The 230,686-nt window shown below is 48.1% G+C and carries 194 protein-coding genes, 2 tRNA genes, 4 pseudogenes and 1 other annotated feature (2 of these 201 running past the window's edge); of the genes and pseudogenes, 52 read left to right on the top strand and 148 right to left on the bottom strand.

The window, feature by feature from the left end:
- The 4 genes from LACPH_RS06005 to LACPH_RS05990 all read right to left on the bottom strand — a co-directional run.
- Positions 1–70: the start of a cysteine desulfurase family protein gene (locus tag LACPH_RS06005; protein WP_274784791.1), read on the bottom strand. It extends 1,094 nt beyond the left edge of the window; 70 of the gene's 1,164 nt are visible here — the first part of the coding sequence; its start codon is at positions 68–70; its stop codon lies beyond the left edge, outside the window.
- Positions 71–83: 13 nt separating this feature from the next.
- Complete coding sequence (locus LACPH_RS06000) at positions 84–794, bottom strand: 5'-methylthioadenosine/adenosylhomocysteine nucleosidase (protein ID WP_010488631.1); 711 nt, start codon at positions 792–794, stop codon at positions 84–86.
- Positions 795–859: 65 nt separating this feature from the next.
- A complete protein-coding gene (locus LACPH_RS05995) occupies positions 860–1,120 on the bottom strand; it encodes a hypothetical protein (RefSeq protein ID WP_087912065.1) in 261 nt (86 codons plus the stop codon).
- A complete protein-coding gene (locus tag LACPH_RS05990) occupies positions 1,107–1,652 on the bottom strand; it encodes an NUDIX domain-containing protein (RefSeq protein WP_274784790.1) in 546 nt (181 codons plus the stop codon). The genes LACPH_RS05995 and LACPH_RS05990 overlap by 14 nt, the downstream gene beginning before the upstream one ends.
- A gap of 237 nt (positions 1,653–1,889) precedes the next feature.
- On the opposite strand from LACPH_RS05990, the gene LACPH_RS05985 reads away from it, so the two are divergent.
- Positions 1,890–2,552 (top strand): 5-bromo-4-chloroindolyl phosphate hydrolysis family protein, encoded by a 663-nt coding sequence (locus LACPH_RS05985; RefSeq protein ID WP_010488636.1) that lies wholly within the window; start codon positions 1,890–1,892, stop codon positions 2,550–2,552.
- A complete protein-coding gene (locus tag LACPH_RS05980) occupies positions 2,549–3,751 on the top strand; it encodes a toxic anion resistance protein (protein WP_162494859.1) in 1,203 nt (400 codons plus the stop codon). The genes LACPH_RS05985 and LACPH_RS05980 overlap by 4 nt, the downstream gene beginning before the upstream one ends.
- Positions 3,752–3,864: 113 nt before the next feature.
- Here LACPH_RS05980 and LACPH_RS05975 read toward each other — a convergent pair whose 3' ends face one another.
- Complete coding sequence (locus LACPH_RS05975; RefSeq protein ID WP_306387522.1) at positions 3,865–5,301, bottom strand: MFS transporter; 1,437 nt, start codon at positions 5,299–5,301, stop codon at positions 3,865–3,867.
- Between the two features lie 175 nt (positions 5,302–5,476).
- On the opposite strand from LACPH_RS05975, the gene LACPH_RS05970 reads away from it, so the two are divergent.
- Positions 5,477–6,382 carry a phosphate ABC transporter substrate-binding protein PstS family protein gene (locus LACPH_RS05970; RefSeq protein WP_274784788.1) on the top strand — a complete coding sequence of 302 codons (906 nt, stop codon included), beginning with the start codon at positions 5,477–5,479 and terminating at the stop codon, positions 6,380–6,382.
- A 126-nt stretch (positions 6,383–6,508) separates the two neighbouring features.
- On the opposite strand, the gene LACPH_RS05965 is transcribed toward LACPH_RS05970, so the two are convergent.
- The 17 genes from LACPH_RS05965 to LACPH_RS05885 all read right to left on the bottom strand — a co-directional run bounded on the left by LACPH_RS05965 (position 6,509) and on the right by LACPH_RS05885 (position 23,808).
- Positions 6,509–6,730, bottom strand: a complete 222-nt coding sequence (locus LACPH_RS05965) for a cold shock domain-containing protein (protein ID WP_010488644.1) — start codon at positions 6,728–6,730, stop codon at positions 6,509–6,511.
- A gap of 12 nt (positions 6,731–6,742) precedes the next feature.
- The gene (gene ileS / locus LACPH_RS05960; RefSeq protein ID WP_274784787.1) at positions 6,743–9,529 is read right to left on the bottom strand and encodes an isoleucine--tRNA ligase; all 2,787 of its coding nucleotides are present in this window, start codon (positions 9,527–9,529) and stop codon (positions 6,743–6,745) included.
- Positions 9,530–9,776: 247 nt separating this feature from the next.
- Positions 9,777–10,562 carry a DivIVA domain-containing protein gene (locus LACPH_RS05955; protein ID WP_049169722.1) on the bottom strand — a complete coding sequence of 262 codons (786 nt, stop codon included), beginning with the start codon at positions 10,560–10,562 and terminating at the stop codon, positions 9,777–9,779.
- A gap of 189 nt (positions 10,563–10,751) precedes the next feature.
- Entirely contained in the window at positions 10,752–11,531 is a 780-nt protein-coding gene (locus LACPH_RS05950; RefSeq protein ID WP_274784786.1) for a YlmH family RNA-binding protein, read from the bottom strand.
- A 6-nt stretch (positions 11,532–11,537) separates the two neighbouring features.
- Positions 11,538–11,825: a YggT family protein gene (locus tag LACPH_RS05945; protein WP_274784785.1), complete on the bottom strand. Its 288-nt coding sequence runs from the start codon at positions 11,823–11,825 to the stop codon at positions 11,538–11,540.
- A gap of 12 nt (positions 11,826–11,837) precedes the next feature.
- Positions 11,838–12,296, bottom strand: a complete 459-nt coding sequence (locus LACPH_RS05940) for a cell division protein SepF (protein ID WP_274784784.1) — start codon at positions 12,294–12,296, stop codon at positions 11,838–11,840.
- Between the two features lie 17 nt (positions 12,297–12,313).
- Positions 12,314–13,576 carry a cell division protein FtsZ gene (gene ftsZ / locus LACPH_RS05935; RefSeq protein ID WP_025013180.1) on the bottom strand — a complete coding sequence of 421 codons (1,263 nt, stop codon included), beginning with the start codon at positions 13,574–13,576 and terminating at the stop codon, positions 12,314–12,316.
- 24 nt (positions 13,577–13,600) lie between these two features.
- A complete protein-coding gene (gene ftsA, locus LACPH_RS05930) occupies positions 13,601–14,950 on the bottom strand; it encodes a cell division protein FtsA (RefSeq protein ID WP_087912057.1) in 1,350 nt (449 codons plus the stop codon).
- 112 nt (positions 14,951–15,062) lie between these two features.
- Complete coding sequence (locus tag LACPH_RS05925) at positions 15,063–15,917, bottom strand: cell division protein FtsQ/DivIB (protein WP_087913250.1); 855 nt, start codon at positions 15,915–15,917, stop codon at positions 15,063–15,065.
- A 5-nt stretch (positions 15,918–15,922) separates the two neighbouring features.
- Positions 15,923–17,014 (bottom strand): undecaprenyldiphospho-muramoylpentapeptide beta-N-acetylglucosaminyltransferase, encoded by a 1,092-nt coding sequence (gene murG / locus LACPH_RS05920; protein ID WP_274784783.1) that lies wholly within the window; start codon positions 17,012–17,014, stop codon positions 15,923–15,925.
- Positions 17,015–18,394, bottom strand: a complete 1,380-nt coding sequence (gene murD / locus LACPH_RS05915; protein WP_047106035.1) for a UDP-N-acetylmuramoyl-L-alanine--D-glutamate ligase — start codon at positions 18,392–18,394, stop codon at positions 17,015–17,017.
- Positions 18,395–18,422: 28 nt separating this feature from the next.
- Positions 18,423–19,388 carry a phospho-N-acetylmuramoyl-pentapeptide-transferase gene (gene mraY / locus LACPH_RS05910; protein ID WP_274784782.1) on the bottom strand — a complete coding sequence of 322 codons (966 nt, stop codon included), beginning with the start codon at positions 19,386–19,388 and terminating at the stop codon, positions 18,423–18,425.
- A gap of 14 nt (positions 19,389–19,402) precedes the next feature.
- Positions 19,403–21,550 (bottom strand): penicillin-binding protein, encoded by a 2,148-nt coding sequence (locus tag LACPH_RS05905; RefSeq protein WP_274784781.1) that lies wholly within the window; start codon positions 21,548–21,550, stop codon positions 19,403–19,405.
- Positions 21,547–21,912 carry a cell division protein FtsL gene (ftsL, locus tag LACPH_RS05900; RefSeq protein ID WP_049169714.1) on the bottom strand — a complete coding sequence of 122 codons (366 nt, stop codon included), beginning with the start codon at positions 21,910–21,912 and terminating at the stop codon, positions 21,547–21,549. Before ftsL ends, LACPH_RS05905 begins: the two co-directional genes overlap by 4 nt.
- Positions 21,913–21,924: 12 nt before the next feature.
- Positions 21,925–22,866 (bottom strand): 16S rRNA (cytosine(1402)-N(4))-methyltransferase RsmH, encoded by a 942-nt coding sequence (gene rsmH / locus LACPH_RS05895; RefSeq protein WP_274784780.1) that lies wholly within the window; start codon positions 22,864–22,866, stop codon positions 21,925–21,927.
- 2 nt (positions 22,867–22,868) lie between these two features.
- On the bottom strand, positions 22,869–23,300 hold the full coding sequence (gene mraZ, locus LACPH_RS05890) for a division/cell wall cluster transcriptional repressor MraZ (RefSeq protein ID WP_010488673.1): 432 nt from the start codon (positions 23,298–23,300) through the stop codon (positions 22,869–22,871).
- 175 nt (positions 23,301–23,475) lie between these two features.
- Entirely contained in the window at positions 23,476–23,808 is a 333-nt protein-coding gene (locus LACPH_RS05885) for a hypothetical protein (protein ID WP_025013188.1), read from the bottom strand.
- Positions 23,809–24,097: 289 nt separating this feature from the next.
- On the opposite strand from LACPH_RS05885, the gene LACPH_RS05880 reads away from it, so the two are divergent.
- Positions 24,098–24,217, top strand: a complete 120-nt coding sequence (locus LACPH_RS05880) for a DUF4044 domain-containing protein (RefSeq protein WP_003565145.1) — start codon at positions 24,098–24,100, stop codon at positions 24,215–24,217.
- Between the two features lie 101 nt (positions 24,218–24,318).
- On the opposite strand, the gene cls is transcribed toward LACPH_RS05880, so the two are convergent.
- The 13 genes from cls to LACPH_RS05815 all read right to left on the bottom strand — a co-directional run bounded on the left by cls (position 24,319) and on the right by LACPH_RS05815 (position 38,783).
- Positions 24,319–25,752: a cardiolipin synthase gene (gene cls, locus LACPH_RS05875; protein WP_274784779.1), complete on the bottom strand. Its 1,434-nt coding sequence runs from the start codon at positions 25,750–25,752 to the stop codon at positions 24,319–24,321.
- Positions 25,753–26,074: 322 nt separating this feature from the next.
- Positions 26,075–26,887 carry an amino acid ABC transporter substrate-binding protein gene (locus LACPH_RS05870; protein WP_274784778.1) on the bottom strand — a complete coding sequence of 271 codons (813 nt, stop codon included), beginning with the start codon at positions 26,885–26,887 and terminating at the stop codon, positions 26,075–26,077.
- Positions 26,884–27,522: an amino acid ABC transporter ATP-binding protein gene (locus LACPH_RS05865; RefSeq protein WP_087912050.1), complete on the bottom strand. Its 639-nt coding sequence runs from the start codon at positions 27,520–27,522 to the stop codon at positions 26,884–26,886. The genes LACPH_RS05870 and LACPH_RS05865 overlap by 4 nt, the downstream gene beginning before the upstream one ends.
- Positions 27,523–27,534: 12 nt before the next feature.
- Positions 27,535–28,191 carry an amino acid ABC transporter permease gene (locus LACPH_RS05860; RefSeq protein WP_274784777.1) on the bottom strand — a complete coding sequence of 219 codons (657 nt, stop codon included), beginning with the start codon at positions 28,189–28,191 and terminating at the stop codon, positions 27,535–27,537.
- A gap of 620 nt (positions 28,192–28,811) precedes the next feature.
- A complete protein-coding gene (minD, locus tag LACPH_RS05855; RefSeq protein ID WP_010488690.1) occupies positions 28,812–29,609 on the bottom strand; it encodes a septum site-determining protein MinD in 798 nt (265 codons plus the stop codon).
- Positions 29,610–30,266 carry a septum site-determining protein MinC gene (locus LACPH_RS05850; RefSeq protein WP_274784776.1) on the bottom strand — a complete coding sequence of 219 codons (657 nt, stop codon included), beginning with the start codon at positions 30,264–30,266 and terminating at the stop codon, positions 29,610–29,612.
- Between the two features lie 14 nt (positions 30,267–30,280).
- Positions 30,281–30,811, bottom strand: a complete 531-nt coding sequence (mreD, locus tag LACPH_RS05845) for a rod shape-determining protein MreD (protein ID WP_049169706.1) — start codon at positions 30,809–30,811, stop codon at positions 30,281–30,283.
- A gap of 3 nt (positions 30,812–30,814) precedes the next feature.
- Entirely contained in the window at positions 30,815–31,675 is an 861-nt protein-coding gene (gene mreC / locus LACPH_RS05840; RefSeq protein WP_010488695.1) for a rod shape-determining protein MreC, read from the bottom strand.
- A gap of 87 nt (positions 31,676–31,762) precedes the next feature.
- Entirely contained in the window at positions 31,763–32,764 is a 1,002-nt protein-coding gene (locus tag LACPH_RS05835; RefSeq protein ID WP_005684795.1) for a rod shape-determining protein, read from the bottom strand.
- A 136-nt stretch (positions 32,765–32,900) separates the two neighbouring features.
- On the bottom strand, positions 32,901–33,569 hold the full coding sequence (gene radC, locus LACPH_RS05830; RefSeq protein ID WP_274784775.1) for a RadC family protein: 669 nt from the start codon (positions 33,567–33,569) through the stop codon (positions 32,901–32,903).
- Between the two features lie 130 nt (positions 33,570–33,699).
- Positions 33,700–34,344, bottom strand: coding sequence for an HAD family hydrolase (locus LACPH_RS05825; RefSeq protein ID WP_087912047.1), 645 nt, complete (start codon positions 34,342–34,344; stop codon positions 33,700–33,702).
- Positions 34,341–35,627 carry a bifunctional folylpolyglutamate synthase/dihydrofolate synthase gene (locus LACPH_RS05820; protein ID WP_274784774.1) on the bottom strand — a complete coding sequence of 429 codons (1,287 nt, stop codon included), beginning with the start codon at positions 35,625–35,627 and terminating at the stop codon, positions 34,341–34,343. Before LACPH_RS05820 ends, LACPH_RS05825 begins: the two co-directional genes overlap by 4 nt.
- A gap of 483 nt (positions 35,628–36,110) precedes the next feature.
- Positions 36,111–38,783, bottom strand: coding sequence for a valine--tRNA ligase (locus LACPH_RS05815; protein WP_370531191.1), 2,673 nt, complete (start codon positions 38,781–38,783; stop codon positions 36,111–36,113).
- Positions 38,784–38,893: 110 nt separating this feature from the next.
- Positions 38,894–39,096, bottom strand: a binding site (T-box leader).
- Between the two features lie 152 nt (positions 39,097–39,248).
- Between LACPH_RS05815 and LACPH_RS05810 the strand changes: the two genes are divergently transcribed.
- The gene (locus LACPH_RS05810) at positions 39,249–40,706 is read left to right on the top strand and encodes an ISNCY family transposase (protein ID WP_306386520.1); all 1,458 of its coding nucleotides are present in this window, start codon (positions 39,249–39,251) and stop codon (positions 40,704–40,706) included.
- 80 nt (positions 40,707–40,786) lie between these two features.
- Here the strand turns inward: LACPH_RS05810 and LACPH_RS05805 are convergent, their stop codons facing one another.
- From LACPH_RS05805 to ezrA, 4 genes are all read right to left on the bottom strand, one after another.
- Positions 40,787–41,455, bottom strand: coding sequence for a redox-sensing transcriptional repressor Rex (locus LACPH_RS05805; RefSeq protein ID WP_274784766.1), 669 nt, complete (start codon positions 41,453–41,455; stop codon positions 40,787–40,789).
- 295 nt (positions 41,456–41,750) lie between these two features.
- Complete coding sequence (gene thiI / locus LACPH_RS05800; protein WP_274784765.1) at positions 41,751–42,968, bottom strand: tRNA uracil 4-sulfurtransferase ThiI; 1,218 nt, start codon at positions 42,966–42,968, stop codon at positions 41,751–41,753.
- A gap of 16 nt (positions 42,969–42,984) precedes the next feature.
- Complete coding sequence (locus LACPH_RS05795; RefSeq protein ID WP_274784764.1) at positions 42,985–44,142, bottom strand: cysteine desulfurase family protein; 1,158 nt, start codon at positions 44,140–44,142, stop codon at positions 42,985–42,987.
- A gap of 254 nt (positions 44,143–44,396) precedes the next feature.
- A complete protein-coding gene (gene ezrA / locus LACPH_RS05790; RefSeq protein ID WP_274784772.1) occupies positions 44,397–46,100 on the bottom strand; it encodes a septation ring formation regulator EzrA in 1,704 nt (567 codons plus the stop codon).
- 176 nt (positions 46,101–46,276) lie between these two features.
- Here ezrA and msrC point away from each other — a divergent pair, with 176 nt between their 5' ends.
- Both msrC and rpsD read left to right on the top strand, forming a co-directional pair.
- The gene (gene msrC / locus LACPH_RS05785) at positions 46,277–46,756 is read left to right on the top strand and encodes a free L-methionine (R)-S-oxide reductase MsrC (RefSeq protein WP_274784763.1); all 480 of its coding nucleotides are present in this window, start codon (positions 46,277–46,279) and stop codon (positions 46,754–46,756) included.
- A 203-nt stretch (positions 46,757–46,959) separates the two neighbouring features.
- On the top strand, positions 46,960–47,571 hold the full coding sequence (gene rpsD / locus LACPH_RS05780; protein WP_010488729.1) for a 30S ribosomal protein S4: 612 nt from the start codon (positions 46,960–46,962) through the stop codon (positions 47,569–47,571).
- Positions 47,572–47,692: 121 nt separating this feature from the next.
- On the opposite strand, the gene LACPH_RS05775 is transcribed toward rpsD, so the two are convergent.
- From LACPH_RS05775 to LACPH_RS05750, 6 genes are all read right to left on the bottom strand, one after another.
- Positions 47,693–48,541 carry a DUF1129 domain-containing protein gene (locus tag LACPH_RS05775; protein WP_274784762.1) on the bottom strand — a complete coding sequence of 283 codons (849 nt, stop codon included), beginning with the start codon at positions 48,539–48,541 and terminating at the stop codon, positions 47,693–47,695.
- The gene (locus LACPH_RS05770) at positions 48,531–48,881 is read right to left on the bottom strand and encodes a PadR family transcriptional regulator (protein WP_274784761.1); all 351 of its coding nucleotides are present in this window, start codon (positions 48,879–48,881) and stop codon (positions 48,531–48,533) included. The genes LACPH_RS05775 and LACPH_RS05770 overlap by 11 nt, the downstream gene beginning before the upstream one ends.
- Before the next feature lie 165 nt (positions 48,882–49,046).
- Complete coding sequence (locus LACPH_RS05765; protein WP_041084719.1) at positions 49,047–50,351, bottom strand: APC family permease; 1,305 nt, start codon at positions 50,349–50,351, stop codon at positions 49,047–49,049.
- The gene (locus tag LACPH_RS05760) at positions 50,344–51,093 is read right to left on the bottom strand and encodes a gamma-glutamyl-gamma-aminobutyrate hydrolase family protein (RefSeq protein ID WP_274784760.1); all 750 of its coding nucleotides are present in this window, start codon (positions 51,091–51,093) and stop codon (positions 50,344–50,346) included. The genes LACPH_RS05765 and LACPH_RS05760 overlap by 8 nt, the downstream gene beginning before the upstream one ends.
- A 312-nt stretch (positions 51,094–51,405) precedes the next feature.
- A complete protein-coding gene (locus LACPH_RS05755; RefSeq protein WP_306387488.1) occupies positions 51,406–53,580 on the bottom strand; it encodes a Tex family protein in 2,175 nt (724 codons plus the stop codon).
- A gap of 118 nt (positions 53,581–53,698) precedes the next feature.
- Positions 53,699–54,211 (bottom strand): hypothetical protein, encoded by a 513-nt coding sequence (locus LACPH_RS05750; protein WP_087912036.1) that lies wholly within the window; start codon positions 54,209–54,211, stop codon positions 53,699–53,701.
- 166 nt (positions 54,212–54,377) lie between these two features.
- Between LACPH_RS05750 and LACPH_RS05745 the strand changes: the two genes are divergently transcribed.
- A complete protein-coding gene (locus LACPH_RS05745) occupies positions 54,378–54,887 on the top strand; it encodes a hypothetical protein (protein WP_274784758.1) in 510 nt (169 codons plus the stop codon).
- A 168-nt stretch (positions 54,888–55,055) separates the two neighbouring features.
- Here the strand turns inward: LACPH_RS05745 and LACPH_RS05740 are convergent.
- The 5 genes and pseudogenes from LACPH_RS05740 to LACPH_RS05720 form a co-directional block, all read right to left on the bottom strand.
- Positions 55,056–55,708, bottom strand: a pseudogene (locus LACPH_RS05740) (GNAT family N-acetyltransferase).
- Between the two features lie 46 nt (positions 55,709–55,754).
- A complete protein-coding gene (locus LACPH_RS05735; RefSeq protein WP_274784757.1) occupies positions 55,755–56,567 on the bottom strand; it encodes a DUF2399 domain-containing protein in 813 nt (270 codons plus the stop codon).
- Positions 56,568–56,603: 36 nt separating this feature from the next.
- A complete protein-coding gene (locus LACPH_RS05730; protein WP_306387484.1) occupies positions 56,604–59,726 on the bottom strand; it encodes an SbcC/MukB-like Walker B domain-containing protein in 3,123 nt (1,040 codons plus the stop codon).
- Complete coding sequence (locus tag LACPH_RS05725; RefSeq protein WP_274784755.1) at positions 59,723–60,742, bottom strand: hypothetical protein; 1,020 nt, start codon at positions 60,740–60,742, stop codon at positions 59,723–59,725. The genes LACPH_RS05730 and LACPH_RS05725 overlap by 4 nt, the downstream gene beginning before the upstream one ends.
- Before the next feature lie 11 nt (positions 60,743–60,753).
- Positions 60,754–62,250: a hypothetical protein gene (locus tag LACPH_RS05720; RefSeq protein WP_274784754.1), complete on the bottom strand. Its 1,497-nt coding sequence runs from the start codon at positions 62,248–62,250 to the stop codon at positions 60,754–60,756.
- A gap of 198 nt (positions 62,251–62,448) precedes the next feature.
- Between LACPH_RS05720 and LACPH_RS05715 the strand changes: the two genes are divergently transcribed.
- From LACPH_RS05715 to LACPH_RS05700, 4 genes are read left to right on the top strand one after another with little or no spacing between them, the layout of a single operon-like run.
- Positions 62,449–63,339 (top strand): ABC transporter ATP-binding protein, encoded by an 891-nt coding sequence (locus LACPH_RS05715; RefSeq protein WP_274784753.1) that lies wholly within the window; start codon positions 62,449–62,451, stop codon positions 63,337–63,339.
- Positions 63,336–64,100, top strand: a complete 765-nt coding sequence (locus LACPH_RS05710; RefSeq protein WP_274784752.1) for an ABC transporter permease — start codon at positions 63,336–63,338, stop codon at positions 64,098–64,100. Before LACPH_RS05715 ends, LACPH_RS05710 begins: the two co-directional genes overlap by 4 nt.
- 16 nt (positions 64,101–64,116) lie before the next feature.
- The gene (locus LACPH_RS05705; RefSeq protein WP_370531195.1) at positions 64,117–65,208 is read left to right on the top strand and encodes a sensor histidine kinase; all 1,092 of its coding nucleotides are present in this window, start codon (positions 64,117–64,119) and stop codon (positions 65,206–65,208) included.
- The gene (locus LACPH_RS05700) at positions 65,205–65,813 is read left to right on the top strand and encodes a response regulator transcription factor (RefSeq protein ID WP_274784750.1); all 609 of its coding nucleotides are present in this window, start codon (positions 65,205–65,207) and stop codon (positions 65,811–65,813) included. Before LACPH_RS05705 ends, LACPH_RS05700 begins: the two co-directional genes overlap by 4 nt.
- Before the next feature lie 454 nt (positions 65,814–66,267).
- Here LACPH_RS05700 and LACPH_RS14275 read toward each other — a convergent pair whose 3' ends face one another.
- The 6 genes from LACPH_RS14275 to LACPH_RS05675 form a co-directional block, all read right to left on the bottom strand.
- On the bottom strand, positions 66,268–66,390 hold the full coding sequence (locus LACPH_RS14275; protein ID WP_370531194.1) for a GNAT family protein: 123 nt from the start codon (positions 66,388–66,390) through the stop codon (positions 66,268–66,270).
- 9 nt (positions 66,391–66,399) lie between these two features.
- Positions 66,400–66,531 carry a hypothetical protein gene (locus LACPH_RS05695; protein ID WP_274784749.1) on the bottom strand — a complete coding sequence of 44 codons (132 nt, stop codon included), beginning with the start codon at positions 66,529–66,531 and terminating at the stop codon, positions 66,400–66,402.
- A 195-nt stretch (positions 66,532–66,726) separates the two neighbouring features.
- On the bottom strand, positions 66,727–67,356 hold the full coding sequence (locus LACPH_RS05690; protein WP_274784748.1) for a glutathione S-transferase family protein: 630 nt from the start codon (positions 67,354–67,356) through the stop codon (positions 66,727–66,729).
- Between the two features lie 49 nt (positions 67,357–67,405).
- Positions 67,406–67,690, bottom strand: a complete 285-nt coding sequence (locus LACPH_RS05685; RefSeq protein ID WP_274784747.1) for an ArsR/SmtB family transcription factor — start codon at positions 67,688–67,690, stop codon at positions 67,406–67,408.
- Positions 67,691–67,833: 143 nt separating this feature from the next.
- Positions 67,834–68,151 (bottom strand): carboxymuconolactone decarboxylase family protein, encoded by a 318-nt coding sequence (locus tag LACPH_RS05680; RefSeq protein WP_087912024.1) that lies wholly within the window; start codon positions 68,149–68,151, stop codon positions 67,834–67,836.
- A 1-nt stretch (position 68,152) separates the two neighbouring features.
- Positions 68,153–68,569, bottom strand: coding sequence for a cupin domain-containing protein (locus tag LACPH_RS05675; RefSeq protein ID WP_274784746.1), 417 nt, complete (start codon positions 68,567–68,569; stop codon positions 68,153–68,155).
- A gap of 219 nt (positions 68,570–68,788) precedes the next feature.
- Here LACPH_RS05675 and LACPH_RS05670 point away from each other — a divergent pair, with 219 nt between their 5' ends.
- The gene (locus LACPH_RS05670; RefSeq protein WP_274784771.1) at positions 68,789–69,670 is read left to right on the top strand and encodes a LysR family transcriptional regulator; all 882 of its coding nucleotides are present in this window, start codon (positions 68,789–68,791) and stop codon (positions 69,668–69,670) included.
- A 114-nt stretch (positions 69,671–69,784) separates the two neighbouring features.
- On the opposite strand, the gene LACPH_RS05665 is transcribed toward LACPH_RS05670, so the two are convergent.
- Both LACPH_RS05665 and LACPH_RS05660 read right to left on the bottom strand, forming a co-directional pair.
- Positions 69,785–70,555, bottom strand: coding sequence for an ABC-2 transporter permease family protein (locus LACPH_RS05665; RefSeq protein WP_274784745.1), 771 nt, complete (start codon positions 70,553–70,555; stop codon positions 69,785–69,787).
- Complete coding sequence (locus LACPH_RS05660) at positions 70,548–71,480, bottom strand: ABC transporter ATP-binding protein (protein WP_274784744.1); 933 nt, start codon at positions 71,478–71,480, stop codon at positions 70,548–70,550. Before LACPH_RS05660 ends, LACPH_RS05665 begins: the two co-directional genes overlap by 8 nt.
- 156 nt (positions 71,481–71,636) lie before the next feature.
- Between LACPH_RS05660 and LACPH_RS05655 the strand changes: the two genes are divergently transcribed.
- The 3 genes from LACPH_RS05655 (at position 71,637) to LACPH_RS05645 (ending at position 75,004) form a co-directional block, all read left to right on the top strand.
- Complete coding sequence (locus tag LACPH_RS05655) at positions 71,637–72,311, top strand: response regulator transcription factor (protein ID WP_087912019.1); 675 nt, start codon at positions 71,637–71,639, stop codon at positions 72,309–72,311.
- A 17-nt stretch (positions 72,312–72,328) separates the two neighbouring features.
- Complete coding sequence (locus LACPH_RS05650; RefSeq protein ID WP_274784770.1) at positions 72,329–73,225, top strand: sensor histidine kinase; 897 nt, start codon at positions 72,329–72,331, stop codon at positions 73,223–73,225.
- A gap of 138 nt (positions 73,226–73,363) precedes the next feature.
- A complete protein-coding gene (locus LACPH_RS05645; protein WP_274784743.1) occupies positions 73,364–75,004 on the top strand; it encodes a peptide ABC transporter substrate-binding protein in 1,641 nt (546 codons plus the stop codon).
- A 53-nt stretch (positions 75,005–75,057) separates the two neighbouring features.
- Here LACPH_RS05645 and LACPH_RS05640 read toward each other — a convergent pair whose 3' ends face one another.
- From LACPH_RS05640 to LACPH_RS05600, 9 genes are all read right to left on the bottom strand, one after another.
- Positions 75,058–75,870, bottom strand: coding sequence for a PHP domain-containing protein (locus LACPH_RS05640; RefSeq protein WP_274784742.1), 813 nt, complete (start codon positions 75,868–75,870; stop codon positions 75,058–75,060).
- Positions 75,871–76,152: 282 nt separating this feature from the next.
- The gene (locus LACPH_RS05635; RefSeq protein WP_274784741.1) at positions 76,153–76,881 is read right to left on the bottom strand and encodes a deoxynucleoside kinase; all 729 of its coding nucleotides are present in this window, start codon (positions 76,879–76,881) and stop codon (positions 76,153–76,155) included.
- Positions 76,882–76,960: 79 nt separating this feature from the next.
- A complete protein-coding gene (gene pnuC / locus LACPH_RS05630) occupies positions 76,961–77,692 on the bottom strand; it encodes a nicotinamide riboside transporter PnuC (protein WP_010488807.1) in 732 nt (243 codons plus the stop codon).
- A 230-nt stretch (positions 77,693–77,922) separates the two neighbouring features.
- On the bottom strand, positions 77,923–78,858 hold the full coding sequence (locus tag LACPH_RS05625; protein ID WP_306387683.1) for an SDR family NAD(P)-dependent oxidoreductase: 936 nt from the start codon (positions 78,856–78,858) through the stop codon (positions 77,923–77,925).
- Between the two features lie 34 nt (positions 78,859–78,892).
- On the bottom strand, positions 78,893–79,723 hold the full coding sequence (msrA, locus tag LACPH_RS05620; protein WP_274784768.1) for a peptide-methionine (S)-S-oxide reductase MsrA: 831 nt from the start codon (positions 79,721–79,723) through the stop codon (positions 78,893–78,895).
- Positions 79,724–79,886: 163 nt separating this feature from the next.
- Positions 79,887–80,573: a histidine phosphatase family protein gene (locus LACPH_RS05615; protein ID WP_274784740.1), complete on the bottom strand. Its 687-nt coding sequence runs from the start codon at positions 80,571–80,573 to the stop codon at positions 79,887–79,889.
- Between the two features lie 93 nt (positions 80,574–80,666).
- Positions 80,667–81,536 (bottom strand): L-serine ammonia-lyase, iron-sulfur-dependent, subunit alpha, encoded by an 870-nt coding sequence (gene sdaAA, locus LACPH_RS05610; protein WP_274784739.1) that lies wholly within the window; start codon positions 81,534–81,536, stop codon positions 80,667–80,669.
- A 47-nt stretch (positions 81,537–81,583) separates the two neighbouring features.
- Positions 81,584–82,249, bottom strand: a complete 666-nt coding sequence (gene sdaAB / locus LACPH_RS05605; RefSeq protein WP_087912013.1) for an L-serine ammonia-lyase, iron-sulfur-dependent subunit beta — start codon at positions 82,247–82,249, stop codon at positions 81,584–81,586.
- Between the two features lie 166 nt (positions 82,250–82,415).
- Positions 82,416–83,066: a DUF1054 family protein gene (locus LACPH_RS05600; RefSeq protein WP_274784738.1), complete on the bottom strand. Its 651-nt coding sequence runs from the start codon at positions 83,064–83,066 to the stop codon at positions 82,416–82,418.
- A 200-nt stretch (positions 83,067–83,266) separates the two neighbouring features.
- Between LACPH_RS05600 and LACPH_RS05595 the strand changes: the two genes are divergently transcribed.
- The gene (locus LACPH_RS05595) at positions 83,267–83,713 is read left to right on the top strand and encodes a YueI family protein (RefSeq protein ID WP_274784737.1); all 447 of its coding nucleotides are present in this window, start codon (positions 83,267–83,269) and stop codon (positions 83,711–83,713) included.
- Between the two features lie 128 nt (positions 83,714–83,841).
- Here LACPH_RS05595 and LACPH_RS05590 read toward each other — a convergent pair whose 3' ends face one another.
- Complete coding sequence (locus LACPH_RS05590) at positions 83,842–85,800, bottom strand: glutamate--cysteine ligase (RefSeq protein WP_274784767.1); 1,959 nt, start codon at positions 85,798–85,800, stop codon at positions 83,842–83,844.
- 427 nt (positions 85,801–86,227) lie between these two features.
- Here LACPH_RS05590 and LACPH_RS05585 point away from each other — a divergent pair, with 427 nt between their 5' ends.
- From LACPH_RS05585 to LACPH_RS05575, 3 genes are all read left to right on the top strand, one after another.
- Complete coding sequence (locus LACPH_RS05585; protein ID WP_274784736.1) at positions 86,228–87,523, top strand: replication-associated recombination protein A; 1,296 nt, start codon at positions 86,228–86,230, stop codon at positions 87,521–87,523.
- A 440-nt stretch (positions 87,524–87,963) separates the two neighbouring features.
- A complete protein-coding gene (locus LACPH_RS05580) occupies positions 87,964–88,242 on the top strand; it encodes a hypothetical protein (RefSeq protein WP_049169588.1) in 279 nt (92 codons plus the stop codon).
- A gap of 60 nt (positions 88,243–88,302) precedes the next feature.
- Positions 88,303–88,803, top strand: a complete 501-nt coding sequence (locus LACPH_RS05575; protein ID WP_010488833.1) for a universal stress protein — start codon at positions 88,303–88,305, stop codon at positions 88,801–88,803.
- 172 nt (positions 88,804–88,975) lie between these two features.
- On the opposite strand, the gene LACPH_RS05570 is transcribed toward LACPH_RS05575, so the two are convergent.
- From LACPH_RS05570 to LACPH_RS05510, 13 genes are all read right to left on the bottom strand, one after another.
- Positions 88,976–89,863 (bottom strand): helix-turn-helix domain-containing protein, encoded by an 888-nt coding sequence (locus LACPH_RS05570; RefSeq protein WP_049169589.1) that lies wholly within the window; start codon positions 89,861–89,863, stop codon positions 88,976–88,978.
- A 477-nt stretch (positions 89,864–90,340) separates the two neighbouring features.
- Positions 90,341–91,309 carry a DUF2785 domain-containing protein gene (locus LACPH_RS05565; protein ID WP_049169590.1) on the bottom strand — a complete coding sequence of 323 codons (969 nt, stop codon included), beginning with the start codon at positions 91,307–91,309 and terminating at the stop codon, positions 90,341–90,343.
- An 81-nt stretch (positions 91,310–91,390) separates the two neighbouring features.
- On the bottom strand, positions 91,391–91,771 hold the full coding sequence (locus tag LACPH_RS05560; protein WP_010488839.1) for a DUF1694 domain-containing protein: 381 nt from the start codon (positions 91,769–91,771) through the stop codon (positions 91,391–91,393).
- Between the two features lie 335 nt (positions 91,772–92,106).
- Positions 92,107–92,289: a hypothetical protein gene (locus LACPH_RS05555; protein ID WP_025012620.1), complete on the bottom strand. Its 183-nt coding sequence runs from the start codon at positions 92,287–92,289 to the stop codon at positions 92,107–92,109.
- A gap of 241 nt (positions 92,290–92,530) precedes the next feature.
- Positions 92,531–93,967, bottom strand: coding sequence for a Fe-S cluster assembly protein SufB (gene sufB, locus LACPH_RS05550; protein WP_010488843.1), 1,437 nt, complete (start codon positions 93,965–93,967; stop codon positions 92,531–92,533).
- Entirely contained in the window at positions 93,960–94,406 is a 447-nt protein-coding gene (gene sufU, locus LACPH_RS05545; RefSeq protein ID WP_025012621.1) for a Fe-S cluster assembly sulfur transfer protein SufU, read from the bottom strand. The genes sufB and sufU overlap by 8 nt, the downstream gene beginning before the upstream one ends.
- Positions 94,393–95,589 (bottom strand): aminotransferase class V-fold PLP-dependent enzyme, encoded by a 1,197-nt coding sequence (locus tag LACPH_RS05540; RefSeq protein ID WP_274784735.1) that lies wholly within the window; start codon positions 95,587–95,589, stop codon positions 94,393–94,395. The genes sufU and LACPH_RS05540 overlap by 14 nt, the downstream gene beginning before the upstream one ends.
- A complete protein-coding gene (locus tag LACPH_RS05535; protein ID WP_274784734.1) occupies positions 95,582–96,613 on the bottom strand; it encodes a SufD family Fe-S cluster assembly protein in 1,032 nt (343 codons plus the stop codon). Before LACPH_RS05535 ends, LACPH_RS05540 begins: the two co-directional genes overlap by 8 nt.
- Positions 96,606–97,373: a Fe-S cluster assembly ATPase SufC gene (gene sufC, locus LACPH_RS05530; protein WP_010488859.1), complete on the bottom strand. Its 768-nt coding sequence runs from the start codon at positions 97,371–97,373 to the stop codon at positions 96,606–96,608. The genes LACPH_RS05535 and sufC overlap by 8 nt, the downstream gene beginning before the upstream one ends.
- 332 nt (positions 97,374–97,705) lie before the next feature.
- Complete coding sequence (locus tag LACPH_RS05525) at positions 97,706–98,395, bottom strand: methionine ABC transporter permease (RefSeq protein WP_010488862.1); 690 nt, start codon at positions 98,393–98,395, stop codon at positions 97,706–97,708.
- A 4-nt stretch (positions 98,396–98,399) separates the two neighbouring features.
- A complete protein-coding gene (locus LACPH_RS05520; RefSeq protein ID WP_049169593.1) occupies positions 98,400–99,452 on the bottom strand; it encodes a methionine ABC transporter ATP-binding protein in 1,053 nt (350 codons plus the stop codon).
- A gap of 18 nt (positions 99,453–99,470) precedes the next feature.
- Complete coding sequence (locus LACPH_RS05515) at positions 99,471–100,301, bottom strand: MetQ/NlpA family ABC transporter substrate-binding protein (RefSeq protein ID WP_049169594.1); 831 nt, start codon at positions 100,299–100,301, stop codon at positions 99,471–99,473.
- A 620-nt stretch (positions 100,302–100,921) separates the two neighbouring features.
- Positions 100,922–101,746, bottom strand: coding sequence for a MetQ/NlpA family ABC transporter substrate-binding protein (locus LACPH_RS05510; protein WP_274784733.1), 825 nt, complete (start codon positions 101,744–101,746; stop codon positions 100,922–100,924).
- A gap of 691 nt (positions 101,747–102,437) precedes the next feature.
- Here LACPH_RS05510 and LACPH_RS05505 point away from each other — a divergent pair.
- Complete coding sequence (locus LACPH_RS05505; RefSeq protein ID WP_274784732.1) at positions 102,438–103,562, top strand: ArgE/DapE family deacylase; 1,125 nt, start codon at positions 102,438–102,440, stop codon at positions 103,560–103,562.
- Between the two features lie 111 nt (positions 103,563–103,673).
- Here the strand turns inward: LACPH_RS05505 and LACPH_RS05500 are convergent, their stop codons facing one another.
- The 21 genes from LACPH_RS05500 to LACPH_RS05400 all read right to left on the bottom strand — a co-directional run bounded on the left by LACPH_RS05500 (position 103,674) and on the right by LACPH_RS05400 (position 120,285).
- Positions 103,674–103,973, bottom strand: coding sequence for a glycine cleavage system H family protein (locus tag LACPH_RS05500; protein ID WP_274784731.1), 300 nt, complete (start codon positions 103,971–103,973; stop codon positions 103,674–103,676).
- Between the two features lie 10 nt (positions 103,974–103,983).
- On the bottom strand, positions 103,984–105,189 hold the full coding sequence (locus LACPH_RS05495) for an FtsW/RodA/SpoVE family cell cycle protein (protein WP_049169598.1): 1,206 nt from the start codon (positions 105,187–105,189) through the stop codon (positions 103,984–103,986).
- Positions 105,190–105,283: 94 nt separating this feature from the next.
- Entirely contained in the window at positions 105,284–105,505 is a 222-nt protein-coding gene (locus tag LACPH_RS05490) for a DUF2969 domain-containing protein (protein ID WP_010488877.1), read from the bottom strand.
- Complete coding sequence (gene yidD / locus LACPH_RS05485) at positions 105,498–105,803, bottom strand: membrane protein insertion efficiency factor YidD (protein WP_010488878.1); 306 nt, start codon at positions 105,801–105,803, stop codon at positions 105,498–105,500. Before yidD ends, LACPH_RS05490 begins: the two co-directional genes overlap by 8 nt.
- A gap of 8 nt (positions 105,804–105,811) precedes the next feature.
- On the bottom strand, positions 105,812–105,982 hold the full coding sequence (locus tag LACPH_RS05480; protein WP_010488880.1) for a DNA-directed RNA polymerase subunit beta: 171 nt from the start codon (positions 105,980–105,982) through the stop codon (positions 105,812–105,814).
- Positions 105,983–105,992: 10 nt separating this feature from the next.
- Positions 105,993–106,982: a rod shape-determining protein gene (locus tag LACPH_RS05475; protein ID WP_025012631.1), complete on the bottom strand. Its 990-nt coding sequence runs from the start codon at positions 106,980–106,982 to the stop codon at positions 105,993–105,995.
- A gap of 64 nt (positions 106,983–107,046) precedes the next feature.
- Positions 107,047–107,283, bottom strand: coding sequence for a DUF1146 family protein (locus tag LACPH_RS05470; RefSeq protein WP_010488885.1), 237 nt, complete (start codon positions 107,281–107,283; stop codon positions 107,047–107,049).
- A gap of 290 nt (positions 107,284–107,573) precedes the next feature.
- Positions 107,574–108,005: a F0F1 ATP synthase subunit epsilon gene (locus LACPH_RS05465; RefSeq protein ID WP_010488888.1), complete on the bottom strand. Its 432-nt coding sequence runs from the start codon at positions 108,003–108,005 to the stop codon at positions 107,574–107,576.
- 14 nt (positions 108,006–108,019) lie between these two features.
- On the bottom strand, positions 108,020–109,486 hold the full coding sequence (gene atpD / locus LACPH_RS05460; protein ID WP_087911998.1) for a F0F1 ATP synthase subunit beta: 1,467 nt from the start codon (positions 109,484–109,486) through the stop codon (positions 108,020–108,022).
- A 175-nt stretch (positions 109,487–109,661) separates the two neighbouring features.
- Positions 109,662–110,585 (bottom strand): F0F1 ATP synthase subunit gamma, encoded by a 924-nt coding sequence (locus LACPH_RS05455; RefSeq protein WP_047105963.1) that lies wholly within the window; start codon positions 110,583–110,585, stop codon positions 109,662–109,664.
- A gap of 11 nt (positions 110,586–110,596) precedes the next feature.
- Positions 110,597–112,126, bottom strand: coding sequence for a F0F1 ATP synthase subunit alpha (gene atpA, locus LACPH_RS05450; protein WP_025012634.1), 1,530 nt, complete (start codon positions 112,124–112,126; stop codon positions 110,597–110,599).
- Between the two features lie 23 nt (positions 112,127–112,149).
- Complete coding sequence (gene atpH / locus LACPH_RS05445) at positions 112,150–112,695, bottom strand: ATP synthase F1 subunit delta (protein WP_047105962.1); 546 nt, start codon at positions 112,693–112,695, stop codon at positions 112,150–112,152.
- On the bottom strand, positions 112,682–113,170 hold the full coding sequence (atpF, locus tag LACPH_RS05440) for a F0F1 ATP synthase subunit B (protein ID WP_010488895.1): 489 nt from the start codon (positions 113,168–113,170) through the stop codon (positions 112,682–112,684). The genes atpH and atpF overlap by 14 nt, the downstream gene beginning before the upstream one ends.
- Positions 113,171–113,204: 34 nt before the next feature.
- Positions 113,205–113,417 carry a F0F1 ATP synthase subunit C gene (atpE, locus tag LACPH_RS05435; RefSeq protein WP_010488897.1) on the bottom strand — a complete coding sequence of 71 codons (213 nt, stop codon included), beginning with the start codon at positions 113,415–113,417 and terminating at the stop codon, positions 113,205–113,207.
- A 22-nt stretch (positions 113,418–113,439) separates the two neighbouring features.
- Positions 113,440–114,150, bottom strand: a complete 711-nt coding sequence (atpB, locus tag LACPH_RS05430) for a F0F1 ATP synthase subunit A (protein WP_010488899.1) — start codon at positions 114,148–114,150, stop codon at positions 113,440–113,442.
- Between the two features lie 299 nt (positions 114,151–114,449).
- Complete coding sequence (gene upp, locus LACPH_RS05425; RefSeq protein WP_010488901.1) at positions 114,450–115,079, bottom strand: uracil phosphoribosyltransferase; 630 nt, start codon at positions 115,077–115,079, stop codon at positions 114,450–114,452.
- Between the two features lie 40 nt (positions 115,080–115,119).
- Positions 115,120–116,352: a serine hydroxymethyltransferase gene (gene glyA, locus LACPH_RS05420; protein ID WP_049169600.1), complete on the bottom strand. Its 1,233-nt coding sequence runs from the start codon at positions 116,350–116,352 to the stop codon at positions 115,120–115,122.
- 165 nt (positions 116,353–116,517) lie between these two features.
- The gene (locus LACPH_RS05415) at positions 116,518–117,540 is read right to left on the bottom strand and encodes an L-threonylcarbamoyladenylate synthase (RefSeq protein ID WP_274784730.1); all 1,023 of its coding nucleotides are present in this window, start codon (positions 117,538–117,540) and stop codon (positions 116,518–116,520) included.
- An 81-nt stretch (positions 117,541–117,621) separates the two neighbouring features.
- Positions 117,622–118,452, bottom strand: coding sequence for a peptide chain release factor N(5)-glutamine methyltransferase (gene prmC / locus LACPH_RS05410; RefSeq protein ID WP_274784729.1), 831 nt, complete (start codon positions 118,450–118,452; stop codon positions 117,622–117,624).
- Positions 118,445–119,524 carry a peptide chain release factor 1 gene (gene prfA, locus LACPH_RS05405; RefSeq protein WP_047105956.1) on the bottom strand — a complete coding sequence of 360 codons (1,080 nt, stop codon included), beginning with the start codon at positions 119,522–119,524 and terminating at the stop codon, positions 118,445–118,447. The genes prmC and prfA overlap by 8 nt, the downstream gene beginning before the upstream one ends.
- A 170-nt stretch (positions 119,525–119,694) precedes the next feature.
- Positions 119,695–120,285 carry a thymidine kinase gene (locus tag LACPH_RS05400; protein WP_010488908.1) on the bottom strand — a complete coding sequence of 197 codons (591 nt, stop codon included), beginning with the start codon at positions 120,283–120,285 and terminating at the stop codon, positions 119,695–119,697.
- A 127-nt stretch (positions 120,286–120,412) separates the two neighbouring features.
- On the opposite strand from LACPH_RS05400, the gene LACPH_RS05395 reads away from it, so the two are divergent.
- Positions 120,413–121,765, top strand: a complete 1,353-nt coding sequence (locus LACPH_RS05395; RefSeq protein ID WP_274784728.1) for a Mur ligase family protein — start codon at positions 120,413–120,415, stop codon at positions 121,763–121,765.
- A gap of 437 nt (positions 121,766–122,202) precedes the next feature.
- On the opposite strand, the gene LACPH_RS05390 is transcribed toward LACPH_RS05395, so the two are convergent.
- Together LACPH_RS05390 and LACPH_RS05385 are read right to left on the bottom strand one after the other, a co-directional pair.
- On the bottom strand, positions 122,203–123,225 hold the full coding sequence (locus LACPH_RS05390) for a serine hydrolase domain-containing protein (RefSeq protein WP_274784727.1): 1,023 nt from the start codon (positions 123,223–123,225) through the stop codon (positions 122,203–122,205).
- Positions 123,226–123,260: 35 nt separating this feature from the next.
- Complete coding sequence (locus LACPH_RS05385; RefSeq protein ID WP_306387449.1) at positions 123,261–124,127, bottom strand: VOC family protein; 867 nt, start codon at positions 124,125–124,127, stop codon at positions 123,261–123,263.
- Positions 124,128–124,629: 502 nt separating this feature from the next.
- On the opposite strand from LACPH_RS05385, the gene LACPH_RS05380 reads away from it, so the two are divergent.
- Positions 124,630–125,388, top strand: a complete 759-nt coding sequence (locus LACPH_RS05380) for a flavodoxin family protein (RefSeq protein WP_306387447.1) — start codon at positions 124,630–124,632, stop codon at positions 125,386–125,388.
- A gap of 124 nt (positions 125,389–125,512) precedes the next feature.
- On the opposite strand, the gene LACPH_RS05375 is transcribed toward LACPH_RS05380, so the two are convergent.
- The 4 genes from LACPH_RS05375 to LACPH_RS05360 all read right to left on the bottom strand — a co-directional run bounded on the left by LACPH_RS05375 (position 125,513) and on the right by LACPH_RS05360 (position 130,771).
- Positions 125,513–127,399: an ABC transporter ATP-binding protein gene (locus LACPH_RS05375; protein ID WP_274784725.1), complete on the bottom strand. Its 1,887-nt coding sequence runs from the start codon at positions 127,397–127,399 to the stop codon at positions 125,513–125,515.
- Complete coding sequence (locus tag LACPH_RS05370; protein ID WP_274784724.1) at positions 127,399–129,129, bottom strand: ABC transporter ATP-binding protein; 1,731 nt, start codon at positions 129,127–129,129, stop codon at positions 127,399–127,401. The genes LACPH_RS05375 and LACPH_RS05370 overlap by 1 nt, the downstream gene beginning before the upstream one ends.
- Positions 129,130–129,188: 59 nt before the next feature.
- Positions 129,189–129,845 carry a TetR/AcrR family transcriptional regulator gene (locus tag LACPH_RS05365; protein WP_025012648.1) on the bottom strand — a complete coding sequence of 219 codons (657 nt, stop codon included), beginning with the start codon at positions 129,843–129,845 and terminating at the stop codon, positions 129,189–129,191.
- A 206-nt stretch (positions 129,846–130,051) separates the two neighbouring features.
- The gene (locus LACPH_RS05360; protein WP_274784723.1) at positions 130,052–130,771 is read right to left on the bottom strand and encodes a histidine phosphatase family protein; all 720 of its coding nucleotides are present in this window, start codon (positions 130,769–130,771) and stop codon (positions 130,052–130,054) included.
- 150 nt (positions 130,772–130,921) lie between these two features.
- On the opposite strand from LACPH_RS05360, the gene LACPH_RS05355 reads away from it, so the two are divergent.
- Both LACPH_RS05355 and LACPH_RS05350 read left to right on the top strand, forming a co-directional pair.
- Positions 130,922–131,257: a hypothetical protein gene (locus LACPH_RS05355; protein WP_025012650.1), complete on the top strand. Its 336-nt coding sequence runs from the start codon at positions 130,922–130,924 to the stop codon at positions 131,255–131,257.
- Entirely contained in the window at positions 131,250–131,435 is a 186-nt protein-coding gene (locus LACPH_RS05350; RefSeq protein WP_010488926.1) for a hypothetical protein, read from the top strand. The genes LACPH_RS05355 and LACPH_RS05350 overlap by 8 nt, the downstream gene beginning before the upstream one ends.
- Before the next feature lie 199 nt (positions 131,436–131,634).
- On the opposite strand, the gene LACPH_RS05345 is transcribed toward LACPH_RS05350, so the two are convergent.
- Positions 131,635–131,705 (bottom strand) — tRNA-Gln (locus LACPH_RS05345).
- A gap of 126 nt (positions 131,706–131,831) precedes the next feature.
- Between LACPH_RS05345 and LACPH_RS05340 the strand changes: the two genes are divergently transcribed.
- Both LACPH_RS05340 and LACPH_RS05335 read left to right on the top strand, forming a co-directional pair.
- Positions 131,832–133,262: a C69 family dipeptidase gene (locus LACPH_RS05340; RefSeq protein WP_306387443.1), complete on the top strand. Its 1,431-nt coding sequence runs from the start codon at positions 131,832–131,834 to the stop codon at positions 133,260–133,262.
- A gap of 257 nt (positions 133,263–133,519) precedes the next feature.
- Entirely contained in the window at positions 133,520–134,713 is a 1,194-nt protein-coding gene (locus tag LACPH_RS05335) for an MDR family MFS transporter (protein ID WP_274784722.1), read from the top strand.
- 87 nt (positions 134,714–134,800) lie between these two features.
- Here the strand turns inward: LACPH_RS05335 and LACPH_RS05330 are convergent, their stop codons facing one another.
- Positions 134,801–134,938, bottom strand: a complete 138-nt coding sequence (locus LACPH_RS05330; protein WP_010488931.1) for a hypothetical protein — start codon at positions 134,936–134,938, stop codon at positions 134,801–134,803.
- A gap of 285 nt (positions 134,939–135,223) precedes the next feature.
- Positions 135,224–135,295, bottom strand: a tRNA-Glu gene (locus LACPH_RS05325).
- Between the two features lie 4 nt (positions 135,296–135,299).
- On the opposite strand from LACPH_RS05325, the gene LACPH_RS05320 reads away from it, so the two are divergent.
- A complete protein-coding gene (locus tag LACPH_RS05320; RefSeq protein ID WP_306387441.1) occupies positions 135,300–135,440 on the top strand; it encodes a hypothetical protein in 141 nt (46 codons plus the stop codon).
- A gap of 31 nt (positions 135,441–135,471) precedes the next feature.
- Positions 135,472–136,929 (top strand): ISNCY family transposase, encoded by a 1,458-nt coding sequence (locus LACPH_RS05315; RefSeq protein WP_306387440.1) that lies wholly within the window; start codon positions 135,472–135,474, stop codon positions 136,927–136,929.
- Between the two features lie 230 nt (positions 136,930–137,159).
- Here the strand turns inward: LACPH_RS05315 and LACPH_RS05310 are convergent, their stop codons facing one another.
- Complete coding sequence (locus LACPH_RS05310) at positions 137,160–137,627, bottom strand: nucleoside deaminase (protein WP_274784721.1); 468 nt, start codon at positions 137,625–137,627, stop codon at positions 137,160–137,162.
- Positions 137,628–137,725: 98 nt separating this feature from the next.
- Positions 137,726–138,643, bottom strand: coding sequence for a Gfo/Idh/MocA family protein (locus LACPH_RS05305; RefSeq protein ID WP_274784720.1), 918 nt, complete (start codon positions 138,641–138,643; stop codon positions 137,726–137,728).
- 462 nt (positions 138,644–139,105) lie between these two features.
- Between LACPH_RS05305 and LACPH_RS05300 the strand changes: the two genes are divergently transcribed.
- The 6 genes and pseudogenes from LACPH_RS05300 to LACPH_RS05280 all read left to right on the top strand — a co-directional run bounded on the left by LACPH_RS05300 (position 139,106) and on the right by LACPH_RS05280 (position 143,595).
- A complete protein-coding gene (locus tag LACPH_RS05300) occupies positions 139,106–140,269 on the top strand; it encodes a glycosyltransferase family protein (protein WP_274784719.1) in 1,164 nt (387 codons plus the stop codon).
- A 153-nt stretch (positions 140,270–140,422) separates the two neighbouring features.
- Positions 140,423–141,178: a sunset domain-containing protein gene (locus LACPH_RS05295; RefSeq protein ID WP_274784718.1), complete on the top strand. Its 756-nt coding sequence runs from the start codon at positions 140,423–140,425 to the stop codon at positions 141,176–141,178.
- Positions 141,178–141,367 (top strand): annotated as a pseudogene (locus tag LACPH_RS14270) (DNA/RNA non-specific endonuclease); the annotation flags it as partial. The gene LACPH_RS05295 and the pseudogene LACPH_RS14270, both read left to right, overlap by 1 nt.
- 86 nt (positions 141,368–141,453) lie before the next feature.
- Positions 141,454–142,029: pseudogene (locus LACPH_RS05290) on the top strand (DNA/RNA non-specific endonuclease); the annotation flags it as partial.
- A gap of 278 nt (positions 142,030–142,307) precedes the next feature.
- Entirely contained in the window at positions 142,308–142,595 is a 288-nt protein-coding gene (locus LACPH_RS05285; protein WP_274784717.1) for a putative quinol monooxygenase, read from the top strand.
- A 211-nt stretch (positions 142,596–142,806) separates the two neighbouring features.
- Positions 142,807–143,595 (top strand): SHOCT domain-containing protein, encoded by a 789-nt coding sequence (locus LACPH_RS05280; RefSeq protein ID WP_274784716.1) that lies wholly within the window; start codon positions 142,807–142,809, stop codon positions 143,593–143,595.
- 705 nt (positions 143,596–144,300) lie between these two features.
- Here LACPH_RS05280 and LACPH_RS05275 read toward each other — a convergent pair.
- The 3 genes from LACPH_RS05275 to LACPH_RS05265 form a co-directional block, all read right to left on the bottom strand.
- Complete coding sequence (locus tag LACPH_RS05275) at positions 144,301–144,474, bottom strand: hypothetical protein (RefSeq protein ID WP_274784715.1); 174 nt, start codon at positions 144,472–144,474, stop codon at positions 144,301–144,303.
- Positions 144,475–144,561: 87 nt separating this feature from the next.
- Complete coding sequence (locus tag LACPH_RS05270; RefSeq protein ID WP_274784714.1) at positions 144,562–144,786, bottom strand: hypothetical protein; 225 nt, start codon at positions 144,784–144,786, stop codon at positions 144,562–144,564.
- A 2-nt stretch (positions 144,787–144,788) separates the two neighbouring features.
- Entirely contained in the window at positions 144,789–145,082 is a 294-nt protein-coding gene (locus LACPH_RS05265) for a polymorphic toxin type 50 domain-containing protein (RefSeq protein WP_306387682.1), read from the bottom strand.
- Positions 145,083–145,293: 211 nt separating this feature from the next.
- Between LACPH_RS05265 and LACPH_RS05260 the strand changes: the two are divergent.
- Positions 145,294–145,788: pseudogene (locus LACPH_RS05260) on the top strand (tyrosine-type recombinase/integrase); the annotation flags it as partial.
- 128 nt (positions 145,789–145,916) lie between these two features.
- Here the strand turns inward: LACPH_RS05260 and LACPH_RS05255 are convergent.
- The 3 genes from LACPH_RS05255 to LACPH_RS05245 form a co-directional block, all read right to left on the bottom strand.
- Positions 145,917–147,257, bottom strand: coding sequence for a glucose-6-phosphate isomerase (locus tag LACPH_RS05255; RefSeq protein WP_274784713.1), 1,341 nt, complete (start codon positions 147,255–147,257; stop codon positions 145,917–145,919).
- Between the two features lie 194 nt (positions 147,258–147,451).
- Positions 147,452–148,309 (bottom strand): GRP family sugar transporter, encoded by an 858-nt coding sequence (locus LACPH_RS05250; RefSeq protein WP_306387434.1) that lies wholly within the window; start codon positions 148,307–148,309, stop codon positions 147,452–147,454.
- A 162-nt stretch (positions 148,310–148,471) separates the two neighbouring features.
- Entirely contained in the window at positions 148,472–149,077 is a 606-nt protein-coding gene (locus LACPH_RS05245; RefSeq protein ID WP_306387433.1) for a VanZ family protein, read from the bottom strand.
- A gap of 345 nt (positions 149,078–149,422) precedes the next feature.
- Between LACPH_RS05245 and LACPH_RS05240 the strand changes: the two genes are divergently transcribed.
- The 3 genes from LACPH_RS05240 (at position 149,423) to LACPH_RS05230 (ending at position 153,082) form a co-directional block, all read left to right on the top strand.
- Positions 149,423–151,681, top strand: a complete 2,259-nt coding sequence (locus LACPH_RS05240) for an LTA synthase family protein (protein WP_274784712.1) — start codon at positions 149,423–149,425, stop codon at positions 151,679–151,681.
- A 75-nt stretch (positions 151,682–151,756) separates the two neighbouring features.
- Positions 151,757–152,503 carry a hypothetical protein gene (locus LACPH_RS05235; protein ID WP_274784711.1) on the top strand — a complete coding sequence of 249 codons (747 nt, stop codon included), beginning with the start codon at positions 151,757–151,759 and terminating at the stop codon, positions 152,501–152,503.
- Between the two features lie 9 nt (positions 152,504–152,512).
- Positions 152,513–153,082, top strand: coding sequence for a branched-chain amino acid ABC transporter ATP-binding protein (locus LACPH_RS05230; protein ID WP_306387431.1), 570 nt, complete (start codon positions 152,513–152,515; stop codon positions 153,080–153,082).
- Positions 153,083–153,188: 106 nt separating this feature from the next.
- Here the strand turns inward: LACPH_RS05230 and purB are convergent, their stop codons facing one another.
- From purB to LACPH_RS05190, 8 genes are all read right to left on the bottom strand, one after another.
- Positions 153,189–154,484 carry an adenylosuccinate lyase gene (purB, locus tag LACPH_RS05225; protein ID WP_274784709.1) on the bottom strand — a complete coding sequence of 432 codons (1,296 nt, stop codon included), beginning with the start codon at positions 154,482–154,484 and terminating at the stop codon, positions 153,189–153,191.
- Positions 154,485–154,597: 113 nt separating this feature from the next.
- Positions 154,598–155,707, bottom strand: coding sequence for an ATP-grasp domain-containing protein (locus tag LACPH_RS05220; protein WP_047105929.1), 1,110 nt, complete (start codon positions 155,705–155,707; stop codon positions 154,598–154,600).
- 20 nt (positions 155,708–155,727) lie between these two features.
- On the bottom strand, positions 155,728–157,056 hold the full coding sequence (locus LACPH_RS05215; protein WP_025013166.1) for a nucleobase:cation symporter-2 family protein: 1,329 nt from the start codon (positions 157,054–157,056) through the stop codon (positions 155,728–155,730).
- A gap of 8 nt (positions 157,057–157,064) precedes the next feature.
- On the bottom strand, positions 157,065–157,643 hold the full coding sequence (locus LACPH_RS05210) for a xanthine phosphoribosyltransferase (RefSeq protein ID WP_047106314.1): 579 nt from the start codon (positions 157,641–157,643) through the stop codon (positions 157,065–157,067).
- A gap of 190 nt (positions 157,644–157,833) precedes the next feature.
- Positions 157,834–158,469 carry a glycoside hydrolase family 73 protein gene (locus tag LACPH_RS05205; protein ID WP_025013168.1) on the bottom strand — a complete coding sequence of 212 codons (636 nt, stop codon included), beginning with the start codon at positions 158,467–158,469 and terminating at the stop codon, positions 157,834–157,836.
- Positions 158,470–158,475: 6 nt separating this feature from the next.
- A complete protein-coding gene (locus LACPH_RS05200) occupies positions 158,476–158,961 on the bottom strand; it encodes a GNAT family N-acetyltransferase (protein ID WP_274784708.1) in 486 nt (161 codons plus the stop codon).
- A 257-nt stretch (positions 158,962–159,218) separates the two neighbouring features.
- Positions 159,219–159,419 carry a cold-shock protein gene (locus LACPH_RS05195; RefSeq protein ID WP_003566521.1) on the bottom strand — a complete coding sequence of 67 codons (201 nt, stop codon included), beginning with the start codon at positions 159,417–159,419 and terminating at the stop codon, positions 159,219–159,221.
- 164 nt (positions 159,420–159,583) lie between these two features.
- Positions 159,584–160,549: an aromatic acid exporter family protein gene (locus LACPH_RS05190; protein WP_010489006.1), complete on the bottom strand. Its 966-nt coding sequence runs from the start codon at positions 160,547–160,549 to the stop codon at positions 159,584–159,586.
- Between the two features lie 135 nt (positions 160,550–160,684).
- Between LACPH_RS05190 and LACPH_RS05185 the strand changes: the two genes are divergently transcribed.
- Positions 160,685–161,323: a YkyA family protein gene (locus tag LACPH_RS05185; RefSeq protein WP_274784707.1), complete on the top strand. Its 639-nt coding sequence runs from the start codon at positions 160,685–160,687 to the stop codon at positions 161,321–161,323.
- Between the two features lie 47 nt (positions 161,324–161,370).
- The gene (locus LACPH_RS05180; RefSeq protein ID WP_274784706.1) at positions 161,371–162,300 is read left to right on the top strand and encodes a glycosyltransferase family 2 protein; all 930 of its coding nucleotides are present in this window, start codon (positions 161,371–161,373) and stop codon (positions 162,298–162,300) included.
- Between the two features lie 70 nt (positions 162,301–162,370).
- On the opposite strand, the gene LACPH_RS05175 is transcribed toward LACPH_RS05180, so the two are convergent.
- The gene (locus LACPH_RS05175) at positions 162,371–164,110 is read right to left on the bottom strand and encodes a putative glycosyltransferase family protein (protein WP_274784705.1); all 1,740 of its coding nucleotides are present in this window, start codon (positions 164,108–164,110) and stop codon (positions 162,371–162,373) included.
- A gap of 266 nt (positions 164,111–164,376) precedes the next feature.
- Between LACPH_RS05175 and LACPH_RS05170 the strand changes: the two genes are divergently transcribed.
- The 4 genes from LACPH_RS05170 (at position 164,377) to LACPH_RS05155 (ending at position 171,632) form a co-directional block, all read left to right on the top strand.
- Positions 164,377–167,016, top strand: coding sequence for a YfhO family protein (locus tag LACPH_RS05170; RefSeq protein ID WP_274784704.1), 2,640 nt, complete (start codon positions 164,377–164,379; stop codon positions 167,014–167,016).
- A 430-nt stretch (positions 167,017–167,446) separates the two neighbouring features.
- The gene (locus LACPH_RS05165) at positions 167,447–168,277 is read left to right on the top strand and encodes a PRD domain-containing protein (protein ID WP_049172278.1); all 831 of its coding nucleotides are present in this window, start codon (positions 167,447–167,449) and stop codon (positions 168,275–168,277) included.
- Between the two features lie 41 nt (positions 168,278–168,318).
- Positions 168,319–170,166: a beta-glucoside-specific PTS transporter subunit IIABC gene (locus tag LACPH_RS05160; RefSeq protein WP_274784703.1), complete on the top strand. Its 1,848-nt coding sequence runs from the start codon at positions 168,319–168,321 to the stop codon at positions 170,164–170,166.
- A 14-nt stretch (positions 170,167–170,180) separates the two neighbouring features.
- Positions 170,181–171,632, top strand: coding sequence for a glycoside hydrolase family 1 protein (locus LACPH_RS05155; protein ID WP_274784702.1), 1,452 nt, complete (start codon positions 170,181–170,183; stop codon positions 171,630–171,632).
- 316 nt (positions 171,633–171,948) lie between these two features.
- Here LACPH_RS05155 and LACPH_RS05150 read toward each other — a convergent pair whose 3' ends face one another.
- From LACPH_RS05150 to secA2, 8 genes are all read right to left on the bottom strand, one after another.
- Complete coding sequence (locus LACPH_RS05150) at positions 171,949–192,045, bottom strand: KxYKxGKxW signal peptide domain-containing protein (protein ID WP_306387381.1); 20,097 nt, start codon at positions 192,043–192,045, stop codon at positions 171,949–171,951.
- 495 nt (positions 192,046–192,540) lie between these two features.
- A complete protein-coding gene (locus LACPH_RS05145; protein WP_306387379.1) occupies positions 192,541–193,401 on the bottom strand; it encodes a hypothetical protein in 861 nt (286 codons plus the stop codon).
- Positions 193,391–194,833 carry a glycosyltransferase gene (locus LACPH_RS05140; RefSeq protein WP_274784699.1) on the bottom strand — a complete coding sequence of 481 codons (1,443 nt, stop codon included), beginning with the start codon at positions 194,831–194,833 and terminating at the stop codon, positions 193,391–193,393. Before LACPH_RS05140 ends, LACPH_RS05145 begins: the two co-directional genes overlap by 11 nt.
- Positions 194,834–194,847: 14 nt before the next feature.
- Positions 194,848–195,612, bottom strand: a complete 765-nt coding sequence (gene asp3, locus LACPH_RS05135) for an accessory Sec system protein Asp3 (protein ID WP_274784698.1) — start codon at positions 195,610–195,612, stop codon at positions 194,848–194,850.
- A gap of 15 nt (positions 195,613–195,627) precedes the next feature.
- The gene (gene asp2, locus LACPH_RS05130; protein WP_306387378.1) at positions 195,628–197,262 is read right to left on the bottom strand and encodes an accessory Sec system protein Asp2; all 1,635 of its coding nucleotides are present in this window, start codon (positions 197,260–197,262) and stop codon (positions 195,628–195,630) included.
- The gene (gene asp1, locus LACPH_RS05125; protein WP_274784696.1) at positions 197,252–198,889 is read right to left on the bottom strand and encodes an accessory Sec system protein Asp1; all 1,638 of its coding nucleotides are present in this window, start codon (positions 198,887–198,889) and stop codon (positions 197,252–197,254) included. Before asp1 (LACPH_RS05125) ends, asp2 begins: the two co-directional genes overlap by 11 nt.
- A gap of 13 nt (positions 198,890–198,902) precedes the next feature.
- On the bottom strand, positions 198,903–200,126 hold the full coding sequence (locus LACPH_RS05120) for a preprotein translocase subunit SecY (RefSeq protein WP_049169424.1): 1,224 nt from the start codon (positions 200,124–200,126) through the stop codon (positions 198,903–198,905).
- Between the two features lie 95 nt (positions 200,127–200,221).
- A complete protein-coding gene (secA2, locus tag LACPH_RS05115; RefSeq protein WP_274784695.1) occupies positions 200,222–202,612 on the bottom strand; it encodes an accessory Sec system translocase SecA2 in 2,391 nt (796 codons plus the stop codon).
- 88 nt (positions 202,613–202,700) lie between these two features.
- On the opposite strand from secA2, the gene LACPH_RS05110 reads away from it, so the two are divergent.
- The 4 genes from LACPH_RS05110 to LACPH_RS05095 all read left to right on the top strand — a co-directional run bounded on the left by LACPH_RS05110 (position 202,701) and on the right by LACPH_RS05095 (position 205,841).
- On the top strand, positions 202,701–202,889 hold the full coding sequence (locus tag LACPH_RS05110) for a hypothetical protein (RefSeq protein ID WP_049169422.1): 189 nt from the start codon (positions 202,701–202,703) through the stop codon (positions 202,887–202,889).
- A 103-nt stretch (positions 202,890–202,992) separates the two neighbouring features.
- On the top strand, positions 202,993–203,916 hold the full coding sequence (locus LACPH_RS05105; RefSeq protein WP_274784694.1) for a glycosyltransferase family 8 protein: 924 nt from the start codon (positions 202,993–202,995) through the stop codon (positions 203,914–203,916).
- 89 nt (positions 203,917–204,005) lie between these two features.
- The gene (locus tag LACPH_RS05100) at positions 204,006–204,905 is read left to right on the top strand and encodes a glycosyltransferase family 8 protein (RefSeq protein ID WP_274784693.1); all 900 of its coding nucleotides are present in this window, start codon (positions 204,006–204,008) and stop codon (positions 204,903–204,905) included.
- A 30-nt stretch (positions 204,906–204,935) separates the two neighbouring features.
- A complete protein-coding gene (locus tag LACPH_RS05095) occupies positions 204,936–205,841 on the top strand; it encodes a glycosyltransferase family 8 protein (RefSeq protein ID WP_274784692.1) in 906 nt (301 codons plus the stop codon).
- Between the two features lie 59 nt (positions 205,842–205,900).
- On the opposite strand, the gene LACPH_RS05090 is transcribed toward LACPH_RS05095, so the two are convergent.
- The 8 genes from LACPH_RS05090 to LACPH_RS05055 form a co-directional block, all read right to left on the bottom strand.
- Positions 205,901–207,442, bottom strand: a complete 1,542-nt coding sequence (locus LACPH_RS05090) for a glycosyltransferase (protein WP_306387374.1) — start codon at positions 207,440–207,442, stop codon at positions 205,901–205,903.
- Positions 207,443–207,450: 8 nt separating this feature from the next.
- Positions 207,451–208,971, bottom strand: a complete 1,521-nt coding sequence (gene asp1, locus LACPH_RS05085; RefSeq protein WP_274784690.1) for an accessory Sec system glycosyltransferase Asp1 — start codon at positions 208,969–208,971, stop codon at positions 207,451–207,453.
- A gap of 348 nt (positions 208,972–209,319) precedes the next feature.
- Positions 209,320–218,214 (bottom strand): KxYKxGKxW signal peptide domain-containing protein, encoded by an 8,895-nt coding sequence (locus tag LACPH_RS05080; RefSeq protein WP_306387372.1) that lies wholly within the window; start codon positions 218,212–218,214, stop codon positions 209,320–209,322.
- 3 nt (positions 218,215–218,217) lie between these two features.
- Positions 218,218–219,783, bottom strand: a complete 1,566-nt coding sequence (locus tag LACPH_RS05075; protein ID WP_306387370.1) for a glycosyltransferase — start codon at positions 219,781–219,783, stop codon at positions 218,218–218,220.
- Positions 219,784–219,793: 10 nt separating this feature from the next.
- Positions 219,794–221,380 (bottom strand): glycosyltransferase family 4 protein, encoded by a 1,587-nt coding sequence (locus LACPH_RS05070; RefSeq protein ID WP_306387368.1) that lies wholly within the window; start codon positions 221,378–221,380, stop codon positions 219,794–219,796.
- 553 nt (positions 221,381–221,933) lie between these two features.
- On the bottom strand, positions 221,934–222,848 hold the full coding sequence (gene galU / locus LACPH_RS05065; RefSeq protein ID WP_010489094.1) for a UTP--glucose-1-phosphate uridylyltransferase GalU: 915 nt from the start codon (positions 222,846–222,848) through the stop codon (positions 221,934–221,936).
- 162 nt (positions 222,849–223,010) lie between these two features.
- On the bottom strand, positions 223,011–224,084 hold the full coding sequence (locus tag LACPH_RS05060) for a phosphomevalonate kinase (RefSeq protein WP_049173046.1): 1,074 nt from the start codon (positions 224,082–224,084) through the stop codon (positions 223,011–223,013).
- Between the two features lie 202 nt (positions 224,085–224,286).
- The gene (locus LACPH_RS05055; RefSeq protein ID WP_274784686.1) at positions 224,287–225,177 is read right to left on the bottom strand and encodes a glycosyltransferase family 8 protein; all 891 of its coding nucleotides are present in this window, start codon (positions 225,175–225,177) and stop codon (positions 224,287–224,289) included.
- A 210-nt stretch (positions 225,178–225,387) separates the two neighbouring features.
- On the opposite strand from LACPH_RS05055, the gene LACPH_RS05050 reads away from it, so the two are divergent.
- Positions 225,388–225,597: a DUF1659 domain-containing protein gene (locus LACPH_RS05050; RefSeq protein WP_047105908.1), complete on the top strand. Its 210-nt coding sequence runs from the start codon at positions 225,388–225,390 to the stop codon at positions 225,595–225,597.
- A 20-nt stretch (positions 225,598–225,617) separates the two neighbouring features.
- Positions 225,618–225,851 (top strand): DUF2922 domain-containing protein, encoded by a 234-nt coding sequence (locus LACPH_RS05045; protein WP_274784685.1) that lies wholly within the window; start codon positions 225,618–225,620, stop codon positions 225,849–225,851.
- A gap of 214 nt (positions 225,852–226,065) precedes the next feature.
- Here the strand turns inward: LACPH_RS05045 and LACPH_RS05040 are convergent, their stop codons facing one another.
- Both LACPH_RS05040 and map read right to left on the bottom strand, forming a co-directional pair.
- On the bottom strand, positions 226,066–227,112 hold the full coding sequence (locus LACPH_RS05040; RefSeq protein ID WP_274784684.1) for a glycosyltransferase family 2 protein: 1,047 nt from the start codon (positions 227,110–227,112) through the stop codon (positions 226,066–226,068).
- Between the two features lie 188 nt (positions 227,113–227,300).
- A complete protein-coding gene (map, locus tag LACPH_RS05035; RefSeq protein WP_025013679.1) occupies positions 227,301–228,125 on the bottom strand; it encodes a type I methionyl aminopeptidase in 825 nt (274 codons plus the stop codon).
- A gap of 200 nt (positions 228,126–228,325) precedes the next feature.
- Between map and LACPH_RS05030 the strand changes: the two genes are divergently transcribed.
- Positions 228,326–228,787 (top strand): flavodoxin, encoded by a 462-nt coding sequence (locus LACPH_RS05030; protein WP_010489109.1) that lies wholly within the window; start codon positions 228,326–228,328, stop codon positions 228,785–228,787.
- Positions 228,788–228,864: 77 nt separating this feature from the next.
- Here LACPH_RS05030 and LACPH_RS05025 read toward each other — a convergent pair whose 3' ends face one another.
- Entirely contained in the window at positions 228,865–229,866 is a 1,002-nt protein-coding gene (locus tag LACPH_RS05025) for a YihY/virulence factor BrkB family protein (RefSeq protein WP_274784683.1), read from the bottom strand.
- A 135-nt stretch (positions 229,867–230,001) separates the two neighbouring features.
- On the bottom strand, positions 230,002–230,686 hold the final stretch of the coding sequence (locus LACPH_RS05020; RefSeq protein WP_274784682.1) for a DUF2252 domain-containing protein. 692 nt of this gene lie beyond the right edge of the window; only the last 685 of its 1,377 coding nucleotides appear in the window; its start codon lies off the right edge, out of view — the gene reads right to left on this strand; it ends in the stop codon at positions 230,002–230,004.

Raw genomic sequence — 230,686 nt, 5'->3', positions numbered from 1 at the left:
CCGTCATCGTCTGAATAACTTCAGGTGCCATTGGCGTTGTTGCGGCATTATCAAGATAAATATGTTGCATAAAAAATCAGCTCCTAATCATGCTGAGATGCCTGTAAATGGGCAAAGAACTGCAACAACATCGCGGCACTTTGCTCACCTGCTTTAATCACAAACTTGTCAAAATCGACGCCGGACTGTTCATCGGCCACGTCACTCATGGCGCGAATCACGACAAATGGCGTGTGGAACTCTTTGGCAACTTGGCCGACTGCTGCACCTTCCATTTCACTGGCCAGTGCCTGCGGATAGGTTTTCAAAATCCGGGCAATGGCTTCTTTCCCGTTAATAAATTGGTCCCCTGACACAATCAAGCCTACTTTGGGCGTCAAACCAGTTGCCGCAGCCGCTGTTTGAATTTGCGTCACATATGACATGCCTGCTTCAAAAATCTGCGGCTGTTGCGGAAGTTGCCCCGGCAAGTAGCCAAAGGCCGTAGCGTCCACATCGTGATAAGCCACGCCACTGGAAATAACCACATCACCGATCGCCAGGCCGTGGCCAATCCCACCGGCACTACCGGTATTAATGACAACATCAGGTTTGTAAGTCGCCAACAATAATGCAGCTGTCATCGCTGCTTGCACCTTGCCAATGCCGGATTGTACCAAAATCACATCGACATCGCCGATTTTACCTTCAAAATAATGTTGACTGGCAATAACCGTCTCTTTTTGCTGGGTTTGCCGCGCCAACAACGTGCGAATTTCCTCTTCCATCGCACAAATTACACCGACTTTAATCAAAAAATCCCCTCGTTCTCTCTATCAAATATGACGCTATTTTACGCCTCGTAGGTTCGATACATCCCTTAGCCAAAATAAAGAACCAAAAAGACAATCACAATCAACCCAAAGACAATGCCGATCGCCCAATTCAGACGTTTTTTGAGGCTATTGACTTTGCGAAACGTCATTTCATCAAAACGTGCCGCCTTAACCTCTGGCTTGTCGCGCGTCTGCCGGGCGTATTCTTTTTCCACTTCAACCCGTTTGGCTTCGCGATCACGAGCTTCCTGCTTCTTTTTCTTCTGGGCTTCACGGTAGGCTTTACGCGTGTTAACTTCTGCCATGCTGTTCCTCCTGCTGCTGCCAATAAAACAAGGCTAACAGCGTCTTACTGTCACAAATTCTGCCATCATCAACTGCTTGTTGAGCTTCATCAAACGTTAGCCAATGACTGTTCACAAATTCATCGGCATCTTGCGGCAGACGCTGGGCAGCCTGTGTTAAGTGCCAGGCTAAAAAAAGTGCCATGGTCGCATCCGAAAAGCCAAGTGATTGAAAATAACTGGCAAGCGGCTGCCAGTTCAGTGCCTCCAAACCGGTTTCTTCATTCAATTCGCGTTGGGCAGCAGCCAGTGGCATCTCGCCTTGGTGGATCTTGCCAGCCGGAATTTCCAGCGTTGCCTGGCCAACAGTTGATCGAAACTGACTGACAAACAAGGCTTGATGTCCTCTTAACGCCAAAATGCCCGCAGCCGGCTGTGCACGCACGATTTCCCGCTTCGCTGTCTGATCATCGCTTAGTTTAACCGTCAGTTCATCAACTGCTACTAATTCACCCGTAAACACCCGTTGTTGTGCAATCGGTTTTTCCTCCATCACAGCCGCCTCCTCGTCCTATTTATTCACAAGTGCCAAGCCGTCAATCAACGAATCGTTAACCGACTCAAAACGTTGACAAACACCACTTTTATGAAAGATCATGTCATCAGCTTACACCAGCAAACGATGCAATGCTTGATCTTAACAAAAAATTTGCGAATATCCAACTTCCGGCTGATAGTCAACCTATAGGACTGTGCTAAACTAAACTCAAACGAAAGAGGAAGTGATCTCGTGGCCACAAGCAAACGTATTCGCATTTGGCGAATCATACTCTGGGCCGCCATGGGTGCGGTATTAGGTGCCTTATCCGGGCGTTGGGCAATCGCTGTTTTTGTCGGCGTTGTGTTTGCCTTCGCTCGCTTTATCGGTGAACTAAGCCGACCGAAGCCAAAATCCACCAGTCTGCCAAGTTTGGATCCAAAAATGGCTGAACACTATGCGGCTTCCGGATTAAGTGATGAAGAAATCAAACTTTTTAGAAAGACCATGGCTGAACTTGCCGATCAAATTCGGACCATTGAAGCATTGACCAAGCAAGTACCAAAGCTTCGTGCGCTCACACTTAATACCGATTTGATCGATTTGCTGCACGCTTATTTCGAGGCACTGGTGCAAGCTCCGCAGCGGCTGACAGATGCCGGCACTTTTGTCTATCAACAGGTCCCGAATCTGTTGGATTTAATGCAGAAATATGCCCAAATCACACACCATGAAGTCAAAACGGCTGACACCTACGAAACGTTAGATAAGGCCTTTGAAACGATGACCGGGATGGCGGGTAAGATCCGCACCGATTATCAAGCCTTCATTAAAGATGACTTGGATGACCTGGATAGCGATGTCCGCCTTGCCAAGAAACACCTTGATCCTAATAAGATGCATGAAACGGAGTGACCAACGTGAGCGACGACAAACAAACAAATTTGACCGATGACCTATTAGCGGATCCCTTCAGCACCTCATCCGGCGCAAGCGATACCGCACCCAAAATCTCCGAGGCAGCAACAGCCAAGCCGAAACTGACCCCGGAACAGGAAGCCAAAGCGCAGGACTTGGCCAGCAAAATTGATGTCACTAAAGGCGAAACTGTCTTAAACTACGGTGCCGATGCCCAAAAGCAGCTTGGGGTTTTCTCTCAAAACATGCTGACAAAGGTACAAAGCCAAGATACCGGTGCCGTTGGTGACGCGTTAACCAGCCTGATGACGCGTCTAAATGAAGCCAATCCTGACGAACTCAAAGCAGAAAATAACAATATTTTCCGCAAAATCTTTGGCCGTGTCAAGCGATCTATTTATGAAATCACCGCAAAGTACCAAAAAATCGGTGCCCAAATCGATACGATTGCCAACCGGCTCGAAACGTCACAACAAGGCTTGTTAAACGATAACAAGCTTTTAGACGAGCTTTATGACCAAAACAAGGCGTATTTTGATGCCTTGAATATTTACATTGAAGCGGCGAACCTGAAGCTGGCCGAATTAAATGATAAAACGATTCCTGAAGCAGCCAAGGCCGCTGAAGCAGCTAATGACCAAATGGCGATCCAGCAAGTCAACGATCTGCGGCAGTTCGCCAGCCGTTTGGAAAAACGGGCGTATGATCTGCAATTAGCGCGGCAAATTACCATTCAGCAAGCGCCGCAAATTCGTCTGATTCAAAACACCAATCAGGCACTAGCAGAAAAAATCCAAGCCAGTGTCAATACTGCCATTCCTTTATGGAAAAACCAGGTGGCCATTGCCCTCACTCTTTTGCGTCAGAAAAATGCGGTCACGGCACAGCGCCAGGTTTCAGAAACGACCAACGATTTGCTTAAGAAGAACAGTGAGATGTTGAAGATCAGCTCAATTGAAACTGCCAAAGAAAATGAACGTGGCGTTGTCGATATCGAAACGCTGACACAGACACAAAACGATCTGATCGATACCTTGAAGCAGACGCTGCAGATTCAGCAAGATGGTCGCGTCAAGCGTCAGAATGCCGAAAAACAACTTGTCCAAATGGAAGGCGAACTTAAGCAGCAACTGCTAAATTATACCCACGGCGATATGGATAATCAAAATCCTAAAGACGTCACGCCGCACGTTTAATGGGTCTAAATTCTTAATTAACCTTGAATAGCGTAAAGTCCGTGATTTCGTCATCACGGACTTTTTGTTTTGGCTCGTTTCCCGCCAATTTTCAGTTGAATGGGCTTCCCTGACTAAGCATCGCCAACGCCACGAATTTGCCACATCCGATACCCTGTCAGCGCCAAGGCTAAGAGGCATAAACCGGTTGCAACCCAAAACGACACGTGCATCCCTGCGATAAAGACATCAGGCCGACCGGTTAGATAAGTTGTTACCTTCCGCCCAGCCGTGTGACTCATTGAGGAGAACAAAACCGTCGTTGCCGTCGAAATACCGACAACCATACCTAAATTACGTGCCAATGCATTCAATCCGCCTGCAATTCCAAGATCTTGCGGTGCCACACTCGACATCACGACCGTATTATTCGGCGCCTGGAACAGGCCATTACCAAACCCAACTAAGCCAATCATCAATGCTACGAAAACAAATGAGGTCTGTAAATTAAAAAGCGCATACCCAATCTGACTGCCAACAATGAACAACAATCCCACCATAGTAATTCGATAAGGACCGATGCGGTCGGCAATTGAACCAGCCACCGGCGCCACAATCACCTGGACAATCGGGAAAATCATCAGTAGGTAGCCAGCTTTTTCCGGTGATAAGCCGCGCGCATTCTGTAAATAAAATGGCGAGATCACATTAAAGAAGAAGTTCGTCACAAAAATAAAGAAAGCCGATAACAAGCTTAACGTAAACGCGCTATTCCGAAATAACTTAAAGCTGACTAACGGATCGGTTTTATGATTTTCAATCCGAACAAAAACAGCCAATGCGATCACGGCGATGACAAACAGCGCAAGAATCACCGGATCCGTGAAGCCACGTTCCTGACCCAGGAAAATACCCATGAACAAGGTCAGAATAAACCCTAAAAAGCTAATGAAGCCTGACCAGTCAATCGGAACCCGCTTGCTGGGTAAATCCTTCGGTAAAACAATCGATCCGAGAATCAACGCCACAATGCCAATCGGAATATTGATCCAAAAAATGTAGCCCCACGGCAGTTGACCCAGAATCAACCCGCCAATCCCGGGTCCGGCAATTGCGCCAATAGAAACAAACGACCCAATGAGACCCAAGGCACGCCCGCGTTCATTCATTGGAAAGATTTCGGTCACGATCCCGTTGTTATTCGCCATCGTCATGGATGCGCCCGTTGCCTGCACAATCCGCGCCGCCAACAGCAGCGCCAAACTATTGTTAAACCCGGCAAACAAAGAACCGATGAGAAACAGTACCATCCCGACACGGAACACTTTGATTTTGCCAATCGAATCGCCTAATTTCCCGAAAAATAAAAGCAATCCGCAGATCATCATCAGATAAATGGATACAACCCACTCGGCCTGATTCATCGGAATTTTCAAATCTCGACTCATCACCGGCAACGCAATATTGACAATAGACCCGTCCAGCGTCGACATGATGGTAAACATCCCGATGGCCGTGATGATCCACCACCGGTTTTTCTGGACTTTTTGGTTATCAATGTAATTTTTCACATTTTCCGCTCCTTCTAAAACGCCTAGCTGCACCATTATACGCCGAATCTTGTTACTTTTTCAAAGGAACCTACACCTTATTTACAAAAGCAAAACGCATTCTTTACATCAAAGTGGCGAAGTCTTTACACTCATTCTTTATCCTTAAGTTATTCAAGTATTGGAGGGAAAAGTAATGAAGCATTCGAAGTTGTTAGTCGGTTTGACCGTGGCCTTAACTGCCACTTTGGTATTAACGGGTTGCGGGTCGAAATCCGCCAGCAGTTCAAGCTCGTCAAGCTCGGCACCAGCGAAGCAAAGTAAAATCCTTGCCGTTGGGTCCACAGCCCTGCAGCCGCTTGTTGAGCAGGCCGCTAAGCAATATCAAACCGACAATCCTAAGGCCGAAATCACCGTTCAAGGCGGCGGTTCCGGTGCCGGATTAAGTCAGGTGGCGGCCGGATCGGTCACCATCGGCAATTCAGACATTTTCGCTCAGGAAAAGAAAGACTTGAAGGCCAGCGATCTGGTTGATCATCAGGTCGCGGTGGTTGCCATTGCCCCGGTTGTTAACAAAGATGCCGGCGTTAAGAACATTACAACCCAGCAGCTGGTCGATATCTTCCAAGGCAAGATCACTAATTGGAAAGACGTTGGCGGTAAAGATCAGCAAATTGTCTTGATTAACCGTGCGCAAGGTTCCGGGACCCGTGCCACCTTTGAACAGTTCGGTATCAAGACCGACAAAGTCAAGACCAGTCAGGAACAGGATTCTAGCGGTACCGTTTATCAGATGGTTTCCTCAACGCCTGGTGCGATTAGCTATCTAGCCTTCTCGGCAATTAAAGATGGCGTCCAAAAGCTCGCACTGGACAAGGTGCAACCAACTGACAAAAATGTCACGACCAACACCTGGAAGATCTGGGCTTACGAGCACATGTACACCAAGGGTAAGCCTAATGCATCAACCGCTGCATTCATCAACTACATTCAATCAAAGAATGTTCAAAAGACGCTGGTTCCTAAGCTGGGTTACATCCCCATCACCAAAATGACCGTTGCCCGCACGTACGACGGCAAAATCGAAGAAGTCAACAAGTAACCTGCTCCATATTTCTAGCATATAAATAGGCTGTATACAAAAACCGCGATCAACTGTGATCACGGTTTTTTATCATGCCGATTCTTTTAATTGAATGATTGTGGCACCTTTATATCTGCCAGTTCATTAATCGTCTGAATGATCCGCCTCATGATGAACCGTCACATTGGCAGCCTGAGGACCACGGGGACCTTCCACGATAACAAAGTCAACCAGTTCGCCCGGCGTCAGACTTTTAAACCCGGGTTCATTAATCGCCGAGAAATGAACGAAAATATCTGGCTGACCATCGGCTTCGATAAAACCATAGCCTTTGTCGACATTGAAATTCTTAACTCGTCCTTGCATGCTGTCACCTGCTTATTTATCAAAACCGTTTGCGACGGCCTCAGGGTAATTGGCCTCAACAATGGCGGCACAGCGACTGCACAATTCAGGTAATTTTGGATCGGCACCAATGTCAGTGCGAACCATCCGGCAACGTGGGCATACTTCCCCTTTAGCGTGGGTCACAACCACTGCCATATCTTCGAACTGTTCGGCATCTGCCGGCGCTTTGGCATCGCTTGGCGCAACTTCAAAGTGACTGGTGATCAACAGTTGCATCACGTTCGCTTCAACATCATCCAACATGTCACGAACCGGCCCGGATGGATACACCGTAACGGCTGCTTCCATGGACTTGCCGATCACCTTGTTGTCCCGCGCAACTTCAAGCGCCTTTTGCACTTCGGAACGGAAATCCATGAATGCTGACCAAATGTCGAGTAACTGATCCTCGTCGTCAAAATGCGTGACGTCCGGCATGTCAGACAAGGCAGCGTAAGCAGTATCCTGTTTCAGATACGGCCAAACTTCTTCCGCTGTATGCGGCAAAATCGGCGTCAGCAACTTCGTCAGATCTAGCAAAGCGGTATACATTACTGTCTGCATGCTCCGCCGCTTAGGATCGTTTTGGGCCTCAATATACACCACATCCTTGGCAACGTCGAGATAAAAAGCACTCAGATCGTTGACCAGGAAACTGCTGATGGTTTTTTCAACCGTTGCAAAATCGTAGACATCATAGGCCGCCTTGACCTTAGCAATGACCTGATTCAGACGAACCATGAGATAGCGATCAACGGAGCCGAGGTCGTCATAAGCAATGGCATCCTTTTGCGGATCAAAGTCACCGGTATTAGCCACCATAAACCGCAACGTATTGCGAATTTTACGATAAGCCTCAGACGTCTGGGCAAAATTGTCAACCGAAACCCGGACATCAGACGAGGAGTCCACGGTTGCGACCCACAACCGAATGATCTCGGCGCCAAATTGCTTTTCAATTGTGGCAGGCACAATGGTATTGCCTAGACTTTTACTCATTTTCCGACCCTTGCCATCAAGCGTGAAGCCTTGAGACAGGATGCCACGATATGGGGCGACACCGGTTGCGGCAACACTGGTAATCAAGCTGGAGTTAAACCAACCACGATACTGGTCGGATCCTTCCAGGTACAGATCAGCCGGGAAACTCAATTCCGGACGCTGAGCCAAGACTGCCTGGTGTGATGAACCTGAGTCAAACCAGACATCCATGATATCTTTTTCTTTGGTGAATTGACCATGCGGGCTATGCGGGTTCGTGTACCCTTCCGGCAAAAGATCCTTAGCCTCGCGTTCAAACCAGACATTGGAGCCATATTTGCCAAATAAGTCGGCGACATGGTTAATGGTTTCTTCTTCGATAATCGGCTCGCCGTCTTCAGCGTAGAAAATCGGGAGCGGAACCCCCCATGCACGCTGGCGGGAAATGACCCAGTCACCACGATCACGAATCATATTGTACAGACGGGTCTTACCCCAACTAGGCTTAAAGTCGACTGTATCAATCGCCTTCAAAATCTGATCACGGAAAGCTTCAATTGAGGCAAACCATTGCGTTGTGGCCCGGAAAATGACCGGCTTTTTGGTACGCCAATCATGCGGGTAACTATGGGTGAAGAAATCCAGTTTCAACAGTGCGCCTTTTTCAGTCAAGGCTTTGGTGATGAGCTTATTGGCATCATCATAAAAGACCCCTTCAAATCCCGGCGCATTTTCGTTCATGTAGCCCTTGGCGTCAACGACCGAAATCACGGGCAAGCCATATTTCATGCCGACTTTGTAGTCATCTTCCCCATGTCCAGGAGCGGTATGAACTAGGCCGGTCCCAGCGTCAAGCGTGACGTGGTCAGCTTCCATAACCAAGCTCGTACGATCATACAGAGGATGCTTAGCCGTCATTTTGTCCATGGCCGTGCCTTTGAAAGTTTTGAGAATCTTAGGCTGATCCCAGCCAATTTCTTCAGCCACCTGATCAAGCAGTTCGGCTGCCACAACATACTTGTGGTCGCCAACTTGAACCTGAACGTAATCAAACTTCGGATTAACCGCAATGCCGTAGTTCGCCGGAATGGTCCAAGGCGTGGTGGTCCAGATAACCAGTGACGTATCCTGATCCAACAAGCCTTTGCCATCAACTACCGGAAACGCTACATAAATCGACGGTGATTTATCATCGTGATATTCGATTTCGGCTTCGGCCAACGTCGATTCAGATGACCAAGACCAATAAACCGGCTTCAAACCATGGTAAATGTAGCCTTTTTTCGCCATTGCCCCGAAGACCCGAATCTCGCTGGCTTCGTAGGCATGATGCAGCGTAATGTATGGATGTTCCCAGTCACCCATCACGCCTAAACGCTTGAAATCAGTCCGCTGCTTATCAATTTCCTTCATCGCAAATTGCCGACACAGTTCTCGATAATCGGTCATCGACATTTCCTTGCGCTTGACCCCTTGTTTGGCCAATTGCTGTTCGATCGGCAGTCCATGAGTATCCCAGCCAGGAACATATGGTGCCCGGAAACCGTTCATGGACTTATACCGAACGATAATATCCTTGCTGATCTTATTCAAAGCATGCCCCATATGAATATTGCCGTTAGCAAATGGTGGGCCATCATGCAACATGAAGGTCGGTTTGCCTTCATTTAATTTCTGCCGTTGCTCGTAAACATGATCTTCGTCCCACTTCTTTTGCCAAACCGGCTCGTTCTTTGGTAATCCGGCGCGCATCGGGAAAGTCGTCTTCCCCATATTCAACGTATCTTTAATTTTCACGTGTCCCGCTCCTTTTGTTGATTGAATGAAAAAAGCCCGTCCCATATTAGGACGAGCAAACGTGGTACCACCTAACTTCAGGGAACAAGTCCCCCTCAGTGATTGCTTAACGGTGATCAACCGGTCCCGCTTATTGACTCGGCGAGACAACTGCGAACTGATATCATCAAGCGGTACTTGCCAGGCTCACACCTAATTCCTGGCTCGCTGCAAAGGGGACCGCTAAACGACGCGTGTTCATACGTTTTTAGACATTTTGATCGGTTGTCGCATCAGAATCGTCACTGTTCGACTCACTTGATTCCGATTCCGACTCAGCAGTCGCCGAATCAGCCGGTGTTGCTTCAGCGTTGGCTGAGCTTGAGGTTGCACTTTGATCATCTGGGAAAATGATCTCCGTGTAGGCATCGGCACCGGAAGCTGCTCCCTTAGAGTTTACGAAACCAGCTGGCGAATTGTCAAGTGATTCCTGACTCGGGTCCGTGGTATCCGGGGCTTCAGGTGAACTGGAAAGCAATTCTTTCCATTCCGGACTCTTCACAACTTCAAGCTGCGATTCTAGCATCACCTGTAATCGCTGACGGAAAACCCGGCTTTGGCGTTTAAGATCCTCAGTTTGAACGGAAATATTTTGCCGTTTCAGTTCCGCATCATGCAACGTCTGCTCCGTTTGCGCCTGTGCCTGGTGCATCTTTTGATCCGCATCGGATTTGGCCCGATTCAAAATCGCCTGGGCATCCTGTTGTGCTTGCTGCTTGATCAAATCAGCTTCCTGATGCGCACTATTTTTGACTTTTTCAGCACTCTCTTGCGCCACAATGATTGACTGATTCAAGGCTTCCTTCATGTCCGTGAAATACCGAACCTTTTCCTTGGCATCTGCCAGTTCCTTTTTAAGTCCTTCATTGTCTTTAATCAGACTGCTGTAATCTTTAACGATCTGGGCAAGAAAATCATTCACTTCATCCTTGTCATAACCGCGCATTTTGCTGCTAAATTCTTTATTATGAATGTCCAGTGGACTTAAAGCCATAAAATTGGTCCTCCTTGTATAGATGAGCGCCAGCTTGGTTCTTTCGCCGCCGGTTCGCACTTCCCTTAACGCGCTCCCTTAGCGCAGAAGCCTGCGTGTAAGGACCTTGGTCGCAATGGCAAAGACCCCGCCATCACGCCCAAAGTCACTTACACTCCGGCTTCTAACCGCGCCAGCTCGCGCTCATCCTTACTTATGAATAACCGCCGCCGATACACGCAACTTACCTTTTTTAGTTTCACCAAGAATCGCATCCAGTCGCAAGCGGCCGAAACCGCGAACCGAGATGATATCCGACGTCGCAACTTCAGCATCCGGCGCCTCGGTTTCACCGAAATTCAACCGTACTTTTCCGCCTTGAATCAAAACCTTGGCGCGTTGCCGCGACATATTGAAACCATGTGCCACAACCGTATCGAGTCGTAATGCACTGATTGAAAAGTCGATCGGTTCCCAGTCGTTCTCGGGAGTGACCGCCTGATCTAACGGATAGTCGGTAAAGTGAACGCCGACACGGCCGATTTTCGTGATATTGCTCATGACCCAGTCTTCCATGTGGGCGGCCACAAAGAATTGCCACGTTTGCCCGTCTGTAATGATATCGCCAAAAACATCGCGATCCAGTCCGGCGTTTAATAATGTTCCTTGAATCGTACTATGATGCATCTCGGCAAATTTTTCCGGATATACAATCTGCAGCAGGCGAATATCAAAATCATCCGGTTGTGCTTCATAATAATCCGGCGCAAAAATCAACCGTTGGCGCTCAGCATGCGGATACCCGCCGAAATGCGTGAGCTTCATGTCATCGTGGGCACTGATCAGACTGTCAGCGATTAACCGCTGCCGAGGATCGGTAAAATCAGTCAAAACGGCGCGATACTCGGTCCGAGCCGTTTCGACTAATTCAGCGAAATGGTCGATCAGTGCTGCTTCGTCTTTTCGAAAATGTTGATAGATGGCGTCCATGATTTGTCACCCAATTAATTGAACGAGTATCAGGAATAAACGCGACCAGCCGAACTTAATCAGCGAAAGCACGAAGAACGCCAGGATCGGAGAAAGATCCAACCCGGCGATTGCGGGAATGAACCGGCGGAAAATACTTAAAAACGGATCAACCCAGCGACCCAGGAAGCGATCAATTGCCGTTCCTTGAGCGTTAGGAAACCATGAAATCAGGATGTAAACAAACACCATGATCATGTATAAGTAAATCGCCCAGTCACCGACTCGGTATAATGCATACAGAAAATTGGACACTTGACACCTCGTTTAGTGTTGTGATGAAAGATTCAAACCGTCAGAATCAATGGTGCTGGCTAAGGAGCCGTCAATTTCAAAATTGGCTGGTGTGACTAAGAAAATCGACTCACCGATCCGCTTAATCTCGCCATTGATCGCGTAGACAGTCCCGGTCAAAAAATCGACGACCCGTCTGGCATCATCCGCGCCAATGCGATCAAAATTAATGACCACCGCCCGATTATTCAGCAAATGCGACCCAATCTCCTTGGCGTCCGAGTAAATTCTAGGCTCAAACACCACGATCTTGGCAGCTTTACCGGTCGGTGCCCCCATAGCGACAATCTTGTTACCGCGGTAATGATTCACATCCCGATCCTCCGGCTGCGCTGCCTGCGTCTGTTCGTCTTCTTGGTCCTGATAATCATCTTCATCATCATCCATGGCAAAGAAGTTGTTGAATTTTTCGCCTAACTTACCAAACGCCATGTTCCATGACCTCCTGACTATTGACGCCGACGCTTAAAGAACGGCGGCTGGTCGTCGCTTCCGGCATCGTCTGCATTGGTTTGATTTTCAAAAATATCAAAATCTTTTTTCTTCACATTGTTCATGTCATCGGAACTCGGTGTTTGTCGTTTGCTTGGCTCGCGCCGTAAATCCCAGTTACCAAATGGATCGTCACTTTGTGCTGACTGATCGTCATGCTGATCGTTACCTGCAAATGCCGGACGATAAGTGTCATTACCTTTGTCGTGATCGGCACCGCGTGTTTGAGCAGCTGGGCGGCGGGAGCTTTCCCGGCGCTGGTCTTCTTCTTCAATCCCAGTGGCAATGACGGTTACAACGACTTCATCACCAAGCTCTTCATTGATGGACGTTCCGAAAATGATGTTAACATCGTCTTTGGCAGCATCGGCAACAATTTGTGAAGCATCCTGTGCCTCAAACAAACTGAGGTCCGGTCCGCCTGTAATATTCAGCAACACCTGTTTGGCCCCGCTGATATTGACTTCCAATAATGGACTGGAAATCGCCTTTTTCGTCGCTTCGACCGTCCGGTTTTCGCCGGTGGCACTGCCGATTCCCATCAATGCGGAACCTTGGTTGGCCATCACGGTTTTAACATCGGCAAAATCGAGGTTGACGTATCCAGGACTGGTGATCAGATCGGAGATGCCCTGAACCCCTTGGCGCAAAACATTGTCCGCTGCATGGAATGCTTCAAGCATCGGGGTCTTTTTGTCCACAATCTCGAGCAGTCGGTTATTGGCAATAATGACCAACGTATCGACATGTTCCTTTAACTGGGCAATGCCTTCAGTGGCGTTTTTAGCCCGCTTAGGCCCTTCAAACGTGAATGGGCGGGTAACAACCCCTACCGTCAAGGCACCCTGGTCTTTGGCGATCTTAGCCACGATCGGCGCGGCACCGGTACCGGAGCCGCCACCCATGCCCGCCGTGACAAAGATCATATCGGCACCTTGTAATGCGGCACCAATCGCCTCTTCACTTTCTTCCGCAGCCTTCTGCCCGATTTCCGGATTGGAGCCGGCGCCCAAGCCGCGCGTCAATTTCGGTCCAAGCTGGATCTTGGTTTCTGCGTTACTGGCATTCAGCGCCTGTAAATCGGTATTGGCAGCGATAAATTCAACGCCTTTAACGTCTTCGGCAATCATGCGATTAATGGCATTGCCACCCGCACCGCCAACACCGATAACTTTGATGTTGGCGCCTTTTTCACTCTGTGCGTCCATTTGAAAATCCATTCGTGTTCCTCCTAGAATCGAGATTTATTCAAAGAAATTACCAAAGAACCGGCGCAAGGCAGATGGCTCCTTAGACTTGGTTTTGTCTGTCTGCTTGTCGGGCTTGCGCTTGACGAGACGCTGGCCTTCCGAAGCAGCGGTTTGTTCCGGCTGTTTTTGTGGAGCCGGTGATGGCGAAGATGATGGCATCTGCGCGCCGTCAACCATAAACGGCGTCGGCAGAACGCTGGAAACCAGCATTTCGATATCGGTCATCTGAGCAGCATATTTGATTAGTGCCAGTCCTTCTGTAAAGGAAGGATGGCGAAGGCCCATGTCATCGGGAATAAAGCGCTTGACCGGGCGATCAAAAATATCCTGTGCTAATTCGGTAACCCCTGGCAATGCCGTCGTGCCACCGGTGATCACAACGCCACCCGGCAGCTCAAGTGCGTTTACGGCATCGAGTGCCTTTTTCAGGCGCTTGAAGATTTGCGCGACCCGCGCTTCGATAATTTCCGATAAGTATTTTTCCGAAATCATCGCCGGTTCATGTTTACCGACAACGGTCACGGGGAAGGTTTCTTCTTCGCTGGTAGCTAGCGAATCCGCATTGCCGTATTCGCGTTTTAACTTCTCTGCATCCGTAAAGCTCGTGTTTAATACGACGGAAATATCTTTGGTGATATATTCGCCGCCTTCTTGATCGACCGACGTAAACTTGAGCTTGCGATCGTGGATAACAGCCGCTGTGCTTTGGCCGCCACCCATATCGATCAAGACCGTCCCGAAGTCTTGTTCACCATCCGTCAACGCCAACCGGCCAATCGCCAGTGGTGAAATGACCAGTCCGCCAACCCGTAACCCAGCTTTTTCAATGGCTTTTTTCGTGTTATGAATCACGGTTTTGGGAACCGTTAGCATAATGCCGCGCATCTCAAGCCGAACGCCCAACATCCCACGTGGATCCTTGATATCGTCAAACCCGTCAACGATAAACTCGGTCGGAACCAGTGATAATGTTTCACGCTCAGGCGGCAGGTTGCGAACCAATGCAGCCGCAGCAACACTGCGGACATCGTTGTCAGAGATCTCTTTGTTCTCCTCACCAACGGCAATCATCCCCGAAACCTGTTCAATCTGCAGCATATTGGCAGGGATGCCAGCCACAACCCGATCGATCTTGATATTTGCCTTGTCTTCAGCTTGGGCAACGGCCGCCTGGATGACTGCGACTGCCTTATCGATGTCAACGATCACCCCACGACTAACGCCTTCAGACCGCTGACTTCCCACACCAATAACATTCATTTGTCCCTGTACTGCTTCGGCAACAATGACTTTTATTGAGGTGGTTCCGATATCAAGTCCAACGTAAATACCTTGATTATCCATGTATCGGGAACCTCCTTGTGTAACTTTTTAATCAACTTAATTTTCATATTAAAACGGTGCCATCATCAGTGTAACACACTCATTTTCTGATGAGAAAACAAACCTTACAAAATCAGTCATTTGACGACTTTTCACCACTTGAATATGGCCGCCAGAAAGCACCGACTTCTAAATCAACGACGCCTTTTTTCTTGACCTGTGAAACAATTGCCGGATAGTACTTGATTTTTTTGGCAATGGTACGCGAATCGGCTATGATCCGATAACCATCGCTCATGTTTAAAGCAATCTGGTTGGGATTGGCGTCACCGCGGCTTGCATCGATTTCCGAAATGTCATGACGAATCGCATCAGGAAACTGATTCAGTAACTCAATCATTTTAGGTAATTCCTTGGCAGTGAATCCAGAAAAGACGGGGTAAGTGTCAACCGGTGTTTGCGTGCCGGCCTTCAACACCTTGCCAGTGACCAGAATCTTATGGTAAGCGTGATTCCGATACACATAGCCGATCGTCTGATATTCACTTGTACGAATGATAATCCGGTTGAACCCTTTTATAGTTAGGCTGGCTTCTTTAATTTCCGGTAAAGATTTCTGCACCCGTTGCGCAATGTCATTTTTATGCACCAGCACACTGAGCATTAAATCGTTATCCGATAGTTTAGTCGCATTGATGACTTGCTGATCAGGTACCGTTGTGACACCTTGGACGCTTACCAATCCGACTTTAGAAAGCGGACTAGCAAAATAGCCAAAAACCCCCAGCAAAAATAGCAGGGGGAGCAGGATCAACGCAAGGTTCTTGATCAGTTTACGTCGCCGCAAATTTTGAATCTTCGGCAGCTCAACATCCAGCTTCGGCTTTCGGCGCCGATCATGTCGCGGCTTCTGTTGCTGACGCGCTTGATATTGCTGCCACGGTGTCAGCGGATCAGACTGCTGTTCTTTTTTTCGGAGCCAAGCCAAAGTCATCACCTACGTTTCGAAAGGAGTGTTGTCATCACAGCGATCAGTTGATCACTGGCATCCGGTACGCCTAGTTTCTTTGATGCCTGCGCCATGGCGGCACGCTTGGCATCATCCTCCATGAGCGTCACCACCCGCTGGGGAAAATCCTGGCCTAATTCAGGTTCGGTAATGGTTAGCGCCGCACCTTGTTTGGTTAAACTCTGGGCATTTAAATATTGATGGTGGTGGGTCACGTTAGGGCTCGGAATCAAAATAGCCGGAATGCCTAGCGCCGTGATCTCCGCAAGCGTCGTCGCCCCCGCCCGGCTGATCAGCAGCCCGACATCAGGTAAAATTGACGGCATATCATCAATGTATGGCACAACCTTAATCGAAGAAGGTAACGGCGGCAAAGATGTTTTGATGTTATCATAATGGCTACGTCCAGTCGCAAAAAGCACCTGGAAATCAGCTTTGCCCCAAACCGGCAATGCTGCTAAAACCGCCTCATTGATCTTGGGTGCTCCGCGTGAACCGCCGAAAACCAATAAAGTACGCTTGTGAGGATCAAGTCCGAAATCCTTTAGACGGTCATTCGGTTTTAACCCGGCAACCTGCTGCGCTCGGGGATTGCCGGTTACCACCACTTTTTTTGCCGGAAACGCTGAAGCCACTTCAGGAAAAACAATGGCGACGCGATCGACAAAATGGCTGAGAAACTTGTTTGTCACACCGGCAACCGAGTTCGATTCATGAATCACGGTCGGAATATGCATTTGCGCGGCAGCGAATAAAATCGCGCCGGAGACATAACCACCCGTGCCAACTACGATATCTGGTTTGAAATCACGCAACAACTTTTTTGCCTGACCCAAACTGCCAATAAACTTTTTGACCGTTGTCAGATTGCTCAAGGAAAGACTGCGCTTGAAGCCTTGCAGGTCGAGTGTCGAAAATTTCAGGCCGGTTGCCGGCACAATCCGACTTTCCAAGCCATGCTCGGTGCCGACATAAAGGACATCATCGAGTTTACCTTCCGCCCTCAACGCCTCGATTAACGCCAAGGCCGGATAAATATGGCCGCCAGTACCGCCACCGGAAATAACCAGCCGCATTTAATTGCCCTCGCTTTCGACCGTTTGTTGCAACTGATGAACCGCCTTGATGAAGTCATCGCCACGGACTTCAAAATTTGGATACTGATCCCAACTGGCTGCTGCCGGCGATAGCAAAATGACATCCCCCGGCCGACTGGCTTCATAAGCTAGCGGTACGGCGGTCATCACATTATCGGTTTTTTGAACCGGCACCCCGGCATCCTTAGCGATTTTGGCCATCAGTGGTGCTGTCTGCCCAAAAACAACCATGCTCTTCACGTGTTCCTTGACCAGCGGCGTTAACGCATCCATCGGCAAGCCGCGATCCAGTCCACCTGCCAGCCAAACGATCGGCTGATGAAACGCGTTAAGCGCAACGGTCGCAGCTTCGACGTTGGTCGCCTTGGAGTCATTATAAATCCGGCGTCCTTCCAGCGTTTCCAAATACTGAATTCGGTGTTTGACCCCGGAAAAGGTCCGCAACACCTCGCGAATCGCGTCATCTTCGACCCCTTTTAACTTGGCTGCGGCAATCGCTGCCAGCGCGTTTTCAATGTTGTGCAGACCCGGAATCTGCATCTCACTGGCTTGCATGATTTTATCGCCATCAAACGTCAGCCAGCCATCAATCAGCGAAGCACGAGCACCAGGCGCCTGCTTACGGGAAAACGGCACAATCTGGGCGTTACTTTGCTTGGCGAGCTTATGCATTTCCGGAAGATCCCAATTCATAATGAAATAGTCATCCGGTGTTTGGTTCATCGTGATCCGCATTTTGGCTGCGACATAATTGGCGCGGCTGCCATGCCAATCCAAATGCGCTTCATAAATATTGGTCAGAACTGCGATGTGGGGATGCAGGGTTTTGATACCGCACAGCTGAAAACTCGACAACTCCGCCACAATCGTATCGTCTTTGCCTGCCTTTTGGGCGACCTGACTGACGGGAATGCCGATATTGCCGGCATCAAACGCATGGTGTGGCCGCTGCTGATTCAACATCAAGCCAATTAATGTGGTTGTGGTGGTTTTGCCATTCGTACCCGTGATTCCGATCCATTCGGCTTCGGATACCTGATAAGCCAACTCCGGCTCGGTAATAATCGGTAACCCTAGCTCCTGCGCCCGCTTTACCATAGGATTACTGTATGGAATGCCGGGATTTTTGACCATCAATTCAAAATGTTCATCCAGCAATTCGACCGGATGCCGGCCGGTAATCACCCGCATCCCGTCTGCTAACAATTCCTGCGCATCCTTATTGTTATCGAATTTCTGCTTGTCATTAACCGTCACCAAGGCACCTAATTTATGTAGTAAGCGAGCAGCGTTGACACCGCTCTTTGCCAGACCTAACACAAGCACCTTTTTATTACGATAATCCGAAATATTTTTCACAATTGATCCTTCTTTTTATAGCGTGACTTTAAAGAAAAAATACCAGATAAATGCCGCTAGCGATCAGCCCGACCAGCCAGAACGTCAAATCAATCCGCCACTCGGACCAACCTTTCATCTCAAAATGATGATGAATCGGCGACATCAGGAAGATTCGTTTGCCGGTTAACTTAAACGACGCCACCTGCAGGATGACACTGGCAGTTTCAATGACATAAATGATCCCAATCAGTAATAACGACCATTCGCGATGAAGCAAAATGGCGACGACTGCCAGCATGCCGCCCAGCGCCAAGGAACCTAGGTCGCCCATAAAAATCTGTGCTGGTTTATGGTTGAACATCAAAAAACCAAGCATGGCGCCGACCGTGACAAGGCAGATAATCAGCACATCCGTCCGGCCTTCGCGGGCAGCGATGATGGCATAGGTACCAAACGAAATCGTCGTCTGCCCAGCAACCAACCCGTCTAAGCCGTCGGTTAAATTGACTGCATTGCTAAAACCAACTAGCCAAAAAATGACAAAAACAACGTAGAACCATGTGGCACTGATATTGCCGATCACCGGTACCCATAAGGTATGATCGAACCCTTCATGAAAATACGCGATCAGAAAAATCACGGCGCCCAGAATCTGACCTGCCAGCTTTTGCCAAGCCTTCAGCCCTTCGTTACGATGATGAACCAGTTTTTCAAAATCATCATAAAAGCCCAGTAGGCCGTATAGAACCAAAATAAACAAAGAAATCCAGACACTCAGCGTCAGTTGGTGTTGCCAAATGCTAACCCAAATAGCCGAAATAATCATCGCGGCAATGAAAATCAGGCCGCCCATTGTTGGTGTCCCTGATTTCTTCTCGTGCCAACTCGGCCCTTCTTCGCGAATCACCTGGCCTTCTTTTTTGTAACGCATGTACCCGATAAATAGTGGCATAAACATAATTGTAATGGCAAATGCCGAAACCATCGGAATGAGCATCTGAGCAAGTTGCATGACTATCCCCAATTCTATTGTTGTTTGAACTCGATTGTTCCGCTGGTATCGCCTAAAAGAGTTCCTTTGGCAATACTTTGTTGAACAACAAAGCCGTCACCGACAAGTTTGAATTTCTTACCGGTCAATTGTACAAATTTTAACACATCGGATTTCGACCAACCAGTAAGATCAGGCATGGTCATAGCACCATTGGTCAAAAGCAGCACACGCGAATCGCGCAGTGCCTTGGTTCCACTCGCTGGTAATTGTTGAACAACTTTATTGCCTGTGCCAATTGTGGCAACGTCAAAGCCGGCCTTTTTCACGGTATCCTGTGCGGTGGTTAACGCAGCATTCGTCACTGCAGGAACATCAGCCGTATTGGTGTCTTTTGCGACGGTGCCGTTGGCGGTTGTATCAAGCGCCCGTTGCATCATCGGTTTGAAAATGCTGGCCAAAATTGTTTCAGCCGGCTCCGTCATTTTTTGTGGCTGTTTCATGGTGACATAAAGCACATATTTCGGATCCGAAGCCGGCGCAATACCGGCCACACTAAAGATGTAGTTAGAATCACCGGTGAGGTAACCGCCTTGCGGACTGGCAATCTGTCCGGTACCGGTTTTAACCGCTAAATCAACGCCTGGCATTTTATACGCAACCCCGGTACCATCTTCATCGTTAACAACGTGTCGCATGGCGTCAATGACCTGAGCGGCGGTTTCTTTGGAAATGGGCTGACCGACAACTTCAGGTTTATAGACCGTTTCTTTGCCATTCTTGTGCACGACCTTGGACACAATTTGTGGCTTCAGCATTTTACCGTCATTGGAAACCGCACTAATCGCCTGCATCATTTGCATGACATTCACTTCAATGCCTTGCCCAAACGAGGTGATCGCCTGGTCCAGCGGCTGGGCAAAACTGATCCGCCCATTGGTTTCGCCTGGCAAAGTGATGCCGGTTTTTTGGCCAAATTTAAATTTATCTAAATAACTCTTCCAGACGCCGGCACCCATTTCCTGTTCGATTTTCACCATGCCGACATTACTCGACAATGGAAAAGCTTTGCTCAGCGGAATCGAACCCCAGCCGCCAGTGCGCCAGTCATTGACCGTTCCGCCGTCAAGCTTCACGGAACCGGATTGGTAATATTCATTTGGGTGATACTTGCCGCTCTGAATAGCCGATGCCAAGGTGACAATTTTCATAACGGACCCCGGTTCGTAATTGTCCTCAACCAAGGAATCCCGCCACATGTCGCCTAACCCTTCACCGGTTGACGCATCGAATGTCGGTCGCTGGCTGGCTGCCAAAATTTTGCCGGTTTTGGCACTCATCAAAACCGCCGTCAACCCTTTTGGTTCATATTTGGTTTGGACATCCGTCATCAGCGTTTCCAAATAGGATTGAAGGCCACTGTCCAGCGTGGTGTAAACCGTTCCACCATTAACCGGCGTTTTTAACTTGGTTTTGGCATTGGGCAGCTTGTACCCATAAGCATCGGTTTCGCTGCGGCGATAACCGTTGTCCCCTGCAAGAACCGTGTTGAATTGCTTTTCCAGTCCCATGACGCCGGTCAGCCCGCTGCCTTTATCCTGAGCTTGGGCAATGCCAATCACATGGCTTGCAAAGACGCCGTTAGGATACAGACGCGACGGGGTTTCCCGAAAATGGATCCCCGGCAGTTTTTCCGCGTCAATTTGCTTTTTAATTGCCAGACTCAATTTGGTGCCGGGAGTTCCAAACTCGACTTGGAAGACATGCTTTTTGGTCGGATTTAAACGCGCCAGAATCTTATCTTCACTGATCGCCAAATAACGGCTCAACACTTTGGCCGTTTTTGCCTTGTCGGTGACGTAATCAGGCTTATCACCATTCTTATTTTGTTTATCAAGAATGGCATAAATCGTATACGTATTTGAGTCTTCGGCAATCACATTGCCAGTGCGATCCAAAATAGCACCGCGCTGCGCCTGCAGAACCGTATCCGTACGATATTGTTTTTGCCGCTGCTTGGCCAGGTTGTTAGAATCCACTTCGCCAACCGTGGCAACAAAAGAAAAACGAAGAACGAAGCCACCGAGAATCAGGAGCGTAAACCCGATCAGTCCGATACCAAATAACTTACGATTCCGGGCTGGATGTGCATTCGTTGATCGTTTTGATTTGAAAAGTTTCATTGATTATCAACACGCTTTATATTGCCATTAATGATTTTAAACCCATGTGCTTTTGCGAAAGCATCGAGTCGTTCCGAATTAGAGAGCTCACCAATTTCCTGCTTGAGATTCGCGGTTGCCTGCGATTGCTTCATAATGCGCGCTTGTAAATCTTCGTATTGGCGCTGGGTATTGCTCAGGCGGTTTTGCATGAACAGACAGACCACACAAACAACCGTGGCCAAAACACCACAGGCGAACATCAAGGTTTTTTCGAATCCGCTAAAAGCGATATGTGTTTGTGGCGCGGGTTCGTTAACTGTTTTATGTACCGGTTTAGGCGCCGGTTGCTGCACCAAAGGTCTTGCTGTACTCTCAAGCATTTATTGTACCCCCTAGTTGCGAATTTTTTCGATAACTCTGAGCTTAGCGCTATGTGCACGGTGGTTTTCGACCAACTCATCAGCGCTTGGTAAAATCGGCTTGCGCGTGACCAAGCGATAGTGCGGCTGGGCAGATGCCGGAACAACCGGCAAACCGCGGGGAACGTCTTGAACTGACGAAACTTCCTTAAACATGGTCTTAACCAGCCGATCTTCTAACGATTGAAAAGTGATCACGCTGATACGCCCATCGACATTGAGTAACTTCAATGCCTGCTCTAACGATGATTCCAGTGCTGACAGTTCGTCATTGACCGCAATGCGAATCGCCTGAAACACTTTCTTGGCGGGGTGACCACCGGTGCGCCGCGCCTTGGCAGGAATCCCCGCCTTAATCAAATCCACGAGCTGAAAGGTTGTGGTAATCGGCCCCTCAGCCCGGGCTTGCTCGATTCGCCGCGCAATCTGTTTGGAAAAATGCTCCTCCCCATAGCGCGAGAAGATGCGAACCAGCTCAGCATATGGCCATTCATTCACAATGGTCTTGGCGTCGAGCTTCTGCCGCTGATCCATCCGCATGTCCAGCGGTGCATCGAAACGGTAGGAAAAGCCGCGCTTGGAATCATCAAATTGCGGTGATGAGACGCCGAGATCATACAAAATACCATCTACATGGCTAATGTTCAATTCAGCCAGTGCCGTCGTTAGTTCCCGAAAGTTACGGTGAACCAGCGTCAGTTGCGGCGGTAAATTGCCAAAGCTAGCGGTCACAGCAGCAATGGCGGCTTCATCCTGATCAAACGCGATCAAGCGCCCTGTTGTCAGTTGCTTTAAAATCTGACGGGTATGGCCGCCGCGTCCCAACGTAGCATCGACATAGATGCCATCCGGTTTCACGGCTAAAGCTGCCGTTGCTTCTTTTAATAGAACCGTTTCATGTTTGAATTCTGTCATCACTACAACCCAAAGTCCGTTAAGTTTTCCGAAATATCATCAAAGTTTTCTTCAGCCGTGTCAGCAAATTCCTGCCAGCGCTCGGCATCCCAAACTTCAATGCGAGTATTGACACCGACAAGCACGCATTCCTTCTTCAATGCGGCGTGTTTAAACAGTGACTTAGGAATGTTAATCCGCCCCTGCTTGTCAATCTCACACTCAGTTGCGGCCGAAAAAAGAAAGCGGGTAAAGGTACGGGCATCTTTTTTGGCTAACGGTAACGTTGCCAGTTTGGCCTGAAGCTTGTCCCATTCAGCTATTGGATAACCGAAAAGGCAGCCGTCCATACCACGAGTTAACACAAACGATGCCCCCAGTTGCTCACGGAATTTAGCTGGAATAATCAGACGCCCTTTAGCGTCGATACTGCGTTCAAATTCACCCATGAGCATAGCTGGCACCTCCCTACGATTTTTAGTCTACCACAACGCCCCACTCTTCTCCACATCTAACCACAATTGAAACAAAATTTAGTTATTTTATGTTTTAAAAAACCTTTAAGACGCAAAAAAGTCCGTGATCACAAGGATCACGGACTTTTTTAAAACGTGGGTAGAAAGTGGGGACTTATCCCAAAAAGTAGATCAATATACCGCCAAACCACCAACAAGTGGTGGCCAATGAGAGGATTCGGGTCAACATACGCCAATAACGGTGGATAATGAGATCATATTCACGAACGACCTGCCAGATAACCAGGATCAAAGCGATCACCATGGCCGTAAACAAAATCACCCAAATAAAATTCGGGGTTTTCGTAAAAGTCAGCTGGAAAATCGCCCAAAAATTAACCACTGTCAATAAGAAGAACCAAGAACCGCCATGAAAGTCAAAGTACACGACTGCCGCGACAACCATGCACCACACTAAAATCGGCAATCCCAACGCGAGCAACACCATGATAAGTCCCCCTGGAGGCAGCCGCCTGAAGCGCTGTCTGTTGATACTATTCTAATTAACCCTACCCAAAGCGAGGATAAGCGTCAAGCTTGATTTAGTTGAAGATGGACCATTGCAGTGGCAACCCATGCCGAACCATTTCAACGCCACTGTCATTCACCACAAAGTAGAACTTTGCGAACCGTTAAAAAATGGCAACTTTTTCAAAATCCCCCCAGCATCTCAGTTGCCGATCCTTGCAAAAACCAGTACAATGAGAGCCAGCAGAATAACAAAGGTGGTGTTTTCGGTGCAGAAAAAGAAAAAGTCTAAATTTCAAAAAATGACGATCATCAGCGCTTGGGTGATGATTATCATTACTGTGCTCGGCGTCGTTCTCGGTGCCCTCGCTAGTTTGCAACTTATCTAAACCGATCACCCAAGGACCATCGTAGAATAACTTGCTAAAAAGACCTAACGACACGATTCGTCTGTCGCTAGGCCTTTTTTCTTGTGCTCGCACCGGTTGTGTCACAGAATCGGGGCCAACAACCGCGAGAGTTCCTCCCCCAGTCGAGCAGGCCGTTTTTTGGCATCGATAACCTTTTGCGTATACGGCATTGCCCGCTCCATGTCGGCAAGGAAAAGTTTCTGAAACGTTTTACCGATCCGGTGATCATAAATGAACGCGGCAATTTCAAAGTTTAACTTAAAGGAGCGAATGTCAAAGTTGGCGGTTCCGGTAGAAACGTATTTACCATCGACCACAATGGTTTTGGCATGCAGGAAACCTTCCTCATACAAGAACGCCTGACCACCATTAGCCACGACTTGATTCAGGTAAAACTGCGAAGCTTTGGCCATCAGTTCCTGATTGGTTTTCTTGGGAATCATAACGCGGACATCGACACCGGCGTTGGCCGCGATTGTCAAGGCATCCAGTAAACTGTCATCCGGCACGAAATACGGCGACTCGATCCAGATACTGCGCTTAGCCTGATTGATGAGACCCAGATAGCCCAGTTTAATCGCTTCAACCTGCTGCTCCGGTCCTCCGGCAACCACTTGCATCGTTGTATTGCCGGTGACAACCGGTTCGCGGAAAAGAACATCAACATCTTTAACCTGTTGCTTTCTGCTGGTCCCATTCCAATCCATCAGGAAACGCGCTTGAATCACAGCGACCGCCTTGCCTTGAATCCGGAGCTGGGTATCACGCAACGTAGGCAAGCCGTGATGCTCCTTACCTAAATTAAAGCCGCCCAAATAGGCTAGATGTCCATCAATGACAATCAGCTTACGATGGTTCCGAAAATTAATCCGGGGGTTCCACCGCCCAAGTTTCGTCGCGACAAACCGCTCGACCTGGCCACCGGCATCCGTCAATCCTTTCCAGAAACTGATCGGCAAGCCATGAGAACCAAAAGTGTCGTACAAAACGCGTACGGTAACACCGGCATGCGCCTTTTCAATTAATAAATCCCGTAACTGCCGGCCCACTGCATCCGGCTGAATCGTGTAAGCTTCAATATGAATGTGCTCGGTCGCTAACCCGATGTCTTCAAACAGTTGCTTGAAAAAAGCTTCGCGTAACGCCAAAACCTGAACCTCATTATGGGTGGTCACCAAAGCATCATCGGCCCGCAGTAACGTGCGAACCAGCTCAGAAACGCCGCCGCTACCAGGGGTGCCAATTAACGGCTGGCCGGCTGCAAGTGCTTTTTGCTGCTGAACGACCAAGTCATTGATGCCTAAAAGTCGTTGCGTCATCAAGTCTTGCATGCGATTAGCCCGCAGCTTACGGCCAAACACAAAATAAATGATAAAACCCACAAACGGCAGCAGCATCAATACCAACAGCCACGCCCATACTGCAGAGATGTCACGATGCGAGCGAAAAACCGTCACAATCGCAATCAACGCATTCACAAGATAAAGCCCGCCAAAAATCAGCCCAAGCCACATAAACTTGCCTCCTCGCCAGATTCACGCTACAAGATGCCATATCAGACTGCTTGTCAGCCAATCGCATGGCAATGATTATACTTTACTTTACCGACAAGGCAGCGTAAAAGTCCAGTGGTACTGACGTAACGACGGCTCATTCTCGCTCCGTTTTCTTTCTAAAGATTGGTGCCGTACCCACATCCTCTGACAATAAAAACGCTAGGGGAAATGCTACGGTAAGATGAATCAGTGCCTGCCACAGCATAACTCTCAGCGTTTATAAATGATTGATCAGTGATGACATGTTACTACCCAAAACTCATCCGACCGCACTCGCCACTCACTCTTCAACTTTACCGAACCACTTCTTTTGCAGTTTTGCGATGGTGCCATCAGCCTTCAATGCCTTCAAGCCGGCATTAATTTTGCCGCGCAAGACATGGTCGGATTTACGCATCCCCACAGCAAAATCTTCTGGCGGAAACGGATCGTTAACAATGTGATAGCTTGACGGGTCCGCTTTGTGGGCAATGTAATAACGCGCATAAACCTCATCCATCAAAATCCCCTGAATCCGCCCCGCGTCTAAATCAATAAAGGCATCATTGAACGTATCGTAAAGAATTGGGGTTTTGTTGGCAATCATGTTCTTTAGAATCTTCGGTTGCGCGTCCAGGTCAAACGCACCACTTGATCCCGTCTGCACGCCTAGGGTTTTCCCTTTCATATCCTGCAACGAGTTGATCTGACTCTTGGTTTTGGTAACCAGAATCTGGTGGTTAATCAGGTAGTTATCGGAAAAGGCGACCTTTTCTTTGCGTTCCGGCGTGACCGAATAGCCGTTCCAAATTAAGTCAATGGTTTGATTTTTCAGTTCGGTTTCTTTCATGGACCAGTCAATTGTCTGAAAATCAGCTTTGATGCCATAGCGCTTAAAGACGGCCTTTGCCAAATCAATGTCATATCCGGCCAGCTGACCGTTCTTTTGGCGAAAGCCCATCGGAACGAACGTATCGTCCAAGCCGATGACGACTTTTTTAGTGCGCTCAATCCGCGGCCAGGAATTGCTGACGGTTTCGCGCGCACAGCCGCTAATGATAAAGCCTGCCATGGCCAAAATGACCATGACGGCTAATAAAATTCGCCGTTTCATTGGCCATCACCGCCTTTGCCAACGTGATAAGTCGTGTCCGCAACACTCTTGGCAAAGTCCATATCATGGGTCACCACGACCTGCGTCATCCCGGAAGCCTTAAACTGATTAACCATCTCAGCCACGTTCTCCCGCAACAACGGATCCAGTGCGCTGGTCGGTTCATCATACAAAAGAATTTGTGGATTCAACGCCAACGCCCGCGCGATCGCGACCCGTTGTTTTTGCCCACCGGAAAGTGAATACGGATATGCCTGAGCCTGATCGCTTAACGCCAATTGATCCAGTAATTTCTTGGCAGTCGCATCTGCCTGCTGTTGATCGATTCCTTGCAATGTTGGTGCCAGCGTGATATTCCGCATCACAGACAAATTCGGAAAAAGTTCGAAGTTCTGAAACACAACACCGATGATCCCTTGTTTACGCATGGCCTGCGCGGTTGTCGGCTCGCCGTTCCAGATCATGGTACCTGAATCAGCCTGTTCCAGTCCGCTGATAATCCGCAGCAAAGTTGTTTTCCCGGCACCGCTGGGACCAACGATCGCTAGGGTTTTACCATCTTCAATGGTCACTGTGACATTTTTCAAAACCGGTCGGCCGTTAAAAGATTTGTTGATATTTTTCAGTTCTAACATGTTCGACGCCTCCTAGCGATAGTATGAAAATGCTGCTTCGATCCGTTTTTGCAGGAACGTCAGGATCAGCGTCAGCAACAGGTAAATGACCCCGACCAGCACAAGCGGCAACAAGGTGACATCGCGGGCACTGGCAATATTCCCGGCCCGCAGCAGATCGCCTAAGCCGATGACATAGACCAGGCTGGAATCCTTCACGAGGTTGATGACTTCGTTACCGATGGACGGCAACACGATTTTAACGACTTGCGGAATAACGACATACCGCAATGCCTGCCAGCGCGTCATGTTTAAAACGGTGCTAGCTTCAAATTGGCCTTCATCAACGGCCCCAAAGCCGCCACGGAAGATTTCCGCGAAGTAGGCAGCGTAATTTAGAATAAAGGCAACTAAAGCCGCCGAGAATCGATCAAAAACAATCCCGACAATCGGTAAGCCATAAAAGATAAACATCAATTGCAACAATAATGGCGTGCCCCGAAAGACCCAAACGTAACCTTCCAAAAGACCCTTTCCTGCCTTGCCCAGAATCGATTTAGGTTTGGGAATCAGTCCCACTGATAAAATCAAGCCAAGTGGAATGGCGCCAATCAACGTGATGGCAAAAATCCCCAAAGTCATTTTCACACCAGATAATAAGGCCGGTAAAATCTGAAAAATATAAGTCATGGTGCTTCCTCCTTCAAATCCGTGACAACTTTACTGCCATGGTTTCTGTTCATTTTATTAAACGCGTTTTGTGGTTGGCGGGCCGCAACCGGTGACCGACTGATAATGCAAAAAAAGCGTCCTCTTGCATCAAGCAAGAGGACGCTTTTTGCGCGGTACCACCTCAATTTGCCGACTGTTCACACAGTCGACCTCATGTGGTTGAAATCAACTTCATAATCATCATTCGAAATCGCAGTCATAAAAAAATCCTCTTACAGCAAGCTGCTGTAAGAGGACGGCCTAAACCGCGGTTCCACCTCAGATTTACCAATTGCTCACACAATCAGTCTCATGTAGTTATTTCAACCACGGCGATAACGAGCCCAACCGAGACGACCTACTAAGGTTCAATCGCCCACTCATGGATGTGTGATCAACGGATGACTGCCCGGTTCCCATCAACCCGGACTCGCTTAAAATCATGACCGCTCATCGATTCCACTCAACGCTTTAATGAATTGTCACTAAATTACACCGAAAATCATCGAAAGTCAACTATTCCTAAAAATTCGTGCAGCTTTTCGTCGGAAAACTGATGGCCGAATTCCAACGTCGACGCACCACACCGTGTGGCTTAATTAGTTATGCCGATGAAAAAGTTTTGACCAGAAGCCTTGCTTTTTAAGGCGAATGTCCATTAACGGCACGCTGTCGCCCAACAGTCGCCGGGCAATATTGCGGTAACCTTTGCTGGCCAAATCATCCGGATCCATCACAATCGCTTCACCTTTGTTTGAGCTCTCAATCACACCGTCATCATCAACGATAATGCCCAGCAAATCGAGTCCCAGATGACTGGTGATTTCGTCAATGTCCATCGAGCGGCCATCTGCCAGCATATTTTGCCGAATACGGTTGATGATCAATCGCGGTTTCAGCGGCATATCCCGCTGTTCAAGCAAACCAACCACCCGATCGGCATCACTGACTGCCGAAATTTCCGGTGTGGTCACCACAATCGCCCCATCGGCAGCACCCGTCGCATTGCGAAAGCCTTGCTCAATACCGGCAGGCGAATCAAGAATGATATAGTCAAAATCCGGCCGCAACTGTTCAACAATTTCGACAACCTGCTCGGGCTCTATGGCATCCTTTTCAGCATTTTGCGCCGCTGGCAATAAGTATAAAAGGTCATCAAAGCGTTTGTCTTTGATCAAGGCTTGATGCAATTTAGCCCGGCCGGTTGCGACATCGACAATGTCATAAATAATCCGATTAGATAGCCCCATGACCACGTCCAAATTACGCAAGCCAATATCAAGGTCCAATAAAACCACCCGCTTGCCCTGCAAAGCCAATGCGGTGCCGATGTTGGCCGAGGTGGTCGTTTTACCAACACCACCTTTACCGGAAGTAACCACTAACGCTGTACCCATCTACATTGCCTCCATTTGCTTGAATAATCGCGGCCGAAGATTCGCCAGTTCAGCCATTTTGGCGTGTGTCATTGTATGTAACTCACTTAAATAAGCGACTGGCTTGAGCGGATCATAGTGATCAGCGACAATCTCGATCACATCGGCAATCCGCACCTGGCTGGCCCCTTCAAGATCGCCAACCACAACGGCGCGCGTATCCCCTTGGCTGCCAGCCTGCACCACGCCGCTGACCTTACCCATCACAAAAACATTCCCGGAAGCACATAAGGTCGCACCGGCATGCAGATCGCCCAAGAACAGCACATCACCCATGATATCAATCGTTTGGCCAGACCGAATCACCCCACCAATACGATGCGTCATTTTGGCCGTGACCATATCTGCCACCACATCTTTGTCAACGACCGCACTGGTAATGCCGTTGATTGAAAAACGCGGATAATCGGCGAAAACCGATTGAATTTGGGTAAGCTGCTCTTCAGTCAACAAACGATTACCGGTTTCCAGGCGATAACTGACTTCACCAGTCGGCGTTTCTTCATACAACTTTCCCAGTAACGTTTTCAGCGTCCCGATGATCTGCATAAAATCCGCCGTATCTTGAAGCTGCAGTGCCAGACTGTCATTTCGACCTTTTAAGACCACACTGTCCACATCATCACCCCAAACTATTCTTCCGCTAAGTTAATCAATACCCGATGCAATGGACCATACACAATGACGAAAAGAATCAGGTTGACCGTCAACCCCGGCCCCAAATGATTGGCAATCAGCATCACCACACTGGAACTACCATAGCCAATAAAATGATTCACAAAATAATTGGCGACACCATACAGCAGCAGCGCAATGATATACACCATCCCGACAAAAACCGCGGTGTGCGGAATGTACGGCCGAATCTGACGCACGATATAAATCACTAACGCGAACAATAAAGCATTGACGCCTAATATGCCGGTGTAAAAACTGTCAAAAATCAACCCGATCAAAGCGGCAATCCAGGTCGTGTACTTCTCTTCCGGAACTAGCAGGGTCACCATAACCAAGCCTAACAAAGTCAGCTGCGGCGTACCCATAAAACTCGGCCGCATAATCCACTGGGCTAATACGGATGCCAGACTGCCATCAATTAATAACAGCAAAAGCAGGATTGAAATAATCCACCAATGCCCTGTAAAGTGTTTTTCGTTCAACATATATCAGTCACCCTTGATTGTCCGCGAAATGACCGTCACAACCGTTACATCATTGAGATTCGCAGCCGGTGACAGATAAACGGTATTGGCAAGCCCATAGTCATCTTTTTTAACACTAGTGACTTCTCCGATAAGCAAGCCTTTAGGGGTCATGCCGCCCAAGCCGCTGGTCACGACTTTATCGCCTTTTTTAATCGCATGCTCGCTGTTCAGTTCGCCAAGAACCAAGTCACCCGACTTTTCGTCATAGCCAGTGATGATCCCGTTAACTTCTTTATCCTCACTCGTTTCAACGGCGGCAGCGACGCGATCACTGGACTTATTGGCAGTCGATAGCATTTCGACTTTTGAACTGGTTCGATTGACTTCAACGATCCGCCCGACCAATCCGGATCCGGCCATCACCGGCATGCCTTTTTTAACCCCTGCCGCGCTGCCTTGATTAATCACCACCATGTTCCGCCAATCACTCGGTGTTCGCAAAATAACGGCGGCGCTGATCTGCGAGTAATCAGTCAAAGTACCGTTCAATTTCAACTGTTGTTTCAGCTGTTTGTTTTCGCGTTTCAGGGTTTGAACCTGTACTTTGGTCTGGGCCAGACTATCTAGCTGTTGTTTCAGGTGTTGATTCTCCTGGAACGTATCCATCAGGCTATGCACGTCATCCAACCCGTTGCGGGCAAAATCCCCTGGTAAGGCAACCAACCGGCCACCGATGCCAACAACATCATTGGCAATCCGCTGAATAAACGGCGGGGTGTTGCGATTATTGCTCGCATAAATCGACCCAGCGACCAGACCAATACTGACCAGCAAAGCGATCATGAGGGCGATCAATTTTTTATTGGAAAAGAATTTCTGCATTGGTTCCTCCGTCACACTCGCGAAAAGAGGCCAGGATCCTTCATCCCAGCCTCTTGCCACACGCAAACCATCTTCATTTATGGGCTGTTAACGTTTCTTTAAAACGTCAATATTCTTCAACGATTCGCCAGTTCCGATCGCAACGCAATCCAGCGGGTCTTGCGCGATGAAAACCGGTACTTTGGTTTCATCGGAAATGACATCCGGCAGATGCTTCAAAAGCGCCCCGCCACCAGTTAGCACAATACCGTGATCAATCACATCAGCCGCAATTTCCGGAGACGTTTCTTCCAGCGTCTCTTTAATAGCCGTGATGATGTCAAGCACATTTTCATGAATCGCCGAGGCAATGTCCGTCGCCGAAATGTCAATCGTCTTAGGCAGACCACTTAACAAATCGCGGCCGCGAACGGTCATCCCGTCAATGTCAGCGGCTTTTTCAACCGATGCCGACCCGATTTGAATTTTCATCGCTTCAGCGGTTCGTTCGCCGATTAATAAATTAAAATTCTGTCGCAAATGATTGATAATGGCTTCGTCAAACTTATCGCCAGCCACCCGAATGGAGCGACTCGAAACGATGCCGCCTAATGAAATCGTGGCAACATCGGTTGTGCCGCCACCGATATCAACGACCATACTGCCTGTCGGGTCCATAACCGGCAAGCCGGCACCGATCGCCGCGGCGTATGGTTCTTCAATCACAAACGCATCCCGTGCACCAGCTACTTTAGCCGCATCAATGACGGCACGCTTTTCAACTTCGGTAACCCCACTTGGTACGCAAATCATCACCTGCGGATGGCTGCCATTACCCAATGCTTTTTGCATGAAGTATTTCAACATGGCCGCAGTTGTGTCGTAGTCAGCGATGACCCCATCTTTCATTGGTCGGATCGCCACGATATTGGTCGGGGTACGACCGATCATGTCGCGGGCTTCTTCACCAACGGCAATGACTTCTTCCGTCTGGGTATTCTTCGCGACCACGGAAGGCTCATTTAAGACAATGCCCTTGCCGTCGACGTAAACTAAGGTATTTGCGGTGCCAAGATCGATCCCGATATTCTTTGATCCAAATCCAAACAAGACGTTCTCTCCTTATGCTGACTCATTTCGTATTAACTCCATGCATTATAGCATATTTATTTCTGTGACAAAATGTGAAACCGCCTGATTTTGGCACCTTACCCCCAATTTCAAAAAACCTTACAATTTTCTTGAATTAATTAAAGTCAGGATCGTCTCGGGCAAAAGAATAAAACGCCTTCCCGCCGATAATCAAATGATCCAGCAAATTCATCCCTAGCAACGCCGCTGCCAACTGGAAACGCGTTGTCGTGTCACGATCTGCCTGACTCGGCGCCGGATCGCCACTGGGATGATTGTGAACCATAATGAGATTTGTAGCACTCAACTTTAATGCTTCACGAAATACCACCCGCGGATCGGCCAATGCGGAATCGACCGTACCAATCGCCACAGTTTGCTCGGTAATAATCTGATTTTTGACATCTAAAAACAAAATCAGCATGGACTCCTGATTAGCACCGGCAAAACGCGAAACCATGGTCTTACCCAACTGTTCGCTATTTTTAATCTGCCCATAACGCAAGGATTGTCGGCGCATGACGCGGCGACCCAGTTCCACACCAGCCAAAATACTGGCGCGTTTGGCCGCACCTAAGCCGCGAATGTGATCCAGTGAGTCACCATCACCTTCCGCCAAACCTTGTAATGCCGGATAAGTTGCCAACACCTCACTCACGATTTCTTTGACCGGATAATGCTGGTTTCCCGCCCGCACAATCAGTTGCAGCAATTCCGCATCTGTCAGTGCTGCCGGTCCGTGCGCCAATAACCGTTCACGCGGTTGTTCAGTTGCATCTGCCATCGTTTTCCCCCTGGTAGCACACGTACAGGTCGCATCAGTTCAAGTCGCATATTGCGTTTCGAGCTGATGCTGATTGAATGTCCTGGTTGCGCGCTGCGATTTTGAGCCAATTCATGACTCACTAGGAAGATTACGCAAATGTGCCATGCTTTTGCAGCCAGTCCGGCAGTTCGGTGATAGATGATAAAATAGCGGTCGCTTTCTCATCCGGTTGCTGGGCAATACCGGGAATCATGACCACAGGCAGGCCAGCTCCCTCTGCGGCCGCCACCCCGACGTGCGTGTCTTCGATGACGATCGCCGGGCCAGCGCCTAAATGCCTTTTCATGACCTGATACACTTCGGGATCCGGCTTATGCGCCTCGACATCACTGCCGGTCAAAATCGGGTCAAACCAGTCTTGCCAACCGGCTGCTGCCAAAACCACATCAACATAATGTTGAGCGCTACTAGTTGCCAATGCCAGCCGATAACGAGCAGCCTGCAGCGTTCTCAAGGCTTCATCAGCTCCTGGCAACACAAAATCGGCACCATTGCGAATCCGATCCAACACATCCTTGGTCGAAAATTCTTGAAACCACGCAGCATTTTCCGACCCCACAAGATCTGCAATAATCTTGGCTTCGTTTGGCCCCGCCGAACCGACTAACGGGCGAAAATCATCTTCGGTTCGCTTCAATCCCAACTCAGCTGCGGCGCGCACGTTGCTTTGAAGATAAATTGCTTCGGTATCAACCAAGGTTCCGTCCAGATCAAAAATCACGGTTGTTGTCATGACTTTCCCTCCAATAAAGTTTGACGCACGGCAGCAGCAAGATACAAGGACCCAGTGATCACAATCGGTTGTTCCGGGTCATTATCCAAGCTGGCTGCCAATGCCGCCTGCCATGAGTCTTTTAACTGTCCTTCATGAAGCCTTTGGTACCCGGCTTCAGGTAATGCACGTGGCGTCCCCGGCACTGGCACGAGGTAAACAGTCGCAAATGCCCGTGTCAGCATATCTGCCATCGATGCATAATCCTTATCGGCCAAAATACCGGCAATCACCGTAACCGGTCCGGAAAACAGTTCATGCAACGCGACGACCAAACCCTTGATACCGTCCGGATTATGCGCACCATCCAGAACAATAAACGGCGAATCGCTAATCTTCTCAAGCCGCGCCGGCCAGCGACTGGCCGCAAGTCCTTGGCGAATATCGCGCGCCGTTAATGGCCAATGGGTTACCTGTGCATAAATTTTAGCGGTTTTAATCGCAATCGCCATATTGCGCTGTTGATAGTCACCGACTAATGGTACGGTCAGATCCGCTAACGATCCGTCTTCATCCTGGTACGTCAACCGCTGTCCCCAGCCGTGCAGCTTGGCTTTGGGAACAGTGAAATCCCGACCGAAGCGAAACCACTGACTGCCGGTGGATTGTATTTTGACCGCTACCACTGCCGCTGCTTCGGGTACCAAGTCACCGGTAACGACCGGAACTCCGGGCTTGATAATGCCAGCCTTATGCGTCGCAATCGCCGTGATGGTATCCCCTAACAATTTCTGGTGATCCAGCGCCACCTCCGTCAACACACTCACAACCGGCGTGATGACATTGGTTGAATCGGTATCTCCACCAATGCCGACTTCGATAACTGCTACATCAACGCGGCGCTGACGAAAATACCAAAAAGCCAAGGCGGTGACAAATTCAAACTCGGTCACATTAAAGTCAGGCTGAGTGATGCGCAAGTCATCAAGTGCTGCCTGGGCGACCGCAACCGCCTGTACCAGTTCATCATCGGGGATCGGCACATGGTCAATCATCATGCGCTCATTAAAGCGCATAATAAATGGCGAGGTAAACAACCCCACTTCTAATCCGCTCGCTTCCAGCACGTGCGCAATGGCATTAGCCGTCGATCCTTTCCCGTTCGTGCCGGTAATGTGGATATAGTGACCTTTTTCCTGCGGGTCGCCGAGCGCATGCAACAATGTCAAAATACGACGATGATCGCCGGTTTTGGCTAAACGCGGAAAAGAATGAATATAAGCAACACTTTCAGAGTAGTTCATCGTTAACTTCCTTCAATCGTGACATCCATTCAGACACCGCCTCTGCAGCGCCTCAATATGGCTTAATCATACCAGAAAATGCTGGTCGGCTAGTTTACAGACAACAGAAATTTTGCTCGATTCATGGTGAATACACGGATTTACACGTATTGTAAAAAATCTTAGGCAATTATTCTGTCACCGTGCCAAACTCCGCAATCTCCGGCCAGATGGGGTGGCGACGCGAAGCTAGAGCGGAGGGCATAGCTGAGCCCCATCTGGCCTCCGATTGCTCCGCTTTGGCACTAACGTCTTAATAATCCAACGAATTCTCCTAGGAAAACTAGAAGCGGACATACTCCAGTTATAGTTGGAGTATGTCCGCTTCTGTATTGTGGCTATAGATTATGACCCAGCCTCTCGGAAATCTAGTTAAGCTATGTCACCCACACCGCTTGAGGTTGACGGACGAACATTTTACCCGCAAGACCGGGCTTCGATCTCTTATGCCTGCTGCAACTGCTCAAGCCGCTGCTGGGTGCTGCTGAGTTGGTCGGCGAAGTCGCTGCGCTTGGTGCGCTGTTCGGCGACGACCGCTTCAGGCGCTTTGGACAGGAAGCCTTGATTGTTGAGTTTCTTGTCAATTCGGGCAATTTCCTGTTCAAGCTTCTTGGCATCTTTGGTTAACTTGGCCTTTTCTTCGTCCAGATCGACTAATTCATTGAGCGGAACAAAAATCGTTGCTCCAGTAATGACGGCGCTGCCAGCCATTTTCGGCTCTGCTACATCGGTTCCGACGGTGAATTCCTTGCTGTTGACAAAACGATCGATGAAATCGAAGTTCTGGTCAAAAATCGGCTTCAAAGCAGGATCCGTTAACTTCACGATAATATCAACCTTAGTCTTAAGCGGTGCGCCTGCTTCTTTACGAATACTGCGAACGCCGCGAATAAGCGCAATAATGGCATCCATCGCACTGGTTGCGTCGGCATTTTCAAACGCAGTATTTTCAACCGGATAACTGGCAGTCACGATTGATTTGCCAGTGTGCGGCAAAGCCAACCACAACTTCTCGGTCACAAACGGCATCACCGGGTGCAAAAGCCGCAGAATTTGATCAAGGGCATAAGCCAAATTAACCCGTTTAGCTGCCTTAGCCTTTTCATCGTCGCCGTACAGAACTTCCTTGCTCATTTCAACATACCAGTCCGCAAAGACATTCCAGGTAAAGTTGTACAGAGTTCGACCCATTTCACCGAATTCAAAGCGTTCAGACAGATCGGTAACCTGCTTGATGGTTTCATTTAATTGCGAAAACAGCCACTTATCGGATAAGTCGAATGTACTTGGATCAGGCTGCTGCGGCTTGTCCAGATCGCCTAGATTCATCATCACGAAGCGTGAAATATTCCAAATCTTGTTGATGAAATTCCAGGCAGCTTCAACCTGTTTGTAACTAAACCGGGTATCCTGTCCCGGCTTATTACCTGTGATCAGGAACCACCGCAAAGCATCGGCGCCATATTTTTCAATGACGTCCATCGGATCAATCCCGTTTCCTAGCGACTTGCTCATCTTGCGGCCTTGTTCGTCCCGCATCAGGCCGTGAATCAGCGTGTATTGGAATGGCCGCTCACCAGTAAAGTGCAATCCTTGGAAGATCATGCGGGCAACCCAAAATGGAATAATATCGTAGCCGGTGACCAAGGTGTTCGTCGGATAATACCGCTTATAATCCGGCGCATCGGTATTCGGCCACCCCATCGTGGAAAATGGCCACAAAGCACTGGAAAACCACGTGTCCAGCACATCAGGATCCTGTTGCCAATTTTCAATATCTTTCGGCGCTTCCATACCGACGTAAGTTTCACCGGTGTGCTTGTTGTACCAAGCCGGAATCTGATGGCCCCACCATAATTGCCGGGAAATGACCCAATCGTGAATATTTTCCATCCATTGCAAATAAGTGTGCTCAAAGCGCTCCGGAACAAAGGTTACTTTCTTGTCGCTTTCCTGTTGCGCCTTGATGGCTGCTTCGGCGAGCGGCTTCATTTTGACAAACCACTGCGTTGACAAACGGGCTTCGACTTGAACGCCGGTCCGCTCGCTGTGACCAACACTATGCACAATCGGTTCGACTTTAAGTAATAGGCCTTCCTTATCCAAATCCGCCACCATGGCTTTACGGGCTTCGAAACGATCCATCCCATTGTATTTGCCGGCATTTTCATTCATCGTGCCGTCGTCATTCATGGTATTGATGCGCTTCAGATCATGGCGATTGCCAACCTGAAAGTCGTTAGGATCGTGCGCTGGGGTGATTTTAACGGCCCCGGTTCCGAAGTCGGGATCAACGTAGGCATCCTCAATGATTGGAATTTTGCGGTTAGCAAGCGGCAAAATCAATTCCTTGCCAACCATATCTTTGTAACGCTTATCGCCGGGATGAACGGCCACCGCAGTATCGCCCATCATGGTTTCCGGACGGGTCGTGGCGATTTCGATATACCCGCTACCATCGGCAAACGGATACTTAACGTGGTAAAACGCGCCTTTATCGTCTTTATGAATGACTTCGATATCGGACAATGCCGTGCGGGCTTGCGGATCCCAGTTAACGATATATTCACCGCGGTAAATCAGGCCTTGTTTGTAGAGTTCGACAAACACCTTGCGAACGGCTTCGTTCAAGCCTTTATCCAAGGTGAACCGCTCACGGCTGTAATCCAATGACAAGCCCATCTTTGCCCACTGACCATGAATGGTTTTGGCAAATTCATCTTTCCATTCCCAGACCTTCTGGACAAACTTTTCACGACCTAAGTCATAGCGACTAATGCCTTCCTTGCGCAATTTGGCTTCAACTTTCGCCTGCGTGGCAATTCCGGCATGGTCCATCCCCGGCAGCCACAGCGTATCGAAGCCTTGCATCCGCTTTTGGCGAATCACAATGTCCTGCAAGGTTGTATCCCAGGCATGGCCCATGTGCAGCTTCCCGGTTACATTGGGTGGCGGAATGACAATCGAATACGGCTTGGCTTTTGGATCGCCGCTTGGTTTAAAAACATCTTCGTCCAGCCATTCCTGATAGCGGCCTGCTTCGACCGCTTTATGATCATATTTTGGTGCTAATGTTTCATCACTCACTGGCTCCACCTCACAAATTTTTCTGTCCATCCAGGTTTTCAGGACCGCAATATGCAAATTTGTCGACCGCGTTGGTTCGCGCTTCCTATAACGCGTTCGCCGGCTCACGATCACACAAAAAAAGCCCTAATTTATATAAAAATTAGGACGATTTCACTCGCGGTACCACCTAAATTGGGAATAACTTCCCCACTTAATTCAGGATAACGGCTGTCACCGGCCGTTCCCTACTCACTTCAGGACGGCAGCTCACAAGCTACAATCACGACCCCTTTTCGAGATTCACACCAACCATCTCGTCGCTGGGAAAAAAGGTCATGACCCTCTTGATCATTGCATTAGATGCATTATAACCCGCGGACATGGCAGGGTCAACGCCGTCATGATTGCTTCAAAGGTGCTTGTCGACCGCAAGCGATATTGTCTTAAGTAAGCAGTTAGCCAAAGTGTCACAAAAACTGTAACCTCTTAGAAGATACATCTAGGAGGAATCACATGAAGAAGGTTGTCTTAACAATGAAAGAAGAAGAACGTTACCGAGTCATCAAAGCAGTGGTCAATGGTAAGACCTCCGTGCAACGCGCAGCCGTTAAGCTCAAGCGCTCCGAACGAACCATCTACCGATTGATCAAGCTTTACAAGCAACAAGGCAAAGACGGCTTTATCCATGGCAATGCCGGTCGTGAGCCCGCCAACAAACGCAACGCGCAACTCGAACGCCAGATTATTCGTCTGTACACCAACAAGTATGCCGGATTCAACATCGCCCATTTTCACGAGTTCTTAACCACTGCCGAACAAATCGCCATCTCCGAATCCTCACTCCGGCTCTTATTCAGACACCACCACATTCTCTCACCCAAAGCCCATAAAGCCACCAAGCGCCGAGTCAAGCGTGAATTAAAAGAAAAAGAAAAGAAGTCCAAGCTCCTATCCAAACGTGATGAAGCCACCTTGTCAGCCATCGAGGTCGTTGAAAACATCAAAGCCCATCCAGAACGTCCTCGGAAACATTATTCTGGTGAACAGGTACAAATGGATGCTTCCTGGGAGTATTGGTTTGGTACTCAAAAAACCACCTTACACGCAGCCATTGATGATCAGTCCGGGAACGTTGTCGGCGGCTACTTTGCCAAACAAGAAACACTCAGCGGCTATTATCATGTGTTTGCCCAAGTCCTTCGCGATTATGGCGCTCCAGCAGAATTCCTAACGGATCGGCGCACCGTGTTTAACAGCAACAAAAAAGAGGGCTCACCTTCGACCGAGAACCCTCTTACACGTTTCGGTTATGCCTGCCAGACACTTGGAACAGAACTTTCGGTCACCAGTATTCCGCAAGCCAAAGGCCGCATAGAACGTCTTCTGGAGACTTTTCAAGATCGGCTCACAAGTGAACTGCGGTTGCATAACATCACCACAATCGCAGATGCCAATCGGTTTTTGGTCGGCTTTATCAAGCGTTACAATGACCGCTTCGCATCTACCATCAAAAGTAGCATGTCGGTGTTTGATAAGCAACTAACACCCAAGGAAATTGACAATATTTTGATCATTGCCAATGAACGCAGCATCGGCCACGGACATTGTGTTCGCTTTGATAACAAACGCTATCTGCCACACCGGAATGGCGAATTGGTTTATTTACCCCCGCATACAAAGGTCTTAGTCATCAAAAGCTTCACGGGCAGACTTTATATGACCACTGATGATGACCAGGTGTACGACCTTTTCTGTGTGCCAAAAGAACAGTTCATGTCAGCCAAATTCGATCTTACGCCAGCTGCGGCACCAACTCCTAAACGAACCAAGAAAATCCCGGCAATCACGCATCCGTGGCGCCGCGCTAACTATCGCGATTACCTTGATTCTCTTGGCATTAACAGGACAAGGGTTAAACAGTTGGTCGCCGAACGATATCCATACAAGAATTCACAAGCGATTCAAGTCTAATTAGGATCATCTCGCGTCCAGTTTTCGGACGCATGTTTTATGGAATTTACTGTCAAAGTCGAAAATCGCTTGACACGCCGTCATGATTGCTTCAAAGGTGCTTTTTGTTCTTGTGCTAGCTTGTTTTGATGGTCAACAAACAGTAACGCTTGTAATTCACTGGTCAGATCAATATAGCGAATTGTTGTTCCGGGTTGGGCGGGAACGGGCTTGGGTGCAAAGGTCAAAATCGCCGTTATGCCATTAGCTTCAAGTTGGCTAATCACTGCTGCCTGCGCAGAACTCGGCACGCAGACAATCGCGGTATGCATGCCTGGACGGACTTTTTCGGATAAGGTCGCCAAGTTATAAATCGGAATACCGGCAATTGTCGTCCCGATCAAGCTGGGATCCGTGTCAAAGCCCATCACAATGGATAAGTCGGGATTACGCCGAAAATTGTTGGTCAGCAGCGCCCGCCCCAGATTCCCACAGCCTACCAACAGCATCTGCTCTTCGGAGTGAACCTCTAATAGCTCGCCAAAAACTTCCGCAAGCAAATCAACTGAATAGCCATACCCGCTGCGGCCTAGGTCGCCAAAATTAGAAAAATCGCGGCGAATGGTGGCTGGTGCAATGTGCACCAACTTGCTTAACCGATCCGAGCGCACCCGTTTGACACCTGATTGTTGTAAAGCTTTGACCGTTCGATAGTAAACCGGAATGCGTTTAATCGTTGCTTGCGACAATGCTTGTTTATTGACGACCAAGATGAACACCTCCGCACGTATTTGTTAAACATTTCACATATTCAGTTTAACAGATGTAAGCGATTTTAGCCACCTTTTTCATGCCAAAAAATTGGCGAATAGCAGCTTGGGCTTCATGTTGACTCAGTTGCCAACGATGCAGGAGATCATCATCTATAAGCATCAGAAAGCAGTTTCACGAAGCCGCCGCTAAAATGATGAGATTTTTTGTGAACTTTTTCTTTTAGACAACAAAATAACACCGGGCGGCAGAGACAACAAAATCATTACCATCTGCGTCCGGTGCCATCAAGCTTTAAAGCAACTCTGCAATAACGTCCTGATCCTGATTCATAAACTGATCCGAGGACTTGATCTCCTGAACCTTGATTCCGGCTAATGCACGCGTCATCAGCCCGTCAACATCCAGTTTACTTTCATAATAGCGCGCGCGATCGGTCTTGGGTTTGGTCTTCGGGGATGGCGGCGCAAAAATCGTGCAACAATCCTCAAACGGCATGATTGACAAGTCATACGTGTCGATTTTTTCCGCTTCGGCAATGATTTCATTCTTGTCCATCGTCGCGACCGGTCGAATAATCGGCATGGTCGTCACATCGTTAATCGCCGCCATGGACTCCAACGTTTGTGACGCTACCTGGCCGACCGATTCACCGTTGAAAATGGCTAGATCGCCACGCTGCTTGGCAATTGCTTCGGTGAGGCGCAACATCATCCGGCGTTGAACCGTCATCAGATAGCCTTCCGGAACTTTTGCTTTGACGTCTTCTTGAATTTCGGTAAACGGCACTTCAATAAAGTAAATCCGCCCAACATACGGGGTCAATTTAGCCGTCAGCTGCTTGGCCTTATTTAACGCCTGTTGGCTGGTATAAGGCGGACTGAAAAAGTGCACCATTTCAATGTCCACACCGCGTTTCAACGCATAATAACCTGCCACCGGCGAATCAATGCCGCCGCTAAGCATCAAGGCAGCACGCCCAGCCGTTCCGACCGGCAAGCCACCTGCACCCTGAATGGTCTTGGTTGACAGATAAATGGCCTCGCGCCGAACTTCTACACGCAAAATCATATCAGGATGATGCATTTTAACCACTAGATCCGGCCGTTTATCCGTCAAAAAGTCCCCGAGGTCCAGATTCATCGCATTCGTGTCCAAGGCAAAGTCATGATCACTACGCCGCGTATTCACCTTATAACTAATGCCTTTAGGTGCCGTTTCGTTCATCAGCTGCAAGGCCACTTCATGCACCTTGGTCATATCTTTTTCAACAGCAATGCTCGGGGAAAAATTCTGAATGCCAAAAACCTGCGATAGCCGTGCCATCACCTGATCACTGGGTTCGCCATTCAACTCGATATGCATCCGGTCTCGTTTTGGCCGAATCGTCAGCTTAGGGAACTCATGCAACGCACGCGTCACATTACCATTCAGGCGCCCGATGAAAGCTTGGCGATTCTTGCCTTTGGTCGAAAGTTCGCCGTAACGAACCATTATTTCTGAATATTGCATCTTAAAATCCTTTCAGTTAGACAGTCGCCTTATCGAGCTTGGCAAACTTCGCATAAATCTGGTCAAATGCGTCATTAAACGCATCAGCCTCGGCTAGCGTATTGGCTTCATCAAGGCTAACCCGAATCGCCGACGTCGCAATTTTCGGATCAGTATGCATCGCCGCCAGCGTACTGCTTTCTGTGCCTTTTTTGCTTGAGCAGGCGCTAGTTGTCGAAATATAAATCGCATGATCTTCAAACGCATGGACAATCGTTTCGCCGCGCACCCCGGCGATAGCAAAACACAGAACATGCGGGGCAAAATCCGGCGTCAACTGGCTAAACATTGTCACCTTAGGCTTTTGGCTGACATGATCGTAAATACGCTTGCGAACCGCCTGCTGCTGGGCAACATTGTTGTCTTCGTTTGCTAACAACAACCGCAACGACTTCGCCATCGCCGCAATCGCCGGCACATTTTCGGTTCCTGAACGCCAATCACGCTCCTGGCCACCACCAGTCAGCAATGGATCGATCATGCGGCCTTCCTTAGCATAAATAAACCCGGTACCGCGCGGCGCATGGAATTTGTGCCCGGAAAAACTGAGAAAATCAATCCGAGGATCCTGCAAAGCCGCATCCAAGCCCTTACCAACCGCCTGAACCGCATCGACGTGGAAATGAATATTGGGATAAGCATCCAAAACCCGTGCGGCCTGAACAATCGGCTGCATACTGCCAATCTCATTATTCACGGCCATGATTGAAACCAGAATCGTATCCTTCCGAATCGCGGCCTTCAAATCATCGATATGAATAAAACCGCGGTGATCAACCGGCAGATACGTAACTTCAAAGCCCAACTTTTCAAGTTGTTTCATGCTATTCATCACAGCTGGGTGCTCGATACTGGTCGTAATCAAGTGCCGGCCAAACTCACGCTTCGCCATGGCCGTTCCCTTAATCACCCAGTTATCGCCTTCCGTGCCGCCACTGGTAAAATAAATTTCATCCGGCTTAGCCCCAATCAACTTGGCAATCTGCGCCCGTGAACTCTGCAAAACCTCATCAGCCTTCGTCCCCAGCGCGTGCAAACTACTCGGATTACCAAAAAAATCCGTGCTGACCTTATTGTAAGTCGCCAATGCATCAGGCGAAATCTTAGTCGTCGCACTATTATCAAAATAAATCATCAGCCGGCCCCTTCCGTTATTTAGACTGGGTTGAATTATAGACAAAAAGTTAGTAAGTTTCAAGAGCGCGAACCAGCCCGGTTAGAAACCGGAGTGTAAGTGGCTTGGGCGTGATGGCCCGGGTTTGGCCATTGCGTCCAAGGTCCTTACACGCAGGTTTCTGGGCTGGTGAGCACGTTTTCCCCACGCCAACGCACCAAAACACTCACGCCAAAACAAAAGCCAGCCCAATCAGACTGGCTTCCCAATAACTCCTAATATAATGAAGCCTTCTTCCGTGCAAGATAAGCATCTTCAACCTTCTGATAACTCCCCTGCTCGGTCTGTTCCAGCGCCGTGGCAAGTGTATCCGCAGCCTGCTGATAATCAAAATGCAAATAAAGTTCCGTGGCATGCTTCACGGCATCGGCTACCGGCTTAACCGTTGTCTTGTAGCGGTTGGCATACTGCATCAATTCTTCAGTTAGACCCGCAGCGTCAATCAATGCACTGGTTGCCTTTTTCAACGCTTCAATATCGTTGGCAATTTTAATCAAGAACTTCGCAATCGCATCCATATCGATTTTAACTTGATTCAAATCGTGATTCAGCTGTTCGATTTCCGAGGTGACATGCTTTACCTGATCTACATAATCCTGAGGCAGTCCCGGCAAGTGGTGGCGAACAATTTCATGTTTGATATTGCGCATATCAAGCTCAAAGTTTTCTGCCTGCTTGTTGGCAACAATCTCGCCTTTCTTCAATCCGGCCACATCTTGATTAATTTGAACCTGGTGCTTTTCAATTTCGGTTAATTGTTCTTTAGTCGCATCAAACCGGCCAATCACATCAGAATAAACCGCTTTGCCGGCCTCGATGGCATCAGTGTCTTTCGTATAATTGGCATCAATCGTGTCGAGTTGCATTTTTAGATTTTTAGCCGTTTTGATTTCATGATGATTCAAGGTATAGCTTTGATCCAGATGCTCCAGCTCAGTTTGCAGCTCGCGATTCTGACGCAACGCATGATCAATGAAACGTCGCAAGTCAGGGGTGGCCGCGTCAACCCGCTTCTTGGCTTGCATTTCCTTTTCCATAATCGCATACATCTTGTCGATCTCGGCTTCGATTTCGGCATTAGCCGCAGCAGTTGCAGCTACGTCAATCGACTTCAATGTGGCGTTCGCGTCTTTCATTTTTGCTTCGACGTCCGCCACCATGCCTGGGATATCATCCGTGAAAACATAATGGGCGGTGGTTAATTGCCGATAACCGTGTTGGATTTCATTAATCTGGCCGGGGAACTCATTGACCTGTTCATTAACCAGCGGTGGCAATTCTTTGACCTGCTTTTTTAACTCGTCCATTTGTTCAGCCAACTGCTTAATCTCTGCCTTGGCTGTTTGGTGATCGCCATCGTTGTTGATCTGGTCGATTTTTTGGAATAACTGGGCAAGTTGTTGCAGCCGTTGTTCCAACGCCGGCTGGGCATCGCCGAAAACAAAACTTTTGGCAAGGATGGTCTTGCGGGAAACCTGATAATCATCCCGCAGCCGCAACATTTTACTCCGATTATCGGCCTCATCATGCCGAATATCCTGCAAGGCATCACTAATCAGTTCATATTGGTGGCGGGCCGTTTCGATTTTGGCTTCCAACACTTTGGCAATCTTAGAGGCGTGATCAAACCGGAATCGTTTGACCTGATCTTCCAAATCCAGCAAAATTTTCTGGAGATCTGCCAAGTCATGATCGTTTAATTGATCAAACGCCCGCTCCCATTTGCCAAACGTCGCAAGGCTGTCGCCGGTTAGCTTCAGTTGCTCAATGCTGCGGATTTGACTCGAAAGCGCACCAATATCAATCGCCTCGACCTTTTCGTCTAAGTTCTTGATGCGAGTCTGAAAATAATGCTGCAGCCACCAGACACCGCCAGCGGCCACAATTATAATCACGACGATAATAAAGAACCAGATCATCCCTACACCCTCTGCTTTACCGATTATCTTTTCTGATTGCATTTCGCCCGCTTCACAGCTAAAATGCCGTTAAGTGTCAAAACACGAGAATATCCTAGCTACAAGTATCGCAAAAAAAGCCTTCAGTTAAAAGGCCTATATGCCGCTTTTCATAAATTCCTAAAAGGACTGATCAAATGACGACTCTCGATCCCATCATTATCGAACAACTCGATGGCTTACTCACAGGCGAAACCAACCCTATTACCGCACTCGCTAATGCCAGCGCGTTGCTAAACGATAGCATGACCGACCTCAACTGGGCCGGTTTCTACCTTTTTAATACCAAAACCGGTCAGCTCGACCTCGGACCCTTCCAAGGCAAAGTTGCCTGCATGCACATTCAGCCGGGCAAAGGCGTTGTCGGCACCAGCTTCCAGCAGCAATCCGTCATCCGCGTTGCGAACGTCCACGAATTTGCCGGTCACATCGCCTGCGATTCCGCCAGCAATGCCGAAATTGTGGTTCCTATCAACGTTGACGGTAAAACAGTTGCCATCATGGACATCGATTCGCCAAAATTCGATCGGTTTAGCGAAGAAGACGAAAAGATCCTGACGCAATTCGGGCAGACATTGGCCGACACAATTCGGGCAGACATTGGCCGAACACCTTGACACTGCCGCGTTAAACACGGTATACTAGCTCGCGTGTAAAATAATGCAGCAGCGGCCGGCATGGTCGGCTCCAGTCCTGCCTCGGCGTTAAGCCGGTGACAGTAGTAACCGCGGCTGCAAAGGTGAACCTTTGCAGGACTGCCCGTGTGCTAAAGCCGCAATTCGTTATTTTACTCCAAATAAAAACTTGGAGGAATATCTATATGTCTCGTTATACTGGTCCTCGCTGGAAGCAAAGCCGTCGTCTCGGCTTGTCCCTTTCCGGCACTGGTAAAGAATTAGCTCGTCGTCCTTACGCACCTGGTGATCATGGTGCCAACAACCGTCGGAAGATCTCCGAATACGGTCAGCAATTGCGTGAAAAGCAAAAGCTACGTTGGATGTATGGCTTAAACGAACGTCAATTCCAGAACCTGTTCCTGCGCGCCGGCAAGATCAAAGAAGGTACCCATGGTGATAACTTCATGATCCTGCTCGAAACCCGCTTGGACAACATGGTTTTCCGCTTAGGTCTGGCTTCCAGCCGTCCGCAAGCACGCCAACTTGTTAACCACGGTCACATCACCGTTGATGGCAAGCGCGTTGATATTCCTTCTTACGAAGTACAGCCTGGTCAAGTGATCGGTCTTCGCGAACGCTCACAAAACCTAGCCATCGTCAATGACGCCATCGAGAACACCGTTTCCCGTCCGGCCTACGTCACCTTTGACGACAACAAGAAGGAAGGCTCCCTCGTTCGCTTACCAGAACGTGGCGAACTCGAACCAGAAGTTGACGAATCACTGGTTGTTGAATACTATAACCAGAAACTTTAATACTTCAAATGTTGCAACCAACTTATTCTGTGAGTTGGTTGTTTTTTTATACATCAAAAGATCGGATCAGTGATGCTTCCCCGACTCGATCTTTTTTATCTAATCATTAAATTAATCGGCTTCAATCATCCCGCTTCATCTTACGAACGGTCAACCAAATCAACACGTTGAAGACAATAATCCCCAAAATCAACACTGACGCCAAGCCGATCCGCCCTACTGTGCTCTTGAGCAGGAAAGGTTGCCAGGCCGGGACACGGGTGGCAATTCCGAGAACGGCCATGATGCCGATAATCGGAACGAATGGCAACCACATTGTTTTATCGGCTTGCCGCCAAAAAGCAAATCCTAGTGCAATTAACAAGATAACAATTAGTACAACGCCACTGATACCCGATAAATCAAGTTGCCAAGGAGTTTTCACGAAGATTGGAAGTATAACACCCGGCGCAATAAGTGCACAACACGCCAGCCAAAGGAGAAGTATCCAAAAGATCTTCCCTCGCCTCCAGTGTCGACTCTTTTTATAGGCTGTACGGCCAATAAAGCTGACAATCGCCACCGCGACAAAGATGAAATAAATGCCAACAAGAAGTTCTGCACCGATATCCCAAGGCCTTGTCGCTATCATTAAGGCTGGAATGGTCGTTACCAAAAGATAGGAAAGTAAAGCATAACCGATTATTTTAAACGAATCAAACCAGCTGATCGGGACTTCCGCCAGAATGTCATCGGCAGTTTCTTGCGGTTGCTTACCAAAATAATCGACAGCCGAAATGCCATCCTTTTGTGCCGCCAAAATATCCGTCAAAATCGTGATTAACTCCTGCTCAATCGTCGTGCTGTCTTTTAAAACCATTCTCGTACGCATATATACCAACAAATCTTCATAGTATTGCTTATTGTCAGGTGTCAGTTGCGACCGTAGCTTGTTGTTTTCCTGAACGAGTTGGTCTTCTTTAGTTCTCATGGCCTGTTTCCTCCTCCACGGTTAATAATTGGGTCACATGCTGGGTCAACCGATGCCACTCTTCGACAAAATCATGACGCGCAACCATACCGTCCGAAGTAACTTGATAATACTTACGCGCAGGCCCGTCCGGTGATGGCCTTAGTTGACTGGTGATCAGCCCCTTTTTCTCCAGGGCCATGAGCAGTGGGTAAATAGTGCCTTTGGAAATTTCGGCAAAGCCATACTTTTCCAGTTCTTGGCTTAAAGTATAGCCATAGTATTCGCCCCGACTAAGTATGACTAAGACGCAACCCTGTAGGATGCCTTTGAGCATTTGTGTGTGCAAATCCTGGGCCATCTTTTTTCCTTTCTTTGCTAGTAGGTAATGCCATTTAGTTCCTGGACATAATATACCCCATGATGGCCTAACATGCAATACATACTACCTAAAAACATAATGTCAACCAAAAGCCAGCCCGACTCTCCCAAGTCAAGCTGGCTTTGTTAGACAATTCTTTTAAACTCACGCCTTACCATGCTCCCGATACGTATACGTCAAGAAATAAAATGGCACCGCGATCACGAGCGCGCCTAGGCCAATGACAAGCTGGCTGACCTGTACCTGAACTAGCAACCACAGGCTAACCAAGATCGCCACTGCCGGGATAACCGGACCTAAAGGCAAATGGAAGGTGCTGCTTTTGTCTTTGGTTTTGGTGTGGGCAAATACGATGACGGCGAGACAAGTTGGGATGTATTGGGCAAATCGCGAGACCGCGCTGATTTGAGCTAAGTAGCCAAATGTGCCGGAGTAGGCAATGATCAGGGTGATAGTAGCGGAGACAATGATGGCAACGTATGGCGAGTTCACGCGATTACGTTTGGCCAGCAGTTGCGGCATCATGTGGTTTTCCGCAAGTGCTACACCGGACCGTGGGGTGATGAAGGAGCTGGCAACCAACAGCCCGCCAGTTGATAGCAATGTCCCAGCCGCAACTAGAGCATTACCGAAGCCGCCTGCCACTTTGGCAAAAGCTGTTTGAATCGGTGTGTCAGTATTCGCCAACGCACTGCCTAAAATGCCGGTGCTGACAACCTGAATCAGAATATAAAAGAGTGCCACCACTGTCATGACCGTGGCCACCGCTTTAGGCAGGTTACGCTTGGCATTTTTCATGTCACCTGCCGCAACCACGAGGCCTTCAAAACCGGTGAAGGCGTAAAACATAACAACTGCGGCTTGGCCGAAGCTGCCGGATTTGTAACTGCCGCCGGGGAATAATGGCGTAAAGTTGCTGCCTTTAATAAAGAAAATGCCAATCGCTACGAATAACACCAGCGGGACCAATTTGGAAACACTAATAATATTGTTGACGACGGTCGAAACCCGGACACCGGCGATGTTCATCAGGGCTAGTCCGATAACCATGACCGAAATAACCGCGTCTTTGATCACGGGCTGGTTCAGTGACGGAAACGTGCCGACCAAGGCGGTGGTAAAGGCAACTGCCATCGTTGCTTCGGCAATAATGCGAATCGCCCAAGTCACAAAACCAACTTCAAAGCCGACAAAATCGCCAAACGCATCTTTCGCATATAAGTATGGGCCGCCATCGCGATCAAAATAAGTAGCTGCCTGCGCAAAACAAAGCGCAATCGTAATCACGAGCAATGCATCAAACAACAACACGAAAATGCTGGCGGAACCCATTAATTTGGCTGCCTGATTAGGTAAAAGAAAAATGCCGGAACCAATGATGCCATTGATGCCAAGTAAAATCATACTCCAGTAGCCCATTTGTTCTTTTTTCACGATGCTATTATTCATGAGCCTCACCTCCTGCGCGTTTCACAATGTCGCTAAATAATGGTAATTGGTCGGGAAAACTCGGCCACATGTTCTCTGGGTGCCACTGAACCCCGAGAATCAAATCAGAATCTTTGCTTTCCACCGCTTCAACCACGCCATCAGGAGCCTGAGCGGTTACCTTCAAATCCGGTGCAACCTCTTTGACCGCTTGATGGTGGCGGGAATTCACATAGCTGCTCGTGCCCATCAATGACGCTAAATGCGAACCGGGCGTGATCGCAACATGATGCGTTGGCCACTGCCCTGGTGCGGCTTGTGAATGGCGGATCGTGGCTTTAGGATTTTGGCTAGGTAAGTCTTGATACAGCGTTCCGCCTAATGCCACATTTAAAATTTGAATACCACGACAAATGGCAAAAATCGGTTTCTTCGCTTCTAAAGTCGCCTTGATTAAGGCAATTTCAAACCGATCCTTTTGATAAGTCGCACGCCCCATGGCTTGAATGGGTTCTTCATGGTAAAACGTCGGGTCAACGTCCGGCCCGCCTGGCAAAACCAGCCCGTCGAAAACAGCCACATACTGTTGTGCTAACGCTTCGGCGACAGCATCGTCTTCCGGATAAGGCAAAATCAAGGGCGCACCGCCAACTTTCACAATGGCGTTTTTAATCATATTAGGCGCCATGTCTGCGTAATTTAGATTGATGACAGGCGAAGGCGCGACCATTGAATCACCTGTAAGTGCGATAATCGGTCGCATTTTATCAGCTCCTTGTAGTTTAGATATTCTTGTATTTTAATCTTTATATAATTATTTTCAACCAAGAATTTAATATAAGGCGGAAAATTCTTTTTGACTTGTACTGTATAAAATAACAGGCCTTTTCTGTGCCGGTATCCTTCTAGTTCTACAAAATCGGCCAAATGTGCATTTATTTCAAAATCGGGTTATGTTTAGCCAATTCTCTTGCTTAGCTACAAAAAACGGATCGCCATCCGCAATTCAGGAATGACAATCCGTTCATCTAACTTGTCTGATTTACAGGTACCAAAAACTGCCCATCATGATTGATTATTTCTCAGGGCCGACCATTGATAACTGAATCCGCTCGCGGGCAAGATCCACCGATTCAATCCAGACTTCAACAATATCGCCAATGGCTACAACTGTTTTCGGATCGCGAACGAACCTACGGGCCATTTTAGAGACGTGAACCAAGCCGTCGTGTTTCACCCCAATGTCGACAAAAGCGCCAAAATCAACAACATTGCGCACGGTTCCCTCCAGCTTCATCCCCGGTTTCAAATCCGCCATGGTTAAGACATCTTTGCGCAAAATCGGTGCCACCATGTTGTCCCGCAAATCCCGACCCGGATTCTGCAAGCTGGCGACAATATCCTCGAGTGTTTCAGCACCGACGCCTTCATTAACGAATGGCGCTAAGTCAACGTTGCTGACTTTGGCAACCGCTTGTTGATCGCCAAGGTCTGCTTCGGATAACCCCGCCGCGGCCAAGATCTTTTTGGCGACTGGGTAACTTTCCGGGTGAATATCAGTGTTGTCCAGTGGCTGCTTACCGCCAATGATCCGCAAAAACCCGACTGACTGTTCGAACGATTTCGGCCCCAAGCGCGGCACTTTCTTCAGCTCAGTACGACTATTATAACGACCGTTTTCATCCCGGTAGTGCACAATATTGAGCGCGATTGTTTTTGATAAACCGGAAATACGCGTCAACAGCTGGTAACTAGCGGTATTCAGGTTCACACCAACTCGGTTAACTGCGCGTTCAACGACTGCATCTACTTCATTAGCCAGCTCTTTACTCGGTAAATCATGTTGATACTGGCCAACACCGATTGACTCGGGATCAATTTTCACCAATTCGGCAAGCGGATCCTGAAGCCGGCGGGCAATACTGATCGCGCTACGCTGTTCAACCTGCAAATCAGGAAATTCATCACGCGCTTCCTGACTGGCAGAATAAACCGACGCACCGGCTTCATTAACGATCACATAGTAAATATCGCGTTTAATCTGCTTGAGCGTTTCTGAAACAAACTGCTCCGACTCACGGCTTGCCGTTCCGTTGCCAATGGCGATCATGGTTACCTGATGCTTTTCGAGTAACGCAATCAGCTCGGGGGCTGCTGCCTCGCGCTTCTTTTCCGGTGCTGGTTTGTGCGGATAGATGACCGCTTTATCGAGAAACTTACCATTCTCATCTACCACCGCCAACTTACAACCGGTGCGGTAAGCAGGATCAAAACCGAGAACAACCTTGCCCTTAATCGGTGCCTGCATCAACAAATTGTACAGGTTCTGGCCGAATACTTTAATCGACTTTTCTTCAGCGTCAACGGTTAACGTACCGCGCACTTCCCGCTCAATAGCCGGGCCGACAAAGCGCTTATAGGCATCCTGATAGGCATCTTCAATGAACGCCGTTGCTTCGCTGTCAGGACGATTATCGATGATTTTAAAATGAAAATACTGCATGACCGAAGCCGGATCGACCTGCACCTTAACTGTCAGAATTTTTTCTTTTTCGCCACGGTTAATGGCCAGGGTTCGGGTCGGAGTCATTTTTTTGATGGTTTCTTCAAAATCATAAAACTGCTGGTAAACGCCTTTTTCGTCTAGTTCCTTGCCTTTGGTTTTAACCGTGGTGCGAATGGTTCCGGTTCGCATCGTAAAATTGCGCACCCAGTTACGAATGGCGGCAATCTCGCTGAACATTTCTGCCAGAATTTCGTGCGCCCCGTCCAAAACATCCTGCACTGACGTAATCTCTTTATCAGGATTAACATATTTCTGCGCTTCGTCATTCAAACTGCCAGTGGGAAACGACAGCAGCCAGCGCGCAAACGGTTCAAGCCCCCGCTCTTTGGCAATGGTTGCCTTAGTTTGTCGCTTCTGCTTATAAGGTAAGTAAATATCCTCGACGTCTTGAAGCTTCGTGCTGGCGTGAATCTGCCGCTCCAGTTCAGGCGTCAGCTTTCCTTGCTCGGCAATGCTTTTAATCACGGCCTCTTTACGATCCTGCAAGGCCGTCACATGCTTGTACGCTTCCTCAATCGCCTGAATCTGCACTTCATCGAGGCTGCCGGTCATCTCTTTCCGATAACGCGCAATAAACGGAACCGTATTACCTTCTTGCATCAGATTCAAAACGGCGCTGATCTGATGATGAGTGATGTTAGTTAAATCCTGCTGCATTAACTGGACAGTTTGTTCTTCAATCAATTTAACGTTCCTCACAATTTCTACTTGGCTTCTTGTCGACTCAATAAGTACCATATTACCAAAATTGCGGATGTTTTTCTTTTAAGGATTCGTACTTTGACTGGTTTTCGGCAAAAGATCAGTACTTGGTCGAGTTGCTTTCGGTCCGCAGCCACGCGTCATATTGATCGACATACCACTGATCAAATCCACGCCCGTTTTTGAGGTAAGTGTCCTTATTAGTTTTCATAACAAGCCCGATTAAGGCATTCTTCTCATCGGGTAACGGCGGTAATTTAGCGCGATTGTCGGTCAAACTCTTGATAATCGATACTTTCGTGGGTCGTTGCAAGCCGTAATCAATCACCTTGACCGCTGCATAGCCTTTTTTATACCGATGCACGCGCGCATTGAATTGAACAATCTCGCCTTTGGTTAAAAGTCCCAATTCGGCAAACTGTTTCGTATAATTGAGCCAAAGATGATCTGTGACCTCTTGATCACCAAGCATGACATGTTCAAATAAGATCGTTGGCAAAAAGCGCGTGTTGATTTTCCCGCGCATCGTTCGCTTCATCCCAATGCCGGCATAAGTTGCCTGAAACGTGAAGCGTTCATCAGAGCCTAACTTTTTAAGCTTTTTCCTAGTCATTTGCGCCTCCCAAAGATTTCAATGCCCATTTTCTCAGTTTTTGTGTTAACAATAGATTTTGCTAAAAGCGGCATTTTCGTTAACATTGCAAGCAAAATTTTTAAATGGTTAATGGATTATTGGCTATGAAATGTTGTACAAGTTGCTCTAATCATTGGAGGAAAACATGCTTATTCGAACGATGCAACGCCGCTCTTTTATCAAACAATCGGGTAACATACTAACCACTCCACGTTCCCGCGAGGTTTGGCACGAACCCGATCTTAGTGATTTTCGGGAACCCTATGAGTGGATGCGCCATCAGTTTGAACTTCGCCGAATGTCGCTAAATCCTGATAATGCGTTGCTCTGGGGCTGGATTCATCCGCTTCACGAGGAGGACCAATATCGGGGCTTCAATGATCGGCGCGCTGCGTCAGTTCAGTTAATCGTTGATATTCCCAGCCAACTTGTTCTAGCAAGCGATTTTGATGCGTGGCATATTCCTCTTGGCCATGGCAATTTTTCCGACAATCTTTCTAGTAATGATCATGACTGGGAGAAGTTATTCGATGAGCACTGGCTTTTAATGAACGGCTGGGAACCGCAAAGTAAAAATGCTTACGTGCAGTGTGTTTTCCCATATATCAAACGGGAATGGATTCGAAATATCAAGTATTTTCGCGGCATTTATTAATGACAGTTTCAAATTTTGAAGCATGGGAGGTGACACCGTGTCACCATTTTTTACAGGATAACTAAAAATGCCAGCACACTTGTAAATAAGCGTACTGACACAGCAATCACCGTTCCAGAAGCTTTTTAAAGAACTGCAACTCTTTTTGTGAATCTAAAGCAAAGCCGATCAAAGCACCAAAATATAGACATTTTCAGTTACAACTTTGTGAACGTCTGTTAACTGTTTGATGTTTTCAGACTTACCGACATAATATGTCTCCATGTCCTGCCCGTATGCAATTTCTTGATCGTGTTCATCGTAAACAGCGACCTGCTTATCATCGGTGACATGAAAATTAGTCCATCGTGGCACATGATTATTGGGACTGTGACCATGAACAATGGATGCCCGATAGCAAAGTTTGGCGCCAATCGTTTGGTACAAGCCATTAGCAGCAGCATCATCAAGCGTATAAATCAGTAAAATACCGCCGCGTATCTTTAATCGGTCGCGCAATTGCTTCAGCAAGGCTTTAGCAATCCCAATGTGTTGATAATCTGGATGCACTGCAAGCGTATCAAGTGTGGTTAGGGCTGTCCCTTCAGGAAGACCATACGACGCTGCTTTTGCTTGACCTTGATCCAAAAAGATAGCCTCTGCATACCGATAACTTGTTGATCCTTAATTGCGACAAGTGAAACACCTGTGTCATCCGAAACAGTTTCCTTTTCGGCAGTAATCTCGTCCTGAAACGAACTACGCATATATGCCAGTGCGCGACATCGCAACCAGCTCTCCAGCATTTCCGGTTGATAATTTTTAATTGTGTATGTGACCATCGTTCCCCCTATTTGTAAACATCTTCCATCAATCAGTCCCAGTACCTTACTTTCCGGCGTCAAGCCACTGCCCAATCCGCTCTTCATAAATCCCCATCAACTGTTCTTGCTCAACAAACTTTCCAAATAGCGTGATCGTTGTCATCTCGGCCTGATAGACAGGCGTCACGACCTTTAATTTCCTAGTACGATGTGGATCTTTTTTTCCCATATCGGCCAGCCAGATGCGAACATCTTTAGGTGTCTGTAAAGCCGCCACGTCTTTTGCAGCGGTCTGTTTTAGCAATCGCGCGAATTGATCAGCCATTTGAACGCCTTTGCTGTCGAGATCGCCTAAATAGGCATAACACATGCCGCGGTCTTCGAGGCGTTGAATAAGCTGAACGTAAACATCATTGAAGTCATTGCCGGATTGCAAAATTAATGGCCAGTCCGGATGTTCCTGATGCAGCAATGCGAAGACGCCATTGTTTTCAATCACCACCGCCTGTGTGTTTTTCAACGGAAAGTCGAGCATTGGTTTGAGCTGCCAGGGATTCAATGTCAGCGGCTGAGGCAGGTCGGTCGCAAAAATATTAGCCGAGGTAAACGCCATTCCGATGAGGCGCGCCGTCAGTTCATTGACTTGGCCGTACTGAAAACAATGAGTCATGACCCAGCGATAATAGGCAAAAAGCGGCGGATCTTCGTGCGGATCGTTCAACGTATGCGCGGTTAATCCCAGCGCGACTGCCTGTTGTCCACGAGGCGGCAAGGCTTTCCCGCGCGCAATTTGATCAAACAGTTGATCCAGTTGCGCAGCTTTTTCCGGTGCTGCTTGTCCTGTCTGGCTTTCAAAAGCATCGCTGTAACGACTCATCCTTGCTATCCCCCTCTTACCTAACTAATCCATGACTCAATCATTATCGGTGTCCTTTTTCCAAATAAAGTTCTGCTGAACGCGATTTAAATGGAAGCGGCCGTCGCCTTGCTGCGGTGAGGCCATGACGTCCCACACAATGTTGTCGACGCCGTCTGCCAAAAGCTTGTTTTGCGCTCCGCTTGGCATGGTGGCAATAAAGCTGAAGCCAAAATTAACAATCGTTTTGGCAAAAGACTTAGCTGTTTCCGGATCGAGTTTATCGGCAAACTCGTCAAACATGACCAAATGCGGTGCATCGGCACGATTCGACCGTTGCAAAACCATTTTCGGCACCAGCAAGAGTGGTAACACCATCGCCTGCGCCTTTTCCGCGCCTGAACCGCCGGACTGGACAAATTTATCGTCCACTACTTCAAAATCGTTTTCACCGCTTTGACGCCGCCGAATCAATACCTCAAAATCAGACCATTCGCGCGTGTCAAGTAAGTCTCGCGCAGCAGCAAAGAACGCGTCATCGTCATTTGAAACCTCGGTGTTGTTAGCAAGTTGGTCGAGGCGCTGTTTCACCAACGCTTCAAGGTGCGGTCGTTGTTGCCGCTGCGGATCGCAGGCTTCTTCGATGGCTTCTGGTGCGATCCCCTTGATCGGCGTCAAGCGAACTTTCAATTTGATATGTTGATGGCCGGCCCCAGCCGCAAGAATCTGGTTGTAAGTCGTGATGACGTTGTACTGCGCACTGATCGCTGCCGTTGCCGCCTGGACAAATGTCGTATAAGCCATGTCATTGCCACTTTGTTCTTCAGCCAAGGCTTTCTCCACCGCGGCATGATCATCATCTAAAAGTTTTAGGGCTTTGTTAACATCAAATGCAACCACAGTCAAACCATTATCGGCAACCGAACGCTGTTGGCGCATTGCACTTGTCTCGGCAGGAAAACCCCGATCGGCAAAAAGCGCATCAAGCGCATTTTGATCCTCGCCGTGACCATCGTGGCGATGAATCAGGTTGCCAATCTGCGCGCTGATATCGCTATAACTGCTGCTGCGAATTTTAGCGCGATTGCTCGTGGCAAAGGTCAACAGCTCATCCATGTCAGTAAGGTGAACGCCCTCTGGAAAATACGGCCTCAACGTTTTAAGCTTTCCTGCAGCATCCGCCGCCTCTTTGGCTAATTGCGCCATGTCTGTTTTAATCGTACCAGTCAAAGTACTGATGACCCCTTGTCTGGTGGCGATTTCGGTTTCCACGCTTTGCAACTGTTGGGTTAACTTTCTTTGCTTGGTAGCTGCCGCGGCCAAACGGTTCGGTAATTCCGGATCAATTTTCAATGCCGCTTGTTCGGCCTTCAGCCGCGCGATGGTTTGCGCCAACTCGTCCTCGTCAAAGTCGGGATCAAAGAAGTCTAACCAAGTATCAAGGTTACTCTGCTGGGCTTTTTGCTCGCTTTCATTAGCAGTTAACAGCGACTGTATGTGAAGCAAAGTCTGCACCAGCGGTTTGAGCTGTTTGCGCAGATCCTTCAACTGAGACAAAATTGTTGGATCTTCTAAAATCACAGTCAAATCCGGCTGTTTTTTCAGAATCGCTGACTGTTGGTCACGCAAAGGCTGATATTGCGTGTTCATTTGCGCCGCGCCTGCTTCATGAATGGTTCGGTTGTCTTCCTGCAAACCATCATGAACCCGGCCGCTACCAAACCCCTGCACTCGCGTCTCAATGGCGGTTCCCATTTTGGCTTGCATCTGCTTGGTAATACCGACATCTGTGCTAAGACGATTGATCGTCTCTTCCAGCCCATCATACTGAACCTTCGCCGATGAGACTTGATGAATGTAATGTCCAAGCCCTGCTTCAATCTCCTGCCAGTCATCAGCCTGCATCACTTGGGAAAAGTTGTTCAACGTGCTTGTCAAAGCGAGTAGTTTGACTCTGATCGGAGAAAGATTGTTTTGCGTGTGATCGGCCAGTTGTTGTTTAATCCGATCATGTTTGATGGCCAAGGTTGCCAGCTGCTGCTGTAATGCTGCGACTTTTTGTTGCGTCTCGCGATAACGATCTAATTCGGCTTGGCTAGTTTTAATCTGCTGCTCATATTGTGCCCGCCGCTTAATCAGTTGATCCTGCTCGGCTTTTTCGTTACGCAATTGCTCAACCTGCTCCGTTATTTCCGTTACCGCTTGATTTAAATCAGCCAGTTGTGCGGAATAAGCTTGTATTTCCTGCTGCGTATGGGTCAATTTTTCCTGGTTGGCGGCATTGCGGGCAAACCGTTGGCTATACGGCGTCAATAAAATTTCTTGGAGATGATTCAAGTTATGCCAAAAGATCCGCGACTTCATTTGCTTCAATCGCCGTTGGCCTTCGCTGATTCGTTTTAACAACCCACGATACGTATTCACCTGTCGCTGACTGTCAGCCACCCGGCGAATCACCATATCATCGATGCCTTCCTGGGCGTCTTTTAATGCCGTAAGAATCGGTGCGAACTTTTCATTGCCGGACGTTAACGTCGGCGAGGCTAACAGACGATAGGCATTTGCTAGACGGCCTAGCACTTTGCCGTCGCTAAAACCGTAAATGCGGGTCGCGGCAAATTCTCGGTAATCTTCCGGCCGATCAAACACATGCAGTTGGTCACCCATCGCGGCATTCGCAGCTTTGAACTGATTTTTATCGAGACTTTTTCCTTCAGCATCCGTTGTGTGAAGCTCTAACGCATCAGTCGGGTTCGGCGCGATAACAACAAACCACCAAGTCGGCTTGCGCGGATCATCTTGCACCCGCGTCGCACCAAGACCTAAGATAACCTGACGCTGATCCGAGCGCATCAAAACGTAACTATAACCTGTCCGCACTTTCATAGCGCCCGGACCCCAGCCGAGCAACATCGATTCAAAAGTCCGCGTATCCCGGCTGCTATTGCGGACACTCGCGCTTTGCGAAACCTTCTCCGTGTTCTTAGCTGGGTTAAACGATGGCGTCGTGATGGCACCATCAATCAACATCGGAAAGAAACAGTTGGCAAGGGTTGTTTTGCCGACCGCATTTTCGCCGATTAAGGTCAGATTGCCATTTTCGGCCGCTTGCATGTCCAACTTGGCGTACTTATTAAAATTACGCAAATGATAACTGACTGGCACTAATTGTTGCGTCAAGATTTAGCTCCTTCTTTGCTTTCTTCATCCTGCGTCACCGCAAACCGCGCCACAATCGACGTTGGCACCCAGTAATCATCCTGAGCACGCATTAAATCATTTTCAAGTAAGGCGACCTTTACCTGACTCGGTTGAATCGTGAAGCCTGGAAAAAGTTCGGCAGTCACGGTTTTGATTAAGCCAGTCAAGTCATCGGCGGCCACGCCCGACCCCAGTTGATGGGCGACAACTAACGCAGCGAGGTAAGGCTTGGCAACGCTGGGCTGCCGCTGTTGATCCAACAATAGCGCATACTGATCCCCGACTTCCAAAACGAACCGCCCGCCTTGAGTCCATTGTTCCGCAATAGCTTCTTTATGGGCAACAAGGACAGGCCAAAGTTGCGGCGTAGTTTTGGGACTCATAAATTGTTCCGTCAGCAACACCCGATTGACTTTTTGAACATCGCTCAAAACCGGCTCGGCTTGCTCACTGGTCAAATAGTCGACCAGATTTTGGGCAAATTCGTTAAAGTTGGGATGAATCTCCCAGTAATCATCGATTTCGGCAGGAACATTTTCTGTGCCTTCCTCAAGCCGATCCGGCGTGAACAGCCCAAAACGCTTCACAAAGAGTGCATCAATGCAACGCAGTAATTCGCGTTCGTCAAGCTCAATCACTTCGCTGTGCACCTGACGGACGATTTTTTGCGTCGGAATGGCACGATCCTCCAAATTGCTCTGTAATTCCGGTTCATTGATGATCGTTTTCACGGTTGCCAAAAGCACATGCACAACTTCTGGCGAAAGTTCTTCCTTACCGATCATGAGGAAAAGATTTTCTTGAAAATTCTCCGGCGTTGCACCGAACATATTTTTGAAATAGTAACTAAGCTTTTGCTGCACGGACGGCTTTTTAAGTTCACTAATAGCAGCGCGACTGATTTGGGTCGCAGCGGGTAATGGCGTTGTGGTAAACACGCCATGATCCAGCAATTCATTGATGACAAGCTGGTCTAACTTGGTAATTCTGGCCATAAGCGTCCTCCTCAAGCAAACGTAAACTTAAAACCGCACGGCAACACGACCGCATAATCTTCTCCGGCCACCTGCAATTGCAGTGGCGGCGTGTTCGGTAAGGCATCCACTGCTTTGGCGGGACGGCCGAACGGGGCAAAGCCATTCAGATCTTCGTGATAAGTCGCCGCAAACAACTTGATAATCTCATCCCGCGCTGTGACAGTCTGCAACGTCAAATCGTGATCCACCCGACCGTGACGATCATCCACCATCAACGTTTGGCGAAATTCGCGTAACCCTGCCACCTGCGCCTGTTCGGTGGGTGCATCATCGGTGACATCCGGATTATCGGTCTCGCTGGCTGGCTGCTTGCGGGTCGGATTCGCTAAGTAGCTGACCGGTCCCATTGTTGAGGCATCAAGCAAATCGCTGGGATCTTCTACCTCGCGATCCCCCGGCAAGTGCCGTGGTACCTGCGCTGGAATATGAAGCTGTTGATAGTGTGCCAGCAAGCCATCTAACTTTTTGGAGAGCGCCTTGATGTCAATGGTTTGGCGCTTGGCATGTTCAAACTCCTGACTCAACAAGTGAACGATGCCCAATAACGTGTTGAACACTAAATATATCGAATCCAGACTGCTGTCAATCGCTGTGGCAGTCGGACTCATACTGAGTGCTAATCTGGTCATCTGCGCCTGTGCCCATTGTTTGGTCCGCTGCAGCCGCATCACTAACGCTTCTTGACGGCCAACCGCCCGAGCAGCATCAAGATCATCACTGCCTTGTTGGGAATGGGCAATTTGATCGGCAAAAGTCGCGTCATTTGCTAAGCCTTGAATCCGTGACGCCTGATTCAGCATCTTCTGATAAGCGGGAATTGCCTTGTGGCGCAACATGTGCTGCAAATGGCTCGCCGCCTGACTACCGTGATTGAAGGCAATGTCATTGGCCAATTCATCAAGATCGTCTTCAAGTTTATGGATGCCCTTCATAACATCATCATAGGCATTTAGCATGTTTTGAAAATTGTTGTAAAGCTGGGTGTCTGCACCTGAACGTACCGGCACACTTAACTTTGCCACCAAATCGACATATTCCTGAATGCGATTCGTATTGGCCGTAATGGTCGTTTCGGCATCAATGACTTTTTGCATCATTTTCAAATATTCGATGCCGCTGCTGGTAATCCGATAGACATAGGATTGAATAATATGGTAGCTGCCATTGTGCATGCGGGCACGCACTTTTCGCGGATTCATCTCCACCAAACCGGCTTGTGTGACCAACACGTCAAGGACTTTCTTCAAAACATCATCAGCAATCGTCGTTTCGCCGCCGCTTGTGTCCAGATAATCATTGTTATATTTTCGTGCCAGGTAACTTAACGTAACGGGTTCACTACTACTGCCAGCATCACGGTAAAGAATCGTCAACACGAACCAACCGGCAAGCGGATGATGCACGCTCAAACCTAATTGAGTTGCCAATAATAACTGCCGCAAAGGTGCTGATAAGGCTGCTGCCATAAGCTGGTCCCTTTCTATTTCCATACCATTGTCTGATGCCTTCCATTATACAAGAAGAATGCCTCACACAATAGCTCCCACATCCAGCATGCTGCCAGACTTTTTGCAAAACATGACATTTGTCACACCACATTCATGACATTCGCGACTACTACCCAATCCCCCGACTACGTAGTATCAGTAGTGGAGGTGGACAACATGACCACAATCATTCAAACAGAACATCTAAAATTCAACTATGACAAGAAACAGGTTTTAAAAGACATTAACTTAACCGTCCATGCCGGTGAAATCATCGGTTTGATCGGTGTCAACGGCGCTGGTAAAACGACGCTACTGAACATTTTGCTAGGGCTTTTATCGGGAAAAGGCGCCGTCAGCGTTTTTGACAAAAAGCCCGGCAACCCCAATAGCAAGGCCCGAATTGGCTCGATGCTTCAAGGCGACATGATCATCCCCGGCATTACTGTCGGCGATATGTTAAAACTTGCCGCTGAACAGACTGAGCATACGCTTGACCCAGACAGCTTGCTTGCCGATCTGAATCTGACGCAACTCAAGACCCAGCGTCTCGGTAATCTCTCCGGCGGCCAACTTCGCCGTGTCACCTTTGCCGTTGCGTTAATCGGCCAACCTGATCTGCTGTTCCTAGACGAACCGACTGTCGGCATGGACGCGAATGCCCGAAAAGCTTTTTGGGATCAAGTTGAACAACTGCGACAACAAGGCAAAACCATCGTTATCACTAGTCACTACCTCGAAGAAATTCAGCAAATTGCCGATCGCTTATTGATCTTGCAAAATGGCCGCTTTACGTTCGATGGCACCTTACAACAGCTTCAAAAACAACATCTGGGCGCCACAATCACTTGTGAAACCGATCTGCAACCAGCCATTTTTAGCGGACTGGCTGATGTCGATCACGTCCACAGCATGGGTGACAAACTGGTCATTCACAGCCGCAACGGTGATCAGACGCTGAAAGCACTCGTACCGATGCTCGATCGACTGCATCAAATCAGCTTGAATCGCGAATCACTTGAAGACATTTTCCTACAATTAACCAAACAGGAGGTCTCACAATCATGAAAACATTCTTAGCTCAAGTGGCCTTTGACGGCAAGCGCCTGGTTTTCCGCAACTTTTCGTTTATTTTCTTTTCACTCTTGATGCCAGCAGGATTCTATCTGCTTTATACCAAAGTCATGATCAGTGGCTCTGCTGTGGCAATCAAACAATTTAACATTAGTTATATGGATCAAATGATTGTTTTTAGTATTCTTCTCGAAGCACTCTTCAGCATTGCGTCCATCTTGAAACGCGATCGCGACAAAGGATTCACGACATTTTTAAGATTATCGCCAAAAGGCATGGTCCCTTATTACGTCTCAATCACTTTCTGGATGCTGATGATGAGCTTGCTTTCGGTGATTGTTTTAGGCGGCATTGCGATTGGCGTTAACAATGTCAGCCTTGATGCTAGTCAGTGGTTAGGCTTCCTTGGCATTATTTTAATCGGCCAGTTACCCATCCTGATGATTGGCATTGCGTTGTCTCATATTCGGCGTGAAGAAATGCTCAGCTTGGCCAGTAACTTACTCACTTTTCCCATGGCCATTATCAGCGGCTTATGGTGGCCGATCAGCCTGCTGCCGAAGTGGTTACAAACCATCGGCAAGGAGACGCCGACTTACTTCGTGAATAATCTCTTAAATCAGGTGACCTCACGTGCTACAGTAGACTTAACAAATCTAGTTGGGATTGCCGTCTGGTTTGTACTCGGCAGTTTGCTAGTGGTTGTCATGACAAAACATGAACAACGGAAGGGCGTGGCTTTGGGTGAAGCATAATCTTCGGTCATGGTTAATGAATCTCGAATGGACCAGCTATATTTGGCTGGTCTATTTGCCGTATATCATGGCTCAATATGTTCCGACAAAATCGGTCAATGACTGGATTTGGCTCGGTTTGGGCGTGGTGTTTCTGGTCGTCTACATTCTGGTCAACGAAATCGACCGGTGGCTACCCGTCACGATTCCGCTGGAGCTGGCGATCACCGGTTTATTTGCGATCTTCGCTTTCAATGATTACATGATTATTTATCCCGGTTGGCAAGTATCCTTTATTTTAGCTAGGTACCCACGAAAATATTTTCACTGGTTCGCCACAGCCTTCTATCTCATTATTCTCGTGGGTCTATGGCGCGCCAATCTGATCCATCCGGGTACTTTAAACATCTCAAATGGTAACTTGCTCAATCTCGTTTTCCCGCTTGTCTCGCCAATCTTTGCCTATACGGCCTCACGCTCCATTATCCGCCAACGCCAACTTCGCCAAACAAATCGGCGTCTGCAGGCCATCGTTCGTCGTGGTGAACGCGAACGGATTGCACGCGACTTGCATGACACCCTCGGCCAGAGCTTTTCGATGATGACCCTTAAGGCTGAGCTCGCCAAAAAGCTGCTGGACAAGTCACCTGAGCGCGTCGGACCGGAACTGGACGACATTGCCCAAACCAGTCGTCACGATTTGCAGTTGGTTCGTTCGATCGTCAACGACCTGCACCAACAGTCGTTAAGTGAGATGATGTTAACGCAAGGGAAAAATCTTGCGGAAGCCAATGTGGTTTTGCTGACAGACGGCGAAAATGACGCCACCGAATGGCCAACCAAGGTGCAGATTCATCTAAGTCCGGTTATTTCCGAAGCCATTACGAATGTGATTCGCCATGCGCATGCCCATCAAGTTGAGATAACTTTCGAACAAACGCCAAGCGACTACATCGTCAACATTCAAGATGACGGACGATCCAAAAATTACGTCCGCGCGGGTTCAAACGGCATTAGCGGCATGCAGCAACGGATGGCGGAAGTTAACGGCACCTTTGTGATCATCCACAATCGGCAAGGCACTCTGGTCACACTTACATTACCAAAGGAGTGGCAGCAACTATCATGATTACGCTATATCTCGCAGAAGATCAAAGCATGTTAAACTCGGCACTCACCCAGCTATTGGACTTAGAAGATGATTTACATGTGCTGGGGAGTGCTGGAGATGGTGCAAAGGCATGGGAAGACATCCAGCAGCTCAAGCCCGATGTTGCCATTTTAGATATCGAGATGCCCAAACTAACCGGCCTTGATGTCGCCGATAAAATTCATGAAAGTGACTTGCCAACGAAAGTCATTATTTTGACCACCTTTGCGCAAAAGGCCTATTTCGAGCGCGCCGTTGCAGCTAAAGTGAATGGTTATCTTTTAAAGGATAGCCCGAGCGACGACTTAATCGCAGTCATTCGTAAAGTGATGACTGGGCAAACAATTTACGCGCCAGAGTTGGTGACAAACATGGTTACGGCCGAAAGCAATCCCCTCACTGACCGCGAACTGGCAGTTTTGGCAGAGGTTGCTAGCGGGTTGTCTTCTAAGCAAATCGCTGCTTCCTTGTTTTTGTCTGAAGGTACAGTGCGTAATTATCTATCGGCCATTTTTAGCAAGCTTGGGGTGCACAATCGGATTGAGGCGGTGGAGATGGCTAAGCGGAATAAGTGGTTGGCTTAGGGTTGCTGGCGTTGCAACAAATGTTGAAGATGCGGACAGGCATTATGGTATATTATTAGACAAGAAGGAGAGAGTTGCAGCTGCAAAAGTCCAAGTGTGAATGTAAGGTACACATGAGCTTGGAAGTACATTCATACTCCTTCTGGTAAATTTATGTTGCGGTCGCAGTCCTCGTGACTGTGCGAATTGAAATATCTCAACTGTTTTGGTGGGAATACTTTGAATCTCATCGCAGTCCTCATGACTGCGTGAATTGAAATCACTCGATATGACACTCGACTTGATAGCGGACTTGTCACTATCTCCATGACTATCGCGACTGAAACTCAAAATTAAACAGCCTCACCTTAGTCTCCCTGAGCGTAGACTGGGTGAGGCTGTTTAATTTTGACCATTCTCGAAACATGGCATCTCTTGATTAAACTCCAATCTCTGAATAAGTCAGCTTACCAAATTATTTAAACCCCAGTGACTGATAAAACTCAGGTACTTGATAAGACATCGTATCCAAGTGCACCGTGTGACACCCAAAAGTCTGCAGAGCCTTTAGTAGCGTATTAACAAGTTGGGTTCCAATGCCTTGTGTCTATCTATGCGCTTCAGCCACCAACAAGGTTTCAACATAACCAATTTGATACATAGAACTATAACCGGAGAGTCCACCCATGCATCGTCCATCTTCTTCTGCCAAAAAGTTAACAGCTAGTTCGTCTTGCATTAACGGCTTCTCGATTAAATTTTAAGCCCCCAAACCGATCGTCAACAACCGCTATTGTTTGATCATTCGCCTTCTCAATAATTAGAAAAATGAACAAAAAAGCCGATTAGCACCATCGACTTCCAAGAGTAATTAAACTTATCCTATAAACGTCATAGGCAACCAGCAACTTTCATGAAACCCATTTGTTCGGTCCTATCCATCCGTAACGCTATGCGGCCGCCCTTCAACTCGAAGCACCTCCTTCACACTAGGCCGCTCACGCATTGATTCGTCAAACGCCTGTAACTTCTGCAACCCATCAAACGAAAAGCCAAGCCGCCGCATCCAGTTAGTCATGACGAATAGATACGGATCCGCCATCGAAAACCGTTTACCCATCAACCATGGCCCCTGAAGACGTTCCTCAACATACTGCAATCGCGGTACCACACGCTGCCACACCAACTTTTTTGAATCCGCAGTATTCGGCAGCCAATTACCACGGCGAAATGGTGATATAAAATTTTTGTGCAATTCGGTCGCAATATAATTTAACCACATGCGTTCCTGCCAGTAAGCCATACTCTCCTCTGAGCTGCGATAATCACTCTTAGCTTTTAAGGCTATAAACTCCAATATCACAGCGCATTCAGTCAAATATTTTGTCGGCGAAATCTGCAACGTTGGCACATATGACTTTGGATTGATCTGATTATAATCACCGCCTCGCCAAGTTTTGCGATCCAAATTGACCTTTTCTGTCTCAAAATCCAAACCAGCATCTGTCAACAAAATATGCGGCGCCATCGCACTGGTGCCTGATGCGTAAAATAACCTAAGCATATTGTGCATCTCCCTTTATTCGATGAATATCGAATTAAAAGGCAAAAAATTAAAGTGTCGCCAGAAAGCCTGGTAAAAACCGATCAAAAGTTGCCTCGTTGATAGATAAATACTTGGTTTGGGCTACTTGGCGTGTATGTGTTAACCCCGCTAATCGCATGGCGCGAAAATGATACGAGACCGTTGATTTGCTTAAATTAAGCTGCGCACTAACCTCCGAACACGTCAGCTCTCGTCGCGCGTGGTAAAGTATCCGCAAAATCTCAATGCGATGCGGTTCACCAAGGACTTTAAAAATGTTTGCAATTTTCTCGTCTTTTTGTTCGATATCCATAGAACTAGCGTAGTTCTTCTGAATGCCGATGACAACCCCATTCACAGAAAAAAGGCAAAGCCTCAGTCGCTCACGGCCACCAAGTCTTTGCCAATTTTTAGCTGATAAAATCCATAGTTTTAGTCAATCGCACGCCAATTTCATCATTCCCCATAGACTTCCTTTGCCAGAGCAAACGCAGACCAAGCTTTTGGCCACCCTGCATAAAAGGCTAGATGGGTAATTTCAGCAACCACTTCTTTCTTGGTGATGCCATGCTCCTTGCCCATACGAAGATGCGCCTTTAGTTGCGGAAAATCGCCGCTGGTCATGAGGCATGCAATTGTAACGAGACTACGATCGCGTGCCGATAGTTCATCTTCTTTTGACCAGACTTCTCCGAATAACACGTCATCATTAAGAGCAGCAAACTGTGGTGCAAATTCACCCAATTGTTTGCGTCCGGCTGTTTGTTTTACCATGCTACTTTACCTCCCGTAGTTGTGCATAAGCTTGATCAGAGACTGGCTCTAACCATTCACTGGTCCCCTTGGTAATTGCCACGTGACTAAACCAACTATCTTTAGTCGCCCCATGCCAGTGTTTGACGCCTTCGTGTATCGTGACGACATCGCCTGGACGTAATAAGCGTGCAGGTTCACCGGCCGCTTGGTACCAACCTTCACCACTCGTAACTAATAAGATTTGAAAGCCATTGTGATGAATATGCCAGTTATTCCGGCATCCGGGTTCAAAAGTCACATTGGACACGTGCACGTCAACGCCATCGGACGCATTTGCTAAACTTTTCAGATAACTTTTTCCAGTAAAATATTGTTGATACGCGCTATTAACCGCACCTAATCCAAAAATGCCTGCTTGTTGATCTTTATCGTTCATTGCTTGTGCCTTCTTATGTTTTCTTCCATTATCGGTCAGACGTTTAAAAATGTATAATGCTTATATAACATGTTACGTTATGTGTTTTCTCTATATTTAAAATCAACATGCGTTCATCAACCGAAAAGACAAAATCTCAAACGAAACAATCTGTCCCGATTCATCTCGTCTGAAGTTTTGTTTCCATCCGGGCAGATCGTTTCATTAGGGGGCTTCTCAGTGGAATTAAGAACTTTGCGTTACCTCGTGGCCATTGCGGACGCGGGCACCATCACAGCCGCAGCCAATAAGATTCACATTTCTCAACCCGCCTTGTCCAGACAAATGCAAGAACTTGAAGCCGAGCTTGGCACCAAACTCTTTCAGCGCAAGCGCCGGGCGATCAGTCTAACGGCAAATGGTACCTATTTGGTCAATCGTGCGCGCCAGATTCTTAATCTTACAGAAACTGCAATTACCGATATCACGGATGAAAATATCATCGGTGGCAATTTGGCAATCGGTCTGGGCGAATCCCATCTCAACCGCACCGTCCTGCGCGCCGTTAAACAACTGTTAGTCGCATACCCAAGCATCCAGCTGCAACTTTATAGCGGTAATGCCGACGAAATTATGGAACGACTTGATCAAGGTTTGTTGGACTTTGGCGTTGTGATTGATCCAACTGACACTTACAAATATGCTTTTAGCAAAATTAACGGCGAAAATCTTTGGGGGTTACTTATACCAACTAATGATCCCTTGGCTAGTTTGCCTGGTATCTCCGCCCCTCAGATAAGCGGGCACCCACTCATTGTTTCAGAAAGACAATCGGTCGTAGAAATGTTGCAAAAATGGGCCGGTCATCATTTTTCCGAAAGCCAAATTGTCGCTCGTTACAATTTAATCTATAATGCTGGATTACTTGCAGAGGCGGGATTGGGTTACGTAGTCGGCATCAGTCGGCTCCTGAACCAAGAAGAAATGTCATTAAAGTTTGTGCCCTTTTCGCCTAAGCTTGCGACACAAATGGCGCTCATTTGGACAAAAAATACGCCACTATCAAAAGCAGCGCAGAAGTTTTTGACGTTTTTCCAGCAAGTAAATAACCAGACATCGTAACAGTACTTTTTCATTTTTTAATCTGCCCAATATGTGAGACAAAAACCAGCATGTAACCTGACCGAAAGTCCGGCACATGCTGGTTTATTCGTTTAGAACGCCTCTTAAACCACCCTACAATTCCTTCCGCCGCAAAATCAAAACCGACAACCCAATCATCACAATCAGAAAGCCAAAACTCACCGCAATGTACGGCGGCAACGCGCTCATTTTCATACTGCCAACGCCGAGACTCTGCGAAACACCGAAGAAATTAAAATACTTGAGCCAGTCCCAATGTGCGATAAGATTGAGGACTTCGATGAGTATCGGGAAAAGCACCACGACAATCGTAGCAATTGTCATCGAGCCGGTTGCAATCAACAAGAAAACGCCGAGACTGAAGACAACACTCAGAAAAAAGGTCGCTGCAACAATGCTTAGTCCCATTGTCTGCAAGATTGTTGACCAATCTCCGCCTAATGCTCTGCCTTTGATTAACCCACCGATAAGCACCATGCCAAAGTTAACCGTAAACAAAATCAGCAGATCCAACAACATCACCAAATATTTTGCCAATATGAATTGCAGTCGCGAGATTCCGGAAATCAACGTGTTTTTGTAAACTTTTTGTGTAAATTCGTACCCAAAGACAATCACGAAGACGCCAATAAAGAAGTACAACAATAGCGTCGCGGTCATATTGGCGGCTTTCAAACCAAACAACACCGTCCATGGCCGATCAGCAACTTGGGTAAAAACGCTGCTGCCAACAGACACCGTGACGCCACCAACACTTTTGGCTAGCACTGCCAATAAAGCATAAACGATTGTCACAGCCAGCATGATATACATGCCGACCGTATGTAGTTGCCGATAGAAGTCTGCGCGAATTTGATTAATCATGGTTGACCTCCTGCTTTTCTGTCTGACCCAACAGTTGCAGATAGAATTGTTCCAGTGAGCCAGTCTGATGACTGATGTCTTGAACCAAGACGCCATTTGTCACCAATAGTTGATTCACACGGGCAGCATCAACATCCCCCTTGCGCAACAACAGGTGATGATCGTCAAGCACGTCGAAAGGTTTATAACCGTTGTGGTCAAGTACCTGCACGGCTAGAGGCGCTTGATCAACTGTTATGGTCAGGCCTGATTGATTCGCTTGATCCAATTCAGTCTTGCTCAGTTGCTTGATCATTCTGCCATGGTGAATAATGCCAAACCTTGTCGAAACCTGATAAAGCTCACTCAAAATGTGACTCGAAATCAGCATCGTTGTTTGCCGTTCTTCGTTTAACCGCTTGAGCAGAAGGCGAAATTCCATAATGCCGGATGGATCCAGTCCGTTAATCGGTTCATCCAAGATCAAAAAATCTGGGCGCGGCAAAATAGCCAATGCTAGTCCTAACCGTTGCCGCTGGCCTAATGAAAGGTGGCGTGCTTGTGTTCGCTGTTTTTCCTGAAGACCCACAAAATCAACGGTTTCAGCAATCACTTTTTGATCATCAATGCCGTGTTGAATGGCGCAGAGATGTAAGTTTTGTAAGACGGTCAATTTTTCAAACGCGGCTGGGCTTTCGATCACAGCACCAATGCGACTCAATGCGCGCTGGTAGTGCCCGGCATTTTCCCCTAATAACGTAATTGTCCCTGTTTGCATCGGCGAAAGTCCCGTAATAAGCCGCATGAGGGTTGTTTTCCCTGCCCCGTTTTCGCCGATTAACCCAAAAATGTCGCCGCGCTCAACGGTAAAATTGATGTGATCTAATGCCTGAAAATGGCCGAAGTGTTTGCTAACCTGTTGAATCGTTAATATTGGTTCGCTCATGATGCTTAGCCTCCAAAATTTTAATTTGTTTTTATTCTACAATTCCAGACTACCGAGTCTTTCTTAATTACTAGCATAATCAATCCTTAATTAAACCTAAATTGTGGCATCCAGGCTTGTTAGTTTACACTGTCATTAGTAGGAGGTCGCGACATCATGGCTAAAATTTTAATTGTTGAAGACCACAAAGATATACAAGCGCTGTTACAAGATGTGCTGGCACCGACTTACGAGGTTGTCCAAGCCTTCGATGGGATTCAGGCTTTAACGCAATTTCACCAAACACACCCTGATCTTGTAATTCTCGATCTCATGTTACCGAATGTCACCGGCGAGAGTGTTCTGACCACAATCCGCAAAACTTCGCAAGTCCCGGTTCTTGTTTTGACCGCTATTCAGGATAAGCAGAAAACCGTGGCATTGCTCAAACAAGGAGCTAATGATTATCTAACCAAACCGTTTGACATCGACGAGTTGCTTGCGCGTGTTCAGGTTCAGCTACGTCAAAATAAACCCACCACCGCACAGGAAGACGACGCATTACAAGTTGGTGAAATTGTACTCGATCCAAAACGCCATGCCGTCACCGTCAACCGCCGTCCATTGACTTTACCCAAAAAAGAATACGCCATATTGGCACTCATGATGCGCGATCCTCATCAAGTGTTTGATAAACGCCAACTTTACGAACAGGTCTGGGGCGAACCTTTTTTAAATGCCGATAACACGCTTAACGTCCACATCAGCAATTTACGAACCAAAATCAACGATCTGGCTCAGAATCCGAAATACATCATTTCGATCTGGGGCATCGGTGTTCGACTCGTTTGACAAGGAGATTTTTTATGATGCTTGCAATCATTATCGTACTTAGTCTTATTTGCTTGCTGGTGACCAGTCTGTTTTTGCTTGTCATCATCGACCTGAGACGGATCAACCATGATTTAGACTATATCAATCATCACGAGACAAACGCCGGCGTGACCAGTAACACCAACCTTCCTTTGATCCGCGGACTGACTGCTGGGATTAATTGGAATCTCAATAAGATGCGCAAACTGCAGATCGAACAAATCGAGCAAGAACAAAAAATCCATCAGATGCTGATGGATTTGACCCACGATATCAAAACACCGCTCACGGTCGCTACTGGCTACGTTCAGCTGCTTGATCGCGAGCCCACAGCCGACGCCAAGCCCTTTATAACTCGCATCGCCAATAATTTACGCTCGGTTAACTATTACCTGCACTATCTGATGGACTTCAATCTTATCCAGGAAAAAACGCGCACTTTAAATCGCAAGCCAATTGACGTTTCAACGTTGCTCAAAACAGAACTTTTCGATTATTACGATCAGCTCACTGCCAATGGTTTGCAGGTCAAGCCTGACGTTACCGATGGAATAACCCTTGTCACCGATGAGACCCTATTACGCCGAATTATCCAGAACTTAATCGGTAACTGGCTTAAATACGCTAAAAACCAAGCAAGCCTTTCCCTCACCCGCCAAGATGCCAACCATATCGTCATGATTTTTACAAACGATACGGCAGAGCCGGTTCGCCATGTTGAGCGGTTGGCCGACCGATTTTATACCACTGACACCGCACGAACCACTCAAAGTGTTGGATTAGGGCTGAGCATTGTTCAATCATTGACGACAACGCTTAGTGGCAAAATGGCCATTGATGCGTACGATCACACTTTCACTGTCAAACTGACATTTCGTGAAAGCACAAAATGACCGCACCAACTAGTGATTATTTTAAAAGTTCAGGCAATTTCCTGAGTCAATTCATTCTTCCCTCCCCAAGATAAAACGCTTGCTTTTTGTAAGTATCTTGTTATCCTAAAAGCAGTTTACGAAATGGAGGGGCTCGCTTTGAAAACGCAACAAAAATGGCTCGTGATGATGACCGCTGCACTGACTCTGGTTCTGGCTGCATGCGGCCAGTCATCAGCTAAAACCAGTTCTAGTGCGAGCAAGCAGCAGGTCTGGCACCGAATGGAATCGGATGTTTTACAAACGCTCGACCCTAGCAAAGCATCCGAAGGCGTCTCTGGGCAAGCGATCATTGACACCATGAATGGCCTTTATAAGTATGAAGGACATGATTTACAACCGGCGATGGCAACGAAAATCGTCAAGCCAACCAATAATGGGCTAACCTATACGTTTAAACTGCGAAATGCAAAATGGAGCGATGGCTCGCCGGTGACCGCTCAGGATTTTGTTTTCGCATGGCAGCGCACGGTTAACCCAGCCACGAAATCATCGCAGGCCAACATGTATTCCGGCATTCAAAACGCCGATGACATTCGCGCTGGAAAGAAACCTGCGTCAACGTTGGGCGTCAAGGCGCTTAACGACAAAACACTGGAAGTTACCTTGGAACATCCCATCCCATATTTCAATAGTCTATTGAACAACGTCGCCTTTTTCCCGCAACCGGCCAAACAGGTTCAAAAATGGGGCGACAAATACGGCACCAAGTCTGCTTACACGCTTTCCAATGGCGCCTTTAAATCTAAGGAGTGGAGCGGAACCGGCGATAAATGGGTGGAAGTCAAGAATAACCAGTATTGGAATAAAAGGAACGTCCACCTGACGCAAATCGATGTTCAGGTTGTCAAAGACAGCAATACCGCGCTCGACCTTTATCATACCGGCAAACTGGATGACGCCACGTTAACCGGTCAGCTCGCTGCTCAGCAAAAAGGTAAAACTGGGTATGTTGCCAACAAGCGGGCGCGCACTTACTTTTTGGAGTTGAATGAAAATAAGGTGCCGGCTTTTAAGAACACTAAAATTCGCCAAGCAATTTCAATGGCGATCAACCGTGATTCTTTTGTCAAAAATGTGCTCGCTGACGGCTCGATCGTTGCCCGCGGTATTACGCCTGCCGACCTCAGCCAGTTGCCAAATAGCTCGACAGATTTCGCAACCGCCGTCGCTAAAGGCACTAAAGCTGTCACGTCTTACGACAAGAAAAAGGCCCAAACACTTTGGGAACAAGGGTTGAAGGAAACCGGCCTCAAGAGCGTCAGTGTTGAATTGCTCGGTGATGATGTTGATGCGGTTAAAGCTACACAAGAGTATCTTCAGGGAACGTTACAGGAAAATCTGCCGGGGCTTAAAATCAGTATCGCCAGTGTGCCGGCCAAAAATCGCCAACAACGCGCGTCAGACCGCAATTTTGATATGGTTCTGAGTACGTGGGGTGCCGATTATCCCGATCCCAACACGTATCTGGATCTTTTCACTAGCACGAGTGAGTACAACCACGGTCAATGGCAAAACAGCGACTATGATAAGCTCATGACCAAGGCCAACACAACTGATGCGAATGATCCGACAGCGCGGTTCAAAGACATGACGCAAGCCGAACAACTGTTAGTCAATCAGGCCGGCGCCACTCCGCTTTATCAGCTCGTCGCCGCCCGGATGGTAAATCCGAAAATGCACGATCTCAAAACCAGTCCCGGGAACAGTTTTAACTTTGTCTATGCCTATTTGAAGTAAACCAAAAGCCGACTCCGATGCGCGGGCCGGCTTTTTAGTGTTTTCATTATTGATCAATACGCATTATCTGCGTCAATCACTGGCGGTTCGATAGGCACCATGGTTCGCTTGTGATGGCGATAAGTGGCGATCTCTTTGACGCCATGACGTTTGAGCATGGCCAACGCCTGCGCAAAATTAGCCTCATAGTGCGGGCCTTCATGCGCATCGCTGCCGATTGTAAACAAATGTCCACCTGCCGCTTGATACCAAGTGATGGCCAGATCATACAAAGGCGCATTATGCCACTTGTACATGGATTTTGTGTTTAGTTCTAACGCCAAGTCATGATCCACGGCAATCGCAAAAATCTGATCGAGGGCCGCTTTTCCCCACGCTTCTAACTGCTCCGGGGTTAATTCAAACTGGCGCACGCCATAGTCAAAGTGAGCCAGCACGTCTGCATCATGAAAGCGTTGGATACCAGTTAACATGCGTGAAAAATAGTCCGTCAACACTTGCTTGGGTGGTAGTGTTGCGATTTGCGTGTCCAAATAATCATGTTTGCCATCATGATGAAAGCTCAACAACGTAAGATCAAAGTCATGATGCGCCAAATAGTCGCGCAGTCGCGGTTCGGCTGGGGCAAAATAGCCGGCCTCAATGCCCAGCAGCATCTCATTATGATAATTCGTGGCAAGGGCTGCTTGAGTCCGTACCATGCCGGCATAATCCGGTAGATCATCGCGCCCGCCATCGTCAGGATTATCGAATTCCAGATGTTCGGTGGTCACAACCGGCGCCTTGGTTTGCGCCAGATAATCGCGCAATTGAGCTTCAGAGTCAAATGAGTATAAAGTGTGCATGTGTTGATCGTAAATCGCCACAATTAATTGCCTCCTCCAAAAAAGTCACGCTGTGCAGAAAATGACGCTCCATTTGATTTAATGTCATCGCTTCATTAAGCATAGCATAAAAGCTGCGCAACAACGGTAACTGGCGACAATCGGCGGGCAAGTTCTAGCAAAAAGCATGGGCATCTTCACTCAAGTCCTCCAAAGCAGTATACAAACCAGCGATACAAAAAATGGTCTTCAGCAACCTACCCGAAATCGGGCCAGCTTACCGAAAACCATTTTTAATGTTACAACTGACGAAGCCAAAATTAATCAAGCAAATTTTGAAATAGGACCAGCTGCGTGCTTAGCTTGTAAAGCATCAAATTCTTTAGGCGACAGCTTACCCAAATCAACCAGCTTGGTTTCAATTTGATCAAGCACCGTGGCGCGGTCAGCCGCGGAATGAATGAAATCGTAACGATCGCGATCCACCGTAATCATGGATGATCGAGTATAACCTTTAGCCCATTCTTGATACGCGGTGTTCACCCGCCGATAATAATCCACCAACTCCGGCTTTTGGCGAATATCTTCCATATCCCGACCGCGATTTTGGATCTCATCAAGCTCGTGTTCCGGATCGATTTTCAGATAAACTGCCAGGTCCGGTAACCCGTTCCACGGACTACCGTTGACGTTGCTCTGCATCTCCTGTGACAACGTGACATAAACATTGTAATCGACATCATCGATTTCACCATGCTTATGTAACTGTGACGCCATCACAAAGTCGGACTCAAGCGATGAATCCATAATGGCATTTTCCTGGGTAACGGCCTTTTTTAATTGCTGATAACGGAAGGTTAGGAAAGCAATCTGCAACATGGCACCTGTGCGCTTGCGACTGTCCGCCCCGGCGCCATAAAATTTCTGCAACATATTGGCAATCATGCCGTTGCCTTCAACATCTTCATAATACGCAGGGGCTTCCATATCTTCTGACAAAACTTTTGTCAATGAAGTTTTTCCTGCACCAATACTACCCAGAATGTAGATCACAAATCTCGCTCCTCAATTATCCGAATTAAAATGATGACAACAAATCAAAACATTACCACAACGGCCACCCAAATACCACTTAAAGTGCCTTTAAGCCAAGTTGCTTGCGGCCGCGATTGAACCATGGGCTGACCGTGAAAGCAAGAATATCATTGATGACGTAAATACTGGAATTGATGGCCATCGCCAGGCTGGCATCGCCTTGGGCAAATGTTACGGCCCACAAAATTAACTGCGCAATGCCACTGAACAACCACCAGAAGTATTGATTATTGTAACGCAAGAAGCAAACAATGCCGCCTGTCAGCGAAATCGCGAACGCCATGCCATCGTAAATCGGCCGCGGATCATTGGTGTACTGGCCGATTAAATAAGCACTGACAGCCCAGACAACCAGCGTAAAGCCAATCGAGAGCACCCACTTTTGCAAGTTGAAGGTCTTCAAATGATTCTTGGTATCGTCATTCCAGGTCCGCACACTGATCAACACTGGCAGATCAAGGGTGATGACATAGGCAACCTGTTCAAACATCGAAAGATAATTGCGGGCGGTGAACCCGACAAAAATAAAGCACGCGGCACTCAACAGACCTAGCCAGCCATTAACGGCTTTGGTCGCGTTGATGGCCAAGACACAAAGAACGCCAAGTGTGGTGCCGATGAACGTAATCACCGTCACTGCCGTTATTTTGGCATCCACCAGCGTCATGAGCTGACAGCCAAAAGCAAACCAAAACAAATAATAATTTTGTTGCGGCCATCCCTTTAACTGATGCAGCAACCAACTAAAATAATTCCCAGACGTTTGCACGAAATAAGACCCCTTTAAGCTTGAATTTCGTCGTATGATAACGAACGTCTTTATTATGCCGCAACATTTTTTGAAATGTAAGTCTTGCATATACAATATATCGGTGGTAATAGCAGTGTCTACCACAACATGTGCTATATATATAAAACCGTTTCCATCGTGATTAACTCGGCTTTTCAGAAAATCGGAATATTTTTTGTGATTTTATTGCGCCTGGAAAATGTCCTGCTTCAAACGCCGGTAACCTGCCGCGATGCGCGATACAGCCGATTTAATAAGTCCTGATCATGCAATTCGGGGCGACTGTTCCAACTCCATAACCCTGGATAACCGCGCAGCCCGTGCCATGACGCCGGCGCATAGACGACACCGCCTTGTGCATGGGCATCCGTTGCAGCGTAAAGCGCCGGCAATGCTGCTCGTTGAGGCGATTGCCGCAGCCACGGCATGATGCGAAAACTCAGTGCTGCCAACCGCATTGGCCAAGCCGTTGCCCGTGACTGAATGGTTTTAAGACTGGTCGCCGCCAATCCCGGGCTCGAACCATTTACCATGACCGATTGTCCCGCCTCGTGGAACAGCTGATTAAGTTTCACCGCCATCATCGCCTGAGCTAGTTTGGAGTTGGCATAAAACGTCCATGGACGGTAATGGCGCCCATCAAATTGATTAAAAGTTAAATGCGGCCGCCCCATGGCAATCGAAGCAACGTTCACTACCCGGGCTTTTGGCGTTTTTGCCAACAACGAGGCTAGACGCAAGATGAGGATAAACCCGGCGAAGTAATTAACCGCCCACATCAATTCAACACCATCACGCGTGACCGTGCGCTCAGCTGGCATCATGACGCCGGCATTATTGATTAAAATATCCAGCCGCGGCAAGGTTGCCAGGAGTTCATCTGCCAACTGATTCACGGCGATTTGATCACTCAGGTCAGCTGCGATGAAACGAATCAGTTGCCGTTGCGTTTGCTGTTTCAACGTTTCAACCGCTGCCTGCCCTTTAAGCCGATTTTTCCCAATAATGATCACAGTTGCGCCATGTCGCAGCAAGGCCGCGCTCATGGCAAAGCCAACGCCGCTGGTGCCGCCAGTGACGACTGCATATCGCCCAGTAAGATCAGGCATGTCGCGTTCCGTCCAGTGTCGTTTTGGCGCCCGCATCTGCATCTGTGTCACCTCCGTTAATGACCACCTTTTAGGCCCGCTTTCGCCGCTTCAACAGCATCCGTAAATCACCTTGTGCATGCTGAAACTTAAGAAACTGCTGGCGGGTCTTTTCAACCATTCGATACCGTTTCGGGTTCTTTTTGTAAAAGTCCTGATGGTAATTTTCCGCTAACCAAAATGTCGCAGCCGGCTCGATGGCTGTCACAATCGGGCGCAAGTAACGACCCGAGGCTGCTAGCTTAGCCTTCGCTTCTTCGGCAATCCGGCGCTGGTCATCATTGCGCACGAAGATTACTGGGCGATAATGACCACCACGATCCTGAAACTGGCCCAAGGCATCAGTTGGATCCGTTAGTTGGAAGTAAAGATCGACAAGTTGTTGATACGACATTTTCCGCGTATCGAAAATAATTTCAACGGCCTCCACATGGCCGGTGGTGTCGCTGATCACCTGTTCATAAGTCGGATGGTCAACGTGCCCACCCGTATAGCCGGAAACAACCGATTCAACGCCTGGCTTATCAACAAATGGCTCCACCATGCACCAAAAACAACCGCCAGCAAAGATTGCCCGATCCTGATAAGCAAGATCGCGCTGAAAATGCGCACTCACATCAGTTTCGCTTGCCGCTTCAGCATCCCCAGTTTGGGTTCGATAAAAATCGGCTAAATCCGGGGTTAGATTATCGCGGATCGCAAGCGGCCGCAAACTGGCTTTTAGTTGATCCCAACTTGCTCCGACTGTTTGCCCTGCTTCAACTTGCTGCTTTGCCCGCAGCAACTGCTCACGCTCAAAGGCCCTCGTCCCCGGTGCCAGCAATAAATTTGTTAACTTTGCAAGATAGACTTCTGGCGCCATCTTCATCGCACATCGCCTCCAGTGATTGATTCACCATCAGTATACGCGTGCTGCTTATTTTTAGATAGTGCACAATCTTTTTTAAATCCGGATCATCGGGATTCGATCGGAAATAAAAAAAGCCTGCTTACATGCACAAGCAGACTGCGGTTCTGAAATTCCGTCATTGTGACCACGCTTCTTGTAACCCCTGATCCCGAAACGTCGTGTTATCCACCCAGTCCACTTTGAAGCGACCGTTTTGGTACGTCACCTTGCTGACGCTGGCATTTGTGAGTTCGGTGCGATTTGGTAAGTCCGCGCCATGTGCCAGCAGCCACAACAAACTGGCGGTACCGTGGCTGACAACCAGAATGCTCGTCTCATGAGCGGCCTCTGCCGCGGCAACAATCCGGCGCAATGCCAAATCATAGCGGGAAACAATTTGCTGGGTGTTTTCCGCCTGATCGGTCACATCGGCGGCATGTAAGCGATCAGGAATTGCCTCAAGTGGTACCTTGCCACTTGTCACGAGTTGATGGTAATCCGGGACGCCAAAAACTTCTTCTGAAACATCTTTGAGCTCGCGACCTTCAAAAATACCGTCATTTTCCTCACGTAAGCCACCATTCGTTTCAATTGGCTGTTTTTCGTCCATCCCCAAAAGAATCTGTTGCGCCGTTTCTTGAGCGCGAATGAGATCACTGGAGACAACCCGATCAAACTTCAAGCCACTTGCCTTTAAGCCCAAACCCAGAGCAAATGCCTGTTTACGGCCATGGGCATCCAAGCGCGAATTAGTCACACCTTGAATCAACTGGCGAACATTACCTGCAGTTTCTCCGTGTCGGACTAAGTATAAATTAATCACAGTCTGCTCCCTTTCAAAACGTGCCATTCACCGACATCAACAATGAATCATAGCTGTCCTTGCCCGAATGTTTCATTCAGTTATCCTCGACAATCATGCTTTGCCAAAGATTTTCTTCTTCAACCGTAAACCCGTTGGTGTTGTCGCCAAACCACCCTCGCCCGTCTCGCGCAACGTAGCCGGCAACTGCATCCCCACGCGATTCACGGCCTCGATGACTTCATCAGCCGGAATCACACTGATACACCCGGCAAGCGCCATATCAGCGGAAATCATGGCCTGACTGGCACCCAGCGCATTACGTTTCACACATGGCACTTCCACCAAGCCGGCAACTGGATCGCACACCAACCCCATCATATTTTGCAAGGTAATCGCAACGGCCGTAGCCGCCTGCTCGGCCGTGCCGCCGTTAGCCGTCACCAACGCCGCCGCGGCCATCGCACTGGCCGAACCGACTTCTTCCTGACAGCCGCCTTCTGCTCCGGCAATCCCAGCGTTATTGGCAATCACCAAGCCAAACGCGCCGGCTGTGAAAAGAAAATCCAGCTGCTGGTCATGGCTCAAATGCAGCCGATCGCGCATCGCTAGTAAGACCCCGGCCAAAACACCCGCCGAGCCAGCAGTCGGTGTCGCGCAAATAAGTCCCATTTTGGCATTGACTTCATTCACCGCAATCGCATTGCGCACTGCTTCCATAATCGGCTGGCCGCTCATAAATTGCTGGTCAGTAATATAGGTGTTCAGTTTCTTCGCCTCGCCACCGGTCAGACCAGTGACACTTTTAACGCCAGCGATGCCTTCCTTCACCGATCGCTCCATGACTTCAAGGTTTCGACTCATCAAATGGCGGATCTGCTCTTCGGTTCGCGTCGAATTTTCAACTTCCGTGTGCACCATCAGCGCCGCAACAGAAGGAAAAGCATGACTTTTCTCAACAAGCTCTTTGACGGTATAAAACATTTTCCGCTCCTTTACCAGGCAATTCGTGACGACATTTTAAATGCGATTCACTCGAAATACGTCACATTGCGCATGTGCGGCAGCAACTTCAACTTTGCCAGAATATCAGCTTGATAATCATCAGCCTCAATAATCATAATTGCCTGCTTACCTTTAGCCGTTCGCGTGACCGTCATGGTGCCGATATTAATCCCTGCATTCGAAAAAATGCCAGTCACTTTCGCAATCATCCCCGGAACATCATCGTGAATGGTGATATAAGTCGGCTGGCCCATACTCAACGAAATCTTGAAGCCATTGATTTCCGTGATCTGAATGTTACCGCCGCCAATCGAAACGCCGGTCACCGCCAGTCGATGATCGCCAGCTTGCAAGACGATATGGGCCGTGTTAGGATGATCAACCTTATCGCTTTTCGGCACAAAACTGACTTTGATGCCTTGATCGTATGCCAATTTCAAGGATTCCGGCAGTCGCGGATCATCAGGCGCCATCCCCAGTAGTCCAGCGACCAGTGCCACATCTGTTCCGTGACCACGATAGGTTTTGGCAAATGATTCATACAGATAAATCGTAATGACTTCCGGTTTTTCGCCAAAAATATCACGCACGACTTTGCCGATACGTGCCGCCCCGGCAGTATGGGAACTGCTCGGCCCGACCATGACGGGACCGATAATATCAAAGACACTGTGAAACCGAATATCTGGCATGGCTTTCTCCTTATTTGCAGGTGTTACCAGTCGCTCAATGCAGGCTGACATTTAAAAACAACGTGAGTTCCTATTCAATGTGATTTTACCACCCTGAACTTCGGTATGCTTGGTTTTAAAAGCTTTCGTTCTATTTCTTCTATGCGACTAATTGACAGTCAGTTCATCACTTTTCAGCCTGATAAGCCGCCACGTTTTGTACAAGCTGATCTAATATCGGTGCCAGGTCGGCGACACGCCGCTGAATCTCTGCCCACAAGACATCCGGGGTTGCCCAAATAGGATCATCTGCTAAATATACCTGTCCGATGAGGAACTCGGCATTTTTAACCGTTTCAAACCGCGTGATTTTCTGTGTTAACGCGGTTGGGCTGAGCGCAACCGCAGCCTTGGCGGTATGGTCATCGCCTATCAACCACTGGCCGGGCATCTTTTTGATCAGCGGTGCGACGCCTGCCAACAGCTGCGGTACCATTTTACTTTCACGCAAACAAGCGAGCCATAAAAACAGGCGATCATCCCAAAAGCCCAATTCAAGGTGCGGCAACATTTTATAGCCGCGGCGACTCGTGGAAAAGGCAACCCATGTGTTAGGCGGCGGATTCTTATGGCGGCGCTGATGTTTCGCGATATGGGTAAAAATCGGGTGATTGGCCGCCTGCAACAAAGGCACGATCGCCTTGGCCGCTTCAGCAAACTTCGGATCTAATCGTTCGCGGATTAAAGCCATTCGTGCAGCGAGTGTCGGTTCCGCAAAAGCCGTGAAATCTTCTTGGGTAAACACCGATCCCTCACACCTTTCTTTACATGAGATCATGTTACAATGGAACACACGGAGTAGCGATGATTAGCTGATGGTCGCTGCTTAGCCTAGTCACCATAACGCGTTCGCCAGCCCAGAAACCTGCGTGTAAGAACCTCAGTCGCAATCTAAGACCGGGCCATCACGCCTGAGGCCACTTACACGCCGGTTCTAAGCGGGCTGGCTCACGCTCACTTAAAGGAGGGCTTTTTAATATGTCAGACGATAACATGCAGGAACATCTGAATAGTGCACTTTACGGTCCCCCGCAGACCAACCCCGATGAGCGGCGGCGGTTTATGGGCTCATTACGCGAACGAGTTGTCTTGCGCGTTTCCAACCAGGAATTGGCAGACCCCAAACGCCAGCACCAAGTAGCCCCGCTGCTAAAAGATTTCCATGACCACGGCTACAAGGCCTTGTTAAACGGTAAACTTGATAACGCCATCACGGGTCCTTACATGAAAATGCTCACCGACGCCAACATTCCGTTTACGCTGGTGGCAAATGAAACCGCCCAAACTGATGACAAAGCTGCGGGCTTGCTGATTGTTTCAGACAAAGCCATCAACCAAAGCACGATCGACTTGCCACCACTGGATCAAGATCAAGACAAAGCCAAACCCAAAAAACGCGGCTTCGATTTGTTCAAGCATCTGTAAGCAAACCATCGCTGGCATGGTCCACATCAATAAAAAATATAAAAGCAAGTACTCTCAGAAACGCATACGTTTCCGGGAGTACTTTTGTTTAGCTGGAGCGACAGAACTTTTAATGACATCAGTTACTTTTAAGCAAATAACCAGTTCAACAGTTTCGGCGCAATGAAGCGCGGTGTGCCCATATCCGGCTGTTGCGGTGAAATTAGGTCTGGTGCCGGATTGACACTGATCACCACGGCTTGTCCTGCCACATCCGGATCATAGGTAGCATACAGATTATCAATCACGATGTCGACTGCGGCTACAGGCAAATCAAGAGCTGCCGCTGCTTCAACGGCCAGCTTTTTATAACTTGGATCAATCTCATCCGTGACATCATAAAGATCGCCACCGGTTTGCGGATGGGCTGCAGTCGCCAGAAAAATTTGCTTGCCGCGGCGCAAAACGGTCTCTGGGGTTACCGATTGCAACTTCAATTGGCGCAGAGCAGCGGCATCGAGTTGCAACTGGCGGGCAGCCGGTCGGGTCCCATTTTTCAGTGCCACCAATTCTTTAATGGCTTTGCGGCCATCTCCCACCACATTCGCCGCCGCGGTTTCCAAAACACTGAGGACCTGCTGACTGACAATGGTAAAATGATAAGTCGTTCCCCGCGCCATCATCTCGATTAAGACCCCGTGATAACGGTTGGCTTCATGAAAAGCGCTGGCGAATTGTTTCTCAGTCGGCGGAACTGCAAACTGTTCAACCGCAACGCCTTGGCTGCGTGCTTCCGGTTTAACCACAATGCTTTTATGTGCAAAGCTCCGCTCAAACGCCGACTTGGCATCTGACCACCGAGTGAACTTCGCACCGCGGGCAACTGGTATGCCAGCCGCAGCAAGTAGCTTTTTCGCGGCATGCCGGTGCGTCGCAACTAACAAGGCATTGCCCGGGGTGTATTTGGTAATGGTGCCATCGACAATCACCTGCGTTTGCGTATCTGTCGTAATTTGCACCAACCCTTGTTGCCGATCCAAAAGCGTAAATTGATAACCGCCATCAATGGCAGCCTGCACCAACGCCTGCGTATTACCCGACAAATCGACCATGCCCGGTAACCCGTCCGCGCCCGCCAAATCCGTGCGGGCTTCTTCACTTAACGATTTGGCCGCGGCATTTTTATCGCCAAAAGCGGCCGCAACCTGGCCGGCAACCGTCGTCTCCGGTTTCATCAAACGGGTCTGCATCAATTCAAATGCCTGCTTCTGTTGCGCTGCCATTCCCATATGATTCAACCACATGGCCATAGCATCCATGGTCGCTGTCAGTTCCTTAATTGGCGTTGCAGGCTCCATTGCAGCAATCTTCCGTGCTTCTTCTAGAGCGTGACGACGCACTTCTCTAGCCACCGCGACCGGAATCTCTGGCTGACTCAACGCAAACCAGCAACTATCTCGCAAAAAGGTCAGCATTTGGGGTGTTATGCCGCTAGCTGTATAAGGGTCAAGTTCGACCATGACATCCAAGGCCAGCGTTCGATCCAGATGGTCCGGATCAGTCACTTTTTGAACCAGCTGCCGCTCCTGATCCGATGATGGCCAAAATGCTTGGTGACCAGACAGCGGCGTTGCAGCAAATAAATCCGTCAGTAAAGGCAACTGGCGCATCAGACCATTCGCCACCAAGTCGTAAACCTCATTGCGGTAAGCCACATAATCCGGACCCTGCCCCTGAAAATTTTCCGCAGTATACAGGCGTTCAAACAACGTTTCCGGCAAAACGATGCGAACGACTTGCTGATTCACGCGCTCTTCCGAAAAAACCGGCAGACGCCCGTCTTCAGGCAAATTTGCCCAAATGCGACTTAGCCCTGCACGTAATTCAGCAATCACACCGGCAAAATCGTCCAGCAATGGTGTTACCACCTGTAAAGTCGAGGCCGACAATGGCTGAACCAATGCATGCCGACTTAATTGGGGCCAGGCAGCCAACTGCGCGCCTTCCGGTAACACCGGCTTCACCGTCCGCACAACGCCAAGCCGGGTCTGCGTGACCAAATCAGATAAATGCTGTTTTTGAATCAGTTGCCAATAATGATTCACAATGTGTCATTCCTTTAGTTGATGATTTAGAATTAGATTAACACGCTAGAGGCAAGAGCGCGAACAGGAGCGGTTAGAAATCGGAGTGTAAGTGGGCTTGAAGCCTAAATGGCTGGGCTTTGGCCATTTAGGCTTCAAGGTCCTTACACGGAGATTTCTGCGACTGTAAGCGCGTTTAGACAAGAGCGCGAGCCGGTGCGCTTAGAAGCCGGAGTGTAAGCGGCCTTGGACGTGATGGCCCGGGTTTAGGCCATTGCGACCAAGGTCCTTACACACAGGCTTCTGCACCGGTAAGCGCGTTTATGCAAGACCGCGAGCCACCACGTTGAGAAAAACTTCTTCCCGTCCCGCTAAGCTCCCTTGAAATTCTTTACACCTTAATCAAGACAAACTCAACTGTTACACGCAACTTTTACAAGGAGGAATTCCTTTGCAACAACCGCTTGCTTATCGCATGCGCCCACAAAATTTAGATGAAGTCGTCGGCCAACAGGATCTCGTCGGTCCAGGAAGAATTATCCGCCGCATGGTCAGTGCCCATCGCCTAAGTTCCATGATTCTCTATGGCCCGCCCGGCACTGGGAAAACCAGCATCGCCAGCGCCATTGCCGGCAGTACGAAATATGCTTTTCGCATTTTAAATGCTGCCACTGACACTAAAAAAGATCTGCAAATTGTCGCGGAAGAAGCCAAAATGAGTGGCACGGTGATTTTGCTCCTGGACGAAATCCATCGATTGGATAAAACCAAACAGGACTTTTTGCTGCCGTTACTGGAAAGTGGCCGGATTATCTTGATCGGGGCCACCACTGAAAATCCTTATATGAATATCCAGCCCGCCATTCGTAGTCGTACCCAGATTTTCCAGGTCAAACCGTTGACGGCTGATGATATCAGCACCGCCATTGATCGGGCACTGACAGACGAAAAACGCGGTCTAGGCAAGTATCAGGTCGATTTACAGCCAGAGGCCCGTGACTACCTCACCCACGCCACAAACGGCGATTTACGGGCCGCACTCAATGGTCTTGAGCTCGCCGTTTTATCAACCCCGGCAGATCACGATGGCACCGTCACCATTGACTTGACGACCATTCAACAAAGCCTGCAAAAGCCATCGTTAGCCGGAGATGTCAATGGCGATGCCCATTACGACATTATTTCAGCGTTTCAAAAGTCCATTCGCGGCTCTGACGTGAACGCCGCTTTGCACTACCTCGCCCAATTAATCGCAATCGGCGACTTGAACAGTATTACACGCCGGTTGTTGGTGATTGCTTATGAAGACATCGGCCTAGCCAATCCGGCAACCGCCAGCCGCACGCTAACGGCGATTCAAAGTGCCGAACGCTTGGGACTTCCTGAAGGTCGCATTCCGCTTGCCGATGCTGTGATCGATCTTTGCCTTGCACCGAAAAGTAACTCCGGCATCAAAGCGATTGACGCCGCCCTGGCTGACGTCGAAAGCGGCCACGCCGGCCAAATTCCCGATGATCTGCGCGATGCCCATTACCGCGGCGCCAAGCAACTGGGACATGGCCAAGGCTACAAGTTGCCGCACAATTATCCTAACGGCTGGGTAGCACAGCAATACTTGCCAGATAATCTCAAGCATCAACAGTACTACCATCCTAAAACCACCGGACGTTATGAAGCCGCGCTAGCCCAGCGCCAGCAGCAACTTGAAGACTGGCAGCGCGACGCCGAAAAGTTGAAGAAAAAGTAACGAAAGCGTTTCCGCTTGCACCTATGCGGCTTCTCGTGCTACTATAACGGTGAAAGTTCTAAGGTGTTCGCGCTTCCTTAACTATCAGTTGACCGAACAGTATCGAGACCTTGGGACCGGAAGAGCCATAGACGGTGCTGCTATTTCACTTAGCGGCTAATGTCTACGACGTCTGGACCCACATAGCTAGCAGCGGGTTTCAACGATCCGGGAAGAAAACGGCACCAATTAGTCTTTCACAAAAAACCAATCATGTTTTTGGCCGGCTCCGTGCCGGCTTTTTTAATGCCAAAATTACGGCATTACTGAAGCGAATGCCCTCCAAGTAACTGCAAGTTGTTAATCAGATCATTCATGTACGTCGGCGATATTAAAAAGCCAACCGCTTTTCCTTGCTGCTGTGGCATAATATAAGCAAACGGCTAGGAAGGACTGATCCTTTGACAATCATTTTAATGTGCATTTACGCGGTCGCCTTGTTCGGGTTGGCAGCCTACACATGGCTTCATCGCTATCAGAACTTTCTGATTATCAAAAAACCGTCTCCGGGCATGACGCGTTTTCTCAAGAACTTTGCCTATCTTTTCACCCTTGTCGGCATCCTCGCCATCATCGGTGGGATTCTGTTCCCGATGTGGGCGAATTTGGTCATTTTGGTTAGCGGCGCTTTTTTAGCAACAGTTTTTGTTTTTATCAGCCTGACCCAAATGAAGTTGTGAAACGCTTTTCATTTAATTTCCCGATGGAATCAAGTACAATGAAGATAGAGGTGATGAGGAATGTTACAACAATATCAACATATTTTGGTTGCGATCGATGGCTCATATGAAGCCGAGTTAGCATTCAAAAAAGCGGTTGCCGTTGCCAAACGAAATCAGGCGGAGTTAATTCTTATTCATATCGTTGATACCCGAGCGTTCCAGAACGTTTCCAGCTTTGATTCAGCGATGGTCGAACAAGTAACGGAAAATGCCAAGAGCACCATGGAAGGTTATGTCGATCAGGCAAAAAAAGCCGGATTAGACAAGGTCAGTTTCAGCATTGAATACGGCGCACCAAAAACAATCATCGCCAGAGACATCCCCAAAGCTAAAAATATCGATCTGATCATGATTGGGGCAACTGGTTTAAACGCCGTTGAACGTCTGCTGATTGGATCGGTCACCGAATACGTCACGCGGAACGCCTTATGCGATGTCCTCGTGGTTCGGACTGACTTGACCAACAAGCCGGCACTGGCAAGTACCAAAAAGCCAACCGAACAACATCAAGATGATTAAACGCTAAGCCGAATTGGAATGATGAGCGCAAAGTTGCCGACTCACCATTCAATGACTCCACACATAAACGACATTAAAATACCTGAGACTTTCGCCAACTACATCAGCAGATGCAGAACGAAAGCCTCAGGTATTTTTTGAATATCACCAAACGATTGCCGATAACTGGCGGTTATGCAGTTTCGCTATTTGGCTTTTGTGTTACCATTTCGGCAGCAAGACTTGCCGCCAGTGCAGTGGAACCGGTAACTTGTGCAAACGCAATGGCGATCTGATAACTTTTAGGCGCCTCCGGATTACCGAGTAATTTCAAGGCCCGGGCCTGCAAGGTGTAAAGTTCGTCAAGCAAAAAAAGCTTATCGTGCTTAACGGCTTCACGAATACCATGGTCGGTATACTTCAAAACGGCTTTAAAATCACTTAGTTCGTAGTATACGCGCGCAATATGCCAATAAATCGTCAGTTCAACATCGAGATACTTACTGTCAGACAGCGGCACATGTTTTAACATGCGTAATGCCTGATCAATGTAGACCCGTGAACGATCAAAGGTATGCTTGTCCGCATATGCCAGTCCCAAGCCGAGGGTTGCCAAAATGGCATATAGATCACGCTCTGAATTGACGAGCGGACTTAATACCCGACCAAAGAAATAAATGGCCTCATCAGGTGCGTTGTTCTTGAATAGCTCGATGATCCCTTGATAATAGTAATAACGCTTTTGATCATCTTCGCTTTTAATCTTATCCAGCCGGATCTTGCTCAGATTATCTGCGGCAACCGCGTATTGATGATGCTGAATCTGGTAATCAATCGCGTTAAGCAGTTGTTGAATCCGATCATGATGTTCGACAACAATATCATCAAGTTGTATCCCTAATCGACTAATAAGTCGCATCAGAATATTCATGCTTGGAACCTTATTTCTTTTTTCAATAAGGCTAATCGTTGCTTGCGTACAGATATTTGCTGCCAGTTCCGCCTGAGATAGGCCTTTTAACTTACGATAGTAGCGGACTTTATCCCCCAAAATCCGTAGCGTTTGCTGCTCCTTTCGCACACTTATCACTCCCCAGTGTTCCTTTTAACAAATCAACATAGAAGTCACGGGGTCTCCCCCTAACCTAGTGTCAATTATACGGATAACTGGTTTTAAAAGCTAACAATAACAACCGGTATTTATTCTTTTTTTGTAAAAAAATTTTTTAAATTTTGAGCTTTGATAATGAAAAAGGTCACAATGTCAAAACTAGCATACTATAATATCTGTTTATTTATATTTAACTATAAATATTTCTATTGCTCTGACCTTCAAAAATTGTTACAACTCATAGGCCATACAAATCAACCTCATCCTGCTTTTAGTAAGATTAAAAAGTATACCAATCTCTTACTTAAAACTGGCTTCTGCTTAAAAACGCGTTCGCTGGGCCAGAAACCTGCACATAAGGACCTTGGTCGCAATGGCCAGGATCGGGCCATCACGCCCAAGGCCACTTATGCTCCGGTTTCTAAGCGGCCCAGCTCACGCTCTCATTCAGAAAAGATCGACAATCTGTTGAATATAATCCGTAATCGGTTGCGGCAAATCAGCGCGTAATGTCAGTGCCTGCAACAAACGATTGCGGTTGTACCACCGCACCCAAAAAGCGTAAGATTCCTGAGGACGAATATTGACCAGCGTATGTTGCCAATTCTTGAGGCACATTAAAAGCGTCTCGCTATAAAACTGGTTAACATTGGTGATGCCGCTGAGATACAAGGCCATTCGATGATCCTCGCCAAAAATTAACGGCGTTTCAATGCGCCGCCAAGCTTCCACGACTGCCGCCATCAAGAAAACTTTCTCGGATCGCGGCAAAACATCGACTTGACTCAGTTCTTCCAACATATTGCCAATATGCGTAAATGCATGGGCCCAGCCTTTGGTTTCGACATATCCCCGGCCATCTCTTTCAAGCAGAATATACGTCCCGATATTCTGCACGGTTGTCAGATAATCAGCTTTACTGAGAATATGATAGCGATTCTGATCGGCATAAATCATACCGCTCAAAATCATAACCGCAAAGCTTCGCAGAAACACGGCATCATTTTGGGGCTCGAAGATATGACTGAACAAAATATCCGGCGCTTGCAACCGTTTAAAAAGCGCCTTGACTTGCTCATTCGTAAACGCCTCTGCCTGAAACAAATCATTAAATAAGAAAAAAACGCCTTTGTCCCGGACAGCAGGTTTGGTACTGGCTAAATGCGCCACCAAAAAGGCAATCTCATCATCAGTGACGCTCGGATCACTCGTTTGCTTGATCCGCTTTTGAATGGTTCGAATTCTTGCAATAGCGGTTTTATCATCGCGCGGAATCGTGACACGCGTTTTCGATTCCGTTGCGATGCTATCAATGACTTTTCCCAGCATATCCGGCAATGTTGCAAAAATTTTACCTTGATTCAGTAATGTCCGCAGTTGCTGGACTGTGGTTTGAATAGTATCAAGTTGCGTCAAAATGGGCCTCCTTTTAAAGCTAAATGGCATTGTGGTGCGGTTTGCCGTCGCCAAGCAATCCCGTGGTCATGCCTGCTGGTTCTACAACAAAATCGGACGACTGATTTTTTGCGTTGGATGTGCAAGAACCCAGCCAAAGTCGGTCGGCAACACTCGCTTGGTGACGCGCATCCCCGGTTGATTCATGATTGTAAAAGGATACTGATGAGCCAGCGCTTGCAACATATATTGATTGACTAAGCTTTCCCCCATCCGACCGTTCAAAAAGATTCGATAACCGGGATAGCGCGTCAGCACCGAATCAAGCATCGCCGTAATGCGGGCATCGCGGAGTTGCCGAATGGTCACCGCCATTGCGACCCGTTCGCGAAAGTTGCCTAGAAAAGCTCGCTTCTCATCCGGCTTAATGGTTGGAATACCCAGCGCCATTGTTTTAATGAAATGTTCCAAGTCCTCAGCCATGATCTTCCTCCTGCCGCTTTATCATGATGTGCTACCCAGAAGTCACGATTCGATTAGCCGTAGCCAATCCATACATTCACCCATTGTAGCACCCGTGTCTAAATAGCGTCCACTCACTTCGGTAACATCAAAAAACGACAAGACCGCATGGCAGTTATCACGCTTGCCATGCGGTCTTGTCGATGTTCGGATCAACAACCCGAACAGGCACCGTCTCAGCTAATCAAGTTACCTAGCTCAAGACAGCGTCGCGATGTTTAATTTCCTGAGCCTTATCTTAAAAACGTTCGGCCACTTCCTCTCACCTACTACCACATCCCCCAACTTTATCCACTTCAAACGCGCTTTTTGCGATACAGACGCGCGATTCGCTCCACATAAGCTGGCGGTGCCTTTTCAATGCCTTCATGGCGATCCCGATAATGCCAGATCTGGCCAATGCTGATGCCAGTTTCCTGTGCAATTTTAGACAGCGCCATTGATTGCAAGACTTTCCTTGCTTTATCATAGTTGTCCATTAGCAGCCCCCTCAATGTTGCCATTTTGGTACCGCATCTATCATAAAACAAAAAGTTAGGCTTGCCTAATACTTTGTTTAAAAAAACAGCCAATCACCAACTAGCTGCGTATTCACGCGAGTATTGATGACTGACTGATTTTAGGCATACCGAAATTATCCAATATTAACTTGTCGATTATTTTGTGGAGAGTATTTTCCTAGAAGCGTCAAAACGCCCCACAAACCGCGTCACCACAGCATCACCCAACCGAGCCGTCCATTTCCATGCCGATGAGGCGATTCAACTCAACCGCATATTCCATCGGCAACTCTTTGGTGAACGGCTCCACGAAGCCCATGATGATCATTTCGGTCGCCTTGGCTTCGGAAATCCCACGGCTCATTAAATAATACAGCTGCTCTTCCGAAACTTTCGAAACCTTTGCTTCGTGTTCCATTGAGACCGTCGAGTTGTGAATCTCATTGTAAGGAATGGTATCACTGGAGCTCTTTTCGTCCATTAAAATGGTGTCACATTCCACGTGACAAAAGGCATTGTCGGCTTTTTTGGTGAATCGAACCGTTCCGCGGTAGTCAACTGCGCCGCCATCTTTGGCAATGGATTTGGAAACGATCGAACTACTTGTGTTCGGCGCATTATGAATCATGCGCGCCCCGTTATCTTGATCGACACCTTCGCCAGCCACTGCAATACTGAGCATCGTACCGTGTGCCCCTTTGCCGTCCAGATAGACGCTAGGGTACTTCATGGTTGTCTTACTACCAAGATTGCCGTCAACCCACTCCATCGTGGCATTATCAAGCGCCTGAGCCCGCTTGGTTTCAAGCGAGAACACATTCTTGCTCCAGTTTTGAATCGTCGTGTAGCGGCAATAGGCATCATTTTTAACAAAGACCTCGACGACCGCTGCATGTAAGCTGTCACTGGAATAATTCGGCGCCGTACACCCTTCAACATAGTTAACGTGCGCGCCCGGTTCCACAATGATGAGGGTCCGTTCAAATTGTCCTGTGTTCTCCGCATTGATTCGGAAGTAACTTTGAATGGGCACATCGGTTTGGACACCTTTAGGAACATAAATAAAACTGCCGCCTGACCAAACCGCACCATTAAGCGCCGCAAATTTGTTGTCACTAGGTTTAACTAATTTCCCAAAGTATTCATGCACAAGTTCGGGATATTCCTTCAACGCCGAATCCATGTCCATGAAAATAATCCCTAGCTTTTCAAATTCATTGCGCATATTGTGATAAACCACTTCAGATTCGTATTGCGCACTGGCACCGGCCAGGTATTTCCGCTCTGCTTGCGGCACGCCGAGGCGATCGAATGTTTTCTTGATCGTATCCGGCACATCATCCCAATCGCGATATGTGCGATCGGTCGCCTTTTGGAAATAAAGCATATTGTCCAAGTCCAAATCCGACAAATCCGGGCCAAAATTTGGCATTGCCAGCTTACGGTAAGTCGCATACGCCTTGAGCCGATAATCCAGCATCCACTCCGGCTCATGCTTTTCCGCCGAGATGGCCCGTACCGTTTCTTCTGTGAGCCCACGGCCAGTTGAATAGACCGGCTTGATATCGTCTTTGAAATCAGCGGGATTTTCGTCAGGTAAAAAGTCGATATCCGCCGCAACAGTTTCATTATTTTTAGTATTTTTTGTCTCAGTCATCGGTTTTACCTTTCTGCGTCAAAACTTGCGCAGCTGCTTTCCATGCTAACGTGGCACATTTGATGCGTGCCGGAAACTGATGAACGCCTTTTAACACAGCTGCATCCCCCAGCCGGTCGGCATCAGGAACGTCGCCTTTGATAATCAAGTCGGAAAAAGTTTCGACCATCTGCTCGATTTCGGCTGGCGTTTTACCTAAAATCTGATCGGTCATCAGGCTCGCACTCGCCTGGGAAATGGTACAACCACTCCCGGAAAAAGCAACATCGTTCACTCGGCCATCCTTTTCACTAATCTGCAAGTGTAAAACATCACCGCAGCTGGGGTTGCGCACCGTGATTTCGTGATCAAAATCAGCTAAAACGCCGTGATGCCGCGGGTGTTGCGCCTCGTCGAGAATCACCGCGCGATACATTTGATCTAGCTTAGTCAATGCCATGGAAATACCTCCTTGCGGCCTGAACAGCTTCAACCAATTTCGTGACATCATCCTGATTGTTGTAGACCCCAAAACTGGCGCGCACCGTTGCTGGCACTCCTAACCTGGCCATGAGTGGCTGGGCGCAATGATGGCCGGCGCGCACGGCGATTTGTTGCTCGTCCAGGAAGGTAGCAACATCGTGGGGATGAATACCGATTAAATTAAAGGAAACCGTTGCCAAACTGTCGTCGTTGCCATAAACCGTTAGATCCGGAATCGCCGTCAACGCGGTTCGCAATTGATTCGTCAGTTCATGTTCGGTTTGTAATGCCGCTGCATCGACGTTTTCCTGAAACCAATGCAATGCCGCGCCCATGCCAATCACACCGGCGATATGGGGCGTGCCGGCTTCATACTTGATCGGCCCGTCTGCCCACGTACTTTCTTGATCACGAACTTCGGAAATCATTTCACCGCCAAATTGAATCGGCGGCATTTTTGCCAATAAGTCAGCACGACCGTAAAGCGCGCCGATCCCTGTTGGCCCATAGATTTTATGTCCGGAAAAAGCGTAGAAGTCCGCGCCTAACGCTTGGACGTCAACTGCCATATGAGCGACTGCCTGAGCGCCGTCAACGACAACAATGGCCCCCACGTCATGCGCTTTTTTCGCAATCTCTGCCACTGGGAGTGTATCGCCGGCAACATTGGTCACTTGGGCAATCGCTACTAAGTTGGTACCTGGCGTGATAGCGGCCAATAAGGCGGGCACATCGATCGTCCCGTCCGGATGAACCGGCGTTACAGTGAAGGTTGCTTGCTGACGCTTAGCAAGCTGTTGCCACGGAATAAAATTGCTGTGGTGTTCCGCACCACTGACCACAATCCGGCCGCCAGCAGGCACTGCTTGCGGGCCAAACGCACTCGCCACCAAATTCAGACTATCTGTCGTGCCACGGGTAAAAATAATCTCCTCGGCACTTTGGGCATGAAGGAAATCAGCAACTTGCTGGCGAACCCCTTCGTATGCCTCAGTCGTATCATAGGCCAACTTGTAGAGACCGCGGTGTACGTTGGCATTATCATTAATATAGTAGTTCTGTAGGCTATCCAACAAGGCTTGCGGCTTTTGAGAAGTCGCTGCGGTATCTAAATAAACCAGATCAGGATGAGCCTTAAAAAACGGAAATTGTTCACGCATCTTCAGCCACCAGCGTTCGATCAATCGTTGCAAACAGTTCTTTCTTCAGCCGAACATCGTCGATTTCAGCCAAACCGCCTTCCAAAAAGCCGCGAATCACCAATCGTTTTGCTAATGTCGCAGAAAGTCCGCGACTCATTAAATAGTAAAGCTGATCGGCATTCACCCGCGTCACGGAAGCAGCATGCCCGGCCGTGACGTCATTTTCATCAATTAATAGGATTGGGTTGGCATCGCCTTCCGCTCGCTGAGAAAGCATCAACACGCGATTTTCCTGTTGAGCATCACTTCCGCGAGCACCCTTGATGATGTGGCCAATCCCATTAAACATCAGGTGGGCATTGCCGGTAATCACACCGCGCTGATTAATATGCCCCACTGTATGCTGGCCTTCATTGGTCACAGACGTCGTATAACTGACATGTTGATTGCCGGAAGCCAAAACGCCCACGTTAACTGTTGCCTCGGCGTTTTGTCCAAGCAACCGCACATCGACCCGATTCAATCCGGAATTATGCGAAAACCCAGCCAATGTCCAGTTAAGCTTCGCACTGGCGGCTAATGTCGCCGTGCGATTCACCACCACAGTGTCGGCAGTAAAGCTGTCATAGCTCAACCAATTAACGTCCGCGTCGGCATCAATCACCAACATGAGCCAAATGCCTAACACATGGCCGCCACTGGCCCACTTTTCCTGCAGGGTAACCTTGGCGCCTTTACCAACATGAACGTACAGTAAACCACCGGCGTTTTTCGGCCCAGTTAAGACGATGGGATCATCGCCGCTGACAAAATGAGCGGGAATATCGACTGTCGTTGCCCCTTGAGGCGAGCGCAGCAACCATGCATCAAGCGAATTTGTCGGCGTAAAACGCTGGACTTCGCTCGACCCGGCCGCATAAGCGATTGCCTGAGGCGCATGCAAGATGACCCGATCCTCAACGGCATCAGGTTGGTTCTTTAAATAGCGCGCCAACGGAAACTTAGGCAGATTAGGCGCCGGCAACGTTGTTGTTTCAACCATTTTGTTCACCCACTTTAAGGTGTTCATAGCCGGTCTTTTCCAATTCTTTGGCTAAGTCAGGGCCGCCGCTTTCGATGATCCGGCCGCCTTTCATGACGTGCACCACATCAGGAATAATGTAATCCAGCAGACGTTGATAATGGGTAATGATCATGCTGCCGAATTCCGGCCCGCGCATCAGGTTAACGCCTTTGGCAACGATCCGCAGTGCATCAATATCCAAGCCGGAGTCGATTTCATCCAGTAATCCAAAATGCGGATGAATCATCATCAACTGTAGAATTTCATTGCGCTTCTTTTCACCACCGGAAAAGCCTTGATTCAGATACCGATCTGCCATTGATTCCGGCATCTCAAGGGTTGCCATCGTCTTATCTAATTGTTTCAAAAAATCGGTAATGCGAATCTGATCATCTTCCGGACGCCGCGCGTTGATCGCAGCACGAATGAACTCAGCATTCGTCACCCCAGCAATTTCCTGCGGGTACTGCATGCCGAGAAACAAACCGGCACGCGCCCGTTCATCAACAGCAAGGTCCAGAATCGACTTGCCATCAATTAAAATATCGCCTTGAGTGACTTCATAAGCCGGATTGCCCATGATTGTCTCGGCCAATGTCGACTTACCTGTACCATTAGGACCCATAATGGCGTGAATTTCGCCCGTCGCCAATTTCAAATTGACCCCAGTTAAAATCTCCGGATGCTCCGGTTCTGCCTTAATTTTGACGTGTAAATCTTTAATCTCAAGTGTATGCACAATGTTACCCCCGACTGGATTTGACTTTTCGTTATACCGTTATTCTACGTCATAACAACGGGTGCGGCAAACATGACAAGAGCGTGAACTGGCGCGGTTAGGAACCGGAGTGTAAGCGGGCTTGGGCGTGATGGCCCGGGCTTAGGCCATTGGCGACTAAGGTCCTTACACGCAGGTTCCTGCGCCAGTGAACGCGTTTCAAAACCGGTCTACCGTATCCCGCATTCGACACATTCAATATCAGTATACATGCAAACGCCCCACAATCATCAGACTTTGCTTATCTGACAATTGTGGGGCGCTTGAATACAAAACGCCAATTTTTATCGCGATTAGTGGTGGCTCTTTCGTGCAAAGAAATCGCCGATAAACTGAACCAAGAAGACCAGTGCCAAAATGAAGATCAGGGAAACAATGATCACGTCGTACTGGTAACGTTGGTAGCCGACCGCAATGGCCAGATTCCCGAGACCGCCACCACCGACAGCCCCAGCCATGGCCGTTAAGCCGATGACGGAGATGATCGTCAAGACGGAAACCCGAATCAATTCGGACAACCCTTCACGCAAGTAAACGCGCCAGACAATCCCTAGCGGTGAAACGCCCATCGCTTCGGCCGCTTCAATGACACCGGGATCAACCGTCAGCAAGGCATTTTGCACCTGCCGTGCGTAAAACGGGGTCGTCCCGGCGATCAATGGTACCAACGCCGCGGTCGGGCCGATGCCGGTTCCGACAATAGCGCGCGTCACTGGCGTCATGATCGCCAGCAAAATGATAAACGGCACCGCTCGGAAGATGTTCACCAATTTATCCAAAACGAAGTAAAACGGATGATTGGCCAGTAGCCCACCTTCATCGGTCAAGACCAGTAAGATCCCAATAATAATGCCTAGCACCCCGGCAACAATTGCCGTCAAGGCCGTCATGTACAGCGTCTCGTTGATTGCCTGCGTCACGCCGCCATCGCCGGACCAGATAGGCACAACGTTAGGAAAATATTTTGTAAAAAATTGTACCATCTGCCTAGGCCTCCTTCTTTAAGATGTCTTCGATTTTGACATCCTGCTGTTTGAGATACTGAATGCCGGCGTCCACTTGCGCTTGATCCCCGGACAAAACCACAATCAGATTGCCAAATGGTGTATCCTGTAAAATCTGAATATCACCAAACAAAATGTTCGCAGTCACGTGGTAACTTTCAAACAACTTGGCCACCAATGGTTGATCGGCCGAAGCCCCGACATAGGTTAACCGCAGCAAGCGATCATTGGGCCCAAGGTTTTTAACGGCAGGCTGCTGCAAAACTGATTCAATCGCCTGATCAAGCTGCAACGTCGTATCGATGAAATCCTTGGTCAACTGCTGCTTTGGGTCGGAAAAGACCTGCAGCAGATCGCCGCGTTCAATGATGGCGCCCGCATCCATGACGGCAACACGATTACAAATCTGTTTAACCGCCTCCATTTGGTGGGTAATCAGAACAATCGTCAACCCCAACCGTTCATTCAGCGATTTCAAAAGATCCAGAATTGAACTCGTGGTTTTCGGATCCAACGCACTGGTCGCTTCATCGGAGATCAAGATTTCCGGATCAGACGCCAAGGCCCGTGCAATCCCGACCCGTTGCTTTTGCCCGCCGGATAGTTGTGCCGGATAGGAATTTGCCCGATCTGTCAGCCCAACCAAATCCAGCAGCTCAGCAACCTTCTTCTTGATCTCCTGCTTTGATTTGATACCTTTTAACGGAAACGCGACATTATCGGCAATCGTGCGGCTGTTCATCAAATTAAAATGCTGAAAAATCATGCCGATCCGCTTACGTTCCTTACGTAGCTGTGCCGCTGACAAAGCTAGCATATCCTGGCCTAAAACATTGACGCTGCCGCTGGTTGGCCGCTGCAACAGATTGATGGTCCGGACCAATGTCGACTTGCCGGCTCCTGAATAGCCGACAATCCCATAAATATCCCCGCGATTGACCGTTAAATTGACGTGATCAACGGCATGTACCGAGCGGGTCTTCCCGTGGAATTCAACGTCCACGTCTTTTAACGTCACAACTGCTTGATCTGACATAATTGTCCCCGTTTCTAATTAAAACTTGTAGTTCCAGGCTGGCAATGTTGAGCCTTTGTAAACCTTCTTCAGCAGCTCAGCCGTCCGCTTTGTCTGGTAAGCTTTGACAATCTTCTTGTAAGTGGCGTTGTTCTTGTCTTTCGCCGACTTAGCAGCAATGAAGTTAACCCATGGCTTGGACTGCTTGGTAATCTTTTCAACCGCAATTGCATTGGCCGGCTTCAGATTGGCTGCTGCCGCAATATCATTATTGACAACGGCCACCGCAACATCATCCAGTGAGCGTGCGGTCTGGGCTGCATCAAGTTCGGTAAATTTCAAGTTAAGCTTATTTTCCGTAATATCACGAATGGTTGGCGATGCCACACCCTTTTTCAGTGTCAACAAGCCGTTTTGCGCGAGTAACTGCAGCGCTCGGCCTTCGTTGGAAGGATCGTTAGGCAAGGAAATCTTATCGCCTGCTTTCACTTCTTTGAGCGACTTGATCTTGTTGGAATAAGCGCGCATCGGCCCGATATAAGTTGCACCGATGTCGACGATCTTGGTATTGTGTTTCTTATTCCAGTTATCTAAGAAATTATGATGCTGAAAAGCGTTCAACTGAATGTCGCCGTCTTCCAGTGCCTGGTTCGGTTGGTTATAATCCGTAAACTGCACCAGTTTGATGGTCACACCCTGTTTCTTCAACCGTGACTGGATGTCCGTCCAGATTTCCTTGTCCGTACTCATGATGCCGACTTTAACTGTGGTATTTTTGCTAGTGCTGGATGACGACTTACCGCAGGCTGCTAAAACAAATAATGGCAACACCAAAGCAAGTGTGATAATGGCTCTTTTCCAAGACTTCATAAACTTCTTCCTCCTCGTTCGGGTTCACGAACAATATGCGCAAGCTTTTTGAAAAATAAAAAAACTCGCTTCTAAACACAATGTTTTAGAAGCGAGCTTGCTCGCGGTACCATTCTAATTCGACGCCAAAGCGCCCTCAGTAACAGGCAATCACCTGTGTGCGGAGTAATGACCGCCAGCCATCATCGCCTAACCACTGCTCAGCGATGCCGATCAATGAGCCATCTTCGATTCAATCAACTACCCTGCTCTCAGCTAATCAGGTTTTCTGTACAGTCTCATCAAATCTACTCACTCATATCATTCGTTTCCCGAAATGAATTAAGATGAGTTTAGACGAAAGAAGGGTAAGTTGTCAAGAGAAAGGTAGAGAGAGCGTGAGCGTGGCCGGTTAGAAACCGGAGCATAAGTGGCCTTGGGCGTGATGGCCCGATCTTGGCCATTGCGCCTGAGATTCTTACACGCAGACTTCTGCGCTAGTGAACGCGTTTTGGCGCTGCCTTGTCCTCACCAACTTATCATGCATTCATTCTCCAAACAAGTCACTAGCTGCCGAAAATCCTCAAACAGGCAACCGGAAAGCCAACCCAACAGTTTTCCTACGCGCATTACCCGCAATCTTAAAACTTCTGCGTCCAGGCCGGTACTTCACTCCCATGGTACAGCTTCTCAATCAGATTAGCCGTATCCTTCGTCCGGAATGCCTTCACAATTTTCTGGTAAGTCTTATTATTTTTGTCCTTTTTATTCGCCACAAACACGTTAATCCAAGGTTGACTTTGTTTGTTGACCTTCTCCGTGTAAATAGCCTTCTTAGGATTCAACTTGGCATCCTGAGCCACGCCTGAGTTAATCACGGACGCTGCAACATCCGGTAAGGAACTGGCCGTTTGGGCGGCATCGACCGCTTTAAGCTTCAAATTCAGCTTGTTGGCGGTCACATCACGGGTCGTTGGCAAAGCCACCTTCGTATTGAGCTTGATCAAGCCTGCCGCTTGCAGCAACTGCAACGCGCGGCCTTCATTGGTCGGGTCATTTGGCAACGCAATTGTGTCACCTTGCTTGATCTGACTGATTTTCGTGATCTTCTTAGAATAAATCGCTAACGGCGCAATAATGGTCTGACCGATGCTGACAAGATCACCATGATGCGTCTTGTTCCAGTTGTTCAGAAAATACTGATGCTGGAACAAGTTCAAATCAATATCATGATCCTTCAATGCTGTATTAGGTTGGTTGTAATCAGAGAACTGGACAATTTTAATGTTAATGCCCTGTTTCTTGACTTTCTTGGCAACGGATTGCAAAACCCGATTATCCGCGCCAACAACCCCGATCTTAACCGTCGTCTGCTTCTGACTGCTACTGCTGTTACTGTTACCACAACCAACCAAAATCAGTCCTAATACTGCAATGGTGGCAAAAATCTTCCAAAAACGCTTCATCTTGAATCCTCCTCGTGTATTCGGTGCTCAGCTGCACGTAACAAAATTTTGCAACCGTGTAGCTGCTTGTTGTATTGGCTTGATTGTTGCGTGATAAAAGGACTATGAGCGTAACGGCTTGCGTTCAGCTTGTGGCTTACCTCTCTTCATAACGCGCTCGCCAGCCCAGAAACCTGCACATAAGGACCTTGGTCGCAATGGCCTAAGTTCGGGCCATCACGCCCAAGGCCACTTATGCTCCGGCTTCTAACCGCGCTGACTCGCGCTCAAAAAAAAGCCCACCTCTAACCAAAGACAGTTAGAAGTGAGCTTTCCCCACGGTACCATTCTAATTGGCCGTGCTGTGCGCGACCCACTCACCGGACGGATTCATCCGGGAGCGCGTTAATGGGCGCTGGCCATCACAGCCTTACACAAAATGTTCGGTGTGCCGTGTGCACTAAGCCATATTCGCGCGCGCTTGCAACCCCGCTCTCATCAATTCGGGTTTTCTGTACTGTCTCGCGACCGCTACTCACTTAGTCCGTTTATCATCAATTTCAAGTTTGTATTCATGAGTTTAGCACAAATTTTTTAGTAGTCAAACATTGAATTTTAATTCAAAAAGAGTGTAAGCTTGCTTCAACATTGGCCGTCGGTGAAAAGTTCAATTAAGCGGTCATGAAACATCGCACTGAAAGGATGAGCAAATATGACAGATCCTGTTGCACTGTTGCAAAAATTAATTCGCATTGACTCAGCAAACGGTCATGAGCTGGCCGTCGCAAAAGTCTTGCAGGCTGAGTTTGAGGCCGCCGGTATTCCTACCAAACTGATTCCGTACAAAGATGATCGGGTTAATTTAGTGGCGGAACTTAATCAAGGTGACCGTGTGCTTGGCTTCACTGGTCACCAAGATGTTGTCAGTCCCGGCGACGAGTCTGCATGGACGTATCCGCCTTTTTCCGGAAAAATCGTCAACAATGTCATGTATGGTCGCGGGACTGATGACATGAAAAGCGGTCTGGCGGCGATGACACTCGCGCTCATCGCTTTGAAGCAAGCCGGTTTTAAACATCACATTCGGTTCATGGCAACGGTTGGTGAAGAATTTGGCGCGATGGGCGCTCGACAACTCACTGAGCAAGGCTATGCCGATGATTTGGCAGGCTTGATTGTTGGCGAACCAACGGACAAATTGCTGCAGTATGCGCATGGCGGGACCGTCAACTACGAAATCGACAGTGAAGGCGTCTCGGTTCATAGTTCGCGACCGGAAAAAGGGGTCAACGCCATCGATGGATTAGTGGCCTTTGCCGAACGAGAGCCAACTGCCTTTGATCAAGCACCGGACGATCCGGACTTAGGCGTCTTTCGGCATTCAATTACGGTGATCAACGGTGGCGATCAAGTCAACACGATTCCTGCCCATGCCTATCTACGCGGCAACTTGCGGCCAACTCCTGCTGCCAATATTGATTTAGTTGTCGACCTGCTGAAGCAATTAGTCGATCAGGCTAATCAAGCTACGTCTGCCAAATTAACGCTCAAGGTCTTGCATCGGTTCCTGCCAGTGCACTCCGACAAAAATGGTCACCTTGTCACCACTGCTAATCAGGCAATTGCAGCTGTCACCGGTACGCCAGCCAAACTTGCGGTAGCTTACGGCGGCACCGATGCGTCTGAATTTATTCGGTCTGACAACCACTTTGACGTCATCGTTTATGGCCCGGGTGACAATCATTTCAGCCACCAAGTCGATGAACACGTCGACTTAGACAGCTACACGACCGCCATCAAAACCTATCAGGAGATGGCAAATCGGTTCTTCAACTAATACTTGCGCCATCAGAAATTTAAAAAGCAGCTAGGCATCATGTCGATGTCAGCTGCTTTTTAAATTGGCTGCACACCACGCACCTGTCAAGTCGCTGACAGGTAGTCAGGGTTATTTGGTTGAAACAGTCACAACCCAATTGTGATTATGATCGGTTTCGTCTAACAAGGCAGGTTTGTCACTAAGTTCTTGGTGAACATCTACCACAGTCCCGGCCAGCGGTGCCTCAAGATCGAGGACAGCCTTTTCCGCTTCCACACTCAAAAACGGGTTGCCCACCGTTAAACTTGTGCCAACTTGCGGTAAATCAACAAATTTAATTTTACCTAACGTTTCCTGTGCATCCTGGGTTAACCCCAAACGAACCTGACCCGCAGCCAGTTCGTCTTGCCAAAAATAAGTCGTTGCCATTTTCTCGCTCCTATTCAAAATCTTCTGTGTCGCGGCTGAACATGTAGCTTGTATGGTGATAGCGCATCGAGAGGACCATGCCGACCGATAGCATATTTGCAAGCAGGAATGAACCCCCTTGTGAAATGAACGGTAGCGGAATCCCTGTCAGTGGCAACAAGCCTATGTTCATACCAATATTTTCAAACACGTGGAATAAGATCATCATGATGACACCAGTCGAGATGTAAGCATAAAACTCGTTCTTGGTATCGAACGTGACCCGAATCATCTGATAGATCAACATAAAGTATAACAGAATCAGCACCGCTGCGCCGACAAACCCGAATGCTTCGCCAATCACGGAAAAAATCATATCCGATTCCCGCACTGGCACCGCGACGGCCATGTGGAACGGGCCTTTTCCGGTTAACTGTCCTGAACCGATCGCCTTCATCGATTGCCATAATTGGTAACTATCGCCACTGGTGCTGCCAGAAGGATTTAGCCATGAATCGATTCGGGCAAATTGATACGTTTTGAAACCGATTGAGCCGAGAAACGACCGGCCCCACGACTGCGTAACCAGCAAAATGGCCAGTGTTCCAAGTGCAGCTGCGCCTAAGGCAATCGGTAAAAGGATCCGCCAATTAATACCCGCCACCAAGGTGACCCCGGCAAAAATGGCCAGAAAGACCAACGTTGTCCCGAAGTCATTTTGCAACTTCATCAAGACGGCAATCGGAAGGGTCCACAACACCATGCGGCCAATTAATTTCCAATCGTTTTGGATCGTGTGTGAATAAGCTGCATTGTGCTGGGTGACGACTCGGCTTAGCATCAAGATATATGCCGGTTTCATGATTTCCGAAGGTTGGAAACTGATTGGTCCAAGTGCAAACCAGCTTTTGGCACCGGTATTAAGCTCAGTCGCCCGATCATAAAAAATCAAAACGGCGATCATCAGAAAGATCCCGATACCATACAAATAAGGCGCAATTCGCCACAGCTGTTCTGCATCAAACCGCATGACGAAGAAGATCCCGATGCCACCAATCGCGTACCAGGCTGCCTGCATAATCGTGGCCCTGACCGGATTCTGCGAAGTCGAACCATCATGAGACGCCGCCAGATAAATTGACACTAAACCAATCAGCGCCAGCAGCATGACTGACAAAATGATGCCGTAGTCGATGCGATCGCCTTCAGAATTTGATTTAATTTCATGCGATTCCACGGCGAACCTCCTTTAACGCTCCTGTCCACGCGCTGTTTTAAAAATGCGTTAACTAGGCTAAAAATCGCTCCAGTTCACGCTCTGCCAAATCGCGTCAACCCTGATGCAAATGATATTCCGCAATCAACGCGTTGACAGCGTCATCCAGACTTTTAAAGCGATTTGGCTTGTCTGAACCGGCAACGTAAGCAGCAAACCGGGTGCCATCCGGTTCAATAAACCCAATTTCCTGATCACCGATTTTTAACACCGAAACCGTATGGCCATTACGGGTTTCATCCGTTTGGGTGACCTTGATGTTTCTTTCTTTAGCCATGATGGCCTCCTAGCTTATGATTAAGATTTTGAATGTCGCTGAGATCCAAGTCATTTTCAGGATGCGGATTCCGCCGCAACGTGAAATAAGCCGGGACCGGATCAAGTCCACCTTTAACAAAGGGGTTGCACCGCAAGATCCGGGCAATCCCCATGAGCGTCCCTTTAATGGCGCCATGTCGCTGCAACGCCTGAATCATGTACGTCGAACAGGTCGGATAATACCGGCAGCTCGGCGGCAATAACGGGGAAATAAACCGCTGGTAGCCCCGCACCAGCCAGGTCAGGATTTGCTTCATGTCCACTCCTAACGCAGGAAATTAAAGAAATGGATCCACGTCGACGGCAAAAAAACCTTAAACGGATTGCTGCCGCCCATACCAAAACCGATCAGCAATCCTAAAATCAACGCAATCGCCGCAATGATCAACCAAATTTTAATGTGATGAAAAATGCGTTTCGGATACTCCGGGTCCATAAGCTAACTCCTAATACTGCCGATGATGTTCGATGTTGTCCAGTAAGACACCTGTGCCTAAAGCTACAGCGTCTAACGGATCGTCGGCCAAAAGCACTGGCACCTTCAATTCAGCAGCAAATAACTGGGAGATGCCTTTTAATAACGCACCGCCACCGGTCAGCATGATCCCACGATCGATAATATCGGCTGAAAGCTCCGGTGGGGTTTTTTCCAAGACGCCTTTAGCACCGTCGATGATCGCCATCATGGTTTCGTGCAAAGCGTCAGAAACTTCCTCGGACGTCACTGAAACCTCACGCGGCAAGCCGGTTGCGATATCCCGACCACGAACTTCAATGGTTTCTTTAGGATCGGCGTCGTAAACCGCGCCGATTTTGATTTTAATCTGTTCAGCGGTATGCTCGCCGATAATCAGCTTGTGTTTGTTCTTCACATAAGCTGCAATCGACGAATCCATTTTATCGCCTGCTAAACGCAGTGAACGGCTGGTAACAATCTCCCCCAAAGAAAGTACCGCGATGTCACTGGTACCACCACCGATATCGATCACCATGTTCCCTTGCGGCTGGAAAATATCCAAACCGGCACCAACTGCTGCTACCTTAGGCTCGAACTCAAGGTAGACATGACGGCCACCGGATTTTTCGGCCGCCTGAATGATGGCCTTTTGCTCAATGTCCGTAATGTTCGTTGGGGCACAAATCAAAATATTGGGTTTGGAAAACACGCCTTTTACATTTAATTTGTTAATGAAATATTCAAGCATTGCTTCGGTAATGTCGAAATCAGCGATAACGCCATCTTTTAGTGGTCGAATTGACCGAATGTTACCCGGTGTGCGCCCAACCATTTTATAGGCTTCTGTCCCCACCGCTAATACTTTGCCGGTATGGGTATCAATGGCGACAACGGACGGCTCATTTAAGACGATGCCTTTGCCTTTAACATTGATCAGTACATTGGCTGTCCCTAAGTCGATCCCAATATCTTTTGCCATGGGTATATATCTCTCCTCGTAAATTGACTAACTATCGCATTATAACATAGTTAAGACGAGGTTTTTATAGGAAAAGTTTAGGTAAGTTTAAAGCTGCTTGAACGAGCGATAAAAAGAAGGAGCTAACCAAATAACCTAACCCGACGGCCATGAAAAGCAACAATACTTGCGCTTCACGGACATGGTTGGCCTTAATGAACCGCTCAAAACGCAGCGCATTCAATGCCCGGAATGCCAACATGATGAAAACAAAATGGGACACGAGCGTTATGGCGGCATTTAGGCCGATTTCCTGAAACATGCGATCACCTCATACGCTATCTTCCCGCACTTTCGGCATTCATGCAAGAGCGTGCGCAGGAGCGCTTGACCTAGAAGAGTTATGTCCGCCTAACTGAAACTGACGCTTTTTCATAACGCGCTCCCCGGCGCAGAAGTCTGCGTGTAAGGACCTTGGTCGCAATGGCCAAGCCCATGCCATCACGCCCAAGGACACTTACACTCCGACTTCTAACCGCGCCGGCTCGCGCTCACAAACAAAAAGGCACTAAAGGCAAAATCGCCTCCAGTACCTTTTTGTTCTTCATGAGTCTAATGACTGGTTTTAACATTGATCCGGTTGATGGCGCGCCGCAATGCGACTTGCGCCCGCCGCAGATCATCTTGGTTGTTTTCATTCTTGGCCTGCTCGATCCGCTTCTTAGCCCGATCGCGTGCTGCTTGAGCACGACTCAGGTCAATATCGCGTTCACGTTCGGCTGAGTCAGCGACGATTGAGGCGACATTATCCGAAACCTCCATGAAACCGCCGTTGACCGCAATTGAATCGTTATGATCGCTTGAGTCAACACGTTGTACGTCAACCTCCCCGATCGCTAACGGGGTGACGATTGGCTCATGGTTGGCCATGATCCCCAATTCGCCAGCAACAGAATGAACCACCAACATCTTGGCATGATGGTCATAAACCAAACCATCAGGCGTCACGATATTGACGCGAAGAACATTGCTCGTTTCTGCCAAAACACGTCGCCTCCTTAGTTAGCTGCAGCTTGTGCAGCTGGCTTTTCGTCAGCATCCGTGTCCTGTTCATCAGGAGCAAAGCCCATCTTCTTAGCCTTTTCGACAACTTCTTCAATGCGGCCGACTGAACGGAAGGCATCTTCCGGATAGTCATCGTATTTGCCGTCCAGAATTGCCTTGAAGCCTTTAACGGTTTCTTCAACCGGTACATATGAACCTGGTTGGCCGGTGAAACGTTCCGCAACGTTGAAGTTTTGTGACAGGAAGAATTGAATGCGACGGGCACGGGCAACGATCACCTTTTCCTCGTCGGACAATTCGTCCATCCCTAAAATAGAGATGATATCCTGTAACTCGCGATAACGCTGCAAGACGCGCTGCACTTCAGTGGCCACATTATAGTGTTCCTCGCCGACAATTTCCGGTGTCAACGCACTGGAAGAAGATTCCAGCGGATCAACAGCCGGATAAATCCCTTGCTCAGTTAAACGCCGTTCCAAGTTGGTTGTGGCATCCAAATGGGCGAAAGTTGTCGCCGGCGCCGGATCGGTATAGTCATCGGCAGGCACATAAATAGCCTGAATGGAAGTAACCGATCCTTTTTTCGTCGAGGTAATCCGTTCCTGTAGCTGACCCATTTCAGTTGCCAGTGTCGGCTGATAACCAACGGCTGACGGAATTCGGCCCAGCAAGGCAGAAACTTCGGAACCAGCCTGAGTAAACCGGAAAATGTTATCGATAAACAGCAGGACGTCCTGACCTTCGACATCACGGAAGTATTCCGCGATTGTCAAACCAGTCAAGGCAACCCGCATCCGGGCACCAGGCGGCTCGTTCATCTGACCAAAGACCATGGCTGTATTCTCCAGAACGCCGCTTTCCTTCATTTCAAAGTAAAGGTCGTTCCCTTCACGGGTTCGTTCGCCGACCCCGGTGAAGACGGAGATGCCGCCGTGTTCTTCGGCGATATTATGAATCAGTTCCTGAATCAAAACGGTTTTACCGACACCGGCACCACCGAAGAGTCCAACCTTCCCGCCTCGCAGGTAGGGTTCGAGCAGATCGATGACTTTGATGCCCGTTTCCAGAATTTCAGAACTGGTATTCAAATCTTCGAATTTTGGTGCATCACGGTGGATGCTGTCACGCCGATGATCCGGTCCAAAAGCTTCGCCGCCATCGATGGGGTCACCCAATACATTGAACACGCGACCCAGTGTGTCTTTACCGACAGGCACTGAAATCGGACCGCCAGTATCTTGAACTGCCATGCCGCGCTGCAGGCCATCGGTTGAATCCATCGCGATGGTCCGCATGACGCCATCACCCAGTTCCAAGGCAACTTCCAGCACCAGCTGGGAGCCATCCTTACGGGTAATTGTCAAGGCGTTGTTGATTTCTGGCAAATTGTCATTGATTGGGAACGCTACGTCGACAACAGGACCGATCACTTGCGCAATTTTACCAGTTGCATTTGGCATATTCGTCCTCCTTGAGCGTGAGCCAGCCCGGTTAGAAACCGGAGTGTAAGTGGCCTTGGGCGTGATGGCCCGAACTTGGCCATTGCGACCAAGGTCCTTACATGCAGGTTTCTGGGCTGGCGAACGCGTTATGGTAAGCGCAAACCGACCCATTCACGAGCCAGCTCACACCTGTTTATTCTAGTGCTGCCGCACCACCGACAATTTCAGTAATTTCGGTCGTGATCGCAGCCTGCCGTGCCCGGTTGAACTGGGTCGACAGATGTGAGATCAGATCATTGGCATTGTCAGTTGCGCTGCGCATGGCGGTTGTTGATGCGGCGTGCTCAGCCGTTTTCGCATCCATAATCGCACCAAAGATCAGGCTTTCCGCGTACTGCGGCAAGACCGCATCCAAGACAGCGTCAAGATCAGGCTCAACCAAGTATTCGACGTTAGTGTCTTCAACTTCGCTGACGTCCAAGTCACTGATCGGCAGCATTTTCTCCGCCCGAAAAGCAGAGGTTAATGTATTGACATGGTGGTTATAGCAAACGTAAAGTTCGTCAAACACACCATTGTCATACATCGTCACAGCTGTTTTCACGATTTCGCGAACTTCGTTAAAAGTCGGGATATCGGAAACACCACGGTATTCATAAGCTAGATTCAAACCACGGGCCTTGAAAAAGTCCGCACCGACGCCACCAATGGCCATCATGACATAATCATCCGGGCCTTCGTGATCGTCTTTGATCATCTGCATCATCGCTTTTAAAACCGTACTGTTATAACTGCCAACCAATCCGCGATCACTGGTGATCACGAGGTAACCTGTCTTTTTAACCGGACGCTTCTCGAGCAAACTGGCAACGGAAACAAGCTGATTCTTATTCGCCTCAGCATCATTATTCGCAGCATTAGCTAACTCAAGAAGTTGTCCCGCAGCTAAATGAGTCACAATCTGACGGACCTTATCAGCATAAAGTTGATATTTTCGGGCCCGTTTTTCGATCTGACTCAATTTGGCACCGGAAACCATCTGCATGGCTTGCGTGATCTGACCGGTTTTTTTGGTCGAAGCGATCTTGCGCTTGATATCCATTAATGATTCAGCCATGCGGCACCTCCTTAACCTTTAGCAGCAGCAAGTTGTTTGCTAGTCTGGAAGCCACCGGCAAAGGCTTTGATCTGTGCATCCAGCTTATCGGTGTCCGGTAAATTACCGGTATCCTTGATCTGCTTTAACAAATCAGCCGCATTGCTATCGAAGAAATCAAACAGTTCATCTTGGAACCGGCCGATGTCTTCAATTGGAATCGGATCAAGAAAACCATGGGTCAAAGCATAAAGAATGATAACCTGCTTTTCGACCGGCAACGGCTTGTGTACTGGTTGCTTCAAAACTTCAACCGTGCGCCGACCACGATTCAGCTTAGCTTGGGTAGCAGCATCCAGGTCAGAACCAAACTGGGTGAAAGCTTCCAGTTCACGGAAGGATGCAAGATCCAGCCGCAATGTCCCGGCAACTTTCTTCATGGCTTTAACCTGGGCATCCCCACCAACTCGGGAAACGGAAGCTCCGGCATCAATCGCCGGCCGTGTACCTGCATAGAACAGGTCACTCTGTAAGAAGATTTGCCCATCCGTGATTGAAATAACGTTAGTCGGAATATAAGCCGAAATATCGCCAGCCTGGGTTTCAATAACCGGCAACGCCGTCATCGAACCGCCGCCGAGCTTATCGCTCAATTTAGCGGCACGTTCCAACAAGCGACTGTGGGTATAGAAAATATCCCCAGGGTAGGCTTCACGACCAGGCGGACGACGGAGCAGCAAGGACAGCTCACGATAAGAGGTTGCCTGCTTGCTTAGATCATCGTACACGATCAAAACATGTTTGCCATTGTACATGAACTCTTCACCCATGGCTGCACCGGCATAAGGCGCAATGTACAACATTGGCGCCGGTTCAGAAGGGCCAGCCGTCAAAACGATGGTATAATCCATCGCACCATATTTCTTCAACGTTTCGACCTGGGCACGAACCGTACTGTCCTTTTGCCCGATCGCAACGTAAACACAGATCATATTCTGATCTTTTTGATTCAAAATCGTATCAATCGCAATGGATGTCTTCCCGGTTTTCCGGTCACCAATGATCAACTCACGCTGACCACGGCCAATCGGAACCAAGGCGTCAATCGCTTTTAATCCGGTTTGTAAGGGTTCGGATACAGATTTGCGTTGCATAACGCCAGGTGCCTTAAACTCGATCGGACGGGTTTTATCCGTCTTGATCGCGCCTAAGCCATCGACTGGCTGTCCCAGGGAATTGACAACCCGGCCAATCATGGCGTCCCCGACAGGAACTTCCATAATCCGACCGGTTCGCTTAACCTGGTCACCTTCGCGAATCTCATCGAAGTCACCTAAGATAATGATCCCGACATCGTTCGTTTCAAGGTTTAACGCCATCCCGTATGAGCCATTGCTAAATTGGAGCAATTCGTTGGCCATGGCATTTTCCAGCCCAGTGGCACGGGCAATCCCGTCACCAATGTAAGTAACGGTGCCAACTTCTTCGGCCGCCAAATCATCTTGATATCCTTCAAGTTGTTTTTTGATCAGAGAACTGATTTCCTCAGTCTTGATGCTCATCCGGTTCACCTCTTTACTTATCTCTAATCTGCCAGCAGTGCTGCCTTCATCTTCTCGAAGCGGTGTTTAACCGTTCCATCGATAACCGACCCGTGTGCTTGAATGCGCACGCCGCCGATGACGCTCGGATCAACGATTTGTTCCAGTTGCGTCGATTTCATGCCAAAACGCGCAGCAATGGCACTGCGCAAGGCATCGGCTTGGTCTGCTGACAAAGCAACTGCAGTCGTAACAGTCGCCGTAATAATACCGGCTTCATCATCATAAGCGCGATTGAACGCCGTGATGATATCCGGCAATGCACCGAATCGACCATATTGCTGGGTTAACTTCAATAAGTTGGCCACAAGCGGACTGGCATTCTTGGTCAAAGTCGCCATCAGGTTGGCTTTGTCATCTGCCGTAATTCGGGCATTATCAAAAATTGTCAGGATCGTCGGATTTTCTTTGAATACAGACGCTAGCGCCTGTAACTCTTCATGAACTGTCGCTACCTGATCCTGGTCATGGGCTGCTTCCAGTAATGCTTTTGCATAACGCGGTGCAACCATTTGATTAGTGACTGCCATTTGCATCACCTAACCGTTTGATGTAGTCGTCGATCAAATCTTTTTGATCAGCTGCATTAAGTTCCTTACCGATCAACTTCTGTGCGATCGTCAGACTTAAATCAGCCACATCGTTCTTGGCACTGGCCAAAGCATCTTTACGGGCTTGGTCAATGTCTGCTTGCGCATTTTTCTTCAACGTGGCGACTTCCGTATTGGCCGCGTCAACCAATGATTGTCGTTGCTTCTCGCCGTTTTCCTTGGCTTGATTGACAATCTTGACAGCATCAGCCTGGGAGTGTTGCAGTTCTTCCCGTCGCTTGGCTGCTAAAGTTTCCGCATCTTTGCGGGACTTTTCAGCATAGTCCAAGTCGCCGGAAATCTTTTGTTGGCGATCTGCCATCATTTTGGTAACTGGCTTCCATGCCACTTTCCCGACTGCAATCACCAAGATCAGAAATGTAACAAGTGTGAAGAGTGTGTCACCTAAACTCATCTTTTGCCACTCCCTTCTTTATTGATGAACTGAATTAACGAAGCATCAACATGAAGGCAACAACAACAGACAGGATCGGAACAGCTTCGATCAGGCCGACACCAATGAACATGGTACCACGCAAGGTTCCGGCCATTTCCGGCTGACGCGCCATACCTTCAAGTGTTTTGCTGATGACCATCCCATTACCGATTGAAGCACCGAAGGCAGCAATGCCGGCGGCTAGTGAGGCAGCTAAAAATTGCATAAGAAATTTCCTCCTAAATTAGTTACTCGGGTAGAACTTTGTGTGATGTATAAACCATACCAAGCGTGACGAAAACGTACGCCTGAATACTACCAATGAAGACTGAGAACCCTTGCCAAGCTATCTCGGCTACCGTTGCACTAACAAAGTTGAGTGCACCGCCGGAAAAGGCCCACTGCCGAATTAATAGAACCAAAACTTCGCCAGCGAAAATATTCCCATAAAGCCGCAAAGAAAGCGTGATAAAGTTCGTAAACTCTTCCAATAGGTTAATTGGCAAGAGAATCGGAACCGGTGACGCATATCCTTTGATGTAACCTTTGAAACCTCTGAAGACAACGCCAAAATAATGCGAAAGCACTAGAACTGTCATCGCCATCGTCATGGTAATCACTGGGGATGCTGTTGGTGAGCGGAACCAAGTATCTTTACCAATATCTAACTCGATGAATAACCCGATTTGGTTACTAATAAAAATGAACAGGAAGAGCGTAAACGCAAATAAATTAAACGTGTAACGCTCCGAACCGGGCATCGCACTTTTGACGATACCGTTTGTAAAGTCCATGGCCCATTCCAGTACGTTCTGCTTGCCACCTGGCCGCATTTTTAGGTTTCGTGACAGCCATAGCACCAGTAAGAATACCAGAACTGCCGAAACCAAAACACCAATGTCGTTGGTCAGGTTGAAAGTTAAGCCGAAAAGCTTGATCGAGGGATATTGTTCGTTCACAGAATTCACCTCCTTACTGAAGTGGCTTCATATCATGTGTACCATCAAAAAGATGGGGCAAGATTGCAGAGACTTCGATAATCGTTGGTTACTAGGGTAGACCCTTGAAACACAATCATTACTCTAACACCATTTCAGTGAAAAAACAAAGCACTAAAAAGAGAAACTTTGGCCGTCATAAAGGCTTTTTCACTGATTTTTTCACGGCGGCCACGGTTTTCACGGGTCTTAATGCACCCACAAAAAATCTTTTAACTAAAAATGAAAAAGGCATGTGCGTGACCACATGCCAATTCATGTCATTTTGTCCCAAAAAGTCTGTCGCCGGCATCGCCGAGACCAGGCACAATATAACCGTTTTCATTCAAATGATCATCCAGCGCGGCGGCATAAATGTCCACGTCCGGATTAGCGGCCTGAACGGCTTTAACCCCTTCAGGAGCAGCAACCAGTACCACGAGGCGCATCGATGTCGCACCGCGCTTTTTGAGTGCTTCAATCGCCATGTTGGCCGAGCCACCGGTTGCCAGCATCGGATCAACAATGATTAAATCCCGCTGGTCGATATCCGGCGGCATCTTAACAAAGTATTCATGCGGCTTCAGTGTCTTTTCGTCACGGTACATGCCAATGTGACCGACTTTGGCCGCTGGAATAAGGCGCAAAACGCCATCCACCATGCCCAAACCGGCACGAAGAATCGGAATAACCGCAAGTTTCTTACCGGAAAGCTGCTTTTGAACCGTTTTACCCATCGGTGTTTCGATCTCAACACTTTCCAGTGGCAGATCCCGTGTGATTTCATACACCATTAATTCCGCGATTTCGTTAGCGATTTCGCGGAATTCCTTAGTGCCGGCATGCTTATTTCGAATCAAAGTAAGCTTATGCTGAATCAACGGGTGATTTAAAACTGTAAATTTACCCATGCGAGGCCTCCTGTGTGAGCCATTTGTTTGCAAACCCTATCTATGATAAGGGATGACGGGCTGTCAGCGCAAGGACTTCTTGACGAATTTGATCCAAAGCCGGTTGATCATCGCGATGCGCAATTGCCGCACTGATGAGTTCGGCAACTCGCTTACTCTCTTCTGGCGTAAAGCCGCGGGTGGTGATGGCAGCTGTGCCGACGCGGATACCGCTGGTTTTGAACGGGCCGTTTTGCTCGCCCGGGATCTGGTTTTTGTTGGTGGTAATGTCCACTTCGTCCAATAAATCTTGAACTTGTCGACCATTGACGCCATACCCTGTGACATCAATTAATACCATGTGATTATCCGACCCGCCGGAAATCAACCGTAAATGTGGATCTTCCTCAAAACCGGCGACCATGGCCTGCATATTATCGAGAATCTGTTGCGTGTATGTCTTGAATTCAGGCTTCAGTGCTTCGCCCAGCGCAACGGCTTTGGCGGCAATCACATGATCCAATGGGCCGCCTTGAATGCCCGGGAACAAAGCGGAATTAATGGCTTTACCATATTCAGCCTTGGCCAGAATCATCCCGCCGCGCGGTCCCCGCAGCGTCTTGTGCGTCGTCGTCGTTACCACGTCTGAATACGGCACCGGATTCATATGCACCCCACCGGCAACCAACCCGGCAATATGCGCCATATCAACCATTAAAAAGGCACCGACATGATCGGCAATTTCGCGGAACTTCTTGAAATCAATCTCGCGACTGTAAGCCGAGGCACCGGCCACAATCAACCGCGGCTTGATCTGTTCCGCCTGCGCCCGAATCTTGTCGTAGTCCAAGCGCTCGGTCTTGGCATCCAACCCGTAATGGTAAAAATGGTATTCCTGACCGCTAAAGCTGACCGGACTCCCATGGGTGAGATGTCCGCCATCGGTCAAGTCCATCGCTAAAACTTTATCGCCATCTTCCAAGAAGGCACGATAGGCTGCCATATTGGCCTGTGACCCGGAATGCGGCTGCACATTGGCAAACTCTGCCCCAAAAAGTTTTTTCGCCCGATCAATAGCCAGATTTTCGACCACGTCTATGTATTGATTACCGCCATAATACCGATGGCCAGGATAGCCTTCGGAATACTTGTTAGTCAAAACCGACCCCTGAGCAGCGCGAACTGCCGGTGAAACAATGTTCTCCGAGGCGATGAGTTCGATATTATGCTCCTGACGCTCTTCTTCATGATGAATTGCGCCGAAGACTTCTGGGTCTTGTGCCATGAAATCCATGTCTACCACTCTCCTCTTGAATGCATTCATTCCTAGTACCCAACTTACGACCTGCCCCTTTTGCAATCGTGTACGCTGTAAAAACCTCATTGTACAAGGCTTAACGTCACGAATCCAAATAAGGCCAACTGACACTCACTGGTCAGTTGGCCTTATTATAGCAAATCAAAACGAATCTGTAGGCATATTTGGTTGATAGTGGACATTACCGGCAGATTTAAGCAGCCGATTCATGTAAGCCATGCTTAATTCACTATGGGAAAATGCCTGCGCCAACACAAGTGTGACATCCGGATGAAGATCGAACCAACGCAACCCGGCAAACAAGGCGTGGGTCGCACTTTTAATGTCCTGCCCCAACGAATAACCAGGCACCGCCGAGAATTTGGCAAGAATCGGATCAGTCGCCAAAATGCCAAAAGTCTGTCCGGTCTTTTTAGCCCATTCGACTGCTTCGGGAAACTGGCCCGGATCATCGACAACCACCACTTGAGCAGACGGCGCATAGTGCTTGTACTTCATCCCCGGTGCTTTGGGCGCTTCATTTTTACCGACGTGATGAATCGCTGAATCGACTGGTCCTAAAATCGGCTCCAACTCGTCAGGGCCAATTGCACCCGGCCGCAGAATTGCTGGCGGGGTGACGGTTAAATCAACAATCGTGGATTCCACGCCGACCCGGGTTGGCCCGTCATCGAGCACGCCGGCGATTTTGCCTGCCAAATCATGCAACACGTGATCCGCCGTGGTCGGGCTGGGTTTGCCGGAAGTATTGGCTGACGGACCGACAATCGGGACGCCGGCAGTCGCAATCAGCTTACGTGTCAAAGCGTTATCCGGATTGCGGAAAGCCGCCGTTTGCAAGCCCCCTGTCACTTTCATGGACAAGCGCCCAGGCAAAATATTCAGAATCATCGTCAACGGCCCCGGCCAAAACGTCGCCATTAGTTTGGCTGCCGCGGGGGTAATCGTCGCATACTGCCCGACCATCGCCGCATCCGCCACCGTCACGATCAGCGGATTGTCTGAAGGCCGGCCCTTAGCTGCATACACTTTGCCCACTGCATCCACATTGGTCGCGTCAGCACCCAGGCCATACACCGTTTCAGTGGGAAACGCGACTAACTCGCCACGCTTTAAAGCAGCGGCCGCTTCCGGAATATCAGATTCATGATAACGTTTTGACAAATTTTTCTGCCTCCATATTTTGTCTGTTGCTGCGTAACGCCCAAAGAACCGGTTTTGCTCCGAATCCTTATCAGAAAACGCCTAAAATTGCAGCTTGGCCATGCGCGGGTGACCGGCCATATCCTGCCGAAAAGTCACTTGCGCTTGTGGTACTTTTTCGGCAAATAACTTCTGCAGTGCCGGTTGTTGCCGATAACCAAATTCTAAATAAGCGGTCCCGTGATCATTCAGATGCGCTGGCAATGCCTCGATAAACCGTTCAAAAAGTGCTAGCCCATGATGATCGGCAAACAAGGCCAACTTAGGTTCATAACGTAACGTACTTTGATCCATCACCGGCGTTTCTTCAGGCGCAATGTATGGCAAGTTGCTGACCACAAAATCAAAACGGCCCAGCAAGTGACTAAATAAATCACTCGTCACAAATCGTGCCTGCACGTGTTGCGCCTGGGCATTCTGCTCGGCAACTGCTAGCGCTGCTTCGGACACGTCACTTAGCGTCATCGCGACTTGTGGCAACTGGCGAGCCAAGGTAATGCCGATCGCACCGCTGCCGGTTCCCAAATCTAAACCGGTTCGGGCAGCGGTCTGCTCTTTTGCGACCCAATCAACCAGCTCTTCTGTTTCAAATCGCGGAATCAACACTGCTGGCGTCACTTTGAACATCGCACCAAAAAACGGCGCCACACCGGTGATATATTGCGCCGGTTCAAATTTTGCTAGCCGGGCGACATCTGCTTGAAATTGCTGCCATGATGCATCGGGCATCACGTCTTGCCGATGCAAAATCAATTGACTTGGGGTCCAGTTTGCCCGGGTCATCATGACATACCGCGCCCCATCAGGATCAACATGGTGTTCCGTCAATAACAAAGACGCCCATTTGAGCGCCTCAGCGTATGTTTTAGACATTAAGCGATTCCATCTTCTGGGCCTGATCGTGAACAATCAAGGCATCGATAATTTCGTCAAGGTCGCCGTTCATGATGCGATCCAACTTATTAAGCGTCAAGCCGATCCGGTGATCCGTAACCCGGTTTTGCGGATAATTGTAAGTGCGGATTCGCTCGGAACGATCACCGGTCCCGATGGCATTTTTACGCGTCTGATCGTACTTTTCCTGATTTTCGGTTTCGTAATAGTCGTAAACCCGCGAGCGCAGAATCTGTAACGCGCGCGCCCGGTTTTCCTGCTGGCTGCGTTCGTCCTGCATCGACACGACAATCCCGGTTGGAATGTGGGTCATCCGCACCGCCGAACTGGTTTTATTGACGTGCTGACCACCGGCACCTGACGAGCGGTAAACGTCTGTCCGAATATCTTTAGGGTCGATTTTTAGATCCACTTCATCATATTCAGGCATGACGCCAACGGTTGCCGTGCTGGTATGAACCCGGCCGGCACTTTCCGTCACAGGCACCCGCTGTACCCGGTGCGCCCCGTTTTCATACTTCAGTTTGGAATAAACATTGTCACCAGTAATCATGACGACGACTTCTTTATAGCCACCCACTTCAGTCGGCGTCGAATCAATGATTTCTGCTTTCCAACCTTGGCGTTCAGCGTAGTGCATATACATATTCAATAAGTCACCGGCAAAAAGGCTGGCCTCATCGCCACCGGCAGCCCCGCGGATTTCCATGATAATGTTTTTGTCATCGTTGGGATCCTTAGGCAGCATCAGGACCTTGATCTTATCTTCAAGATCGGCTTTTTGCTTTTGCAGATCGTCAAGATCTTCTTTAGCCAGCGCTTCCATGTCCTCGTCTTTACTCTCGCGAAGCACTTCTTCGCTTTCTTTGATGTCGGACAAGACCTGCTTGTACTTTTTATAGGCAGCCACGACATCCCGCATCCCGCCTTCTTCTTTCGACAAAGCCAGATACCGCTTCGTGTCGCTAATAACCTCGGGATCAGACATCAATTCTTCCAATTCATCATAACGATCCAAAAGACCGTCCAGTTGTTCAAAAATCTTATCCATAAAAATCCTCCTGAGCGTGAACTGGCGCGGTTAGAAGTCGGAGTGTAAGTGGCCTTGGGCGTGATGTCGGTGGTCTTGGCCATTGCGACCAAGGTCCTTACACGCAGACTTCTGTGCCGGTAAACGCGTTATAGCTGAGCGTGAACTGGCGCAACGCCAGCAACTACTCACTAATCCTGATGCTCAATCTTATCTAACGGCGGGTGGAAATAATGATGCCGGCAAACCGGGTAATATGACTCGTTACCGCCAATCAACACTTGCTCGCCTTCATAAACCGGCTTTCCGTCATGAATCCGCAAATTCATAATGGCCTTTTTGGCGCAAAACCAGCAAATCGTTTTCATTTCTTCAATTTTATCTGCATACAGCAGCAGGTATTTAGACCCTTCAAATAACTCATTGCGAAAGTCATTCTTTAAGCCAAATGCCATCACCGGAATATGCAATTCATCGACAACCCGCGCAGCTTCGAAAATATGATGCTTTTGTAAAAACTGGGCTTCATCAATCAGTACACACGCCGCGTGCGGATCAGTTTCTCTGATTGTTTCAAACAAGTCGGTTTCATGCTTAACCGGAATAGCTGTCCGTTCAAACCCGATGCGACTGGCAATCATGCCAACGCCGGCCCGATCATCCAAGGCGCTGGTCATCAGAATCACCCGTTTATTTTGTTCCTCATAATTATGCGCGACTTTCAGGATTTCAATACTTTTACCTGAGTTCATCGCACCGTATCGAAAGAAAAGCTGGGCCATGTGCCGCCTCCATCTAAAATCTCACAGCTCACAGTATAACGGATTTTTTTCGCAAAGAACACCGTGACTGCCGGTTTGCTTGTCGTTTATGCTAAAATAGTCCCATTAAGTTGAGAGGAAGAACGCCGTGGCATTTTCAGCAAAAGCCAGCCTGGCAACTGCCATTGGTCGCAGCAGCTACTGGTTCTTACACACATTTTTAAAAGGCGGGTCAAGCCTCCCTGGCAAACTCGCCAATAAAATCGATCCGCGCGTTTTGCAGGCGCTGGGTCGTGACTATGATGTCATCGTGGTGACCGGTACCAATGGGAAAACCCTGACGACGAGCTTGATCGTCAAAGTGCTCAAGCAAAAATATCAGGAAGTTTTGACCAATCCCACCGGCTCGAACATGCTGCAGGGTATCACCACTGCTTTCTTGGCGCAACCTAAACACGGGCATGACCGGGGCATCGCGGTTCTAGAAGTAGACGAGGCTAACGTTGCCCCGGTAGCTGCCCAGTTAAAGCCGAAAGCTTTTGTGCTAACCAATATCTTCCGTGACCAGATGGATCGTTATGGTGAATTCTACACGACCTATCAAAAAATTCTGGACGGCGTCACCCTTGATCCTAAAGCTGTTGTACTGGCTAACGGGGATGCGCCAATCTTCAGTTCCCGTAAGCTGCCGAATCCGGTTCACTATTACGGCTTTACGTTGACTGACGCAGGTGATCACAAAGCCCCACCGAATACGGATGGCGTCTTGTGCCCGGTCTGTCAACATATCTTACATTATCACGCCATCACCTATGCCAACCTTGGCAATTATTTCTGCCCCAACTGCGGCTTCAAACGGCCACAACTGAAGTATCAGGTGAACACCGTGACCAAAATGACGCCGCAAAGCAGTGATTTCGTCATTGACGGCCAACCTTGCCATATTGATATTGGTGGCACGTATAACATCTACAATGCCTTGGCCGCTTTCGCTGTTGGTCGGACTTTTGGCGTCAGTCCTGAACAAATCAGCCAGGTGTTCGCCTATGACGAGAAAGTTTTCGGCCGGCAAGAAGTCATTCAACTCGGCGATAAAAAATTAACCTTGATTTTGGTCAAAAATCCCGTCGGCTTGAATCAAGTGCTCAGCATGATCGAAACGGCGAAGCAGCCTTTTGGGTTTGCCATGCTGCTGAATGCCAATTATGCAGATGGTATCGATACCAGCTGGATTTGGGATGGTAACTTCGAAGATTTTGTTGCCAGCAAAAAAGCCGCGACATATCTGGTCGGCGGCGAGCGCTACAAAGATATTGCATTGCGGCTCACAGTCGCTGGGGTTCCGGAAGACCAACTCATCAGTCAACCGGATCTTAGCAACGTTATCACGGAGCTGCAAAAAATGCCTCAGCAACAACTTTACGTTTTGTCAACTTACACGGCAATGTTGCAGCTGCGCAAGAAGTTGAGTGAAGGCGGGTACATTAAGGCGGGATTTTAAGTTGAACCTATAAACGCCATCGTTGTGTCAAAAGAGGCTGAGCCGTAATTTCGTGCGAACGTTCATAGATTAGCAAATCTCGAACGATCAAAAAACTTTAGGCAATAAGTTCCTTGCCATGCCAAACTCCGCAATCTCCGGCCAGAGGGGGCTGGAACGCTGTGGGCACGACTTTGAGCCTCAGCAAAGCCCGCTGAGTCTCAAAGCTCGGCCTTGTACTACGCCGGGAAGACCGCCCGGCTAGTACAATTTCACAGCTGAGCCCCCTCTGGCCTACGATTGCTCCGCTTTGGCACTCATATCTCAAATCGCCCACTGAATTACCTCGGGAAAACAAAGGGTGAACATACTCATGCCAATCGCACAAAGTATGTTCACCCTTTTTATTGAGGCTCTGAAACTAATCCTAGATTGTTTCTAGAATTGATCCACTATTTTTATTGCGTTCGGGACTCATTCGTCACTGCATTCGGCCCGTTCGCCAAAAAAAGTTGCACAAATTGGTCGCGTTTACCAAGAAACTCGCGATTAGGCTGCGGATGGACGCGGTTTGTCAACACGATCAGTGCCAGTTGACTTTGCGGCTGAATGAGCCAGAAAGTACCGGTATAGCCCGTATGGTAAAGCCACAGCCGTCCCTGGCCATCATGCCGAAGATCCCAGCCAAGGCTGCGACCGAGCTGATGGGCCGTCCAGTCACGGGTTAGCTGCTGGGCATGTTCGGGCCACGCCGACGCCTGCTTTTGCCCAAAGAAGTATTGCGTGAACATCTCCAAGTCGGCCAAGCTCGCAAACAAGCCGGCCGCACCGCTATGCTGACCGAGGATGGCACTTTTGGGATCGTGCACGACCCCGCGCCGCAAGCCGGCAACCGGATCGTAAGTCGTTGGCACACATTGTTCCGGATCCGGTTGAAACGTTGCTTTGGGCAAACCGAGCGGACGCAGAACCTGTTGCGTGATAAGTGTTTGAATCGGTTGGTGATAGATCTGTTCTAGAGCCCAACCGACCAACAACAAATTCACATCCCGATAAACGACTTTAGCATCGACTTCATCTGTGACGGCCAATTGCGTCATGAGGGCGCGTTTCAACGCTGGCGCCGGCAAGTCATCACGATGCGGAATATACCCTTCCAACCCAGACGTATGCGTCAATGCCTGCCGAAATGTAGTGGCATGCGGAAACGCCGGCAAAAACCGTTTCAACGGCATCTCCGGCGCAACCAGTTTCTGATCCCAGGCCTGTAAAAAGACGGTGGTGGTGCCGATAACCTTCGTCAGGGACGCCACATCATAAAGCATCCCCGGCCGCAACGGCGCTGGCGTGGGTTGCCACTGCGCATCGCCGCTCACCTGGCTTTGCACATCTTTTCCCGTCATAAGCGCCACACTAAATCCGGGTATGATCCGCCCGGTCACCCACGCCTGCAGCTCCGCCGTGATCGCTTGAAAATCCATTCTGGCCTTCTTCCCGACGCCGAGTCACAACCATACTACGCCACGCGGAACCACAGCGTGAGCCGATTGGGACCGGCAATCATCAAAAATTGATTCTCATGATGATAATCGTAGTCCGTTAACCCGGCTGCATCAAGGTTCATCAAGATATTCTCCATCGCCATTTTGTCTGGCAAAATAAAGCTCACATAATCCAACCCATACATATCAGGCGTCGGCAATAATAACGTCGCTTCTAGCCGCAAATTAATACCAATGTGGTGACGATAATCACCTGCAGCCAAAAAGACTTCGCCGGTATTGGGGCTAGGCTTTTCCCGAAAACCGAGTCCGTCTTCCAGATAGTGACTGGTGCTGGCCAAGTCCGCCACCCGAAACTGAACGTAACCAATGGTCGTCCCGGAAGGCAACCGATCATAATCCCGCGCCGCATGTTTACCGATTTCAGCCGGATCAATGGCTTCTTCGGTTTCATCTTCCCAGTTGTACTGTCGTTCCTCTTGATACTGCTCAATCGCGCGATCAATCGTAAACGCAACGCCATTGCCTTCCGGATCCTTAGCCAAAAAGCCTTGCTGATAACCGGTTTGAAAAGCCTTCGTTACTGGCTGATCCTGCTTCACGATCCGATACGCTGCACCCAGCGCCCCCGGATTTGGCAGCAAAATCGCAAAATGATCCAATCCCGTCACCGGTTTCTGCGGTGAGAGTCCCTTAATTTGATGTAAAACGACTAAAACCTGTTGATTAAGCCGGGTTCCCAAATAAATCGTATCGCCATTTTGACGCAATAAATGCAATCGGGCGACCTGCTGGTACCATTGGCTCTCCTTGGCCAAATTAGCAACTTTAAGTGCAATAAAATCCACACGCGTTTCTTCTGGCAATGCAATCCCTGCCATGTTCATCCGCTCCTTGTCTGTTTAAGCACCGATTGAGTTCCAGCTTCCCAATTCGGTCTGTTGCCAACAGCATAATGAGTCGACTCATTTTTTGCCAACAAAAAGCTTGTGATTTGAAACAGTGGCGGTTTCTTTGCTGGTTACGACTCGTAAATGCGCTTGCCAAGTCTTGTTATTTTTCTTACAGTTATAGATGGTGGGGATGCGCGAAAAAACGGTGAAGAAACGGGCTCACGCTCCACCATAACGCGCTCGCCAGCCCAGAAACCTGCACATAAGAACCTTGGTCGCAATGGCCAAGGCCGGGGCCATCACGCCCAAGGCCACTTATGCTCCGGTTTCTAATCGGGCTGGCTCACGCTCCACTTTAACGCGTTCACCGGCGCAGAAGCCTGCGCGTAAGGACCTTGGTCGCATTGGTCAAAGACCGACCATCACGCCCAAGGCCACTTACACTCCGGCTTCTACCCACGCCGGTTCACGCTCGGGAGGTTTGTTTTACATGAAAATATTAGGTATATACGGTGGACAGGATGCCAACGGGTTGACGGCGAGTTTGGTTAAGGCCGTTTTATCCGGTGTGGCTGCGCCTGCCACCACTGAATTTGTTGATTTAAATCAATACCAGATTCGGCCGGACGTTTCTGATCAGGCCAATCCGATACTGGACGAACTTGAAGCCAAGCTAAAAAGCGCCGATGTGTGGGTTTTAGGCACCCCAACCTACTTCGGTACGGTCGCCGGTCAGTTCAAGCAACTGCTTGACTGCATGCGTCACCGGATGACACGCATGACCAAAGAAGGCGATACGCTTCCCGGCATTTTCAAGGATAAGCATTATGTCAGTGTGACCAGCTGTTTTGCCACTGCTTTGGACAACACGTTTACGCATCAAACCGACGCTACTTTGGTGGCGATTGACAAGGCAATGACGGCGGCTGGTGTCCATAAGATTGCCGAATTGGTACTCCCGCATACTTGGGGCATGACGACCTTACCGGAAGCCAAAATCAATCAGGCGCACGCACTGGGCACGAAACTCGCGACTTTTAAAAAGAAGGATGATGAGACTTTGAAACGTTACATATTATTATTTGGCATGATTGCGATCATGGCCTTGGCCACCATGGGCATTCAGCAAGTTTTACCGGGAGTGGCGACTAATTTCTGGTGGCGCTATGTCAGTTTTGTCGTGATCTTCTTCGTCCTACTCGCTTGTTTGCTGCATTATGCGACCTTCATGCGTCACAAGCGGCGTTAATCAGCACAGCCACGATTATGTACAAAAATAACCTCAGGGAGATCATGTTCGTCTCTCTGAGGCTATTTTTTAATCGCATCCAGTTAAACTTTAGCCTGCAACACAACCACGACTTCCATTGAAACTAAATCGCAACATTGCCACTGAATTGGCTGTTGTACAAGTCCGCATAGAAGCCATTCTTCGCCATCAATTCGTCGTGGTTGCCGGTTTCAACAATCGAGCCGTGATTCATCACAATGATATTGTCGGCGTCACGAATGGTCGATAGCCGGTGGGCCACAACAAAACTGGTTCGGTCGGTCAGCAAGCGATTCATCGCGTGTTGAATATGAATTTCGGTTCGCGTGTCGACAGAACTCGTTGCCTCGTCCAGAATCAGAATTTCCGGATCTGCGACAAACGCCCGGGCAATCGTCAATAACTGCCGCTGTCCTTGGGAAATGTTAGAAGCTTCTTCATTCAGAATCGTATTGTACCCGTCCGGCAACTGGCGCACAAAATTATCAACATGCGCTGCTTTTGCTGCGGCAAGCACTTCATCATCCGTGGCATCTTCGCGACCGTATTTCAGATTATCCCAAATCGTGCCGGTAAACAGCCAAGTATCCTGAAGCACCATGGCAAAATGCGACCGAACATCTTCCCGTTTCATGTCACGGGTATCCGTCCCATTCAGCCGGATTGAACCGCCGCTGATATCGTAGAAGCGTTCCAACAGGTTGATAATCGTCGTTTTCCCGGCACCGGTTGGCCCGACAATCGCCACCATCTGCCCAGGCTTCACTTGCAGATTATAATCCTTCAATAACAGCGTATCCGGCGTATAGCCAAACTGGACATGATCCATGACCAATTTGTTCGGATCATTCGGCACTGCCGGCACACCGGACGGATTGTCTTGCATATCTTCTTCGTCCAACACGGCGAAAATCCGTTCTGCACTGGCAATGGTCGACTGAATCGTATTCGCCAAATTAGCCAGTTGTGAGATTGGCTGGGAGAACTGTTGCATATATTGCAAGAAGGCTTGAACATTCCCCAAGGTGATGGTCCCGTTGGAAACTTCGATCCCGCCCATGATCGCCACAAAAACGTAACCAATGTTATTAAGGAAAATCATCAAAGGCATGATGATCCCGGAAACAAACTGAGCCTTCCATGCTGCGTCGTAAAACGCCTGGTTTTGGCCTTCAAAGTCGCGAACCTCATCATCTTCACGGTTGAAACTCTTAATAATGACCTGGCCGCCGTAAGTCTCTTCAACTTGGTTGTTCAATAACCCCAGTGCCTTTTGTTGAGCGGCAAAGAAGCGCTGAGATTTCGGAGCAACGATGCCGACAACAATTAACCCAAGCGGAATCGTCACCAGTGCGATCAAGGTCAGTTTCCAGGAAATGGTGAGCATCATCCAGATGGTTCCGACAAACATAACGGCACTCGTGACCATTTGCGTGAGGCTCTGTTGCAAAGTCGATGCGATATTATCCATATCGTTGATCGCCCGTGACATAATGTCCCCATTGCTGTGGGTATCATAATACTTGATCGGAACGGTTTTCATCTTGTATTTCAGATCTTTTCGCAGCTGATAAACGGTGTTCTGCGAAATTCGCGTCATGATGAACTGCTGCAAGAAGCTGAATAAGGCGCTGCCCAGATAAAGAATCAACACGATCAGAATAATGTGCTTGATTTTGTCAAAATCGATCGGGTAACTACCGACCGCTATCCCGGCTTTTTGCTCCGCCTGACCCTTCATGACACCTTTAAAGATTTCGGTCGTTGCTTCACCTAAAATCTTCGGCGTACGAATCTGAAAAACCGTTGAGGCAATGGCTAGGACCAGCACGGCGATAATACCGATCAGCCGGTTACGCATATACCCAAATAGCCGCCCGGTCGTTTTCCAGAAGTTTTTCGGCTTTTCAACGAGACCGGCTCGACCACCTGGCCTCATTCGTGGACCGGATGATGGCCGCTCGGTTGCGGATTTTTGATTGTCTGCCATTATTTCTCGTCTCCTTCCCGAATCTGTGACTTGATAATTTCCTGATAAGTTGGGTTGGAGGCTTTCAACTCAGCGTGAGTGCCTCTACCGACCATTTTGCCTTCGTCCAAGACAACAATCGTGTCCGCATCGGCAACCGTAGAAACTCGCTGGCCAACAATCACAACGACTTTGGTTTGAATTTTTTTATCGGCTTTCAAAGCTGCTCGTAAATTGGCATCGGTTTTGAAGTCCAAGGCTGAAAACGAATCATCAAAGACGTAGATCGAAGCATCCTTCACCAAAGCACGGGCAATGGCCAAACGTTGACGCTGGCCACCGGAGAAGTTGCCGCCGCCTTGTTCCACCTGGTAATCCAGACCTTCAGGATTGCTTTCGATGAAATCGCGGGCTTGGGCAATATCCAACGCGTGCCAGATATCCTCGTCCGTTGCGTTTTCATTCCCGTATTTCATGTTGTCACGAACGGTTCCGGTAAACAGATTGGCTTTTTGCGGTACAAACGCGACTGCTTCATGCAGCTTCTTCAAGTCGACGTTTTTAACATCTTCGCCATCGACTCGGACCGCCCCTTTTTCAGCATCGTAAAAGCGCGGGATGAGGTTGACCATCGTGGTTTTACCGCTCCCGGTACCGCCGATAATCGCCATCGTCTGGCCACCTTTAACATGAACGTCAATATCGCGCAACGCTGGTTCTTCAGCGTGATGATAACGAAACTGAACATGATCAAATGCCAAGTCAGGGTTAGCGGTATCCAAGGTTTTCGGTGATGCCGGTGTGGTAATCCGACTTTCCTGGGCCAAAACGTCATTCAGACGGGCTGCTGAAGCCTGCGCCCGGGGAATGAAAACAAAAATCATGGACAGCATCATGAAGCTCATCAAGATCTGCATCGCATAAGTCATAAATGCAATCAGGTTCCCGGTTTCCAGTGCTTGCTGGGCGATTAAATTACCACCCCACCAAGTAATCCCGATATTCGTGCCACTCATGATCAGCGTCATTACAGGGAAAACCGCCGCAATAATCGAGAAGACTTTGACCGCATTATGCGTATAGTCTTGGTTGACGCCTTCAAACCGATTTTGTTCAAAATCATCCTGCCGAAAAGCCCGAATAACCCGCACACCGGTGAGTCCTTCCCGGAACACCAGGTTGATGTTATCGGTTTTCTTCTGCATCGCCTTAAACAATGGCACCGCAAAATACATGATGATCAGCAAGAAAAACGCCAGCAATGGTAAGCTGATCAGGAAAACCATGGTCAGGGTGTGACTCTTTTGGTAGGCAAGGAAACTAGCACCAATTAACATAATCGGCGCCATAATCATCATCCGCAAGATCATCATCCAAACGTTTTGGATCTGTGTCACGTCATTGGTCGTTCGCGTAATCAGTGAGCTCGTCCCAACCTTATCCATTTCATCATGGGAATAGTTAATGACTTTGCGATAAATGTCCGACCGTAACTTTTGGCCCAGCTTTTGCGATGTGCGCGACGCCAAAAAAACGTTCCCCACACTAGCGAGAATGCTGAGTAAAGCAAACAAAATCATTTTCATACCGGTTGCCCAGATGTAATCAATATCACCTTTGGCAACCCCGTTGTTAACGATATCGGCCGTCAGATTCGGCAAATATAAATTGCTCATCACCTGAACAATCATGAACAAAATAGCGCCAATAACGGCTATGCCAGACATGCGCTTTTTTGCAAGTTTAAGCATAATTTCCTCCTAACAGATGCTTTTCGGACCCATACAGGCAGTCCGGTGTTGTGCGCGGCCTAATGATGTTTCTTATCACGGGCAACGCCAAATTGCAACCAGTCAAGAAGCTGATCGCTGCGTCGTTTGAGTTCAGCGACCGTAATCGGCTTACCTTCAGCCTGGTTTGAATAATAATAGGCGATCGTCTGCATGAACATACCGACAATCTGACGAATCAGTAAACTGACCTCATCATCTGTCTGAATACGAAGCCGACTGCGATCAATGCTAGTCAATAAGAAATCATGGATTTCTTGATGACCATGATGCGGCTTTAGAAACGGCGCCTTAGATCCGGCCATTTTGGCGGCGCTATGAAAATCCATGTGTAAAAAAACGTTCCGATACAAAGCCGCATGCGGCCCATGTGCCAGTGCCGTGATGGTTTTGCCGAAAAATTCCGACATGGCAGGAAACAGATCGCCGTGATGCTTCGTCATGACCTGTTGCAAAGTCAAAACGGTCCGTTGCCGCACGGTTTCCAATAAATAAAAATACAGATCCGCCTTGTCATCGAAATATTGATAGTAACTACCGCGCGGAATGCCGGCATGCTTAATAATATTACTAATACTGGTTTCATTAAATGGGGCGCGGGCAAATTCTTGATACGCCGCGTCCATTAACCGCTGTTGTTTTGCTTCCGGCAAGCGGAAGAATGTTGCTTTCGGCATGGCGACCCCCTTTCTGCTCCGAGTTTCTCAGCCTGACTAACTGTGACTCGGTTGTGACAATCCGTCATATGACAAGGTGTCATTATAGACGGTGTTCTTTAAAAAAGCAATCAAAAAACGGTAACTTCAGTCAAAGATCTGAAGTTACCGTTTCGCCTTGCTTTTTCAATCGCACCGTGTTCAAAAATCGTCCACGACATTCACCGTCATTTTGTCCCGTTCTTGGCCGCATCATCTTCGGCTTCCGGCTCGTCATGACGCAAGGCCAAAATATCCTGCTCCCGTATCAGATTCACGCCACGGACGCGCATTTTCTGATTCACAATATCAATTCGCGTCACGCTGGTATTTTTCAACAAACTGAACGGCAACTGATCAGGTGCCAGCTGATAAATCAAAGCACTTAAAAGCAAGCCGTGCGAGACAACCAAAATATCGCTGTCATCCGGACTCTGGGCATCCACCTGTTCAAAGGCTTGGCGGGCGCGCGCTAACAAATCGGGAAAATCTTCCGCTTGATGGGTCGGATCGGCATTGCGGATGGACCGGACTAATCCGGGAAAACGTTTTGCGCCGACCCAAGCTCGCCACGCCGTTGTCAGTCCGTAACGACGAATCGTCCGTGCCATAATGGCATTACCCGGATCACCTTCCAAACCGCCAAAATAATATTCACGCAAGGCTGACAACGCCACTAACGGCGGCTTAGGTTCATGCCCGGCAAGAATCCGTTTGGCCGTTTCCAACGTCCGCGTTCGATCACTCGAAAAGGCTTTGGCAAACGGCACCGGTTGCAATAATTCACCCAACCGATCGGCTGCATCTCGCCCTTTGGCAGTCAAATTGGCGTTCGTAATCCCTTGCAGTAGCCGCGCCGCGTTCATCGGCGTTTCACCATGTCTGACTAAATATAGCCTTTTGGTCATTTTTGAATACTCCTATAAATTTGCGCAACTGTTCACTTAAGCAGATTCGCCGCCAGATATTTCGCCAGTTTGAAAATGAACCGGCTCACGTGCTATCTTCATCCATGGTATCATGAAATCCGTAAGCATCTTTGAATGGAGGCCTTTTTTTTGATTGACGCAGCCATCATGATCCTGGCATATGCCCACGACCATCCGCAAAGCTATCACGTCCGCCAAGTCCCGTATCAAAACGTCGCCAGCATTCTGCTCGACGACCGCGTGATCTTTCCTAGTCAACAACTCTTCTTCCCGCCGAATCGGTTACGGGTCATCCGGTTGCCGGAACACTTTTCCTTCAATAACCCCGAGCTTAGCGCTTGGCTATTGAGTCTACTACCTGAACTAGGCGAAGACGTTGAAACCCCGTCTACTAACCAGATGTGGATGACCACCAGCCATCTGACAAAAGCTAAGCGCCTACTGATCGAGGTATCATTTGAATAGCGCCGTCAAAGCCGTCTTTACCCGCGGATTACGCGCGGTGTTGATGGCTTTCTTCTTATTCATCGCCAGAGCGTTTCTAACCTGGCCATGGTTAGCGTTTATGATTGCGGCTTTTTTAATCTATGCCTGCATTTGCTTTGCTTATGCCGGCTTTTTGGCATGGACGCAGCGGCTTTGATAAAAGTGAGTATATCCGCGACTTGCAACATCACCATGACGTGCTCACCGGCTCCTAACAGCATTTTCAGGAGCATGAAGCTTGTCTCAATCATGTCTCAATTTCCTGAAATAAATCCTTGTTTACGGTAAACGAAAAAAACAGAAACCTTTTTATCAAGGCTTCTGTTCTTATCGATAGGCTATCGTCGTATCTAGGATTGGGTAGATAGGGATCGAACCTATGATTATGGATTCAGAGTCCACTGCGTTACCACTTCGCTACTACCCAGTAACTTAACAACGAATAATATCTTAAAAAAGATTTGCGCGGTTGTCAACGACTTTTTTTACGGAGGTGCAAAAAAATTGATTCTGTCGTAAACTGTTACCAATACTTAAGAAGTGAGGCGCAAGAATGAAAATTGAATCTGCATGCACTTCGATTCTGGTTGGTAAGAAGGCCAGTATCGACGGTTCAACGATGATCGCTCGTAACGATGATACGTTTAGTCCCTTGACACCGCAACGTTTCTATATGCACGCTGGATGGAAAGGCGAAAAATCATTACACGTCAAGTCACCGCTTAATGGGTTTGAAGCGGACTTGCCGGAAAATGGTTATCGCTATAATGCCGTTCCTAATGTTGAAAATGATAAGCTCGGCGACTACGAAGAAAGTGGTATCAACGAGCGCAATGTCGCGATGTCCGCAACCGAAAGTACTTACGGTAATGAACGGGCGTTGGGCTTCGATCCGCTTGTCAAAGACGGTCTTGATGAAGATCTGATCGTTAACATGGTGCTGCCATTCATCGAATCCGCGCGCCATGGCGTTGAATACCTCGGCCAGCTGATCAAACAATACGGTTCGCCCGCAGGTAATTCTGTCCTGTTCTCTGACAAAGACAGTGTCTGGTACATGGAAATCGTCACCGGTCATCACTGGGTCGCTCAGCGTATCCCTGACGACGCTTATGCCATTGCGGCCAATCAAGTTGCCATTCAGCAGGTTGACTTCGAAGACACCGACAATTTTGCCTGGAGCGAAGGCATTCAGGAATTTGTTGAAGACCATCATCTCAATACCGACAAAGAAGGTTGGAACTTCCGCCACATTTTCGGCACGATGAATGAAAAAGATCGCCACTATAACACGCCGCGGGTTTGGTACGGTCACAAGCTGCTCAATCCGGAAATCGCGGCAGATCCTGAATCAGCTGACTTACCGTTTATCATGCGGACCGACCATCTGATCACTCGTGAAGATATTGCCCAGATTCTTGGCAGTCATTACAACGAGACGCCTTTTGATCCTTATGGCCACGGTGCGGATGCCGACCGCTTCCGCTATCGTCCGATCGGCTTAAACCGCACCCAAAATTCCCATATCCTGCAACTGCGCAGTGATGTTCAGGAAGGTTTGACTGCGATCATGTGGCTGGCAATCGGCATGCCGTCCTTCAGTCCATATGTACCGTTCTACTGCAACGCCAATGACACGGATCCTAGCTATTCGAAAACGCCGAAAACCTTCGATCTCGACGCTGACTCCGCATACTGGCTGCATCGCCTGCTCGACGTGTTGGTAGAAGCGCATTACCCCCAGTTCATTCAGGCTGATCGCGATTATCTGACAGCACTCAATCGCGATTATCGCGAAATGCTTCAATCCTTTGACGAAGGCGCCAAAGAATTGGGCGCCAAGGAACTGACGCAGTATCTAACCGAGGCCAACTACAAAATTGTTGCCCATACCAAGGCAGCGACTAAGGCTTTAATTAACGATTACGTCATGGAAAGCCTGAAGTTATCGAAGCTCACCTTCAACATGGACAAGAATCTTTAATCGCGTTTTTTAAGCAAAGAAAGGTACCACTTATTCAACTATTTTTGAATCTGTCAATTAGAAAACATTCTTGCTATTTTATGTGCGAGGATGTTTTTTTATCGTTTCATATTAGCTATTTTCTCTGTCCGTGCAAAAACGCCACTTTTCGTAAAGCCGCAATTGACCTCATGCCAAGGCGTGACGTACCATGAGATTATTGCGTTATTGCCAAATCAGGCAGTGGGCATAACTGATCGTATAAGGAGGCAATGTTGATGGCGCACGAAATCAGGTTACGCTGGCTGCTTACAGGAGCACTGTTAAGTAGCATCGGGATGAGTTTCATCTGGCCACTAACCAGTATTTATCTACATAATCGGCTCGGGATCTCGTTAACGGTCATCGGGATTGTCTTGTTACTGAACTCACTGGGTAGCGTCATCGGCAGCATTGTTGGCGGACGGCTGTACGATCAAGGGGATCCATACCGGTTAACCCTGTTCGGCGTCGGCCTCACCGGATTTGTACTCATTGGCCTGACTTTTTGGCATGGTTGGCCTGCCTACTGCATCTGGCTAACCCTCCTCGGTATCGGATCCGGTTGGAACATTACCATGGTCAACTCACTGGGAACCAGTTTACGTTCAAAAGACGGCCGCTACGTTTTTACCATGTTATATTTCGCCCAAAATGTCGGCGTTGTGATCGGAACGGCGCTGGTCGGATTTGTCTATGATATCAGCGTAACCTTACTGTTCTTAATCGCTGTCATTTTATATTCATTATTCTTCACAGTCGTGCTCACAAAGTTTCGGCCAGCTGCAAAAATAACCCAATCCCAGCCAAAAGAAGTTACCACAACAGCAGAGAAGCCATCTTTACCAGCCGCAAACAAATTGATGCTGATGACTTTCTTCTTTGCACTACTGGTTTTTTGGCTGATGTACCAGCAATGGTCCTCAAACTTATCGGTGTACATGACAAGTCTCGGCATTCCACTGCGCAATTACAGCTTCTTATGGACGCTCAACGCCGCTTTAATCGTGGTCATTCAACTCTTCTTGAATTGGTTCAATGAACACGTGAATGGGATTCGCATTATCTATCAAATTCTGTTTGGCCTGGTGATGGTCGCCATATCCTTCCTCATCCTCATCACTGCGCGAACATATAGCTTCTTCGTCATCGCCATGATCGCGCTAACCACCGGTGAAGCCACCGCTTCCCCTGCGATTCCCGCCTTGGTCAATGATCTGACGCCCCGCGCCATCAAGGGCCGCTACCAAGGCTTCGTAAATTCCTGGGGATCTGTTGGCCGTGCACTCGGACCGCTTTTTGGCGGCCTTGTCATCGACTGGCTCAGCTACCGCAGTCTCTTCATCATCGCAGCCATCGGCGTCTTCACCTTAGTCGCTATTCTCCTCTCCATCTGGCTAAAAACTCGCCACGACTTGGTTCGCTATCAGTAAGGTTCTAATTTTCAGTACCGACTACAAAAAAAGCCCCCATCCGCACCATTGGCAGTTAAGTTCATGCCAACGACGGATGGGGTTTTATTATGCGGCTTTGTTTGTCGCTTTTAAATTATGAATGGCTTGTTCAATCGTTCGGCCAGTTCCAAAATGATTCTGGTCATGCGCATCAATCGCCACAAACAACTGGTTTTTAGTATCGAGTTGAATTCGATATTGCATGATGCCGTCGCCTCCATTTTCAATCGTTTGGTTCTGTATATTATACAAGAACCCTACATTGTCTATGATAGAACAGTTGTCAAGGAGATCGTCTTCTCATCGCTACCATTTACTCTGTAACGATAGATCAAGTTCAGAGGACTCCGAAAGTAAGTAGTGAACTAGCTGAAGGCAATGTCTGTGCCGAAAAAGCATCGCGACTTTTGTTACCAAATAAAAAAGAACCCCAAAACGCCGTTATAAAGGCATTTTGAGGATTCCGTTTTATCTGGTTGATTCTATTTCTCACCCGTACGGGATTCGAACCCGTGTTTCCGCGCTGAGAACGCGGCGTCTTAACCCCTTGACCAACGGGCAATGAGTGGCGCTTTATCGTACCCAAACTATTCTACAGGAAACCTTAGAAAAGTCAACTGTATTTGGCCAATACAAAACCATCTTGTCGACCGCAAGCGATATTGTCTTAAGTAAGCAGTTAGCCAAAGTGTCACAAAAACTGTAACCTCTTAGAAGATACATCTAGGAGGAATCACATGAAGAAGGTTGTCTTAACAATGAAAGAAGAAGAACGTTACCAAGTCATCAAAGCAGTGGTCAATGGTAAGACCTCCGTGCAACGCGCAGCCGTTAAGCTCAAGCGCTCCGAACGAACCATCTACCGATTGATCAAGCTTTACAAGCAACAAGGCAAAGACGGCTTTATCCATGGCAATGCCGGTCGTGAGCCCGCCAACAAACGCAACGCGCAACTCGAACGCCAGATTATTCGTCTGTACACCAACAAGTATGCCGGATTCAACATCGCCCATTTTCACGAGTTCTTAACCACTGCCGAACAAATCGCCATCTCCGAATCCTCACTCCGACTCTTATTCAGACACCACCACATTCTCTCACCCAAAGCTCACAAGGCCACAAAACGTCGGATCAAGCGTGAATTAAAAGAAAAAGAAAAGAAGTCCAAGCTCCTATCCAAACGTGATGAAGCCACCTTGTCAGCCATCGAGGTCGTTGAAAACATCAAAGCCCATCCAGAACGTCCTCGGAAACATTATTCTGGTGAACAGGTACAAATGGATGCTTCCTGGGAGTATTGGTTTGGTACTCAAAAAACCACCTTACACGCAGCCATTGATGATCAGTCCGGGAACGTTGTCGGCGGCTACTTTGCCAAACAAGAAACACTCAGCGGCTATTATCATGTGTTTGCCCAAGTTCTTCGCGATTATGGCGCTCCAGCAGAATTCCTAACGGATCGGCGCACCGTGTTTAACAGCAACAAAAAAGAGGGCTCACCTTCGACCGAGAACCCTCTTACACGTTTCGGTTATGCCTGCCAGACACTTGGAACAGAACTTTCGGTCACCAGTATTCCGCAAGCCAAAGGCCGTATAGAACGTCTTCTGGAGACTTTTCAAGATCGGCTCACAAGTGAACTGCGGTTGCATAACATCACCACAATCGCAGATGCCAATCGGTTTTTGGTCGGCTTTATCAAGCGTTACAATGACCGCTTCGCATCTACCATCAAAAGTAGCATGTCGGTGTTTGATAAGCAACTAACACCCAAGGAAATTGACAATATTTTGATCATTGCCAATGAACGCAGCATCGGCCACGGACATTGTGTTCGCTTTGATAACAAACGCTATCTGCCACACCGGAATGGCGAATTGGTTTACTTACCCCCGCATACGAAGGTCTTAGTCATCAAAAGCTTCACGGGCAGACTTTATATGACCACTGATGATGACCAGGTGTACGACCTTTTCTGTGTGCCAAAAGAACAGTTCATGTCAGCCAAATTCGATCTTACGCCAGCTGCGGCACCAACTCCTAAACGAACCAAGAAAATCCCGGCAATTACGCATCCGTGGCGCCGCGCCAACTATCGCGATTACCTTGATTCTCTTGGCATTAACAGGACAAGGGTTAAACAGTTGGTCGCCGAACGATATCCATACAAGAATTCACAAGCGATTCAAGTCTAATTAGGATCATCTCGCGTCCAGTTTTCGGACGCATGTTTTATGGAATTTACTGTCAAAGTCGAAAATCGCTTGACACTGTATTTGGCCAATACAAAACCATCTTGTATTTGGCCAATACAAAACCATCTGTGTGGCCAATACAAAACCATCTGTCGACCGCAAGCGATCCCCTCATAGCCTGGCATACTGTCCGCGCCGCACCTTGCAAACCAATGGCAGCACTTGCACAACTAATACAGTTTCTTTTGGGCCACTTGATACGCTTTAAAAGCACCAATCGTCATATCCCGATCATGCTGACTCAATGAAAGCATCTTCCCTTTCAGCCCATCGTTAATGAAGTCATAGATGGCCGCGTCCCGAAATCCGATCGCAGCAGCGTCATCCGCCGTGTTGCCATAATAAACCTGTTTGATATTGGCCCAGATGATCGCACTGAGACACATCGGACAAGGCATCGCCGAAGTATAAAGTTCGCAACCGGACAAGTCATGGGTTTCCAGCGCTTGCCCGGCTTTTCTGATGGCAGTAATCTCACCGTGTGCAGTCGGATCATGGTCGACCAAAACCTGATTATGAGCGCGACTCACGATCTTCCCATCCTTGACGATGACGCACCCAAAAGGACCGCCATCTGATCCATTAACATTGGCACGCGCTTCTTCATCGGCAATTTCCATAAACGATTTTTGATACATATATCTTGTGTCCTCCATGACAAACTAAACAGAGTGGTCACCTGCTAGTTGGCACTATTTTAAATAGTCTCTCAACTAGCAATCCATGAAAATAGCGATCATTCTTGAATCTGATTAACCAGATCCGCGACAACAGCATGTGCCAGCTGACTGGTCGCAGGTGATACCGGATTCTTGCTGTCTGGATCGGCGACAGCCTGTACGAAGGCTTGAACCATTGAAGCGAAGCCACGTGTCTCCAACATTGGCTGCCAATTCGGGGCAAATGTCTGTGACGCACCACCACGACCATAAACAACCAGCTGATCTAAATTCTGCACTCTTTGGACGCCACTCGGAGACGCAACTTGCGCTTCTTCAAGATTGGTGCCGGCCTGTAAGTCAATACCGGCTTCCCCCCGAATGCCAGGTGCCGTGAAAGTCACGCTTGCCTGTTGCAGCTGGCCGTCTGAAGTTGTATGCAAGGCATACCGCGTATTTGGTTTTTCAGGATAGCCCGCTAACATGAGCGCAGTGTCTACTGGATGAATGAAGAGATCCCACAAGGCATGTTTTGTGTCATCAAGTGCGTCAATTCTGTTCTTGTCGACGCGCACACCGGTCTTATCTGCCACCTGGGCCAGATCCTGAATCATTGGGGCAAACCGACGATTAAACCCGACTGTCAACATCACATGCTGGGAATCAGCCAAGTCATAAAGTTCATTAACCTGCCCCATGTCAGTTGCCAATGGTTTATCAACAAAAACATGAATACCCTTTTCCAAAAAATGTTTGACATATTGATAGTGAGTTTCTGTCGGCGTGTGAATCATGACGGCATCAAGCTGCTTTGCGTCTAACGCTTCCAACGAATTTCCCGCCGCAGCCAGTCCATACTGCTTTGATAGTTGTTGTAATTTATCTTCATCGCGGGTGCTCAACAGCCACTGCACCTGGTCTTGCATTTGTGCATAAACCGGTAAATATGCTTTTTGGGCAATTGTGCCCAAGCCCATGACACCAATCGTTAACATAACTTCACCTGTTCTTTCATTGATATGGATACTCTCACACTAGCACAGGCCTCTCCAAGGGTAAAGATAAGCATTTATTAGGATTTTTATATTGGCTATCTTCTAAGTTTTCTGTATAACCCTCATAATGTCTTTAGACTTTTTAATCATACAGCTCTGAAATACGATTGTCCGCGCGAAAGTCAGCATGTAGAAGCCTCTGTCGCAATGGTCGAGCTCTCCTCAAGACCGACTTATAACCGCGCTCAGTCACGCACTCTGTTCCGGGCAAACTTGAAAATTTTTAATATTTGGCTTACGGTTATTATGTAAACTAAATTAAACATTAGGTCTTCGCAGAATCTTTTCATTAAACGGGTACTGCTGCTGTAAAAACAACAGTGGCACCAGGCCTCTTTTTTCTACCCATTTTTCTGCTTGTGGCCTACATGCTCAGTATGCCAATTGATAGGAGGAACGGCTGTGAAACCTGCAAAAACTAAATTTAATGATGCCCCTGATGGCAGCATTCATCAGTATAATCAGATACTTAAATATTTCAATGACCGGCCGGCCGATCAGACCAAGCCGCGTGGTAATCGAATAACGTTTGTCTCAACCGGAATCATCGGTTATGATGGCGGCCAAACAACCATGTTACACTTAGGCACGCTCCTAGCCAACGCGGGTTATGACGTTTATTACCTCAGCTATGTCCCGCAAAGCCAAGACGAAATGATTCAAAACGCCGAATTTAATTACCCTGGCTATAAAGGCACATGCTTGCCTATGGGCGAACTCGAATCGCACCAATCTGACATCTGGATCGCTACTTTATGGGAATCGGTTTACATCATTAAAAACAAACCCGGCTACAAGATGTACTTTGTCCAGGACTACGAACCGTATTTTTACCCTTACGGCGACCGCTACCAGATGGCCCGACGTACTTACAGTCTTGGCTTGCACATGGTAACGCTTGGGCCTTGGTGCGCCCATATGATCACAACGCATTGCCAAGTCAACAGTCCAATTGACGTCATCAATTTCCCAGTCGATGTTGCTCGATACCCATTTAAAGAACGCGACACCGCTCCATATCCAAAAAAACAGCAAATTAAGTTGGCTGTTTACACCAAATGGAGCAGTCCACGTCGAGCACCTGTCACAATTCAAATTGTCCTCGAAAATTGCCGCCACCTTTTGCGAGCTAAGGGTATTGACCTCAAAATCAATTATTTCGGAACTGGCCGTAGCAAACGCTTTATTAATGGTGAGAATCTCGGAAAACTCACGCCACCAGAGCTCAATCAGCTTTATCACGAAGCCGATTTTGGCATTGCAACTTCGATGACCAATTTCTCTTTAGTCCCTTACGAAATGATGAGTGCTGGTCTTCCCTTGATTGACTTCAAGGAAGGCACAGGCAGTTACTTCTTGAAAGACAATACCTACTTCTCTTGTCATCTTGATGAGCGTGATCTTGCCAAAACGCTTCAGGCAGCATGTGCAAATCCTGACACGATCACACAGCATATTGAAAAAGCCCAAGCTTATCTGAAAACAATCAGCTGGGAACGAACCGAAAAAGACATGCTGGCAATTATCGCCAATCTTTATGCCAATGTTGACGTTGTAAAGTCATAAATTGAATCCGACGCAGTCATAAGTCAAAAATTAAGTCCGACGCTTGCCGTTGGGCTTTTTTTCTGGGAAAATAAACCTTAGAAATAAGTTCATACGAATATTTTTTAATCGCAATATTCGTACAATTGTCACTAGGGAATTTGGAGGAGAAAAATGTCAACACTGGGCAATTTATTTGTCATGCTCGGACTGATTGGTACAGTCTGGGGCACGATTCGTTTGGTGCGGCAACGCAAGCATCCATTAACGAAACGTTTCAACCTTATTATATTGATCGGCGGCATTGTGCTCATGTTTGTGGGCAGTCCGATGGTCGACACAAAACCATCAACAGCTTCATCAGCGCAAACAACCACCAAGAAACTGACTGCAAAGCAGAAAAGTCTTTTAAAGTCGGAAAAGACGCGCGGCAAGGTTTTATTAGCAGCCAAAGCTAAGAAGTCTTCAGAATTAAAGGCACTGAAGAAGGAACAAACCAAGCTGGAAGACCAACTTGACGCCCGTGCATCGTCATCGCGGGCTGTTGAAGAGTCGGCATCTTCGGCAGCTTCAGAATCCGCGTCGCGGGAAGCATCAGCCAGCAAAGTCGCGGCGTCATCTGCACAGGCAGCTTCTTTATCCCAAGCCGCCGCAGCTGCTGCGGCAGCTAAACAGCAGGCAGAAGAAGCAAAGAAATCTGCTGCACAACAGCAACAACAGCAACAGCAAGCTGCCGCAACTCAACAACAGGCGCCTACTAATCAAGGCGATATGAATACTGCAGAGCAGGGAACTATTGTCGGCAACAGTCGTAGTATGATTTATCACGTTCCAGGTCAAGCAGGATATCACATGAATTCTGCTAACGCCGTTTACTTCAAGACTGAAGCTGATGCACAAGCTCATGGTTACCGAAAGGCGCTGCGATGATGAAAAGAAAAATAATGAAATACCTCACCCCCTTAGTCGTTCTGGGTGTCCTGTTAGTCGGCTGCAGTTCTGAAAGCAGCTCGAAATCAGCAAAAACAGTGGTCGATCCGGTGGCTAGTCAGACCAAGCTTAACAAGAAAACCGCGTCAGCTATCAGCAGCCTTGACGATGCGATCACTGACAAACGTGAACAGGTCAGCAAACTCAAAACAACCTTAAACAAGCAGGAACCAGAAGTAAAAGCATCAGAGGCCCCGAGCAGTTCCCCGGATACCAGCAACTTAGCTAGTCTTGACTACACCGGTCAACAAGAAATAACCGTCAACAACAATGACCCCGCTTTTAACAAAAGCGATCTTTCCACAGCAAAAGGTGCCTGGGCAACTTACAGCGATTTAGACAGCCAAAATCGCGTCACCGATGCGAATGCACTTTTGAACAAATCGCTGATGCCCTCAGCCAAACGTGAACCCCTCACCTGGAATCCAACCGGCTGGCATAACAAAAAGACAGCACACGGATGGCTCTACAATCGCAGCCATCTGATCGGTTACCAGCTGACTGGTGAAAATAACAATCCTAAGAACCTGATGACGGGAACCCAAACGCTTAACAGTCCACTCATGTTGGCTCATGAAATGGACATCGCGTACTACCTCAAACAAAACAGCCAGCATTACGTGCGTTATGAAGTCAAGCCAATCTTCCGCGGCAATGAGCTCGTTGCTCGTGGTGTCCAAATGCGGGCGCAAAGCGTTGGCGACGACACAGTTCGATTCAACGTTTATATCTTCAACGTTGAACCGGGATATACTATCAATTACGCAGATGGTACCAGTACCAAAAACTAAAACACAAGAATCCTTTACTGAAAGCCGTTAGACAACATTTGTCCGTACGGCTTTTTTCTTCGGCCATTTTCAATTGTTGAAGTGGGTTCGTTTGTGATGTTCCAAATCACTTTTGGCACAGCCCAATCATTCAGCTATGATCTCACCCACTTGCAACAATTATGACGCGGTAAATTGCTAGTAATCGGGTATAATGAAATTATGTTAAGGCGTCTCTTTAAACGCCTTTGTCAATACATTACGCCACAACAAACCCAAACCCCTTTAGGAGGATTCAAATGAAAGTCATTAATGTCACGTTAAAGGTAAAGCCAGAACTGACGGACAAGTATCGCCACTTCATCAGTCTGCTGGTCGAAGGATCGCGTGCCGAAGCCGGCAATCTTAGCTACGATCACTTCCAAAGCCTCACCGACCCCAACAAATATGAAATCATCGAGCATTGGCAAGACGCCACAGCTGTCGAACTACATAACCAAACGGCGCATTTCCAAAAGTTTCTAGCGGGAATTGACGACTTTTTGGCGGAACCGCTTGAGATTGTGCGGATGGAGTATACGGAGTAGTTATGTCTCTAATCAAACATTAAAAGATGTTTTGAAATTTAAGCTGATCGAGGCTCTCTCAACACTTTGGGTCAATTTTGTTCTGTCAACGTCAAAGGAATTCAAGAAAACTTGGATCAAGCTTATAGATTTACTTGATATTCTGCAACAGATGAAAAGCATGACTTGATTAACATCTGCTGATCATTTCATGTAATTTTGGAGGAGAAAAATGGGAATATTTAAAAACATCACTGGAAAAAAGGGCGAATCAACTGAACAGGCAGACGCGCACAAGTATATCAAGAAGCATTCGCTAACACTTCGCATTTTCGATGGCCTACCCGACGGAAAAATGTACGACAAAGTTACAATAAGTCGTGACATCAATGGTGATGTGCAAATCAATAATCCGAAGACAGACCCAAGAGTTAATTCTGTTGTTTACACTTTAAACTATTTTTGTTGGCAAAGTGGCGGTATGCATGAAGAAACGTTGGTTAACCGAAAAGAAAAGACGAAAACTAAGACAAAAGGTGGTCACGGCGTTGCACGTGCAATAGCCGGAAGCGTTTTTGGTCCTGCTGGTGCTGTTGTTGGAGCTGTAACCGCTCAACCTAAAAAGACGGAAACTAAGGTTGTTCGGCCAGCAAAGAAAATTAATATTCCAGTCGAAAACCCAACTAACGGATACTTTATTCTTGACCCAAAGAATGGCACTGATTTAGTAATTCTTAAGACTTATCCGATCACGCAGCACCAAGCAAACCATATGAGTAAAATTCTTAACGTTAAAATCTCGCCAGTTTTCGATTGGATCGAAGACGATCCGAATAGAATTCACTCCGTTGATGAAAAGGTAACAAAACTTCCAAATTCTGACGATATAAAAGCACCAAAAAAGCCAAAACCAATTTCTTCACTGGATGAGCAGTTAAGAACATTAAAGGGACTTTTGGATGACAACATCATCACACAGGAAGAATTCGATGCCAAGAAAAAGCAAATACTGAAACTGTAAGTAAAAAATAGTCTTCAGCGGAAAAACACCGTGAAGCAAACCGATGAAAGAAAATGAGAGTGCAGAACAGCTAAGTATAGTTGTAATTAGAACGCAGGACATAGCCACCATTCTCCGCTGCAAAAGTCGGTAATTGGGTTTGGTTAGCCGTCATTTTTGAGTTTTAACTCAAGTGACATTGATCTTTCGTACCGAAGTAGTCGTGCTAGTTACGGAGATTGCGGGAGCTGTGCCACTCTTTCGCTACATCTCGTAATAACGGAGACCGTTACTAATGGGGTCCTTAATGTAAGCTGCCACATCATGCCGCGTGATGGTGGTGTTGGCTTATCCACCGGTTCAATAATTACAAAACTCATAAGTCTCGTTATCGTCATGGATAATGCCAACGTGACTGCCAGCGCCCTAACTGTACGTCACGCCAGCAGATAACCAGCTCATCAGGACGATATCGTCCGTGCTGAATGCTTATATTTCAACCATTGTCGTCACCGCCAGCCTTGACGTAGATTTATACAAAATCAGTAGCTGCTAGCTGACTGCAAAGTAATACCGTTGATCGCAAACCGCTGATGTTATATACAGCCTGTGTCTACGAAACGGATCCACTACAGTTCGCTGTGCCGTCAGCACCATTGGGGAAACCATACATTCTATATATGATGGTCCCGATGCGGTAGTCAAAACAGTCATAAAAGGCCATTTTCATACGCATTCTCTACGGGCTTTGTTGATGTCTTGTTCGGAGGGTTCAAGACCTAACACCTTCTCCTTCTCAAGCAATAGAGCCATGGCATGTAGCTTCTTCGTTTCGTTAGTTTCGCCCTTCTCCTTGAGTGCTTGAACCACTTGTGTTGCGAATTCCTTTAGCTGGTCCATTATTTTGGCTCCTTTTAGACATAAGAAATAGGCCATTTAATGGCCTTGACACCATTGCAAGAAAAAACACCCACAATGGTGTGAGTGCTAGTTTAGAGCTTTAATATCTTTAATTTCGTGCAGCCATACTTCTCCAGGGCCGTCACCTTTGAGCGAATCCATCATGAAAAGAACATCATCCCAACCGTCAAGCTGATTCTCTATTTCCTCAACATAAAAATCTTGGATATGCCCATCCTTAAACGTAACCTGAACATTGCGATCACGATACTTTTTCAAAATATCTGGAAAACTCATCTCACCGATGTTCATCTTCATCCCTTCTGTCTTGGCTTTAGCGGTGTGATATACGCACCGGTTTTACTATAGGATACACGACTCCAACGTGTTGGAGTCCGTTTTCCATTAACATCAACAAAGCAGCCAATTGCTGATGAGACTTCAAAGATAACTGCGCCTTCTGCTTTCGAATCACCATATTTGTCCAGCAGCTTTTGCGCGTCAGAAAACCAGATTATAAGTTCACTGACGGGGTTCACTCGGCCATTGACATAACTCGAAAAATCAGGTGTCCCCGCCACGTGCTTATTGTATGCGTCTGGATTCAGTTCTCCACGAGTAACTTTGTGCGACTAACTGGCTGTGCCGCTTGGCCATATACACCAGTTTTTCAGTTTTGAATCCATTCGCAACACCTGCGCGCCAATCCTTCAGGCTGAGTGCCCTTAGCTCTACATGCTTTTCTTGACGCCATTATACTGTGCTTTAACAGCCGAACTCAACACATCAACTTGTTTCTTAACATATCCAGAAGCAACCAATGCGTTGACCGTCAATGCTACACGAATTTATCGTGCCGAGACTGGAGCAAACAAAGGGAAGATCGCACTAGATCGACTTAAGACAACCGGTTCTGTTCGCACCGAGTTATATGACCGAGCCTGCTCCAACTGCAATATGAACGCCATTTCAACGTAGGCAATATCTCCAGCTTTAGATTTGCTACTAACCACAATAACGACTTTGTCTTCACATACTCATCCAGGGCAAAGTTTGGACAACCAATTCGTTCTCCTGCCACCACTGGGGCATTCAACCGCATCACCAAACGAGCCAAACTTCCCCATATACGCATTCATGACTTACGGCACACCCAAGCTGTACTGATGCGAGAAGCAGGATTAGGCCTAGCTAGATGACATCAAAGACGACCTTGGCCACAAAGATATTTCAACCACACAAATCTATGCGGAATTTTCACCAACCAAAAACAAAGAGAATCATCAACAATTTGAGAATTATCTTAACGGATAATCGGACAAAAATAGCTCCAGAATCTGTTGAAAAATTCGAAGCCTTCACCAAAACTTCCCCACGAACTTTCCCATACAGATTCTGGAGCACTATTTTTATATTAATTTAAAACGCGCAAGCCCCTGCTACTAAAGCCGCGCATTCAATTCCTTCGTCATATCCTCATACCCGGGACGACCGAGCAATGCGAACATGTTCTTCTTGTATGCTTCAACGCCGGGCTGGTTGAATGGGTTGATGCCATTCAGGTAGCCGGAGATTGAAACGGCTGCTTCAAAGAAGTAGATCAGATAGCCTAAGGTGTAGGCATCTTGTTTAGGAATGGAGACAGTCATAACCGGTACGCCGCCATCGGTGTGTGCCAGAACAACACCTTCATAGGCTTTGCGGTTGACAAAGGACATCTTCTTGCCAGCGAGATAGCCGAGGCCGTCGAGGTTTTGAGTGTCGTCTGGAATGGTCAGGTCGCGGTTAGGCTCTTCAACCCAAACAACGGTTTCCATCAAGTTGCGCAAACCTTCTTGGATGTACTGGCCGAGACTGTGAAGGTCGGTACTGAAGTTGGCACTTGAAGGATAGATCCCCTTTTGGTCTTTACCTTCAGATTCACCCATCAATTGTTTCCACCATTCGCCTAGGTACTGAAGCGTTGGTTCGTAGTTTTCCAGCAATTCGGTGGTGTAGCCTTTGCGATACAGGATGTTCCGCAAAGCGGCGTATTGATAAGCTTCGTTTTCTTTCAAGTCAGCGGATGCGTAAGCTTTGCGACCATCGCCGAGTCCGCGCATCATTTCATCGATGTCGCCGCCAGCTACAGCAATTGGCAACAGGCCAACTGCGGACATAACTGAGAAGCGGCCGCCAACATCATCCGGCACAACGAATTCTTCGTAGCCTTCAGCGTCAGCTTCTTGCTTCAAAGCACCCTTGGCCCGATCGGTTGTGGCGTAGATCCGTTCCTTGGCGCCTTCTTTGCCATACTTTTCAATTAACTTAGCCTTCAAAATGCGGAAAGCAATTGAAGGCTCGGTTGTCGTACCAGACTTGCTGATGACATTGATCGAGAAGTCGCGATCACCAATGATGTCGAGCAAGTCAGCCAGATAAGTACCGGAGATTGAATTACCTGCAAAATAAACTTCTGGGAACTTCAAATCAGGATCAAGGTTGCGGAAGGTCTGGGAAAGAAAATCAACGGCCATCCGTGCACCTAAATAAGAACCGCCAATCCCGATCGCAACGAAGACCTGTGAGTTGCCCTGAATCTTCTTGGCTGCTGCCTTGATCCGGGCAAACTCATCTTTATCATAATTAACCGGCAAATCAAGAAAACCGCGGAAATCCTTACCGGCACCGGTTCCTTCACGCAATTCCTTGTCAGCTGCAGTTACCAACGGCTGCATCTGTTCAAGCTCATTGGCATGAACGAACTTGTCCAGCTTAGATGAATCAAATTTGATGTACGACATCGTGTGCGTTCCTCCTCTAAATACGTCAATTGCCGCCAAAACTTTTGCTTTGACCGCCATCATAAAAAGATTGCGGCACCGCTTCCAAACAAAATTTTCACCAACAAAGGGCGCTGTTCAAATTCACACTCTAACAAGTTAACTTTAAAATTGAATTTGTAAAAAAGCAAGCAATCCGGCAACTTCTCATCAGATTACTTTGCTTTCATGATGCCCAGCACAACGCCGCCGAGAATAACGAGTGCCGAACCCCAGCTGACCCAGACCATTTCCTTGTGCGTCTTGCGTTCGCCGAGTAAGTAAATGGAGCCAAATGTCGAAATGACAATGCCCATTTGCGAGAGCGAATAAGAAACTGCCAACCCGACTTTCGCCATGGATAAGAGCATGAAAACATTCCCGGTACCCCAAAGCAGCCCAGTCAAAATATTCTTCACAGTTGCCTTGGCAAAAGGCTGATGGCCAATACTCATTAATAAAGCACCAATAATCATCCCCACAGATTGCGGCATGACGACTGCCAGTGCCCCTAATTGACCTGCGTTAACAATGATGGTGTACCCAGCATATCCGGCTGTGGAAATCAGCAAGGTCCGGATGCCTTTGGACACGCCAGACGCAGAAGTGACATCATCGTTTTGTTCGCGCCGTGACGTTAACGTAGCACCAATAATCAGTAATACCAACGCCAAAATGCCAAGCGTCACATCCCTGCCGTTGTGCCATTCGTGAAATAGCAACGCGCCAGCCAGCGTAGTCGCGATGAGCTGCATACCCGTGGAGATGGGCATGGTCATCGAGACACCCATATACTTCATTGATTGAAACTGCTGGCCTTGGCCCAACGCCCAAAAAAGCCCGGAAATAATACCAAGCAGCCAGGTTTTGCTATCTAGCGCCGGGTGCATGACGAGCAAGGTTCCAACGCCGAAAACCAGCGCGCCAAACGTCATTCCCAAAGTTTGCTGATACGCATTGCCTCCAAGTTTTCCACTGACCAAACCAATGGAGCCCCAGGCAAACATCGGGATCAGCGCAAGTAAAATTACCATAACGCGCCTCTTTCTATATATCGTATCGTTAAGCTAAAAATAGAATACAGGCTAGTATTCTATCGGTTTTCCAGTAGCAAAACAACCAAAAAATCAGTTAGAAAACTAAGAGAACTTTTGGTTTAATCGATACTCGGCACGCAAAAATCTTTTCGACACCGGTTAGCGATGTAGATGCCACATGCGGTAAAAACCGTAACCCAGGATGGAGCCAATCAAATTAAAAATCACGTCGTCAATATCGGCCACCCCGCTGATCAGCAAGAATTGCAGCGTTTCAATGCTCAGGGATGTCACCAATCCGATTCCGATGGCAGAACCCAGTCGTCGCCGATGTGTACTGATCCAAGGCACGCCAAACCCTAATGGCATAAACCAGGCAATGTTCCCCAGTGATTGGTACCATAGATCAAAATGACTCGCCGCTTGCCGCAACTTCAATGTTTCAACAAGTGGCTGTAAGTTAATCACTGAAAGCGGTCGATCCCAATGAAACGTCAACTGCCATGGGTAATAAACATCACGGAAAACTGTCAACGCAAACAGCAAGATTAAATAGCCCACAAACAGACCCAGTTTAAGTTCATGGCCAAATGATGTGCGCCGGTGAGTCGTTAGCAGCCAGAAGCACCGTAATGCCGCAAATATTAATAGGTAAAGGATCGTTTTGTCCAAACTATAAACCACCAGCCGCACCAAAGGAAAATGGTTGACGCGGCTTAATGATGTGCTGTTAATCCAATTGTAAAATGGCCCCAGAAAAAGCATCACGTTACCTCCAGTAGTCATTGTAGCAAACCACCTACCGGATACCCACCGTACATCTGGATTTCAATAACTTTTAAAGACTCCATAAGAATCAGCCAGTCTTGACTGGATTTGACTTGGTTGCGGTATGCTGTTTCGGTGCGGAAATGTTGGCTAAAAAAATTAAAACGCGTTCACCAACCCAGAAACCTGCGTGTAAGGACCTCGGGCGTAATGGTCAAAGCCCGGCCATCACGCCCAAGGCCGCTTATGCTCCGGTTTCTAACCGGCCCCGCTCGCGCTCTTTGTGCAATTGCCTATTTGCGGGTACAATGACAAAGAACAAAGTGGAAAGGAGTTACCGCTTTGAAACGGTTACGACTCAATCGCCTTTTATTGTGGCTTCGCAATACCCGGATCGGCTTTTTGGCGCTCCTGCTTTTTTTACTGTGGGCTAAAACGCTTTTTGGCTATTTTTTTGATTTCTCGCTAGGCCTAAATGACCCGCTGCAATATACCTTACTCATCCTCAACCCCTTAGGCACTGGCATCATTTTGCTCTCGTTAGGGCTTTATCCAAAACATGCGCGGCGTGCTTATCTGGTTGGCATCATTGTCTACATATTAAGTAACTTATTATTGCTCGCTAACGTCCTTTACTATCGTGAGTTCACCGATTTTCTGACGGTCACAACCATCCTCGGCGTTTCAAAGGTCAGCCAGGGACTTGGCGCCAGTTCACTGAGCATGGTGAAGCCACATGACATCATTTATGTACTGGATATTGCCCTGGTTGCGTTAACTTATATGGGCTACAGCGTTTGGAACATCTGGCGCTATATTCACAATCAACCACTAAAATGGCCGCATTTTGGCTTATCGCTTGATACCAGCCGCATGCCTTACCACTTACCGCAAGCAGTTACGGTGTTTGGCGTGGCCTTCTTTGCCTTGCTCACCGCTACCAGTGAAATGAATCGCCCGCAGCTGCTGACCCGGACTTTTGACCGCAATTACATTGTCAAATACTTAGGGTTGGCACCTTTTACGGTTTATGATGCGGCGAAAACCGCCCAGAACAATCAGGTTCGCGCCCAGGCAGATAGCGCCAATCTTGATCCAGTTTTGCAATACACTCGTTCTCATTATGCCGCCCCTAACGCCAGCTATTACGGCGCAGCTAAAGGCAAGAATGTCATTATCATCCACCTTGAGAGCTTCCAGCAGTTTTTGATCGGCCAAAAAATTGACGGCCAGGAAGTCACCCCATTTCTCAATTCATTGATCAAGGAAAAGGACACGCTCAGTTTCAACAACTTCTTCCACCAAGTCGGCCTCGGCAAAACAAGTGATGCAGAAAACATGTTGGAAACCAGCACGTTCGGGATTGCGAACGGCTCACTGTTCAGCAGTCTTGGCACGGAAAATACCTTTGAAGGTGCCCCGGCCATTCTTAAACAACGCGCCGGCTATACCAGCGCGGTCTTTCATGGTGGTTCTGCTTCTTTCTGGAACCGAGACAATGTTTATAAAAGCCTTGGCTACGATGATTACTTTTCCGGTAACTTTTATAATCATGACGAAAAGGCCGCAACGGAATACGGCATTAAAGATAAATTGATGCTGGCCGAAACGCCTAAATATCTGGAGCATCTACAACAGCCGTTTTACACGAAGATCATTACGACCAGCAATCATAATCCGTTTTATATTACGCAGGCAGATTCCGACTTTCCAGATGCTGGGACCGATGACGCAACGATTAATGGCTATTTTAAAACGGCCCATTATCTTGACGAGGCGTTACGCGAGTTCTTCAATTACCTGAAAACCAGCGGTTTGGAAAAGAATTCACTGGTCATGCTTTACGGGGATCATTTTGGGATCAGTAACGACCGTAATACGACCCTGGCACCGTTATTAGGTAAAGATCCCAGCAAGTGGACAGCATTCGATAATGCGCAGTTACAGCGGGTTCCGTTAATCTTCCATATGCCAGGTCTCAAAGGCGGCGTCAATAATACGTATGGCGGTGAAATTGATGTTTTGCCGACATTACTGCACTTGCTGGGCATCAGCAGCAAACGCTATGTTCAATTTGGCACGGATCTGCTTTCAAGCCAACATGATAACGTTGTAGCATTCCGAAATCATAATTTTGTGACGCCTAAATACACTGTTTTAGGCAGCAAAGTTTATGACAACACAACTGGCAAACTCGTGACCATGACCCCTACTTTGCAGGCGGCCATCACCAAAGACCAGAAATCGGTTGATACACGGTTAAGCCTCTCTGATGATGTGGCCAATCGTAATTTGTTGCGTTTCTATGTGCCGTTGGGGTTCAAACCGGTTAATCCGGGCCAGTATGACTACAACCAGAGTCTTAGCAAGGTCTTGTCGCTCGAACACAGTCTCGGCAGCAAGAGCACCAGTCTCTACAGTAAAAATAATGACCAATCAACCACCAACCTCTATCAAACCGATGCTCCTGAATTAGCCGATGACACCCAGCCAATCACCGATTTCCCTGAAAAAGTCCAGGCACAAACCGATTCGTCTGCAAGCGAATCCGAATCTAGCAGCTCCGAAACAGTCGACATTCGAACCAAACAAATCAAATAACATAGTGAATGCTCGCTTTAAGTTCACACTTTGTTCAAATTCTTTGCTTATACTGCTTATGAGGTGAACGGGTAGATGCATTTCTTTGAGCGAACGTTCTCGGGTTTCCGTTATCATCGCCGTTATTACATTGTGATGATGCTGCTGTCGGTTGCGTTCTGCTTGATCAGCATCATGCTGATGACAAGTGAAATGATCGATCAATCCGCACAAGGGGCATTTCTGCAGCGTCTTAATTCTTTTGGCGATCAAAATAAAGAAGCCATTCTGCTGAGTACGCAGGTTGGTCAGGCACATATCAAAATGGTTCAGTCTGCGCAATCATTGTTGAATCGGGTCATGATCCTCAATGGTATCTGCTGGCTGATCGGCACGGCTTGGCTATGGCATCATCGCCGCTCTGAAACCGACGCGCTTTATTTAGTAGGCAAAAGCAGTATGTCCATTGGCTTGCAGTATGCTTTTGAAGCTTTCTTTAGTTTCTGGATCAGTTTTATGATCAGTGTCTTTTTGATCATTCTGTTTAATGACCAATTGATCCAGTTTCTAACCAATGCGAACCGCTCCGTTTTTGGCCATCTGCTGCAGGAAGGCTATCAAAGTGTGGATATGAACCGGGCTTTTCGGCAATTATTTGCCCGTCACCTAACCGGATTTACTCGTGAAACTTTATTTTATTACGGCGGTAGAACTGATGACATCACCCAACCAACGGGCTTCCTAACAACTTTAGGTAGCGGAATGGCCGTGATTTTCATCACCACTCTGGGATTAGTGACCCCGCTTTCAATGATTCGCAAGCGGCGAGTCATGCCGCGTTAGGAGATTGCTATGTTATTTCGGTCAAAACAACTTGATGTGTATCGTGAGAATCTTGCGAAGCTCTTTGCACCCAAAACGATTCAGTATCTGTATGTGCCAGACGAGGAAGCACTGAACGACCTCCGTGATCAGTATATTAAGAATTTTGCGAGCGGCGGTTTGATGAAACAGCTTGCTTTTATCAGCAGCCGAGACACTGGCATTTTGGATTATCTCAGTGTCCGCAATAATCTGTACATCAATGGGCACAGCAAGAACACGGACTTTTTGCCGGAATGGCTGAATAACAACTCGCCAATCCTCGATCAGCCAGCTGCTACATTGGACACCATGCAACGGCTATACCTGCAATTTTATTGTGGCTTAGTGGGTAAAAAACGTTATTTGCTGCTAAGCGGCCGTGCTGAAGTGTTTGACCCACAAGTCACCCGTTCCTTTTTAACCGAAGCCAGTCGCGCCTTGCAGCAAACCGACAGTTGCCTGCTTGTCTTGACGACAGATCAATCACTATTAAGCGCCAATCCCCAAAATGCGTGGGAACAGCCACCGGTACTATCTTTAAACGCCATTGCCAAATAATCCGGCTCATTTAAACCTGTCACTTTAAGCAAAAACCGGCTCTAGACAAATTGCTGTCTAGAACCGGTTTTTTGGTCTTCACTCACCAAAACGTGCAGCGGGTAAGTTATGCTAACCCAACACGCTTGAATATTTCGTCAACATGCTTGAGGTGATAATGATAGTCAAAGGCGTCATCCAAATCGGCCTTGGACAGCCGACCCATGATTTCAGGATCTGCCTCGAGCAACGGCCGAAAATCACGATGCTCATCCCAGGCAACTGCCGTTTTTGGTTGAACCAGATCGTAGGCTTGCTCACGACTCAGACCACTTTCGATGAGTTTGAGCATGACCCGCTGACTATAAATCAAGCCGTGTGTCAAATTCATGTTTGCTTTCATCCGTTCTGGGAAGACGTCCAGATGATCAAGGATGCTGGTAAAGCGATGCAGGATATAATCCAGCAGACCGGTGGCATCCGGCAACATGATCCGTTCGGCACTGGAATGTGAAATATCACGCTCATGCCACAGTAAAACGTCTTCTAATGCTGGCGTTTCATAACCGCGGATGACACGGGCTAACCCTGAGACATTCTCTGAACCGATCGGATTACGCTTATGCGGCATTGCACTGGAACCCTTCTGACCTTTGTTGAAGTGTTCTTCGACCTCATGAACCTCGGTACGCTGCATATGTCGAATCTGCAAGGCAAAACGTTCAACTGATGTCGCAATCAATCCCAACGTCTGAATGTAATGCGCGTGCAGATCACGTGGCAACACCTGCGTCGAGATCTCCTGTGCGCGAATGCCCAGTTGCTTCGTCACGTAAGCTTCAACCGCTGGCGGCGTATTGGCAAACGTTCCCACGGCACCGCTAATCTTACCCGCTTCAACATCACTTGCGGCATCTTCAAATCGCCGAATATCCCGATTAAGCTCGGAGTACCAAGTGGCGACCACAAGACCAAATGTCGTTGGCTCAGCGTGAACACCATGCGTCCGCCCCATCATCACGGTATCTTTATGGGCCTTCGCCAATTTGGCCAAGCTCGCTTTTAAGGCATCCAGATCCGACCGCAGAATCTGATTAGCCTGCTTTAATAAGTATCCTTGCGCCGTGTCGACCACATCGGTACTGGTTAAGCCAAAATGAACCCATTTTTTCTCCGGTCCAAGGCTTTCGGAAACATCGCGGGTAAAGGCTACCACATCATGATGGGTCACGGCTTCGATTTCATGAATCCGATCAACATCGAATTTTGCATTGGCACGCAAGGCTTTGACATCGCTGGCTGGGATTTCTCCTAACTTAGACCAAGCTTCGGCCGCCAAAATTTCAACTTCCAGCCAAGCAGCATACCGGTTCTTTTCTGACCAAATTGCCGCCATCTCAGGGCGACTATAACGCGGAATCACAGGTTTTTTCCTCCTCTAAGGTGAGCACGACTTTTAAGATCCATGAGGTTCAGATCCATCCAATTAATAACCACTAACTGACCAATCCGAAAACTTATAGCTTGATAAAAACGTTACTGAATAACAAAATGTCCGGTTGCGTTAATACTGTCTTTGATTGCCTTCAAATCGCCAACGATTTCAATTTCACCGACTAACTCGCCACCGTTCGGATAGAAAGCGAAGCGCCAGTCAGGCTTGATTTGAATTTGCGTCAACACCGCGTCCATATCTTTTTGCCGGAGCGGAATGCCAACCCCGTCCTCAGCCAGTTCCAATTCCGGCAATGGCCAACCAAGAATGGCCCGCAGATGTAATTCGTATTCGGAAATGTCGCTGGTACTCTGCATGAGATGACCATACAACTTTGGCCCCGGATAAACCCGCTTGACGTACAGGGTGCCATTAGCCGCTAAGAAGAATTCAAGGCTAAAAATGCCGGTGTAGTCAAGTTTCTTGGCAATTTTCTCGGCAATGCGCCGAATTTCCACAATAACGGCCGGATCAACGTCAGCGCGCACCGATGAAGCTTTGAGCTGATGATGGTCAAAATAATTTTGGATGACCGGTCCGATTCGAATGGTCGTGCCGGCTTTTGCCACCATCACGGCCACCTCTTTGATATTTTGCAAATAGGCTTCCAAAATGTACGGACGTTGTTGCAACAGTTGCTTAGCGCGATCCACATCATCCGGTGTCGACAACAATAACTGCTGATCGACCCCCATCCCCTTTTGAATTGGCTTCAATAAGGCGGGATAGCCAATCGTATCAATCGCTTCATTGATATCGCCCGGCGTGATGACTTGGGTATAAGGCAAAATATTCATGTTGAGATCGTCAAGAAAGACTTTTTCCAGATAACGATCCTGCGTTACCGTCAAAATGTCGCTTCCTGAAGGCAATTGACTCGCGGTTGCTAACTCCGCTAAGATCGCGCCGTCCACATTCTCGTCGGTAAACGTCATCACCGTACTCATTTGCGTCAATTCTTTTAACGCAGTGCGATCATCCGACTTACCTACCAAGGGAATATCGGCTTTTTCAAGCGCAATATCGGTTTGCGTGGGTGCCAAAACCACAGTACGCATGCCCATCAGACTGGCGGTATCAGCCATGCGAAAAGCTGAAACTCCGCCGCCGATGATGCCAATAGTGGCTCCTGGACTAATAAATTGCGTCACATTTGTTCCTCGCTTTGACTTTATTTATCTGAATCATTTTCGTTTAAACCGCGATCAATCGGCATCTCCGGTGTCCGACTAGGTGAATTGAAAATCCAGTTCAACAACACGGCACTCAAGCTGGTCATCAAAATCCCCGACCCGAAAAGCAGTTGAATGGTCTTCGGCAAAAACTGGACGATATGCGGCTGAACAGTCACCCCTAAGCCTAGACCGATCGAGATCGCGGCAACCAACAGATTTTTATCATTTTCAAAATCAACCTGTTGCAGCATCCGGATGCCTTGAACCGCCACCATGCCAAACATCACTAGCATCGCGCCACCAAGAACCGGCGCCGGAATGATCGTGGCCAGCGCACCGATTTTTGGTAACAGGCCCAAAATAACTAGGAAAATTGCCGAATAGATGACCGGTTTTCGCGTTTTAATCCCTGAAAGCTGCACCAAGCCGACGTTTTGCGAGAAGGTCGTGTACGGGAAGGTGTTAAACAAACCGCCTAGCATGACTGCCAAGCCCTCTGCGCGATAGCCACGTTTCAGATCGTCCGCTTCGATTTTCCGTCCGACAATATCCCCTAAAGCAAAGAAAACGCCAGTACTCTCAACCATCGACGTCATTGAAATCAAAATCATCGTGACGATCGAGCTCCATTCAAAATGTGGTACCCCAAAATAAAATGGCGTCGGCACGTGAAACCAACTAGCCTCAACGACCGGTTGGAAACTAACCAACCCGAAAAAACCGGCTAACACGGTACCAGCAATCAAGCCGACCAGAATGGCAATAGAGTGCAAAAAGCCTCGGCCCCAAACGTTAATGGCCAGAATCAGTAAGACAGTGAACGTGCCGACCAGGAGATTCGTCATATTGCCGAAATCTTTAGCTGTTGTGGAACCCCCACCAAGATTCTGGAAGGCGACCGGAATTAACGATAACCCGATAACCGTAATCAATGAACCAGTCACCAGCGGCGGAAACAAAAAGCGCAGTTTTGAAAACGCCCCGCCAATCAGAAAGACAAACAAACCAGCAACGATAATGGCACCGTACATCGTCTGAAAGTTGAATTTCTGTCCGATCATGATTAACGGTGCCACGGCTTGCACCGCACAGCCTAAAACAACCGGTAATTTAATACCAAAATATTTATTGCCAAATACCTGTAAAGCAGTGGCAATGCCACACATAAAAATATCAATCGAAACCAGATAAGTCATCTGCTCTGAAGTAAAGTGCAAAGAGGCACCAATCAGAATCGGCACCAACACCGACCCCGAATACATGGCTAACAGATGTTGCAGCCCAAGTGCCGCGGCTTTTGGATTGGAAATGCTTTTACTTTTCATGTTTAGGCTTAGTCCTCCGGTGCAAAAATGACGTGGCCATCTTCAAACGCACTAATTCTTGCCAAAGATTCAACCCGGACATGCTTATCATCCAGCAGCTTGCGGCCTTTCTGGAAGGTTTTTTCGATGACAATCCCGACACCACTCAATGTTGCGCCAGCTTGGGCAATGATCTCCATCAACCCTTCAACCGCTTGGCCATTCGCCAAAAAATCATCAATAATCAGCACATTGTCGTCCGCGGAAAGGAACTTGCGGGAAATTGCAATTTCATTGGAAGTCTTTTTGGTAAATGAATAAACCGTGGCAGTGTACAGATGATCCTTTAAGGTCAGACTCTTGTGCTTGCGGGCAAACACAAGCGGCTTGTGAAACTCCATCGCCGTTGCAATCGCAGGGGCAATGCCGGAACTTTCAACAGTAAGGATTTTGGTGATCGGCTCATTGCTGAAACGCCGGTAAAATTCCTTACCCAGATCGGCCATTAAATCAGGATCGACTTGATGATTCAGGAAGTTATCCACCTTCAACACATCTGTTCCGATAACTTGGCCATCCTTTTTGATCCGGTCTTCCAGTAATTTCACCACAAGCACTCCTTCTATTTGTAAATTTTCAACAAGCTTACCATAAAAAACGCTGTGGAACAATACAGCTTCAGCGATTCCCGAACGAGACAAGTAGCCGCTTTCACGACCATAAGAGAACAAAACCCCTGTGATTTGGGGTTATTAAAGCCAAACAACAGGGATTGTGTCATCATTAAAATACGAACATTCAGCTGTCATATTGCGTCAGATTCCAAGTTTCAATCAGATGAATCAACTTTTGCGGATAATCAGGATCGGTCGCATACCCATCTGTCTGCAGAGCCGATGCTGCCGATTTGTAATCCTTGGCCGCGCGCACGGTCGCGTATTGTTGCGGATTCCAGTCAGTCCCGTTAACAAATAATAGCGCGTGATCACGGATTGATGCCGTATCATCGCTGTATACCCGAAACCGGCCATCAACCGTAATCCACTTATCATTGACATATTCTTTGGTTCGTAGCACCTTGGTGTTCGCAGGATCCGTTCCTTTAATGCCGAACAGATTGTGATAATCTTTGGCCAATGTGCTTGTTCCCCAGTCGGATTCGAGAATAGCCTGTGCCAACGTAATACTGGTCAAAACGCCATACTGTTTCTGCATGGCCTGTGCTGTCGGTGCCAGTCGCTTGATAAAGGCCTCTTTCTTCGCCTTTTCAGCGGCTTTTTTATCGATACTGGCCTGCTGTTGTGAAACTTCCGCTTGACGCTGTGACCAATATGAACCGACCACCAACGTTGCCCCGACTGCAAAAAACGCCAGAACGAGCCAAGCGGCCAGCGGAATCTTTTTCAATGTAAAACGTCGGCGCTTTTTCGCCAATGGCCTTTACCCCTTCGTCTCATCTTCGCGTGTCAATAACAATTTACGCCGCAAAACCAGCATATCCTGTAACTTCAATCCGTCAGCATAAACAGGCTGGCTGTATTGGTCAAAAAAATGTTTCCGAATCGAATCCAACCGAAACCCGCGTCGCATGTAGAAGCGGAGATTATCAAAATCGACATCGCCGGTGCCCACCAAAATCTCCTGATACTGCTGAGTGGCATACACCAAGCCCACGTGCCGCAATAATCCGGACGCAATGCCTTGACGGCGGCGCGCAGACGCGACCGCGAGATTTTTCAATTCAACCGTCTGCTCATCGACTGGAACAACCATCGCGACGCCGACCGGCACCTGATCATCAAGCGCGGCAAAAAGTGTCCCTGTACTTAAATAGCGACTAAGCATGGCGGGATCTTCATCCCCCACCAATAGGAGATCTAAATATTGAATCCTTGCCTCAGGTGCCACTTCTTCAAATTTTAACATCGCGCCCCAGCCTCCATTAGCCCTATCCAAAGATGATGATTTTGTTATAGATTAGTTTACCATGGACCAATGGCTCTGATGTTACGAAACATTGTTTTTTTACGAAAAGCTAGAGAATCAGCTCAGGCCATAACGCGTTCGCCAGCCCAGAAACCTGCGCCCAAGGCCACTTACACTCCGATTTCTAAGCGCTCCTGTTCGCGCTCAACAAATAAAAACCGGCTGCATCGAATGCAGTCGGTCAATGGTTTCTTTAATTAGTCTTTGTTAACGTTAACCGCTTGTGGGCCGCGATCGCTGTCTTCGACTTCAAACGTTACCGCTTGGCCTTCTTCGAGGGTTTTGTAACCGTCGCCTTGGATAGCTGAGAAGTGAACGAAAACATCGCTGCCATCTTCCCGTGTGATAAAGCCGTAACCCTTTTCAGCGTTGAACCATTTAACTGTGCCGTGTTCCATGAGAACATTCCTCCTTGCGTCATTTGACGCATGATAATATCGTGTATTTCTGTTTGGTACAAGTGGAAGAAAGTTCTGAAACCATGCAACCACGACCATTCAAAAAGTACATGTTTAGTCTACCATCACGGTAAAATCGTCGCAAGTGTCAGCACTTTCAGAAATCAATTTTGCGAGGAAATAATGTGATTGAAATTGCGCTTTAACTGTAATAAACGAGAGAAGTCTTCCAGAAAATAAAATAAACGGGCGCGGCTTTCAAACGATGCACGATCAGTCGGCAGCGGTGAAGCCGCGAAGTTGCGCTGAATCTTTTTGACCATCGTAACTAGTTGCGTCGCCGGATTATCTTCATTCAACACACTAGCTGTCATCGACAAGGCATCGCTGATCACAGCCGCCTGCAAAACCGGCGTCTCGATTCGATCCAGGCTATCCTGCATTTGGCGTAACAGTTCATATTGATTGGCTCGCATCTCGAAGTAAGCTTGGTAATAGTCATTTTCCGACCACAATTGATTGTCACTGTGCCGATTTGCCCAAGCCACTGCTGCATCCAGCGTCATTTTCAAATCCGATAAATTCGCCCAGTTATCGGCACTTTTAAGATGCTCCGGCCCCAACTGTTGACTCATATGATCGATGATTTCCCGCATTTCCGCTTCGACCTGCGCTTGAAATTCCGTGATTTTGGCTTCCAGACTCGGCATAAACAGATTTGCCACAAGCGCAACGCCGGCACCGACCGCCAGCAACAAAAGTTCATTGCGAATCCAGAACCAGCTGCAACTTTTGGCCATCATAAAATGCGTGACCAACACGGCCGTCATCACAATGCCGCTTTGCACTTCAAACACGTTGGTTAGTGGGATGAAGATTAAAAGGAAAACGCCAAACGCCAGCGCATTGTACCCCAGAACCAAGAATGCCCCGATCGCAATGACAAAGCCCAACACAGTTGCCAGCAGTCGGTAGGCAACCAGCCTGAACGATGCTTTGGTGGTATTCTGAACCGACAGAATCGTAATGATACCGGCAGCTGTCCAATATTCAAGATGTAAGGCATAAGCAATGAGCATCGCAACCGCTGTTCCCACCGCTGTTTTAACCGTTCGCATACCGATATGCATAAGCAATTCCTCCATTTGCCTTTAGTTTATCATACGTTGTTTTGTTATTAGCGTGATTGCTTCTAAGCCCGCTCACCATGTAGCCTCTAGTAATTCTTTTGTTGTTACGCTACCATAGAAAAAGAGGACTGAGACATGAAAAAATTACTGCCATTATTAGCCGTGCTAGCCTTTCTTTTTGTTGGGTGTTCGGCCACTTTAAATCAAAAAAAGCAATTGCTGACAACGACGCAGACTGTGCAAACCCAAGTGCAGCAGGAACAGCAAGCGTTGCAGGTCATCGGCTCGACGGTGAATGATTTTCCGTCCACCTTTGAGAAGGCATACCAAGATGACCCGTCGGCAGATCTAAAAAATGACGATGGAGCGGTCAGAAAATTGTTGGATAAGCGCGCCGCAGCGTTTAAATCATTGGAAGCGGCGAACACAGCGCTGACTGATGCCAATAATACCTTGACCAAACTCAATAACCAGCCGTCTGAAGACATGCCCCAAGCGCCGCTGAGCAAGGTGCTGACCAGTCTCAAGCTGGCCAAACTCGATCACAAAACCCTGGTTAGTTATTATCGGGAAATGTTGAGTGCCGAGGACGATTTTTTCGCGGCCACGGCTGGTAGTGACGTCTCGCAGGCGGATTTGGAAACCCAAATCTCACAACTTAATCAATATTACAGTTCACTGAATCAACAAATTGATGTCATGACCGCTAACCTGACAACAGTGACGAGTCAGAATGCCAAGTTAACTAAGGCGGTCAAAACGATGCACGACTGATGTTGACACATCACCATAACGCATTCACTTTCCGAGGAGGCTTCTTCATGCCGCAAAGCGTGGCAATTATTATTCCCTGTCATAATGAATCCGAAAATGTTCCCTTGATCTACCAAGCTTTAATGAAAACTTTTCAAACCGACCTGACTCAGTTGGAGCCGCAAATCTGGTATGTCAACGATGGCTCGACTGACGACACGCTCGCTCAAGTCCAGCACCTGCAAGATAGCGATGCGCAAGTGCACTACATTGATCTATCGCGGTCATTTGGTAAGGAAGCCGCCATGTACGCCGGTTTGGTCACAGCAAAAGCTGATTATTATGCCGTGATGGACGCTGACCTGCAAGATCCGCCAGCCATGTTGCCGGATATGTACGCTGCCCTTCAGGAAGGTTATGACATGGCCGGTGCCCAGCGGACAGATCGTTCCGGTGAAGCGCCAGTACGGTCATTCTTTTCCAATCTCTTCTATAAATTCATCAATCGCGTCTCCCAGACCCAGATTGTTCCGGGTGCCCGTGATTTTCGGCTCATGACGCGCCAAGTGGTTGATGCGATTGTACATATGACCGAACGTAATCGGTTTTCGAAGGGACTTTTCAGTTGGGTTGGCTTTAAAACCAAGTACCTTCCCTACCAGAATATCGAACGTCAACATGGTGAAACTAGTTGGTCGTTTACTGGCCTTTTGCGTTACGCCATCGATGGGATTATTGATTTTTCCGATGCCCCGCTGACCTTTGTTTCGATGATCGGCATTATTAGCTTTTTAGGTGCGTTTGCGGCCTTGGTATTTATCGTCATTCGGGCGGCGCTCTATGGCGATCCGACAGCAGGCTGGCCGTCGATGGTCTCGATTTTCCTCATGATCGGCGGCATTCAACTATTCGCGCTGGGTATTGTGGGTCGTTACATCGGCCGGATCTATATCGAAACCAAGCAACGCCCGATTTTTATTGCCCGTAAAATCAAATAAAACCGGCATGCAGACTTTTCAGCTAGTTAAGCGCAAAAGTCTGACACACCGGTACATTGACCATAACGCACTACTTCGGATCTTCGGAAGTGGTGCTTTTTTCAGGATCAAAATTGCGAATCGCGACAAAGATCCAGCTCAGGAAAAATATAATGGCAGCTGCCAAGGAAAGCCATCCAGTAACATGTTGCAATCGCGTGCCGGTATAGACGACCCGCACCCGGTGACTGCCAGCCGGCGCCGTGATGGTCAGGAGGGCATTTTTACCTTGGGCCCGATACGGAACGACTTTCCCATCGACGGTGACGTTATAGCCGACATAGGCAAACTTAGGTAATTGCAAGACAACCGATCGCGGGCTGGTGTAGCCAAAGCGTAAATCGTTATAATGCTGGGTCAACGGGGTCAAGCGTTGAAGTTTATGTGACGGCAAAACCACGGCTTGATCTTTCTTGAAAAAGGTAGTGGGATCAAATTGCTTCGGTGCATACTCCGACCCGCCGCCAGTCGCATCGCCATAGTAGCCGGCAGCATTTTTGTCTGTCACCCGATAAGTATTGGCGTTCATCATGGTCGTATTAATCGTCGCGGCATAGCTAAACCCAACCACACAGGCTGCCAAGACCATCCCCCATGCAAAACGTTGCGGATGCACTTTTTCCGCCACCAACAAAGCCACAGCCAGACTCAGGAATAAAGTCGTTAGCTCCAAGTATCGCCACGGAAACTGAATCGTGCCTAAAACGGTCTTCCGAAACAGTGACCATGGAAAAAGATTAGTGCTTAAGAAGATGGTGACAAAACCCAGTCCTGCCGCTACTTTGACAGAACGGCTTAACTTAGGCCACCAGAGCGCTAAACCGATCGCAATACCTAGCATCAAAACGCCCATCCCCGGACGGAACGTCTGATTCACGTTTTGCATGTTGCTGGTGGAAGCATACATGCTCAATGAATTTTGAAACAAGTCGCCCAGGCTGTATTGCAGGTAATTGAGCCAAATCGTTGCGGATTCGGCAAGTTTAAGCGGCAAATGTTGCGAAATCTCCAACATAGGCAGGTAGCTGCCCACCCCCATCAATAGGGAGCTGATCGCCGCATATGCCGTATACCACACCATTCGCCACGAAACGCATCTTAATGCCACCAACACCAGGAACCCGCCAACCAGAAACTCGAGCACCATTACGAGCGACAACATGTGCGCGTACATCAAGCCGGTCACGCCAAAGGCCAATAAGAACCAGTTGTCCGACTGCTTTATATAGATCAGGTACATTCCGGCTGTAATGATCGGCAAAAAAATAAAGGCAAGATTTTCACCAAGTGCCCCACGAACAAAGGCATCCAGCATCCGATAGACCGCGGTTGTATACACGACGCTGAAAACGAATGCCGCAAGCGGACGGCGGCGAATTTTCAGAAAACTGGCGTAGGCCGCCAGCACCGTCACCACCAAAATCAGCGTTTGATAACCATAGTAGGCGCTGACAACCCCGAGTCCGGCTAACCGCAGCCAAACATACGGGAGCAACATCAAGGACGGATAAAAGGCATCAAAAGCATAGCCAAAATGGCGAACTTCTTCAGGAAAAACCTTCGGAAAATACGCGCCATGCTGGACACTGGTAACGTAACTTTCCATGCGGCGCAATTGCGGCATCGTGTCGTCTTGGTGGAAAATATAGGACAGATGCAGCTGCGGCCACTGTACCAATAACACCAAAGCAACTGCCAACATCGGCAGCAGCCAGATCGCATTTGTTTTTAAAAATTTCCTGATGTCTGAACTTCTTGTTTGTATCGCCATAAAAGCCCTCCAAACGATGATCATCGCGCACGTTCTCTTAATATTGTAACAATAACGGCAACAACGGGCGAAGTGAATTTTAAAGAATCATCAAGACTTGCAACTTAAAACGTTTTCATGCTGTTTCGGCTGCTGCACCTGGCCAGTCCCGCGTTATGATTAAGTTAATATTTAAACTTAGCTTATTTTTTATTCAGCGCGGTTTTTGCTATCATATTAATTATTAACGACTAACCGATTGCTTTTCAAAGGAGTCTTGCCCGGATATGTTGCATTTCAAAAAAACCAAAACCTGGCCGCTACTGCTTGTGAGTTTTGCGCTGACCTTTATCATCAGTCTCTGCGTTTTTGCCGCTTTAAAAATGGCGCCATTTGGCTCATCGTCCATTCTCGCCAATGATTCGGCAGTGCAATACATCGACTTTTTTACTTATTTAAAACACGCATTGGCCGGAACCGCAGGCAAGGCGTATTCCTTTTCGAACAGTCTTGGCGGTGGCATGTATGCTAACTGGACTTACTACTTACTGAGTCCGTTTAACCTGATCTTTGTTCTTGTTTCCCGGCACGCGTTACCAGTTGCCATGTTGTTTGTGACGGCGCTTAAATACAGCGCTGCTGCGGCAACAGCTCAGTGCTATGCCAGTCATCATGCCGGCGCCCGCTGGTACACGTTGGTCTTCAGTATCAGCTATGGCTTGTCCGGCTTTTTGGTCGCCAACTTTCTTAACATCATGTGGATGGACGGCGTGATTCTACTGCCATTAGTGGTCTTGGGCATTGATCGGCTGTTTGAAACCCATCGGATCATGCCGTATGTCGTGCCGCTCAGTCTTAGTTTTATAACGAATTATTACATCGGCTTCATGATCGCCATTTTTGCGGTTTTATATTTTGGTTGGCGTTGGGCGATCCACCATCAAACCCACCTACTCCGCAAAATCGGCCTATTTGCTGGCGGTTCGTTACTAAGCGGGATGCTTGCTGCCGTGGTACTCATTCCGACTTACTTCGCCTTGGCTGCTTCACGGCTATCAAGTGCCGGTGCGGATTTCAGTGTGAAGGCACTTTATTCCTTGCTCGACTTGCCTTCTAAGTTTATCCCCGGGAGTTTTAATTTCGACCAGCTCTCCAACGGTCTGCCGAATCTTTACTTGGGGATGATTGCGTTGCTTGGAGCAGTTTGCTACTTTTTAGCAGCGTCGATTCCAGTCCGCGAACGACTCATCTCTGGCGGCTTGACCTTGCTTCTGATTCTGTCGATTTGGCTGAATCCGCTTGTGCTGATCTGGCAAGGCTTCCGGGCCCCGGTCTGGTATCTTTACCGCCATTCGTTCATCGTAATCTTCTGGCTGCTTGTGCTGAGTCTGCGTGGATTCGCCCATCTACCATCCGTCTCCCGCTTCCGCCTCGGTATGGCCAGCATTACGACGGCAGGCTGCTTACTGATCCCAACGATTCTAAGAATGGCCACCCATAAATACGTGACCGTACTCAACCTCACCCTCGGCGGCGTCTTTTTGCTAGTTGCCGCGCTCTTGCTTTATAGCATCCGCAGTCGGCTGCTACCGCAAAAATGGCTGGTCAGCGGCATCGTGATCTTGCTTGTTTTAGACATGGGCACCAATGCATTCACGAGTCTAAAAGCGATTAGCTTCGTGCCTGCAGCAGACTTTACCGTCACCAGCAAGTTTCTCCAAGCCGGTTATGACGATGCTAAAAAACTCGGATCAGGCAGCTTTTACCGAATGAATGCCGATAGCCAACGCTCCATGGATGACCCGTATCAATATAATTTTAACGGCATCAGCACCTTTTCTTCAGTACTCAACACCAGCACGATCAACACCTTAACCAATGTAGGCGCCATTGGATCAGCTGGTCGCGTTAAAAACAATGACCTCACTTGGCCGTTGGAAAGTCTGCTAGGCGTCAAACAGCTATTGATCGTTAACACGCAAAGCAAGAAAACCGGGACAAAAGCCTATCAGCAAGTTGCCTCCCGAATTATTTCCAACCCGCGCTATGACTTATCGGCTTATAAGCTCGTGGGCCACAATGACTACTTCAATATTTATCAAAATCCCGATGCCCTGCCGGTAGCCACCCAGATTTACCGGAAAATCCCAACTCAGGTTCAGGCCAACCCAGTGCTGCAGCAAAATGCGTATTTTGAAACGCTGTCGCCTCAAGCCAACCAGACAATGCTGACAACCAGCGACTTTTCCGGCATCAGTGTCGACAATGTCAAGCCGCTCACGACCCTGACGAACGCTGTTGCGACCAAAGTCAACAAGAAAAATGCAGCTTCGATTACGTTAATGGTCAACCCGACCAGCGAACAGCAATATCTGGTTATGGGTGAAAACATGCGCAAGAACATGGCAATCAGTATCAACAACATTCCGGTTAAAAATGACCCCGACACTGGCAGCAAAACAGTTTCAATGCCGATCAACAGCACCAAACCAACCACGATCACGTTGACGTTTAACCGTGGCCTCAATCAAATTGATCTCGATCACTTTGCGTTATACACGCTCAATCGAACCGCGTTTAAACAAACGATTGCCACAGCCAAGCAAAAAGCTCCGAAACAACGCATTCAAAATGGCCGAGTTACCCTGACAACCAAGGCAAACAACAGTGGTTATATCATGCTGACCATTCCTTACGAAAAAGGCTGGCAAGTTAATTCTAAGAACGTCACCTTGCAAAACTACCGCGGATTCATCGGCCTCAAAGTCCCCACTAGCCGTTCGACGTTCACCTTAACCTATCACACGCCTGGTATCACCCAAGGCTGGTGGCTGACCATTATCGGCGTTCTGGTGGCTATTGGTGTCACCGTCTATGAATATTGGCCAAGCAACCGGCGCCATTTGAAGCAGACAAAACGGATTTGATCGTCGTGAGTTCGTTTATCGACCAACGTAGAGGCTTGGCCTTTGCCTTGCTAGAAACGACTTCAAGCTGATAAATCTAGCTATACCTAATTTAAATAAAAATAATAGTAACCCATGATTTTGTTCATCAATCCACGGGTTGCTATTTATTTTTAAATTAATAAGTAGTAAACAAGTAAAAAATATCTAGAGCTTTTAGTTTACATGGTTGCGTTTTCATCATTTGATTGCTAAAATGCAACTATCAACTGAATAAACAAGCGTATGTTACTGGTAATGCAGGCAAGACTTTGATCATCGTTTCGACATCAAACGATCTTCTTAATTTTGCCTGTTTTTTCTCGCTTTAAAATTTGCTCACCCCATTAACTACCTGCAAAACCCCTCAGTTGCTAAGCTTAATGGTAAATTTCAAGAAAGGAGGAGTTGTGTGTTTCGCATCAAAAAGGTTCTCAACGTCAACGTGGTGCTCGCCGAACAAAACGGGGATGAATATATCGCCTTTGGTAAAGGCATCGGCTACCATCAAAAGGTCGGTGTCACCATCCCCGATACCGCGGTGTTCAAGAAGTTCATGCCACTAGATGACAGCCGCAAAAGCGAAATGATCCAGTCGCTTAATCGCATTCCCGCGGTTTACATCAGCATGACCTCACAGATTGTCACTTATGCCGAAGAAAAACTGCAGGCTTCCCTGCTCCCCAGCATTTATTATGCCTTAACGGATCATCTTCATTTCTCGGTTCAGCGCTACCACGCCCAACAGGCATTGGGCAATCGCATTTATTGGGAAATGAAGACCTACTACCCTGACATTTTTACCATTGGCGAATACGGCTTAACCGTTGTGCGCGATACCTTAGAAGTCACATTACCTAAGGAAGAAGCCGCCAATATCGCTTTTCATATTATTAATGCCACACCGGCTGCGACCGCCAAAGCCAATGTTTTGGAAGTCACCCAACTCGTTGACAACGTCCTGCAAGCCGTTCGCGCGCTCACTGGCGGCACCATTGCGACCACCAGCCTGCACTATGAGCGGTTCGTCACCCACATGAAATTCTTCGCCGAACGCTATCTCAGCAACACCATGCTGGAAGATGACGGCCAGTTGCTGGTCAATGTGTACAGTTTGTACCCTGAGGCAGCCAAAATTGCCCTCAAAGTCGACAAAACAATCATGGCTATTTACAATAAACCGCCGACAAAAGAGGAACTGGCTTATCTCATTATTCACATCCACCGTGTGTTAATCGGTTAAACCATCGTCACGCACTCAAACAACCCACCAAGGAGGAACTAATGACTAACCATCCAAAAATCACCGATCGCATCATGCAGGCGGTCGGTGGCGTTGACAACATTAAAAGTCTCAGCCACTGCGCGACACGTTTGCGTTTTGTCTTAATCGATAAAACCAAGTTCAACACCCAACAACTCGAACAGATTCCTGAAGTGCTAAGCGCCGTAAGCTCAGGCGACGAATCCCAAGTCGTCGTGGGCGCCAAAGTGACCCAGTACTATGCCGAAATCATGAAAAACTACGCCATTCGCGAAAACAATACCACTTCCAACCATGCCGCGAGTTCCGAAAAGAATGTCCTAAAACGAGTCCTAAATGCCATTGTCAATATCATGGCCCCCATCATCACCGTTTTAATTGCCGGCGGTTTATTCAAAGTCGTCATTGCGATCATGGCGCTTTGCGGACTTGATCCCAAAAGCGTGCCTTATTTGACCTTGAGCTTCATGGCGGACGCTGCGTTTTATTTTCTCCCCTTCATGTTAGCTGTCAGTGCAGCCAAAAAATTCAATACCAACACTTATCTGGCCATGATGATGGCTGGTGTCCTGCTGCACCCTAACTTCACGGCAATGGTGGCAGCTGGCAAGCCGATTGCTTTATTCGGCGCCCCAATTCGCCTTGCGTCATATGGCGGCAGTGTCATTCCAATCATTTTAATTGTGTGGTTCATGAGTTATGTCGAAAGGTTTGCGGAAAAAGTCGCCCCGGACATGATTAAAACGATGCTTAAGCCGCTGCTGGTCGCCTTGATTACGGCACCGGTTGCCTTAATCGTCATTGGCCCGATCGGCAGCATGATGGGCGATGGCCTATACGCCGCCATCTCCGTGTTGAACCGACATGTTCCTTGGCTAGTGCCAACCCTCGTCGGTGCCTTCACACCTTTATTGGTCATGGTTGGCATGCATGTGTCGTTACTTCCGCTGGCTACCCTGTCAATCGGCCGATTCGGTTCCGAAACCATCATGGGTCCCGGTATGTTGGCCAGCAACATTGCCCAAGCTGGTGCTTCCGCGGCGATTGCCGTCCGTGAACGCAAAGCCCGCGGACGTCAGATTGCGTTGTCTGCCACGGTGACGGCATTATCCGGTATTACCGAACCGGCACTTTATGGCGTAACGCTCAAATACAAACGTGCCTTAGCCTGCGTCATCGCGTCTGGTGGGCTAGCGGGATTATACGCCGGCATCAGCGGCCTTGTCCGCTATTCGTTTGGCTCACCAGGGATTTTCACGTTACCGGTTTTCATTGGTGCAAATCCAGATAACTTCCGCAACGCTTTAATTACCGTGGCGATCGCTTTTGGTCTGACATTCATCACGACCTACTTTTTCGCTGTGGTTGCTGATTCACCGGCTACCTCAGCCGCTAAGCCAACTACCCAACAATTTAAAAGCGTGGTTGCCGGCCGGATTGTTCCGCTTAGCCAGCTTGATGACGAGGTTTTCGCTTCCGGATCACTAGGTCATGGGGTGGCCATCGACCCCGAGGCTGACACCATTACGGCACCGTGCGACGCTAAAGTGACCATGGTTTACCCAACCGGTCATGCCATGGGGCTCACAGCTGCCAATGGCCAGGAAATTTTAATCCACATTGGCATCAACACCGTCAACCTCAAAGGCCGCGGCTTCAAGACTTTAGTGGAACACAATCAGGAAGTTAAAGCCGGTCAACCGCTGGTGCAGCTGGATTTGTCTTTGATTCGTCAAGAAGGGTTTGATCCAACCGTGATTGTCTTGCTGATTAACACAGCTGCTCATCAGATTGACGTACACGACCAACCAACCGTTACTAACGAAGATGCTTTACTCACCCTTCGTCAACCAATGCCTGAGGCTTAAAAAGGAGCAAAGATATGACAGAAACTAATTTTCCAGAAGGTTTCCTATGGGGCGGTGCGACAGCTGCCAACCAACTTGAAGGCGCCTATGATGTGGATGGTAAAGGCCTTTCGACCAGCGATTTACTTTTAGGCGGCAGTGTCAACGTGCCGCGAAAAATCAACCGTACCATCGATCCGCAAGCATTTTATCCAAGTCATGACGCGATCGACCACTTTCATCGGTTTAAAGAAGATATCGCGTTGCTTGCGGAAATGGGCTTTAAGGTCTACCGATTCTCGATCGCCTGGACCCGCATCTTTCCTACTGGGTTAGAAACCGAGCCTAACGAAGCGGGCTTAGCCTTTTATGATCAGCTGATCGCTGAGCTGAAGCGACATGATATCGAACCATTAGTTACGATTTCGCATTTTGAGTCGCCGATTGGTCTGACCAAAGCCTTCAATGCATGGGCTTCGCGTGACATGATTGCCGCGTATACCCGTTTTGCTGAAACCATCATCACCCGCTACCATCACGATGTTCGCTACTGGCTGACTTTTAATGAGATCAACATGCTCACCCGACCAATGGGTGCTTACCTGGCAGGCGGCATGTATGTTGACGACTCGGACCGATTCATCAGTCCCAATACCGACTCCGAGCAGTTGCGCTTGCAGGCGCTTCACCACCAGTTTGTCGCTAGCGCCTTGGTAACCAAGTTTGCCCATGAGCTGGACCCGCAGCTTCAAGTCGGCTGTATGCTTGCATACCGAATGCTTTACCCATACACCAGCCATCCAGATGACATCGCCATGGTTCAACGCGCTACCGAATTCAACAATTTTTATTGCGGCGATGTCCAAGTCAAAGGCCACTATCCTTATTTCGCCCGCCGCTACTGGCGCGATCATCATCTTCATATCGACATGGCACCGGAAGATGCAGCCACGCTTGCTGCAGGGACAGTTGATTTTTACACCTTCTCCTATTACCAATCCAGCACCATGACCTGCACAGGTGAAGGCGAGAAAACCGGCGGCAACTTCTTCAGTGGCGTCAAGAACCCTTATCTGGAACGCAGCGAATGGGGCTGGGAAATTGATCCCCGCGGCCTCAGAACCGCACTCAATCAAATCTATGACCGCTATCAAGTGCCGTTAATGGTCGTCGAAAACGGCTTTGGCACCCGCGATCAACTCATTGAACAAAATGGTGTCAAAACCGTCAATGACGATGCTAGAATCGCCTATCTTAAAGCGCACATTCAGGCGATGGGAGCTGCGATCAGGGATGGCGTTGATCTTGTTGGCTATACCTCGTGGGCACCGATTGACATCATCTCAGCCAGCACCGGTGAAATGGCCAAACGGTATGGCTATATCTATGTCGACAAACATGATGACGGCACCGGGACTTTAGCTAGGTACCGTAAGAAGTCGTTTTATTGGTATCAGCAAGTGATTCAGCATAATGGGCTTGTGTGAATTTTAAAATGACCAAAAACCACCTGTAGAGGCTTTTGAAGCTTTGCAGGTGGTTTTTATATATCAAAATATTCAGTAACTTATTCGGCAGCTAGTCACGTAAGCAAAAGCGAGTTTTGCTTGTGAGATGTCTAAATAGCCGACGAAAGACCATTTTGGCGCCGATATGCAGCCGCCATGCAATGATCACAGCATCAAAAAAATACGGATAGATCATCAAATGACCTACCCGTATTTCTTAACAGCAACGAGAGTTCGAAACCCTAGCCATCTTCAGATTCATTCAAACGTCTTCGTCTGAGTGTCTTTCAGATAGCTATCTTGCTCCATCATGCCGTTTCTTCTTCTTCAACGCCATCAATGCCGTGAGGGTCAAGAGCAGCATGCCGATTGAGGCGACTGAACTTGCACCTGCATCATCGCTGGTTTGCGGTAATTTCTTATGCATGCTTGGGTTATAAGCGCCGGAAACGCTGGTGCTCATACTACCACTTGTGCTTAAGCTGCCAGAAGTTGATGTATTGGCACTTGAGCTCATACTCTCACTTCCGCTTGCGCTCGAACTGTTGGAAGTTGAAGTACCTGAATTCGAGGCACTTGCAGAAGCTGAAGCACTGGAATTAGAAGCACTGGTACTCTGGCTCTCGCTTGCGCTGACACTTTCAGAAGTCGAAGTACTTGCACTCGTTGAACCACTTGTTGACGGCAACTGCCGATGCGACTCAGATTCACTGACGGATGCCGAGACGCTTTGTTCAGCTGACGTCGAGCTTGACTCAGAAGCCGATTGCGATGCAGATACAGACTCTGATGTCGATGCTGAACGTGATGCCGGTGCCGTTGAAATGCTTGTCGAGATTGAAGCACTTTGACTCGTCGAGCTGCTCGTTGAAGCAGATGTCGAAGTTTGCTGTGATTCACTGGTCGAAGTACTTACCGATTCGCTAATCGAATAACTTGTTGACTGTGATGCTGAGTGACTATCCGACTCACTTGCGGATGTTGACTTGGAATCATGAGCCGACTTGCTATTAGATGTTGACTGCGAAGCGCTGGTAGACTCCTTGGTTGAATCAGACTGCGAAGTGCTTGTTGAGGCACTTGCAGAAACTGATGCCGAAGTCCGCTGCGATTCGCTGCCAGTTGTCGAATTAGAAGCACTCTTGGATCGGCTGTCAGAAGCAGAGGTTGATCCGCTGGTTGACACGCTTGCTGATGTTGAAGTTGAAGCAGCTTGCGATTCACTGGTCGAAGTCGATTCAGAATAGCTCGTTGAAGCACTGGCTGATGTCGTTGCACTATTTTCAGCAGATTCACTTGCTGAAGTCGATGCAGAATGCTCTTGCGATTCACTGGTCGAGGTCGATACGGAAGCGCTTGTCGACTTGGAAGGATTCGGCAGACTCGAAGCAGACTCAGACTTGCTTGTTGAAGTTGAAGTCGATGCCTCCTTTGAGCTGCTGGTCGATTCACTTGCCGAACGGCTGCTGGATTCACTTGCGGATGTCGATTCCGACTCGGTTGTTGACTGATCATGTGCAGCGGATGTTGAAGCACTCGCTGACGCACTGGTCGACTCAGAAGCACTCGTGCTGGTTGAATCACTGGCTGAAATCGACTCGGCATCTTGAGCAGAAGCACTCATTGATGTGGATGCCGATGCACTCGTTGATTCACTGGTGGATGTTGACGTGCTATCGCTGCTTGACTCGTGACTGGATTCAGATTGTGAATCCCGCTTTGAATCACTCATCGAGGCTGATGTTGAAGCACGCTTTGATTCGCTCGTGGAAGTCGATGCCGATGCCTGCTTGGACTGACTAGCAGATTGTGATGCCGATGACTGCGAGGCAATCTGATCAGAAGTCGATGCCGAAGCACTCGTTGATTCACTTGCTGAAGTGGATGCCGACGTGCTAGTTGACGTATACGACGACTCAGAAGTTGACGCATTCGTCGAGCCACTGACTGACAAGCTCTCGGAAGCACTGGTCGAAGTACTCTCGGAAGTGCTCTGAGAAAGGCTTTCTGATGCTGATGCCGAAGCCGCATTTTGAGCAGATTCACTGGTCGATGCGGATGTCGAAGCGCTAACCGAAGTACTGGTCATGGCCGATCCAGACTGGCTATCCGAAGTCGACGCGGATTCAGACTTAATGGTGCTGGTTGAAGCACTGTCAGAACTCGATTGTGAAGCCTGTCTGGATTCACTTGTCGACGTCGATGCCGACTTAACCGTTGAATCACTGGCCGAAGTCGATGCAGAAGCCTGTTGCGAATCACTCATGGAAACAGATGCTGAGTCTTCTGCTGATTGACTTGCAGAAGCCGAAGCAGAATCGCTTGTCGATACGCTCGCTGATGCCGAGGTAGCATCTCGTTGCGATTCACTAATCGAACCGGATGTCGAGAAGCTGGTCGATTCACTCGCCGATTGTGATGTACTCGTGCTCTTCGACGTGCTTGCTGAAACAGATTCAGAAGTACGTTTGGAAGCACTGGTTGACGTCGAGGTTGAAGCACTGGTTGACTTCTCAGGATCCGTCGAACCTGAATTCGAAGTTGACTCGCTTTGCGATGTCGAGGTCGAGATTGAGGCGCTACCGGACAGACTAGCCGATGTTGAAGTTGACTGGCTATCCGATTGACTAGCCGATGCAGAAGCTGCACCAGTCTTTGATCCGGCCTCTGAACTAGACTGAGAAGCACTCGCGGACTCACTTGTGGAGGTTGACTGGCTGTCGCTTTCCGACCCGCTTACAGATGCGGATGTTGAATGACGCCCAGACTCACTCGTCGACGTGGATGCCGATGCATGCTGCGATTCACTTATTGATGTTGACACGCTTGTGCTGGTCGAGTTCTTCGAAGAATCAGATTGTGAAGCCTGACCCGATGCGCTTGTCGAGGCTGAGGTCGAAGCACTTGTTGAAATGCTTGCTTGTCCAGACTCTGACTGACGCTTGGAGGAGCTTGCCGAAGCGGAATCCGATGTACTCAATGACTGACTCATCGAAGTAGACGTTGAAGCCTGTTGCGATCTGCTTGTCGATTCTGATTCAGATTGATGGGTCGATTCATATTGCGAACGACTGGTTGAATCTGAATTCGAAACACTGGCAGATGCTGAGGTTGAAGCGCTCTTCGATTCGCTCGACGAAGTACTGATGGATTCACTTGTGGAATCGGAATGAGAAAGCGAACTTTGATCAGATTGACTCGTCGAAACAGATGTCGAAGCACTTACCGATGCACTGTCATCCTTTGATTCAGAACGACTGGTTGATGTCGAAACGGATTCTGACGTTGAGCTACTGGTTGAAGCACTGTCAGAACTTGACTGTGAAGCATGCCGCGATTCGCTCGTTGAAGTCGAAGCCGATTTAGTTGTTGACTGACTTGCGGAGGCAGACGCTGATGCATGCTCGGACTCACTTATTGAAGTTGAAGCCGAAGCACTCGTTGACTCTGTCGTTGAAGTCGATGTCGAACCGCTAATGGATAGACTTGCTGAGGTAGATGCAGATGCCTCCTTCGATTCACTAGTAGATGTCGACTTCTCTGCACTGTTCGATGCACTCGCTGAATCAGATGTTGAAACGCTAGTCGAATCACTGGCTGATGCCGAAGCAGAACCATGTTGTGACTCACTTGTCGAAACGGATTCAGAGAAGCTGGTTGATCCGCTCGTTGAAGTTGATGCGCTCATACTCTCGGATGTGCTTGCTGAAGTTGACTCCGAAGTACGTTGAGATTCACTTGTGGAAGTGGATGTCGATGCGCTGGTTGACTGGCTAGGATTAGAAGATTCAGACGTTGACTGCTTGGAACTTTGCGAAACCGAAATCGATGCGCTGATCGAGTCACTTGCTGATGTTGAAGTCGACTGGCTAGTTGAGGTGCTTGCTGATGTCGACTCAGATTCAGTCTTAGAACCTTGATCAGATGTCGATGTCGATGCCCGCTTGGACTCACTAATCGACTGTGATGCGCTCTGACTCTGCGATTGACTGCTTGAATCAGACTTAGAAGTCTTCTCTGACTGACTCGTCGAAGTAGAAGTCGAAGCACTGGTTGAGCCGCTGGTTGAAGCGGAATCACTGTTGTGTCTGGATTCACTGGCTGAAGTGGAAGCAGATCCATTAGCGGATTCGCTTGTTGAAGTGGAGTTCGAAGCACTTTGCGATTCACTGGTGGATTGCGAGGCGCTATTACTGTTCGAATCATGTGACGACTTGGATTCAGAATTATGCTCAGATTCACTTGTTGAAGTGGACGTTGATGCACTGTCTGAATCATGGTGATCCTGAGACTCGGACTGCTGCTTAGATTCACTGACGGATGCTGACTTCGAAGTGCTGAGTGACTGACTGGTTGAGCCAGACATTGAAGCACTCTGCGATTCGTGAGTTGAGTCAGATGCCGATTGACGCTTAGATTCAGACGTCGACTGGCTCTTAGAAGAACTCGTGGAAGTTGAAGCAGATTCACTCGTAGATGTTCTGGTTGAATCAGACTTCGAAGCACTTACCGATTCAGAACCAGAGTTGCGTTTGGATTCACTTCTTGATGTCGAAGTGGAAGCGCTCTTTGATTCCTCATGAGATGTCGAAGTCGAATCAGACCGTGATGTGCTTGCAGACGCAGATTCAGAACCACGCTTAGACTCACTGTTCGAATTAGATTCAGAGGCATGCTTGGATTCACTGGTTGAAGTCGAAGCAGATTGACTAGCTGAAGTGCTGGTCGATTCAGATTGGCTCGAATCACTGCCGCTTGCCATTGACTTGCTCGTGGAAATAGAAGCCGAGTCACTAGCCGAATCAGACTTAGATGCCCGAACCGATTCACTAGTTGAAGTTGAGATCGAAGTACTCTTAGAATCGCTTGCCGATGCACTTGCTGACTGACGATCAGAAACACTGGTTGAGCCAGATTGTGACGCCTGCTGCGATTCACTCGTTGAGGTACTGGTTGAATCGTGGTCGGAAGCACTCGCTGATGACGATGCTGACGTACTCTCCGATTGACTTGTTGATACTGACTTCGAAGCACTATTCGACTCGCTTAGCGACGTAGAAGCAGAACCACTGGTAGATGCACTTGCAGAAGTTGATGCAGAAGCATCTTTAGAGCTGCTGTTCGGGGTCGACTCACTTGCTGACGTCGAAGCCGATTGACTCGTGGATACACTTGCCGAAACAGATTTCGATGCGCGATCAGATTCACTGATCGAAGCAGATGTGGAGGCACTCATCGACTCACTTGCAATCGATGAACCAGAGTTGCTCTTAGACTTAGAAGCAGAATTCGATTGCGATTCGTGCTGCGATTCACTCTTAGAAACGGATTGAGATTCGCTTATTGAGTGACTCGTAGATGTTGAAATTGAACCGCTATCCGATTTACTTGCTGACTCGGAGCTTGACTGGGTCGCTGACTTGGATTTCGAAATCGATTCAGACCTACTACCAGAGACAGATTCGGACTTGCTTTCAGAGGATTGACTCTGGGAGGTCGATTCGGATTGACTCTTGGAAGTTGAATCTGACTGACTTGTAGAGGTTTGCTTGGATTCACTGTATGACTTCGAAGTTGAATCCGAATGTGATGTGCTTACAGAATCCGATTCAGAGTGACGTGTTGACGTACTGTCTGATTCGGACGCGGAAGCACTGGTCGATTCGCGCTTGGAAGTTGATGTGGAATCTGACTTCGAAGTGCTCGTTGATGCTGACTCGGAATTCTGCTTCGATTCACTAGTCGAATTTGACTTCGAATGGCTATCCGCTTCACTGTCCGAAGTTGAAGCAGACTGGCTAGTCGAGGTGCTTACCGATGTGGACTGACTAGCGGTGCTTTCGCTGCCAGCACCCTTGCTTTCGGAAATCGAGGCCGAGTCGCTAGCCGAATCAGACTTAGATGCCTGATCAGACTGGCTCGTTGACGCTGACTTCGATGCACTGGTGGAATCATTAGCCGATGCGGAAGCAGAATCATGTTCGGAGTCACTCGTTGAGGCCGAGCGTGAATCACGTTCAGAAGCACTAGTGGAAGCTGCTTTCGAATCCTGACTTGATTCACTGGCTGATTGCGATTCAGAAGTGCTGGTTGAAGTACTCATGGAACCAGAAGTCGAAGCATGATCAGACGTGCTGGTTGAAGCTGACTTCGAGCTACTGTCAGATAAGCTGGCTGAAGCTGATTGTGAACGTTCCTTAGAGATGCTTCCTGAACCTTGATTTGATCGACTAGTCGATTCACTTTGCGAAGTTGAAATTGACTTGCTTGTTGAAGTGCTTGCCGACGTTGAAGCCGAAGCTGCGCCAGTTGTGCTCTTGGAAGCAGATGTCGATGCACTTACCGATTCACTGGTATGTGCCGAAGCACTTGCTGAAATTGACTCGGAAACTGAATCGGAAGCTGAGCCATTATCTGACTTGTGCTTAGAAGTTGATTGCGACTCACTCTTGGACTGACTTGTGGACGTTGAAACTGACTGACTAGCCGACTTGCTTGCCGAATCAGAGCTTGAGTGAATCTCTGACTTGGACTTCGAAGTCGATTCGGAGTGACTGGTCGAGGTTGAATCTGATTGACTCGTTGAAGTCTGATTAGACTCGCTGTAAGACTTCGAGGTTGAATCGGATTGCGATGTGCTTACCGAATTCGATTCAGAGTGACGTGTTGACGTACTGTCTGACTCGGATACTGAAGCACTGGTCGATTCGCGCTTAGAAGTTGATGTGGAATCCGACTTGGAAGTGCTTGTTGAAGCTGACTCAGAATTCCGCTTCGATTCGCTCTTAGAAGCAGATGTCGAAGCTTGCTTTGATTCACTCGTTGAAGTCGACGTTGATTGACTAGCCGATGTGCTGGTCGATTCAGATTGACTCGAATCACTGCCACTCTCCATTGACCGACTGGTTGACTTCGAAGCCGAGGTGCTAGCCGAATCAGACTTGGAAGCCTGATCGGAACGGCTAGTTGAATCTGACTTGGAAGTGCTGGTCGAGTCTTTGGCTGAGGCAGAAGCTGAATTGCGCTCAGAGTCACTTGTCGAAGCCGACTGTGATGTCCGCGCTGACTCGCTGGTCGAAGCACTTTGTGAGTCATGCTTGGAAGCACTCGCTGAGTTCGAAGCTGAAGTACTCTCCGCAATACTCATTGATGTGGATGCCGAAGCATGGTCTGAAGCACTCGTGGAAGCTGAATCAGAGGTGCTGGTCGATAGACTTGCTGAAGTGGACTCGGAACTATCTTTGCTGGTGCTACCGGAGCCTTCCTTCGACCGACTCGTTGACTCGCTTGTCGACTGCGATTGCGACTTACTCGTGGACGCCGAAGCTGAGGCTGAAGTTGAAGCCTGTTCAGACTCGCTAGTTGACGTTGAATTCGATTCACTGACAGAAGCACTCGCGTTGTTAGAAGTTGACTGCTTTTCAGAAGTTGAAGTTGACGTCGATACCGAGTTTTGCTTGGAATAACTGTTCAAAGTCGATTGTGATTCACTCATCGACTGACTGGTAGAAGTTGAAGTAGATTGATTGGCCGAATTACTTGCCGATTCAGAACTTGACTGGGTCGCTGACTTGGACTTCGAAGTTGATTCAGACTGACTGCCGGAGACGGATTCAGACTTACTCTCAGAAGCTTGGCTTTGTGAGGTTGATTCGGATTGACTCTTGGAAGTTGAATCTGACTGGCTTGTGGAGGTCTGCTTGGATTCACTGTACGACTTCGAGGTTGAATCAGAGTGCGATGTGCTTACCGAATTCGATTCAGAGTGACGCATTGACGTACTGTCTGATTCGGACGTGGAAGCACTGGTCGACTCACGCTTAGAAGTTGATGTGGAATCCGACTTCGAAGTGCTTGTGGAAGCTGACGTTGACGCCTGCCTCGATTCGCTAGTGGATGTCGACTTAGAGTTGTTGTTCTCTTCACTGTCTGAAGTTGAAGCTGATTGACTGGTCGAGGTACTTACCGACGTGGACTGACTAGCGGTGCTTTCACTGCCAGCACCCTTGCTTTCGGAAATCGAGGCCGAGTCGCTAGCCGAATCAGACTTGGAAGCCCGATCAGACTGGCTCGTTGATGCTGACTTAGAAGCATTCGTTGAATCACTCGCCGATACCGATGCCGAATTGCGTTCGGAATCACTCGTTGAAGCTGATTGCGAATCACGTTCAGAAGCACTAGTGGAAGCTGCTTTTGAATCCTGACTTGATTCACTGGCTGATCGTGATTCAGAAGTGCTGGTTGAAGTACTCAAGGAACCTGAAGTCGAAGCATGATCAGAGGTGCTGGTCGAAGCCGACTTCGAGCTACTGTCAGACAGGCTGGCTGAAGCTGATTGTGAGCGTTCCTTAGAGATGCTTTCTGAACTTTGATTCGAGCGACTTGCTGATTCGCTCCGTGAGTTTGAAATTGACTTGCTTGTTGAATCACTCGCCGAAGTTGAAACTGAATCTGCGCCAGTCATGCTCTTGGAAGCCGATGTCGAGGCACTTACCGATTCACTGGTATGTGCCGAAGCGCTTGTTGAAATTGACTCGGAAACTGAATCGGAAGCCGAGCCATTATCTGACTTGTGCTTAGAAGTTGATTGCGACTCACTCTTGGACTGACTTGTGGACGTTGAAGCTGACTGACTAGCCGACTCGCTTGCCGAATCAGAGCTTGAGTGAATCTCCGACTTGGACTTCGAAGTCGATTCAGAGTGACTGGTCGATGTTGAACCCGATTGACTTGTAGACGTCTGGTTGGACTCGCTGTACGACTTTGAGGTTGAGTCAGATTGCGATGTGCTTACCGAATTCGATTCAGAGTGACGCGTTGATGTGCTATCTGCTTCAGATGCTGAAGCACTGGTCGACTCACGCTTAGAAGTTGATGTGGAATCCGACTTCGAGGTGCTCGTGGAAGCTGACGTTGACGCCTGTTTCGATTCGCTAGTGGATGTCGACTTAGAGTTCTTGTTTTCTTCACTGTCTGAAGTAGAAGCAGATTGACTGGTCGAAGTGCTTACCGATGTGGATTGACTAGCAGTGCTTTCACTGCCAGCGCCCTTGCTTTCGGAAGTCGAGGTCGAATCGCTGGCTGAATCGGACTTGGATGCCCGATCAGACTGGCTGGTTGATGCTGACTTAGAAGCATTCGTTGAATCACTTGCCGATACTGATGCTGAATTGCGGTCAGAGTCACTCGTCGAAGCCGACTGTGATGTCCGCACTGACTCGCTAGTCGAAGCACTTTGTGAGTCATGCTTGGAAGTACTTGCTGAGTTCGAAGCTGACGTACTCTCCGAAATGCTCATTGATGTGGATGCCGAAGCATGATCTGAAGCACTCGTGGAAGCTGAATCAGAAGTGCTGGTTGACAGACTTGCCGAAGTGGATTCAGAAGTGTCCTTGCTGGTACTCCCAGAGCCCTCCTTTGACCGACTGGTTGATTCACTGGTCGAATCTGACTGTGACTTGCTTGTCGAGGTCGAAGCTGATGCGGAAGTTGACGCCTGTTCGGACTCGCTCGTCGAAGTCGAGTTCAATTCGCTGACTGAAGCGCTCTTATTGTCAGAAGTTGACTGCTCCTCAGACGCTGAATTCGAGGCCGATACCGAGTTTTGCTTGGAGCTACTGTTCCAGCTCGACTTTGATTCACTGATAGACTGGCTGGTCGAAGTAGAAGTAGATTGATTGTTTGACTTACTTGCCGAATCAGAACTTGAGTGAATCTCTGACTTGGACTTCGAAGTTGATTCGGAGTGGCTCGTTGAGGTTGAACCAGACTGACTGGTAGACGTCTGCTTGGACTCACTGTATGACTTCGAGGTTGAATCAGATTGCGATGTGCTTACCGAATTCGATTCAGAATGACGCGTTGACGCGCTATCTGATTCGGATGTTGAAGCACTGGTCGAGTCGCGCTTAGAAGTTGATGTGGAATCCGATTTCGAGGTGCTTGTTGAAGCTGACGTTGAGGCCTGTTTCGATTCACTGGTCGAGTCTGACTTCGAGTGGCTATCCGCTTCACTGTCAGAAGTCGAAGCGGATTGACTGGTTGAGGTACTTACTGAAGTCGACTGACTAGCAGTGCTTTCACTGCCAGCACCCTTGCTCTCGGAAGTCGAGGTCGAATCGCTTGCCGAATCAGACTTGGATGCCCGATCAGACTGACTCGTTGACGCTGACTTGGAAGCATTTGTTGAATCACTTGCCGATACCGAAGCCGAATTGCGTTCGGAATCACTCGTCGATGCCGACTGTGATGTCCGCGTCGAAGCGCTTGTAGAAGCGTTCTGTGAATCATGCTTGGAAGCACTGGCTGAGTTCGAAGCTGACGTACTCTCCGAAATACTCATTGATGTGGATGCCAAAGCATGGTCTGAAGCACTCGTGGAAGCTGAATCAGAGGTGCTCGTCGATAGACTCGCCGAAGTGGATTCGGAAGTATCCTTGCTGGTGCTGCCGGAGCCTTCCTTTGACCGACTCGTTGATTCACTGGTCGACTGTGACTGTGATTTACTTGTCGATGCTGAAGCCGAGGCTGAAGTTGAAGCCTGTTCGGATTCGCTAGTAGACGTTGAATTCGACTCGCTGACCGAAGCATTCTTATTATCAGAAGTCGATTTCTCTTCAGAATAAGATGCCGAAGCTGATACAGAGTTTTGTGTGGAGTTACTATTCCAGCTCGACTTTGATTCACTGATAGACTGACTGGTCGAAGTCGAAGTAGATTGATTGTCTGACTTACTTGCCGAATCAGAACTTGAGTGAATCTCTGACTTGGACTTCGAAGTCGATTCGGAGTAACTCGTTGAGGTTGAATCTGATTGACTCGTTGAAGTCTGATTGGATTCACTGTATGACTTCGAGGTTGAATCAGATTGCGATGTGCTTACCGAATTCGATTCAGAATGACGCGTTGACGTGCTATCTGATTCGGATGTTGAAGCACTGGTCGATTCGCGCTTAGAAGTTGATGTGGAATCTGACTTTGAAGTGCTGGTCGAAACTGATTCAGAATTTTGCTCGGAAACACTCTTAGAAGTAGAAGTCGAGGCTTGCTTCGATTCACTCGTTGAAGTGGAGGTTGATTGACTAGTAGAAGTGCTGGTCGATTCAGAAGCACTTGCATCGCTGCCACTTTCCATTGATCGACTGGTTGACTTCGAAGCCGAGGTGCTGGCCGAATCAGACTTGGAAGCCTGATCAGACTGACTCGTTGATGCTGATTTCGATGCACTAGTAGAATCATTAGCCGATGTTGAGGTTGAATCGCGGTCAGAGTTACTGGTCGAAGCTGACTGTGATGTCCGCGCTGATTCACTGATCGAAGCACTCTGTGAATCATGCTTGGAAGCACTCGCCGACTGTGATGTTGACGTGCTCCCCGAAACACTCAGTGATGTGGATGTTGAAGCATGATCTGAAGCACTGGTGGAAGCTGAATCAGAGGTGCTGGTCGATAGACTTGCTGAAGTGGACTCGGAACTATCTTTGCTGGTGCTACCGGAGCCTTCTTTTGACCGACTGGTTGATTCACTCGTTGACTGTGACTGCGACTTACTCGTCGATGTTGAAGCTGATGCCGAAGTCGATGCCTGTTCGGACTCACTAGTCGATGTTGAATTCGATTCACTGACTGAGGCGTTATTGTCATCAGAAGTTGACTGCTTTTCAGAAGTTGAAGTCGATGCCGATGCTGAATTTTGTTCAGAATTGCTCGTCGAACTAGACTGCGACTCACTGGTCGAAGCCTTGGTAGAGGTCGAAGCTGATTGACTTGCTGACTTGCTTGCTGATTCAGAATTCGACTCGTTTGCCGATGCAGACGTTGAGGTTGATGCTGACTGACTGCCTGAGACAGATTCGGACCTGCTTTCAGAGGCTTGGCTCTGTGAAGTTGATTCAGAGTAACTGGTCGAGGTCGAGTCGGATTGACTGGTAGAAGTCTGTTTAGATTCGCTATACGACTTCGAGGTTGAATCTGATTGTGACGTGCTTACCGAATTCGACTCAGAATGACGTGTCGATGTACTGTCTGCTTCAGATACGGAAGCACTCGTTGATTCACGATTAGACGTTGACTTTGAATCAGACTTCGATTCGCTTGTTGAAGTTGACGCCGAAGCTTGCTTCGATTCGCTGGTTGAAGTTGATTTCGAGTTCTTGTTTTCTTCACTATCTGAAGTTGAAGCTGACTGACTGGTCGAGGTGCTTACTGAAGTCGACTGACTAGCCGTGCTTTCACTGCCGGCACCCTTGCTTTCGGAAGTCGAGGTCGAGTCGCTGGCCGAATCAGACTTGGAAGCCCGATCAGACTGGCTCGTTGAAGCTGACTTAGAAGCATTCGTTGAATCACTTGCCGATACTGATGCCGAATTGCGTTCGGAATCACTCGTTGAAGCTGAACGCGAATCGCGTTCGGATGCACTGGTGGAAGCTGCTTTCGAATCCTGACTTGACTCACTAGCCGACTGAGATTTAGAAGAGCTAGTCGAAGCACTCATGGAGCCAGAAGTTGAAGCATGATCAGACGTGCTGGTCGAAGCTGACTTCGAGCTACTGTCAGACAAGCTGGCTGAAGCTGATTGTGAGCGTTCCTTGGAGATACTTTCTGAGTTTTGATTCGAGCGACTGGCCGATTCGCTCCGTGAATTTGAAATTGACTTGCTTGTCGAATTGCTTGCCGACGTTGAAGCCGAAGCTGCGCCAGTTGTGCTCTTGGAAGCCGACGTCGAAGCACTTACCGATTCGCTAGCATGTTCTGATGCGCTAGTAGAAGTTGATTCAGAGGTTGAATCAGAAGCTGAACCGTTCTCTGAAGTGTGCTTAGAGGTTGATTGCGATTCACTCGTTGATTGACTAGTAGATGTCGATGCTGACTGGCTAGCCGACTTACTTGCCGAGTCAGAACTCGACTGGGTTCCTGACTTAGACTTCGAAGTAGAGTCTGAGTGGCTCGTTGAGGTTGAGTCTGATTGACTGGTAGACGTCTGCTTGGATTCACTATTAGACTTCGAAGCTGAATCGGATTGTGATGTGCTTACCGAATTCGATTCAGAGTGACGCGTTGATGTGCTATCTGCTTCAGATGCTGAAGCGCTGGTCGACTCGCGCTTAGAAGTTGATGTGGAATCCGACTTCGAAGTACTCGTGGAAGCTGACACTGACGCCTGCTTCGATTCGCTAGTGGATGTCGACTTAGAGTTTTTATTTTCTTCACTGTCTGAAGTTGAAGCTGATTGACTGGTCGAGGTACTTACCGACGTGGATTGACTAGCCGTGCTTTCACTGCCAGCGCCCTTGCTCTCAGAAGTTGAGGTTGAATCGCTAGCTGAATCAGACTTGGATGCCCGATCTGACTGACTCGTTGATGCTGACTTCGATGCACTCGTGGAATCGTTAGTCGATGTGGAAGCAGAATCGCGGTCAGAGTCACTGGTTGAAGCTGATTGCGATGTCCGTGCTGATTCACTGGTAGAAGCACTCTGAGAGTCATGCTTGGAAGCACTCGCTGAGTTCGAAGCTGAACTGCTCTCCGAAACGCTCATTGATGTGGATGCCGAAGCATGGTCTGAAGCACTCGTGGAAGCTGAATCAGAGGTGCTCGTCGATAGACTCGCCGAAGTGGATTCGGAAGTGTCCTTGCTGGTGCTGCCGGAGCCTTCTTTTGATCGACTGGTTGATTCACTCGTTGACTGTGACTGCGACTTACTTGTCGATGTTGAAGCCGAGGCTGAAGTTGAAGCCTGTTCGGACTCACTAGTCGACGTTGAATTCGACTCACTGACCGAAGCATTCTTATTGTCAGAAGTCGACTGTTTTTCAGATGTCGAAGCCGAAGCGGATGTCGAATTTTGTTCAGAATCGCTCGTTGAACTAGACTGCGACTCACTGGTCGAAGCCTTCGTTGACGTTGAAGCTGATTGACTTGCCGAATTGCTTGCCGAATCGGAACTTGAATGGATTTCTGACTTGGACTTCGATGTCGATTCAGAGTAACTGGTTGAGGTTGAGTCAGATTGACTTGTAGATGTCTGCTTGGACTCGCTGGTCGACTTCGAGGCAGAATCCGATTGCGATGTGCTTACCGAATTCGATTCAGATTGCCGCGCTGACGTGCTATCTGCTGTGGATGTGGAAGCACTGGTCGATTCGCGCTTAGAAGTTGATGTGGAATCCGATTGCGATGTGCTCGTTGAACTAGACGTCGAAGCTTGTTTCGATTCACTCATCGAAGCTGAGTTGGACGCCTTTTTAGATTCACTGTCGGATGTAGAAGCAGAGTCACTGGTCGAAATGCTTACCGAAGTTGACTGACTAGCGGTGCTTTCACTGCCGGCACCCTTGCTCTCGGAGGTCGAGGTTGAATCGCTGGCTGAATCGGACTTAGATGCCCGATCAGACTGGCTTGTAGACTCTGACTTCGATGCACTCGTGGAATCATTAGCCGATGTGGAAGTTGAATCACGGTCAGAGTCACTGGTTGAAGCTGACTGTGACGTCTGTGTCGAAGCACTGGTCGAAGTACTCTGTGAATCACGCTTGGAAGCACTCGCCGACTGTGATGCCGAAGTACTTTCGGAAACACTCAGTGACATGGATGCCGAAGCATGATCTGAAGCACTGGTGGAAGCTGAATCCGACGTGCTGGTTGACAGGCTTGCCGAAGTGGATGCGGAAGTATCTTTGTTGGTGCTGCCAGAGCCTTCTTTTGACCGACTGGTTGATTCACTCGTCGAATCTACCTTTGACTTACTTGTCGAGGTTGAAGCTGAGGCCGAAGTGGACGCCTGTTCTGATTCACTGGTGGAAGTTGAGTTGGACTCGCTGACCGATGCATTCTTATTGTCAGAAGTCGATTGCTCTTCAGATGCCGATGCCGAAGTGGATGTTGAATTTTGTTTAGAATTGCTCGTCGAACTAGACTGCGACTCACTGGTCGAAGCCTTCGTAGATGTCGAAGCAGATTGACTGGCCGAATTGCTTGCCGAGTCAGAGTTCGATTTAATTTCCGACTTAGATTTAGACGTTGATTCCGAGTAACTCGTTGACATCGACTCAGATTTCACACTACTATCTGAGGTTGATACCGATTCTGACTGTGATTTGCTTGTTGAATCAGAAATACTTGCCGAAGCAGAATTTGATTCACGAGTTGAAGTCGATGCGGAAAGTGATGTTGATGTTGATGCAGACTTAGACTCGTCACGACGCTCTGACAAACTCTTAGATGCCGAAGTTGAAGCGCTAACTGATCCGCTTTCGGAAGCTGTCTTTGAGTTATCTGCAGACTTAGAGGTGGCATCACGCTGAGAATCGCTCTTTGAAACAGAATCAGAACTGCGTGTTGATTCACTCGTCGAAACTGAAACCGATGTGCTTGCTGACGTGCTTGCCGACTGCGAAATACTTGCACCGCTGTTGTTGCCATTGCGCGAGTCACTTTCTGAAGCTGAGAGACTCTCACTAGCAGAGTTAGACTCTGACTTAACATCCGATTCACTCGTGGAACCAGAAGCTGAAGCCGATGTCGAAACGCTGGCCGATGTTGAAGCCGACTTACGATCAGATCCGCTTGCAATCGACGAGGTGCTTTCATATTGTGATTCGCTTGTTGAAGCACTGGTCGAATCTTTGTCAGAGGTACTTGCCGATTCAGAAGCAGAAACACTGCCTGACAAACTAGCCGATTCGGACTGTGATGCCCGGTTCGACTCACTTGATGATGTGGAAGTTGACATACTCGTCGAGTGACTTGCTGAATCTGATTCGGAGATATCTTTCGACGTACTCTCTGTCGTTGATTCCTTTGTAGATGTCGAAGCCGACATACTCGTCGAAGTGCTTGCCGAGTTTGAGGTATCTGCCCGACTAGATTCACTCATTGAAACTGAAGTTGACTCACTCGTTGATTGACTCGATTGGGCAGACTCCGATTGTTTCTTCGAATCTGATGCAGAAACAGACTCTGACTGGATCTTAGATGTGCTTTGCGAAATTGAATTAGATTCGGTTGCTGACTCACTGGCGGACAAGGAAGCAGACGTACTTGTCGAGGTGCTTGCAGAAGCAGAAGTCGAAGTTCGTTCAGAGTTAGACATTGAAGTAGATTCTGAAGCACTTTCTGATTGCTTAGAATAGTCCGGTGCTGAATAAACGTTGAAGCTGTCAGTAAATTGTTTCTTGTCTGACTGACGGGTGAAGACTAACGTGCCGGCATTTTTATGCATGCCTTCTGCTTGAAGGGTCTTCTGAGCGTCATCGGACCAATCAATCGTGAAGGTACCAACGCCGTCAATCGTCCCGGTGCCGTCATTATTCCAGGTAACCTGATCAGCCGTGTAAACAACGCCATTAACAACAACGGCATCAAAGGCGTCCTTTGCAGTCGGAAGATCATGACCAATGGTGTAGCCGATATTCTTCTTACTATCGACTTGCGCATCCGTGGAAGCATTAGTGGTCGAATAGACGTTTAACGCACCTGCTGCCGTGTATTTATCGGATAATGTTACCTCGACATTAGCCGCATTTGAATGCAATCCAGCGGTTTCAATAGCATCTTCAGCACCCTTAGCCCATTCCAAGGTAACGGTGATGGTCTTGCCATCCTTAGTGGTAATGGTACCGGTGTTACCGTCGCTACTCCACTTGATGTCATCGGTCGTATACTTCGTGCCGTCAACTTCAATGTAGGCGCCGGATCCATTCATAGTCTCTTTAGCAGTAGGCTTGTCGCCACCAATAACATAAACAATCGTACGATTATTGTTGACAGTCACATCGTGTTTCGCTGACGAACTGATGACGTTCACAGCATCTTTAGCAACTGTGCCATCCTGCAATGTCAGCTGAAGATCAGCGGCATCGGTATAAGTTCCAGCGGTTTGCAAATCATCTTTGGTCTTATTCCAGTTCAGGGTGATGGTACCGACGCCGTCAATCGTGCCCTTGCTACCGTCAGCATTCCACTTAACCTGGCTGGCGTCGTACTTAACACCGTTGACAACGACATAATCATAAAGGTCTTTAGCTGTCGGGAGGTCATTACCAATAATATAGTTGACATTCTTCTTGCTGGTAACAGCAACTTGCTTGGTGATGCTATAAGTGAATTGCTGTGGTAATAAATCAAGGGCGGAATCAGGCACCTCAAATGAAGTGCCGTCATATTTAAGCTGATTTTTAATCCAGCTTAAGACTGCATCTGCACCATTTTGATTGAGTTGAACAGTCCACTTGCCTTCATCACCGGTATAGGCAAAGTTGAAGTATGCGTGCATATCCCCGGCAAATCCAGAAATAGACGAGAACTTGAGTGACTGGGTCGTCGTGTTCGTCCCATCATTCCAAGTAATCGTGATGGTTGGATCAATATCAGGATAATTTAAAAGTTCACCGTTGTATTGACGAGAATCAGTTGGGTTGGTAATGCTGATGTTATCAATGCTAGCGCCCTTGTGATAGGTAAACGTAACTTGACCGGTTTTACCAGTAAAGGTACTAGCTGCATTAACGGGTTCAGGAATCCATCCCTTAATAGTTGGAGCAGCAATGTTTGTAAACTGATCCGTTGGTGCCCAAACTGTATACGTCTTTGCATCAGGAAAACCAGTTTCGCCAGATTTTGCCTGCAACGTAACGGTGACTTCGGTCAAAATTGACTGATAGCCATCAGTGAAGGCTTGGCCTGCAGCCGGTGCGTCTTTATTAATAGCACTTGCTACCGTGGTATAGATCGATGCAGTTGTATCGTCTTTAGCACTGTAATCCTGGCCATCGACTGTGATCTTTCCGGCATCGCCTGCATCTGGCACAGGCATTGCTGGGTTCGCAGCAATTTCCTCATGGGCTTTTGCCAACCCGGCAGCAAACGCGTTATTGGCCCGGATTGCTTCTACCTGATAAGCGTAGGAATAGTATGGCCGGGCGAAGTTGGTCAAATCATCGACCAACGGTGTCAAGGTCGAGCTTAAAATGCTCTTCTGTGCTGTAAACTCAGTCGGTGTCGGTTTGGTAGGATCAACATTACCATCTTTTTGTGAATGAGACTGGATATCAGCATTGGCTTGACCTTGATACATGGCGTCACGTAAGAACTGATAAGTCTTGGTGTAATCATTCGCTTCGAGCGTTGTAGCTGTGCCGCCGCCACCATTGAGTGCCGGATCACCTACTGGTTCAAAATTAAGATCCGCATCTTTTTGCCGCTGTGCTAGCTGAGCGTCCGTATATGTTGGATCGGTTCTAAAGTCATACAGTGCTTTAGCAACCGCTTGATATTCTTTGGAGTAGATCTGTTGGATCATGTCGCGGGCGCCTTCAGCGCTGCGAGCATAATTCTTAAGGCCGGACGCCGTGTTTTGTGCATTATCGGTCTTCAGTAGAGCTTTGTCAGCGTCGGAGACATCCAATGAGTCAATCAGTTCGTCAATGTTGTCAGCCGGACTACCGCTCCAAGCATCGGAAGCTGCTTTTTGAAGCAAAGGCGTGAAGACTTTCATCGCCCATGCATAAGCAGCAGCTTGGGTCGTGTCACTTAAATTGGCCTGATTACTATTAGTGACAGCTGCTGGATTATTAACGTCATAGCCAGTGGCCTTATACGTATTTGAGCCATCATCATAGATACCATTGTTCATCAGGTTCTGCAGGGCTTTATACTCACCAGTTGCCCAGTTGTTCATGATGGCTTGCTGAGCAACGGTTTTAATTGAATCATAAATACGCTGCATGAGGCTACTTTGAATAACCCCGTCCAGGCCGACCATTTTAAGAAAAGTCTGAATGTTGCCGTTCAAACTAACGGCATCGGTAAAGTTGTCAGGAGCATAGTCAACCTTGCCATCCGCACCCATTTTGGCATTGCCGATTGACCGAATATCAGACAAAGCCTGGTGAGCGATCCCGTTGATGATATAAGGCGCAACCAGACCAACTAAGTTATTGAGGTATCCAACAGTTGTATTGACATTTGATGCCGCAACACTTGAATCAGTATATACTTGCAGCACCTTAGGAACGTTATAGTTATTCCAGAATGAATTCCAGATAAAGCTTAGTCCATTCGAAATAACGCCGCCCAGTGAAGAACCACTTAAGTCCCCTGAACGATAAGTAGTGTTGTTGATTAAGGAATTGGCTGCATCAGGATTTGTCGATTGATTCTTAACAGCGGCTAAATCATCCAAAATGCCTTGTGCATATGAACGCAGATAAGTGACATAACCGGCGTTGAAGGAAGGCAATGAGCTGTTGACGGCATAAAAGTAACCAGTACCACTTAAGTCTGTGATGCTATTAGCACCAGGCCAACGACTGCTATTGTTACGATTATCCGGCTTCCAAATTGGATCATAAGCATTGCTGCCGGTCTTGTTGTCAGTGATTGTCGTGTTCGTATAAAGTTTGGGATTTTTAATATAGGCATCAATTAAAGCTGCCAGCTGATTAACGGCGCCTCTAACGTTACCAATATTTAAAATTCCGAGTCCCTTGAGGTTAATATTACTAATAATGGACTTAAGATCAGACTCGGCAGCAGACTCACCACTCTTAAAGTCTTTTTGATCCGTGATGGTGAATTCACTATCGGCAGCTGCCGTCTTGGCCTGCGCCATCATAGCGGTGAGCTTGTTAATATCAGTTGTTGCTAGCTCACCAGTCTTGGCAGCTAAGTCGCTTAACGATTGCTCGGAAATGCTAAGTGACGTGCTCTGAGAAGCACTCAAAGATTGGCTTTCAGAGGTGCTGGTGCTCTGCTTGCCCGTTGTGCTTTCAGATGAGCTTGTCGAAGCCTGCTTTGATGGGTTCGTGCTCGTCGAGGTGCTTTCAGATACACTAACCGATGTTTCCTTCGAAGCTGGCTGATTCGAGGTACTCTCTGACTTCTTCTGGCTTTCTGATTGTGTGGTCTTATTGCTTTGCGATTCAGTGGTGGAGCCACTCTTCGCTGCGCTTTCAGACTTGGAGATGGATTCACTTACTGACGCGCTGGCCGCACTAATAGAGCTGCTGGTCGAGGTGCTCTGGCTATTTTTGGTTGAGTCAGAAGTGCTCTTTGAATCGCTAGCACTAACCGACTGCGATGCCGAGACGCTCTCGGACGCACTGGTAGAAGTACTTTCCGAAGTTGATTGCGATGTTGTGTTGGAACTTGCAGGAATGGTCGCTTGATTTTGAGTCGCCAGCACATCCTGTTTCCCGGCTTCTTTGCCGACACCAGCCGTGTTCGATGTACTTGCGTGCACCGGCGAACTGGCGACGGCCCCCATACCAAATAAGCCGCTTAATGTGGCGATACCGGCAACCAACCATTGCTTGCCGGCTTTATACATTCTAAAACGGCTTTTACTGTTCGTTTCAAAAAGCCGCTTCTGTCTTTGAGGATTTAATCTACTCATTAATCGCCCATTCCCTCCTGATTCATCATTCTTAGGTTATTCCTTCATGATTTCAGCATACGTTTGTATGTGTAACATATAATTTTTCAAAATAACGATTTTTATTTAAATTAATATCAATATTTTAATCGATTCGCCGTTATTCAAAATTGTCGATATCAGTCACAACCACTGATCTACCAACACCTTAGAGATGGCGGTATTTATGAACTTCAAATTTTAAAGAATTGTAACCGCTTTCTTGAAACGGCATTTTTAAGCCTTAAAATCGTACTCAAGATTCCTTTTAGCTATACTTTCGTCGTTAAAGGGGTTAACAAATATCTGACAATCCTGCTTCTTCGCTTCTACGCATTCGTGATAAGGACCTGTTTTTAATCCTCAGCAATAGCTCACGATAATATTTTTCACAACAAAAAGACGCTTAGATCGCTTTTTTGATCTGAGCGCCTGGGTTGTAAATTGATCGGTCTCACAGATTATTTTTTGACAATGTTACCGCGCTTCCGTGACCACTTTGGCTTTGTCTAGCGGCACATCTCTTAGTGCTAACGCATTATAACTTGCCTGATCCATTTGTACCTCGTGAATATAAGCAATCTCGTTGGTCAAAATAGCCATTAAATTGCCACGCACTTCGGAATTCTCGTCAAATGGCGATTCCGACAGTCGTAAAACGTTATGCGACTTGGCATGTCGCAGTGCCGTCATTTCCAATCCCATGTAACGGGTTATGGCCGTGTCCTCCGGTTTCAGAAAACGCGCAACTTCGCCTTCCCGAAAAGCCTCAATGTCGTCATAGCGACGCAATTCATGCCCACTCAAAGGATCCTCGACGGTAATAAGGTTGATCGCACCTTCATAGAAAAATTCCCGGATCACAACTTTTCCATCGCGATTTAAAAACTGAATTTCCTGAATATCGTCATTATAGTAAAAAAGATTGCTGTAATGATTGCCATCAAACGAATATTCCTCAATCAAGTCTTTAGTGTTATCTAAGTACTGGTAGCGCAACTCCTTGACTGCCCGGCGCGTACCGGCATAGGTCACCATCGAGCCAATCGTTTCGCCTTCACTAATAAGTGAAATGGTACCATCTTCGTTCATGTAAACCGCCGTGCCTTCAGGAACCGGTGCTTTGTCAAAAAACATATACTTGTGATCGATGTAACGCCGCTGGGTAATCGTGTCGATTAAATCCACGCCTTGGAGGTGTTCATCTTTTAAGAACCCATAGAAACCGGGCAGCGGGCCCAAGACTAGCAACTGGGTATTGGTTTGCTTAAGTACTGCCTTGTGGGCATCCCAGCCAGGTTGGCCGGTTTCCAGCTGATTGACAATTTCATAGTTCATCGAGCATCTTCCTCCATTCTCCTGCAATTCGGTGATCCTGAAAGGCTGCGACCGAGCTAAACGTCTGACCGCACAGTTTCTGGTAATCTGCTGCTTTCAAGCGCTTCAGACCCGTCACCATTTGATCGACATTGTACTGGGTATCATCCCGCTTGAAGTCCTGCAAAAAGCCGTTGACATTGTCCTTGATTAATTCCATGGCGCCAAAACGCGCCTTGTAAGTCACGACGGGCAGGCCGGCATTCAGCGCTTCAATGTATGTTAAACCAAACCCTTCAGAGAACGAGGCCGACACGAATGCATCGTATTTAGGATAAAGCTTATCCAATTGATTGGTCTGGCCTTTCATCTTGACATAATCACCGGCATGTAGTTTATCAATCAACTGATTCAGCTTCATCTCTTCACCACCACCGCCATAAATATCAAGCGTGTAGTGAACACCGTCTTTGTTCAGAGCCGCAACTGCTCGGATAATTAAGTCAATATGTTTTTCAGAGGCAAGTCGAGAAGCCGTAATTAAGCGAATCGGATCACCCACGGCTGTTTTAACCGGTGCTGTCTTCTGATCACGCACACCGCCAACCGGAATCGCGACAAACTTTTTCGCATACTGAGGAAAATCACGGATAAGATCCTCGCGCTGCAATTTGGTTGCGACTACCACGCGATCGACCCGATTCAGCCGGGTTAATAAGTACTCGTAATGATTGTTCCACAGCGGGTTTTTCGGGTCATCCCGATCAGACAGATGATCAGCGTGAACGATATTGACAATGTGACTGCCAACTGGGCGGTGATAGTCAATCGCCATCTCGACCCCTTCACCACGATCAATGATGAAGGTGCTGTTATGCCCAAAGAAGTCGTTAAGCTTATTCATGAAATAACGAATCATCAACACTTCATTGGCGAAGAAAAGATGCTGCCCGTTTTGGTTATAGAGATGGATGTCTTTCATCAACATCCCGCGATGCTGATCGTCAACGTACGAGAACATCACCCGTTTTTCGCCGGTGCGCTGATTGAAGATTTCGGTGCGCCCGGTACTGACGAGCAGGACATTACTCTTTTTGTGTTTGTCAGGATACTTAACCAAGTGATTGACGATCCGTAGGCCACCACTCGTGATGTACTCCTGAATCCGATATGTATTCGTCCCATCGATCAAGGTATGATCCTTCGGGGTGATCAAATCTTCAATGCCATGACGCAGATAATCGTCACCAAATGTAAAATATTCCCAAATATTAATCATTTTGCGATTTTTAATCTGCCATTTTGCCATTGCCTCGCGTAGTTCGCGCACCACGTCCAACATGACAAACCGGTAGTCGATGCCTAACCGGTCAAATAACTTGGCGCGGTAGAATTCGGCATGCTCGACACCGGAATTGCCAATGCCCATGGCCCGATTCATGAAAAAAATCATTTACCTTTACCCCTTCACTTTTCAATTTTTTTGGAAAATGCCGCTCGTAATGCCTGCCGCAAGTGACCGAGATGGCGGCCAACCTGGTATGCAACGGTTAACGAACCAAATGCCGGATCGAATTCAGCTTTTAAAAATGCCGCCGTCTCCTGGCACCACTGCGGATCAAGCAATTGTTTAGCATTGGCAGCTACCACAAAAATCGTTCGCGCTGCTTGCGGCAACCATAACGGCTTGGTCAGGCTGCTGCGCTCTGTTATCCCCAAAACTTGCGGTTCATCGGTTTGCTTACGCGCACGAAAAGTCACCAACGCATGGTTTAAATTCACCGCTATATCAAAATGGTTATAAACAGATACTGGGATAATCATACCATAATGAAAAATGACCTGTTCATGGCGCATATTTTTTAAGCGAATTTCATATGCAGTCGCTGTAAGTGGAAAAGTAAAGGTCCCTTTGCCGTCCTCGAAAACTTCCGACCCGACTTCCAACCCGGAAGCGTCGGTAAAGACAATCTGACAGAAGACACTGTCCTCCTTCACTTCCCAGTTGAGAGCCAGCGCATAAGTTTCTCCAGGCGTTAAAACCGGCAATTCTGCCAGTTGCAGATTATGTTCAAAGTCTTTAGTAGTCGTCCACACGTGAATGGTTTTACCCGGTGGCATCATGGGTGCTTCGAATTGGACGGTACCATCTGCCATGTATGTCACCTGCGCACCATAATTAAAGGTCGTATCCAGCATCCGGCGCCAGAAAAACAAATAAGCAGTCTCCATTGTTGCCTCTTTTCCCTAGAATGAGCGCCCGAATTCCTGCGTTAAAATCATATGATATTGCCGCAGGAACCAGGCATTCACCTCGTTGGTATTGTCGTTATGCCGCCCGTGCAGTCCGATATGCAACACCCGATTATGCTGCTGGCGGCGATTCAGCCACTTAACGATTTCATCAAACGCATGATGTTCGTAATCGTCATCCAGCATATGGGCAATCGCAAAAAGCGTGTGATCAAACTTCCCGCCAGAAATCGTTTGCCAAATGCGTTGGTTAATTTTTTTGGCGCTTTCATGAGTAGCGCTGCCATTAAACATCATTAGCATATCAAAAGCAGTCGCAAAATCGGCACTGCGCCGCACCCGGCCATTCTCGGCGATTGTCCCTAGATTAATCAGCGGCTTACCAACCAAAATCGCCCGTGGATCTAACTTGGCGCCATAATATAACGCCCCAAGCGTGCCCATCGACAGCCCGGACAGAATCAACTGATCCGGCCGAAAACCCAAACGCTTCAAGGTCGCCTGAATCATTTCAACAACCTGATTCTCAAGCTGCGGATCACCAAGATAAAAGGCTCCCCCTTCCAACCGCGCATCGCTGAACAGCAAGAAGGGATTACGCATCGCTTTCATCATGAAGTTACCTTCAAACCCTTCAGCCGACCGATAACCGGAAAAGTAAACCGACAGTGGCGGCTTCAAATCACCGGCGTCAAAGTAACTCAACAGCTCACCATCCAATGGCTTAACAGCTTTCAACCGTTTGCCACCGATAAACATCGTGCCATAACTGCCGCGACTGCGCCGTAAGTGAACCTGCCTGATTTTGACCGTTCCACTGCCTTTGGCCATCAAGGTGATGTTGACAAACCGGAACCCGGCTTTCGTGTCTAAGATCGTATCATCACGAAATGCCGATAGTGGAATGAGTTTCTTTTGGGCGATCTGAAAGTTTTGCGGGTTCACCATTTGCAGTTTGGCCCAGACTTCGACATCCCCAGCGGTCTCACATTCAATTGAAATGGCAATGGCTTCCATTTGCCCAATCCCTAGTGAGCCGCGCCAATAAACAGCCGGTTGCAAATCGCGGCCAAAATCCCCTTTTAACGTCACCCCGACACTGCCTTGCTGCATAACACTTCCGGAAAAGCCATCGGCAATTTCGATACGGCCAAAAGGCACCCGAATACCCCATTGCGCCGGATAAAAGAATAAAACGATCTGTTCGCCTAATTGGTCTAAATGATCTAACGAAATTGGGTGTGCTTGTTTTAAATCCAAAATGTGAATGATTTCCGGTGTTAACGATAACGTTTCATCATACATGATGGTGTTAGCAGGCAGGCCGATCAGTTGGTCGGGTTGCTTTAACACGGCTGCGCCTTCTGTAATGATGAACAACGCTGTCGCATATTCGCGGCGTAACTGTGTCATGTCTGCATTCTGCCACAAAGAAATGGGTAGCTGGTCGGTTTTTTTCTCTGGTTCACCTTCCGAATCGCTTTTGTCCGGCTGAGTCGCTGGCGGGGTCGGCGCGGTATTAAAGGCAGCGTTTGAAATAAACTCAAAAGCAAAGTCCTTCGTGAGATGTTCCTGCAGTGGTATTGCCTGCGTCCCCAGCTGTAAAACGGGATAAGAATTATCTGCCATGGGTCAAAACCTTCTTCCATAAGCGCATCAACTGGTCATCATCATGCCGATCGATCAATTTGACATTCGCCACCACTGTGCGATTCCAAGCGGACAATTGATCCAAATAACCAGACAGCGCGTCAGCCAACGCACGATCCTGATCGATGATGCGGCCATTAACGCCATCTTGAACATAACCGGTCTCATGCCGATTAATTTGCGGGATTGCCACACTGATCGCACCAATCTGCAACAACAAATTAGGTTGATCGCCTAAATCAACCAACAACCGACTGCTATGCAGCCACTGCTTCAACTGACCGACTTCCGGATCGACTGCGTAATGAAGATGCGTCAACATTTGGAAAACCTGAAATGCCGTTTGCTGAATCTTGAGGGCTTTTTGATTAGCAGCTCGATCCGCTGCCGAATCGGTTTGCGCCAGTGGCAGCGGCATTTGGGCATTTTCAACCGTCACATTGTCGCCAGCATGCGCTTGGTCGTCCTGCCACTTTTGGATCGTCTTGGTAATTTCAGCAAACATGCCTGAGTCAGGACTAATGCCTTGAAGATTCGCGAAAAAGTTAATGGCCAGTTGTTGCAGATGCGCCACTTGATCATCATTGTCAGCAACCACAACCAATCGCCGCCGATTCTCCTGGCTCAACATAGCCAATAACTGCGGGAAAACAACTGCCAAACGTTCGGCATTGAACTGATTGACATACCACATCACGGTCGTTTCATCCGTTTCGTTGCTGACCCCTAAAGCCAGCGTGGTAGCGTAAGGCGGGATGACCTGAATCTTTTGGTCAGCACCGGTGCCGAGTTGTTTCTTTAATTGTTCGGCATAGTGATCGGTCGGCGAAATAATCTCCGTTGCCTGTTCCGCCACCGCCCGGACAGATTGCCGTTCCTGCCTGGCTAAATGTTCTTCAACCAACATGGTCACTGGATAACCTGCCATAATGGCTTTTAACATGGGTTGCGCCATCCCTGCCATGGCAACGATATGCGGATCGGCTGCCATGGCTAAATGCTCGTTCAGTTTTTCCAAAATAACCTGATCCAGGTTCGCATATTGGTGCTGCTTGAATCGGCGTGCTGCTTGTGTGCCAATCGTGACTTGACCGGATGCTTCTTCGGTCATCACAATGCTTCCGGTTAAGTCATACCAAACGCGCCGAATGACCTTGCCTTGAGCGTCAAAAAACCGACTGTAACTCCAAAAGCCGCGATCATCATAAACCCGCTCTTCTTTACCGATAGCCCCTTCAGGAAATTCAACACTCAGAATAAAGCCAGTCTTAAATGTCTTGATCACCGCATACAACTCATCCTGCCGATTGAGCGTCACCTGACTCTGCGAAAAGATCCGTTCAACATCCGCCGGCATCCCTAAATCTTCGAGATCAACCGGTTGCCCCGCTTGAAATGGTACGTCCTGAATCGCATCAAAGACTGACCACCACCGTTCAGATAAGAGATCATTTTCTTTTAAAGTTCGGCGCAGCCAAGGCTCTGGCCGCAAAAAGAGCAATTCAAATGGTTGATCGTGCGCGCTGAATAGGTGCGCCAAGTTAACCATCGACTCTTCTTCTAGCAGCTTTGGCATTTGGGGCCAATTCGGCAGCAAATAAAGCATAGTTTCCTCCCTGTCAGATAACCTGATAACGATTCTTATACCAAAGGGCGCGCATTTGTGAATCCACCGTGTCCATGATGGTGACTAAGATCAAAATCTGCCCCAGCATCACTGAATAATTCGCTACAGGCGGATATTTGAGGCCAATAATCAACGGGGTAATCGCAATTACCACAAGAATCGAATTGCCCCAAACCGACATGAGTGAAAAATGGCGTAGCAAGAAGCGGTTGGTCATTTCGCCCGGCACCTGGTCAATAATGTAGTCGCCGCTTTCCTTGAGATTTTTCGCCAACTTACTCGGCTGCATGTTCATGTACCCAAATGCGTAGCCCAAGAAAATCATGACCATCGCATACGAAAAGATCCCTTGTGGTGTGTTATACGAAAACCACTTGATAATCTGCCGTTGCCACTCACTGGTGGGCCCGACGGTTTGGTTTACAAAATAAGTCGGCAACGTGAACAAAGACGAAGAAAACATAAACGGCATAGACCCGGCCACCAATAACCGAATAGGCAAATACGACTTGGCTAACTCGTTTTCCAGTAAAGGCCGCTCAATTGGAATATGTAATTCAGCTTCGTTGATGATCGTCATCACCACAATGAACACCAACACAACGATGCCCGCAATGATGTACTCCTGTTCCGAAATCGGATGGCGGCGTTGATAAAAACCACTGTTTAAAACATTGGGCAGTGAAAATACCAGCGATGGAATAATCAACGCCACTGAGCTACCCACCCCTTTGGCCATATTCAAATCAGCCAGCCAGGTGGTAAACATCGCGCCACCGATCAAAATGATCCAAACCAGCACCAAACCAAAATTAAAACTGAACCCGGGCAGATAGATCGGCTTAATGGCACTGCGCATCACATAAACCATTTCAAAACCTTGAATAAAGGCAAAGAACAACGTGATGAACCGTTGGGCAATCCCTGATTTTCGCAGCGTCCAGCGCTGTACCTGCTCATCAAACAGCATTTGAATGGCCTGCCACACAATCATGCCAGTCATATATGGCCGCATGCCTAAAGATAGAATGGTGGCATTTTGCAACTGACTGCCGGTCGCACCGGCAACCAGCTGCAAAAACGGCACTGATTTAAGTTGTTCGCTGGCTGAAGCAATGTCCGTTCCTGGCAATAAAACCAGCTGACCCAAAGCCACGATACCTAAAATTAATGCTGTCCATAATGAGCGGATCAACATGTCGTGCTTATTACTCACTAAAAAATGCCTCCTCAACCACGGGTTCACGGACTGCAAAACGGCAATCACACTGACAACCTGTCTACTCACGGCAATCGTGCTGTCAACTTCCCTTAAGCTTCCGGGAAACCGACTTGAACACTGCCATTGGGATTCTTGTGAATGGTCGATAACATCAGGTTTTTAACCGCACGCTGGGCAAAATCGCCAGTCATGCGGTGAAACGCATCCCGCGCGTCTTTTTGATATTCAAAGAAAGGATTATGTTGCGCCGATGCGCGCGAATTAGCCGTGGATCGCAACTGCTGCAAAGTATCGACCTGCTCGATCCACGCCGTATCAAGTGCCTTAAGCAGTGACACCTTTTCGAAATAATCAAACTGATCCTGCGATGGCAACAATTGGTGTTGGGCCTGTAACTGTTGATCCATTAGCTGGCGCAAAAAGGGCTTGACCGTTTTTTTAGTCTGCCGCGGTCGCAATCCCTCGACAGCGGGAATGGTCATGCTATCCGTAATGAGTTGGGCGCTGATGACATTCAAAATAAAGTCCATCATTTGATCTTCATTTAGTTGATGATGATCCGCCAAAAATTCATCGATTGTTCGATTCAACAGTTTGTCAACTGCCGCCTCTAAGTTCTGACTAGCCTGTATTTCGTCACGCGTCCGATAAATTGTCTCCCGTTGAATCCGCATGACTTCGGAAAACTCCAACGTTTGAAAGCGTGAATCCCGTCCTGACCGTTCCGAAGCCGCTTGTGCATGATTAATGAGCCGACGAAAGCGATGGCCCGTTAACGGTTGCGGCAGCTTTTCAGCGTGTCCGCGGTATTTTCGCCGAAACTTTTTCAGCCAATTCGGGCCATGTTCAAGCAAGATCCGGTCTTCCAGCGAGGCAAAGAACACCGTTTCGCCCGGTGCGCCTTGCCGCCCAGCGCGGCCCCGCAGTTGATTGTCAATCCGAGCATTGCCCATACGCTCGGTGCCAATGACGAGTAAGCCGCCTTTTTCGACCACGCCTTTACCTAAATGAATATCGGTCCCGCGCCCGGCCATCGATGTCGCCACGGTGATCGTTCCCGGTTGGCCAGCTTCTTTGACAATCATGGCTTCTTTTGAAGCACTGCGCGCGTTTAACAAGTTGTGCGGAATGCCGGCTTTTAGCAATACCCGCGAGTATAGATTCGACATGGTCACGGAACCGGTTTCGATCAGCACAGGGCGTTTCTCCGCATAAGCCTGTTTCACCATGTCAACAGAGGCATAAATTTTATGTTCCGTATCGAGGAAAAGACGATCCGGCTTGTCTTGGCGAATATTCGGTTTATGCGTGGGAATAATGACCACGTCCAAATGGTACGACTCACGAAACTCGGCCGCGTCTGTTTTTGCTGTTCCTGTCATGCCACACAAATGGGTAAACATGCGAAACAGATTCTGGTACGTGATTGACGCCATTGAGCGGGTCTGGTCCGAAATCGGCAGGTGCTCTTTAGCCTCGATCGCCTGATGCTGGCCGGCTTCCAGGCGCATCCCCTGCAACTCGCGCCCGTTGGTGATATCCAGCAATTTTACCTCATGATCAACAACCACATAATCGCGATTACGAATGAATAAAAACTGGGCTTTCAAAGCTAACACCAAGTGTCGGTATAAATCCCGCCATTTAGCCGACAACAAATGGTCAACGCCAAAATAAACTTCCAGCAACGCGATGCCGGCCTCAGTAAACCAAACCTTTTTCTTATCGTCACTGAGCACATAGTCACGGTCAGCTTGTAACAATGGGATCACTTCGGCCGCCAACAGAAAATAATTCGACTGAACGCGTGGCGCGCCGGAAATCACCAACGGCGTTTGGGCCATATCCAGCAAGACCGCATCAATTTCATCAAGTAACGCAAAGCGAAAATGCGTTAAATACTTCGGCTTTTCAGGGCCGGACAGGTTGTCTAATAAATAATCAAAGCCCAGCGTACTGTTGGTGGTGTACACAATGTCGTGCTGATAAATATCATCGACATCCCGATCTTCATCTTCCTGGCCTTCTTTGGAAACGCCGGCCGTTACTGAAACACCGAGCCACCGATAGACGCGGCCCATATCTTCAGCATCACGATTTGCCAAATAAGCATTGGCCGTAATCAAAAAAGTCCCCGGACCCGCCAAGCCGTTGAGGTACATCGGCATCGTCGCCGTCAGCGTCTTACCTTCCCCCGTTTTCATTTCTGCCACATTGCCAAATTGCATAGCGAGTGCGCCTAAGACCTGTTCATAAAACGGTTCCATCCCCAGCACCCGCCGATCTGCCTCGCGGACAACCGCAAAGGCCGGCACCATAATGCTGGCCAACGATTTTCCGGATTTCAAGGCTTCACGAAAATGCAGGGTCTGCGCCTTCAGTTCCTTATCCGACATCGCGCGATAAATATCCCGTTTTGCGATAACTTGTTTCGCCAGTTTAACATATTTATGTAATGCCAAATGCTCTCTTAGTTTCAAAAAGCAAACTCCTTTTCAGCTAAGCATGTTCTGGCTTTCTAGAACCACCTATTAATATTAGTCATTTTATAATATAATATAGCTTATCATGTCAAAACCAAAAAAACATACGCTGGATCAAGAAATACACGACCGGTTCAAGGCTGAAAAAAAACAGCTGGTTGATCCTCCTGTTAAGAAAGACCCCGGCCAAACTTTACAAAAAGTCATCGCCGTTGTCATTGCCATTATTGCCGTGGCTGGTGTCATTTACCCGCTTATTTCGATCTTTCAATAAGTGGTCCTTTGATGTGCCTTTTGTCATAAAGATACTATAACACTTGGTACATAATTTCTCAGAAAGCGCGTTAATTTGAGACAGATGGAGGTTTAAAGTCTTCATGAGCAAAAACGTCATCGTTTATTGCGTCACAGGGACCCACTTGCAACTTACCGCCGTGTCCATCGCCACGATCCTTGAACACTATCAAACCAAACGAGACTTACAAATCAATATTGTTTGCAGCGGTGTTCGTCAACCAGACATCGCTTTTATCAAACAATTGCCGGCGATCTATGGCAAACCCATGGTGACGGTCGATTTTTGGTCCATCCCGCAAGAGATTGCCAAAATCAGACCGGATTTCACCATTGGCAGTGGCGTACCGGTGCCGCCGATGGCCATCTGGCGATTGTTTATGCCTAATTACTTCAACAATTACGATCGCATGCTTTACTTAGACAACGACACGATGATCGAAACCGATGTCAGCAATATCTTTGCCCAACTGAATGAGCCATATGTTCTGGCGGCTGTAAGGGACTTTTTGTTTGCGACCGACGTTGGTTACGGCCCTGCCAACTTTAACGCCAAAGAAGCTTATGGTATCGATTCCATGCGCCATTACTTCAATAATGGCGTCATGTTGATTGATGTGGTGAAATTCAATCGGTTAATTCCGGTAAGCCGTTTGTTGCACGTTATCAATACATCGCACTGGCATTTAGCTGATCAGACCATTATCAATATTTTGGCTGCTGGCCACGTTAAATACTTGCCATATCGTTACAATTTCCAACACTCATTGGCATTCTTTGATAATCCCAAGGTTGATTGGGATCCGCAACTTGTCAAAACGGTGACGGATGAGTATCCGCACATTCTGATTCGCCATTTTGCTGGTACCGGCCGCCTCACCTGCCCGTACCAACATGTTCGTCTCGCCGATGAATGGGAGGAAGAATTCTTACGCGTCTTGATTAATGTTAAGCGGCTGAGTTTTAATATCAGTCCGATTCATACGATTCAATCGGAAATCAAGTAGCCTTGTTTTTGATTTCCAGCAGCGTAACAGCATATTAACGCGTTCGCCGACTTCTAACCGCGCCGGCCCACGTTCAGGAGGTTTTTCTTTTGGAGCAGCAGGCGGTTGTCTTCTGCGTGACTGGCCCGCATATTCAACTCACGGCCGTGGCCATCACGACATTGTTACAACATTATCATCAACAAACACCCTTAAAAATTTTAGTCGTCTGCGATCATGTCCTCCAGGCAGATATTGATTTGATTCGGTCATTCCCGCAACAATTGAACCGCCCCGCAGCGTCGATTGATTTTTGGGCGCCACCGGCTTGGGCTAGAGATCTGAAGCCTTATCAAATGCGCGGACGTACCGGTTCAACGCCACCGATGGCTTTCTGGCGAATGTTTTTGCCAGCTTACTTTTCGAACTATCAAAAACTGCTTTACTTGGATAATGACATCATTGTTAATACGGATGTTTCCAAGTTGTTTGACCAGTTAGATGACCAGCACACGCTTGCGGCAGTCCCTGACTTTTTATTCGCAGCTTCCAAAGATTATGAGTTGCCGTCCAAGGTTGATACCATGTATTTATATGGCATGGCCGATATGCAGCATTATTTTAATGGCGGGGTCATTGTCATGAACGTGGCGCGTTATAATGCCAGTTATCAACCCGGAGACATCCTTAAGCTCATTCAAACCACGTCATGGAACCTGGCAGATCAGACGCTGATGAATCTCATGTTTCAAGAAAGCACGTTGCTATTGCCTTATCGTTACAATTATCAACATAGCAAAAAATATTTCACCGATCCTTATCACTGGGATCCCGAGCGCATCCGACCAATGCTGGCGGCTTACCCACACATTGCCATTCGTCACTTCGCCGGTGAAGGCCCGGTTTCGGCACCTTACCAGCATGTCGCGCTCCATGACGAGTGGGAAGCAACTTTTTGGCAGGCCTTGCATCAAGTCAGGCTGCTGGCATCAAAGGCCAGTCAATTATGATATTTCAGCAAAAATTCTGGAGGCTTCTGAATGAGTGAAAATGCCGTTGTTTTCTGCGTCACCCGACTTCATCTTCAATTAACCGCCGTGGCGATCACGTCGATTTTGGAAAATTATCAAAATACCCTGCCATTACAGATTCTGGTTGTCTGTGAGGATGTCCAGCAACCGGATATCGACTATATTAAAACCCTGCCCCAAAAGTTTGGTTTACCGCAAGTCACCGTCGACTTTTGGAGTAAACCCAGCGAAGTCGATCAAATATCGCCGGACTTTACAATTGGCGAAGGTGTGCCGGTCCCGCCCATGGCAATTTGGCGGCTGTTTACCCCTAATTATTTTGCCAACTATCAGAAGCTGCTTTACTTAGATAATGACGTGATTGTCAAAACCGATGTCAGCCGTTTGTTTGACTTGTTGGACGAGCACCATGTTCTGGCAGCCGTTCCCGATTTTTTGTTTGCGGCTTCCAAAAACTACTACGAGGATCAATATCCGGCCGAAGAACTCTACGGCATGAAATCCATGCGGCACTACTTCAATAATGGCATGATGATTATTAACACCGCTCAGTTCAACCAAATGATTCCGGTCGACAAGCTGATCACAACCATCAACACGACCCACTGGCATTTAGCCGACCAGACAATTCTCAATATTCTTCTTGAAGGCCACGTGCAGCTTTTGCCGTGGCGCTTCAATTATCAACACGATCTCACTTACTTACACAATCCTGATTATCACTGGGATCCGCAATTGGTGCAAAAGATCATTGACGACTATCCGCGGATTGTCATTCGCCACTTTGCCGGCAGCGGATTTTTAGCATTACCTTACGAGCACGTTCAGGTCAGCGATGAATGGGATCTGGAATTTTGGCGTCTGCTTGAAAAAGTCAAAAAAGCCAGTCGGGTAAGCCGTCCCAGTCAAGACTAGTTTCCAGAAAACAAAGAGGTTCAGTCATCAGTAGCCGTTGATGATTGAACCTCTTTGTTTTATTTATTTTGGATTTTGCCATCAACCGGCACCTGAAGATCATCCAAAAATGCCCGCCATTTTGCCACAACATGAGCTTTTGAATACGTCTGCGCCAGTTTCTTAGCCGCCACACTCTGTGCCTGCCACAAGTCCGCATCGGTCAAAACCTGGGTCAGACGGTTGGCCAAAGTTGTCCGATCATTGAGTGGCACTAAGAAGCCATTTTGGCCATCTTTGATTTGCTCGTTGATGCCGTAATGCACATCGTAAGCCACAGCAGGCATGCCGTGAGCTAGGCTTTGCATCAAGGCGAGGTTAAAGCCTTCATAATAACCGGTTAAGGCCAAAACCGTTCCTTGGTCAAACGGTTCACTTAAGTCAGGCACATAGCCCATAAACTGCACATGATCTTGCAGGTGCGCTTCAGCAACCTGTTTTTGCAACTTCTGATAATACGATTGGTCGTTGACGTAGCCATAAATTTCCAGTTGAACGTCCGGGACCCGCTGTTGAATTGATTGAAGTGCATCAATGAGTTGATCTAGTTGCTTTTCCGGGTGAATGCGGGCAACGCTGATGATTGTGTGCTTTTTCCGGTGGTTTAGCGGTACAGGCGATTTTTCTAAAAGCGTAGACTCGTTATACGATGGTGGAATGGCCCAGGTTTTGACGCCGGAACGTTGGTGTAAATCAGCTGCTTGGCTTTTGGTGGCGGTCACAAAGCCGATGACGCTTTCCGGATGATCGATTTCCTGCTGGACGCGATCCACGTATGGACTTTTCATCGGATCATTAGGATCTTGGGTGTGGGCGGAGTGCCGAACCGCAATGATTTTGGGATGGGTGGTCATAGCAAACAACGGTGCGTCCCCCATTTCCGGCCAGTCAGCAAAGAAATAGACAGGCTGGCCGATCGCCTGCAAACGCGATAAGAAGTCGGTTATCAGCTCCTGCCGCGTCGTGAAGATGCTGAGGCCATCATCCGTTTGAAGGGTAGTTTCCTGCAACACGTTATGCCCGTTATCGTCTTTTTGGTAGGTATTTTCATAACCTACCTTGCCATCTGGACGCATCATTTGTTCTGTCGTCAGATAGCCCTCTTCATCAAAGATATGCCGCATCGATAAAAACCCACGCACATCATAATAGTCTGTCTGCAGTAATTGATCGCGGTGCCCGTAGAAATCGATTTTATCGATCTGATCTGGCGCAAATGGATACCCTGAGTCCGGCTTAGCTAAAGTCACCGTCACGACCCGATAACGTCCCTTGTAATAATGTACTTGTCGTTCTTGGCGAACCGGGGTGACTAAATTACCAAAATCAAGATCAGCCAGCGTCCGCCGCGGGCCATGATAAAGAACGGCTTGCTGAAAAAAATCATTCATATTGATGCAATCTTCGGCCGCAATGCCGGCTCTGAAGCGATTCAAATCGCTGAACCGATTATAGATGGTAGATATGATTTTAACCGGCACACCCATTTCTTTAAAAAGGCGATAACGTTGGCGAATGGCATAATCAATGCCTGAGAATTCATAACGGATCACATCTGTCATTAAATAAATCATTTATTCTGCTCCCTTGCTGGTTGAATAAATTGATCCTGCCATGCCTGCCACACTTTGTTCTCGCTGAACCGCGCCGCACTCGCATATGCTCCGTCACTCAATTGGCGAAGAAGTTGGTTGTCCTTGAACAATGCAATCGCCTTTTCTGCAAGTGCATGAACATCGCCATTCTTGACGATATAACCACTTTTCCCATCCATAATGATGTCGCTGGGACCATAATTAACGTCGTAACTGATGGCAGGAACACCGTGCGACTGCGCCTCTAGCAGCGCTAAACCAAACCCTTCATAGCGGCTGGAAATCAGCATCAATTGTGCGTTGTTATAGGCACTGGTTAAGTCCGGCGTGTAGGCAACAAACGTAACCGCATCGTGCAAGTGTGCATCATCGACTTGCTTTTGCAACTGATCCATTAATTTTTGATCATTGATGTAGCCATGAATGCTTAACGTTGCATCTGGAACAGCCTGTCTTATCTGAACAAAGGCGCTGATCGTGTCCTCGAGTCGCTTTTGTTCATGAATCCTGGAGACACTGATAATATGATGCGATTGCCGCTTGTCGAAGGGAACGTGTTTTTCTGCCAGCGTTTGATCAGTAACAAATCCAGCCGGAACCGTTTTAATCGGGAAGCTTTTAACTCGCTTTGCAATCATCGAAGACTGCTTATGCGTTGAAGTAAACAGCCCCTGGAACCGCGACGCCTCCTTTATTTCTGCACCAAGTGTTTCACTCAGCGCACTGGTTAATGGGGCATCAGCCGCAGTATGCACGTTATGCCAAAATGAAATCGTATAGACACACTGCTGCATGTGATAAATACCCGGATCCACCGCATACGAACGGTCAGCAATCATTCCTTCCGCATCTTGCTTGACTAACTGATCATAAAAGAACCCTGTCAACTCGTCATCCGAATCAAAATAATAGGATCGTGCATGATAACGCAACCAGATTCGTTCAGCCTGATCTCCTTTTACATTCTGGAATTGCTTGACAATGACCGGCACACCCGCGGCATCATAAAACACTTGGCGGTTATGCCCTCCTGAAGCAGCGTAATAAATAGAACTCGACAAAAAGCCCCGGACATCATACAAATCCTTACGTTGCAGTTTGCCATTTGCGCCATAATACTCAACCCGTTCGATCTGGCCCTCTTCATAAAAAGTATAATCCGTGAACGTCCAGACCTGCATCACTTTTTGACCATTGCGACGATAGATGATGTTCGTGCCATTGTCTTCTGCGTCAGCATTCACAACTTTAAAATTCGCGATATTTTCTCGAAGGCCATGATAAAATGTGCGGTTTTGAAAAAAATCATACAGATTGACAACATCATCAGGCATTAATGATTCGCGCGTTAAATACAAGTACTGATACCGGGCATAAGTGAACGTTGCGATTTTAGCCGGAACATTGTGCTTTTGAAACAGGATCAAGCGCTTCATCTGAGCATTCTCGATGCCTGAGTTATTATAATCAATTGCCGATGTTAAGAAGTAAAACATAAGCAGCTCCTTCTCGTAAAAGCCAATGAGCATTATGCATAAGAATCGAATTTGAACAATTTATTACATTCATAATTTTAGCACAGATATACGTTTTCTTAATTCCTGATGGCGCTGTTTTCAATAAAAAAGCATCCGGTTTGATTATACGATTTGACTCGTTCATCAAACAAAATGCTTTTTTGGAGAGCGTGAGCCAGCCCGCTTAGAAACCGGAGTGTAAGTGGCCTCGGGCGTGATGGCTGGGCTTTGCCATCGCGTCCGAGGTCCTTACACGCAGGTTTCTGGGCTGGGAACGCGTTATGGTTCAAGTGTCAGAAACGCTTGTCTGATGAGCGATTTTCATGCTCAATCATCGGAACGCTTGCGTTTCTTTAGGCCGCCAAGGAGCAGTGAGAAGCCTGCCAGCAGCAATCCCCAAATCGAGAGACTTGTAGCCTGCTCATCGCCAGTTTGTGGTAACTGACGGCGAACATTACTATTACGGGCATTACCATTAATAGTCTTATTTCCAGAATGAGCTTTAGAGTCAACACGATTCTTATCACCATTAGACGTATTGCCAACGTTGTGATTGACTGGTTCAGGCCTTTTGGTCGTATCACTCGGCTTCGTCACATGATCGCTAGGCTTTTCGTCAGACTCGCCACCACCAGTACCTGGTAACTCGTGCTGACTGGTTTTGCCGTTAAACAGTAATTGAGCAGTTGCGTAGGTGACCGCGCCACTTCCGCTATCATGACCGTTGACAAATCTTGTGCCAAACGCAATCTCAACCTTATAACCCGATTGATCCGCCAACTTGGTCAGGATGAATTCGATCGTATTGGCTGGAATGCTATCACTCGCTGTTTGGTTCTGTGCTTTCGTGAATGCAGAAACTAAGACGTACTTGAGTGAAGCTGGATCAAGCGAATGACCGTAAATGTCCGTGATGCTCGTGATCATACTCTTAATGGTGTCTGCAGTGATGGCAGCATCGTTGTTAATGTTGATGTCATGAATCACCACGACCGGATTCCGCAAGTTATCACCGATCAGGTTGTTGCCTTTATTATTTGACCCGATATTGCCATTCCCGACATTGTTCGAGCCGACATTATCACTTCCTTGATTGTTGTTGCCTTGGTTGCTGTTACCGTTGTTGTTAGAACCAATGTTACCGTTACCGGTATTGTTGTTGCCGTGATTGTTATTACCAGTATTATTCGAGCCCACATTACTATTGCCAATGTTTTGGTCACCAAAGTTGTTGGAACCAGCATTGCTGTTGCCGGTGTTGTTGTCACCTGAGTTATTCGAGCCCACGTTGCTGTTACCAGTGTTGTTGTCGCCTGAGTTGTTTAAACCGGCATTACTGTTGCCAGTGTTGCTATCGCCGGAATTGTTCGATCCGGTATTATCGTTACCAGTATTGTTGTCACCCGAATTGTTCGAACCGATGTTACTGATACCGGTATTATTGTCGCCTGAATTACTCGAGCCCGTATTACCGTCACCAGTGTTATTGTCGCCAGAATTATTCGAGCCAGCATTATTGTTGCCGGTGTTGTTGTCACCGGCGTTGTTTGAACCCGAGTTGCTATTTCCAGTGTTGTTGTCGCCAAAGTTATTCGAACCAGCGTTACTGTTGCCGGTATTGTTGTCACCAGAATTATTCGAGCCCTTATTAGCATTGCCAGTGTTGCCGTCGCCAGAATTGTTTGATCCCAAATTGCTATTTCCAGTGTTGTTGTCGCCCGAGTTGTTGGAACCAGCATTATTATTCCCAGTATTGTTGTCACCGGTATTGCTGTTGCCAGAGTTGTTGGAGCCAGCGTTACTGTTGCCGGTGTTGTTATCTCCAGTATTGTTCGAGCCCTTATTACTATTACCAGTGTTATTCGAGCCTGTATTGCTATTTCCGATGTTTCCGTCGCCAGAGTTATTGTTGCCTGAGTTGTTCGAGCCTTTATTACCGTTGCCAGTGTTGCTATCTCCGGAGTTGTTAGAACCAGCGTTGTTATTCCCGGTATTGTTGTCACCGGAATTATTCAGGCCCGAATTGTTGTTGCCGGTGTTGTTGTCGCCAGTGTTGTTTGAACCAGCATTGCTATTTCCGGTGTTGTTGTCACCGGAATTATTCGAGCCCTTATTACCATCGCCAGTGTTGGCGTCGCCGGTATTGTTCGAACCTGAGTTACTATTGCCGGTGTTACCATCGCCGGTATTGTTGTTACCAGAATTGTTCGAGCCTTTATTACCGTTGCCAGTGTTGGCGTCCCCAGTATTGTTTGAACCCGAGTTACTATTGCCGGTGTTGTTGTCGCCAGTGTTGTTTGAACCGGCATTGCTATTTCCGGTGTTGCCGTCTCCAGAGTTATTGTTACCTGAGTTGCTCGAGCCCTTATTATTGTCGCCCGAGTTGTTGTTACCTGAGTTGCCTGAGCCCGTATTACTGTCACCGGTGTTTTGATCACCTGAGTTGTTCGAACCCGAATTGCTATTTCCAGTATTGTCGTCCCCGGTATTATTGTTACCCGAGTTGTTTGAACCAGCGTTGTTGTTGCCGGTGTTGCTGTCACCAGAATTATTCGAGCCCTTATTACCATTACCGCTGTTGTTGTCGCCAGTATTATTCGAGCCCTTGTTTCCAGTACCAGTGTTGCTATTACCGGTGTTTTGATCACCTGAGTTATTCGAACCCACATTACTGTTACCGGTGTTGTTGTCGCCAGAATTATTCGAACCCTTATTTCCATTACCAGTGTTGTCGTCTCCGGTATTATTGTCGCCGGAGTTGTTGTTACCGGTATTGTTGTCGCCAGTGTTGTTTGAACCGGTATTGCTATTTCCAGTGTTGCCATCGCCAGAGTTATTGTTACCTGAGTTGTTCGAACCCGAGTTGCTATTGCCGGTGTTGTTGTCACCGGCATTGTTTGAGCCCGAATTGCTGTTACCGGTGTTGTTGTCACCGGAATTGTTCAAGCCCGAATTGCTGTTGCCGGTATTGTTGTCACCAGTATTGTTGGAACCCGAGTTACTGTTGCCGGTATTGTTGTCACCAGTATTGTTCGAGCCCGAATTGCCGTTACCAGTGTTGCTGTCACCGGAATTATTCGAACCAGTATTACCATTACCAGTGTTGTTGTCGCCAGTATTGTTCGAGCCCGAGTTGCTGTCACCAGAGTTATTCGAGCCCTTATTTCCATTACCACTGTTATCGTCCCCGGTATTGTTGGAACCCGAGTTACTGTTGCCGGTATTGTTGTCACCAGTATTGTTCGAGCCCGAATTGCCGTTACCAGTGTTGCTGTCACCGGAATTATTCGAACCAGTATTACCATTACCAGTGTTGTTGTCGCCAGTATTGTTCGAGCCCGAGTTGCTGTCACCAGAGTTATTCGAGCCCTTATTTCCATTACCACTGTTATCGTCCCCGGTATTGTTGGAACCCGAGTTACTGTTGCCGGTATTGTTGTCACCAGTATTGTTCGAGCCCGAATTGCCGTTACCAGTGTTGCTGTCACCGGAATTATTCGAACCAGTATTACCATTACCAGTGTTGTTGTCGCCAGTATTGTTCGAGCCCGAGTTGCTGTCACCAGAGTTATTCGAGCCCTTATTTCCATTACCACTGTTATCGTCCCCGGTATTGTTGTTACCCGAGTTGTTGGAACCAGCATTGTTATTCCCAGTATTGTTATCACCGGAATTATTCAGGCCCGAATTGTTGTTACCAGTATTGTTCGAACCCGTATTGCCGTTGCCGCTGTTGCCGTCACCAGAATTGTTCGAGCCCTTATTACCATTACCAGTGTTATCGTCGCCGGTATTGTTGGAACCCGAGTTGTTTGAACCTGAGTTGCTGTTACCGGTGTTGCTGTCTCCAGTGTTGTTCGAGCCCTTATTGCCATTACCACTGTTGTCGTCCCCGGTATTGTTCGAGCCCGAATTGCTGTTACCGATGTTGTTGTCGCCAGCGTTGTTTGAACCAGCGTTGTTGTTGCCGCTGTTGCTGTCACCGGTGTTGTTTGATCCCTTATTACTGTTGCCAGTGTTATTGTCTCCGGTATTGTTGTCTCCAGTATTGTTCGATCCCGAGTTGCTGTTACCGCTGTTGCTGTCACCAGAGTTATTAGAGCCCTTATTTCCATTGCCAGTGTTGTCGTTGCCGGTATTGTTGTCTCCAGTATTGTTCGAGCCTGAGTTGCTGTTACCGGTGTTTCCGTCGCCAGAGTTATTGTTGCCTGAGTTGTTCGATCCCTTATTACTGTTGCCAGTGTTATTGTCTCCGGAGTTGTTCGAACCCGAATTACTATTACCAGTGTTGTCGTCCCCGGTATTGTTGTTGCCCGAGTTACTGTTGCCAGTGTTGTTGTCTCCGGTATTGTTGTTACCCGAGTTGTTGGAACCAGCATTACTGTTACCGGTATTCTTGTCTCCGGTATTGTTGTTACCCGAGTTACTGTTGCCGGTGTTATTGTCACCGGCATTGTCCGAACCCGAATTGCTGTTACCGGTGTTATTGTCACCGGTATTGTTCGAACCAGTATTACCGTTACCAGTGTTGTCGTCTCCGGAATTGTTTGAACCCGTGTTGCCGCTGCCATGATTATTCGCAGCGGTGTTCGCTGCAGCCTTTGCTTGTGCTTTGCTGTTTTCCTCGGAAGCCAGCACTGCCTCACTTGAAGCTAGACTCGCCGCAGTTGACGCTGCATCGGCTGCGCTACTTGCAACAGAATTATTTCCTTCTATGCTAGCTGAAGTTGCAACTACCGCAGCACTTGAAGCTTGCGCCGCATAACTTGCTGCATTTGATGCTGCTGTGCTTGCAGATTGAGCAGCCGAACTGATAGCAGCATCATCTGGCCAACTAGCTGCAGCCTTGGCTGCTGCATCTGCGGCAATTGATGCATTTTTCGCTGCCGTTTCCGCATCAATAGCTGATTCGGAAGCAATTTTTGCATATTCAGCCGTTGCTCGCTTGGCGTATTCCTCAGCAATTTCTGCTGCATCGATCGCCTTCTTCTTTGCAACTGCAGCATTGCTGGAGGCCAACAGCGCTGTAGCTGCCGCGGAAGAAGCTGCCGTCGTTGAACCAGCTGCTTCAGCACTTGAAGCAAGAACCGCAGCACTTGAGGCAAGGGTAGCATAACTATTGGCCTCAGAACTTGCTGAGAGGGCAACCGAAGCAGCACTGGCGGCATAACTTGCTGCAGTGGATTGTAGGCTACTATTGGAGGCGTACGAATTAGCAACCTCGGCATAGGACGATGCAACATTAGCAAAGTCTGTTGTCTCTTGAGCACTTGACGAGGCTGCCGCTGCCGCACTTGAAGCAGCTGTTGCATAGATACTGTTAACCGTCAGTTTTGCCGGACCAAGTTTAATTGTCTGGGTTTTGTTATTGGAAGTATAACTGACGACCAAATAATAATAAGCACTGTCTGTTAACTCAACATTATTCAGCGTCAAGCTATCGTTTGTAGCGCCGGAAATAGCACTCCCTGAATCGTTGGCTGAATTAGCTTTATACCATTGATATTTAATATCGCCAGAATCCAGCGTCGTCTGCGGGGTAAACGTTACATCCGTGCCGACGTTGGCAGTTTGATCGGTAAGGCCATTGCCAATCGTGACTGTCTTAGAATCTGAATGGGTCGACCCATCACTGTTTGTAATCGTAACAGTAATCGTCGTTTGTCCGGTCTTAAGAGCTGTTAAATTACCAGTATTATCAATTGTGGCGACTGACTGATCACTACTACTCCAAGTGACAGTCCCTGTGGCGTTGTCCGGGTCCGTTGCGTACGTATACGACTCTTTCTGGCCATCGAGTACATAATCATCACCGTTAACAATCGTTATTCTGTTTGCATGAATGTCATTTTCATAGACATCGACTTGGCCGACGCCGCTGTACCCCGTGTCGTTAAATCCACTAGCTGCCTGAAAAGATGCCTGAAAACGTAGAGATCCAGCATAGTCAGTCGTTTTAAAAGTCAATGTACTTAAAGCATTACGATTAAACCAGCTGTCTTTACCATTAACCACTGCATTCGTTACATTAAAGTCTTTAATATATTGGCTCGCATCCGCAACAGATATCCATTTTCCTTGAACAAACACATACCAAGTGACGGTCCAAGTGGTGTCAAAAGGTCTGAAGCCTATATAGTAACTTGACGCCAACGTTACCGTTTTACCACCAGTCACTGTGGAGACATTTTGCGGCGATACGCCTTTTCCTTGTGCTACGACAATACCAAGTGGAACCCAGGCATCGCTGGAAACCGCTCCTTGCGTCGAAGTGGTATCAAGCGAATAGTTCTTGACCCGTTCGGCCAGTGACGACGCTGTAGCTGCATTGCTTGTGGCCATAGAGGCAAAGGTTGATGCTTGGACCGCAGCAGAACTTGCTGCCGTTGCATAGGAACTCGCCGCAAGCAAATCGTTAGCCGCCACAGCGCTGGATGCCAAACTCAACTGATTCACCGCTTGCGTCGCGGCAATTAACTCTGAGCCGCGATTGAGATCAACTTGTTGGGCAAAACTCGAAGCAGCACTCGCATAAGCATAGGCTAGCGATGTGTTCTTAAGTGCGCTTGCGGAACTCGCGACCGCGGTGACCGAATTAGCTGTTGACTCGGCAGCTGTTGCGGCACTGGTAGCTGCGGTTATCTGGTCGCCATAAACCTTAGATTGATTAGCAAAAATCTTCGCAATACCTTCACTGCGGGCGCTAGTAGCTGCTGATGCTTGCTGATACGCTTGGCTCATCGTTGTGTTTGCTGTTAAAGCAGCCAAAGATGCCTTGGTGAAATCACTCCCAGCTGACTTAGCCAATGCTGCTTGGCTTGAGGCATCATTTGCCGAACTAGTCGCCAACGAAAGCGCCTGACTGGCTTGGGAAAGATACGTCTGGGCATTTGAAGTCAACGAAGGATCAAGTGTCGCAAACGCATTACTGAGGGCCGCATACTCAGAACTTGCCAAGGAGGCTGCCTGACTAGCCGCTGAAGCAGCCGCACTTGCTTTAGTGGCATAACTAGATGTCAGGTACTCAGCGGTTTTATCGTGTTCAACACTTGACGGATCACCTGCAGCCGCACCCATTGCAGAATTGACTGATTCTTCGGTTTTAGCAGCAGCATTGCTTGTTTCAGCTGCTGCCGAACTGAGAGCAACCGCGACTGAAGAAGCCAATGCCGCGTATGAAGCAGCAGATGCATACTGACCACTGCTTTCTGCCGTTGACGCACTCACAGCGGCTTCACTCGTTGCTTTAGCTAAACTATTTGCGGTGGTGGCCGCGGCACTTGTTATAGCAGCATAGGAATTTGCCAGACTGGCGAAATAAGCCGCCGCTTGGCCACTTGTATCAGCGTTGTTTTTCAGATCCGTAATGGCTTGGCTAGCTGATTGCTCCGCAGTGTTCGCGGCTGATGCATAATTGGCAGCTTTGCTATTGGCCGCTTGGGCTTGCTCAGTGTAGGAGCCATTTGGATCAATGACAAGAATTGTAATGGTATTTGAAGCGGCCTTAAACGCTTTATTATCAGCGTTAAAAGGTAAACTCTTATTCCCATTAACAACTACTTGAAAGAAATAGGTACCCGCGTAAGCTGGCGTAAAAGCATATGAACCAGCACTATTGCTAAGCTGTTGCCAATTCTTGCCATCAGTTGACTCATACCAAGCATAACTTGATGTACCGGAAACCACTGCATACTGGATTCCTAAAAATGAACCTAAATTTCCAATTGCCGTACTCAAACTAGCCGTGCTGCCCACAGCCATCGAATTCGTTGAAGTTGCCAGTGACAGTGTCGCCTCTGACGCCCCTGACTGTGTCCCAGAAATGTCCTTGTTAAACTGCGCCGCCAAACTGGCAGCCTTTTGAGCTGCGGCCGCATAGGAAAGCGCAGCTGCGGCGACACTGCTATTGACGCCAGCTAACGAATTCGCCACTTGAACGCTAGCAGGTTGAATGGCGGCATTGCTGCTGGCCACAGCCGCTGCGCTGGAAGCTTGGTTAGCTAAGCTCGTTGACTGTCCAGCATAACTAGTTGCCTGAACGGTTTTGGCAGCAGATGCGGTTGATGAAGCAAGGCTCACTGCACCATCCGCGGCGCTGGCAGCAAGGCTCGCTGATGAAGCCGTTTTAGCCCGAAAATCAGCAATCGCCAAAGAGTTAGCCACCTCAGCACTTGAAGAAGCTGCATTGTACTGAGTGATAGCCTGCACATCAGCAGAATCTGCTTGTGTCTTAAACTGGGCTAAAATAGTATCGCCTGCTACTACTGCATCGAAGTTGCCGCTAGCGGCTGCCGAACTTGCTGCCTGATATTGTGCGGCTGCAGATGATGCTGCTTGTGCGGCTGCAGTTGCTGCCTGACTAGCACTAACTGCAGCTGAAGAAGCAGCTAAATAAGCCGCCTTCACGTCGTTGTTATCCGCGGCATACTGGGTCGCAGTATAGGCGGACGTCACTTTTTGAGTGGCTGCACTGGCTTGTCCCCTAGCTCTGTCGGCAACTGATGCTGTCGCCGCTGCCGCACTGCTTTGCGCGGCTAAAATACTCGGCATGGCTGCTACAGCTGCATCATGAGCGGCCGTTGAAGCCAGCCCGGCATAGCTGCCAATTAACGAGGCGGCACTTTTTGCATTTGTTGTGGCGGTTGATGCTGCTGCGTTGTTCTTTTGTTCAGCATACATCGATGCCAATGTTGCATAGTGATTGACGAGCTTCTGGGCATCAAGCGCACTGTTATAAGCTTGGGTTCCCTTGGTTGCCGCGGCACTGGCATTGGTATTGCCAGCTGCCCGACTAGCATAACTGTCAGCTATAGCAGCATAGGATGATACGGTTGCTAACTCAGCGGAAACCGATTTAACCAGTTCCGGATCAACGGTACTTGGCGCCTCACTTGAAGCCGCCACCGATGCTGCACTGGTTGGCGTAGTTGCCGTTGGTTGCGATGGCGTCGCTGCGGATGATTCAGCTGCTGAACTAGCGGTTGACCCTGTACTTTGACTGGCTGCCGATGCGGTAGCGTCCATTGTATTTGGTGCGGCAACCTGGCTGCTGGTGGCAACACTGTCATCAGCCAAAACCTGCTGCGTCTGGCTCACTTGCGCACTGCCAAGCCCCAACGCAAGAACGAACATGGAAGCAAAAACCCAATGCTTCCCATCTTTATACATCTTAAAATTCGTTTCTTTTACATTTTTATTTCGCTTTAAATTAATGAAAGCCATGTGCTAATTCCTCCCTAACGCCTTGGACGTCAGCGATGCCGAGAGATCAGAACTCGCAGTTTCCCGGATGTCTTTCATCGCCTTTTTCCAAGCCGTTTCGGCATTTGCCTGCGAGAAATCTCCTCGTTTTTTCAATGCGGCAGTGTGCATTTGTTCCCATAGTTTCCGATCCGACAAAATCTTTGTCACTTTTGCTGCCATATCCGTTATGGCACCGTTTTTAGCAAGATAGCCATTGACGCCATCCGCAACCAACGCTCTTGCACCATAAGGAGTATCGTAAGCAACGATTGGAACACCATAACTCATTGCCTCTAACAGGTTCATCCCAAAGCCCTCGTTTCGGGAAGTCTGCAAGATGACGCTTCCTTTTTCATAGACGTTTGCCAGCTGATCGCCAGTGACATAATCGGCAAAGACCACCTGCTCGCGGATACCTTCTTTTTTTGCTAAGTCCTTGAGCTTCTCGAGATAGTCTTGATCAATCGCATAACCCCGAAACTCAAGCTTGGCATCGGGAAGCGTTTCGTGAACTTTGGATAAAACGCGGATCGCCTGATCAGGACGTTTTTCTGGCGAGAGTCGTCCTACAAACAAAATCAGATGCGGATCGCGTTTTGCTTCGTTGATTGGTTTCAGGCTGCGCGGAACATAGGTATCTGGCGCAACAATCACTGGCAGAGCCGGCAAACGTGCGCGCAAATCTTTTTGTTCCGCCACAGTGGCAACGATGAGCCCGTCAAAATCTGCGCGGTGCTCTTCAAGTAACGGTTGATAAGCCGGCAGCCAGTCAGCATGCTTGCCCGACCGCCGCAACGGCACGTCATGCAAGTATGCCCACTTGCTACCAGCTTGTTGGACACTTGCCACGACATAGTCCAAATCGCGCCGATCAGAAATCAACAGGCTATGCGGATGCGCAGCCGTCAGTTCATTCAGGAAAAATAAAAACAGCTGGTCTTCGAGATTAAACCGAAAGTTACGCCCTTTATAATCCAAAAGCTTCCACATTGTCGGCTGAACCTTGCCCTCAATATTCATATGCGTTACTTCGAGAATCGTTTTACCTGCCAGATTTAAAAATTTTTGGACGGCAAGCTGGCCATCCGGATGAAAATAGTCGATTGACGACTTGAAGCCGCGCCAATCAAAGTTTTCTCTAACCGTTGGATTATTAAAACGATCCAAATACGTGATGCTATGAACCAAACCAACAGTCCCCGGCATGACCTGAATCTTGGCAATTTCTCGACCAGCCTCGTTAATCGTCGTTTCGTTAGGGCCATGTGCAATCAAATGATATTCATCCAGAGGAATCTGCGACAGGAGGCGTAGATTTTGTTCGCGCCGCGGCACATCCATTGTTCCTTGGAAAAAATCGTACATATTGAGCACATCTTCTGCTTGTAGCCCTAAATCAAGGCGATTATGGGCTAACAACGGATTGTAGTTGCGTGTCACATACTGCGCACGAAGGCCGATACCTTTGAAAAGGTGAACTCGTTGCGCTTGGGAAAACTCGGTACCGGAATTCATGATGAAAATATCGTTGCCGATAAAATAATTCATGCCTTTTTCCTCATTGTTTGTGCACTAATGCTGGCATGGCCTGTAACTTGCTAGGCCACTTTGACTGAGCATCCTTTAGCAGCGCTTGCCAAGCCTGCCATACATTGGTTTCTGAATACCGCTCTGCCGAATCATAAGCACCGTTCGAATATTGTTGTGCCAGTTCCGGATCGCGCAGTACATCAAGTATGGCGGCTGCCAACGCCTTGTAATCGCCATTAGTCACAATTCGACCGTTGATCCCACCTTCAATAATTTCATTGGGTCCATAATTGACATCGTACGTGAACCCGATCAATCCGTGTGAAATGGCCTCCATGAGACCCAGGTTAAATCCTTCCATCCGCGACGTGAGGCCATACATCATGGCATGATTTTCAACTTCTGCAACATCAGTGGTGTAACCTTTAAACTTCACAACCTCTTCCAGGTGATTCTCTTTGATCGCCGCTTCAATCGCTCGCCGCGCTTTGAAGTTTTCCGAAGGATCCGCATACCCGTATAAATCTAAGCTGACAGCAGGTATCGCGCGATGCACAATACCAATAGCCCGCACCAGATCATCAAGGCGTTTTTCCCAAGCGATACGGGCAAAAACGACCATTTTGCCAAACTGCCGCCTTGCTACAGGAATTCGTGGTTCGGCTAGCTGTCGATCAGGAATAATGCCCACAGGAATGGTAAACAGTTTTGTCTGCGGCGAAAACCGTGCCTCGACGTCCCGAGTTTGCCGGTGAGTCGCTGAAACCACGGCATCGTAACCGTTCATGGCGTGCATGCCAAACTCATAAAAGTTGTTCAAAATGGCATTCATCGGATCTTGTGAGTCGCTGGCATGTGAGTTGTGCAAATAAAACACCGTATAGGCTGGCCTTTTCAGATGGAGCAAGCCCCAATCCCCTAAATGTGAGCGATCAAGCACAAAAATATTCGGTGTCGTTTCTGACCAAAAAGTCTCGTTAAGTAAATCAAAAAAATGTTTGGTCAGACGCTCAATCGTATCAAATTGACGGACAGTTCCATCCCGATCAATCAATCGCCAGCCTGACTTTTGGCGCTCGCCAACCGCGTCATCCTTATTAAAAGTTTCCAAGACCGTTTTTCCGGCAGGCGTTTGCCAAGTCTCCGTGCCGATTTTGTTGTCTGGTGTATACCATTGACTTAGTGATACAAAACCGCGACTGTCATAGTGATCGACCCGAAAAAGATTGTTGAAACCGTCAAAGAGTTCAACCGACTGAACTGTCCTGTCGTCATTTAAATTAACCCGTGCAACTAGCTGCTCGCGTGCCGTGAAGACCAGATCCCGCATCTCCTCATGTTGCACGTGTGTATTCATGACCCCAAAGTCAAGCTCTGACGTAACAACCTTTTTGGGAGGGACATCTAACGCTTCTTGAAAATAGTCAAACATGCCAATCAGCTGTCGATCCGCAATCCCAGCCTCTTTGGCGTGAATGTGGAGTTGTGGATCCCAGTCGCGAATCACGATACGCGACTCAACGTGATGGGCATTAAAGAGTCTAAAGCGAGCCAGTTCCGCATGTTCAATTCCCGACTTTTGTTTGGGCATTGATGCGTTTATGAAGAAATTCATACTTGTAAAATCCTCCTGCAACGCTTCCACTGGATTAGACGGCCATTAACGAACACAAATTTCAGTGACTTCCGGTACCATCTCCCTCCTCGATGTTTGGATTAACCAAACTTATGTTATATTATATCTGACAGTTTTAATTTTTAACAGTTATTACCTCGGTTTATTTTTTAAGTCAATTTTCAGTTTAATCATTTATAAGTTCCGTCATTTCAACATTTTCAATAACTTATAGTTAAATTAAAAAGGGCAACTGAAAATGCTTGCAAGAATGATTTGACACAAGCCGTATTCATAATTCAAAAGTTATTTAATATACCCAATCAGCTTATTAACCGGTTTTGTATCCACTATGACTTAACACCAATGGCAGCTGGAATCGCCCACAAAAAAAAAGCTTCATTTCAGCCACTTGTTCCTGACTGAAATGAAGCTACTATCGAAAACTAAATTTAAGCTGCCACCGACACCCACGAACAAGAGTACTTTATCGTAAGACAACTAGCCTTACCCTTTTGTTCCTGATGGGCCATCGATAACCACTTCTGCTAGGTTACTTTTTATTTGCCGGTTTGCCAACAGATTTGCCAGACTGCAGTTTCGCGGCTAAATCAAGAATATAAGCCCGCAGCTCATCCTTAACTTCTGGATGGGTTAAGCCATATTCGATATTGGTTTTGACATAACCGAATTTGTTGCCGACATCATATCGATCGCCGGTAAACTCATGGGCGAAGACCCGTTGCGTTTGATTCAGTGTGTCAATGGCATCGGTCAGCTGGATTTCGTTTCCTTTACCCGGCTTTTGGCTTTCAAGAATGTCGAAAATCTCCGGTGTCAATAAGTAACGGCCAATGATCGCCAAGTCGCTTGGTGCATCTGCAACTGCAGGCTTCTCAACGAACTTCTTCACGTTGAAGAGGCCTTTGGAGACTTCTTTTTCAGGATCGATGACGCCGTAAGCCGATACCTCATCATGCGGAACCTTCTTAACGGCAAGAATCGAGGCATGGGTCTTATCGTATTCATTGATCAGTTGTTTGGTTAACGGAACCTTGTCATTCATCAGATCGTCACCAAGCATCACAACGAATGGTTCGTCGCCTACAAACGACTTAGCCAACCGAACGGCATCCCCAAGGCCACGCGGATATGGCTGACGTACGAAGAACAGGTTAACCCCGATATCGGTGGTTGAATGAACAAGCTGCAACAAGGCATCTTTATGTTTTTCTTTTAGATTTTGTTCCAATTCAGGAGCCGAATCAAAATGGTCCTCAATCGAACGCTTTTGTTTACCCTCAACAATCAGAATATCTTCAATCCCACTGGCTTTAGCTTCTTCAACGATGAATTGAATGGTCGGTTTGTCAACAATTGGCAACATTTCCTTAGCTAACGCTTTTGTTGCCGGCAAAAAACGGGTCCCAAGCCCGGCTGCCGGAATGACTGCTTTACGAACTTTCACACGCATACAAGTCCCTTCTCTACTAATTTGACTACCTACTCTACTATACTAGAAACCGCTTGCGAAGAGTACACGATTCCGCTAATTCTAAGAAAGAATTCATGACTTCATCGCAAAAAAATAAAAAAATCTCGGTTATTGTCAAAATGACCGGGATTTTTGTTAATCATTAATTTCATGGACTTTGAACTTCAGCGGTTCAATATGGTGCTTTCGCCAAGCCGCCAACAACGGCTGAATGGCCTGATGGGAATCAATCAAGACAATCCCACAGTCGCCGCCGCCTGCTCCTGACGATTTGGCAGCGCCACCTGCTTCTTCAGCCAGCGTCACTAATTGCCGCAAAGCCGGCGTTTGAATCGCAACCCCGGAAAAGTGTGCCAACTCGTCCAACAATTCACGGTTACGGCGAATGCCAGCCTGAATATGACTGAGCGAATGTTCCCTAAAGCCGGTAATGAGTTTCTCAAGTGTCTCGCGACTTGCCGTCAAAAACTGTTGATAAAGTTGTGGCTTTTTGGCTTTAGCCAAGGTGATTTTATCGACTAATTGTGATGTCGATGCTGGCGAACCGGTCCAGCCAACCAGTAGTTGCATATCTGCTGGCGCCGTTAACAACTCAATCGACAAGTCCGGCCAGTCAGCGTTGATCAAATCTGCCAGTGACATCTGATTTCTGGCAGCCGCCAACCATGCTTTGTCAAACGAGCGGTAAGCGATCCATCCACCATAAACCGATGCAGCAATGTCACCTAAAGAGCCATTACCCTGAACATCGAGGTGGGCAATGGCCGCAAGCTTATAAATCTGGTCTTTGGACATCTTCAAATCATAAAACTTGGCAAGCGCTTTGATCGTCGCGACTGTCACCGCTGCGGAACTCCCCAAACCATACTTCTTTCCGTCTTTGGCATCCAGTTGCGAATCAATATAAAGCTTGTATAAAGCAAGCGGTTTATTTAATTCACGCGCATACTGCTCTGTTAATTTAATCGCCGAGAGAATGTAATGAAATGGATTATCCCGGTTATCAAAAACCATTTCGTCGCCTTGGCGTTGCCAGTATAACGAGTTTTCTTGATACTGTTCAGACACGATACTGCCGAAATGCTTCGCGGCTTCGACCGTCACAGTGACAAATTGATCCAATGCCACAATGATTGCCGGGAAGCCGGTTTCGACCACCGCGTATTCACCGGCAACATAAAGTTTGCCTGGCGCCTGCGCTGTTATCACACAATCAGAACCCTTCAATTTTCATTAATCAAGGACCCCAGAAGGAATCCGACTGTAAGTATAGCCGACCTTAAGTGACAAAAATGTTAGTCAGCAAAAACCTTACCCTTTTTAAAGAAATACCTTAATTATTTTAGCAGACATTAGACTTTCTGCAAGAGCGGGAGCAGGAGCACTTAGAAATGGAGAAATAAGCCTCTTATCATTTTTGCTGCCCAGGATTCAAAAAGGCTAATTGTTTCTTCTTAATCTCAGCAAACGTCTGCCACCACAATCTTTCCCAATGCGTGGTTGGCGTAAACTTATCCCACGGCATGGGAAAATAGCCATTCGAGGCAAAGTGAATGATCCCGGGCCGATCCAACTGGCTCCTTATCTCATTGACCCGTTGCGGTGCCAAATGTTCATACTTATCCAGTAACCGATCATCGTATTGCAGATTGAACCGCCACGGCAACAGATGAATGTGCTGATAAAAGACAACGTTGATAATATTTTGGTCACCATACGGGTAATTACGCCGATTGATAGCGGCCATCATCTTGTCAAACGGCGCAAAAGCCCGATAAGCGCGGGCATTAGCCACAAATACTCCCGCATTGATGTATTGGTCCGTACTAGGCAGGAAAAATTCCTTTGCCCGATTATGATTCGGGTGTGTGGCATCTTCGTAATCTAAAACCCCACCAAGGATGTCCTCCGGTGTTAGCTGATCAAACAGTTCATTTACATCGGTTGTGACCAGCACATCATTGTCCAAATAAGCCAACTGATCATACGCCTGGAAATAATAAGGCAGCAACAGCCGCCAAAGGACCATTTTCGGCAATTTTGTGCCTGTTTCAAAATGATCCGAGACTTTTTCCATCATATCGTAAGGCGGCGTCCAAAAGTCAATCGATACTTGTTCTTTGCCATACAACTGCGGCATCTGGCGAATGAAGTCGATATCTTCTTGATACCCGCCCTCCATTATCACAAGTATTTTCATCGGATGGGCTGATTTATAGTGCTTGATTAAAGATGTTATCGCCGTAGCTGTCAGCATAATATGTAAACCTTTTACACAAAAGACGACTGCTCGATTTGTCATTCTATCTCCTTTGATAATTGTCATGTCACAGATTGCGTACCTTCAGTGCTGCTGTACGTTAAAATTTTTCCTCACCGCGTTGTCAAATCATCTCCCTTAGCAATTTATATCAGTGTAAGGCAAAACAAACGCCTTACCAATCAAACTACTGTTAATCGATATCGGCCGAGTTGTTAACAAACCAGTCATTCATTATAAGGAGGAATCACCATGAGCCGCAATATCACGCGCCAAACGATTGTTTATACCCTGACCGACCCGGAGAACGAAGCATTCAAGCAGGTACGTCGGATGAACAACGTTGACCCTAATGCCAAAGACGAAGAATTGCTGGCAATCGGTCAAGCGTTTGCGAAGCTTTATCCAAACGCAACACTGACCAGCACCGTCTTGCAACAACAAGCTGCTGTCGTCGCCTAAGTTAATCGGAGGGATTATTGATGAAAACACTGATTTTTAGTTTCAAGTCCGAAGCTGGTAAAGCCACAAGCATTCGGATCAACAAATACGATGCCGAGATCACGGTTGAACAGGCGCAGCAATTCGCCGACGCTGTTGCTCAGGCACAGGCTTTCAAAAAGGAAGGCATGAACCTCTATGCCACACCGGTCAGTGCTAAGGTAACCGAAACCAACAGCACCGACCTCTTCACCACCGAAAAAAAGCCCGCGTAAAGTAAAGGGTCAAAACTGACCTCCCCCAACACGGCACCCCATTTTCCATGATGATCGATATGAAGCAGCCATTGCCCTCGAAAGAAGGTGACGGCTGCTTTTTGTGAGCGCGAACCGGCGCGGTTAGGAGTCGGTGAGCGCGTTATGGAGAGAGAGTCTCCAATAAGCACATGCCTGAGATAGAACAAATTCCTCCCTCAACATGAACGATCCATCATGACTCCTTCTTAGGCTCATCATTTTCACGACCAGCCAGCTTATTCAAGTCATCAAACGTTGGCAAACCTAACAAATGCGACCAGGCGCGCAACTTACCTAAAAGGCTCGCCTTTCCCGGCTTGTCGGACGCCAACGCATTGGCATCCCCTGCTGAAATAATCCCCTGAAATTCGCGGGCATACTGCGCCAACACCATTCCCAGCTGCTGCGCATATCCCCAGTTAGCCACTAACTGGCGCGGCGACATTTTCGATAACACAAACAAACTCAACGCTGCGTATCGACGCACGGCCAGCGAGGTCAATTCCGGTTTCTCCCGGGCGAGAGTCAGAAACACTGCTCCCAGTTGATGAATGGCTTCCAAATCACGTTTTTGAAATTTGGCGTGAACACTGCTAGTCGCGTTAAATCGGTAGTAATATCGCGGTTGGTCGACAAAATGAATTTGATCAATGCGCGGCAAGAGTTGGCCGATGAAGTAAGCATCTTCAAGCAAATTAAAGTTGGCAACCGGTACTGGCTCCTTAAATAAATCGGCGCGAAACATTTTATTCCATAAATAGCCACGCAGATCATGGTCCTCAAGCCAATACCGATACTTGTCATCACCTTCGATTGTAAATACAGGCGCGTGAAACGACCGGGCTTTAATTTTAGTGCCGCCAATATAGTTATAGTAATTGACCACCGTCATATCGACCCGCGGCGTTTGCATTCCTTCTGCCATAGTTGATAACCACTGGGGGTGAACCAGATCATCGCTGTCCATGAAAGCGAGAAACGAGCCCTTGGCGTGTTCAATGCCAACCTGCCGCGCGCGGGCCTGGCCACCATTTTTAACCCGAACAACATGCATTCGCGCATTCTGGCGAGCATAGGCTGCTAAAATAATCTTACTGGTATCCACTGACCCGTCGTCCACGCAAATGATCTCAAAATTCGAATAATCCTGCGCCAGCAAACTATCCAGTGCCTGAGCCAGATACTTTTCGGCATTATAGACCGGCATGATGACCGAGATCAATGCTTCCTGAGCTGCCATATCGTCCCTCTTTTCTCTTGTCCTTGCAATGTCTATTATCCGCCAGCACGGTATCTAAAAGCGATATACTTGGCCAAATAAAACAACAAAAGCAGGAAACAAATGGCTGCTTCCTGCTTACAGGTTCCGTGATGGCTGGTTCTGATTAACCGTTCGTCATGCCTTGGTCTGGCTAACGGCGAATCCCATTATTCCGGAAGCGTCTTTAGATCGTCTTCGGTCAATTGATACTTGGCATCAATCGGATCACCTTGTGAGGTCAGAATTTTCGGACCGTTATCCGTAATCACAAGGGTATGCTCGTACTGGGCACATTTACTGCCATCAGCCGTAACATAGTATTCCCATGTATCGCCTGGCACCTGTTTGCCCTTAATCTTCCAGGTACCTTCCGTGATCATCGGTTCGATCGTAATGGTCATGCCTGCCTTGAGCCGCAAGCCGTGGCCAGGAACGCCATAATGCGGCACATTCGGACTTTCATGCATCGTCGGCTGAATGCCATGACCCACAAGCTCACGAACATCCCCATAACCGTTGTCATCTTCCGTATAGGTCTGAATCGCCGCGCCAATATCACCGATTCGATTACCGACGACCGCTTCATCAATCCCAAGATATAACGACTTCTTGGTCACATCCATCAGCTTTTGGTCAGCTTCTGAGACTTTGCCGACACCATACGTCCAGCAGGAATCGCTAAAATAGCCATGCCAACTGATGACCGTGTCAACACTCACCACATCGCCGTCTTTTAATTTCAGTCCCTTACGCGGAACGGCATGAGCAACTTCATCATTAATGCTGACACAGGTCACATACTTGTAGCCTTCAAAACCTACTTGCTCTGCTTTGGCACCATGGGATTCAAAAAACTCTTTGGCAAACTTTTCAATTTCCCAGCTGGAGATTCCCGGCTTGATAATATCGCGCAAGCCAACATGCATGGCTGCTAAAATGGCACCTGACTTGGCCATGCCTTTAATTTCACGTGCTGATTTGATGGTAATCAAACTTCTTGCCTGCTTTCCAATACGATTTTAACTCGCAATTAGTGTAGCATTAATTGGAAAAGAGCGCGAGTGCAGCCATTGTGATGAATGAATCGCCCAGAAGCTGTCACCCTATGCTATAATCAGGCAAATGAGCAAGAACAACAGCCTCGCCGTCATCGGAATTCGAGGGCTGTTTTTTAGGAGGATGAAGAAAGAGAATGGCAAGCGCGAGAATTGTATATGCCAGCCTAACCGGTAACAATGAAGACATCGCCAGTATTGTTGAAGAGGCTTTTGAAGATTTGAATGTCGATGTCACGACCACGGAAGTCTCACAAGCCTTGGCTAGCGATTTTGAAGATGTTGATATTTGTGTGACGGCAACTTACACCTATTCGGATGTTGGTGACGGCGAGTTACCTGATGAAGCCGTTGATTTTTATGAAGAGCTTCAGGATCTCGACCTGACCGGTAAAGTGTATGGCTGTTGCGGCAGCGGCGACCGGTTCTATGACGACTTCGCTACGTCTGTCGATGATTTCGACAAGGCGTTCGCCAAAACCGGCGCAACCAAGGGAGCCGAGAATGTTAAAATCGATCTTTCTCCTGAAGAAGACGACATCAAGCATCTGGAAGCCTTCACCAAACAGTTAGTCGAAAAATTCAAATCTATGCAATAAAATAAACTGAACCCAAAAGGCTCGCGCAGATTGTCGCGCGAGCCTTTTATTGTGCCGCTGAAGGCAAATTGAATTCATTATGATTTCTCTTTTGGCCGCGGCGTTTTCACCCGCCGCTTCACAAAGTCGTGGACTTTTCCCTTACTGCGATGAAGCCGACCGATGAAATACTCTGCCGTCAGCGCATTGATCACCGCACCCCACAATAAAACCAATGACGAAAAATTCAGCCACAACATAATCGCAATAAACGTACCGATAGTGCCGTAAGACAGGTAACGGGTGCCGAAATAATGCATATACAACGAAAAGGCTTGGGCAATCAGAAGCCAGCCAATCACTGTGAATGCAGTGCCTGGCAGCACCGTCCATATTTTGATTTTGACATTCGGTAAAAAGTAATCAAGAAACATAATGATGATGAATAATGCCGTAACCGTCACCGGCCAACGTAAGGTATTAAATGTTTTTAGCCAATCATCGTTCAAGCGTAGCAAAGGAATCAACCACTCGAGAAATTGGCGGCCAAATGCAAAAACAATTAAAATCGTGCCCATCACAATAATCAGCATAAAAGTCATCAGCATCGACAACAACCGTTGAATAATGAAATTCTGCGTGGCATCTACGCCATAAACCTGATTAAAGCCCATCTTCAGGCCATTCACGCCTAGGCTAGCAGCCCACAATGTGGCGACAGCACCGATTCCCAATAACCCGCCACTACTTGTGTTCAATAAATTGGCAATCACCGGATCGAGCCACTTCATCACATTCGAAGGCACCGCCTGTGTCAAATAAGTTGCTAAACTACTGTAAGTCAGCCCCAGGTATGGCAAGGCGTTGGCAACAAATAAGATCAAAGGAAAGAGCGATAATAACGCATAGTAGGCGATAGCCGCCGCGCTTTGGCCGATGTTGGATTCAGCCACACGATTCATTGCCAAGCGGACAAAGACCCAAAACTTGGTCCGGCGCGGCAACTTCATCTCTGCTAACGCCATCTGGCCTGAACGAATCATGTCCTGTTGTTCCGCTGAAAGCAACGGTCGCTTTTGGCGATACTTTTTCCGTGCCATGCTTTACCCTCCCTCCTACTAACGATTAAAGCTCTCTTTAATTCTGCCAGAGTCAATCCAGTAAAAACAAGCAAAACTTATTTTGATTCATCAATCAATCGAATAATAACAGCACTCGAAATGGTGCATTGCCGTTTATGCCAGAAGATGTGAGTCAACTGCGCGCAGAAAAGCGGCATAATCGGCTTTAACCTGATTCACATACCACTTACTCCACCGCTGAACTGTGCTGTCGAAATGCTTGTCCAAATAACCAGTGACGACTGCTGCTTGGGGTGTTTGGGCGTGTGCCATGGCCAAAAGATACGCCGTCATCTGGGTATAATACTGAAATTCAATAAAGCTAAGTTCCTCCAGATCCACCGAACCTTTCATATCTCGAAACTGGCGGACGTAAAAACTTTTATCGCCGACGTTAAACCAACCTAAAAAAGGATCAGAGGCTTTTTGAAGTATCATCTGCGCGGCAATGATTCGCTGTCCTTGGCTAACTTCCTGCTGCAACGTGATGCGTTCGGTGTGCGGTAATAATTCTGGCCGTGGCGGTAATGCTTCCTTGACCTGCAGGACTAAATGACTGCCGCCTAAGCCGCTGAGCAAAACTAAGTAGCAGTTCGTCCCGAAACTACCAATACCGACGCTGTGGTGAATAATATCCGTAATTCGATACTGGCTTAACAAAACCAGAATATCCGAACGCGTGGTCTTGCGATACTGGGTAAACCCATCATAAATCGCCTGGTAAGTTGCTTGGTCAAGCCGCACGGAACTCGGCGGATCGTCTTTGAACCGCATGTGGCCATCATCAGTTGTCAGGGTA

The organism is Lacticaseibacillus parahuelsenbergensis, from assembly GCF_030770265.1.
Lineage (GTDB): Bacteria > Bacillota > Bacilli > Lactobacillales > Lactobacillaceae > Lacticaseibacillus > Lacticaseibacillus casei.
This window is presented reverse-complemented; position numbering and strand designations above follow the sequence as displayed.

Bases quoted from the DNA above. Each gene is read 5' to 3' on its own strand.
- LACPH_RS05760 (WP_274784760.1), bottom strand. From the start codon at position 51,093: ATGCGACCGATTATCGCACTTACAGGTGATTCAATGGTCGCGCCTTCG.
- atpH (WP_047105962.1), bottom strand. From the start codon at position 112,695: ATGGCAGTCACTAATCAAATGGTTGCACCGCGTTATGCAAAAGCATTA.
- LACPH_RS05480 (WP_010488880.1), bottom strand. From the start codon at position 105,982: ATGGACCCGGAGTATCCGAAACGCATTTTTCATCACATTAAAATTTGG.
- LACPH_RS05695 (WP_274784749.1), bottom strand. From the start codon at position 66,531: ATGCAAGACGAACTAGCTGTTAACTTTTTGGCAGAAGAAGATGGACGA.
- LACPH_RS05235 (WP_274784711.1), top strand. From the start codon at position 151,757: ATGCATTTCTTTGAGCGAACGTTCTCGGGTTTCCGTTATCATCGCCGT.
- LACPH_RS05095 (WP_274784692.1), top strand. From the start codon at position 204,936: ATGAGTGAAAATGCCGTTGTTTTCTGCGTCACCCGACTTCATCTTCAA.
- LACPH_RS05865 (WP_087912050.1), bottom strand. From the start codon at position 27,522: ATGTTAGAACTGAAAAATATCAACAAATCTTTTAACGGCCGACCGGTT.
- LACPH_RS05500 (WP_274784731.1), bottom strand. From the start codon at position 103,973: ATGGCAACGACTTATTTTTGGCAAGACGAACTGGCTGCGGGTCAGGTT.
- LACPH_RS05520 (WP_049169593.1), bottom strand. From the start codon at position 99,452: ATGTCAGATCAAGCAGTTGTGACGTTAAAAGACGTGGACGTTGAATTC.
- LACPH_RS05560 (WP_010488839.1), bottom strand. From the start codon at position 91,771: ATGGCTGAGGACTTGGAACATTTCATTAAAACAATGGCGCTGGGTATT.
- LACPH_RS05995 (WP_087912065.1), bottom strand. From the start codon at position 1,120: ATGGCAGAAGTTAACACGCGTAAAGCCTACCGTGAAGCCCAGAAGAAA.
- sdaAB (WP_087912013.1), bottom strand. From the start codon at position 82,249: ATGCCAGATATTCGGTTTCACAGTGTCTTTGATATTATCGGTCCCGTC.
- LACPH_RS05700 (WP_274784750.1), top strand. From the start codon at position 65,205: ATGATTACGCTATATCTCGCAGAAGATCAAAGCATGTTAAACTCGGCA.
- sufB (WP_010488843.1), bottom strand. From the start codon at position 93,967: ATGACTGAGACAAAAAATACTAAAAATAATGAAACTGTTGCGGCGGAT.
- ftsA (WP_087912057.1), bottom strand. From the start codon at position 14,950: ATGGATAATCAAGGTATTTACGTTGGACTTGATATCGGAACCACCTCA.
- LACPH_RS05185 (WP_274784707.1), top strand. From the start codon at position 160,685: ATGAAAAAATTACTGCCATTATTAGCCGTGCTAGCCTTTCTTTTTGTT.
- thiI (WP_274784765.1), bottom strand. From the start codon at position 42,968: ATGCAATATTCAGAAATAATGGTTCGTTACGGCGAACTTTCGACCAAA.
- LACPH_RS05250 (WP_306387434.1), bottom strand. From the start codon at position 148,309: ATGGTAATTTTACTTGCGCTGATCCCGATGTTTGCCTGGGGCTCCATT.
- LACPH_RS05735 (WP_274784757.1), bottom strand. From the start codon at position 56,567: ATGAGTCGTTACAGCGATGCTTTTGAAAGCCAGACAGGACAAGCAGCA.
- LACPH_RS05040 (WP_274784684.1), bottom strand. From the start codon at position 227,112: ATGGCAGCTCAGGAAGCATTGATCTCGGTCATCATGCCGGTCTATAAT.
- LACPH_RS05795 (WP_274784764.1), bottom strand. From the start codon at position 44,142: ATGATTTATTTTGATAATAGTGCGACGACTAAGATTTCGCCTGATGCA.
- LACPH_RS05810 (WP_306386520.1), top strand. From the start codon at position 39,249: ATGAAGAAGGTTGTCTTAACAATGAAAGAAGAAGAACGTTACCGAGTC.
- LACPH_RS05245 (WP_306387433.1), bottom strand. From the start codon at position 149,077: ATGCTTTTTCTGGGGCCATTTTACAATTGGATTAACAGCACATCATTA.
- ezrA (WP_274784772.1), bottom strand. From the start codon at position 46,100: ATGATCTGGTTCTTTATTATCGTCGTGATTATAATTGTGGCCGCTGGC.
- LACPH_RS05575 (WP_010488833.1), top strand. From the start codon at position 88,303: ATGTTACAACAATATCAACATATTTTGGTTGCGATCGATGGCTCATAT.
- LACPH_RS05490 (WP_010488877.1), bottom strand. From the start codon at position 105,505: ATGGCTAAAGAAAGAAACATCAAGGTCACCCAAACGGATGAAACCCGT.
- LACPH_RS05335 (WP_274784722.1), top strand. From the start codon at position 133,520: ATGGCGCACGAAATCAGGTTACGCTGGCTGCTTACAGGAGCACTGTTA.
- LACPH_RS05510 (WP_274784733.1), bottom strand. From the start codon at position 101,746: ATGAAGCGTTTTTGGAAGATTTTTGCCACCATTGCAGTATTAGGACTG.
- LACPH_RS05725 (WP_274784755.1), bottom strand. From the start codon at position 60,742: ATGGCCAGAATTACCAAGTTAGACCAGCTTGTCATCAATGAATTGCTG.
- LACPH_RS05380 (WP_306387447.1), top strand. From the start codon at position 124,630: ATGAAAATATTAGGTATATACGGTGGACAGGATGCCAACGGGTTGACG.
- LACPH_RS05990 (WP_274784790.1), bottom strand. From the start codon at position 1,652: ATGGAGGAAAAACCGATTGCACAACAACGGGTGTTTACGGGTGAATTA.
- radC (WP_274784775.1), bottom strand. From the start codon at position 33,569: ATGGCAGATGCAACTGAACAACCGCGTGAACGGTTATTGGCGCACGGA.
- LACPH_RS05315 (WP_306387440.1), top strand. From the start codon at position 135,472: ATGAAGAAGGTTGTCTTAACAATGAAAGAAGAAGAACGTTACCAAGTC.
- mreC (WP_010488695.1), bottom strand. From the start codon at position 31,675: ATGCAGAAATTCTTTTCCAATAAAAAATTGATCGCCCTCATGATCGCT.
- upp (WP_010488901.1), bottom strand. From the start codon at position 115,079: ATGGGTAAATTTACAGTTTTAAATCACCCGTTGATTCAGCATAAGCTT.
- LACPH_RS05680 (WP_087912024.1), bottom strand. From the start codon at position 68,151: ATGGTAAAACAAACAGCCGGACGCAAACAATTGGGTGAATTTGCACCA.
- LACPH_RS05965 (WP_010488644.1), bottom strand. From the start codon at position 6,730: ATGCAAGGACGAGTTAAGAATTTCAATGTCGACAAAGGCTATGGTTTT.
- LACPH_RS05815 (WP_370531191.1), bottom strand. From the start codon at position 38,783: ATGGACAGAAAAATTTGTGAGGTGGAGCCAGTGAGTGATGAAACATTA.
- LACPH_RS05525 (WP_010488862.1), bottom strand. From the start codon at position 98,395: ATGGTACAATTTTTTACAAAATATTTTCCTAACGTTGTGCCTATCTGG.
- glyA (WP_049169600.1), bottom strand. From the start codon at position 116,352: ATGGATTTCATGGCACAAGACCCAGAAGTCTTCGGCGCAATTCATCAT.
- asp1 (WP_274784690.1), bottom strand. From the start codon at position 208,971: ATGTTTTACTTCTTAACATCGGCAATTGATTATAATAACTCAGGCATC.
- asp2 (WP_306387378.1), bottom strand. From the start codon at position 197,262: ATGGCAGATAATTCTTATCCCGTTTTACAGCTGGGGACGCAGGCAATA.
- LACPH_RS05170 (WP_274784704.1), top strand. From the start codon at position 164,377: ATGTTGCATTTCAAAAAAACCAAAACCTGGCCGCTACTGCTTGTGAGT.
- LACPH_RS05295 (WP_274784718.1), top strand. From the start codon at position 140,423: ATGTCAACACTGGGCAATTTATTTGTCATGCTCGGACTGATTGGTACA.
- LACPH_RS05305 (WP_274784720.1), bottom strand. From the start codon at position 138,643: ATGTTAACGATTGGTGTCATGGGCTTGGGCACAATTGCCCAAAAAGCA.
- LACPH_RS05025 (WP_274784683.1), bottom strand. From the start codon at position 229,866: ATGGCACGGAAAAAGTATCGCCAAAAGCGACCGTTGCTTTCAGCGGAA.
- LACPH_RS05675 (WP_274784746.1), bottom strand. From the start codon at position 68,569: ATGAACGATAAAGATCAACAAGCAGGCATTTTTGGATTAGGTGCGGTT.
- LACPH_RS05385 (WP_306387449.1), bottom strand. From the start codon at position 124,127: ATGGCAGGGATTGCATTGCCAGAAGAAACGCGTGTGGATTTTATTGCA.
- LACPH_RS05825 (WP_087912047.1), bottom strand. From the start codon at position 34,344: ATGACAACAACCGTGATTTTTGATCTGGACGGAACCTTGGTTGATACC.
- LACPH_RS05255 (WP_274784713.1), bottom strand. From the start codon at position 147,257: ATGTCGTACATCAAATTTGATTCATCTAAGCTGGACAAGTTCGTTCAT.
- LACPH_RS05160 (WP_274784703.1), top strand. From the start codon at position 168,319: ATGACTAACCATCCAAAAATCACCGATCGCATCATGCAGGCGGTCGGT.
- LACPH_RS05310 (WP_274784721.1), bottom strand. From the start codon at position 137,627: ATGTATCAAAAATCGTTTATGGAAATTGCCGATGAAGAAGCGCGTGCC.
- LACPH_RS05230 (WP_306387431.1), top strand. From the start codon at position 152,513: ATGTTATTTCGGTCAAAACAACTTGATGTGTATCGTGAGAATCTTGCG.
- msrC (WP_274784763.1), top strand. From the start codon at position 46,277: ATGACGACTCTCGATCCCATCATTATCGAACAACTCGATGGCTTACTC.
- LACPH_RS05595 (WP_274784737.1), top strand. From the start codon at position 83,267: ATGTCAGACGATAACATGCAGGAACATCTGAATAGTGCACTTTACGGT.
- LACPH_RS05950 (WP_274784786.1), bottom strand. From the start codon at position 11,531: ATGGACGCCATCTATCAACATTTTCGAAAAGACGAAGCAGCACTGATC.
- LACPH_RS05275 (WP_274784715.1), bottom strand. From the start codon at position 144,474: ATGGACCAGCTAAAGGAATTCGCAACACAAGTGGTTCAAGCACTCAAG.
- LACPH_RS05070 (WP_306387368.1), bottom strand. From the start codon at position 221,380: ATGAATTTCTTCATAAACGCATCAATGCCCAAACAAAAGTCGGGAATT.
- minD (WP_010488690.1), bottom strand. From the start codon at position 29,609: ATGGGTACAGCGTTAGTGGTTACTTCCGGTAAAGGTGGTGTTGGTAAA.
- LACPH_RS05535 (WP_274784734.1), bottom strand. From the start codon at position 96,613: ATGGTTGAAACAACAACGTTGCCGGCGCCTAATCTGCCTAAGTTTCCG.
- sdaAA (WP_274784739.1), bottom strand. From the start codon at position 81,536: ATGTTTTATACCGTCAAAGAGCTTGTTGAGAAAAGTCATGCTTTTCCT.
- LACPH_RS05505 (WP_274784732.1), top strand. From the start codon at position 102,438: ATGACAGATCCTGTTGCACTGTTGCAAAAATTAATTCGCATTGACTCA.
- LACPH_RS05075 (WP_306387370.1), bottom strand. From the start codon at position 219,783: ATGAATTATTTTATCGGCAACGATATTTTCATCATGAATTCCGGTACC.
- LACPH_RS05330 (WP_010488931.1), bottom strand. From the start codon at position 134,938: ATGCAATATCGAATTCAACTCGATACTAAAAACCAGTTGTTTGTGGCG.
- sufU (WP_025012621.1), bottom strand. From the start codon at position 94,406: ATGGCATTGACTAAGCTAGATCAAATGTATCGCGCGGTGATTCTCGAC.
- LACPH_RS05080 (WP_306387372.1), bottom strand. From the start codon at position 218,214: ATGGCTTTCATTAATTTAAAGCGAAATAAAAATGTAAAAGAAACGAAT.
- atpF (WP_010488895.1), bottom strand. From the start codon at position 113,170: ATGAGTTTAGGTGACACACTCTTCACACTTGTTACATTTCTGATCTTG.
- msrA (WP_274784768.1), bottom strand. From the start codon at position 79,723: ATGGCGCCAGAAGTCTATCTTGCAAAGTTAACAAATTTATTGCTGGCA.
- asp3 (WP_274784698.1), bottom strand. From the start codon at position 195,612: ATGGAGACTGCTTATTTGTTTTTCTGGCGCCGGATGCTGGATACGACC.
- mreD (WP_049169706.1), bottom strand. From the start codon at position 30,811: ATGTTGAACGAAAAACACTTTACAGGGCATTGGTGGATTATTTCAATC.
- LACPH_RS05820 (WP_274784774.1), bottom strand. From the start codon at position 35,627: ATGAACTACTCTGAAAGTGTTGCTTATATTCATTCTTTTCCGCGTTTA.
- LACPH_RS05280 (WP_274784716.1), top strand. From the start codon at position 142,807: ATGGGAATATTTAAAAACATCACTGGAAAAAAGGGCGAATCAACTGAA.
- ftsL (WP_049169714.1), bottom strand. From the start codon at position 21,912: ATGCTTGAGAGTACAGCAAGACCTTTGGTGCAGCAACCGGCGCCTAAA.
- LACPH_RS05175 (WP_274784705.1), bottom strand. From the start codon at position 164,110: ATGGCGATACAAACAAGAAGTTCAGACATCAGGAAATTTTTAAAAACA.
- LACPH_RS05340 (WP_306387443.1), top strand. From the start codon at position 131,832: ATGAAAATTGAATCTGCATGCACTTCGATTCTGGTTGGTAAGAAGGCC.
- LACPH_RS05710 (WP_274784752.1), top strand. From the start codon at position 63,336: ATGAAAACATTCTTAGCTCAAGTGGCCTTTGACGGCAAGCGCCTGGTT.
- LACPH_RS05770 (WP_274784761.1), bottom strand. From the start codon at position 48,881: ATGGCCCAGGATTTGCACACACAAATGCTCAAAGGCATCCTACAGGGT.
- LACPH_RS05660 (WP_274784744.1), bottom strand. From the start codon at position 71,480: ATGAGCGAACCAATATTAACGATTCAACAGGTTAGCAAACACTTCGGC.
- LACPH_RS05705 (WP_370531195.1), top strand. From the start codon at position 64,117: ATGAATCTCGAATGGACCAGCTATATTTGGCTGGTCTATTTGCCGTAT.
- LACPH_RS05140 (WP_274784699.1), bottom strand. From the start codon at position 194,833: ATGATTTTTTTCATGAATCGGGCCATGGGCATTGGCAATTCCGGTGTC.
- LACPH_RS05375 (WP_274784725.1), bottom strand. From the start codon at position 127,399: ATGGCAGACAATCAAAAATCCGCAACCGAGCGGCCATCATCCGGTCCA.
- LACPH_RS05625 (WP_306387683.1), bottom strand. From the start codon at position 78,858: ATGCGGGCGCCAAAACGACACTGGACGGAACGCGACATGCCTGATCTT.
- mraZ (WP_010488673.1), bottom strand. From the start codon at position 23,300: ATGCTCATGGGTGAATTTGAACGCAGTATCGACGCTAAAGGGCGTCTG.
- LACPH_RS05370 (WP_274784724.1), bottom strand. From the start codon at position 129,129: ATGCTTAAACTTGCAAAAAAGCGCATGTCTGGCATAGCCGTTATTGGC.
- LACPH_RS05970 (WP_274784788.1), top strand. From the start codon at position 5,477: ATGAAGCATTCGAAGTTGTTAGTCGGTTTGACCGTGGCCTTAACTGCC.
- cls (WP_274784779.1), bottom strand. From the start codon at position 25,752: ATGTGGCTTGGGCTGATTTTTGGCGGGCTTTATCTTGTGAATGCGTTG.
- LACPH_RS05285 (WP_274784717.1), top strand. From the start codon at position 142,308: ATGAAAGTCATTAATGTCACGTTAAAGGTAAAGCCAGAACTGACGGAC.
- rsmH (WP_274784780.1), bottom strand. From the start codon at position 22,866: ATGACAGAATTCAAACATGAAACGGTTCTATTAAAAGAAGCAACGGCA.
- LACPH_RS05555 (WP_025012620.1), bottom strand. From the start codon at position 92,289: ATGGACAACTATGATAAAGCAAGGAAAGTCTTGCAATCAATGGCGCTG.
- prfA (WP_047105956.1), bottom strand. From the start codon at position 119,524: ATGGATAAGATTTTTGAACAACTGGACGGTCTTTTGGATCGTTATGAT.
- LACPH_RS05515 (WP_049169594.1), bottom strand. From the start codon at position 100,301: ATGAAGTCTTGGAAAAGAGCCATTATCACACTTGCTTTGGTGTTGCCA.
- LACPH_RS05690 (WP_274784748.1), bottom strand. From the start codon at position 67,356: ATGCTTAGGTTATTTTACGCATCAGGCACCAGTGCGATGGCGCCGCAT.
- LACPH_RS05720 (WP_274784754.1), bottom strand. From the start codon at position 62,250: ATGGCAGCAGCCTTATCAGCACCTTTGCGGCAGTTATTATTGGCAACT.
- LACPH_RS05885 (WP_025013188.1), bottom strand. From the start codon at position 23,808: ATGGTGTTGCTCGCGTTGGGATTGCCGATTTTAGTGTGGTGCATGGTT.
- atpA (WP_025012634.1), bottom strand. From the start codon at position 112,126: ATGAGCATCAAGACTGAGGAAATCAGTTCTCTGATCAAAAAACAACTT.
- LACPH_RS05775 (WP_274784762.1), bottom strand. From the start codon at position 48,541: ATGAGAACTAAAGAAGACCAACTCGTTCAGGAAAACAACAAGCTACGG.
- LACPH_RS05200 (WP_274784708.1), bottom strand. From the start codon at position 158,961: ATGTTAAAATTTGAAGAAGTGGCACCTGAGGCAAGGATTCAATATTTA.
- murG (WP_274784783.1), bottom strand. From the start codon at position 17,014: ATGCGGCTGGTTATTTCCGGTGGCGGTACTGGCGGCCATATTTATCCG.
- atpD (WP_087911998.1), bottom strand. From the start codon at position 109,486: ATGCCAAATGCAACTGGTAAAATTGCGCAAGTGATCGGTCCTGTTGTC.
- yidD (WP_010488878.1), bottom strand. From the start codon at position 105,803: ATGAAGCAAATCCTGACCTGGCTGGTGCGGGGCTACCAGCGGTTTATT.
- LACPH_RS05365 (WP_025012648.1), bottom strand. From the start codon at position 129,845: ATGCCGAAAGCAACATTCTTCCGCTTGCCGGAAGCAAAACAACAGCGG.
- LACPH_RS05105 (WP_274784694.1), top strand. From the start codon at position 202,993: ATGAGCAAAAACGTCATCGTTTATTGCGTCACAGGGACCCACTTGCAA.
- LACPH_RS05905 (WP_274784781.1), bottom strand. From the start codon at position 21,550: ATGAAACTTTTCAAATCAAAACGATCAACGAATGCACATCCAGCCCGG.
- LACPH_RS05155 (WP_274784702.1), top strand. From the start codon at position 170,181: ATGACAGAAACTAATTTTCCAGAAGGTTTCCTATGGGGCGGTGCGACA.
- LACPH_RS05195 (WP_003566521.1), bottom strand. From the start codon at position 159,419: ATGGAACACGGCACAGTTAAATGGTTCAACGCTGAAAAGGGTTACGGC.
- LACPH_RS05215 (WP_025013166.1), bottom strand. From the start codon at position 157,056: ATGAAAAGTAAAAGCATTTCCAATCCAAAAGCCGCGGCACTTGGGCTG.
- LACPH_RS05860 (WP_274784777.1), bottom strand. From the start codon at position 28,191: ATGACTTATATTTTTCAGATTTTACCGGCCTTATTATCTGGTGTGAAA.
- LACPH_RS05600 (WP_274784738.1), bottom strand. From the start codon at position 83,066: ATGATCTCATGTAAAGAAAGGTGTGAGGGATCGGTGTTTACCCAAGAA.
- LACPH_RS05145 (WP_306387379.1), bottom strand. From the start codon at position 193,401: ATGAACTATGAAATTGTCAATCAGCTGGAAACCGGCCAACCTGGCTGG.
- LACPH_RS05110 (WP_049169422.1), top strand. From the start codon at position 202,701: ATGTCAAAACCAAAAAAACATACGCTGGATCAAGAAATACACGACCGG.
- LACPH_RS05270 (WP_274784714.1), bottom strand. From the start codon at position 144,786: ATGAACATCGGTGAGATGAGTTTTCCAGATATTTTGAAAAAGTATCGT.
- mraY (WP_274784782.1), bottom strand. From the start codon at position 19,388: ATGCAACTTGCTCAGATGCTCATTCCGATGGTTTCGGCATTTGCCATT.
- asp1 (WP_274784696.1), bottom strand. From the start codon at position 198,889: ATGCTTTATTTGCTGCCGAATTGGCCCCAAATGCCAAAGCTGCTAGAA.
- LACPH_RS05030 (WP_010489109.1), top strand. From the start codon at position 228,326: ATGGCAAGCGCGAGAATTGTATATGCCAGCCTAACCGGTAACAATGAA.
- LACPH_RS05360 (WP_274784723.1), bottom strand. From the start codon at position 130,771: ATGACCAAAAGGCTATATTTAGTCAGACATGGTGAAACGCCGATGAAC.
- LACPH_RS05090 (WP_306387374.1), bottom strand. From the start codon at position 207,442: ATGACAGATGTGATCCGTTATGAATTCTCAGGCATTGATTATGCCATT.
- LACPH_RS05470 (WP_010488885.1), bottom strand. From the start codon at position 107,283: ATGTTTCAGGAAATCGGCCTAAATGCCGCCATAACGCTCGTGTCCCAT.
- LACPH_RS05665 (WP_274784745.1), bottom strand. From the start codon at position 70,555: ATGATTAATCAAATTCGCGCAGACTTCTATCGGCAACTACATACGGTC.
- LACPH_RS05400 (WP_010488908.1), bottom strand. From the start codon at position 120,285: ATGGCCCAGCTTTTCTTTCGATACGGTGCGATGAACTCAGGTAAAAGT.
- LACPH_RS05045 (WP_274784685.1), top strand. From the start codon at position 225,618: ATGAAAACACTGATTTTTAGTTTCAAGTCCGAAGCTGGTAAAGCCACA.
- rpsD (WP_010488729.1), top strand. From the start codon at position 46,960: ATGTCTCGTTATACTGGTCCTCGCTGGAAGCAAAGCCGTCGTCTCGGC.
- LACPH_RS05655 (WP_087912019.1), top strand. From the start codon at position 71,637: ATGGCTAAAATTTTAATTGTTGAAGACCACAAAGATATACAAGCGCTG.
- LACPH_RS05715 (WP_274784753.1), top strand. From the start codon at position 62,449: ATGACCACAATCATTCAAACAGAACATCTAAAATTCAACTATGACAAG.
- LACPH_RS05940 (WP_274784784.1), bottom strand. From the start codon at position 12,296: ATGGCGTTTGGTAAGTTAGGCGAAAAATTCAACAACTTCTTTGCCATG.
- LACPH_RS05750 (WP_087912036.1), bottom strand. From the start codon at position 54,211: ATGACTAGGAAAAAGCTTAAAAAGTTAGGCTCTGATGAACGCTTCACG.
- LACPH_RS05055 (WP_274784686.1), bottom strand. From the start codon at position 225,177: ATGACAAATCGAGCAGTCGTCTTTTGTGTAAAAGGTTTACATATTATG.
- LACPH_RS05955 (WP_049169722.1), bottom strand. From the start codon at position 10,562: ATGGCTTTAAGTCCACTGGACATTCATAATAAAGAATTTAGCAGCAAA.
- LACPH_RS05180 (WP_274784706.1), top strand. From the start codon at position 161,371: ATGCCGCAAAGCGTGGCAATTATTATTCCCTGTCATAATGAATCCGAA.
- LACPH_RS05475 (WP_025012631.1), bottom strand. From the start codon at position 106,982: ATGGCAAAAGATATTGGGATCGACTTAGGGACAGCCAATGTACTGATC.
- LACPH_RS05685 (WP_274784747.1), bottom strand. From the start codon at position 67,690: ATGGATATCGAACAAAAAGACGAGAAAATTGCAAACATTTTTAAAGTC.
- LACPH_RS05870 (WP_274784778.1), bottom strand. From the start codon at position 26,887: ATGAAACGGCGAATTTTATTAGCCGTCATGGTCATTTTGGCCATGGCA.
- LACPH_RS05190 (WP_010489006.1), bottom strand. From the start codon at position 160,549: ATGCATATCGGTATGCGAACGGTTAAAACAGCGGTGGGAACAGCGGTT.
- LACPH_RS05650 (WP_274784770.1), top strand. From the start codon at position 72,329: ATGCTTGCAATCATTATCGTACTTAGTCTTATTTGCTTGCTGGTGACC.
- LACPH_RS05455 (WP_047105963.1), bottom strand. From the start codon at position 110,585: ATGGCTGAATCATTAATGGATATCAAGCGCAAGATCGCTTCGACCAAA.
- ftsZ (WP_025013180.1), bottom strand. From the start codon at position 13,576: ATGGATTTTCAAATGGACGCACAGAGTGAAAAAGGCGCCAACATCAAA.
- LACPH_RS05765 (WP_041084719.1), bottom strand. From the start codon at position 50,351: ATGAATAATAGCATCGTGAAAAAAGAACAAATGGGCTACTGGAGTATG.
- prmC (WP_274784729.1), bottom strand. From the start codon at position 118,452: ATGTCTAAAACATACGCTGAGGCGCTCAAATGGGCGTCTTTGTTATTG.
- LACPH_RS05050 (WP_047105908.1), top strand. From the start codon at position 225,388: ATGAGCCGCAATATCACGCGCCAAACGATTGTTTATACCCTGACCGAC.
- LACPH_RS05390 (WP_274784727.1), bottom strand. From the start codon at position 123,225: ATGGATTTTCAAGCGATCACGGCGGAGCTGCAGGCGTGGGTGACCGGG.
- LACPH_RS05745 (WP_274784758.1), top strand. From the start codon at position 54,378: ATGCTTATTCGAACGATGCAACGCCGCTCTTTTATCAAACAATCGGGT.
- atpE (WP_010488897.1), bottom strand. From the start codon at position 113,417: ATGCAATTTTTAGCTGCCTCACTAGCCGCCGGCATTGCTGCCTTCGGT.
- LACPH_RS05150 (WP_306387381.1), bottom strand. From the start codon at position 192,045: ATGAGTAGATTAAATCCTCAAAGACAGAAGCGGCTTTTTGAAACGAAC.
- LACPH_RS05540 (WP_274784735.1), bottom strand. From the start codon at position 95,589: ATGCGTGAACAATTTCCGTTTTTTAAGGCTCATCCTGATCTGGTTTAT.